Raw genomic sequence first — 167,047 nt, forward strand, 5'->3', positions numbered from 1 at the left:
CGATGAACGGCGCGCGGGCCGACCGGGCGTCGCGGTAGCGCCACATGGCCCGTTCCACCAACGAGGAGAAGACGATCAGCCCGAACGGCTCGGAGTGGAACTTGTCGAAGAGGTCGAAGCTCGCCTCGCGGAAGTCGGCCGAGTGGTCCCCGGCCCGCAGCAGATCGAGCCGGTGGTGCGCCACGTTGTAGTGGTACACACCCGGTTCCACCCCGCTGCCCGGGAAGAGCGCCACGAACGCCTCGGTGGGGTGGCGGGCGCCGCCGGAAGGCACCGCCTTGCGCAGGAACTCGCCCTGGACCGCGAACGGACGCCGGGTGCGCTCGCCGAAGCAGACGTCCATCAGCAGCGACAGCCCTTCGGGGCCGCGCCGCTGCTGCGGGGACATCGCGGCGAGCAGGGCGTCGGCGGACTCGTCCTCGCCCACCTTGCGCAGCGGCACGGAGCCGGCGGCGGGCATGTCCATGGTGATCGGCGGCGGCGCGCTGACGGCGATGTACTCCTCCATGCGCGCGTCGTCCGCGTCGAAGGCACCCTCGGTGTCCATCTGCAGGAAGGGGTAGTCGCGGGTGGAGGCGTGGAACCGGTACGCCTCGTCCCAGTCGTAGGCCCGCCATGCGTCGGCGGCGGCGGACTGTGCCGCGGGGACCAGCACGTCCTCGGCGACCAGGGTCGCCCACAGCTCGTCGGCGATCGGGGCCAGGTTCTCCTCGGCCCGCCAGAGCCCGGTGATCACCTCGCGGGTGCCGCTGTCCGGGAGCAGGCTGATGGCGTGTGCGACGCGCGGGTCACGCAGTACGAGGGGAGCCCTCGCGGAGCTGGTCTCGGCCACCATGACGCGCTCGTCACCGGAGAACGCCAGGGGGTACACCAGCAGTTGCGGATGCGGTGCGTAGGTCTGTGATGCGCCCGTCGGCGCTTCGATGGTCACGGTGGTGGAGCACTCCTCGTGTGCGATGGGTCCAGGGGCGGGCCGTGCCGCCGCGCCAGTGCGGGCACGGCGGCACGGCCCGGGCGGGTCAGCGACCGATGCCGTCCTGGCTGTAGTACTTCGGGTCGTTGCCGTTCTGGATCAGCGCGGCGCGCACGACGCTCTCCGGGGCACGCTCCACCAGGGCGACGCCGTCCTGGCTGTAGTACTTCGGGTCGTTGCCGTTCTGGATCAGCGCGGCGCGCACGACGGTCTGCGGAGCGCGCTCCACCAGGGTCTCGGACATGGGAATTCCCCTTTCGATCGGGACGCCCGGACGGGTTGTCCGGACGGTTCACCCACCGCCGGTCGCGGTGGGAGTCTGTGGGCCGGGGCCGGGGCCGGGGCGGTGGGCCGCGGGGCCGGAGAACGGAGCGGACGGGCGGAAGGCGGCCGCGTCAGCCGCGCTGCCAGACGCCGTACACGATGCGGTGTTCGTGCTCGGGGCTCCCGCCGTGCGCATGGGTCAGATCGCGGTGCCAGACCTCGCGGGGGCCGCGGCCCAGCCCGGCCAGCGCGTCGCCGACCAGGGTGCGGCTCGGCAGGTACGCCTCTTCGTAGGTCAGCGGGACCTCGTCGCAGATCCAGCTCACGGCCAGCGGCCCACCGGGGGCGGTGAGGGCGTCGGCGGCCAGCAGCATGCGGCGGACCGTGTCGGGTCCGCCGGCGTAGTGCAGCACTCCGAGCAGCAGGACCGCGTCGAACGGCCGGTCCCGAGCGAGCGAGAGCAGGTCCGCTCGGCGCAGCTCGACCGATCCGCCGCCGGGCAGCGGTTCGACACCGTCGGTCGCGGCGTCCGCGGCCAGCTCGACGTCGATCCCGAGGACGTGGTGCCCCGCGTGCTCGGCCAGCCAGCGGGCGACCGAACCGCTTCCGCAGCCGGCGTCGAGCACACGGGAGCCGGCCGGCAGTGCCGCGACGGGTTCCACCACACGGTGCATGTGGGTGTTGAACGGCCGTGGGACGTCCGTGCTGCGCATCGCGCTCAAATTCGCTCCTCCGTCGTCTCCGTCGTGTGGTTCACGGATCCGGCGGGCTGAGGCGATGGCCGCCCGGTCCGGACGACAACGAAGCTAGGCGTGGGAGATCGACAGCCGATCTACAGCGGATTCGGCCGCGGCCCGTCGCCGTGCGCCGGGCCACCCCGAGAAATCGGGCCGCGGAGCGCTGGCACCCCCCGTGACCTGCGCTTAGATCGCTTGTAGATCGTCGTCGAGCAGGATGTTCCCCGGAACAAGACGTACCCGGCGGCCGGCGTTTCCTCGGCCCGCACGTGCCGGGTACGCCCGTGGAAAGGTACGCACGTGATCTTCAGCAGCAACTCGGTGCTCCGGCTGGCCAGGACCGCCGCGGTGGCGGCCGCCTTCGCGACGCTCACCGGTACGGCCGCGGGCGTCCTGGCCGCCGGCGCACCCGCCGGGTCCCACGTACGTCAGGACGAACGGACCGTGGCGGCCTCGGGGGATCCGGACTGGAACAGCACCGGTTCGGACTGCAAGGTCTGCACGGAGCGGTGACGGGCACGACCGCGTGACTGCGTGACTGCGTTACTGCGTTACTGCGTTACTGCGTGAACCTCGTGACCTTGCCGCCCGTATGCCGCCCGCGTGCCGCTCAACCGAGCGGCACGCGGGCTTCCAGGGTGTCGAGGATCCAGCCGACATCGGCCGCGTCGGGCAGCTGGAGGGCGATGAACAGGGACCGGGCCTGCTCCAGGTGGGCGCGCGCGGCGTCGGTACGGCCGAGTCCGATCCCGGCCCGGCCGAGGACCGTCAGGGCGTGTGCCTTGTCGCGCAGCGCCCCGAGTTCCTCGCACCGCTCGACCGCGTCCGCGGCGTGCCGGGCGGCCTCGGCGTGCCGCCCTACCTGGCACAGGCTGTCGGCGAGCCGGTACCAGGCGTGCGCCTCACGCTGCCGCAGGCCTGCCGTGCGGCAGACGTCCAGGCAGGCCGTGTAGCGGGAGACGGCCTCCGCGTAGCGCCGCTGCTCGTGCAGGGCCAGCCCCCAGACGTAGAGGGCGTAGGCCTCGCCCTCCCGGTCGGCCAGCTCCCGGGACGTGGCCAGCGCCGACTCGCAGATCGCCGCCGCCTCCGCGGCCCGGCCGCTGCGTACCCGGGCCAGGGCCGCGTTGATGGTCGTGGCGGCCTCACCGGAACGGTGCCCGAGGCGCCGGGCGAGCGTGATGGCCTCGTCGTAGCAGGTGACCGCCTCGTCGAAGCGGCGCTGGAACTGCACGGCGAGGCCGAGGTCGTTGAGCGCCTGCCGCAGGATGATGGTGTCGCCGATGCTCCGGCTCGCGGCGACGGCCAGGCGGGCGTGTTCCTCGGCTTCGGCGGGGCGCGCGGTCTGCAGGGCGGTGCTGCTGCACATCAGCCGGGCCCGCGCGGCTGCCGCCAGGTCTCCGCTGCGCTCCGCGGCCGCCGCGAGCGTGCGCGCGACCGATGCCGAGCCGCTCGTCGCGGGCTGGCCGAACGGGCTGACCGCCAGCAGGAGATTGGCGGCGGTGCACAGCCGGTCGTCCCCGTGTTCCTGTCCGTCTCCGTGTACGTGTCCGTGTACGTGTCCGTCTCCGGGACGTTCCACGGCACACTGCACGGCGGCGATGACGGCGTCGAATTCCCGGCCGACCCAGACGCGGGCGGCCTCGACGTCGGCGAACTCCAGGCCCGTCGGGCCGTCGGCCGCGCCGAGCGCGTCGCCCACCGGATCGCCCGGCACCGCGAGCGCGAAGGCGTTGCGCGCGGTGGCCAGCAGGAAGCCGAGCAGTCTGGCGAGGGCGGCGTCGGCCTCCCGGTGGTCCAGTCGCTGCAGGGCGAAGACCCGTACCAGGTCGTGGTAGCGGTAGCGCCCGGGCGCCGGTGACTCCAGCAGCACGGCGTCCACCAGCGACTCCGCGAGCGTCTCCGCGTCCGCGAGGTCGGTGTCCAGCACCGCCGCGGCGGCCGCGAGGCCGATCCCGGCCGGCCCGGCGACGGCGAGCATGCCGAACGCCGCCGCCTGGTCCGGTATCAGCTGACGGCAGCTCACCTCGAAGGCGGCGTCGATCGCCAGGCCGCCCACCCGCAACTCCTTGATCCGCGCCTGCTCGTCGGCGAGCCGGGCGGCCAGGTCGGCGAGGGTCCAGCCGGGGCGGGAGGCCAGCCTGGTCGCCACGATCCGGATGGCGAGCGGAAGATGGCCACAGGCCGACACCAGGTCCAGCGCGCTCGACTGCTCGGCGGCCAGCCGCCCGCTTCCGACAACGTTTTCCAGGAGGCCGAGCGACTCCTCAGGTTGGAAGGCGTCCACCGTGACCTGGCAGGTCAGCGGCAGTCCGACCAGCAGCGAGCGGCTCGTCACGATCACTGCGCACCCGGCCGAGCCGGGCAGGAGATGACGTACCTGAGCCGCGTCACGCGCGTTGTCCAGCACCATCAGCACCCTGCGCCCGTCCAGGGCCGAGCGCAGCAGGCGGCTGCGCTCCTGGAGCCCGTCCGGGATGGAACGGGCCGGGATGCCCAGCGCGGTGAGGAACTCCGCGAGGACCTGATCCGGCTCGGGGGATCCGGGGCCGCTGCCGTGCAGGTCGGCATGGAGCTGTCCGTCGGGGTAGTGCGCCCGGACCCGGTGTGCGACGTGCAGCGCGAGCGTGGTCTTCCCGGTGCCGCCCATCCCGGTCACCGCCAGCGCGACGGGCGCGGTGCGCCCGGCGTCGGTCAGCAGGGCGCACAGCGCGGCCCGTTGCCGGGCGCGTCCGGTGAAGTCGGGGATGTCCGCGGGCAGCTGCGCGGGAATCGGCAGCCGTGCCGACTCCGCGACGGCCGGGGCACCGGGGAGTCGCCCGCCGGCCTCCTCCCGCGGCCGGTCGTCGGCCGTGGTCGCGGTGACCAGCGCGGGATCCGCGGCCAGGATCCGCTGGTGGACCGCGGAAAGCTCGGGTCCGGGATCGATGCCCTGCTCGTCCGCGAGGAGCCGCCGGAATTCGGCGAACAGCGCGAGGGCCTCGGCCTGCCTGCCCGCCGCGTAGAGCGCCCGCATGAGGACGGCGCGCGGACGTTCCCTCAGCGGATGGGCGACGGTGATCTCGGCCAGTCCGGGGATGGCCCGCGCGTGCTTGCCCAGCAGCACGTCCAGGTCGTACCGCTCCTCGACGGCCGCGAGCCGCAGCTCCTCCAGCCGGTGGCGCTGAGACTCGGCGAAGCGGCCGGGCACGCCCGTCAGGGGTTCGCCCTGCCAGAGCGCCAGTGCCTCGTCGAGCAGTGCCGCGGCCTCGTCCGGACGCCCTTCCCGCCGGGCTTCGGCCGCCCGGCCGACGAGGGACTCGGCCTGCCAGGCATCCAGCGCGTCGGCGGACACCATGAGGCGGTAGCCGCTGCCCGCCGACACCAGGACGACGGGCTCGGCTGGGTCCGGTTCGAGCAGCCGGCGCAGCTGCCAGGCGTAGGTGCGGACGGTCGTCACAGCCTTGTTCGGCGGCGTCTCGCCCCAGACGGCGTCGATCAGCTGCGCCAGCGAGACCGTGAGCCCGCCCCGTACCAGCAGCGCCGCCAGCAGTGCCCGCTGCTGCGGCGGCCCCAGCCGGATCTCCGTGTCACCGCGGTGGGCGCGTATCGCGCCCAGCACGGCGAAGCGCAATCGGTCCGTGTGCATGCCACTCCCCATCCCCGTATCCGCCCCGGCAGCCTCCGCTCGCCCTCATGACGACGGGGGCTGTGAGACGGCTGGTCGGGCCGTGACGCACCACGACGGATCGGGCAACTGCGACCGGGCTGCCAATAATCACACGGCCCGCCCGATACTCGCCCCTCCGCCGCAGCTCAGCCGTGGATGCTCCCCCAGGGCGTGGTGTGGGTCGGAGGGGTCATGCGGGTTTCGTCAGGCGGGCGACTGCCGCGTCGTACCGTGCCCGGAGTTCCGCGTCCGGCGAGACGCGCAGCAGTGCGCCGAGCGCTCGTACCGCGCCGTCCTCGTAGCCGGAGGTCTCCGCCTCGCGGGCCGCCAGGTCGAGTTGTCCGATGCCCTCGGTCTCGTGCCCGAGCCCGAGCAGGGCCTCTCCGCTCACCATGAGCAGCAGGATCCGGGGTACGTCGGCCGTGCCCGGTCGGTCGTCGAAGGCCAGGGCCTCGGTCGCCGTGTCGAGGGCCTGGCGCCATTTCCCGGCGTCGGCCCAGTGGCGGGCGAGGTGCTGCATGGCCAGTCTCTCGATGGTCCGGTCGCCGGCCCCGCGTGCCAGCTCCACGGCCCGCTCGCATGTCTTGGCGGCTTCGTCCGGGCCGCCGAGGGCGGCTCGTGCCATGGCGAGGACGATCAGGGCGTTCGCCTCGGCCGCCCCGTCGCCTTTCCGGGAGGCGAGCGCGGAGGCGGCCTCCAGGTGGGTGAGGGCCTCGGCGATGCGGCCTTCCTCGATCAGCACCCAGCCGAGGACGTTCAGCACCCGTGACTCGCCGTGCTGGTCGGCGTCGGCGCGGGCCGCCTCGAGAGCGGTCTGCAGGAGCGGGACCCAGCCGTCCCGTACGCGCCACACGATCAGCGGCCACAGGGTCAAGGCGATCCGCCAGGTCCTGGCGTGCAGTCCGGCGGCGTGCGCCGCGGCGACCGCCTGGGTGAGGTCCTCCCTTTCGGCCGCGTACCAGGCCACGGCGGCGGACCGGTCGTCGAACTCCCGCACGGCGGCGGGCGGGAGGAAGTCCGCGGGGAGGGGGAAGCAGTCCTCGTTGCCGGGCTCGGCCGCCGCCACGGCCGCGAGGGCCGTGGCGATGTAGTGGTCGAGCACGCGTGTGAGTGCGTGGGGCCCGGTGTCCAGGCTGCGTGCGTAGAGCCGTACGAGGTCGTGCATGGTCCATCGGCCGGGCGTCGTCTCGATGACGAGGTGGGCGACGGCCAGCCGTTCCAGGGAGCTCTCGGCGGCTGCCGGGTCGGTGTCCGCAAGGGCTGCGGCGGAGTACCGGTCGACGTGCGTGCCGGGGTGGCGGCCGAGATGGGCGAACTGGCGGGAGACGTGCGGCGGGAGCTGTTGCAGCGTCACGCGCAGGGCCGCTCGTACGCCGGTGTCCTCCACGTCCAGCAGGCTCAGCCGGCGCGTCTCGTCGGACAGTTCGGCGGCCATCGCGCCCAGTGACCAGGTGGGCCGCCCCGCCAGCCGGGCGGCCGCCACCCGCAGCGCGAGGGGCAGGCCGCCGCACAGTTCGGCCAGCTGTCGCGCGGCCGCCGGTTCCGCGCGCACCCGTTGCGCACCGAGCACCGTGGCGAGGAGCATCGTGCCGTCCTGCGGTGCGAGGACGTCCACGGCGACGGGCCGGGCGGTGTCGGTGACGATCAGCCCGGGCAGCCGGTTTCTGCTGGTGACGACGGTGACGCAGCGGCGGCCGCCCGGCAGGAGCGGCCTGACCTGCTCGGAGTCGCGCGCGTTGTCGAGCACCACCAGGAGCCGGCGGTCCGCGGCGAGCGACCGGAACAGCGCGGCCGCGCCGTTGGCCGACTCCGGGATCCGGTGGTGCGGCACACCGAGTGCCGGCAGGAAATCGCGCAGCACCTCCATGAGGGCCGGCTCGCCCGTGTCGCCGAAGCCGCGGAGGTCGGCGTAGAGGCGCCCGTCGGGGAATTCGTCACGGCTGTGGTGGGCCCATCGCAGGACGAGGGCCGTCTTCCCGACCCCGGCGGGTCCGACGACCAGGCAGACGGGCGCCTCGCCCGCGGTGGCCCGGGACAGGGCGGCGAGTTCGGCCGCCCGTCCGTGGAAGCCGCGCGGTGCGCGCGGCAGCAGATCGGGTGTGCCCACCGGTGCGACGGCGTCGGGTACGGCTGCGGCGTCCGGTACGGCGGCGGGCGGCGCGGTGTCCGGCACCGGGGCCGGGCGGGGGCGGCCCAGGCTCGCGGCCCGCTCCAGCCTTCGGGTGTCGGCCGCGTCCAGGCCCAGGGCGGCGGCCAGCGCCTGCACGGAGCGGCGCTGCGGACCGCGGGTGTGTCCGCGCTCCATGTACGACAGCGCCCGCACGCTCACCCCCGCGGCGTGCGCCAGCTCCTCCTGGCTCAGTCCGGCCCCCGTCCGCAGCCTGTGCAACAGCGCGCCGAAGCGGCCGGCGGTGGCCGGTGTACCGGTGTCCATGTCTGGATGTCCCCTGGTCAGTGCGCCCCCGCAGGAACGCCGTACCTCTGCCAGAAGAGTATGCACGAGACGGCTTTTGCCGGTGAAACGCACTGTTGGGCCCCTCTTCCGGGGAGTTGGCGGGCGGCGACGGACTGAAGCCGGGCCCGGACATCCGTCGTGGATGTCCGGGCCCGGCCGTCCGCCGCGCGCGGGAGAGGGGGTCCCGTGCGCGGCGCCTGTCGCGTCCGTGTGGATGCGTGCGGGGCTTCGCCCCCGCCGGTCAGCCGGGCTGCTCAGGGGGCGGAGCGGCCCGGCGACAGCGGAACCTGACGCTTACTTGACGCCGGTCTTGCAGTACCAGATGGTGCTGCTCTGGCCGATGGCGCCGTCGAGCTCCTCCGACTCGGACTGGGGGGTGAGGACCTGGAGGTCGAGGATCGTGTTCATGGGAATTCTCCTTCGAGCGTGGTGATGTACGAGTACGAGCGGAAAACGGCGGCCGTCCGGGACGGCACCGCGCCGTAGGGCTATGGCCACTTGCCCCGGGCCGTGGTGCGTCGTCTTCGCAGGCCCCTCTCGTCGGCGTACCGCGGCGGGGTGGTGCTTGCCTTCACAGTCGTTCCTCCCTTTCGCAGGGGCGGGGGATCAGGGGCAGCACGGGCAGGCGGCCGGCGACCGTGTGCAGGGCGTGGAGGACGCCCGCCGTACCGGTGGCCAGGTCCATGGACAGGCGCATGTTCTGGGCGCCGATGGTGGCGATGCCGCCCGCGTAGGGCAGTGCGTGCCAGGCGAGGTCACGGATGTGGCCGGTGAGGGCGTCGGCCAGCTGCGGACGGCGCTCGGTGGCGCCGTTGTGGGCGAGGGTGGCGGCCAGGCCCGCCCGGCCGGCGACGAGGCCGCTGTACGCGGTGAAGTCCAGGTCCAGAGCCGTGTGCAGAGCCGCGAGGGTGTCGGTGAGGGCATCCCCGGGACGGTGGCGGAGGTAGCCGGCCAGGGCCACGGCGATGCCCGCGCTCCCCGACCCGAGGGTCGGCGGCGGTCCGGCCGGGTTCTTCGCCGCGGCGGCGCCGTGGAACTTCTCCAGGTCGAGGCGGATGGCTTGGCGCGCCAGGTCCAGATACCGGCTCTCCTTCGTGTCCTCGTAGAGGCCGAGGAAGAACACGGCCGGTCCGCTCCAGCCGTGCATGAGCCCGACGCGGCCCGCGGGCACTCGCCCTGCTCCGGCAAGCCGCGCGGCGAGCCGCTCGCCCGTCTCCAGCGCACGGGTCTGCAGTCCGGGCATGTCCAGGGCCCGCGCGAGATGACGCAGGTTGAGTCCGATGCCGGCCAGCCCCTCGTACAGTCCGGACGGAGTCGCCCCGGTGGTGAGGGCCGTGGCCCGGTCGAGGACGTCGACGGCCTGGTCGCGGCGGTCCAGGAGGCTCAGGGTGTGGGCGGCTCCGTGCAGCCCGTCGTACAGACCCGGACGGTGCTGTACGTCACGGTGGGTGGCCTGCCACAGCCACTCGTGGTGTTCGGGGTCGGTCCGATGTCCGGCGGCGGTCAACGCGTAGAGGACGCCCGAGGCGCCGTGGGCGAGGGTGTAGCCGCCGTCGTACAGGGCGGTCGGCTCGCCGGGGAAGAGCCGGTCGGTGCGCTCGGGGGTGGCGCTGGCCTCGATGGCGGCGGCCAGGGCCCGCGTCAGCTCGCGGGCCGACGGCGAGGCCGGGTCGTCCGCGGCGGCGGCGAAGAGCACCGCCTCCTTGCGTGCGGAGCGGGCGGTGACACCGGGAGGGGTCAGGGAGCGGCGTACGCGCTCGCTCCACGCGGCCGGAAGCGGGAAGAGTCCTGCCGCGGCCTCGACGAGCTGTCCGGCGCGGGCCGGATCGAGGTCCAGCATCGTGGTCAACGGCAGCAGCAGGGCCAGGCGCAGACTGTCCAGCGCGTAGCGGTCCCGGTCGAAACCGGTGGCGTGCGGGGCGACGAAGCCGGGAGTGGCGATGCTGGGCTCCGGGTCCTGGGTCCCGGGCCGGTAGGCGATCTCGAAGTCGATGAGTGCGACTCGCCCGTCGGGGCGGAGCATCACGTTGCCGGGGCTCAGGTCGCCGAAGACCGTACCGGTGGCGTGGACGGCCTCGAGGATGTCTTCGAGCTGGTCCAGGACGTCCAGCACGGTGTCCATGTACTCCCGGCGCCGCCTCGCGTCGCGGCCCGGCATGGTCAGCGGGTTCGAAGTGGCCACGAACTGCTGGAGCGTTTGGCCCTCGATGTACTCCTGCACCAGGAAACGGTGTTCCCAGGCCGTGAACGTGTTCAGCAACGCGGGAACGCAGTCCAGATGCGACAGACGGCGCAGTGTCGCCGCTTCCCTGTCCAGCCGGACCACCGCATCGTCGCCCGCTCCGTCCAGGCCCGCCATGGGGCGGGCCTCCCGCAGGACGACGCGGCGTCCCGTGGCGTTGTCGGTGGCCAGGTAGATGCCGCCGCCGTTGGAGTAGTGCAGGGCCTTCTCGATGCTGTACGGAAGGACCGGCTCGTCCTCGCCGCCACCGCCGGCATTCATCTGCTCGGCGACGAAATCGGGCACCGGGGCCCAGGCGGGAACCCTGAAGGCCGGCGTGCGCTCGTCGGGGACCAGCACCCCGTCGGGTCGTACGACGGCGGGAGTGCGCTCACCGGTCTCGGACAGGCACTCACGGCGGGCGAAGCCCCCGTAGCGTACGTACAAGGGGCCCTGCCGCCACCGCAGGTCGCTGAGGATGTACGGGCCGCGGTAGGTGCCGAGGAGGGCGTCCAGCTCGTCGAGCACCGTCCTCAGGGCGGCCGCGTCGACCGGGTAGACGGTGATCAGCTTGCCGCTGCCACCGCGGGGCGCGTACTTGCTGTTGGTGGACTGGTGCACGCGCGGGTCCGGCAGGAACTTGAACGTCACGGAGCGGGAGACGCAGTAGTCCCACACCTTGTCGATGACCTCGGCCGCGTCGCGGGCCGTGACCGAGACGTGCACCTTCCAGCCCTGCTCGGGGAGCCGGGCACCGTCAGGGCTCAGGTACACCCAGTTCCCGGCCTGGACCCGACTCCATCCGGCGGGCGCGGGACGCCCGGTGGCCGGGAAAGGCGAGCCCGCACGGGACGCGGGCGGGTGATCGTAGAACTGCACGTCCGCCCGGCAGTAGGCGAGGTGGTTGGCCTTCTCCACGAGTTCCTCCTCCTCTTCTTCTGCACGGCAGTACGTGCGACGGTCCGTCGAGCGGCGGCAGCGGCCCTCCCGGCACGGCCGCACCCGCCGGCCGCCCCGTTCCCGGTGACGGTCCGCCAGGGGCGTGTGCCCGGGGAGGCGCCCCGCTGCTGTGACTTCAGAAGACCATTCCGGGTCTCCCCCGCCCAGGCAGTTCCACCGGCAGAAGTACCGCCGCCCCTACTTTTGCCGGACGCGCACGCCCCGACGGAACGAACCGGAGACGACGGGAGGCCTCGACACCGCGATCGTGGTGCGGCGTGCGGCGTGCGGCGTGGAGGCGGGGCGCCGGTACTCGCCAAGAGACCCCCGGCACGGTGAGTGCCGGGGGTCTCTCCGTGCGAGGGAACTTCACCTACCCGGTGGCCTGGGCCGGGCGGTCACGCCACCAGCCCCATACCGTGATGCGGTTCAGCCCCCGGCGACGCCGCGCGCAGCCGCCGCATTCGGGGATGCGCACCCGCCGGGTGATCGATGCCACGACGTCGCCGAGCCCTACCGATCGGTGGCTCGGATGCCTCCCGGCACCCAGAGCGGATACCTGCGCCTCCAGCTGCTCCCAGGTCATGGGAAGGCCCGGAACAGGCTGTATCCGCCCTCTGCGCTCGGCGGTGAGGAGCTGTACGTCTCCATGTGCCAGGAGCGCCGCGGCCAGGGCCTCGTCGGCCAGTGCGACGTACGCCGAGCCTTCGCCGTACACGACGACCGCACTGCCGACCTCGTACTTGGGGCTGGGTGAGCCGATTCCATCCTCCGGCGGGAGCGTCGGGATCTGCAGCCATTGAACGGTGTTCACTCCGATACCTCCTCGTCAGTGGTTGCAGCACCCGACGCCGATCCGGCACCACCAAGTGCAGTCGCACGTCGCACAGGCGGCGCACTTGACCACGCAGAGCCCGCAGCGGCCGGCGAGGCAGACGAGGAATATCTGCCAACTCGGCTTGGGACAGCCGATTGCCGCGCTGAGGCACGTGGAGCCACAGCCTCCGAGGCACCTCGTGAGCGCGTCCCACCAGCCGTCCCTGGGAACCAGCGTCCCGGCCTCGCCGGCTACGAGTTCCTCGGCGGTGTCGACGAGCGAGCCCTTCTGCCCGACGAGGACGAAGGCGTCGACGATCTCCTCCCCACTCGGGTGGCCCCGCAGGACGGTGGCACAGGCCGCCACTTGTTCACTGCCGGTGCCCTCATAGGTCTTGGCGACGATGGTGGCGGTGATCTTGTTCACCTCCGTGCCCTTCTCCGTACCCGCGAGCTCCGCCGGCACGGGTACGTTGCCGCTCAGGATCGTCTCCGTGCTGTAGCCGACGACCCCTCCGGAAAGGGCATCGAGCGCCGCGGAGTCGGCGAGGCCCAGGCGAGCCTGGACACCCGTCAGCAGTTTGGAGAGTTCCGGATGACGGGACGACAGTTCGTTCCACTGTGCAGCCGCGTCGGCAGCGGTGTGAATGCTGAGTCTTTCGTTCAGTACTGTCGGGTTTTCCTGAGCACCCATAACAGCCTCCTCTTGTGGCCTGAGTGGCAGGTGGTGCGGTCGGGGTTCGACCGACTCGATAGTCAGACTGCCCCCGCCTCTTCTGCGCCGCACCTTTTCAAAGCCGCCCAGGATTCATCAAATTGAGTGGCTGAAACTTGCAAGGTTCTTCGGGAATAATCGCGCTCATGGAAAAAGTCGGCACCGTTCCAGTGACGGCATGCCTGCCGTTCGGGACTCGGCGAATTCTGTGTGATCTTCTGACGAGGGAACGGCAGCGCCGAATCCGCCTCATGTCGGATGACCGATGGCTCACCGGACGGTCCGACTGCCGGGAGACGCCGGCCGAGGTACGGGCCGTCAAACTGCGAGTCCTGGCGGACATACGCGCCCGCGGCGACCTGCTGGACACGCTCGACAGGCTCGCAACCCTGGGCGTACGCCGGGAACTCGAGGCCCGCGGCTGGAACCGCCTGTGGCCACCGCACCCGGAGCCTGCATGTTTCCCCGGTCGCTGGCCCGGCTCCCGCGACCGGGATTTCCCCGAACGGATCTGCCTCCGCTTGCCGGTGACCTTGGAGGGCCAGGTGCGCGCGGCCTGCTGGTTCACCTCGGCGGATGCGATCGCGGCCATCCGAGTCTGGCGTGAGCGGTACCCGAGAGTCCGAACGCGCAGAAGGCGGACGCCAGCCGGGATGGAGAATGCCTTGGTCGAGTACGACCGTCTGGCAGCAATAGTCACGACAACCGGGGACATCTGGCGGGCCGGAGTTCAACAAGCAATTGAATTCGCAACAAGCGGCGGCGCCCAACAACCGATTGCCTTTCCGCAGGGGGACGCCGGCGCCTAAGAGGTGGCCGCAAAGCCATGGGAGCAGGAGTCGTATTGACCGGCCCCGCCACGATGAGCGCCGCCAGGTGGTGAACGGCGGCCGTGCTCAGGCGCAGTCGAAGCGGTCCGCGTACGGGCGGCCGGGGCACGTCCGGCACTCGAAGAGGTAGACCCCGCCCAGGTCGCCCAGCCTCAGGTCGGCGCCTTCGTAGTCGGCGCCCCGGTCCTCGACGGGGGTCCAGGTCAGCCGGGACAGGGAATCCGCCTCGCTGCTCTCCACCGTCAGCAGGTGATCCATCGCCTTGCCGCAGCCGGAGCAGTCCGGCCAGTCCGGGTCCTGGCACCAGCCCGGGTACCCGCCCAGCTTGGTCCCGGGCGCGGTGGACAAGTGGTACTGGTAGTCCCAACCGGTCTCCGCCTCCACCTGCTCGAAACGCGGCTCCAACGTGTCCCAGAGCCCGTACTGCAGGTCCCAGCTCGGGTACTCGGTGACCAGCTCCGGATGGACGACGCAAGGCTTCGGTACACGCCCGGATCCGACCGGTACGGGCGCGGGCGGCGCCTCGTGAACGTTCCCGACCGCCTCGGCGTCCCGCCAGTGCACCGCCGGAACGACCCATCGGCCGTCGTGGTCCCGCGGGCACCAGAGCACCTGGAGCAGGTCGCATCCGGGCGGGAAGGGTACGAGGCCCAGGGCATCCGCGGCGTAGATCTGGACGACCGGCACCATCGGCGACGCGTGGTGCTCGGGACACGCGGGCCAGGCCTCCTCGGCGGGCCACAGCAGCGGGCCTCCCACGGAACTCTCCCGCCACGTCGGACTTCCCGCACGCGGGTGCAGACGTACGGTCTGCCTTCGGAGCGGGGCGACTTCGGGGAAGTACCGCTCGACGTCCAGCGGCGGCGCAGGCGTATGACGGCTCACGGGAAGCAGCGTACGGGTGCGGTCACAGCAGGCATTTTTGAGTCCCTTCAGCCCCTGCGGCCCCTGCGTGCTCCGGCGGACACGGACCGGCAGCGCCACGGGTGCCGATGAGCCATGTCGACCGTCCGTTTGAATTGGTGTTCACGTGCGCAAAGCTCGATGGACCCATGACTCGTATGCGCCGACCGTGAACCGGACCTCCGACTCGCGGCCCAACGACCGAATTTTCCGGCCTCGTGTATTAAGATCCGCCGCTAGCACCACTCGATCGACCGTGCTCACCCCATCGATGAGGAGGCTCGATGATTGGCGTGCTCGTGACTTTCACGCAGACCGAAAAGTTCGACCGCGCAACGATTGCAAAGATTGCCGGCGAACTCCGAGGGCCGTTCGAAGGCATGGCCGGCCTGCGCTCCAAAAGCTTCATGCTCGACGAAGACGGCGTTCGGGCAAGGAACTACTACGTGTGGGATGACGAGGAGAAGGCCCGCGCCTTCTTCACGAAGGAGATCGTCGAGAAGGTGACGGGGATCTATGGCGTCCCGCCCGAAATCGAATTCCTCGAAATCGTCGGGTTCGTCGACAACTCCGGCGCCTGATCTGCGCGACTGGCTGCTTGCCCTTCCGGGTCCGCCCGCCGGACCGCCTCAGTAGGCCGACCACGGCACCCGGCAGGTGTGGGGGGCCGCTCCCTCCGGGCACAGGGCGGCGATGAGCGCTTTCCGCAGGGCTCTTCGCGTCCGCAGGGAGCAGACCACGCGCAGCCGCAGCGTCACCGACCGCCGGGAACCACTGGTGCGGCCGGGATGCTCCACGGCCCACTGCCGTGCCAGGAAGTCGTCCGCGTCGGCGACCGGTGTCGTGGTCGTGGTCGTGCCGACGATCCGGGCGCTGCGGGGGCCCACGACGTCCTCGACGAGGACTCCGACCCAGGCCAGCCCCTCGTCGTCCGCGTACAAGCCGAACGTCAGGTCGCGCGTCCTCATGCCGCCGCCCTTGAGAACCAGGCGTGAACGGGTGCGAGCGCGGATGACGGAGGCCATCCGTTGACGGTCGCCAGGAGCCGCCAGTAGCGCTCCACGAGAGGATCCGTGCCCGTTCGCAGGCGGGCGAGCAGCCAGCGGCGCAGACGCTCTCCCCGGCGCTCTCGAACGCGTGGGCGTAGAGGTCTGCCGGCAGGTCGGCCGGGGACCTGTCCGTGGCGGGGGCCGAAAGCAGGCCGGACGACACGGCCTCGGCGATCCGTTCGCGCATCGCCAGGTCGAGGACCCCTTACAGCGTGACGGCATGCCGGCGGGAGAGCTCTTCCACCTGTTCCTCGGCCGTCCGTCGGATCGCGGCACGGAAGTCCTCGGTCTGGCAGAGTCCGGCCAGTTCCAGCCAGGCGTCGACCTGTTCGGGCGCGGGGTCCTCGGGTGGTTCGGGCAGTGCGGATCCGCACGTCCAACGCGTCGGCGTGCGCTCGCGCGACCTCCGGCAAAGACGCCTCCCGGTCCAGCACCTTGCGCGCCGTGGACAGGTCGAGCCCCAGTTCACGCAGTGTGCGGGCCAAGTCGAGGCGGGCGAGCGCGTGGGGACCGTAGAGCCGGTGGCCCGCCGGGCTGCGGGCGGTCGGCGGAACGTTGCCCAGGTCGGAGTAGAACCGGATCGTCTTCACCGTCAGTCCGGTTCGACGGGACAACTCCCCGATGGAATAGAGCTTGTCGCCGTCCATGCCGCCAGCCTCCCGTCTCCCCCTACGGGAGACTCAAGCGGGGGCACCAACGTGACGGCTCACCGGGTACCGCTGCACGCGAGACGGCATCGAACCCGACGGGTCCACCGCGGCGAAGCCGAAGCGGTGCACGCACCCCGATGCAAGACCGCCACCGTCTACGGCGGCCTCGACGAGTGGGGACTGCGGGGGCTCGACACCTGAGTGCAGCCCGCATCGGCCCGCACACCTGCGGACCCGGCTGACGGCCGGGGCCGGGCTGCTGCGATGCTCTGCGGAGAGGTGGGGGCCGCGCCGGGCTTTCCCCTCTCGGCGCGAACCACTGGAGCATCGTGTACCTGCCTGCCCGGACCGGCCGTTCGACCGCCTTGCTCCTGTCGGCCTCGCTCGTCACGGCGCTCGCCGCCGGTCTGGCCGGCTGCTCCCTGGTCGACCCGTACGCCACGTGCGAGGGGTCGGAGCCGCGGCTCAGGGAGATGGCTTCCCTGACGATCCTCGACGCGAAGCCGCCCCGGGCCACTCCCCCGGCGGGCCACACCGAGGTGGGGACCGCATGCGACGACGACAGCAGCGGCGACGCCTGGCTCTCGGCCGAGCGACTGTACTCGGCCTCGGAATCGAAGGCCGAGATCCTCGGCTACTACACCGAGGCGGCAACGGCCGACGGCTGGAAGCTCGAGGAGGACACCGCGCCGCAGCGCGTCCCCGCGGAAGTCCGGGGGATCTGCTTCAGCAAAGGCGGCGACGGCAGCGCGATGACACTGACGGTGACCTTCCCGACCGGGGACGAATACTCCCCCGCGCCCGACTTCGGGGCCGGAACCGGAGTCGAGGTACTGGTCGGAGCAGTGGTCGACGGCTCGTCGGCGTCCTGCTGGGACTGAGTGATCCCGCTGCGTGGTCGTCGGTTTCGGAGCCTTCGATTCTTTGGGCGTTATGGCAGCATTTGTTCTCACTGTTCCTTGCGCCATCGCGGCGCCTGACGCGGCAGTCGAGGAAGAACATGCGCTGGAGAGGTACGTGTCGGACGGCCACGTCGGCGGCTCTGGCCGGGGCGGTCGCCCTCGTCCTGGCGGCTTCGCCCCAGGCCGGCGCCGAGCCCCGGAGCGGCGCCGCGCGGTCGTTCGGGACCGCGGCCGCCCGGCAGGACGCCTCCTCGACTCCGCCTCCGCCGCGCCTGCCCCGCGACTTCCGCGGCAAGGGCAAGTGGATCGTCCGGGACCTGGGCATCACCGTGCCGTTCACCTGGGAGGGGCGCGACGGTGAGAGCCGGATGGTCGCGGGAGGACCGCAGTACCCGATCTGGTTCACCAACCTGATCTACCACGACACCCTGTACACCCTGACGTACAAGTGGCCCGGTCTGGACGACCATCCCTGCTCGCGCATCCCCGGCTTCAGCCTGGAGGACCTGAACCAGGGGCTGGAGGGCTCCCGGTTCGTGGGGCGCGAGACACTGCGGCGCACTCCGGAGCGGCGCGTGAACCACTGGAGGGTGGGTGTCGTCTTCCCGCAGCTGCCTCCCGGGAACCACCCGCGCCTGCCGCTCGCGCTGGGTGACATCTACGTCGACGAGCACGACCGGGGCACGTTCTGGCAGGTGCTGCAGTTCGGCGTGCAGAACCTCTACGACCCCGAGCTGGACGAGTGGCTGGTCATGGACACCTTCGAGCACCGGCCCGGGAACGTGACGCTTCCCCCGGAGTGCGAGCCGCCCCGGCGCTGACGGCCCCTCCATCCGGCCGGGCGGTGCCTGGCTCAGCGGGCGCTGCCCATGTCGCGGTCGGCGTCGGAACCGCTGAGCATCAGGGTCGTTTCCTCGATGCGGTGGAAGCGGCCGTCGGGGGCGAGGTCGGCGAAGACGTAGACCTCCATGGTGACGGTGGTGCCGTCGTTCTTGGTGATGTGGCAGGTGTGCCGGTCGGCGTACTTGGTGCCGTCGTAGAGCTCGTCGTGGACCTCCACCGTGCCGCCGGCGACCATGCCCCGCAGGTGGCTGATGTGCTCGAGGAACTCGGCGCGGTCGGCCCATGCGCCGTCCGTGCGCTGGCGGTACCCGGGGGTGAAGTGGCGCTCGGCGGCCTCCTCCAGGGTGATGTCCCGGTTGAAGAGCAGGTCATTGAGGGCGGCTTCGATACCGGTGCGGGTCATGGTGATGGCTCCCTTGTGTGTGCGCGTGGGTGGGTGCGTGGGTGGGTGGGTGGGTGCGTGGGTTTGGAGTCAGGCGGTGGGGGTGAGGGTGGTGTCCAGCCAGTCGTAGATGCGGGCGAGGGCCAGGCGCATGGCGCCGGGGTGGCAGTGGGCGCCGGCGCCTTCCTCCGCGGTGAAGCGCATCAGGGTCTTGGGACAGGTCAGGGCCTCGTAGAGCTGCTCGGGCTGGCCCTTGAAGAACTCGTCCTCCTCGGCGTCGCACACGAGGGTCGGGCACTGGATCCGCTCGGCGATGCCGTCGGCGAGGGTGTAGTCGAGGTAGGAGGCGCTGAAGGCCCGGGGGGTTTCGACGCCCATCACGTACATGCCGTGGTTGATCGCCCAGCGCGCGGTGGCGTCCTGGGCCGTGATCTGCTCGAGGCGCGCGTCGAGTTCGGGGGCGGAGTCCGCGCGCAGGAGCCGTTCGGCCTCTTCGCGGTCGCCGGGGATGTGGCGGGTGGAGACCTGGCCGAGGTCGTAGACGCCGTCGACGGCGATCAGGGCGGCGAGGCGGTGCTCGAACGCCGCCGCCCTGGGGGCGAGTACGCCGCCCATGCTGCTCCCGAGGAGTGCGATGCGGCTGCCGTCGACCTCGGGGAGGGTTTCGGCGAAGTCGATGACCGGGGTGATGACGTTCTCCCAGTCCGGACGGAAGACCAGGCCCTGGTGGTGGCGGGGGCCGGGCTGTCCGGGGCCGTCGAAGGTCAGGACGGTGTACCCGCGCTCGACGGCGGCCAGCGCGCCGCTGAAGTGGAGCTCCTCGGCGGTGCCGTCGAAACCGCTGTGCATGATCAGGGTGGGGCGGGGGGTGCCGGCGTCGTCGGCCCGGTAGAGGTAGCCGGGGAGGGTGGTGTCCTCGTACGGGATGCGGACCGCTTCGATGCGGGGGGCGGTGTAGAGGGAGGCCGCGGTCCGGAAGCAGGCGACGCTGCGGTCGTAGGCGTGGTCGTGGCGCGGGTCGCACGGGTGGCCGTGCTGGAAGAACTCCGCCGACCGGTAGTAGTTGGAGGCGCGCAGGAATCCGTCCCGGGCGCTGACGGTGTGGCCCGCGTCCAGGGCCCGCCGGGCTTCGGCGGCCACGCGGTCGGCGGTCGCCGTCCACTGCTCGTGCCAGCTGTCGTAGTCGCCCTCCTTGATGCGCTCGGCGGTGGAGACGACCTCGCCGAAGTCGGCACCGCCGTAGGCGATGTGGCTCATCGAGCGCAGGGTCTCGTACCAGAACTGGGGGTTGCCGGGGAACATCAGCGGCTTCATCGCTCTCTCCTTAAGCACAGATCTGTGCGTACGGCAGAACTGTAGACCGCCCGGGCGGGGTTAAGCAAATAGTTGTGCTTACGATGTGGGGGTGACTTCAAAAGAACCGGCCCCGCGCCTGCGCAAGAGCCCTGAACAGGTCCGCTCGGCGGTCCACCAGGCCGTCATCGACCTGCTGTCCGACCCCGAGGGCGCGGACCTGACCATTCCCGCGGTCGCACAGCGCGCCGGGGTGAACCACACCAGCGTCTACCGGCGTTGGGGCAGCCGGGAGGCGCTCCTGGCCGACGTGGTCGTCACCCGCCTCGAACGGGACTGGCCGCTGACCGACACCGGAAGCCTGCGCGGCGACCTCACCGCGTGGGTCGAAGCAGGCGTCGCGAGCATCCGCACCGCCGAAGGACGGTTGCTGATCCGGGCCGTCGCCCTGTCCATGCCGGGCAGCGCCACGGCCCAGGGGGAGCGCGCGCAGCACTTCGAGCGCCGTCTCGGCGCCATCGAGCGCATCCGCGAGCGCGCCGTCGCGCGCGGCGAGGAGCCGCCGCCGCTCGACCGGATCCTCGACCAGCTGGTCGCGCCGCTCTACCTGCGGGCGATCTTCGGCATCGACCCGCCGGCCTCCGGCTACCCGGAGCTCCTCGTGGACCGCCTCCTCGGCGGTACGGGCGCGCCGGGGCCGGGCTGAGCGGGGTCGGTGCCGTCTCCCGGCGCCGGTGGCGGGCGACCGCAGGGGCGGGCGGCGGGCGCCTCCTTCAGGGGAGGTCGGTGCGTCCCGGCCATGACGGCTCCACGGGTACGCCGCCCTCGTCGCGGTCCGCCGCCGCCGACGGGAGCCGTGCGGGTGGGGCCGGTGGCGCCTCGGCCGCGATCGGTTCCGGGCACGAGCGGGGACGCCGCGAGCCGTACCCGATGGTCAGAGGGGCCCGTCACCCGTGTCGTGGGAGGTCAGGCGTCGTTCGAGGTCAGTGGTCCAGGACCGGGCCCAGTGCCTGAGGGTGGCGATGGCCGCGCGGTCGAGGCCGTACGCCTCGAATTCCTCGTCGTCGTACCAGTCGGTGCCGGTGAGGCGGTCGTAGAGGTCTTCGAGGCGGAATTCGTCGCGGCCGTGGCGCCGGCCGAGGCGCTCCAGTTCGGCGGTGGCGCGCAGGCGGGAGGCGGCGTGGACGTCGATGAGGTCGCGGACGGCGCCGCGGTCGGCGAGGGCGCGGACCTTGGTGCCGATGACGTCGTCGAGGGCGAGGACCGGGCCGTACTCGGTGTGGGCCGGGGCGCTCCACAGGTTCTCCTTGAGGATGTCGACCTCGCACCGGGCGCCGTCCGCGGGGTCGGTGACCATCAGACGGGCGGACAGCGGGTCGACGGAGATGACGGAGACCTGCCAGCCGCGTTTGGCCAGCTCGTGGGTGAGGTCGGTCGTGATGTCGGCCATGGGGGCCGGGTTCTCGGTGGCGACGTCGAGGTCCTGGCTGAGACGGTCGACGAGGCCGTGGGCCTGCACGGCGTAACCGCCGGTGATCACGAGGGGGTAGGGGGTGCCGATGGCGATCACGTCGGCGAGGAGCCTGCGGTGCAGGGCGCTGAGGTTCACGCCGCGGAGGTCACCCGGCCGGCGAGCTGCGGGAAGCGGTCTTCCCAGACCTGGCGGATGTGGCGGCTGACCAGGGTGCGCAGGACGGGCCACTGCCCGGTCAGCAGGTCGCGGTCGAGGAGGGCGGCCAGGTCCTCGCGCCGGCCCTCGGCCAGGACGGTGCGGTACAGGCTCATCCGCTGCCGGGGCCGGTCCAGGTCGTACGCGCGCAGCCCGGACCACGCGATGTGCAGGGGCAGCTCCACCACTCCGCCGGTCGGGCCCGTGAGCTCGTCGAGGGAGTCGGGCAGGCGGCCGGTGTAGCGCTCGCGCAGGACCTCGCCGGCGGGCACCGGTGAGACGGGGGACGACAGCTGAGCCATACGGCCAGTATCCCGTGTCACGGCCCCCACGGGTGCGGCGGAGTCCGACGGTGTTGCGTTCGCGCCATAAATCGAACACATGCTTGAATTGATGGATGCAGTGCACCTCCTTCCCCGACGACCTCGTCGGACTCCAGGCCGACTGGCTCCGTACGTATCGGGAACTGGCCCGGCGGCCCGCGGCAGCCGGTACGACCCCGCTCCGCCGCCGGCTGATCGCGCTCTCGTGCGCGATCTCCACCCATCCGTACTGGTCGCGCCCCGTCCGTACGGCGGGCGGCCCGGCGGAGCTGCGCCGCGCGGCGCGAGCCCGAGCCTGGGCGAGGGCGGCATGACGAGCGCCTGCCCGGGAGGCGACCGGGGCCACGGGGCGCCGGACCCCGCTCCGCGCCTCGTCGTGCATCCTCCCGACCACCGCGGGTGGCGCCGGGTGCGGTGTGACGGCCGGAGCCTGGGCACCGCGTACCGGATCAGCGACATAGCCGTCTTCCTCGCGGCGACGGGGATGGAGGACGCCGAGGACTTCGACCTCACGGACCCCGCGCTGGTGGACTGGCGCGGCGGCGGCCCCGAGTGCTGGACGCCGCCGGAGGCGTAGCGCGCCTTCGGGGTCAGGGCCGGCGGTAGGCGTCGATGGGGGCGCGTGCCTCGTCGAACAGGGCCGGGCCGTCGTGCGGCACCGTCGGCCATGCGCCCGACTCCGGGTTGAGTTCGACGAGTTGCGCCGTGGAGAGTGCGTAGACCACCCGTCCGAGTCCGGAGCGGACGATGGCGCCGGCGCACATGCCGCACGGCTGGCAGCTGGTGTACAGAGTGGTGCGTGCGGCCGTGTCGCGGTCGAGTTCGCGGGCCGCCCGGCGCGCGAGCTTCAGTTCCGGGTGGGCGGTGATGTCGTCGTCCCGTCGCACCGTGTTGTGGGCCTCGGCGAGAACCGCTCCGTCCGGTCCGGCCAGCAGGGAGCCGTAGGGCGCGTCGCCCAGGGTGACGGCACGGGCCGCGATGGCGACCGCCCGCCGCAGGAGCGCCTCGTCGGCAGCGGTGATCATGAGGTTGTCCTCCGGTGCGTCGCCACGGCGGTGAGCGCCCGCCAGGCCTCTTGGGGCCGGCGGGTCTCCTCCGGATCCCCGTGGTACGGGTCCAGCACGACGGTGTCGGCTCCCAGGCGCTCGAGCTGGTCGAGATCGTCGAGGATCTGCTCGAGGGTGCCGGTGCCCGCGAGCCGCTCGGGACCGGTCACCGGTGCGGTGGTCAGCCGCAGGGCGATGCGCGGGGCGAACGCCGGCAGCGGGTGGTTCGTCACGACCGAACGCATCCAGGGGATGGTTCCCCGCAGGGGATGCCAGGCGTCGCCGAACTCGATGGCGCGCCGGATTCCCGCCCCGCTGTTGCCGCCGACCCAGACGGGAATCGGGGCGGTGTGCCCGCCGTCCCCGCCGTATCCGCCGTCCTCCTCGCTCCAGGCCTTCCGCAGGGCGACGAGGTGCTCGTCGGTCAGTCTGCCGCGGGCGCCGAACGGCATGCCGAGCGCTTCGAACTCCTGGCGTGCCCAGCCGACTCCCACCCCGAGCACGAGCCTGCCGCCGCTGAGCGCGTTGAGGTTGGCGGCCATGCGCGCCACCAGCAGCGGATGCCGGTAGGGCAGCACGAGCACGGTCGTGCCCAGCCGCACCCTGGTGGTGATGCCGGCCAGCCAGGACAGGGTGGTGAACGGCTCGTGGAAGGGCTCCGGATAGCGCGCGGCCACGTCCGGGGTGACGGCCACGTGATCGGACACCATGAGGAGGTCGAAGCCGAGCCCCTCCACGAGCCGCGCCCATTCGCCCAGCACACCAGGAGTGGTTCCGGGCCCGAAGTTCGGTACGTTCACGCCAAGTTGCATGAACGGAGGCTATCTCGGTGATCAAGAAATCCAGAAGATGCTTCTCCCGGTCGACTCGGCGTTCACCCATGCATTTCCCGGTAGAGTCGCAATATGGCCGGGAATCTTGACGACATCGACTGGGCGATCATCGACGAGTTGCAGCGGGACGCGCGCATCTCCCTCAGCGAGTTGGGGCGGCGCGTGAACCTCGGCTCGTCGGCCACCACGGAACGGGTGCGCCAGCTGGAGGCGTCGGGCGTCGTCACCGGCTACCGCGCCGTGGTCGACCTGGCCAAGGTCGGCTATCCCGTGCTCGCCGTCGTCCGGTTGAAGTACCCGGGCAACCGCCACCAGCCGCTGCGCCGGCTGCTCGCCGACCGGCGGGAGATCCTGGAGTGCCTGCGCACCACCGGCGACGACTGCTACACCCTGAAGGTGGCCGCGACCTCCATGGAGCACCTGGAGACGCTGATGGACGAGCTGGCCGGCTTCGGCAGCACGACCACCAGCGTCGTCTACAGCCAGACGCTGCCCTATCGGGGACCCGACCGGCCCTGAGGCCGGCGGGTCGCGCGTGTGGTCACCCCAGCGTGAAGAGGAAATTGACGGAGTTGTAGTAGTTGGGCAGCTGCACCAGGTCCGAGCCCCGGCGCGGGGAACTGCTCTTCGGCCAGTTCCTCGGGCCCAGCAGGTGGTCGTCGTAGTCGCTCTTCGGGACCGGCGGCACGAACCAGAGCCGGAAGGCGCCGGATCGCCCCTCCGGATCGGACCTCCAGAGCTGCGTCTCGCGGCCGGCGCCCGAGCGGCAGGCGCGCAGGGCGACCTCGACGACGTTTCCGCCCGCGGTGGTTCCGTCGAGGCACGTACCGGTGCCCGTGTTCCGGAACTGGTACGTGCCCTGGCCGGCCGGCAGGCGCTGCCAGCCCTGGGACGGGTCGCCGGTGCACGGCTGGAGTTCCAACGGCCCCTCGGAACCGCCGCCTCCGGCGAAGCCTACGCACAGCCGTGAGCCGATGTTGACCAGCGGCAGACCGGTGGGGGCGGGGGTCGGCGAGGGCCGCGCCGGGGAGGGGGCGGGGGTGGCGGGGGCCGAGGCCGTGACGGCGACGCCCGACACGGGGGCGCCGATGGACACGATCGGCGGCGTCGAGTCCGTCAGGGACGGCAGCAGGTACGGGTCCGCGTTCGGGCGCGCGACCGTGGGCGCGGGTGCCGGCATCGGGGCGGCCCGCTCGGTCCGGTCCTCGGCCGGCAGCAGGACGAACGCGGTGAGCGTCGTCCCCGCGACGGCCGCCGCCGCCGTCCACTTCGCCGCGCCGAACCGCGCCGCGGCCACCTTGAGCCCCACCAGCTTGCCCGCTGCGAGGTGGGCCCCGTGCGCCCCGGCGGACAGCGCGGAGGCGGCGGGGTGCCAGAGCAGGATCCCGGCGGGCAGCAGCGCGCCCAGCCGGTCGTTGACGGCCCGCAGATCGCGCTCCGCCCGCCCGCAGCCGTCGCACGCCCGCAGATGCCGTCCCAGGTCGCGGGTGACGCGCTTGCCCGGCCGGCGGAGCGCGGAGGCGAGCAGGCCGCCGTAGTGCCGGCACTCGTCGCTCACGCTCTGGTCCAGGTGGGCGCGCAGGTACGCCTCGCGCAGTCCTTCGCGGGCGCGGGCCGCCAGGGAACCGACGCCCCCCGCCGAAATCCCGAGGCGCCGGGCGGTCTCGGCCGCGGGCTCGTCCTCGACGACCGCGTGCCACAGCACGGCCTGCCAGCGCTCCGGCAGCGACCGGTACGCCCGCAGGACCAGCGAGCCCTCCTCCGCCAACAGGGCGGCGTCTTCGACGTCCTGGTCGCCGGCCAGGCCCGCGGCCCACGTGTCGAAGTCGTCCGACAGCCGGGTGCGGGCACCGCGGCGTGCCCATTCGGCCGCCACCCGGCGCACACAGGTCAGCAGGTACGGACGCCAGACGTACTCGGGGCCGGCCCCCCAGGCGACCGCCCGGTAGGTGCGGGCGAAGGCCTCGGCCGCGAGGTCGCCGGCGGTGGCCAGGTCGCGGCAGCAGGTGCGGGCGTAGGCGAGTACGGCGTCGTGGTGACGGGCGAACACCTCGCCCATCACGTCGCTGAGATCGGCTTCCGAATCCGAGTCGCGCTCCCGGAGCAGCGCGCAGAGCTGTGCGTCGCTGAGGTCGTGGAGGTCCTGTCGGCGGACAGTTCCCGATGTGCTCAACCTTGCTCCCGTTGACTTGCTGATGGCCGGCACGGCGAATGCCAGGCAGGTGGGCAGTGGGGTGCGACGCTGCGCCCGGCCGGAATTCGCGCAAGTGTGCACGTTCCCAAGGCCTGTGAGCAACCGGATGCCTCGGCACGGTCCGGCCCGACACGACTTGGGCAAAGGCCTGGCAAAGTCGCGGGACCGCGGCGCTGCCACACCCTCTCCCACCTGCACGAGTCCGAACAACAGACCAGGAGGCGCGAGTGCGGAACCGACCGCCGGCGGCGGCCCCCACAGGCTCGGATCCGCGTGATCGTGCCCCGTCCAGCCGCCGGCAGGGCCGTGACTACGGCGGAAACCAGCCAGCACGGGTGCACGGCGGTCCCGCCGACCGGTGGCCCGGGCCGTGCTCCAACGGCTGGAGCAGCGGCCGCCGTCCGAGCCGGTGTGATCTTCTGTTCGGATGAGCCTTCACCATCGACCCGCGTCCCCGGCGGCCCCCGCGTCCCCCGCGTCTCCGGCGGCCCCCGCGTCGGCGCGCGTTGCGCTGTGCCCGCTCACTCTCGCCGACCAGGACGAGTTCTGTTCGCTCGTGAGGGCCAGCGCCGAGCTGCACCACCCGTGGATGCAACTGCCCGCGGACGCGGAGGCGTTCCGGGAGTGGATGCGCCGCTTCGACGACGGCTCCAACCTCGGCTTCCTGATCCGCGTACGGGAGACCGGTGCGGCTGCCGGCATGGTCAACATCAACTCGGTCATCCGGGGGCGCTACCAGGGCGCGTCCCTCGGCTACGCGGCCTTCGCCCCGTCCGCGGGGCGGGGGTACATGGCCGAAGGGCTCACCCTCACCCTGCGGTACGCCTTCGACGAGCTGCGGCTCCACCGGCTGGAGGCGAACATCCAGCCGGGGAACGAGGCGTCGTCGGGCTTGGTGCGGCGGCTGGGCTTCGGCTACGAAGGCCTGTCCCCCGCCTACCTCTACATCGACGGGGCCTGGCGCGACCACGAACGGTGGTCCGTCACCGCGCCGTCGTCCTGGGAGCCCGGTCCTTCCCTCCCCGCGGTCTAGGGGGTGTCAGGTGTTGCGAGGGGGTGTCAGGTGTTGCGGTAGAACATCGTGCACAGCAGTACCGAGTTGTCGTTCACCAGCCAGGCGCGGTAGTCGGTGGAGTCGTTCTGGCTGCGGCGGCAGTTCGCGGCGCTCGCGTTGGCCGGGGCGCGGTAGACGCCGGTGATGTGCAGGACGTAGTCGTAGGCGGCGGGGATGCGGGTGGCCTTGCAGTCCACGAGGGTGAAGGTGCCGAGCTCGACGCCGTTGCCCGGCCCCTTCCCGAGGACGCAGTAGCCGACGTGGAAGATGCGCGTCAGGCAGAGGTTGGTGGTCTTGTAGCGCCAGTACGTCCGGCCGTTGCCGCCTGGGCAGTCCCCGTTGGTGACGGAGGTGACCTGGACGTGCGCCTGGTCGGTGTCGCAGCGGACGGGGCCGGGCGGGACGTCCACGTTCCACTTGTCCGGGTACCCGGTGGCGTAGAGCGGCAGACAGGAACCCTGCCGGACGGCCAGGAAGGCCTCCTCCGTTCGGTCACGGGTGGGGGTCGGGGTGGGGGTGGGGGTGGGGCGGACCGCGTCGCTCGTGCCCGAGTCCGTCTTCGCCTCCTGCGACGGGGTGGGCGTGGGGGTGGGGGTACGCGTCGGCGTCGGTCGCTCGGACGGAAGGCGTGGTCCCGTGGGGGTGGAACCGGGCGTGACGGCCGCGGAAGAGGTGCCCCGCGCGTCGGCGGACGTCCCCTGCGTGAGGGTCCACGGCTGCCAGACGAGCAGCGCGACGGCCAGGAGCACGGCGGCGGCGGCCCAGCCGGCCGTGCCGCTGCTCCCTTCCGCACCTCCTGACCCTCCCGCACCTCCCGCACCTCCCGCACCTCCCGCACCTCCCGCACCTCCTGCGCCGGCGTTCCGGGCCAGCCTGCGCAGCTCGGCTTCGCGGCGGCGGCGTGCCTCCTCGGCCCGGCGCTGCCGCTCCTGGCGGACGGCCGCCTCCCCCGGGTCGGTGAGCACGGGTATGCGCGGCGGCGCGTGCCCGGCGACGGCTCCGCCCGGCGCGGAGCCGGTCGCGGTGCGGTCCGCGTCGAGGGCGCGCCCGTGGGCCTCGTACGCCGTGATCGTCGCCGTCCACTCCACCGGCAGCCAGCGCCGCCCGCGCCGGGGCGCGGAAACGGCGGTCGCCAGGACGGTGGCGAGATCGGGACGCCGGCGCGGGTCGAAGGCCAGGCACGGCTCGATCAACGGGGCCAGGCCGGCGGGCAGGCCCCTCAAGTCCAGCTTTCCGCCCTGGACATGGGCCAGCAGCACCATCGAGGACTCCACCTCCCGGTACGGCGGGCGCCCCACGGCGAGGTGGAAGAGGGTGGCTCCCAGGGAGAAAACGTCCGACGCCTCGGTCGACGCCTCCCCGCGCGCCTGCTCCGGAGAGGTGAAGGCGACGGTGCCCAGGGTGAGCGAGGTGCGCGTGCGGTCCACGGCGTGCGAGATGCCGAAGTCGATCAGGAGCGGGCCGCTCAGCGGCAGCAGCGTGTTCTGCGGTTTGACGTCGCGGTGGACGACCCCGCTGCCGTGCAGGGACATCAGCGCCTGCACCACTCCCGCGGCGACGGACGGCACGGCCCAGGCGGCCAGCGGCCCCTGCTCGCGCACGAGGTCGGCGAGGGAGGGGGCGGGTACGTACTGGATGGCCATCCAGGGCCGCGGGGCGCCCGGGTCGGCGTCGAGGACGCGGGCGGTGTACGCGGCGTCGACGCGCCGGGCCAGGTCCACCTCCCGGGCGAACCGCTCCCGGTCGAGGCGCTCCACGGGGCCTTCGGCGAGCAGGGTCTTGACCGCGACGAGCGGGCCCCCCGCCACCGGTCGCGCCAGATAGATCCGGCCCATGCCGCCGGAGGCGAGCCGCCAGAGCAGGCGGTAGTCGCCGAGGCGTCGGGGGTCTTCGGCGTCGAGACGCCGTACTGCGATGCCGGGCATGGCGGCCTCCGCTTCGGTCAGCGCCCGCAGGCGGACACGATGATCAGGAAAAGGAGGCCGAGGACGGCCACCGTCGCGCAGCCCGCACAGCTCGTGCCTTCCCCGGCGGGGGCCTTGGCCGCGGTCTCCACCTGGCCGCCCAGGCGCAGTCCGGGGTGCCGGGTGGCGTAGTGGTCCGCGTGCCCGCGTTCCGCCTCGGACTCGGTGCCCCAGGGGGTCTTGAACCCGCATTCGCCGCACCAGAACCGGTAGGTCATCACTCTTCTCCTCGGGTCTGCGGAGGGCGGCCGGTGGTGGTGGGGCGGGTGGCCGCCGGAGGACTCCTCCCTCTCCGAGCGTGGTGTCCGCGCAGGTCGGGGTACAGGTCATGGCACCGGTCACGTATGACCGGTCGCCGCCCGCTACGCTCGCCTGCGGTCCGGGCCGGTCCTCCGGCCCCGGGAGGGGAGGGATCGCCGCGTGACGTCCGATCGACTCGTGCGACTGGCCTCGTTGTTGAAGCTCATGCGGCAGAGGTCGGGGCTGACGCAGGAGCAGTTGGCCGCGGAGTCGGGGGTGAGCGAGAGCACCATCCGGCGGCTGGAGAGCGGCAGGGCCCCGAACCCGACGCTGCTCTCGCTGGAGAGGCTTCAGGAGGCGCTGGCGGCCGGGCCCGAGGACCGCAGGGAGCTGGCCGAGCTGCTCGCGAGCGGGCGCGGCGTCACGGCCCATCCGGCCGGGGTCGCGGGAGAGCCGGGCGGGGCGGATGGGACGGGCACCGCGGATGCGCCGGGCGGGGCGGATGAGCCGGGCGAGCCGCGGCCCGGGCGGCTGCGCTCCCCCGCGGCCCCCTCCGCGGTGCTGGTCCGGGACGAGGTGCTGTCCGCGGCCCGTGACGTGGCACTGGAGATACGGCGCCGCTGGCGGCTGGAGGAGGAGCGGCGCCGGGTCCACGACCCCTTCCCGCTGCCGGTGCGGTGGCGGCGTACCGACCCCGCCCTCAGCGATCACGAGGCCAACGTCGAACGCCTCCCGCCGGGTGCCGCCGCGCCCGACCCCGACGACCTGGGCGGCGACCTGGGCGGCGACCTGCCCATGGTGGCCGATTTCTACCGGCGCAGGCACTCCGGGCGCCTGGTGGTCCTCGGCCGGGCGGGTTCGGGCAAGTCCGTGCTGACCATCCGGTTCGTGCAGGACTTCCTGGAGACCCGCACCGCTCTGGACCGCGTACCCGTGATCTTCAGCATCGGCTCGTGGGACCCGACGGCCCGGAGCCTGCGCGCGTGGATGACCGAACGGCTCTTACGGGACCACCCGCACCTGGCGGTTCGCACGGCGGGCACCTCGATGGCCGGCGCCCTGATCGAGGCCGATCTCGTCCTGCCGGTCCTGGACGGGTTCGACGAGATGGCCGAGGGGCTGCGGGGCAGGGCCCTGGAGCGGCTCAACGAGTTCTCCTCGCCGCTCCTCCTGACCAGCCGGCGCGAGGAGTTCGCCGAGGCGGTGGACGCGGCGGGGACGCCACTGGTCTGGGCCACCGTCATCGAGCTCGCGGACCTCACCGCCGACGATGTCGCCGCCTACCTGCCGCGGACCGCCCGGCACAACGGGCGCCGGGGCGGCGGTTACGGACGGGGCGTGTGGGACGCGGTGGCGGAGCGGCTGCGCGAACGGTCCGCGGAGGGCGGCGGCAAGGGTGCCGGCGCCGGCGACGCGGCGGACCCCGTGGCCGGAGCCCTGCGCACCCCCCTGATGACCGCCCTGGCCCGGACCCTCTACAGCGAACGGACCGGGGCCGACCCGGCCGAACTGCTGGACGCACGGACGTTCCCCGACGAGAGCTCCATCGAGGAGCACCTGCTCGCGGGCTTCGTCCCGGCGGTCTACCGGCGCCGCACCCCGGAGGGGGAGCATGCGCGGGACTGGGATCCGGACCGGGCCGAGCAGTGGCTCGGCTACCTCGCGCACCACCTGGCACACCCCGACCGGGAACGGCAGGACCTCGCCTGGTGGGAGATCGGCGACTTCCTGCCGCGCCGGCAGCGCGTGCTGAGCGTGGCGCTGACCGCCACGCTCTGCGCCGCCCTCAGCACCTGGGTGATGGGCCTCCTGATCGGCCGGCTGCCCGCGTGGCGGATCCTGGTGGAGGGGGCGCTGATGGGCCCCGCGGCGGGGCTCGCCTTCGCGGCGGTGTACGGGGTCATGATCGCCCGGGGCGGCGGAACCTTCGAGCCCACCCGCGTACGCCTGCGCCTGCGGCCGCGCCTGCCGGGCGGCGGTCCGGGGCCGGATCCCGTACGGGGCGCCGCGGCGCGGGGTCCGGGCGTACGGGCTACGGGCGTACGGGGTCCGGCGCGCGCACCGCTGCGGGTGTTCACGGCGCGGTTCGGCGCGGTCATGGCGGGCGGGTTCGTGATGGGCGTGGGCTGCGCCTGCGCCCTGGCGGTCGAGCGGGAACTGGCGTACGGGGCCCTGGTGCTGAACCTCGAGGTCCTGGAGGGGGTGGCCGTGAACATGCTCGTCTTCGGGCTGATCTTCGGTGCGGGGACGGGGCTGGTGTTCGGGCTGCTGGCGGCTTTCGAGGCGCCGCTGGACGTGGCCTCCGCGGCGGACCCGATCAGCCTGCTCGCCGCGAACCGGGCCACCGTACGCCGGCAGCTCCTGGCGCTCGTGCCGCTGCTCGCCCTCTCGGTCGCGTTCGGCGGCGGGCTGATCGTGGCGCTGCTGGACGGCTTCCTCGGGGACCTGAACTGGGAGGCGTGGGACGGGCTCTTCGTGGGGGCCGTCGTCGGTCTCGGGGGCGGGCTGTCGTACGTGCTGTCGTTCACCGCGTGGGGGCGCTGGGTGGTGCGGGCCAGGCTGTGGCTGCCGATGACGGGCAAACTGCCGTGGGACACGGCCGCGTTCCTGGACGACGCCTACCGGCGCGGGGTGCTGCGCCAGGCGGGCGCGGTGTACCAGTTCCGCCACGTACGCCTCCAGCACCACCTGGGCCGCACGTACCGGCGCCGCCAGGCGCAGAGGTCGCAGCGGTGGGCGTCGGTGGGGGCGGGGCGCGGGCCGGCCGCCCCGCCGCGGGGCTCGCGGCGGACGGGGCGGGCGGGGCAGTGACCGGGGACGGTCCTGCGGGGGCGAACGGCCGGCCGCCGGGCCGTATTGTCCAGACGTCAGGCGGGGCCGTCTGAAACCTGGCAACCTGTCCGGACGCCGCCCGTCCAGGAGGAACCGCCATGACCGAAACCCTGACCGACGCTGTCGACGCCGATGGCGACGACGCCGCCGAACGGGAGGCGGTCGAGCGTGAGCGGGCCGAGATGCGGGAGTTCATCAAGGGGTTGAGCGCGGACGACATCAAGTCCGGCGGCTGGTTCACCAAGCTCATGGCCCAGGCCATGAACTCCTACACCGACAAGGTCGACTGGCGTTATTTCCAGGAGCGGTACGAGGGCGTCCCCGCCGACGCCGTCGTCGATCAGCGGGTGAAGATGGCGGCCCGGTACGCCGCACTCGAGGGCGGGCTCTCCGCCGGGGCCTACACGGCGGCCGTCGTCGCCACCCTCGGAAGCCTCGGCGGCGCCTCGCCGGCGACGGTTCCGGCCGCCGTCGCGACCGTCATGGTCGATGTGGCGTTCATCTCCCGTCTCCAGCTCCGCCTGGCCTACGACATCGCGGTCCTCTACCGGGTCCCGCTCGACCTGTCCGACCCCGATGACATGTGGAAGCTCATTCGCGTGGCCTTCACGATCAAGAGCGGGGAAGTGGTCCGGGAAGGCGTGGTCAAGGCGGTCCCGGTCATGGTGCGGCCACTGATCAAGCGCCTCTACTCCAAGGCGGTGCTGAACGCCGCGAAGGGACTCCCCTTCGTCGGGAAGTTCCTGCTGCAGCGCAACGTCATCAAGATCGGCATCCCCGTGGTCGGCGTTCCCCTCGCGGTGGTGTTGAACCGCTATACGACGCTGCTCGCGGGGCGGCACGCGCAGGCCGTCTTCCGGAACGAGGCACGCGTGATCGAAATCGCCGAGCGCCTGAGCGAGCGGAGTCGCCACCCGCAGTTGATGCTGTGGGTCGCGTGGCTGGTCATCGCGGCGGAGCCGAAGACCGCCGACGACGAGGCGCTGCTGATGCGGCACCTGGTGAGACTGGCCCGGGACCGGCACCAGGTGGTCGACGAACGACTCGCCCGCCTCGTCGACGTCGAACCCGCCGAAGTGTGGCGGCGCCTGGAGGCCGAGCCGGGGGATCTGAGCGACCTCCTCGACGTGGCCGAGCGGGTGGCGACGGTGAACGGCGACGTCACGGCGCGCCGCAAAGCCGTCCTCTCCGAGCTCCGGGAACGCTGCCGCCGGCCCTGACCGCGTCACGCCGTGGCGGATCGTGCCGAGCCTGTGCCCGGGCTTCGCCGCGATCCTCGCCGTGGCCGTGGCCGTGGCCGTGGCCGCCGCCTCCGGCGCCACCTTCCCGCCCGAGTCCGCCATCCCTGCCTCGGCCTGCTGCGGCTCGCCCTGGGCCTCAAGGCGGCCTGGCAGGCATGGAGGGACACCGCGGCGGGGACGCGGACGGGGAGGCGGAGGATGCCGGGGCGGGCGGGCCGGGCCCGCCGGAAGTCGCCGCGGTCACCCTCGCCAACGGCGGCGACACCCTCGGCGTCTACCGGCGGCAGTTCGCATCCCTCACCGGACCCCACGCCCCCGCCGGTGGACGAGCGCCGTCCTTTCCCGCGTGCGGAGCGGGCTCGCCTTGGGCGGTTGCGGGGGCGGTGGGGTCTTACCGGGTCACGGGCCCGGTTCCCCGGTCGGGGCCGGGCCGGTCCGGTGGCCGCTCGTGCGGTACCCGCTGGCCTGCAGGGTGAACATGGCGGCGTAGTCGCCGCCCGCGGCCATGAGTTCGTCGTGGGAACCGGACTCCACGATGCGGCCGCCGTCGAAGACGAGGACGCGGTCGCAGTCGACGACGCTGGCGAGCCGGTGGGAGATCAGTACCGTGATCTGGTCGGTGCGCAGCCGGCCGCGCAGGACCGCCTCGTATACGGCGTGCTCGGACGGCGGGTCCATGCTCGCCGTCGGCTCGTCCAGGAGCAGCAGCACCGCGTCCTGGTACAGGCCCCGGGCTACGGCGATCTTCGCCCACTGCCCCCCGGAGAGCTGCTGTCCGCCCTTGAACCGCTTGGACAGCAGGGTCTTCCACTGACCGGGCAGGGCCTCGACGACTGCGTCGGCGCCCGCGGCCCGGGCGGCCGCCATCGCCCGCCGGGGCTCGGCCTCGGTGAGCGTGCCGGATCCGACCGTGATGTTCGACAGGGCGCTGAAGGGGAACCGCACCGGGTCCTGCAGCACGCAGGCGACGCGGCGCTGCACCGACCGGGCGTCCATCTCCAGTACGTCGACGCCGTCCCAGCTGACGCTGCCGCGCTGCGCCTCGTACAGGCCGGCCAGCAATTTGGCGCAGGTCGACTTCCCCGATCCGTTGAGGCCGACGAAGGCCACGGTCTCCCCGGCGCGCAGGGTGAAGGAGACGCCGTTCAGCGCGGGGGCGGCCTTGCCGGGGTAGGTGAAGTGGACGTCCCGGACGGTGATCTCCTCCACCCGCTCCGGTGCCCGCACGTCGGACGTACGGGGCAGGAGGCGGCGGCTGCGCTCCTGGACGGCGAGGAGGTCGTCGACCCACAGTGCGTGCTCGTAGACGAGGTGGGCGACCTCGACGAGCTGGGTGAGGGAGGACTGTCCGGCCTGGATGGCCAGGACGGCGCCGGCCCCGGCGGCGAGGGGGAGCCATCCGGCGATCAGCATGGCCGCCAGCGCGGTGTAGGTGATGCCGGTGCCGACGCCGCCCACGGCGCGGCCCGCGAGATTGAGCAGGGCCGCGTTCACGCCCAGGCGGGTGTCCTCTTCGGCGATCTTGGTGGTCAGGCGGCGGTGCTCGTCCAGCAGGGCGCCCTGGGCGGCGTCGGAGCGCAGCTCGGCGGCGGCGTCCACGTCGAGCAGCAGCCAGGAGAAGACCCGGATCCGCCGTTGCAGCGCGTTCCACCGCTTGAAGGAGCGGAAGCGGGCCCGCGCCGAGTGGACGGCCGCCACCCCCACCGGCACGACGGAGAGCAACAGCAGCGGGAGGAGGGCGGGGTGGAGGATGCCGAGCACGCCGGCGGTGCCGATGAGGCGCAGGGCCGCGGAGGCGAGGGCGACGACCTGCCCGACGATCATCCGCGCGTAGAAGAGCCCGCGATCGTTGGCCCGGTGCACCTCGTCGTGCCAGTCGGCGTCCTCGACCGCCTCCAGCCGTACGTGCGCGGTGAGGTGCAGGAACTCGGATTCGAGGGCGGTTCGGATCTTGGGCGTGACGCGTGCCTGGGCCGTGGCGACGGCGGCCTCCAGCAGGGCCCGGGCGGCGAGGAAGCCCGCGACGAGGAGGAGTTGGGGAATGGCGGCGCGTACGCGGTCGGGGGTGGGTCCCTGGGAGAAGAGGTGCTGGAGCACTCCGACCGAGGCGATCAGGCCGAGGGCCGCCATGGCCGCCGACGCCAGCTGGCAGAGGACGGCCGTCAGGGTGGCCGCGCGGTCCGCCTGCCAGGCGAGCCGCCCGATCAGCGCCGTGATCTTGGGGAGTCGGGCGAGCACCTGGGGCACGGAAGCGCTGGCGGCCGCCCCGTCGTGGACGGACCAGTACGCCTCCTCCAGCCCGTCGGTCATGTCTGCGTCCTCCGGGCCGGCGGGCACGGTCGCGGGCGGGAGGGGAAGCGGGTCGCGGTGGCGGTGGGAGTGGGGCTCGGCGGTGCGCGGTCCCGGAATGCCGCCGGCTGCCGCGTCGGTGGGCTCGCTCATGCCGCCCGCCTCGCGTCCGGTCGTACGGAGCGGCGCGCGCGAACGTCAAGGCGGCGCGGGCCCGGGGGGAGGAAGGCCGGGGCGGGCCGGTGGCGTTCGAATCCGAGGGGGCGGGGAGCGGGGGCGGGGAAGGGATGCACGGTGTCCTCCGTCTGAGCGGTCCGGTGGCACTGGTGCTCTAAAAACGCTCCGGATTCGCGTCCGTCACGGCCGTTTCGGGGGCAGGTCGTGGACACACGTTCCCGTCCCGGTGGGCGGGCGCCGGGGCAGCGGGTCGACGGCCTTCAAACTCGTTCGATTGGGCGGGCTCACCCTGACGAGGGATTGCCACCGCGCCCCCGGAGCGTCGCGTCCGTGGCGCCGGTGACGAACGCGGCGCTGTCCGCCGCGGCTGTCCGGCCCGGCCTCCGGCCGGACCCGGAAGACCGAGGACGTCCGCCGCCTCGCGGGGCCGGCAGGCCGTACTGTCCACTGCAGACGTGTCCGCATCGGGTTCCGATTGCCAGGAGGTCTGGAAAATGGGTGGGCTGTTCCCCCATGTAGAGCCGTACGACAAAGGAATGCTCGACGTCGGCGACGGCAACCTCGTGTACTGGGAGGTCTGCGGCAATCCCGACGGCAAGCCGGCGCTCGTCGTCCACGGCGGGCCGGGGTCGGGATGCGGCACCGGGGCGCGGCAGTACTTCGACCCGCAGCGGTACCGGGTCGTCCTGTTCGACCAGCGCGGCTGCGGTCGCAGCACCCCGCACGCGAGCGATCCGGCGACCGACATGCGGCACAACACCACCCCGCACCTGATGGCCGACATGGAGCGGCTGCGCGAGCACCTGGGCATCGACCGCTGGTTGCTGTACGGCGGTTCGTGGGGATCCACACTGATCCTGGCCTACGCCGAGGCCCACCCCGAGAGGGTGTCGGAGATCGTCATCGCCGCCGTCACCACGACCCGGCGTTCCGAGATCGACTGGCTCTACCGGGGTGTCGGCCGCTTCTTCCCCGAGCAATGGGAGCGTTTCCTGGCAGGAGTCCCCGGCACCCCGCGAGACGGGGACCTCGTCGCGGCCTACGCGCGCCGTGCGGAACACCCCGACGCCGCCGTACGGGAGAAGGCGACGGCCGACTGGTGTGCCTGGGAGGACGCCGTGCTCTCCGGGGAGACGAACGGCGCCTCGAACCCGTACGGGGACCGCCCGCCGGCCGCGCGGATGGCCCTGGTGCGGATCTGCTCGCACTACTTCTCCCACGGGGCGTGGCTGGAGGAAGGCGCCCTGCTGCGGGACGCCCACCGCCTGGCCGGCATCCCCGGTGTGCTCGTCCACGGCAGGCTCGACATGGCCGGCCCGCTCGACACGGCGTGGGAACTCTCCCGCGCGTGGCCGGACGCGGAGCTGATCGTCGTCGGTGACGCGGGCCATCTGGGCGGCGACACCACGCGCGCCCGTGTTCTCGGGGCCCTCGAGCGGTTCGCCCGCCGGGAATGAGCCCCCGAGCCGTGGGGATCAGGGCGCCGGGCTACAGGGTGAGTTCGAGGTAGGCCGGGTGCTTGTCCTCACGTGCGGCGAGTGCCTTGCGCCACACGGCGAGGGCGAAGGGCGGAATCATGCCGGTGGAGATGTCCTCGGGCAGACAGAAGCGGATCTCACCGATCTCCGATTCCTGGAGCGTGATGGCCTGCTGCTGCTCCGGGCTCAGCCGGGGGCCGTCGAAGACGTAGAAGACGTGCGATCCCTCCGCCCTGGTCACCCAGGCGGTCACGAGGAGATCGCCGATCTCGAGGTCCAGGCCTATTTCCTCGCGAACCTCTCGGCGCGCGGCCGCGGTGGGGAGCTCTCCCTCCTCGATGTGGCCGCCGGGGAGGTTCCAGCGCTCCTTGTAGACCGGGTTGACGATGAGCACCCGGCCCTGCTCGTCCCTGACGATGGCGGCGGCGGATGCGGTGGCCTTGGCGCGGCCGTCGGGCGTGGTCATGGATGGCTCCTGCGATGGGGTTGAGGACGCGGTCGGGTCGTCACGCGCACGAGCGGGCGGCGGGAGGCCCCGCCGGTGCGCGGGCTCGCGAACCCGGGCCCGCGTTTTCGGGCACGCAACCATGATCCGGTACGGCTGCCCCCGCCCCCGGCCCGCATCGCCGCCGCGCACCGGCCGGACGACCGTGTGAACCCGCGACCGGCTCCCGCATATCCTGGCTCGTCCGCTACCAGCCACGGAGGTCCCCCGACATGAGCAGCACCGCGCCGTCCTTTCCCGACCGGATCGAGCTGACGGGGGAAGGGCTGGTCCTGCGCGACTGGACGGAGTCGGACCTGTCGGCGATGCCCGAGCTGTTCGACCACCCCGACATCGCGTACTGGACGCCCATCGTCTCCCCGTTCGACGACGAGGCGGCCCGCACCCGCCTCGACCGGGCCCGCAAGATGCGTACGGACGGTACGGCCCTGCTGCTCGCCATCACCGTCGACGGCGGCGCCCCGCTCGGCGAGGTCATGCTGAAGCGCGCTCCCGAGGGCACGGAGCTCGGCTACGCGGTCGGCCCGGCGCACCGGGGCCGGGGCCTGGCCGCGCGAGCGGTGGCGGTGATGGCCGCGTACGCCTTCGAGGAGCTGGGCGTGGACCGGGTGATCCTGGAGCTGGAGGCCGAGAACGCCTCGAGCGTCGGCGTCGCCACCCGCGCCGGATTCCGTCTCCTCGACGTGCCGCTGATCAAGGGCGAGGAGAAGGGCCGGCCGTACGTGCTCCAGACCTGGGGCCTCGACCGCCCCTGACCCGGCCCGACCGCCCGCTTCGACCGGCGGCTCCCAGGGCGCGTCCGCACAGTGGCGCCGTGCGCCCGGCGGGGCAGGCGGGACTTTGCGGACACGCCCTAAGGTCGTTCGAAGGCCTGGAGCACGCCGCCGAGCGAGAAGCAGAGCGCGCCGGACAGCGTCCCCCAGTTCGCGATGCCGGTGTTGACGAGGCTTCCGGTGGCGGGCCGGGTGAACGCGGCCAGCGCCGAGACCATGAAGAGCACCGACCCGAGCTGGTTCACGGCCACGACCCACCAGCCGAGACTGCGGGAGCGGACGCAGGGCCGGGACCGGTGGCAGATCTCGGCGATCGCGAGATGCCCCGAGACCAGGAACAGCACGCATCCGATCACGTCGGGGGTCCAGATCAGCCGGTTGGTCTGCTGGACGGTGAGCCCCTGCAGGAAGGAGTCCAGCAGGTTGACGGCGAACACGAGCGTCCCGACGAACAGGACGAACGTGCTCAGCCAGTCCAGGCGCATCGGCTCGTACCCCCACCACCTCCAGCCGGCCGTGACCAGCGGACCGCCTCCCGCCGAGTGCCGGGGCGCGTTCAGGACCTGCAGGAGCGAGGTGTAGCCGCCGGTGTTGAAGAACAGGCCCCCGGCGAAGTAGACCGATGCGCACGCGACCGCGTCGCCCGAGCCGAACTGGGCGATGGCGGCGCCGAGGGCGAAGAGCGCTCCGCCGATGACGAACGCGCCCGAGGCGATGGCGTTGAGCCTTCGAAGGCGGCGGGAGGCTTCGGCATCGGCGGCCGACGCCGTGGCGACCGTGTCGCCCGGGCCGCGGACCGACAGCGCCCCGCGTTTGCGCGCGAGCCGCGAGTCCCACACCACCGTCGCCCCTTCGGGGCGGTGCCAGGTGAGCCGGGTGGTGAACGGTCCTGCGCCTTCGGCGCGCTGCTCGGGCTGTCCCACGGCCCGAGCGTAGCCCCGTGTGCGGCGCGTGACTCACAGTGAAACGCAAACACCCGGGGTGTCCGGTGGTGCGATCAAGGCGGAACGGAGGTGCGATGGAACAGCGCCCGCGGGCCGTCGCCCGGCCTGCGGTTTCCCGAGAGTGGACGGTGATCCCCGTGAGGACCGTACGCGCAGCGGCCGGCGGCCGGCGGCGCGGGTGGAGGGTGGCCGCGGCCGCGCTCTGCGCGCTGTGCGCCGTATCCTCCTTCGCCGCCGCGCCGACGCAGGCCGCCCCCGCCGCGCCGGCGCGGGCCGCCCCCGCCCCGTCCGAGCCGTGCCCGTCCGGCTGGGTGTGCGGCTGGACCGGCCCCGGCTACACGGGCGTGGCGAGCTTCGTGGCGCAGGACATGCCGCGGTACCCGGAGACGACCGCGTACGTCGGGTTCAACGGTGGCGCGTCTGTGTGGAACAGTGCCGGAACGTGGCGCAGCGCCGGCCGGCTGTGGGGCCGGTGCGTCACCGTGTACAGCGGCACGGAGTACCGGGGGCAGAGCCGGACCGTCCGCCCCGGCCAGGGCATCGCCCTGGTCCCCGCGTCGTTCGGGAACATCCACTCCAACCGGTTCCACGCGTGCCGGCTGCCTTGACGGGGCGCAGTCCGGGGTTCAGCGGGTGCGCAGGTCGACGGTGTACACGTCCGTACGGTTGAGGGGTGCGCCGGAGTGGGTCTCGGTCAGCACGGCCCGGACTCCCTTGTCGTCCGCCACCAGGCCCTGGTAGTCGCCGAGGAAGTAGCCGCCGGCGAACGGCGCCTGCAGCCAGTCGAAGATCCGCGAGATGCGGCGCTCGGTCCGGTGCTTCGGGTCCCCGTGCGGCAGCGTGGCCAGTTGGTAGGCGGTGGGCAGGGTGGTGGTGTCGCCCGGCTTGAGGAAGCGCAGGTCGTAGTAGGTGAGTGCGACCGTGCCCCGTGCGTCGACCGCGATCGACGGGGAGAAGGCCGGCACGCCCTTCGGGCTGATCAGCTCCGGGGCGCCCCAGGTGCGTCCGCCGTCGGTGGAGCGCACCAGTTGGACGGAGTCGAACGCGCCGCCGGAGAAGTCCGCGCCCTCGTAGGCCATGTACAGCGTGCCCGTCTTCGGGTCGACGGCCGGGCTGGGGAGGGTGGATCCGGCGCGCAGCGCCTTGGCGGGGTCGTTCGGGTCGACCTCCGGTACCGAGGTGTCCTTGGCCACGGTGACCGGGGCGCTCCAGGTCTCTCCGGCGTCGGTCGAGGTGACCATCGCGTAGTGGGCTTCGACGACGGTGCTCAGGTCGTCGGCGTAGGTGATCCGGTCGAAGAAGTCGTGGAGGGCGCCGGTGTGCCGGTCGACGACGATCTGATGGCCGATGGTCTGGGTGTTGGGCACGGCTGCGGTGTCGACGAACGGCCGGGCCTTGCTCCAGGTGCGGCCGCCGTCGCGGGTGAGGGAGATGTATCCCGGACCGTCGAGGGAGCCGGGGCCGGGCGGGTCGTTGTCGAGGCGGTTCCAGACCTGGTAGGCGGTGCCCTTGCGGACCGGGTCGGCGGTGAGCGAGGGCTTGTCGTTGAAGAACGGCTGCTCGTCGACGTGCGTGGTGGTGAGGTTGTGCCAGGTGCGGCCGCCGTCGCGGGACGTGGCGGTCAGGAGGCCGGTGCGCGTGCTCTTGGTGAAGTCGACGCCCTCGCCGCTGGCGTAGACGGTGCCGTCCGGTCCGGTGCTGACCCAGGGGTCGGTGGCCCGTTCGAAGTCCGCGCCGCCCGGGGCGCACAGGCTGAACGGCAGCGTGCTGCCGTGGAAGGTGCGGCCGTCCGTGCTCCAGGCGGCCGCCAGACCGCGGGCGCCGCCGTCGTTCCAGCGGTCCTGCTGGAACACGGTGACCACGCGCTTCGAGTCGCGCGGATCGACGGACAGGTACGGCTCGACCTCGGTGCCCGGGTAGACGACGCTGTCGGGGGAGCTCGCGCCGATGGTGCAGTCCGCGTACGGGTCGCCGTGGGACACCTTGGTCAACGGTGCGGTCTCGGGGCCGCGGTCCGCCGCGGCGGGGGTCGCGCCGGTGACCGCGGCGAGCAGGATCGCGGTGGTGGCGACGGCGGTCAGGGGCGGGCGGACGCGCATGCGGGATCTCCTCCGTGCCTCGGCGGCAGGGGTGCGGGGCCGCCGTCGTCAGGGCGGCGTGGGGCGCGCGGGCGTACCGGAACGCGAGGGTGGGACGGCTCCGCTCGATCTTCTTCGGCGTCGGGGCCGCTGCCCTTGATGGGCCGGAAGGCGGAGCCTTCCCCGTGTGCGACGCCCCGTCAGGCCGGGGGAACGCGCGGCATGGGCCGGGGCGGCCGGGCGCAGTTGTGGATCGTCGTACTGAACGCGGTCGTCGGCGGGGTGACCGTCTGGGTGCGGCCAGCCCGTACGTCGTCGCCGAGGCCGCCGGCGGCTCAGGCGGTGGCCGGGTGCCGCGCCTGCTCGCCCTCGTACTGCGGCTGCCCGGCGGGGTGCCGGGGCCGTGCCCGGCGGACGGCGAGGGGGGCGGCCAGGCCGGTGAGCGCGAACAGGGCACCCAGGACGTACCAGCCGGGGCGGCCCCAGGTGATGCACAGGAAGATGATCAGGGCCGGCCCGGCGGCCTCGGCCAGGCCGGCTCCGAGCCCGAAGACACCGAGGTACTGGCCGGTGGCCTGCCGGGGCGCCAGGGCGAAGGAGATCTCGAACCCGGCCGCCGCGTGCCAGAGTTCACCGATCGTGTGCACCGCGACCCCGGCCAGCAGCAGGGTCGCCGCGGCCCAGCCGGGGATGCTCTGGGTCAGCGAGATCAGTACGCAGGCCAGGAGGAAGGCGAAGCCGGAACGGCGGTAGGCGAGGGCGCCGGCCGCGGGCGTGTCGATGCTGCGGCCGGCCCTCATCTGACAGGTGACCACGACGACGGTGTTCAGCAGCATGGTGCCCGAGATCAGCCAGTGCGGGGCCTCGGTGGCCGCGATGAGCCAGAGGGGGACGGCGACGGTCAGCACCTTGAACTGGATGGCCATGATGCCGTCCAGAACGGTGAGCACGAGGTACGGCCGGTCCCGCAGGGCGATCCATCGCGGGCCGTGTGCGGCCGGTTCGGGTGCGACCGGCCGCAGGCGGAGCACGATCAGGGCGGAGGCGGCGAAGGCGACCGCGTTGCCGACGACCATGAGCTGGTAGGCGCTGTGCGTGCCGACCTGTACGACCCACCCCGCCAGCACGGCGCCGATCGAGATGCCGATGTTGGTCACCGCGCGCAGGTAGGCGCGGAACTCCTGCGGCCGGTCCCCGCCGTAGTGGCGGATGATCGGGCTTCGCGCGGCCAGGCCCGCCCCCTTCGCCCCGGTGGCCGCGCACACCGCGACGACGAACGGCCAGAAGCCGTCGGCCAGCATGAACCCGGCCGTCGCCAGGGCCTGGACGACGAGCGTGCCGGCGTAGACCCCGCGTGCGCCGCGCCGGTCCGCCAGGTGGCCGACCGCGATCCCCACCGCGAGCGAGAGCACGCCCGCGATCCCGAGGCCGAGACCCACCCGGGGCGCCGGCAGGTGGACGGCCTGGGTGAAGTAGAGGACTCCCGCGGTCAGGTAGAGACCGCTGCCGACGGTGTAGACGAAGTTCGAAGCGGCGATGGTGCGCTGCGGTCCGGGTTCCGGCAGCAGGTGGGGCATGGCGTGCTCCGCATCCTGGGAAGGCGATCAGCGTAGGGCTTATTGCGAATTACTTGCAATAAGCCGGAGTTGGCGGAAGCGCCGGCCGGACCGGGCGGCGGGCGCGGTCACGCCGGCGGGGCCTCGGGCGGCAGGAGGGGGCCGTGCGACAGGAGGGGGTCGTGCGGGCGGCGGGGCAGGCCGGAAAGGGTGAGGACTTCCGCGGCCTGTTCGAGCCGGGCCCTGGCGCGCTGCCGGTCGCCGGCGGCCGCCCAGGCGCTGCCCAGGAGCCGCAGTGCCCGGACCTCGGCCGTGTGCCAGCGCAGCCGGCGGGTCGCGGCCACCGCGCGTTCGCCGCATTCCACGGCGGCCGGCAGGCGGTTCCCGGCCAGCTGGGCGGCCGTCTCCGACACCAGGTTCATCGCCTCCATCGCGGGCGAGCCGTGCCGCGCGCCCAGTTCGGCGCTCTGCCGGTGGCGGTCGACCGCCTCGTCGGTGCGGCCCAGGTGGCGGGCGGTGAGTCCCAGGTTGTACAGGGCGTACGCCTCGCCGCCCTGGTCCCCCGCGTCGACGGCGGACGCGAGGGTGGTCCGGCTGATCTCGGCGGCCTCCTCGCGCCGGCTCAGGCGCAGCAGGGTGCTGACGCTGTGCGCGCGGGCGTTGCGGCAGGCCCAGTCGCTCCCGTACTCCTCGGCGGCGGTGACGGCCTGCCGGTGCAGGGCGTCGGCCTGGAGCCAGTGCGCCCGGTACTGGCAGACGTGGGCCCGGCGGTTGAGGATCCCGGTGTGCACGGCTTCGTCGCTCACCGCCCGCGCCGCGTGTTCGGCGGCGTCCAGGATCCGCTCCGCCTCGTCCGGCCGTCCCAGGTGGGCCAGTGCGCTGCCGAGCAGGTGGCCTGCGCGGCCGGCCGCTCGCAGGTGCCCCTGGTCCTGTGCGGTCCGCAGGATCCGGCGCAGCGGTTCGAGGGAGTCGGCCCACAGGTACGAGCCCTCCAGGAGCGGTTCGACGGCCAGCGCGAGGTCGGCGGCCACGGCCACGGCCGACGGCACGGCTTCGAGGATCTGCGCGGCGACGGCGAGCGCGCCGTCGTGGTCCGGATCGACGAGGCGCAGGCGGCTGTCGGGACGGCCGGGGCAGGTGCCCGGGGGCAGCAGCCCGACGACGTGGTGGCCGGGGCGCTCGGCGGCGTGGACGGTGCGGGCCTCGGCGAGCAGGTGGTCGAGGAAGCGGGTCATGGCCGCCGCCCGCTCCTCGGGCCGGTCCTGCTCGTGGGAGCGCTCGGCCGCGAACATCCGGAGCAGGGGGTACTGGCGGTAGACGCCGGGGCGGGGCGATTCGAGCAGACCGCGGCCGGTCAGCCGCTCCAGGAACTGTCCGGCGCACGCCGGTGACAGCCCGCCGAGGGCGGCCGCCCCGGCGATGTCCGTGGCGCCCCCGCGCGGGAGCGCCAACAGCCGCAGCAGCCGGGCCTCTTCCTCTTCGAGCAGCTCGTAGCCGGGCCGCAGGCACGCCGTGACTCCGTCCTGCGATCCGGCGGGCGCGGGGAACACGGAGAACGGGGGCAGCGCGGGGAACGCCGGGTGGCCGCCGTCCAGGAGGCGGACGAAGTCGGACAGCGTCCACGAGGGCCGCGCCGCGAGCCGCGCGCCGGCGAGGCGCAGGGCCAGGGGCAGCCCTCCGCACCGCTCGGCCAGGGCCGCCGCCTGGTCGGCCTCGGCGGCGATCCGCTGCGGACCCGCGACGGCGCCGAGCACGGCCAGTGCTTCGGGGACGGCCAGGGGCTCCAGACGCACGCGGCGTACGGCGGGCAGTCCGTCCAGCGTGGAACGCGCGGTGACGAGCACCGCGCAGTCCGGCGTTCCCGGCAGCAGTGCCTCGACCTGGGCGGTGTCCCGGGCGTCGTCCAGGACCAGCAGGATCCGCCGGTCGGCCACGGTCGTGCGGAAGAGCGCGGCCCGCTCCTGCGGACCGGCCGGGATCTGCGAAGCGTGCGTCCCGAGCGCCTGGAGGAAGCCGGCCAGGACCGTGCCGGGGTCCGCTGGGTCCTTCGAGGTGCCGTGCAGGCTCGCGTACAGCTGCCCGTCGGGATAGCGGTCGCGCAGTCGCTGGGCGACGTGGACGGTGAGCGCGCTCTTTCCGACGCCTCCGGTGCCGGTGACCGTGACGATGGGGAGGGACCCGGGCCGGGGGGTCGTCAGCGTGTCGAGGAGCTCCGCCGCCACCTCCGTGCGGCCGATGACGTGGTCCGGCGGGCAGGGCAGCTGTGCCGGCCTGGGCAGCGCCATGGACACCGGGACCGGGGGCCCGGTGGGGGCCGGAGGGACGGGTGGTTCGCCGGGTGCGCGGAGCTCGGCGGCGGGCGGTGTCCCGGGGGTCCGGTGGGGGCGGGCGGGCCGCTCGTCCCGCGCGGCCGGGGCGCCGCGGCCGCTGTGTACGAGCGCGAGCCCGGCCAGTTCCCGCAGCCTCCCGTGGAGGGGGTGTTCCGCGCAGAGGCCGGTCAGTTCGGGGACGAGCCGGTCGTGCCGTCCCAGCCGCAGGTCGAGCTCGATGCGTTCCAGCAGCACCGAAAGCCGCAGCTCCGCCAGGCGTTCGCGGTGGATCGCGGCGTGCGGGCCCGGGAGCCCCGCGAGCGGGGCCCCTTGCCACAGTCCGAGCGCCCGGGCCAGCAGCTCGGCCGCCTCGCCGGTCCCCTCCTCGGCGGCGCACCCGCGGGCCTCGGCCACCAGCTCGTCGAACACGTCGAGGTCCAGTGCCCCCGGGGCGACGTGCAGGAGGTAACCCTGGCCGTGGGTCGCGATCCGGGACCCGAGCGCGCGCCGGAGCCGGTAGACGTGCGACCTGACGGTGCCCACGGCGGCCCGCGGCGGTTCCTCCCCCCAGAGGCCGTCGACGATCTCGTCGAGGTCCACGACGTCGTTGCGCCGCAGGAGGAGCATCGCGAGCAGCGCCCGCTGCTGCGGCGAGCCGAGCGGAAGCTGCACCCCCGCGCAGCGGACCCTGACCGCTCCGAGTACGGAGAAGAACGGCTCGGCCGGCTCAGCGCGGTCCACAGTGGGCTCCCCCCTGGTGACGGGGTGTCCGTCCGGCCGCCGGGCCCGGGAGCCGGCCGGGCCGGACCGGTCCGGCCGGGATCTCTGCGGTGATCGTGGGCACGGCGCCACCTCCGTTGAAGGGCAGACGGATTCCCCCGGCCCGGCGGGTGGCAGGGGGCCGGCCCGCCGGGCTCGGAACGACCTTGCCAGGCGGGCCGGGGGCGTGACTGCACTCTCAAAGGATCATGTGAATGCCATGCACCTTTAGGAGGCATGCGGTGCCTGGCACCCGGCGCCCGGCCCGGGTGGAGCGGAGCCGCGCGAGAAGTGCGGGTTACGCGCGGGCGCGACCCGTCCGGGCAGGCCCGCAGGACGGGCATGCGTGACGAAACTCCGGCGCCGCGTCACGAAAACGGGCCGGCGGCCGGCTGCCGGTCCCTCAGGGCCGGGCCGGCAGGCGGTAGGTGCCCGCCGCGGGGGTGTCCAGCACCCCCGCGTCCACCAGGGCCTCGGCGATGAGGGCCGCGTCCGCGCGGCCGGTGCCCAGTACGGCCGCGAGGGCTTCGACGGACGACGGACCGGCTCCGGAGCGGGCGAGGCGACGGGCGGCGGGGACCAGTGAGGGCGGCAGGTTCCCCAGGTCGTGGGCATCGGTGTCCGGGGCGCCGGCATACGGGGCATCGGTGTCCGGGGCGCCGGCATACGGGGCATCGGTGTCCGGGGCGCCGGCATACGGGGCATCGGTGTCCGGGGCGCCGGCGCGCTCCCCGGGGGGCGGGTCTTCGGCGTACGGGCGCGGGCGGGCGGCGAGCTCGATGCTCGCCGCGGCGGGCAGGGCGGGTGCGAGGACGCGGGAGCGGGTGGTGAGGAGGACGGCGCTGCCGGGGCCGCCGGGCAGGAGCGGCGTGACCTGCGCCGCGTCACGGGCGTCGTGGAGGACGACGAGGACCCGCCGTCCCGCGAGGGCCGACCGGTAGAGCGCGGCCCGTTCGTCCGGGTCGGCGGGGATCCGCGAGGCCGGGACCGCGAGGGCCCGCAGGAGATGCGCCAGGACCGGGCCGGGACCGGCCGGGACCGGGTCCCAGGTCCGCAGGTCGGCCGAGACGCGGCCGTCGGGGAAGCGGTGGGCGACACCGTCCGCCACCCGTGCGGCCAGTGCCGTCTTGCCCGCACGGCCGGGGCCGGTGATCACCAGGACGGGGACGGCGCCGCGGTCCTGCCCCCCGATCAGCACGCTCTTCGCCCGGGCGAGTACGCGTTCCGCCGCGTCCGGGAGGGCCGTTCGCCCGTGCGCCCGGGCGAGGGGGCTCGGCCGGTGGAGGTCGAAGGGGGGCGGGTCGTCGGCGAGCAGGCGGGCGTGAAGGGCCGTCAGCTCCGGGCACGGGGCCACGCCGAGTTCCTCGCGCAGGGTCCGGTGCGTGTCGGCGAACACGGTGAACGCCTCCGCCTGCCGGCCGCAGCCGTGCAGGGCGCGCATGAGCAGGGCCCGCAGCTCCTCGTCGAGAGGGAACTCCCGCGTGAGCGCGGACAGTTCGGGGATCACCGTGTGGTGCAGGCCGAGGCGCAGGGCGCAGACGATGTGCCGCTTGCGGGCGCTCGTGCGCAGGGCGGTGAGGCGGATGCGTTCCTCTTCGGCGAACGGTCCGGGCACGCCGGCCAGGGCCTCCCCGGACCACTGGCCCAGCGCCTCGGCCAGCAGGGCGTGTTCGGCGGCGGCGTCACCGCGCGCGCGGGCCCGCCGGGCGGCCTCGGCCCGCTCCTCGAACCGCCAGGCGTCGACCGACTCGGGCGGGGTGTGCAGGGCGTACCCCCGCTCGTCCGCGACCAGGATCCGGGCCGGCTGCCGGCAGGCGCGGCCGGGTTCGAGGAGCGTGCGCAGCGCCCACAGGTGGGTGCGCAGGTTGCCGGCGGCGCTGGCCGGGGCGTCGTCGCCCCAGACGGCGGCGGCGAGTCCGGCCACCGTGACCGGCCGGCGCCGCCGCAGGAGCAGGACGCTCAGGACGGCCTGCCGGTGCGGCGGGCCGGGGCGGTCCACCGGACCGGCGGGCGGGCCGAAGCGGACCGGGCCCAGCAGCCGGAAGAGGGGGGTGTCCCCGCCGTCGGGCGCGGCTGGGGTCGCTCCGCGCATCCGGCCTCCTCCGAGGTGTCGGGCCCGTCCGGGCGACCTGTTCGACGGCGGGACGGGGTCCGGACGATCAGGTCGGGCCGGGCCCCCGTTTCATCAGTTGTTCCACCAGGCGGTGACGCCCACGCCGTTCCAGCTGGCGATGACCACGAGCTCGCCGCCGGACATGCCGAGGGTGTACTTCCAGCGCCCATTGTCCTGGCACTGGGCGGTCCGCGAACCGATCCGGACGGCGTTCTGCAGTTCGTCCTCGGTGATGTGGCGTTCGGCCATCCGGTCCCGGATGTGCTGCGACAGGCTCCTGAGGCCCTGCGGGGCACTGTTGTTGGAGCAGTCCTGCGGCTCCTTGACCGGGGGGCAGCCCTGGCCGTCGTCGCGGCAGCGCATCGGAGAGACCGGCGAGTCCGTCAGAGCCGCGAACTGCGCCGTCGTCGTCGCGGACTGGATCAGGACCTGGGACGGGGCGGGGGCGGCGGCCTGGGCCGGGGCCGCGGTGAACGCCGCCGCGGAGGCGGCGAGGGCGACGAGCGCAAGCCGGACGCGCTTCGAGTTGATCATGATGGGCTCTTCTCTCGTTCCTTGACGATGCGCGGCCCCGCGGCCGCCCGGAACGAAGATCGACGGTGGCCGTCCACGCCCGATGAGCAGCCGGTCGCCGGTTGTGATCAGCGGCGATGGCCGTCCGTTCATCGCGCGTGGACCGGCCCTCGGCACGGTTGTGGCCATGACCGACGAACTGACCCGCCACCTCCGGGAACAGCGATGAACCTGGAGCAGATGTACGCGTTCTGTTTGGCCGACCCGGTGTTCTTCGACGTGCCGCAGCGCATCGCGGACGAGGACGAGCGGTGGACCCCGCCCCAGGTGGGCGACGCCACCACGGTGCAAGACGATGCGGACGTATGGGTGCGGGTGTTCTTCGGCCGGCCGCTGCCGCTGCAGGGCTGGAAGATCCACATATCCGCCGACGTCCCGGCCGCCCAGGAGATCCTGCGCAAGGCCGCCGCCGTGTGCACCTCCCACCGCGTCGCCTTCAAGTACCTGCGCAGCGCCCGGCTCCTCTCGGCGTTCAACTCCAAGTACGCCCATCGGGGTTCCTCGGGGAAGTTCATCGCCGTCTACCCCGCGGACGACGGGGAGCTGAAGGCTCTGCTGGACGGTCTCACTGCGGCCCTGGACGGGCATCGGGGCCCCTACATCCTGTCCGACCTGCGATGGAGTGACAGCAGTCCGGTCTTCGTCCGGTACGGGGCGTTCGCCGCGCGCTGGGCCCGGGACGGGGGCGACGCTCCCGTCCTGGCCATCGCCCGGCCGGACGGAACGCCCGTACCCGACCCGCGCACCGCGGCGTTCACCCCGCCGCGGTGGGCTCCGGTGCCCGGCTTCCTCCGTGAGCGCATCGAACGGTTCTCGGTGCTCAGCCGCGTCGACCTGCCGTACGAGATCGTGCGGCCGCTGCACTTCTCCAACGGGGGCGGGGTCTACCTGGCCAAGGATCCCGGGAGCGGCGAGCAGGTCGTACTGAAGGAGGCACGGCCGCTGGCCGGTCTGGACGCCCGGGGGCTGGACGCCGTGGCCCGCCTGCGGCACGAGCACCGCATGCTCACGGCGCTGGCCGGGACGGGGCTCGTACCGCGCGTGCTGGGCTACGAGACCCACTGGGAACACGACTTCCTCGTCCAGGAGTACATCGACGGCGACCCGCTGGCGAAGGCCGCCGTACTGCGCCTGCCGCTGGTGCGCCCCGGTGCGACCCCTGGGACGTACGCGGAGTACACCCGCTGGTCGCTGTCCGTCCTCGACAAGGTGGCCGCGGCGGCTGCCGCCGTCCACCGGGCCGGGGTCGTCTTCGGCGATCTGCACCCGAACAACGTCATCGTGCGCCCCGACGACACCGTCACCTTCATCGACCTGGAGGCCGCCCACCTCATCGGTGAGGAGCGCACCGGTCTGCTGGGCGCACCCGGGTTCGCGGCACCCGCCCACGTCACGGGCACCGACGTCGACGCCTACGGCCTGGCCGCCCTGCGCCTGGGCCAGTTCATCCCGCTGACGGCGCTGTCCGGCCCGGATCCGGCCAAGCCCGACCAGCTGGCCCGATGGGCGCACGAACTCTTCCCGCTGCCGGCCGGGTACGCCCACGACGCCGCCGCGGCCATGGCGGCGATCGCCGGGACCACCGCTGCGCCACCGCCCGGACCCCGGGCGGTCGGCGAGGACCAGGAGGAGAACCGGGCCGGGCTCGTCGCCGCCCTCACCGCCTGCGCCACGCCCCACCGGGAGGACCGGCTCTTCCCCAACGATCCCGACGGGGCGCGGGAGGGGGGCGGGACCAACCTGTCCCACGGCGCTGCGGGCGTCCTGTACGCCCTGCACGCCACGGGCCACGCCGTCGATCCCGCGTGGACCGACTGGCTGACCGCCGCCACGCTGCGCGACATCGACCGTGCGCCCGTCGGGCTGTTCAACGGCTCCTGCGGGGTGGCCACCGTCCTCGACCTCCTGGGGCGGCACGAGGAGGCCGGCGAGATCCTGGGCCGCGCCCTCGAGCGCACCGGTGAACCGACGAGCCTCGGTCTGCTGACCGGACTGCCCGGCACGGGTCTGACCGCGCTCGGCTTCCACGCCCGCCACGGGGACGGCGGCCACCTCGACCATGCCCGCCGCATCGCCGACCGCGTCGCCGAGCGCATCGCATCCGTATCCGTATCCGCATCCGCATCCGAGCGCCCGGTCGCCAGGGACCGCGGCGCGGGCCTCACCACCGGAGCGGCCGGAGCCGCCCTGTTCCTTGTACGGCTCCACGAACGCACCGGCGAACCCGGCTACCTCGACCTCGCCGAGAGAGCGCTGCGCCACGACCTCGCGCAGTGCACGGATGTCGACGGCTCCCTGCAGGTCGACGACGGCTGGCGGTCCGTGCTCTACCTCGGCACCGGGTCCACGGGCATCGGACTCGCCCTGGCGGCCTTCCTGAAGCACCGCACCGGTACGGGACTCGGCGAGGCCCTCGCCTCGATCCGGCTGGCGGCACGCGGCCAGTTCACCGTCTTCCCCGGTCTGCTCGACGGCCGCGCCGGACTGCTGTACTTCCTGACCGCCGCCGGCCACGGCGCCGACGACGCGGCCGCGCTCCAGGGGCACCGGCGCGATCTGTGGCGGCACGCCGTACCCCACGGCGACGGCCTCGCCTTCCCCGGCAGGCACCTGGTCCGGCTGTCGATGGACCTCGCCACCGGTTCGGCCGGCGTCCTCCTGGCGATGGACGGTGCCCACCGCCGCACCGACCATCTCCTGCCCCTGCTCGGCGGGCCGGCTCCGGCCACCGCCGCCTGAAGCCCGCTGCACCGGTCCCGGTCCAGCGAAACCCCCGCCCCCGGAAGGAGGTGACCGACATGTCCATCCTCAACCTCCAGCAACTGGAGCTCACCGAGGAGGAGGGAGCCGCACTGCTCGCCAGCGCCATCAGCTACGCGTGCCACGGCACCCTCGCCTGAATCGTGTCCCGCCTCCGGCGGGAGCACCCGGCCCGTACGACCACGGAAGGGAGGTGAACGACATGTCCATCCTCAACCTCCAGCAGCTGGAGCTCACCGAGGAGGAAGGCGGCCTGCTCCTCATGAGCAGCGCCAGCTTCCAGTGCCACAACACCAGCTTCCACTAAGCCGCGGGCGGCGCGCCGCGCCCGTACGACCGCGGAAGGGAGGTGAACGACATGTCCATCCTCAACCTCCAGCAGCTGGAGCTCACCGAGGAGGAAGGCGGCCTGCTCCTCATGAGCAGCGCCAGCTTCCAGTGCCACAACACCAGCTTCCACTGAACCAGGGGTGACACACCCGTTCAGCCGGTGCGGTGACGATCCGTTCGCGGATCAGAACGGTCTGCGGGGCAGCGCCCCGCAGACCGTTCCGTCGTTTCAGCCCTTCCACCGGGTTCGGGCCCGCATCCACCCAACCGGCGGCGGATGGGATCCGCCGCCCCCGCACCCGGTCAGCCGGGCGGTCTCAGTTGAGCCGCTTGCGGGGGCAGTCGCCGGTGCCCCACGCCGTCGTGGTGACGCAGGCGTGGCCCCGGTCACCGCCCTCCCCGACACGGCCCGGATGCAGCGTCAGCACCCCGCCGGGCACCTCGGCCCCGGCCGACACCACCGTCGCGCCGGCCGTCGTGTCCGCCGCCGCGCTCACGGCGCCCAGCCAGACCATTCCCGTGGCGGCCAGCACCGCCATCCCCCGTACGGTCTTGTTGATCACGACAACTCCTCTGCGACGTATGACATGTGACGGGCGGGAACTGGCTGGTCATGCCGTCCCGCTACTCCCGACTCTGCCAGCCGCGGGATGACAGCGGCAGGCCCGTAGGGGATCATCTGTGTGCCATGCACCTTTAGGAGGCAAGCACGTGGAAACGGGCATGGCAGCGGGCATGCCCGAGGTCGGCGACTCGGCGGTCGCCCTGTACCGCTGGATGCTCGTGCACGGCGGGCTGCGCGCCTTCGACCTGCCGAAGGCCGCGGGAGAGACCGGTCTGGCACAGGAGGAGTGCCGCGCCGCGTTACGCCTGCTCACCGACACCTGTCTGGTACGGCCCGACGGCGACGGCTGGCAGGCCGTCAGCCCACAGGCGGCCGGGGCACGGCTGCTGGCCGGCCCCGAGGCCGCGCTGCGCGCGCGCGAGGAAGAACTGCGGGTGCGCAGGGACGAACTCCAGCGCCGACGTGACACATTGACCGGACTCATCCCCGTGTACCTGCAGGCCCGCCAACACGCTTTCCCCCAGGGCACGATCGACCACCTGCCCGACCAGTTCGCGGTCCGCGAGCTGCTCACCGAGGTCATCGACGGCAGCCGCGGCGAAGTGCTCGTGTCCAAGCACGGCGGCTCCTTCCCCGAGGCCGCGCTGCGCGAGGCGCTCCCCCGTGACCTGGCGCTGCTGGAGCGGGGGGTGCGGATGCGCAGCCTCTACCAGCACGCCACCCGCTTCGACCCGGCGACACGGACCCACGCGGAGCGGCTGATCGAGGCGGGGGCGGAGATCCGCACGCTGCCGGAGGTGCTCCCGCAGATGATCGTGGTCGACGGGGAGCTGGGCTTCCTGCCGTCGCGGTCCGGCGGGGCGCTGCTGATCCGGGAGCCGGACCTGCTCGGCTACCTCCTGGACGTGTTCGAGCGGGACTGGGCGTACGCGACGCCGTTCGCCACGGGCCCGCAGGCGGCGCACGACATCTCGGAGACGGTCAGGAAGAGCATCCTGACGCTCCTGGCCAAGGGGCTGAAGGACGACTCGATCGCGCGACGCCTGGGCATATCGCTGCGGACCTGCCGCCGGCACGTCTCGGAGCTGCTGCTCGGCCTGGGCGCGCACAGCCGCTTCCAGGCCGGGGTGATCGCCGAGCGGCAGGGTCTGACGCAGCCTCACCGGCCCCTGCCGGAACCGGCGGCGCCCGCTCCGGCGCCCGCTCCGGCCACGGGTCCGGCATCCGCTCCGGCCACGGGTCCGGTCCCGGCGCCGGACACGCGGCCGGCGCCGGAGCCACGGCCGGCGCCGGTCGCGGCCGGCCCGGACGGTGCGCCCCGATGCCCCGGCTGCGGCGCGGCGCTCCCGGCGGCAGGAGGCCGCGGCCCCGTGCCGGGCCGTCCCGGCCGACCGGCGCGGCACTGCTCGGCCGCCTGCCGGGCGCGGGCCTACCGGGCCCGCCGCAAACCGGGGTCCGGGGAGACAGGGCCCGCCGACAACGCGTGACGAAACACCCGCCCCGTCACGAAACCCCCCGGAACCGGAGTGGGCGGGCGGGGCGGAGCCGGTCCCGGCGACGGGCGAGAATGCGGACCATGACCGAGACCCTGGGCCCCGTACCGCCTCGCCGCCGCACGGGGGACGAACCCCCCGGCCGTCGCGGCGCGCGCCGGTTCGTGGCGCCGCGCGGTGGTGGACGGGGTCAGCCGGCGGGCGCCTGCGTTCCGATCGCCGCGGTCAGTTCCGGGGCGTACGCCGCGAAGGGGCCGAGGTCCGTGGCGCGGGCGTAGGCCGGGTGGCCGCGGTGGGCCGCCAGGCGGGCCAGGGTGCGGGTGCCGTGGTACGCCGGCGGGCCCGCGGGGGCGGGCGGGGGCGGAAAGAGCTCACCCGCGGCGACCGTCGGCAGGGTTTCCTCGAACAGGGTCTGGCAGGCGCGGACACCGCGGAGCATGACCTGGAAGTGGCGGGCGTCGGGGGCGATCGGGAAGCGGCGTGCGGCCAGGACGCGGCCGGTGTCGATGCCCGCGTCGACCTCGTGGAGGGTGGCTCCGTACTCCTGCTCGCCGTTCAGCAGGGCGAAGAGGACGGCCACGGAGGGCAGTCCGCGGTGGCGGGGCAGCAGGCCGTTGTGGATGTTGAGGATGCGCAGGCCCCGGGAGAGGAGCGGTGCGCGGAAGATCCGGCGGTTGTTGAGGGACCAGACGATGCCGTCGGTGCAGGCGCGCGCCAGGGCGTCGGCGTGGGTGTTGATGTCGGCGGGGGCGGGGAGGCGCAGGTGCCGGGCGCCGTCCGTCGCGTCCTGCGGGTCCGCGGAGCAGACGAGGTCCACGCGGTGGCCTTGCGCCGCCGCGTGCGCGACGGCCCGGTGCAGGAGTGCACCGTCTCCGACGAAGATCATGCGGGGAGCTCCTCTCGGGCGGCGTCGAGGTGGGCGCAGAGCTGCGCGAGCGTCAGGTTCCGCACCAGGCAGTCGAGGCGGGCCATGAAGCGGCGGGCCTGGGCGGGTTCCAGGAGGTCCTCGGAGACGGCGGTGAGCATCTCCACCAGGGCGAGGGAGTCTCCGCCCAGGGCCTGGAAGTCGGACTCCGCGGACAGCCGGGCGGGCTCCACGGCGAGGACCGCGGACCAGTGGGCGGCCACCCGGGCCTCGAGGGCGGCGGGCTCCGCCCCGTCGGGGGCGACGGCGGGAGCGGGGGTCGTGGTGAAGGGGTCGGGCAGGGCGTCGAGGTCGGCCTTGCCTGCGACCGTACTGGGGATGGCGTCGACGGTGATGACGTGCGCCGGGACCATCGCGGCGGGCAGCCGCGCGGCCAGCGCGGAGCGGAGGGTCTCGGGGAGGCCGGGGCCCCCGTACGGAGCGCCGGCGCGGGGGACGACGTACGCGCACAGGACCGGGGTGGTGGTGTGCGGGCGGCGGCGGGCGGCCACGGCGGCGCGGCTCACCTCGGGCTGGGCTTCGAGCGCGGCGACGATCTCCGCGGGCTCGATGCGATGCCCGGCGATCTTGAGCTGGCCGTCGATGCGGCCGGCGAACTCGACCTCCCCGCCTGGCAGTCGCCGGCCGAGGTCGCCCGTGCGGTAGCTGCGGGTGCCGTCCTCGTGCGCGGCGAACGGCGAGGGGCCGCCGTCGGGCGGTCCGAGGTAACCGCGGGCCACCTGCACGCCGCTGACGACGATCTCCCCCGTGCGGCCGGCGTCCGCGGCCCCGGTGCCGATGCGCTCGCCGTCCTCGGTGACGAGGTCGACGCGGGCGTAGGGGCCGGGGGTGCCGATGGGGAGGGTCGCGGCCGTGGTCGGGCGCGCGTCGTCCACGACGTGGGCGAGGCACACGACGGTCGCCTCGGTGGGGCCGTAGCCGTTGACGATGCGGCAGTCGGGGCCGAAGGCGGTACGGGCGGCGCGGACGGCGGCCGGGGTCAGCGGCTCGCCGCCGAGCAGCAGGGTGCGTACGCCGCCGGCCTCGGCGCCCGCATCGGCATCCGCCAGGAAGGGGAGGTGGGAGGGGGTGAGGGCGAGGGTGTCGGCGCGGTGGTCGGTGACGAGCCGGCGCAGGGTGGCGCGCGAGGGGGCGTCGGGCGCGAGGACGGTCGTGCCGCCGGCCAGGAGGGGCAGGAAGAGGGGGAAGCAGGAGATGTCGAAGCCGTAGGAGGACGCGAAGCCGAAGCGGGTCCGGGCGTCCACGCGGCAGACCCGCGTCATCCAGTGGACGAAGCCCGCGAGGGCGCGGTGTTCGATCTGCACGCCCTTGGGGCGGCCGGTGGAGCCGGAGGTGTGGATGACGTACGCGAGGTCCTCGGGCGCGGGGGCCGGGGGTGCGGCGGCCGGGGGTGCGGGCAGGGGCGGCCGCGGGGTGGTGCCGTTGCCGTGGTCCTCGGCGGCGTCCTCCGCGAGGGGCTCGGCCGGGTCTTCGGCGAGGTCCTCCGCGAGGAGGAGCGGGCAGGGGGCGAGCTCGGCGAGGGGCTCGGCGAGGTGACGCCCGGTCAGGCAGAGCCGGGCGCCGCAGGAGCGGAGGATGTCCGCGGTCCGCGCGGCGGGGTGGGCGGGGTCCAGCGGCACGTATGCGGCGCCCGCCTTGAGGATCCCCCACAGGGCGCAGACCCCGGCCGGGGTGCGGTCGACGACCAGCCCGACGAGGTCTTCTCGGCCGATGCCGCGGCGCGTCAGCGCGGCGGCGACGGCATCGGAGCGGCGGTCCAGTTCGGCGTACGTGACCACCCCGCCGGGCCCGTCGAGCGCGGGCGCCCGGGGCGTACGGGCGGCCTGCGCGCGCAGCAGTTCCACGACGGTGGCGCGGGGCGGCACGGCATCGGGCCGCGGCGCGGGGGGCGCGGGCGCGGGGCCGGGCGCGGCAGCGGGCGCGGCAGCGGCAGCGGGCGCGGACGGTGCGACCGGGGAAGGCGGGGAGGACGGGAGGCGGGTCAGGACCTCGTCCAGCAGGCGGGTGGCGCGCTCGGCCAGGTCGGGGCCGCCGCGGACGCCCATGGTGAGCTCCGTGGCGGTGTCCGTCTCGGTGGCGACCACCGAGACGGGGACCAGCGGGGCGTGGACCGGCAGCGCGTACAGCGTCGTCGCGGTGAAGCCCCCGCCGGAGAACTCGGCCGGGTCCAGGCGCCCCAGGTGGGAGACGACGGCCGAGGCGAGGTGGCGGTCGGCCCGTACGGCGGCGGCCTGGGCGGCGCGCAGCAGCAGGCGACCGGCCGCCGGCGGCAGCGGGAGGAGGGCCGACTCGAAGCCCTCGGCGAGCTCCTGCTTGCGCGCGAGGGCCAGGAGCAGGGCGCCGTGCGCCCTCGGCCATTCCTGTCCGGGGCTCAGCTCCAGGAACAGCGGAAGGGTGAGGTTGCCGGTCGAGGCGATGCCGGGGCGGTGGCGCCGCAGGTCGACCGGGACCATGACCCGGGTGCCGCCGCCCGGCGTCGCGCTGTCCGCCAGGGCCTGGGCCAGGCGCGCCGTGAGGGCAGGGTGGTGGGTGGGGAGGGTTCGGCGGAGCCAGAGGGTCTGCTCGGGGCCCCGGGGCGGGCGGCCCAGGGGGGACGGGCGGTCGGGGACGAGGGGCGGGCGCCGGGCGGTGGCGCCCAGGCGGCGCAGGAGGCCGCGGTCGCTGTCCGGGGCGAGGGCGGGACGGCCGGGCTCCCCGCGCAGGGCGCGGAAGACCTCCCGTACCCAGGTCAGGGCGCCGTGACCGTCCATCAGGGCGTGCGGGGCGCTGAACACCAGCGCGGCCGTGTCCGCGGTGGCGCCGGGGACGGCCAGGACCTCGCAGCCCGGTGCGGCGTCGCGGTGCGAGCGGCCCGTGAGGAGTGCCGCCGTGGCCGGGTCGGACACGTCGAAGCGCCCGGCGGCGGGAGCGGCGTAGCGGACCGCGGGCGGCGGGCCCCCGGCGGTCCAGAGGGGCCCGCGCCGTACCAGGCGGGAGCCGGGGCAGGTCTCGGCGGCCCGGGCGACCGCCGCGCGCAGGGCCGCCGGTCGGGGGACGGTGCGCCCTTCCACGACGATGCGCAGGGCCATGGCGCCGCGTGCGTGGCCGGCGGCCAGGTAGAGGTGTTCCGTCGGCGACACCGGTCGCCGGTACGGGAGGGGAGGGGTTGTCATCGTCGTTTCGTTCCCTGGTCGGTACGGGTGCGGCCCGGCTGCGTCCAGGCCTGGAGGCCGCCGTTGGCGTGGATCCAGCGGAGCAGCCCGCTCACGCCGTCCTCCCGGGTGCGCGGCGGGTCGTAGCCGAGGTCGCGGCGGGCGGCGCCCGTGTCGTAGGTGGTGGAGCGGGTGAGGAGGGCCGTCGTGTAGCGGCTGAGCGGCGGGCCCGTCGCGGCCGAGGGGCGCAGGCGCCATGCCGTCTCCACCGCCCCGGCCAGGGCCCGGGTGGCCGTGAGGGGGATGCGGGGGTGCGGTGGCGGGCAGCCGAGACGGGAGCCGACGTCCGTGAGGAAGGCCCACAGGTCGGTCACCTCGCGGTCGGCTATGAAGTACGCCTTGCCGCCGATGCGTTCGGCCGGTGCGGCGGCCGCGCGCAGGCAGGCGTCGACGGCGTTGTCCACGTGGCACAGCGAGACCCGTACGCGTTTTCCGCCGGACAGGTCGGGCAGCCGGCCCTCCCGCATCGAGGCGATCATGCGGGGCAGGAAACCGGCGTGGTCGCGGGGGCCCCAGATGCCGCGCGGGCGCAGGGCGCAGGTGGTGAAGGCCGGTGTGTTCGCGGCCAGTACGTACTGCTCCGCGGCGGCCTTCGTCGCGCAGTAGTGGTTGAAGAACCGGGTGGGGTAGGGGGTGCTCTCGTCGATCCGGAGCCGGTCGCCCTCGCGCAGGTGCATCAGCGCGCTGGGGCTGCTGACGAAGACGAAGCGGGTGGCGCCCGCCGCGCGGGCCGCCGTCAGCAGCCGCTGCGTTCCGGTGACGTTGGCCTCCTCGAACTGGGCGCGGCTGCCGTGGTCGACGACGCGGGCGGCGCTGTGCAGCACGGTGTCGCAGCCGATGGCGGCGCGTGCCAGCGAGGCCGTGTCGGCGAGGTCGCCGGGTACGAGGTCGATGCCCGGTCCGAGGGCGCTCAGCCGGGCGGTGTCGCTGCCCGGCCGGACCAGGGCGCGGACCCGGTGGCCGTCGCGCAGGCAGGCGTCGGCGAGGTGGCCGCCGAGGAAGCCGGTGGCCCCGGTGATCAGGATGTTCACAGCGCCCGCCACCAGGTCGCTCCGTAGAGCATGGTCATTGCGGCGGTGGCGGCGCTGCCGCGGCCCGCGGCCCTGCCCCGGGGCAGGGCGAGGGGGATCTGCGCGGCGTGCACCGGGATGCTGAGGAAGGCGTCGGCCCACCAGAGCCAGCGCAGCAGGGGTACGTCGGGGACGTCCCCGGCGGCCGCCCAGAGGGCGCCGCCGAGGAGGTACGCCCAGCCGGCGATCGGTACGAGGCGGGCCGCGCGGGCCCGGGAGGACGGGGGCGGGGGCGCAGCGAGGCGGCGCTCGGCCCAGCGGGCCAGCTGTTCGCGGCCGATCTTGGCGTTGTGGCGGACGTCCACCGGGAAGGCGGGGTGGTGGAGGAACTCCTCCAGCCCCCGGGTGGGCACGTGTTCGGCGGCGAGGGCGCGCAGTTCGGCGACCAGCTCCCGCCAGGCGGGGCTGCCGGCCGGAACGCCGGTCTCCACGCAGACGACGGGGCGCCGGGCGCCGGCCGGGCCGGTGCCGACCAGGGCGCTGCGGCGCACCAGCGGATGGGCGTTGAAGACGCCCTCGCAGCGCACGGTGTGCAGGTCCCCGCCCGCGGCGCGCACCCGTTGGGAGGTGCGGCCGCAGAACCAGAGCCGGCCGAGGCCGTCGAGGTACCCGAGGTCGCCGGTGCGGTGCCAGGTGAGCGCCGCGGCGCCCGGCCGGGTCTCGAGCACCTTGTGCAGGGCGTCGGAGCGGGGCGCGGCGTGGTAGCGGGGGCTGACGGACTCGCCCTCGACGAGTATCTCGCCGACGCTGCCGGCGGGCAGGGCGGTACCGGCGTCGAGGCGGGCGAGCGGGCCGTCGGTGACGGGGACGATGCGCACGCGGGTGCCGGGGACGGGGCGGCCGACGCAGGTGCCGGCTCCTCGGGCACTGCCCGCGGAGGTCTCGCCGAGGATCTCCTCGGATTCGATCGAGGAGATCGGCAGGACCTCGGTGGCCCCGTACGTGACGTGGACGGAGGCCTTCTCGTCGAGGACGGTGCGCAGGGCGGAGACGACGGAGTGCGGGACGGGCGCACCGCCGGAGACGACGCAGCGCAGGTCGGGCAGGGAGCGGCCCTCGGCGGTGAGGTGGTCGGCGAGGTTTCGCAGCAGGGCGGGCGAGGCGAACATGGTGGTCGCGCCGAACCGTTCGAGCGCGTCCACGAGCAGGGCCGGGTCGGCCCGGGCGACCTTGGCCGGGGCGAGGGGGGCCAGGACGGTGGTGGATCCGTAGACGAGGTCGAGGATCCCGTAGAAGGGCAGGGTCACCAGCGACGTGTCGTCGCGGGTGCGGCCGTGGGCGGCCTCGATCTGGCGGGCGATGGAGAGCGCCATGCGGTGGGTGTACTCGACTCCCTTGGCGGGGCCGGTGCTTCCGGTGGTGAACCCGATCATCAGGAGGTCGTCGCCGCCCGCGTCGGCCGCAGGGGTCCGCGGCCCGGCGGTGGTCCGCAGGGCGGCGAGGGTGTGGCCGCCCCACAGCCGGCGGCGGCCCAGCGTGACGGGGATGCGGACGCGGCCGAACGTGCGCCGGCCGAGGACCCGTACGAGGTGGGCGAGGGGCGGTCCGATGAAGGCCTCGGCGCCGGCGGCGCGGTAGCAGTGGAGCATCCGGCGCACGCCCATGCCGGGGTCGACGACGACGGGTACGGCGCCGAGCCGGAAGAGGGCGAAGGCGAGGGCGAAGAGCTCGGGGCCGGGCGGCGCCATCAGTACGGTCTTGGTCCCGCGGGTGATCCCGGCGCGGGCGAGTCCGTGGGCGATCTCCTCGACCGTGTCCTGTAACTGCCCGTAGGTGACCTCGCGGTAGCGCGGGCGGCCGCCCGGGTCGCGGCCGTCGGGGTGGATGACGGCCGGCTTGTGCGGGAAGGCGGCGGCGTTGCGCTCCAGGCGGTCGGCCAGGCCGGCGGCGGTCGCGGAGAGGGGGACGGTGCTCGTGGTCATGGTGGCGCGTCACCAGCCTTCGGGCCGGTAGGAGGCGCAGGCGGCGCTGGGCCCGGCGCCGGCGGTGACGATGAGGAGCCGGTCGCGGTCCTCGGGGCGCGGGGCGGCCAGGGCCTGGAGGTAGCCGAGGATCGGCGCAGCGGTGTGCGGCTCGCCGGCGACGACATTGGCGTGCGCGGCCCGCGGGCCGACGACGAGGGTCCGGTCCGGGTCGATGCCGTGCTCGCGGATGTACGCGGCGGTGCAGGCGGCGGCGTGTGCGGTGCGCCGCGCGCCGTGTCCCTCCGTACGGCGGACGGTGATCCGGGAGCGGCCGTCGCTGCCCATGGCGGCGGTGTCGAGGTACCCCTCGGTGTCGCTGGGCCCGTCGCCCGCGTACACCGACACCGGGCCGAACCCGGCGCCGGGGTCGGCGCTGCGCTGCAGGAGGAGGGCGCCGGCCAGGTCCGCGTACGGGTAGTGGGGGTCGCGGCGGGCGTCGCCGGCGGGGTGCACGTCGGCGGCGGTGATCAGGGCGCGGTCGGCGCTGCCGGTGTCGAGGAGGCTCTGGGCGAGCTGTACGGCGTTCAGGACGCCGCAGGCTCCGTTCATGAGGTCGAAGGAGAAGCCGGCGGCGGGGGCCGGGTCGGCGATGTAGTCCAGATTGATGCCGACCTCCTTCTGGACCAGGGCCGCGAGGGCCGGTTCGAAGGTGTTGGACTCCCGGTAGACGCCGACGTTGATGAGGACGCCGACGGATGACGGGGAGACCTGCGCCTGCTCCAGGCAGGCGCGGGCGGCGCGGCTCGCGAGTTCGACGGCGCAGGCGGGTCCGGCGCCGTGGTGCGTGGCGGTGTGGGCTGCGGCGATGACCATTGCCATGGTTCAGACCCCCATGTCCGTGATCGTGGCCGACAGGGCGCCGGTCACCACGCCGGAGGCGGCGGGGACCATGAGGAACCGGGATCCGGTGCGGGCGGTGCCGGCCCGCAGGTGCTCGCGCAGCGTCAGGAAGTGGGCGGTGGTGGCGGTGTTGCCGTACTTCTCGACGACGGCGAGGGAGGTGGGCATGGGGGCCCCGAACTCGGCTTCGGCGGTCTGGTTCACGTAGTCGATGAACCGGGTGCCGACCTGGTGCTGGATGACGTAGTCGAAGGCCTCGTCGGCGAATTCCCGGCCCTGCTTGGCCAGGAGGTCCCGGTGGAACCGCGGCCACAGTTTGAGCCGGTCGCGGTTGTGCATCTTCTTGTTGTCCGTGTAGAGGGCGATGCCCTGGCTGCGGTCGCTCGGCATGCCCATGCACAGGTGCGCGTACTCGGCGCAGGTCATCAGTTCCACGTAGTGGATCCGGTCGGCCTCGTCGGTGGAGGCGTCCAGGACGACGGCGGCCGCCGAGTCGCCGACGGAGAGCGAGGCGAACTGCGGGTCGTAGGAGTCGGCGACCTCGCGGGCCGCCGTCTCGGCGACGGCGGTGGCCTGCTCGCCGCTGACGACCATGCCGTTGCGCACCGCGCCGGAGCGGATCATGCGGTCGAGCAGGTAGACGCCGGTCATCATGCCGGCGCAGGCGTTGGACACGTCGAAGTGGACGGCCCTTCGCGCGCCGAGCTCGCGGGCGATGAGGGAGGCGAAGGACGGTTCGAAGGTGAAGCGTCCGCCATCCGTGAAGCGGGTGATCGAGGCCGATATGACGACGTCGAGGTCGGCGGCCTCGTAGCGGGAGGCCGCGAGGCAGTCCCGTGCGGCGGACAGGGCCATCGAGAGGGAGTGCTCGGCGGCCGCCGGGTCCGGGTCGTACACCCGGCGCTCGGCGACGCCGGTGATGCGCTGGAGGTCCGCGTCACGGACGGCGGATATCCCCTCGGTCAGCTCCCGGGTGGTGACCACGGTCTCGGGGACGTGGGCCCCCAGGGCCTCCAAGCGGCTGTGGCGGTTCGGTGTGCTGGTGTTCATGCTTCGCGTTCTCCATGGGACATCCCCGTTACAGACAGCGAAGTTACCGTAGCGTAGGGATCAACCCGCAGGCAGCGCAAAGGGAGTTGAAGCGCACAGACAGGGCGATTACCGGCCATGGCTCTCATGGGTCACATTTCGCCAGCACCCGGCCCTGGCACCTCCCGCCCCGCCGATCGTCGGCCGGAACATCACTCACGGTGCACGAAACCTGTCCGGAACCACTCGGTCCGCCCGATGCGGCTCGGTCCGCCCGGCGCGACGCGGGCTGGACGGCGCGACGCGGGCTGGACGGCGCGGCTCGGGCTGGACGGCGCGACTCAGTCCGCCCGGCCCTCGGTCCGCCCGGCCCGGTCGGACTCGCTGCGCAGGACGCAGAACTCGTTGCCCTCGGGGTCGGCGAGGATCACCCAGCCCGAGCCGTCGGGCCGGCGGTGATCGGCCACGAAGGCGGCGCCGAGACCCAGCAGCCGGCCGACCTCCTCGTCGCGCGAGGTGTCGGGGCGCAGGCACAGATGGATCCGGTTCTTGACCGTCTTGGCCTCGGGGACCTGGTTGAAGTACAGCACCGGGCCCTCCCCCAGCGGCACCTGGGTCTCCCGGTCGCCCGGGCGGGCCCCGGGATCCAGCGGGCGGCCCGTCACGCCGGCCCAGAACCGGGCCAGCCCGAAGGCATCCGCACAATCGATCGCCACGTTCTGCACCACCGAGACCATGGGCCCGAGCCTTGCCGATCTCCACGCAGAACGCCACCCCGTCCCATTTGAAACATAAACGACATCTGTCGCACGGTTCTGCAACCCCGAGGTCGAAAAACGCATCCAAAAAGACGAGGACCCACCCGCTCTGCCCGCCCGGGGCAGCCGCAACTGTTCGGAGCGAAGTTCGTGCACGTGTACCCGCAGCCGCAGCCGCAGCAGCCCAGGCGATCCCGTAAGAAGGCGTGGATCGGCTCCGCGGTGGCGGTGGCGCTCATAGCCGGCGCCGGCGCCGGGTTGGCCTACTGGAAGACGGACTGGTTCGACGGGAACGGGGAGGCCGTCAGCTACGCCAAGCCCCCCGCCGCAGCGGGCGACGGCAAGGGCTCCGGGGCCGGCGGGGGCAAGCAGGCCTCCGCGCCGAGTGCGGACCCGGACGTGTCCCTCCCCACCGGCCCGTTCACCGAGTTCAAGCAGACGGTCAAGCTGGAGGACGGCACCCGCATATCCAAGGCCAAGGTGAAGGGCGCCAAGTCCGGCTTCGACGGCAGCGTCTGGGTGTGGACGCCGAAGGAGTACGACCGCCCCGAGTACGCGAAGAGCGCCTTCCCCGTCATGATCGCGCTGCCCGGGGGCAACGGGAACGCCGACAACTACTGGGCGACCATGCCGAAGCTCGGCCTCCAGGCAGCCATCTCCGAGGGCGCCGCGGCCGGCAAGAGCCTCCCCTTCATCGTGGTCATGCCGATCCTCAACCCGGACGCCAAGTACTACTACGACGGCTCCGACATCCCCGGCCAGGCCAAGATGGGCACCTGGATCGGCGAGGACGTGCCCGATATCGCCCGGGCCAACTTCCGCACGTACAAGTCCCGCGACGGCTGGGCCTTCATGGGCAACTCCTCCGGCGCCTTCGTCGGCCTCAAGCAGCTCCTGCAGAAGCCGGACCGCTTCCGGGCCGTCATCGCCAACGGCGGCGAGATCGTCCCCGACTCGCCGCTCTGGAAGGGCCACCAGGCGGAGATGGACGCGAACAACCCCGAGAAGCTCGCCCCGAAGCTGATCGCCGACAAGGGTCCCGAGGTGAACGTCTTCTTCCAGTACGGCACCAAGGAGGGCGGGCGCGACCGGATGGAGAAGTTCCAGCAGCAGTTCGGCAAGGGCCCGGTCAAGGTCACGATCCACGAGATCCAGGGCGGCGACCACAACGGCTGGGACTACGTCCGGGGCATGAAGGAAGGCGCCCTGGAGCAGCTCAGCAAGCTGATGAAGGGCCCGAAGCCGCAGTAGGGAGCGGGCGGGACGCGGATGGCCTCGGCCCGCTCGGGCCCGCGTGGTGGTGCTCCCCCGCCCGCCAACCTCGTGGAATCGCCGGGCCTGCGGGCGTGTGAACCGGGGGCTGCGGGCGCGGCGGTGTTTGCTGTCGGCAGGTGGACCCATCGGCGGAGCCGCCGCGTGCCGGGAGGAACCGGGAACATGAAGTTCGCACAGATCATCGACTTCGAGACCGAGCGCATCGACGAGGTGCGCGAGCTCCTGCGCGCCTACGAGGAGCGGGTCGGCTCGGATGGCCGGACCGGTGCCCCGGCCTCGCGCACCCTGCTCAAGGACCGGGCGAACCCCAACCGCTACCTCGCCGTGGTCCAGTTCGAGTCCCACGACGCCGCGATGGCCAACAGCGACGCGCCGGAGACGAGCGAACTGGCCCGGCAGCTCTCGGCGCTGATGACCAGGCAGACGCTCTACACCGACTGCGACATCGTGGACCACCAGCGCCTCTCCTGATCCCGGCACGCCGGTTGCGGCGTGGTCCGGGGTGTGGTGACAGGGCGGACTCGATTCCACCGGAAGGGCGTGCGTGACGCGGCGGCGATTCGGGGGCGAGCGTCACCGTTGGTGGGTCCTGGCCGTGATGACCTGCGCCTCGTCGATGATCGCCATCGACGCGCTGGTGGTACTGATCGCCCTTCCCACCATCCAGCGCAGTCTGGACGCCTCGACCACCGGAGTGCAGTGGATCATCAATGCGTACCTGCTCAGTTTCGCCTGCATGAGCCCGCTCGGCGGACGCATCGGTGACGTGTTCGGGTACGAACGCGCCTTCCGCTACGGAACCCTCGTGTTCGTCGTGGCCTCGGCCGCGGCGGGTCTGGCCCAGTCCGAGGCGTGGCTCATCGCCGCGCGCGCGGCCCAGGGAGCCGGTGCGGCGATCCTGCGGCCCGCCTCCCAGGTGCTCATCATCAGGGAGTTCGGCCGCCGGGAGCGGGGCCGGGCGATGGGCATCTCCTCCAGCGTCTCCACCCTGCTGTACGGCACGGCTCCGCTGATCGGGGGCCTGCTGACGGCGGTGTTCTCCTGGCGCGCGATCTTCTTCGTCAACCCGCCCCTGGGCCTCGGCGCCCTCGTCCTCGCGCATCTCCTGCTCAAGGGCGGGCCGCCGCCGCGGGAACGGGTCGACTGGTCGAGCGCACCCCTGCTGATCGGCGGTCTGGTGTGCCTGGTCCTCCCCCTCATGCAGGCGCGCTACTGGGGGTGGTCCTCGCCCGCCGTCATCTCCCTGCTCGCGACCGGAGCCGTACTGATGACGCTCCTGGTGGTACGCGAACGGCGGCAGCCGGACCCGCTCATGCACTTCGAGCTGTTCGCGAAGAGGGAGTTCGCGGTCGGTGCGGCGGTCATCTCGACGGTGCGCTTCGCGTTCGTGGGGTTCGCGGTGTTCGGGGTCATCTGGCTGCAGGACGTCGTGGGCATGTCGCCCTTCGAAGCCGGTCTCGCCGTACTGCCGCTCACTCTCCCCACGGTCGTGTGCGCGCCCCTGGGCGGAAGGCTCTACGACCTCCTGGGGCCCCGCGTCCCGCTCGGCGCCGGCATGGTCCTGTGCGTGGCGGCCCTGCTCGGTGCGGCGGCGGAGCTGCGCCGGGGGTCCTACGGCTGGCTGGTCCCCTTCTACTGCCTGATGGGCATCGGGATGGGGCTCTGTGTCAGCCCGGCCTGGGTCACCGCGCTCAACGTCACCTCCAAGCGGATGCGCGGGAACGCGGCGGGGGTGCTGCAGACCGGGCGGGAGATCAGCGCGGCGCTGGGTCTGGCGGTCATGGGCGCGATCGTTTCGCACCTCCAGGGCGCGCACCTGAGCCGGATCCTCGAACGGGACGGCCGTATCCCGTCCGAGGGCTTCGACCGGGTCGAGCGGTCCATCGGCAAGGCGGTGGCGGCGGCGCAGCAGGGGGCGCACCTGCCCGCCGGGATCCCCGCCGACCTGGTCCCGGCCCTCAAGGCCTCGGTCACCACCGCGGTCTCGGCCGCGTTCTACGTGGGCGCGGCCGTGATGTTCACGGCGGCCGTGGCGACCGCCTTCCTCCCCGGGAGGTCGGAGTTCGCCGAGCCGGGTCGCGGCCGCGGCCGCGACGATGCCGCGTGAGCGGCGGGACGCCGGGGAGCGCGGCTCAGCCCCGCCCGGTCGTGGGGTCGGGGACGGCGGCCCTGCGGGCGTGCAGGACGTGCGCGTCCAGGGGGAGGGGGCTGTGGCCGACGAGCTGGAGGCCCGTGTCGGCGAGCAGGCGTGCGTAGTGGTCGGCGCGCCGTTCGCGGCCTCCCACGTTGCACAGCATGTGCAGGTCCCAGGCGGTGGCCAGCGAGGGCGAGCCGTCGGCGGGCAGGAGCCGTTCCACGATGAGCAGGTCCGCGTGGGCGGACATCGCGCGGGTGCAGTGGCTCAGGATCTCGCGGCAGCGGTCGTCGTCCCAGTCGTGCAGGACGCGGGAGAGGACGTAGACGTCGCCGCCGGGCGGCACGTCGGCGAAGTCGCCCGCACGGTAGTCGCAGCGGGCTCCGCAGCCCGCGGCGTCGAGCCGGCCGCGGGCCGCCTCGACGGCGTGCGGGCGTTCGAGGAGGACGCCGCGCAGGCGGGGGTGGGCGGTGAGGATGCGGCCGAGCAGCTCCCCGTTCCCGCCCGCGACGTCGACGACGGTCGCGGGCGCGGCCGCCCGGGCCGCTGCGGTGATGACCGGGTGCCCGGGGAGCGGCTCGAACATCCTCGAGCTCGCGGCCATGGACCGGTCGAAGAGGGCGGCGAGTTCGGGGTCGCGGGCGAAGTGGTCGAAGTGGTTCTCGCCGAAGAGGTGGTCGAAGGCCGGCCGGCCGGTCCGTACGGCGTGGTCGAGTTCGCCGAAGGAGCTGTAGAACGGGCCCCCGTACATCAGGGCCAGCGGCCGCATCGACCCGGGCGTGTCCGAGCGCAGCAGGGCGCCGAGTTCGGTCAGGCGGAACGCGTCCTCTTCGCGGTCCCGGGCGACGGCTCCGACCATGGCCAGGTACTGCAAGAGCGTGGCGAGGCTCCGGGGGTGGGTGCCGGTCAGCCGGGCGAGGTCCTCGGTGCGGTGCGCGGTACGGGTGTCCATGGCGTCGGGCAGGCACAGCCGGGCGAAGGCGGCGAGCGCCTGTGTGGTCCACGCGCCGGTGAGGAGCTGCAGGAGCGATTCGGCGGGCTGCCGTGAGGTGCCGTGGGGGTCCTCGTCCGCGGCGGGGTGGTCCAGGTGCGCGGCGAGGGCGGCGCGGTGGTCGCCGCGTACGTAGAGCTCCATCCGCCGGTAGCCGCAGGCCGGATCGGCCGGGGTGGTGAAGTAGAGGACCGTGCCGTCCTCGTGCGGGTTGTAGCCGCCGCCGTCGGGGCGTGCGCCGTGGCGGAGGAGGATCGCGCACAGGCCGCGCAGTGCCAGCGGGTCCGGGTCGTCGATCTCGAAGGCGAGGTGCGCCTCGTGCCGGCGGGCGCGTTCGTACGCGGCGATCCGCTCCAGGCCGGAGTGCGGGGGGACGGTCAGGGCGAACACCTCGACCGCGCGGCGCTCCCCGGCACGGCCGGGCACCTGCGGGCGCAGGATGCGGACGTCGAGCTCGGCCGGATCGCGCCGGTGGCGCCGGGCGAGGCGCTCCCGTACGACCACGCTGGGGTGGGAGGGGGTGTCCACGGCCAGTCCGCAGTCGGCGAACTGGGCCCGCAGACCGTCCGCGTCCGGCGGGAAGAGGAGGAGCCCCGCGTGGGCGAACCGGCAGTGTCCGGCCAGCGCCCGCAGGTCCGGGCCGCCGAGGCCGGGCAGGAGCAGGGGCAGCAGGGCGGCGCTGTCGTGCTCGCGGACGAACTCGGCTGCCGCGCGCAGGCAGGCCGTGTCGTCCTGGAGCATCGTTTCGTCCAGGAGCATCGTTTCGCCGGGGAGCGTCGTTTCGTCGGGGAGCGTCGTCGTCATCGTGGGGGTGTCCTCTGGCCGGTGCGGGGCTGGGCAGGGCAGGGCGAAGCGGGGGCCGGGCGGAGCGGCGGTCACACGCCGACGTAGTTCTCGGCGAACCAGTCCTGGTGGGTGCGCGAGGTGCGCAGTGAAGCGAGCCGGGAGCGGCGCAGGGCGGCGTGGAAGAACGATCCGCCGCCGTGGCGGCCCGGGTCGGGATCCGCGTGGAGCAGCCGGGTCATCCAGCCGGTGAACTCCTGCGCCCGCCAGATGTGTGCCAGGCACCGGTCCGAGTAGCCGTCGAGTCCCGCGGTGTCGCCCCGGGCGAGGGCGTCGGTCAGCGCTCCGGCCAGGATCTCGGCCTCCAGGACCGCGAGGTTGGCGCCCTTCGCGGCGGCCGGGGCGAGCAGGCTCGCCGCGTCGCCCGCCAGGAGGAGCGAGCCGTGGCGCAGCGGCTCGATCACGTCGCAGGTCAGATCGAAGATCCCGCGTTCCAGGAGGGTGCCGCGGTGCAGCGGGCCGTGGTCCGCTGCGCGCATGCGGACGTCCAGTTCGTCCCAGATCCGCTGCTCGGTCCAGGCCTCGGCGGGGGTGCCGCGCTGCCACTGGAGGTAGTAGCGGGTGACGTCCGGGGTGCGGGCCATGTGTCCGGCGAAGCCCCGTTCGTGGATCGCGTACCCGACGGCGTCGAGGCTCGGCGGGGCCTGGGCGAGCAGGCCGAGCCAGGTCACGCCGTGGTCGTGGTGGTGGCGGGCGGCGCCCGGCGGCAGGGAGCGGCGGGCCGCCCCGTGCCGCCCGTCGCAGCCGGCGACGTAGCGGGCGGTCCACCGCGCGGGACGGCCGTCGGGCTCGCGCGTCGTGACGTACGGCCGGGTGCCGTCGGCGTCGTGCACGGCGAGCGCCTCGGTGTCGAAGCGGATGCGTCCGCCGAGGTCGAGGTAGTGCGTCAGGAGGTCCGTGACCAGGTTCTGCTGCGGGTACACGTGGTGCTGCCCGCCCTGGCCGAGGGAGCCGTAGTCGAGCCGGAACCGGCCGTCCCGCGTGCGGAACTCGCACGTGCCGTGGCGGGTGCCCGCACGGTGCAGGCCGTCGGAGAGGCCGTGGCGGTCCAGGATCCGCACGGTGTTCGGGGCGAGGAACCCGGCGCGGGCGCGGGTCTGGACGTGGGTTCGGGAGGCGCGTTCGAGGAGGACGCAGTCGATCCCGGCTGCGTGCAGCAGGACGGCGAGAACGAGCCCGGCCGGACCGGCACCGAGGACGACCACGTCTGCTGATTCCCGTAAGGCGCGGGAGTTCTGACTTTGCGTCATAGCGCGTGCAGCATAAGCACGCGAAGATCGCTGAACCTACGCAAGCCATCCCTAGGCGGGAATAGAGTGACAATCAGCCTTGACGTCGGCGGCCCGTGACGACGGGGCCGGGAGCGGCGTCCGGGGCCGGCCGGTGGTGTGCGCCGGGCGTGCGGGTACGAACACACGCCCGGCGCGCACCTCCTACGAGGCGGCCAGGGCCTCCAGGGCCGGGACCGTTTCGGCGGGGGACGGCAGGGCGGCGTTCTCCGCCTGCAGGCGGGTGGCCGCCTCCCGCAGGGCCGGGTCGGTAACCAGGCGGGTCAGCAGCGCGGAGTCCACGTCGTCGGAGGCGGAGCGCAGTGCCGCGCCGGTCGCGGTGAGGGCGTCGGCGTTGGTGAAGTGGTCGGCGCCCTGGGGCAGCAGGAGCTGGGGCAGGCCGGCCTGCAGGGCGGTGAGCAGGGTGCCGGAGCCGCCGTGGTGGATCAGGGCGTCGGAGGTGGTCAGCAGTTCGGCGAGCGGGACCCAGGGCAGCGGGCGGACGTTGTCCGGGAGGGTGCCGAGCGCGGTGAGGTCGGCGTCGCCGACGGCGAGCAGGAACTCGGCGTCCACCGAGGCGGCCGCCTCGATCAGGCGGACGATGGCGCGGACCCCGTCCAGCTCCGTGAGCACGGTGCCCAGGGTGATGGTGACCCGGGGGCGGGTGCCGCGCCCGAGCAGTGCGGCGGGGATCGTACCGCCGCCGTTGTACGGAAGGTAGCGCATCCGCAGGCCGCCCGGGTCGCCGCCGAGCGAGGCGGGGACGATGTTCAAGGCGGTGGGCTCGGCGGGGCCGGAGACCCCGTACGTCTCGTACGCCTCGGTGAAGTTCGCGGCGAGCCGGCCGACCATGTCCAGGCCGGGGGTGGGGCCGAAGTTCTGGATCACCGACGGAATCTTCAGCTTCGCCGCGACCAGCGGGGCGGAGGCCTGGAAGGAGTCGTAGACCAGCAGGTCCGCGCCCCAGTTGCCGGCGACCTCGAGCAGGCCGTCCACGGTGGGCCGGGAAATGAGCGCGAAGCCGCGGGCGGCCCGGTCCAGGATCTGGTCCTGGGACATGTCGGGGGCGACGTAGCGCATCTCCTCGTCGGAGGACTGCTCCATCACGTCCCGTATCGAGCGGCCGTCGCCGATCTCCACGATCGCGAATCCCGCCTCGCGAAGCCGGTCCAGCGGCTGCGAGCCGGCGAACAACACCTCATGACCAGCGGCACGCAAAGCCTGCGCAGTCGGAATCATCGGAAAGAGATGACCGGCTGCAGCCGGACCGGTGAAAAGTACACGCACAGCTGTTCTCCTCGCCTACGACCTGACACTCGGAGGCGCACCGGATGGGCCCGCCCCCGTTCCCATCAGTGAACTGGCCCCGAGGGACGCCGTGTTCCCCGAATCAGGGGCGAAAATCAGACAATCCGGAACTCGCCGAGGGCGGTCGTGTCGGTCGGGTGTCAGGAGGTGTCGGCGCCGTATCGGTGGGGGCCGGCAGGTTCGAGAGGTCCCGCCGGGTCCGTCCGCCCGGGGTCCGAGATCCGAGGAGCGCACATGACGATCACCGTCCGGCCGGGAAGCACCGTGATGTTCACCGGCGATTCGATCACCGACTGCCGGCGGCTGGAGAGCGAGGACGGCCTCGGCTTCGGCTACCCGCTGCGCATCGCGGGCGAGTGGGGGCTGCGGCACCCGGACCGGCCCGTGACCTGGCTGAACACCGGGACCGGCGGCAACAAGGTGCGGGACCTCGAAGCGCGCTGGCGGAGCGACGTGCTCGACGCGCGCCCGGACGTGGTGTCGGTCCTCGTCGGGGTCAACGACATGGGCTGGCACACGATCGACCCGGAGGGGTACGTGATCCCCGCGGCCGAGTTCGAAGCGGGCTACGACCGTCTGCTCGCGCCCCTCGCCGAGGCGGGCACGGAGCTGATCCTCATCGAGCCGTTCCTGCTGCCGATCCACGGCGTCGTCGAGGCCGGCGGCGGCGGTGTGCAGATCGGGGAGAAGGAACGCAAGGAATGGCGTGCCGATCTGGATCCGAAGATCCGGGTCGTGCGCGGGCTCGCCCGCAGGTACGGAGCGCAGCTGCTCGAAGCCGACGCCATGTTCGCCGAGCTCGCCGCGGCGACCGCGGCCGGGCCGGAGCACTGGGCCGCCGACGGTGTCCACCCGACCCCGGCCGGCCATGCCGCACTCGCGGCGGCCTGGCTGCGGCTGGTCGCCTGACCCGGCCGCCCCGCCGGCAACGCGAAAACGCCCGGTCCGGGAGGTCCCGGGCGGGCGTTTTCGTGCGTGGGGCTGTCCGCTGGCGGCTTAGTACCAGTGGTGGGTCTGCCAGAAGTTCCAGGCGCCGACGGGGCTGCCGTAGCGGGAGTTCATGTAGTCCAGGCCCCACTTGATCTGGGTGGCGGGGTTGGTCTTCCAGTCGGAGCCGGCGGAGGCCATCTTCGAGGCCGGGAGGGCCTGGACCAGGCCGTAGGCGCCGGAGGAGGAGTTCGTGGCGGTGTGGTTCCAGCCGCTCTCGCGGGAAACGATGTTGTTGAAGGCCGCGAACTGCGCCGGGTCCTTGATCATCTGCTGGGCGATCGCCTTGGCGCTCGTCGGGGCCGCCTGGGCGGGAACCGTGGCGAGCATGGTGCCGGCGACGCCCAGGGCGACGATGGAGCCGGCGAGGGTCTTCTTGGAGGCGGCGATGCGGCGGATGACGTGGGACACGGAGGAAACCTTCCGACGGGGACAAGGACGGTCGCGGCATGCCGGGGGCATGCGTGAGCCCTTCACGCGGTGGAGAGGGGTTCGTCGGGCGGGGGCCGTGGTGGCCCGCCGCCGTGGCGACATCACCAGTTAGACAGGCCGGCGGGGCGCTGGCAACGTCCCCCCTTACTAGCGGGCTTCGCAGCGCCCGGCCCCGGATCAGGGCTCCGGGCCGCGGGGGAACGGGGTGGGCGGCCTACTAGAGCCGCTCGTATGTGACGTGGGTCCTATGGGGTGAGTCACCGGCAGGAGGCCCGAATGTCACGTTCCGTTGCGGTCCGCTACACGAAAAGGGCTGTGCGCCAGGCCACCCTCAACGCGAACCGAAGGAAACGGGCACCTCGAACGCCGCTTTCCGCACCACCGCCCCGCCCCGCCGCTTCCTCGCCCCCCGCCTCCCCCGCCCCCCGTTTCAGCGGGCCCGCAGGAGCCGGTGGTGGACGCGGGCGCCCAGGACGGCGCCCAGGACCGGTGCCGCGAGGTAGATCCACAGGCCGGCGGTGGCCCCGGACAGCAGCGCGGGTCCGAACTGGCGGGCGGGATTGGCGGCGCCGCCGCTCAGGGGGCCCAGAACGGCGATGATCGCGCAGACGAGGAGCCCCAGGGCCGCGGGGAACCATCGTCCGCGAGCCGGGTGCGTGAGGAAGAAGCCGATCATCAGGGTGACCACGACCAGGCAGCCGCCCTCGGCCGCGAAGACGGTCCAGCCGTTCCACGACGGGGCCGCGGCCGCCGCGCCGTAGCCGACCCGCGCGACCGCCGGCCCCCAGACGAGCCGGGCCAGAACCGTCCCGGCGACCGACCCGCACAGCTGCGCGACGACGTACGCGGCCACGCCCCGGCCGGGGAAGACCCCCAGCCGCCACAGCGCGAGGGTGACCGCGGGGTTCATGTGCGCGCCCGAGCACCGGCCCCACGGCGAGAGGAGCAGCCCGAAGACGAGCGCGCCGGTCAGCGCGCCCACCACGAGGAGGGCCGGCCGGAGGCCCTCGAGGAGGAGCGGGGAAGCCGGATCGAGCACCCAGCGGATGATCGTGACCACGGCGAACATGAGCGCCGCGGTCAGGGCGAACTCGTACAGGGGGTAACCGGAACCGATGGGTACGGTTTGCACCGGCACCCGCACCGGAACCGGCGCTGGCACCGGCACCGGCACCGGCACCGGCCCCCGGACGTGACCCGCGTCCGCTCCGGACGCGGCGGCCGGGGAACCGGCCTTGGACATCTCGGCTCCGCTCATGGGTTCTCCCTTCGATCGGGCGGCCTCGGCGCTCGGGCTGCGCGCAGGTGCGCCCGTCGAGGAAGCCTGCTGCACTCCGGGGCCGCACGGTGCGCGTACACGCCGACGGGCGGGAACGGATCGGGTGCGGACGCGGAGCCGCAGCCTCCGGGCCCCGCCCCCGGGCGTCGCCCCGGGTTTGCGGATTGCGTTCGCAGCGTCTGCAACGCAGGGTCGGCCGCCTCCGGGCCGACGGGCCGCGAAAGGCCGCGGAGGCCGGGGCCGGGCGGGGCCGCCGCGGCGCCCCCGCCCCCTGGCGGGCGGGACAACCGGCCAACCTGACACCGGCGTTGCCGTCGGTCCGTGACGGCGCGGACACTCATGGTGCACCGCGACGCTCCTTCGGATGCCCCGCCCACGAACCGTCTGTTCCCGGGGGCATTCCGCTCGTCGACCGCGGGCGCCGCCCGGTCGGCGCCGTCTTCGCGGTTCTGCAATCCCCCCAGCCACGAGAGGAAATCCGCATGTCCGAAACCTCTGCCACGCCCGGGTCCAACCACCTCGACCTGGACCTGGACCTCGACCTCAGCGAGCTGACCGTCACCGCGCTGAGCGACACCGCCGCTCTGCCCGAGAACGGCGCCTCGTGGGGCTCCTGCTCCTGTCAGGGCTCGTCCTCCTGCGCCCAGCCGCAGGTGGAGACGCCCACCGCCTGACGGCTGTGACGTGGCCGCTCCCGTGCGGCCGGCCCCCCGGCCGGCCGCACGGCCTGCGGCCCGTGGGCCTGCCCATCCGGAACGGGCCCGAGCCGCAGGACAGCTCACAGTCCCAGACCGCACCACGGGAGCCCGCCTTGCCGCACCCCGCCCAGCCAGCCGCAGCGCACCCCGTCGCGCCCGTGTCGGGGACCGCCCCGTACGCGCTGGTCCGCACCACGGTGACGGCGCATCCCGCACAGCCGGACGAGGCCGCGCCCGTACGGACCCTGCTCGAGCGGCTCACCGCCCTCACGGCACAGGAGGACGCACTGCGCCCGGCCCTGTGCGACGACCTCTTCGCCTCCCGGTCCGGCCACGGCGAGGAGTTCCACCGCCAGGTGGTGCTCCCGCTGCGCCGGGCGCTGCACAACGGCCGCGTCCCCCGGCCCGCCCTGCTGGACCGCCTCGGCGATCTGCCCGTACGGGTGCCCCGTCTCCGCGCCTGGCTGAACCTGCGCGAGCTGCGCGACGTACTCCTGACGGACCTGGTCGCGGCCGTCCCGGGCGCCCTGGCCGCCGAGCGCTCCGCCCTCGCGCAGCTGTGCCGCTCCCCCGGTTTCACCCGGGCCGTCGCGCTCACCAGTGCCGATCTGTTGCGCGCGGTGTCCCGGGCCGCCCGGGACGAGGGCGGGCGCAGGGCCCGCAAGGAGGAGCCCTCGGTACTGCGGCACGCCCTGCGTGCCAGCACGAAGACCAGCCCGCTGTCCTGGTTCACCGCCGTGGGGTGGTCCGGCGCGGAACCGGTACGGACACCGCCACCGCTCCCGCCGCTGCGGTCGGTGGTGCGGGAGCACCGGACGCTCGTCGAGGCGCTCGCCCGCGCGCTGCTGGACGAGCCGCGCCGCCGCCGCACGCTCCCCCATCGCATGACCAGCAGCGCGCGGCACACCGCCGACGGGCAGGCCCTGTACACGCGGGACCACACGTTCTTCGCGGGCGGCCGGTACCTCGTCACCCACGAGGAGGCGGTCGAGCTCGCCGCCCGCCCCGCCCTGACCGCGCTCGACGCGCTCGCGGCCGCGCCCGCGACCCCGGACGAACTGGCGGCCCGGCTCGGTCCGGCCCTCGGCCGTCCCGGCGCGGACCCCGCCGTCGGCCGCTTCCTCGGCCGGCTCGCCGACGGCGGCCTGCTGGTGCCGGTGACACCCGTCGATCCTCAGCACCCGTACCCCTTGCGCGCGCTGGCCGACTGGCTGCGGCAGTGGCCCGAGGACGCGGCCCTGTCCGACCGGATCGAGCGGCTCGCCGCCGACACCGGCGCCTTCGCGAAGGCGCCGGCCGAGGAGCGGCCCGCCCTGCTCGCCGGCCTGGCGGACCGCTGGCGCCGCCTTCTGGCCGACGCCGGCCGGCCCGTGCCCGCCGACGCCGCCCCGCTGAACGTGCTGTCCGAGGACGTGCTCGCCGCAGGCGCGCTCGCGGCAGGCGGGCCTTCGTACGCGCCCCGCGCGTGCGCGCCCTCCGAGGACGCGCCCTCCGACGACCTGCCCGGCGTCCTCGCACGCGGCGACCGCGCGCACGCCGCCGCACACCCGGCCTCCTCCACCGCGGGGCCCGGCCTGCTGACCGGCGCGGACCGGGCCGTGCTCGGTGAACTGACCGCCCTGGCCGAGCTGTTCGACCTCGGCCACCTGATGCGGCGGTCCGCGCTGGAGCGCTTCACCGCCCGCTACGGGCACGGCGGGACCTGTCCGGCCCCCTGGGAGTTCGGCGCCGACACCGCCGCCGCGTGGGAGGAGTCCGCCCGCCTCGCCGCCCGGCCCTCCGACGACCCGGGACTCTCCCCCGAGCTGGCCGAACTGGCCCTGCTGCGCGAGGAGTTCGTCCAGCACGTACGGAACGCCGCGGCGGCCGCGCCCGGCGGCCGGGCCGAGGAGGTCGTCCTGCCCGCCGAGGAGGTCCGCGCACTCGCCGCCCGGCTGCCCGGCTGGACCACCGCCCGCCCGCTCAGCTACGCCTGGTTCGTCCAGAGCGCCCGGAGCACGCAGAACGCCCGGAGCGCCGGCGAGGGCGCCGGCGGCCTGCTCTGCGTCAACCACGTCTACGGCGGCTGGGGCCGCTTCACCAGCCGCTTCCTGGACGATCTGCCCCCCGGGGCCGCCGCCGAGGTGGCCCGCGCGATCCGCCGCGGCCTCGGCGACGGCGCCCGCGCGGCCCAGGTCCGGCCGGTCGGCGGGTTCAACGCCAATCTCCATCCGCTGCTGGTCGGCGAGGAGATCGGCCCCGACCGGTACCGCAGCGCGCTCGCCGAAGCCGATGTGGAGTTGGTCCACGACCCGGAGTCCGACCAGCTCCGGCTTCGGGTGCGGGCCACCGGCGAACCCCTCGACGTCCTCTACCTGGGCTTCCTCGCCCCGGTCATGCTGCCGCAGCGCCTCGCGCCGTTCCTCTGCGACCATCCGGCCGGCGTCGTGGACTTCCGGCGGCTCCTCCCCCGCCACACCCTGGCCGTCCCCGGCGGCGAGGTGCGGCGGACCCCTCGGCTGCGTCACGGACACGCGGTGCTGGCCCGGCGCCGCTGGCACCTGCCCGAAGGGGTGGTGGCCGCGCTCCGCGCCGACCTCGCGGCGGACCCCGGCGAGATCCCGGCCGCAGCCGCGGCCCGTTGGCGTGCCCTGCTGGGGCTGCCCGAGCAGTTGTTCCTGCACCCGGTCCCGGAGCCCCCCGCCGGCCGCCCCGCCGAGGACTTCGTACGGAGTCTGCGCGCGCCGAAGCCGCAGGCCCTGGACCTGGGCAGCCCCCTGCACCTGCGCTGCCTCTCCGGCTGGCTGGCCCGCCATCCGCGCGGGGCGGTGCTGGAGGAGTCGCTGCCCGTCTTCGGCGGCCGGAGCCGCCCCGCGCACGCGGTGGAGCTCGTCGCCGAGACCTACCGGCCCGCCCGCACCCCGTCCAGCATCCGCCGAGGAGACACCCCATGAACGCCCCGACCACCGGCCCGGACACCGCGCGGTCCGACGCGCCCGCCGTCACCGCCCTCGACGTGGTCGTCCACCACTACGAGCCGGTCAAGGCCCCTCTGCTGCGCGACGCCGTGCTGCCGCTGGCCCGGCGGGCCGCCGCGGACGGGCTGACCGTCCACGTCGAACGCCACTGGCTGCACGGCCCGCACCTGCGGCTGCGGCTGCGCGGCCGCCCCGACGCGGTGGCCGCCACGGCCGGGCGCACCGCCGCCGCGCTGCGCGCCCACGTGGCCTCGCACCCGTCGCGGGCCGCCGCCGACGGGGAGCGCATGCTGGCGCAGGCCGCGGAGGCGGGGCGGGCCGAGCTGATCCCGCCCCCGTACGGTCCGCTCGTGCCCGACAACACCGTACGGGTGGAGCCGGTGGACCTGACCTCCCTGAACGCGCTGATCGGCCCGGACGGGGTGCGGCTGCGCGAGGAGCTGCTGGCGCTGGGCCTGCCCGCCCTCGCGGCGGGCACCGCTTTCCTCGGCGAGCGCGCGGACACGTCCGCCGCCCGGGTCGAGTTCGTCGTGGCGGCCCTCGCGGCCCATGCGGCCGCGCACCCCGAAGGACTGGTCGGCGGCCACTACTCGTACGTGTCCCACCTGGAGGACTTCCTCGTCCAGGAGGACCGCGACGGGCGGGTGCGGGCGGCCTTCGACCGCCGCTGGGAGGCGGTGGGCGAGCAGATCTCCGCGCTGGTGGGACGGATCGCGGGCGGGGGCGCGGCCGGCTGGGAGCGGGCCTGGGCCGACTGGTCCGCCGGGGCCTGGCGGATCGCGGAGGAACGGCTCGCGGCGGGCGCGGACTTCACCGGGGTGCGCCAGGAGTACCTGGAGCGGGCCGCGGCGCTGGGCGACCGGGCCACCGCCGAGCGCTGGGACCGCAAGGCGCGGACCCGGTACAGCGAGTTCCACCGGCTGCTGCACCGCTCGGACCCGCAGGGCGCTATGTGGAGCCGCCCCGACTACCTGGTCCACCGGGCCTGCACGAACGGGCTGTACCGGCTCCTGACCATCTGCGATGTCCGGCCCGTGGAGCGCTACCTCGCCGCCCACCTCGTGGTACGGAGCGTGCCGGAACTCACCGGGCACCGGTGGCAGGCGCGCGTCGACGAGGTCATCACCGCCGTGGAGGGGGCGCCGTGACCGGCGCCGGACCGGGGCGCCTGCGACTGCGGCCCGGGGTGGCGGTCACCCCGCTGCGGGAGGGTCTGCACCTGCGCGGGCGGGACGGGAGCGTGACGCTCGAGGGGAGCAAGGCCCTGCCCGCCCTGTGGGAGCTGCTGTCCGAACGCCTCGGGTACGGATCCGGGTCCGCGTCCGGGTCCGCGTCCGAGGTCGCGTCCGAGGTCGCGTCCGGGTCCGGGTCCGCGTCCGGGGACGTGCCGGGCGCGGGCGGGGAGGCGGGCCGGCGCCGTCTCGATCCGGCCGATCCCCGGGTCGAGAGCGCGCTGGCCGCGCTGACCGCGCAGCTGCACGCGCACGACCTGCTCGCCGAGTACCCGGCCGCAGGGGCCGAACCCCCCACCTGGCTGGGGGCCTCCACGCACCGGCCCGGACCCGCGGCCGCGGCCCTGGCCGCCGCACGGCCCGTGGTCGCGGCGGCCGATCCCGGCGGGCCGCTCGCCACCGCGCTGATCGGCGTCCTGGACCGCGCGGGGACCCCGCCGCAGGTGTACCGCGACAGGGGCCTGCCCGCCGGGCGGGTGGTGGCGGTCGCGGGCACCCCGCCGGTGGCCGTGGCCGTGGCCCGTACCGCCGCGGGCGGCTTCGTCACGGCCGTGGCCGAGCCGGAACGCACCCGTACGGACGCCGAGTCGATCGCCGTACGCCTGCGCACCGACACCGACACCGCCACCGCCACCGGCTCGGCGGACGCCCGGGCGACGGCCGGGGCTCCGGCGGCCCTCACGGCGCTGCTGGCCGGGGCCGCGGCGCAGCGGCTGCTGTGCGCGGTGGCCGGTCTGCCCGATCCGGCCGTCCGGGAGGAGGACCCGCAGCTGCTGCCGGACCGTCCCGCCGTACTGGTCGCCCTGGCCCGGCCCCCGCACGCGTCCTACCGTCCCTGGGTCGCCGGGCCGGCCGGCCCCGCTTCCCCCGCCCTCGCCCCCGCCGGCGATCTGGCCGAGACGCTGCGCCGCATCGGGGCACTGGGCGACCCGTACCTGGGGGTGCTCGACGCACCGCTGCCGGGGGACCTCCCCCAGTTGCCCGCCTCCCTCGCGCTCTGCACTTCGGTGGCCGGACCGCTGGTGGCCGGGGGGCCGCGGACGGACCTGGCCCGGGTCTCCGCGGCGTGCCGCGCGGCCGAACTGCGCCTGGGCGAAGGGCTGCCGGGCCCGGTGGCGGTCGGCGCCGGACCGGGGCACGCCCTGGGGCGCGCCCTGCGCCGGGCCGCCCTCGCCGCCATGGGGTCCCGGGGCCCCGGCCGCGCCGTGGAGGAGGAGGAATGGCGCGGCCATCCGCAGGCCCGCCACTGGTGGACCGTACTGACCCGGCACCTGGGGCTCGCGCGGGAGATGACGGTTCACCGGCTCCCCGCGGAGCGGGCGTACCTGGCCGTCGTACGGGACCCGGCGGGCCGTGCCGGTACCGCGGCGGTGGCCGCCCGCGCGGTGGAGGCGACGGCCGCCGACGCCGCGGCCCTCGCCGCGCTCGGTGCGGTGACCCGGGCCATGGCCGCCGGGCACGGTCCGGCCGGGGCGGTGCACACCGCCTTCAGCGGGGCCGAGGCACCGCTCGCCGTGGCGGGAGCCGAGCAGGCGGCCTGGACGGACGAGGGGTGGACCGACCGGTGGCTGGCCGGGATCACCCGCCGGGAGCCGGAGCTGTGCGCGGCGCTGGCCCGGCTGACCGGGCTGACCGGGCGGCTCCCCGAGCCCTGGCGGCCGGGCGGGGCGGAGCTCGCCGGCGGCGGAGCGGCCCGGTCGGCCGATCCGGTCCTGGCCGCCCTGCACACCTGCGGATTCACCGTTCTGGCCGGGTGGGGAGGAGCCCGATGACCGGGATCACGGCGCAGCGGCCCGGGACGGCTGCCGGCGCGAAGGTGGTGGCCACCGCCGCCGGCCCCGTGCCCGTCCTGGGTCCGGCCGAGGCGCTGGAGACCACCGGCGGCGCCGCCGTCGTCCACCTCACCTCCTGGACGCTGGAGCTGGCGGAGCGGCTCAGCCGCCACGCGCTGGCCCGTCCCGTACGGCTGGTACCGGTGCGCGAGGACGGTGCGCTGACCGTGATCGGGCCCGTGCTGGAGCCGGGGGCGCGGGCGTGCCTGGCCTGCGTCGAGTACCGGCGACTGGCCACCGCCGGCGGCCGGGTGCCCTGGCAGAGCCCCCGGATGGCGCTGGCCGGCACCGGCACCCCGGCCATGGCGGAGGCGGCCCTGCTCCTCGCCGCCGACCTCCTGGAGCCGGGGCCCGACGCGGAGGCGGAGGCGGAGGCGGGCGGCGCCTCGCCGGCCACCGTCCACATCGTGCAGAGCCACCGGGGCACCTGGTCCACCCACGGCGTCCGCCCGGTCGGCGGCTGTCCGGTGTGCCGGCCGCTGCCGGCCGACTCCCCGGCGGCGGCCGGCTTCCCGGACGCGCCGCTGCCGCTGCCCGACCCCGCCGTGCTGCGCGGCCCCAACGACCGTACGGAGGCGGACCGGTTGCGGGCCGAGCTGTACGACGAGCGGTTCGGCCCGGTGCGCCGCCTGTTCCGCACCGAGGACTCCGCCTTCGCCCTCACCACCGCGTGGGTGACGGACGGCCGTCCGGTCGACGACGGCGGGTACGGGCGCGCCGCCGACTTCCGCTCCAGCGAGCGGGTGGCGTTGTTCGAGGGGGTGGAGCGGCTGGCCGGGATGCGCCCGCTGGGCCGCCGTACGGTCCTGCGCGCATCGTTCGCCGAGCTGGGCCCGGAGGCCGCCGTGGACCCCGTCCGGCTCGGTCTGCCCGACCCGGCCCACCGGGGCGACCCCGCCTCCCACTCCGTCCCGTACCACGCCGACCTGCAGCTGGACTGGGTGTACGGCTGGTCGCTCACCGACGGCCGGGCCCGGGCGGTGCCCGAGCACGTGGCGTACTGGGACCTGGCGCGGGGTCCCGGCCGGGACCGGGTGGTCTACGAGTCCTCGAACGGCTGCGGGCTCGGGAACAGCCCCCAGGAGGCCGCGCTCTACGGGCTGTTCGAGGTGGCGGAACGGGACGCCTTCCTGATGGCGTGGTACGCGCGGACGCCGCTGCCCGGCATCGCGCTGCCCGCCGACGACCCGCTGGTGGCCGCCCTGGCCTCGCGGGCCGCGCTGATGGGCTACCGACTGAGCCTGCTGGACGCCACCAACGACCTCGGCATCCCGGCGGTGGTCTCGCTCTGCCGCTACGAGGGGGGGCACCCCGGCGCTCCGCGCGCCTTCCTGGCCGCCGGCGCCCATCACGATCCGCGCGCCGCGATCCGCTCGGCGGTGGCGGAGGTCGTCACGAACGTGCAGGACTCCGTGCACCGGCCGGCCGGTCCGGGCGGGGCGCGCGATCCGGAGCGGCTGCGCCCCATGCTGCGGCGGCCCGAGCTGGTGGTCGGCCTCGACGACCACGTCGGCCTGAACACGCTGCCCGAGGCGCAGCCCCGGCTGGAGTTCCTGTTCTCAGGCGTCCGGGGCGATGTCCGGGAGGTCCCCTGGCAGGAGCGGTGGCCGGGCGCTCCGACACCGGTGGCCGACCTCACCCGGCTGCTGACGGAGACGGTCGCCCGGCTGGCGGCCGAGGGGCTGGAGGTGGTCGTCGTCACGCAGGACGAGCCGGGGATCCGGGACCGGCTGGGTCTGTACTGCGCCAAGGTGATCGTGCCCGGCACCCTCCCGATGACGTTCGGCCACGTCAACCGCCGCACGCTCGGGCTGCCCCGGCTGCTGGAGGTGCCCCACCGGCTGGGGCGCACCGCCCGTCCGCTGCTCCACGACGAGCTCCCCTTGTACCCGCACCCGTTCCCGTGAGGACGATTTCGATGACCGAAGTCCCGTACGCGACCGCTTCCCCAGCCGGGGCGGCAGCCTCCGCACCGGCTCCGCCGGGAGGCTGGCAGAGCCTGCACCTGACCCTGCACACCGACGGCGCGGGCACCGACGCCTTCGTGACCGGGGCGCTCGCGCCCCTGATGGACGGCCGGTACGGGGCGGGGCCCGACGGCGGCGCCTGGTTCTTCATCCGCTACCACGAGGGCGGGCCCCATCTGCGGATCAGGTTCCGCGGTGGCGCGGGGTCCGCCGGGGACGCGGCCGCGGACGCGGCCGAACTCGCCTCGGAGCTGGCGCTGTCGGCTGCCGAAACCACCGCCGCCGGTTCTTGGCCCGGCCGGCACGGGGAGGTGCGCGCGGCTCCGTACGAGCCGGAGACCGAGCGCTACGGCGGCCCGGCCGCGCTCCCGGTGGCCGAGGAGGTGTTCGTGCACTCGACGCGCGCGGCCGTGGCCGCCCTGCGCGCCGTGCCCGGGCGGGCCGACCGGCTGCGGCTCGCCCTGGACCTGGCCCACGCCACGGCGTACGCCCTGGGCCTGGACGAGCTGGAGGCGGCGGGCTGGCTGCGCCGGCACGCCGCCTCCTGGCGCTGGGCCGCCGAGGTGCGGCCGCTGCCCGGAGCCGCCGTCCACACCCGGGTCAACACGGTGTTCGCGGCGCAGCGCACGGGCCTGGCGCTGCGGGCCCGGGCCGTCCGCGCCGGGCTGGCCGACGGCTCCGCCGATCCCTGGCTCGTGCAGTGGTCCCGGCAGGTGCGCGCGGCCGACGCCCGGCTGCGTACGGCCGTGCCCGAGGCGGACCGGCCGGACGCGCCGGTGCGGGCGCGGCGCCGGCTGTGGGTGTGGGCCTCGCAGCTCCACATGCTGTTCAACCGGCTGGGGGTCGCCCCCGACGAGGAGCGGGCCGTCTGCCGGCTCGCGGGGCGCGCCCTGCTGGAGACGGGCGACGGGGGCGGCTTCTTCGGCGCCGGCCCGCGCGCGGCCGACTACCAGTACCTGGAGCAGAGCAAGTTCCAGATCGGCCGTGCGCAGGACACCGCCGTACGGAGCATCGCCCGGCCCGGCGCGGCGTCCGGCCACCGGCCCGAGACCGAACGGGAGCTTCCCGCCGCCCCGCTGCCGGAGCTGTCCCTCGCCGCGGCGCTGCGCAGCCGCAGCTCGGCGCGCGGGGCTCTGCGGGGGCCGCTCACCGCGCAGGAGCTGGGCGGGGTGCTGTGGCACGCGCACGCGCCGAGCCACGTCTCCCGGCAGGCCCTGGCCGACGGCACGGAGCGCGCCGTCCAGCACCGCCCGTACCCGAGCGCGGGCGCCCTCTACAGCGTCCGGGTACGGCTGCTGGCCCTCTCCGTGGCGGGGCTGGCCCCCGGTACGTACCACTGCATGCCGGAGCGGCGCTCGCTGGTCGCCCTCGGACCGGCGCCGGACCTCGGCGCGCTCAAGGCCCTGTCCTCGTACCTCTCGCGGCCGGCCGGGGACCCGGACGGCGTCGGGATCGACGAGGCGCCGGCCGTGCTGGCCATCCACCTGGACCTCGGGCTGCTCCGCCGCCGCTACGGCTTGCGGGCGCTGCGGCTGGGCCTGCTGGAGGCCGGGCACCTGGCCCAGAACCTGCAGCTCACGGCCGGCGCGTTCGGGCTGGCCACGATCCCGCTCGGCGGTCTGCAGGACGACTTGGCGCACGAGCTGCTGGGCCTGGACGATCTCGACGAGCCGATCCAGTACCTGCTGCCGCTCGGACGCGCGGAGGGGAGGGGATCCGCCACGTCGTGAGGGCCGACGCCCGTCCGGATCGGCCGCATATGATTCCCGGGGCCCGGACGGGCCGAAGACCGAGGAGGAGCCGTGGCCCAGCGCCCGGAGCGCGCCGACGCCCAGCGCAACCGAGAGGCCGTACTGGCTGCCGCCGACGCCCTCTTCGCCGCCAGCGCCAGCCCCCGTACCGTGTCGATGGACGACATCGCGACGGCCGCTGGCGTGGGCAAGGGCACCCTCTTCCGCCGCTTCGGCGACCGCGCCGGCCTGATCGGCGCCGTGATCGCCTCCCGCCTCGAACCCCTGCACCGGGCCGTGGGGGAGGCACGGGACGCGGCGGGGTCCTCGCCGCGCCGACGGGTGCTGACGCTCCTCGACGCCTCGCTGAGCTTCAAGATCGAGAACCGGAACCTGATGGCGGCCGCGGAGGACGCCGGCCTCAGCAGCCCCTACACGGCCGAGCACTACGGCTGGTGGCACGGGATGCTGCGCGAGGCGCTGGGACAGGTGGACGGCGTCCACGACGCCGACTTCACCGCCCACGCCCTGCTCGCCGCCATCCGCGCGGACCTCGTGGCCCACCTGCTCGACGAGCGGAAGATGACCCCCGAAGGCCTGCGCTCCGCGCTCGCGGCGTACGTCGACAACGTCCTGGGCCCCGGCCCCGGACCCGCACCGACCGGCCCGCGCACGCGGGCATGACGGCCCGGCAGGAAGGGAAACCGTGAGGAAGCGAACGCCACTGCTCGTCGCCGCCGGTGCGGCACTGGCCCTGGGGTCCTCCGTCCCCCTCGCCGACGCCGCGCCCGCCGCGAAGGCACCCGCGGCGAAGGCGCCGGAGGACTTCGTCGCGCTGCGATCCGTCGATCCGTCGATCGTCCAGGACATGCGCTACGCCACGAAGGTCAACTTCACGGGGCGGCGCATCGACGGCTACCGGGATCCCCTGTGCATCCTCACCCGGCCGGCCGCCGAGGCGCTGCACCGGGCGCAGGAGCGGCTGCTGCCGCAGGGGTACGCGCTGAAGGTGTACGACTGCTACCGGCCGCAGCGGGCCGTCGACCACTTCTCGCGGTGGGCGAAGGACCTCGGGGACGAGCGGATGAAGGCCGAGTTCTACCCGCGGGTGGCCAAGGACCGGCTCTTCGCGGACGGCTACATCGCGGAGAAGTCGGGCCACAGCAGGGGCAGTACGGTGGACCTGACGATCGTCCGGCGGGACCCGCAGGCGGCCGCCGGCCCACCGGTGCGGCCCGCCGGCCCCTGTTACGCGCCCCAGGACGAACGGCGCCCCGACGACTCGGTGGACATGGGGACCGGGTTCGACTGCTTCGACACCCTCGCGCACACCGACGACCCGCGGATCCAGGGCGTCCAGCGGACGAACCGGCAGCTCCTGAAGGGCACCCTGGCCGCCGAGGGCTTCGTCAACCTGCCCGAGGAATAGTGGCACTTCACGTACAAGCCGGAGGCGTATCCCGACACCTACTTCGACTTCCCCGTGGCGTACCGATCGGTGTGCGGGAACTGACCGGGCCCGTGACCGGGCCCGGTCCCGGACCGACCCCGGTCACGGCGCACCGGGTCAGGCGGTCCGGGGTGCGGCCTCCTCCAGTTCGTCCACGGTGCCGGACATGACGGTCCGGAGGTGCGCGGTGAGGTGTTCCGCGGGCCAGTCCCACCAGGCGACGGCGAGCAGACGGGCGATGTCGGCGTCGTCGTAGCGGGTGCGGACGAGTCCGGCCGGGTTGCCGCCGACGATGCCGTAGTCGGGGACGTCCTCGACGACCACGGCACCGGACGCGATGATCGCGCCGTGTCCGATGCGCACCCCGGGCATGACCATGGCGCCGTAGCCGATCCAGACGTCGTTGCCGACGACGGTGTCCCCCTTGCCGGGCAGGCCGGTGAGCAGGTCGAAGTGCTCGGCCCAGGAGCCTCCCATGATGGGGAAGGGGAAGGTCGAGGGGCCGTCCATGCGGTGGTTGGCGCCGTTCATGATGAACCGCACCCCGGTGCCCAGAGCGCAGAACTTCCCGATGACCAGCTTCTCCGGCCCGTAGTGGTACAGGACGTTGCGGGTCTCGAAGGCGGTCGGGTCGTCCGGGTCGTCGTAGTACGAGTACTCCCCGGCCTCGATCAGCGGCGAGGTCACCAGCGGTTTCAGCAGCACCACGCGCGGCTGGTCCGGGAACGGGTGGAGAACGGTCGGGTCCGCGGGAAGACGATCCATGGCAGCCACTGTCCCAGGTCGCCCCCGGGAACCCCGTCAGGTGGTCGGCGGGGTCCAGTCGGCGGGCAGGCCGGACTGGGCGAGGACGGCGGCCAGGCTGTAGTGGTCCTGGTCGGAGGCGATCCGGCAGTGGTTGCCGTCGAGGTCGAGCACGGTGGTCATCGGCACGGCGAAGGGCTTGGGCGCACCCTTGAGGTGGCCGGCGTAGACGGACCGGACGGTGATCCGGTCGCCCTCGACGCGGGTGGAGCGGACGGTGACGTGGACGCCCGCGATCAGGGCGTCGGCGCGGGCCTTCCACCCCGAGATCTCCTTCCGGCCGCGGAAGGTGACGCCCACGGCTTCGTCCGTGTAGACGCCGTCGGCGGTGAACAGGGCTCCGAGCGCCTGGGGTTCGGTGCCGTTCCAGGCGCGGGCCCAGTCGGTGACGATCCCCGGCGAGGCGGGCCGGCCGGCGTCCTGGGCGGCGTAGGCGGTGGCGGCGGTGGCGGACAGGGCCACGGCGGCGGTCAGGACGGTCAGCGTGCGGACGGCGCGGTACGCCATGGTGGACGCTCCTTCGAGTACGGGTGCGGTGCGGGCACGGACGCCGCGGAGGGGGAAGAGGGGACCGCGGCGCCCGCGGCCTCAGGCTCGCCCCGGACGGTGTCCACTCTCCAGGCCCCGCGGGGGCGGTGACTGTCCAGCACTGCCCGCTCCTGTCCACCGGTTCCGGGCGCGGTGCGACGCGCCGGTGCCCGGTACGGAAGGTCCGTACCGGGCACCGGGCGCTGTCGGCGGCTGCGCACGCCCTAGGGGGCGTCTTGCCGATCACGCCGGGCTCGCGGTGGCGGGCACCGCGCCTCGCCGCGTTGTCCTCGGTCGCCGACGTCCCCCAGCTACCGCTGGGAGGTGCCCCCACCGCGTCGACTCCCTCGTCCGCCTTGCGATCCACGGCGCCCACCACCGCTCCCTGATCCGGCCTGATCGACAAGACACCCCCTAGCCGATGCGGGTGATCCTGGTCGTGAAGGAGGGCTCGGCCAGGCCGGTGCCGAGCGCCACGGGGACGCTCTTCGCACCCTCCCCGGCGCCGACCGTGAGGACCCCGACCTCCGTTCCCGCCTTTCCCGCGTGCGGGGTGCCGGAGGCCCCCGGCCGGAGGGTGAGCTGCAGCTGCTGCCCCGGAACGCCGATGACGTTCAGGTCCTTCGTGGCCACCACGGGCGTACGGCCGCCGAGCCCGTCGTCCACGTGGCCGACCGTCTGGCCCTTGCGGATCACCGGAGCCGAGTCGAGCGCCTGCCGCACCGCCTCGATGATCTTCTTGCTGTTGGCCAGCACGAGCTTCAAGCTGTTCTCGCCGTTGAGGTCCGGGCCGTCCGCGTGCTGGTCCATGAGCGTGCCGACGATCAGCGGGGTCTCGTCACCGACCGACTTGTACGCCGCCCACATCAGCGTGCCGCCCGCGGGGGTGCTGGACCCGGTCTTGATGCCGCGGATGCTCAGGCCGTTGGCCGAGAGCAGGGTGTTGTTGTTGATGAGCGGCGTGGACAGCCCCTTGATCTCGGCGCTCGGCAGTGCGACCACCGCACGGAACGCCTCGTCCTTCATCACGGCCTCGGCCAGCTTCAGCTGGTCGGCGGCCGTGCTGACGGTCGCGGAGTCCAGGCCGCTGGGGTCCGTGTACGTGGTGTTCTCCATGCCGAGCTCCTTGGCCGCGGCGTTCATCTTCGCCACGAAGGCCGCCTCGGAGTCGGCGCCTGCGTCCCAGCGCGCCAGCAGCCGGGCGATGTTGTTGCCCGAGGGGATCATGAGCATCTTCAGCATGTCCTGCTGGCTGAACTTCGTACCGGCGGTGAGCCCCTCGACCCGGGACTCGTGCTCCGCGGTGCCGTCCGCCACGGCCTTCGCGTCGATCTCGATCTGGGGGCCGGCCTCGCCCTTGCGCAGCGGGTGGCCCTTGAGGATCACGTAGGCCGTCATCACCTTGGCGACGCTCGCGGTGGGGACGGGCTTCTGCTCGCCGAAGCTGCCGATGTCGCCGGTGCCGGGGACGCGTACGGCGCCCTGGCCCTTGGCGGGCCACGGTACGGAGAACTGCCCGGCGATGGTGTGCCCTTGCTCCGCCGCGACGAGCTGGGGGGCGGGCAGCGGGCGCAGCAGCTGCGCGCCGGTGGCCGCGCCGGCCAGGAGCAGCAGGATCGGGGTCCAGATCTTCACGCGCCGGACGGCGGTGCGGCGCGGGGTCTCGGGCGGGGGCGTGGTGTTGGTGAGCTCGGCGAGCAGGTCCAGCGGGGGCTGCGGGGGCAGCGGCACCTCGCGGGTGGGCTCGACGACGCCGGGGGGCGTGGGCCGGGTGGGGGCGGGGGCCGCTGCCCGGGTCGGGGCGGCGGCCGGGGCCGGGGACACGGCTCGGTCCGGGGTCCGGTTCTGGGGTACGACTCCCGGCCAAGGGCTCTTCGGCGCCGGGGCGTCCGGGTCCTTCAGGGCGACGAACCGACTGGTCCGCTCGGCGTCGGTCTCGTCGTCCTTGGCCCAGGACGGCAGCGGCCGCGCCTCCGGGACCGCGTCCTCGTTCTCGTTCTCGTTCTCGTTCTCGTTCTCGGCCGCGTCCTCGTCGCGGGCGGCGCCGGCTGCCGCCCCGGTCCCGGGTGCGTCCCCGCCGGTGGCCTTCGCGTCGGACTCGGGTGCGGTCTCGGCGTCGGCCGCCGCCCCGGTCCCGGCCGCGTCCCCGCCCTCGGCCTTCTCGTCGGGTTCCGGTTCGGGTGAGACCTCGCCGTCCGCTTCCGCCCCGGGCCCAGGCTCGCGTACGCCGCCGGTGGTGGGCTGCGCATCGGCCGCGGGAGCGGTCCCCTCGTCCTCCGGCTCGGCCTCGGGCGCGGAAGCGGACGCGTCGACGGCCTCGGGCTCCGCGCCGGCCTCCGGCTCGGTTTCCGTACCGGCCCCGGGCGCGCCCGGTACGTCCTCCCCGGACCCGGTCCCGTCGTCGGCACCGGACTCCGCCTCGGGAGCGGGCGCGGCATCGTCCCCGCCCTCGGCACCGGGCTCCGCCTCGGACGCCGCGGCGTCCGAACCCCGCGCGCCGGGCCGCGCTTCGGCCCCGGGAGCGGGTTCGCCCGGCTCCGGCCCGGTCCCGGGGTCGTCCTGGGCCGCCGCCTCGGAGGCGCGCTCGGCCCCGGCTTCCGCGGCGGGCTCCGCCTCCGGCTCCTGCCCGGCCTCCGGCTGCGCGCCGGGTTCGGCCGGCGCGGCCTCCCCGGGGCCGGTCGCCGTGGCGTCGTCGGCCTCGGTCCCCGCCGGCTCCGGGGTGTCCGGGCCGCCGGTGCCGGGTTCCGATTCCGGGGCCTCGACCCCGGTCCTCTCCGTCTCCGGAGTCTCCGGGCCGTCCGCAGACTCCGGGGAACCGCCCGCCACCGCTACCGCCTTCATTCGTGCCCGCCTTGCCACTCACCCCCGGCCGCTGCCGGCCGGTTCTTGCCGATACGTCGGACGCGGCCCCCGAGGGAACCTCGCCGAACGGCTAGATGTACGCCGCGCCCGGTCCGTTCCTGTAACCCGATCCTGTGACAGTCCGGTCATACTCCGGCCCCGGACACGTCCCAGGCCGTCCCGGTACGACTGTGTCCGTCGCGACGGCCCGCGCACGGGCGACGGGCGCCGACCGCGCGGGGGTGCCTGTACGGTTCACACCGACGGCGGCGTCGCGCCGGGCGCGGCACAGCCGCCTCCCGGGCGCGGAGCGTGGTCGGCGAGGGCCGCGTGGGTCAGGTGGAGACCGGCCCGCAGTACGGCGTCGCGCCGGGCGGGGTGGGCCTCGCGGTGGGCGCGGTCGAGCGCACGGGCCCGTTCGAGGTCCGCCGTGAACTCCTCGCCGAGCAGGGCGGCGTCCAGGGCGGCGGCGGTCGCCCGGACGAGCGGCGCGAGGTCGCGCAGGGCGGGGTCGGCGGCCGGGTCCGATCCGGGAGCGGGTTCGGGGGCCGGGTCGGACTCGGGGGCGGTCGGCGCGCCGGACGCGGGCGGGCCCGGGGTGTCCCTCCGGGCCCGTTCGTCCAGTTCCAGGCCGAAGTACTGGAGGGTGAGGGCGGTGCGGATCCCGAGCTCGAGCCGCCCGTCGAGCCCGTCCGGCGGCAGCCCGCGCGCCCGGCGGCCCGGCAGCAGCCGTCCGGCGGCCGCCCGTTCGAACGCGTCCCGGGCAGCCTGCGGCCGCAGCCACACCCGCGCTTGCTCGGGCAGCTGCGACTCCTCCCGCTCCGCGGGCCCCGGCGCCGCCGGGCCCCGCTCCAGCCGGCCGGCGATCGCGCCGAGCAGCTCCCGTACCCCGGCCCGGTAGGCGTCCAGCCCCGCCGCGGCCGACCGGTACGGGTCCGGCGGCCACAGCAGCGGCCCGAGCAGCACGACCACGGCGATGCCGGCCAGGGTCTCCACCAGGCGTGCCAGCGGATAACCGGGAACGGCCGTCGCGTAGACCATGAGCGCCGTGATGAGGACCTGCTGGTTGGGCGCGCCGGGGCGTCCCATCAGGTACATGCCCGCGCAGCCGCAGACCAGCACGGTGGGGAAGGACCACGCCGGTTCCGGCACCCAGTGCAGTACGACCGTGCTCAGCAGCACGCCCACGACCACCCCGGCCAGCCGCTGCCGGCCCAGACGCGGCCAGGCGTACACGTCCTCGCGCATGATCAGCACCGCCGGCAGCACGGCGGGCACCGGAAGCGTGCTCGTACCCCACCACAGGCACAGGTACCAGGACACTGCGGCGCACAGGGCCAGTCGCGCGGCGGACCGCAGCCGCACACCGGGGTGGGCAGCGTACGCGACGGCGACCGGACCGGACATGTCGGACATCGTAAGCGGTCCGCCCGACGCCCCCGGCGCCGTGACACCGGGCGACCACAGCGCGCGGGCCGGACCGCACGACGGCCGGAAGCGGTGCGGACACTAGGGTGAGCCCATGGCCCCGCACGAAGCCGACCGCACCGCCCTCGATCTGCTCGATTCCCACCTGGAAGCGGTCTGGGACGCGGCGGCGGCACGGGTGCGGGCGGTGGAAGCGCCGCTCCCGGCAGTTCCCGAGGGCCCGGCCGGCGCCGCGGCGGACGGCCCCGGCCCGGAACTCCTGCGGTGGGGACTGGGGGAACTGGCACGGATGCCCCGGGAGCCGGCGGACGTCTTCGCCCGCGGGGCCGGCACCCTGCTGACGGAGTTCCGCCGACGCCGTTCGCCCTGGAACGCGGCGGCCCTGCGGCTGCTCGACGACCCGTACGTCTTCCTGGCCACCGGCCCGCGCCGCCACGAGGACTGGGCCCGGGACGTGCTCGCGGTGATGCACCGGGAGGTCCCGGACCCGCGGGGCTGGCTGCGCATGGACCCCGACCGTCTCAACGCGTCCGGCCGCCTCTCGTCGCCGGCCTACCCGTTCGCCCCGCCTCCCGCGGCGGAGTTCGCGGACCGGCTCCACCGGCTGGAGCCGCACGCGGCGGTCGCCGCGGTCACCGTCATGGCCGAGGAGTGGATGAGCGAACCGCGGCCCGTCCGCGACCGGCCGGACGTGGACGGGCTGACGGCGGACGCCCGGACCCTGCTCGCCCGCTACGGCCCCGACGCCCGGTTCTGGACGAACGCGGTGGCCGCCGCCGCGAACCCGGCGCCGGACTTCCTGGCGACGGGCCTGGGCGGGCACTCGGCCCACTCGTTCCTCACCGGCGCATACGTCAACGGCCTGGACCTGTTCGACGAACTGGGGGTGATCGCCGTCTCCGGGGACGAGGTCGGGGTGTTCTGGTCCATCGGCGCGTACTGAACAGAGCGGGCAGGGCGGACGGCGCTACCGTGCGGGCACCCCCGGGGAGGCGCCCCCCGGCGCGGGACGCAGGTGGCCCGCCCCGCCGTACGCACGGGCGAAGGCCTCGCCCTCCGGCCCCGGAGCGGCCATCAGGGCGACCCGTTCCCGGCGCAGCCGCAGGCCGAAGGCCGACTCCGCCGCACCGCCGCCCGGGGGCAGGTGCAGCAGGTCCAGCAGCCGGTCGGAGAACTCCTGCGTCGTCCAGGCGGCTTGGCGGCGGCGCCGGTCGTAGCCGGCCAGGGCCTCCCCCGCGTCCTCGCCGCCGCGGTGGACGCGCAGCAGGGTGTCCGCGAGGTCGGCGACGTCGGCCACGGCCAGGTTGAGCCCCTTCGCCCCCGACGGCGTCAGCACGTGCGCCGCGTCCCCGGCCAGCAGCAGCCGGCCGGCCCGTACGTGCTCGCGGACCCGGCCGCGCAGCCGCAGCATGCCGACCTCGGTCACCGCGCCCGGCTGCGGGTCCCCCGCCTCCAGGTGCAGCCGCGTCGACAGCTGCCCGCGGATGCGCGACTCGGTCCAGTCCGTGAGCTCCGCCTCGGGCGGGACCTGGAGGTAGAAGCGCGCCAGGCGGGGCGTGCGGGGCATCATCCCGGCGAAACCCGCCTCGTGGAGGGCGTACCGGATGCCGTCCACGGGACGGTCCACCTCGGCGAGCACCGTGAGCCAGTCGTACGGGTAGCGCCGTTCGACGGCCGCCTCCGCGTCGGCGGGGAACGCCTGCGCGACCGTACTGCGCGGGCCGTCGCAGCCCACGACGTACTCGGCCTCCAGGACGTCCTGCGGGCAGCGCAGGAGCGGGCGCGGTCCCGAGGTGTCCACTTCGAGGACGGGGCAGTCGAACCGCACCACGCCACCGCTCTGTTCGAACGAGGCGATCAGATCGCGCACCAGGAACTGCTGCGGATACACCCAGTGCCCGGCTCCGCCCGAGAGGTCCCCGTACGGGATGCGGATCCGCTCCCCGAGGCACACGAACTCGCACCAGTCGTGCCGGCCGCCCTCGGCCAGCAGCCGGTCGGCGAGCCCGTGCTCGCGCAGGTACTCGACGACCCGGTGCTCGATCAGGCCCGCCCGGGCCTGCCGCTCGACCTCGGCCCGGCCGGCCCGTTCCCGGATCTCGACCTGGACGCCGGCCCTGTGCAGCACGTTGGCCAGTACCAGTCCGGCGGGTCCTGCGCCGACGATCGCCACCTGTACGTGGCGCCGGGGCGCGGTCACGACCGGCCCGCCGGGGCCAGGGGGGCGCGCAGGGCGGCGGGGACGACGTCCGGGTTGAACAGCTCCGTGATGGTGGCGAGCGGCTGCTCGCCGTGCCACAGGAGGTACGCCTTGTACGCCGCGGGCACGCCTCCCCACGTGTGCAGGCCGACCTCGACTATGGTGCGGCGCCGGCCCGTTCCGACGGCCTGGAGCATCCGGCCGATCGGCGCCGACGGGTCGGTGAGGCACCGGTCCGCGGCCGCCGACAGGCCGGGGCGGGCCACGACCACGTTCCGGGAGAGGTCCGTCCCGTCCGAGGACGCCAGTACGGAGCGCCGCTCCAGCAGGACCTCGTCGGACCGGGCCTCCAGCAGCTCCGCCACGCCCGCGGGAGCCTCGGGCGCGTTGACGAGGCGGTGGCTCATCCGGCGGACCGAGACGGCGGAGCCGACCCACGCCTCCAGCAGGGGGGTGGTCAGCCCGTCGGTGCCGAGGAGCAGCCGCGTACAGGTGTGGGCGAACCGGTCGAGCTCTTCGCCGGTCTCCCCGGTTCCGGTCGCGGCGAAGCCGTCCGGGAGGGCTTCCGGGGACCGGGGGGACGGCAGCGTCAGCGTGGGCATGGCACCTCGGGGCGGTAGGCGGGAGGACGTGGGCGTGGTGCCGATTCTGGTACGCCCGCTCCGCCCGCCGGCACGTGCCCCCCTCCTTTTCGATCATCCAACTCCCGCCGGGGAAGCGGCAGTCGCTCCGCTTACGCCGGTAGGCGCGGCTCCGTTTCCGCCCGCTCCGCCGCGCGACCGGGCAAGGGCCCCGCAGTGGGGTGAGGCGCCGGGGGCGGGGTGAATTCCACGGCCGCCATGCGTTCGCGGGAAACCCGGTCGAGCAGGACCACCGAGACCGACTCGCGCACCGCGATCGGGCCGTGCAGACGGAGGGTTTCGAGCAGCCGGCCCAGACCCTGCCGGTGGCGTGCGAACACGCGGCGCGGGGCCCGGCGAGCCCGCGACTCCTGCCCGGCCAGCGCCTCGGCGGCTCCGACGTCCAACAGGACGACGTGCAGCTCGCGGCCGTCGCGCCCCGCCGTCCAGGACAGCCACCGCCGCATCCAGCTCCGGCTGCCGCAGTCGTGGACCAGCAGCGGTCCCCCGGAGCGGACTTCGGCGCACAGCCACCGGAAGTGCCGAAGCCTCGCCCACGGGCGGTACACCGCGTACGGCAGCCACGCGGGCATCACCGCCTCGCAGGCGACGTGGGAGACCCGGGGGTCGACGACGGGCGCCGCGCCCGACCATCGGCGCAGCAGGGTGCTCTTGCCGCTGCCGGGCAGTCCGGAGACCACCACCACGGCACCTGCCGGGTACGACATCAGGACGGGTCCCCCGCCCTGCCCCCGCAGGTCCACCAGCCCGCGCGGGGACATGACCGTGACGGCCCCGGCCGGCCCGTCACCGGCGGCCTTCTCCCCGCCCCGCACGTCCATCGCGAACATGCCCGTCACCTCTCCCCATGCGCACCCCACGGGGAGCAGTCGCCATGTGTTCTGCGCCGACGTGGGCGCGGTCACGCCGCCCGTCGGCGCCGCCTGGCGGCGAACACGATCGCGACGACGACGGCGATGACGAGCAGGACGACGAGCACGGTGCCGATGAGGGCGGCGGTGCCGAGCTTCTTGAAGAAGCCCTTCTTCTTGCTCTTGCTCTTGCTCTTGTCCTTCTTCTTGTCGCCCTGGACCAGGGTGGCGGAGCCGGCGGCCGAGTGCCGGACCTGCGCGGACGGCGCATGGGCCGGCGCCGGTGCGCCCTGGGGTGCGAGCCGCACCGCGGCCGCCGGTGCGGCCTGGGTCTGGGCCTGGGCTTGGGCCTGGGGGCTCAGCAGCAGCCCGGCCAGAACGAGTGCGGGTATGGCACGGACGATCCAGCGACTGGTCACTTGCTTGTTCTCCTCTGGCCCATGTGTTGCGTCCACGATCATCGCAGGCCGGCCCCCCGCTCTTTACAGCGGGCTTACATCCACCCCGGCGCCGAGACGAGCATCCCGCCGCGCCGGTCTCACGTCCATGCCGGCACCGTCACCGCCTGGCAACAGCCGCGGATGGGTTCTGCTGCCGGATGAGCGGGCCGGGCGTACGGCTGAGGAGCACGGGACGGGGAGCACGGGATGGGGAGCGCGGGGGTGGGCACGACGATTCACCGTCCGGGGCGGCCGGAGGACCTTCCGGAGGCGGGCCTGTTCGGTTCGTCGCACACGCGGAGCGGGGCACGGTCACCGCTGAGACCGTGCGGCAGCGCCGCGCGGCCCAGGGCCGGCCGGTGCCGTCGGCCCTGCCCTCGACATCTCAGTCTCCAAGATCCCCGACCTCGTCACCCGCGATCAGCTCTGCGTCTCCTCGCTGCGTCCAACAGCGGTCGCATCGGGTACGACGAGCAGCTTGCCGGTGGTGCGCCGAGCCTCCAGATCGCTGTGGGCCTGGGCGGCCCCGGACAAGGCGTAGCGGCCCGTTACGGTGACCTCAAGCGCCTTGGACCGTACCCACTCGAACACATCGGCGGCCCGTCGGAGCAGTTCGGACCGATCGGCGATGAAGTCCCCGAGGCTGGGCCGGATCAGGGTCAGCGAGCCGCCGTGGGCGAGCCGAATCGGATCAAACGGCGGCACGGCACCACTTGCCGCGCCGAAGAGCACGAGATGGCCGCGGGCTCGCAGGCTGGCGAGGCTCGCATCGAAGGTGTGCGCGCCGATGCCGTCGAAGACAACCGGCAGTCCCTGACCGCCGTTGAGCCGCCTCACCTCGGCTGCGAGATCGTCGACTGTGGAGGAAAGGATCACCTCAGCCGCCCCGGCACGCTTCGCCAGCTCGGCCTTCGCCGTGGTCGACGTCGTGCCGATCACCCTGCCGCCGAGATGGGTGATGAGCTGGGTCAAAAGCAGCCCCATGCCACCGGCAGCGGCATGCACGAGCACCGTGTCGCCCACCTGAACCGGGTAGGCGTCCTTGACGAGATAGTGCGCGGTCATGCCTTGGAGGAGCACGGCGGCGGCGGTCTCGAAGCCGACATCGTCGGGCAGCGGCACCAGCCGGGAGGAGTCCACGACGGCCTGCTCGGCATACGTGCCGGGAATGTCCACCCAACCGACCCGGTCCCCGACGGCGACGTCGGCGACGCCGGGTCCGACTTCGACGACCGTGCCGGCGCCCTCGGTGCCCGGGGTGAAGGGCAGCGGAAGGCTGTACCGGCCTTCGCGGTGGTAGACGTCGAGGAAGTTGACCCCCGATGCGGCGACCTCCACGACCGCCTCGCCCGGACCCGGCCGCGGCGGGGCCACCTCGGCCTCCCGGAGCACCTCGGGACCGCCCACCTCGTACACCTGTATCGCTCTCATGGCCCTCCAATATCGGCTCGTCCCCCACCAACCCCGTTGAGGGCGATCCGATTCCCGGCAAGCAGACCAGCCCGCCGCCCCGCCGAGAGCTGAGACAGGGTCCGCCTCCTGCGCCGCTGCGGACCCGCTCGTATCGCCCACCTGCTCGGCCTGGTCCCCTCGACCGCGCCACCGGGCACGTTGTCCATGCGGACGAAAGAAGGAGACCGCCAACGCCTTCTGGCAACGGCCCCACGCCTTCTTCACCGGCGCTGCGGCCCCAGACCAACGGCAGCGAGGCGATACACCTAGCGCGGGGTGGTCTCGGCGGGGCGGAACGGGGCGCCGTGGCCGGGCACGATGAGGTCGGCCGCGGCCAGGACCCGCAGGCGGGAGGCGCGGTGCACCTCGCGGTCCGGGGCCACCGGGTCGTCCGCCGGGCCGTTCGCGTGCCACCACAGGTCGCCGGCGAAGGCCACCACCCCGGTGTCCGTGCCCGCCAGCAGCGTGATGTCCTCGGCGCTGTGGCCCGGGGTGCGGATCAGCCGGAGCGACGGGGTGAGTTCGTGGCCCTCGGCGTCGCGGTTCGTCCACTGGTCGCCCTGGTACTCGACCTTGTGGTCGTGGATCCGGGCGCGTCCGAAGAGGGCCGCGTTCATGGTGTTGTCCGGGTGGTGGTGGCTGAGCACCACGTCCGTGATGTCCTCGGGGCCGAGCCCCAGCTCCGCGAGCGGGACGAGGATGTCGTCGTGGCTCGCCACCATGCCGGGGTCGAAGATCACGTGCCGTCCCGCGTCGTGCACGTAGGAGACGGTGGCGGCGACTCCGGGGCCGGTGGAGCCGACGTAGCCGGTGGTCAGGACCTTGTATGCGGCGCTGCGGCCGAGCGGTGCGTCTGTCATGGCCCCAATGCTCGTGCGTGCGGGGGGAGTTCACGAGTGGCACGGATGCCTCTCATCGCAGGATTCGTGCCAGCCCTGTGCCAGACTGCCGTCGTGCCGCCCTTCAAGACCGTCGCCGCGTACGTCCCTCCCGGCGTCGGCATGCTCGCCGTCGGCATCGTCACCGAGGTGTTCGGCCCGCATGGAGCCGCGCTGCCCGGTTTCGACTTCGCCCTGTGCGCCGACCGGCCCGGACCGGTGCCCACGGACTGCGGAGTGCCGCTCTCCGTCGCGCACGGCCTGGACCGGTTCGCCGAAGCCGATCTGCTGATCGCGCTGCCCGGGGCGGATTTCCGCACCCCGCCCGGCCCCGCCGTGCTCGACGCGCTGAGGGCCGCGCACGGGCGCGGCGCGGTGGTCGCGGCGCACTGCGTCGGCACGTTCGCGCTCGCCGCCGCCGGACTCCTCGACGGGCGGCGGGCGACGACCCACTGGCGGTTCGCGCAGCTCCTGGCCGGCCGCCACCCGCGGGTCACCGTGGAACCCGACGCCCTCTACGTCGACGAAGGGAGCATCGTCACGGGTGCGGGTGCCGCCGCGGGCTTCGACCTGTGCCTGCACCTGCTCCGGCGGGAGCACGGCGCCGCGCTGGCCAACGGCATCGCCCGGGACATGGTGCTCCCCTCCCACCGCGACGGCGGGCAGGCCCAGTACCTGGCCGCGCCCGTCCCGGAGAACGGACAGGACGAGCGGCTCGCGGCCGTGCTGGGCTGGGCCCGCGAACACCTCCACGAGCCGCTGCCCGTCACGGAACTGGCCCGCCGGGCGATGATGAGCAGGCGCTCCTTCGCCCGCCGCTTCACCGCCGCGACCGGTACCACCCCGCACGCCTGGCTGCGGAGTCTGCGCCTGAGCCGGGCCGAGGAGCTCCTGGAGACGACGGACCTCCCGGTCGAGGAGATCGCCCGCAGGGTCGGCTACGGGAGCGCCGCGGTGCTGCGCGAGCAGTTCGTACGCCGCCGCGGGGTCCCGCCCCGGGTCTACCGCCGCGCCTTCACCCGCGCGACGTAGGAACCGGCGGGCCGCTACCCGTGCCGGCCGGCCTCCAGTGCCCGCACCAGCTGCGGCAGGCCGTCGCCCGCCATGACGAGGGCCAGGTGGTCGTGGAAGTCCCGGCTGGTGACGATCAGGCCGTCGCGGACGCGCAGTACCTGGATGTTGGCGGTCTCGAAGCTCCGGCCCGTCGCCCGGTGGTGGACCCGGTAGTCCCACTCGGTGACGACCACCTCCGGGTCCTCGGTCTCCCGAATCACGACGTTCGCCGGGGTCAGTTCCACGGGCGAGGCCGCGGCGACCGCCGCGAAGCGCTCCTCGAGCACCGTGCGGCCCTCGAACCGCCGCGGCCCGACCGGTTCGAAGACGGTCTCCACGACGACGTCCGGCGCGTAGAGCTCGGCCAGCTCCGCGTACCGCCCCTGGCCGATGCGCGCCAGGAGTTCCTGGGAGACCTCTCGCGGTGACAGCGTTTTGGGCATGATCAACCTCCGGCGGGATCAGCCACTAGAATCGGACTAGCGGCTCCGTTTTCAACGATACGGACTGGGGACTCCGGTTGTCCAGGTATCGAGGCCGCCACCGACGCACGGAAGGCGGAAGAGGGATGAGTGGCACTCAGGAGCGCCCGCTGCGGGCGGACGCGGCCCGGAACCGGGCCAGGGTGCTCAACGTCGCCACGGAGGTGTTCACCAGCCGCGGCGTCGGCGTGCCGACCGAGGAGATCGCCCGGGCCGCCGGGGTCGGGGTCGGCACGCTCTTCCGGCACTTCCCGACCAAGGAGGCGCTGCTGGAGGCGGTGATGGTGCGCAGGCTGGAGGAGATGGCGGCCATGACCGCGCGGCTGGCGGCGCAGGCGGATCAGGCCGAGGCCTTCTTCGCCTGCTTCCGCCTGGTGGTGGAACGCTCGTCGGGCAAGAACGAGTTCGCCCAGGCGCTCGCGGCCGCCGGCGTCGACGTGCACGCGGCCCTGCGGGCGCCGACCGAGGAGATCCAGACCCTGCTGGCCGGCCTGCTGTCCGCGGCCCAGCGGGCCGGGGCCGTCCGCCCGGAACTGCACCTGCCGGAACTGCTGGCCCTGCTGGTCGGCACGGGCGCGATGCTCGAACAGCTCGGGGAGGACCCGGCGCCCCGGGAACGCATCTTCGAGGTGGTCTTCGACGGCCTCCGGCCCCGCTGACCGGATCGGCCGCCATGGGCGAACCGGCCGCGCGGTGCCTCGTACCGGAGGTCAGGCCGTGGCCGGGCCGGCGGTGAAGACCTGCTTGACCAGGGCGTCCAGGGCCCCGGGGAAGGCCTGGGCCGGGTCCGTCGGGCCGTCGCCGGTGGTCAGTCCCGCGGTCAGCGTCCTGCTGCCGTCCGGCGAGCTGTACATCAGGGCGCCGTAGCCGCCGGGGGCGCCGCCGTTGTGGTGGTAGACGGTGCCGCCGTGCTCCGGGCCGAGGTCCTGGACGAACACGCCGAGGCCGTAGCCGAGTTCCCCGTACGGCTTGCGCATCTCGGCCAGCAGCGGGGCCGGCAGGAGCTTGCCGCCGTTCAGTGCGGAGAAGAAGGTGTGGAGGTCCCGGGTGGTCGTCATCGTGTCACCGGCGGCGAGCAGCATGGAGGGGTTCTGGCGGGTGACGTCGGCCACCTTCCATTCGCCGGCCTCCTGGTAGCGGTAGTAGCCGTGGGCGTGCGGCTCCGGGAGCTCCGGGTCGCTGCCGCCGAGTACGGTGTTCCGCAGTCCGAGCGGCCGCACGATGCGGCGGTCCATCTCCTCGGCGTACGGGCGGCCGGCGATCCGCTCGATCAGCAGGGCCGCGAGGGTGTAGTTGGTGTTGGAGTAGCCGAAGCCCGTTCCCGGCTCGAACCGGGCCGGCTTGGACAGGGACAGGGCCACGAGCTCCTGCGCACGGTAGGCGTGCAACCGGTTGTCCACCCATTCCTTGCCCGTGGCGGGGATCCCCGCCACGAAGGTGCCGTCCTCGTAGTACTCGCCGGTGTAGTTGAACAGGCCGCTGGTGTGCTGGAGCAGCATCCGCACGGTGATCCGCCGGTCCAGTCCGAGCTCGGGCAGGTGGTCGGCGACCGGGGCGTCGAGCCCGGTCCGCTCCTCGGCCACCAGTTGCAGCACGGCGGTCGCGGTGAACGGCTTGGCGACGCTGCCCGCCCAGAAGTGGCCGTCCGTCGGCGGCTTGGCGCTCTCGCCCGACTCGCTCAGGCCGGCGCTGCCGACCCACTCGCCCCGCTCGTCGTGCACGCGCATCTGTATGCCGCCGAAACCGGCGCCCACGAACGCTTCGATGGCCTTCTGGAGTTCCGGGCGGTCCGTCGCGGTCGTGGTGGTGGTGGTCGGGTTGCTCATGATCGCGTGCTCCTTCGAGAGTGTTGGTGGGGGGTCAGAGGCTGCGGGCGGTGATGTCGCCGTGGGCGGTGGTCGCCCGGATGTTCACAGCCGCCGAGGCACCGTCGGCGTTGTGCAGGGAGTTGGCCACCCGGCCGTACGAGGTACCGGCATCCAGCGACGCCGACACACCGCGGGCGACACCCACCGCGATGTCACCGGACTCCGTCCGCAACACCACCGACCCACCCACCGCCTCATCGATCCGCACATCACCCTTCAACGTGCCGATCTCCGCATCCCCCGCCAGACGACCGACCCAGATGTCACCGGCCTGAACAGCCAGCCGGGCCGCAGCCGTCTCATCCAGACGCACCATCGCCTGCGCACCCTCGAACACCACCTCACCAAGACGCCCCACCCCCCGGAACTCCACCGCCGCCGCCCTCGCCTCCACCCGCGAACCCGCCGGCACCCGAACCGTCACCTCGACCGCACCCGAAGCACCCAGCACCTGATGCTTCGCCACCGCCGTCGCGATCCGCAGCACACCACCGGCGAACTCCACCACGGTCTGCTCCGCCGCCTTCACATCCCGACCCCTGGAGCCGTCCACCGGCCGCACCTCCACCACGGCATCCACCCGATCCGCGGCGATCAGCTGCACACGCCCCGCGGCAACATCCAGAACGACGGCGATCGGGGCAGTGGTCTCGAACTTCTGCATGACAGTCTCCTGTTGCGCTCACTCGCTGTTTCCGATGAAGGAAAAGCTACGTAGCGTTTATAGATTACGCAACGGATTCGTTGCGTATGAATGATGAAATTGCAGGCCAGAGGCTTCATATCGTTGCAACGGCTCTGGTTTTAACGCAACGTCAGCTACCTCGGTCGTTGCATTGGATGGAGAGTGAACGCTATGCTGGGGGCACACAGGGAACGTGAGAGGAGATCGCGATGCCGGGAGGCAGGCTCACCCAACAGGAGCGCCAGCAGATCGCGCTGGGGGTGGCCGACGGGCTCGCCTACGCGGAGATCGCCAGACGGATCGACCGCCCCACCTCAACGGTCACGCGCGAGGTCATGCGCAACGGCGGCCCCACCGGCTACCGCGCCGACCTGGCTCACCGCGCCACCGAGCTCCGCACCCACCGCCGCCGAAAGGCCGTGCCCCGGGGGGCGGATGCGTCCGCGCAGGCCCACGGTCGCGATGCCGAGGCGGTGCGCGCGTACGAGGAGGTGTTCGCCACCGTCTTCATGCAGTCGGGGCTGCCCAGGATGACGGCCCGGGTGCTGGCCGGCCTCTACACCACCGACGCGGGCAGCCTCACCGCGTCCGAACTCTCCGCGAGCCTCCAGGTCAGCCCGGCGTCCATCTCCAAGGCGATCACGTTCCTCGAGAGCCAGGGCCTCATCCGCCGGGAACGCGACGAACGCCGCCGCGAGCGCTACGTCGTCGACGACGACGTCCTGTACCAGTCGACGATGGCCAGCGCCCGCGCCACCGCCCACCTCGGCGAGGTCGCCCGCCAGGGCGTCAGCGTCCTCGGCGCCGACTCCCCGGCCGCCGCCCGGCTGGAGAACATCGCCCGCTTCATCGACTTCGTCTCCGAGAGCATCGCCCGCGCCGCCGACCAGGCCCGCGAGATCCTCCACACGAAGCCCGAAACGGTCTCCGACGGCACCGCCTGAGGCGGGCTCAGGCCGAAGGGGAGCCGAGGACGGCGACCTCGCGGACGGAATCGGCGATGGCCCGGAAGTCCTTCTTCAGGATGGCGCCGTGGTTGCTGGGGACCTTCGCGCCGAGCCGGATGTTCGGGTTGCGCTCGAATACCTGGTCGAGGCCGGCCCGGATCTTCTCCTGCTCATCGCCCTTGCTGCCGAAGGACGTTCCCGAGGCGAGCACGTACCGCACCGGGACGGTGATGCCGTCCAGGACGGGGCCCAGCTCGCTCTCGCGGGAGAGCTTGCCGAGCTCGATGTTGCTCTCCGCCTGCTCCTCGGCGGACATCCGCGGGGTCAGGCCCGTCGGACGCAGCAGCGGCGCGAGCCAGCCGATCCGCCGGAACAGCTTCCGGATCCGCAGCTCCATGGCGTCGTCGAGCCAGTCGTACGGGGCCGCGCCGTCGACCAGGACCGCGCCGACGGCGCGCTCCGGATTGCGTTCGGCCCAGTGTGCGGCGACGACCGCGCCGTAGGACCAGCCCACCACCAGCGCCCGGTCGACGCCCCTGGCCGCGAGAACGGCGTCGACGTCGCGGACGGCCGCCTCGAAGGAGTAGTCCGCGGAACGCATCGACTTCTTGCCGCGAGCCCGCTCGTCGTACGTGATGTGCCGTCGGCCCGGGCCCAGTTCGTCGATGACCCGCCGCCAGTACCCCTGGGTGGCGAACTGGCCGTTCAGGTAGACCACGGGGATGCCGGGGCCGCCGGTGTCGGTGACGGCCAGGGCCGTGTCGTCGACCGGCACCATGCCGGTCCACGCCGGGACGGCATCGGTCGGGGAAGTGCGGTTGTCGTTCGTCATGGCGATGTTCTTCCTTCTCCGAGAGTGTTGGGGGGTCAGAGGCTGCGGGCGGTGATGTCGCCGTGGGCGGTGGTCGCCCGGATGTTCACAGCCGCCGAGGCACCGTCGGCGTTGTGCAGGGAGTTGGCCACCCGGCCGTACGAGGTACCGGCATCCAGCGACGCCGACACACCGCGGGCGACACCCACCGCGATGTCACCGGACTCCGTCCGCAACACCACCGACCCACCCACCGCCTCATCGATCCGCACATCACCCTTCAACGTGCCGATCTCCGCATCCCCCGCCAGACGACCGACCCAGATGTCACCGGCCTGAACAGCCAGCCGGGCCGCAGCCGTCTCATCCAGACGCACCATCGCCTGCGCACCCTCGAACACCACCTCACCAAGACGCCCCACCCCCCGGAACTCCACCGCCGCCGCCCTCGCCTCCACCCGCGAACCCGCCGGCACCCGAACCGTCACCTCGACCGCACCCGAAGCACCCAGCACCTGATGCTTCGCCACCGCCGTCGCGATCCGCAGCACACCACCGGCGAACTCCACCACGGTCTGCTCCGCCGCCTTCACATCCCGACCCCTGGAGCCGTCCACCGGCCGCACCTCCACCACGGCATCCACCCGATCCGCGGCGATCAGCTGCACACGCCCCGCGGCAACATCCAGAACGACGGCGATCGGGGCAGTGGTCTCGAACTTCTGCATGACAGTCTCCTGTTGCGCTCACTCGCTGTTTCCGATGAAGGAAAAGCTACGTAGCGTTCAAGGATCACGCAACGGATTCGTTGCACGCATTATTCATTCATGCAGGTCAGAGCCTCAATTTCATTGCAATGGATGTGTAGATAACGCAACATCAGCCGCGCATCCGTTGCAATGGAAGAAGAGTGAACGCACAGCCGGACGCGGGGTCCGGGTCAGCGGGCCGGCTCGGGGGTCGCCGCCTCGGCGGGCTCGGCGGCCCGGCGGGCTCGGCGGCCCGGCGGGACACCGTCGCCGTGGCGGCCGCCAGCACCGTGAAGGCCAGCATGACGGCGGCCGTGGCCAGGAAGCCGGCGAGGAGCGAGACCCCGGCGAAGTGGCCGACCAGCGGCATCAGCACGGTGGTGGCCACGCCGATGGACAGCATGCGCAGGCTGGCCATCTTCGCCTTCTCCCCGTCGCCCGCCCGGTTCTGCAGGCTCGTCAGGAGCCAGGTGAGGGCCGAGAGGTTGGCGAATCCGGCCGCGAGCAGGGCCGCCAGGTGGACCGCGGGGGCGGCCGACAGCCCGAGGGCGAGCGCCGCCGCGCCCTGGAGCGCGCACCACAGCGGCAGCAGCGACGCCCGCTGCGTGTGCCGGGTGAAGAAGGAGGAGGCGATCATGCCGAGGGCGAAGACCGCCTCAAGCAGGGAGACGTACTGGCCGCGGCCGCCGTAGTGTTCCGCGACCAGCGGGACGACGAGGGTGCTCACGCAGGACTGGAAGACGAAGTCGGCGGCGCACAGCACGATCACGCCGAGGACGGCGAGGTCGCCGCGGTGGCGGTGGAACATGGCCCGCCAGTCGTGCAGGGCCAGCGGCAGCGCCGTACGCAGGACCCCGGCGGCCGGGCCGCTCGGCTCGGGGGCCGCCGTCGCCGGCAGGCTGCGTACGAGCGCGGCGACGGCCAGCGCGACCACCGTGTCGGCCAGCAGGGCTCCGGCCGGCGAGGTCCGGAGCAGCAGCAGGCCGAGCAGGGCCATGCCGGTCAGCGCGCCCACCTGGACGGCCACGTTGATCAGGGCGTTGAGCCTGGCCCGGCGGGCCGGCTCGAGGTGCCAGGCGGTGTACTTGAACAGGGCGGCGCGCTGGACGTTGTCCACGAACGCCAGCAGGACGACGCCGGCGGCGATCAGCGCGACCGCGCCCGGCGGCCGGGTCAGCCCGGTCAGGGCGAGCGCGGCGACGGTGACGGCGCGCGCGAGGCTGCACGCGGTGTGCACGTGGCGCGAGTCGAGGGCGTCCACGAGGGGCCCGGAGAAGGGCAGGACGCAGACGGCCGCGGCGCCCTGCAGGGTCAGGGCGAGCGCGAAGGCCTGCGGGCTGCCGGTGAGCTGGTACAGGAGCTGGCCGAGCGCGAGCAGGTAGACGCCCATGCCGATGCCCAGGAGGGCGATGGAGGTCAGCAGGGTGGGGACGGTGCGGTCCCGGACGGGGCCCGGGGCGCGGCCGCCCGGCATCAGGCTTCCACCCGGCGGTCCACGACGGGGCGGATCTTGCCGCTGGCCGGGTTGCGGGCGAGGGCGCCCGGGGCGTGGCATTCGACACGGAAGTCGGCGGGGCCCTCGGGGGCGGCGCCGTCCTCGTAGATCCGGCTGCCGGCGAGGAGCGGGAAGCGGTCGGCCAGATGGGCGCGCAGCTCCTCGGGGCGCAGCGGGCGGGGGGACTCGGTGCGGACGGTCAGGGTGTCGCGGCCACCCTGCGAGGTGATCTCCGCCTGGAGCTCGCAGACCCCGAACCCGGATACGGCGTCGAGGAGTTCGGCGTGCAGCAGGGCGGCGCCCATGAGGCGGACGACGCCGTCGGAGCGGCCGTGGTACTCGAGGGTGCGGCCCGAGATCCCGCAGGGGCAGTCGTGGTGGACGAAGCGGCCGCGGTCGCCGATGCGGTAGCGGATCAGCGGGCCCTCGCCCTTCTGGAAGGTGGTGGTCAGCAGCTCCCCCGCGGTGCCGTCGGGCAGGGGGCGGCCGTGGTCGTCGACGACCTCGAGGTAGTTGTAGTCGTCGTTGACGTGGTGGAGCATCCCGTCGAGGGCGGCGCACTGGTAGCCGAGCTGGGCCCCGTCGTTGGCGGCGAGGACGCTGGAGAGGATGCGGGTGCCGAGGTGCTCGCGCAGCCAGGTGCGGTCGGCGCGGCCCATGGCCGTGCCGAGGTAGAGGACCTTCTCGATGCGCAGCAGGGGGTCCTGCCGGTACGCCTCGCGCAGCAGCGGGACGATCATGGTCGGTACGCCGATGACGGCGTTGGCGCCGAAGCTGCGGGCGAGCATCAGGAGGGACTCGGGGGTGGCGGCCTGGGCGGTGGTGCAGCATTCGAGCGGCATCCGGCTGAACTCGGTGACCGTCGTGGTCAGTCCTCCGTAGAGGTCTCCGCCGAAGAGGGTGTTGACCAGGCGGTCGCCGGGTTCCAGCCCCATGGCGTAGAAGAGCGGGACGGCCTCGCGGACCATGTTGTCCCAGTCGGCGCGGGCGTAGACGATGTAGCGCGGCGTACCGGTCGTGGAGCCGCTGCGCAGCACCTCGCCGGTGGGGCGGGCGCCGCTGGCGAAGCCGCGGCCGGCGGGCGGCGAGTGCGCGGCGAGGGCCGCCTTGTCGAGCACGGGAAGACCGGGCAGGTCGTCCAGGGTGCGTACGGGGGGCAGGTCCCGGTAGTACGGGGACCTGCGGGCGCGGGCCGCGGTGTGGCGCAGCCGGGCGTCGAGGCGGCCGGTGCGGCGGGGGTCCTCGGCGGCGCGGGCCGCGGCGAGGGTGGTGCCGTGGAGGCGGGTGCGCCGGATGAGGCCCGCGGTCCAGGCGGCGCGGCAGTCGCTGCGCAGCACCCCGGCGGTGAACGCGTCCTGGGCGGGCAGCTCCCGCCCGGCCGGGAACCGCGTCACCTGCGGCTCGGGCCCGGCGCTGCCGGGGGTGGCGTAGAGGACGGGGTCCCAGCCGGGGCTTCCGTACGGGGCCGCGTCCCGGGCGGGAGCGTCGTGCCGCACCGGGGTCCCCGCGGGAGCGTCGTGCCGGGCCGGGGTCCCCGCGGGAGCGTCGTGCGGGGCCCCGTCCCCGGCGGCGAGGGGCAGCAAGTCGGGTACGCACAGGGGGGTGCCGTGCGCGGCCGCGGGGGCGTCCCGGGGGACGGCGCGGGCGGTGGGCAGGGGCAGGCCGGGGCGGTGCAGGAGGGCGGTGAGCGCCTGCCAGAAGCCGGGGTCGGCGGTGCGCACGGTGACCTGGTTGCCGGTGGCCCAGGCGAGCAGGAGGCCGCGCAGGGTGGTGCCGGGGCGGTCGTCGTCGAGGACGACCGCCCCGACGGGCCGCAGCTCGTCCACGTCGTTGGTGTCGGTGAGCGGCTGCCAGGGGTACTGGGCGAGGCCGCCGAGGAGCTCGTCGAGCCCGTCGGCGAACTCCTCGCCGGCCCCGAAGAGCGGTCGCAGGGCGGCCAGTCGGTGCGCGTCGAGCAGCTCGTCGAGCCCGGACCCGGGCCGGTCCGCCTCCTCCATCGCGAGGAGGAGGTCGGTGGGGTAGTACCGCACGGTCCGCCCGGCCCGGGACGCGGCGGCGGGCGTCGCGGGCGCGGGCGCCGGTGCGGCGGCCATCGCGGGGGCCTCCGGGGCGGACGGTCTCGCGGGGGCGGGGGCGGTCATGCGGCTTCCTCGGAGGGGGTGGCGGCGGCCTGGGCGCAGGCGTGGAGGTAGGCGCGCAGGACCGCCGGGTCGGGGTGGGAGGCTTCGACGGCCAGCGGGACGAGCCACTCCTGGTAGGTGATGTGACGGGCCGCCGGGGTACCGGGCGGGAGGGTGTGGATCCGGTCGGCGCAGGGGTGGTCCAGCAGGTGCGCGGGGAGCGCCGCGGTGTGCGGGCGGTCTGCGGGCAGGTGGTGTCCGGGGACGACGAGCCAGCCGTGGTAGCGCCCGCTGGGGGTGTCCGGGGCGGGCCTCGGCAGGCCGAGCCGCAGGGCGATCTCGTGCGAGGGCAGGTGGATTCCGGTGTGCCGCAGATGGGCGTCGACCACCCCCGCGCCGCCCATCCGGTTGGCCACCTCCAGGAAGACGAGCTCGCTCTCCGCGGTCTCGAAGAACTCGAGGTGGACCGTGCCGCAGTCGATGCCGAGCGCGGCGACGGTGCGGCGGGCGAGTTCCTCGTACCGTTCGTCGGGAGGCAGTTGGTGGGAACCGAGCGGGATGCCCGCGGCGTAGTCGGCGGGCTTGCCCACGTACCGGCTGGTGACGCTGTGGACGAGTACCCCGCCTTGGACGAGGCCGTCCGTGTGCAGGATGTCGCCGTCGACGTACTCCTCCAGCTCGTACGCCCCCGGCTCGGCCAGCGCGCGGTGCGCGGCCAGGGCGCGGCGGGCGCTGGGGAAGACGGAGACGCCCTCGCTGCACGTGCCGCGGCGCGGTTTGAGGACCGTGGCCCCCGACCAGGGCAGCAGGGCACCGCGCGCCGGGGCGGCCGAGAAGCGGGGGGTGCGGATGCCGGACCCGGCGAGCGCCTGCTTCATGCGGACCTTGTCGTGGGCGAGTTCGGCCTGCCCGGTGGTGGGTCCGGGCAGGCCGAGGTGGCCGCGGACCCGGCAGACGGCGAGGACGCCGAACTCGGAGAGGGACAGCACCGCCTCGTAGCCGTCGGCCGGTGAGGTGCGCGCGATGACGCCGGCGGCGAAGTCCTCGTCGGCCGGGACGGGCAGCCGCCGGGCGGGCAGGTCCCCGGGCAGGTCGGCCAGCCGGTCGGCGTGTCCGGCGTAGGTCACGTCGTGGCGCCGGTGGTCGATGGCCCGGTCGTAGCCGGCCTTGCGGTACGGCAGCTGGTGAAGGACGAGGATCTTCATGCCTGACGCTCCAAGGGGACTGCCGTCCGCGGCGCGGGCACGGCGGGAAAAACCCTTGTCCAGCCGCCGGGGCCCGGTCAACGCGGGGCGTGCGGGAATGACGATGCGGGCCATCGGAGATTTCGATCGCCCTCCGGCCGGCGGCCTGCCCGGCGGGGCCCGCCCCGATCCGGAAGGCACCCCCCTGGCCGCTGACCTCGGAACATCGAATTCTTCGATGGCGGCGATAGCGGTTCTCCATCGGCGGCGCGTTGAATCGGCGCGGGCAGCGCCACGAGGATCGGTGTACCGCCTGCGCCGATCCGCCACCCGGGGGTGTCCCATGCCGAAGTACCGAAGCCGCTCGGGGAAGTTCGTCGTCTCCGGGGTCTCTTCCGACGCGCACACCTGGAACCTGGTCTTCCTCCAGCTGATGCTGGAGGAGCGCGGCCACGAGGTGGTCAACCTCGGCGCCTGCCCGCCCGACGACGAAGTCGTCGCGGCCTGCCTGCGCGAGTGCCCGGACGCCCTGGTGGTCAGCACCGTCAACGGGCACGGCCACATGGACGGCGAGCGGCTCGTACGGACCCTGCGGGCCCACCCGGACCTGGCGGAGCTGCGCGCCGTCATCGGCGGCAAGCTCGGCGTGGACGGCGCGGCGGACCGCCACGCGGACGCGCTGGTGGCCGCGGGCTACGACGCCGTCTTCGCCTCCGAGCACGGGCTGGAGGAGTTCGCGGACTTCCTGCGGGAGCTGCGCCCGAGGCGCCGCGCGCCCGCGGAGCCGGTCGCATGAGCGGGCCCGGCACCGCCGGCGCGGGCCGGTTCGCGGCGCACGTGCGCAGGGCCCGGGAGTCCGGGTCGCTGGTCGTGCAGCCGCGGATGGGCTTCGCCGGCGCGCGCCGGATGCGCGAGGGGCTGCAAGCGGTCCGCGATGTCGCGGCGCCGACGGCGGGCACCGTCACCGTGGACAGCTACACCCGGGTGGGGCAGTACGCGCGGGCACTGGAGGCGCTGCGCTCCGGGGCGGAGTTGAACGGCTTCCCCCTCGTGGCCCATGGGGCGCGGCGTACGCGTGGGGTACTGGACGGGGTGGCGTCGCAGGACTTCCCGGTCCAGGTGCGGCACGGCTCGGCGCTGGCCGGGCGGCTGGTGGCGGTGGCCTGCGCGGCCGGGGCGGACGCCACCGAGGGCGGCCCGGTCTCGTACTGCCTGCCGTACGGGCGGGTGCCGCTGCGGGACTCGGTGCGGGCCTGGGCGCGGTGCTGCGAGCTGATCGCGGCGCGCGCGGAGCCGATGCACCTGGAGACCTTCGGCGGCGGGATGCTGGGGCAGTTGTGCCCGCCGTCGATGCTGGTCGCGCTGAGCGTGCTGGAGGCCTTGTTCTTCCGTGAGCACGGGGTGCGCTCCCTCTCGCTCAGCTACGCGCAGCAGACGCACCCCGGGCAGGACCTGGAGGCGCTCGCCGCGCTGCACCGGCTCGCCGCGGAGCGGCTGGAGGGCGGCCCGGACGGCGGCCCGGACTGGCACGTCGTGCTGTACACGTTCATGGGGGTGTTCCCGCGCTCGGCGGCGGGCGCCCTGCGGCTCCTCGAGGAGAGCGCGCGCCTCGCGGTGCGCGGCGGGGCGGCCCGGCTGGTGGTCAAGACGCCGGCGGAGGCGCACCGGATCCCGACCCTGGACGAGAACGTGGCCGCGCTGGAGTTCGCCGCGGCCGTGGCCGCCGACGAGCGGGACCGCATCCGCGTCCGTGCCCGGACGCGCGCGCGGCCGCGGCCGGTGCCCGCCGCGGGCCCGTACGGCGTGTACGAGGAAGCCGCGCTGCTGGTGGACCGCGTGCTGGAGCAGGCGCCCACGGTGGGCGAAGCACTGCTGCGGGCCTTCGCGGCGGGGCTGCTGGACGTGCCGTACTGCCTGCACCCGGACAACGCGAACCGGGCGCGGGCCGTCGTCGACCCCTGGGGCGTGCTGCGCTGGGCGGACCCCGGCCGGGTCCCGCTGCCCCCGGGTACCCCGCGCGCCGGGTCCCCGGACGGGGCGGTCGGCTCCCGGCAGCTGCTGGACATGCTCGGCTTCAACGAGCGCCGCTTCGACGTGGAGGACGTACTCGGCCGCCGCCTCGCCGACGGGGCGGCGGCATGAGCGCCGGCCGGGGCGGGAGCACCCTCGCCGCCGTACGGGCCCGCGGGGCGCTGCGCGCCGTCGTCAGCCGGGGTGTGCCCGGGTTGTCGGCGTGCTCGGCGCGCGGGGTGTGGTCCGGGCTGGACACCGACGTGGCCCGGGCCGTGGCCGCGGCCGCGCTGGGCGACGGCGACGCCGTGGAGTGGGTGCCCGCCGATCCGGCGGACCGGCTCTCCGTGCTGGCGGCGGGCGGAGCGGAGCTGACGGTGGCCAACACCACCTGGACGATGGGCCGCGAAGCCGCCTGGCCGGTCCTGTTCGCCGCCGTGACCTGCTACGACGGCGAGGGCTTCCTCGTTCGGACGGCGGACGGGATCACCGGACCGGCCGGTCTCGCGGGGCTCGAGGTCGCGGTGCAGGCGGGTACGACCAGCGCCGCCAACCTCGCCGCCTGGTACGGGCCGAGGGGGCTCGCCGTCCGCGTGCGCGCGTACCCGACGCCCGCGGCCGCGCTGGCCGGCTACGCCGGCGGCGGGTGCGCCGCGCTCGTGCTGGACCGGGTCGCGCTGGCCGGGCAGCGGGCGCTGCTCCCCGAACCCGGCGGGCACACGGTCCTCGCGGAGACCGTCTCGCGCGAGCCGATGGCCGCCGCCGTCCGCGAGGACGACCCGGGATGGCTGCGGCTGTGCCGGTGGGTGGTGAACCTGCTGCTGGCCGCCGAGCACGAGGTGGCGCAGGCCGGAACCGGGGGCGGCGGCCGCGCCGCCGCGCTGGAGCGGGTGGCCCGGGCGGCGGGGCGGCACGGCCCGGCCGCCGGGCTGGACCCGCGGTGGGCCGCCCGGGTCCTGGCCGCCGTCGGCACCTACGCGGACGTGTACGAGCGCGCGCTGGGCCCGGCCTCCGGGCTGGACGTGCCGCGCGGCCTCAACGAGCTGTGGACCGGTGGTGGTCTGCACTACCCGGTTTCCCTGTACTGAACGACTGAACGATCGAGATCGGAGATTCGTGTGACCCTCGTCAGCGACCCCTCAGCGCCCCGTATCGCCATCATCGGGGCGACCGGCGCGGTCGGCGGCACCCTCGTCGAGCTGTTCGAGGAGCGGAAGCTGCCCTACCGCGAGCTGTACCTGGTGGCCTCGCCGCGCTCCGCCGGCCGGGAGGTGTGCGTGGCGGGCCGCTACTACACCGTGCGGGACCTGGAGGAGTTCGACTTCGCCTCGGTGGACCTGGCGTTCTTCTCGGCCGGCACGGCCGTCAGCGAGCGGTGGGTGCCGGTCGCCACGGCCGCGGGCGCCCTCGTCATCGACAACACCCGCGCCTTCCGCATGGACCCGGCGACGCCCCTGGTGGTCCCGCAGGTCAACGCCGCGGAGCTGGACCGGCGGCCGGACAGCGGTACGGTCGCCAACCCGAACTGCTCCACGATCCCGCTGGTGCGGCTGCTGGACGCCGTCGGCCGGCGCTGGGGGCTGCGCCGGGTCGTGGTGAGCACGTACCAGGCGGCTTCGGGCCTGGGGCACTCGGGCATCGAGGAGCTCCAGGAGGCGACCGCGCTCGCGCTCCAGGACCCGGGCGCCGAGCCGCTGTCGAAGCGGTTCACCCCCTCGCTGGCCTTCAACGTGCTGCCGCGGATCGACGAGGTGCTGGAGAACGGCTTCACCCGCGAGGAGGAGAAGCTGCTGCACGAGTCCCGGCGGATCCTGGACCTGCCGGGACTGGACGTGACGGCGACGTGCGTACGGGTGCCGGTGGTCAACGGGCACTCGGAGTCGGTGTGGGTGGAGTGCGCCGACGAGGTCGACCGCGGTGAACTCGTCGCGCTGCTCGGCGCGCTGCCCGAGGTGAGCGTGTACGACGGAGCGCAGGCCCAGCCGCCGGTGCCGGCCTCCCTGGAGGACCCGGACCGGGTGCACGTGGGCCGGATCCGCGTCTCGCCGAACGATCCGCGGGGCTTCTGGCTGTGGCTGGTCGCCGACAACCTGCGGGTGGGCGCGGCGCTGAACGCGGTGCAGATCGCGGAGGAACTCCTCGCCCGGGGCACGCTGTGAGCGCGGCGCGGGTCCTCAAGTTCGGCGGGTCGAGCTTCGCCGGGCCGGACGGGTACGAGCGCGTCGCGGACGCGGTCGGCCGCCGGCTGCGGGAGGGGCGCGGCCCGCTGGCCGTGGTGGTGAGCGCGGGGCCGGGCGAGACGGAGGCCCTGCGGGAGCGGCTGCTGGGCATCGACCCGCACCCCGAGGACGAGACCCTGGCCGGGCTTTTGACACTGGCCGACACGGCGGGCGCGCAGCTGCTGGCCGCGGCCCTGCACCGGGCGGGCATCGGGTCGGCGGTACTGGCCGGGCAGCAGCTGGGCCTGGTCTCGGACTCGGTGTTCGCGCGGGCCCGGCTGGTGCACACGGATCCGGGGGCGCTGACGGCGGCCCTGGCCCGGCACGAGGTGGTGGTCGTACCGGGCGGGCAGGCCGTCGACGCGCGGGGCCGGCCGACCTGGCTCGGCAAGAACAGCTCGGACCTGTCGGCGGTGGCGGTGGCCGCGGCCGTCGGCGCGCCCGCGTGCGAGATCCACTCGGACGTGGACGGCATCTACAGCGCGGACCCGCACCTGGTGCCGGGTGCGCGGCTGCTGCCGCTGGTCTCCTACGACACGGCCTCGCTGCTGTCGCTGCACGGCGCGAAGGTGATCCACCGGCGGGCCGTGGAGATGGCCCGCAAGTGCGGTGTGGAGCTCGTACTGCGGCACGGGCGGCCGCCGTTCGCGCACGGCACCCGGGTGGGCGCGGCGGGCGAGCCGGTGCGCGCCGTGGTCCTGAACCGGCGCTCCGTCGCCCTGCGGTACTCCGGCGAGGCCGAGGCCGACCGGGCGTACGCGGCGCTGCGCGCGGCGAACGCGGACGCCGTCCGGCTGGGCGAGGGCTCGCTGGTCGTGGCCGTCGGCGGGTTCCTGGACCTCGCGGAGTTCCACCGGCGCCGGGGCCTGGCCCCCGGATCGGGCGCGGGCGTACCGGTGACGGTGCTGCGCGGCCCGGTGGCGACCACGCATCTGGCGGCCGACGCGGACGGGGCCGTGGCCCTCGCGCGGCGGCTGCACGGCACGTTCGAGAACGGCCCGGGCTCCCGTGCCCGGCCCCTGAGACTCGCAGGAGTGTGAGGCACATGACCATGACCGTCGCCGACATCCTCGGCACACGGCCGGACAGCGGCTCCACGCTCGCCGTCTGGAACCTGCCCGATTCGGTGCGCGAGGCGGTGGGGCGGGACCTGGCCGGGCTGGCCGACCCGGCCGCGGACCTCGACTGGGCCACGGCCCGCTGCCACCAGGTCTTCGCCCAGCTGCCGACCGAACTGCTCCGCCGGCTGCTGGACTTCGGCCGGCACCCCGACACGCCGGGGGTGGCGCTGGTCGGGAACCTGCCGCAGGACGCCCTGCTGCCGCCCACCCCGCTCGACGGCGGGCCGAGCCCCGCCAAGGGGACCTTCGTCGCCGAGGGGGTGCTGCTGGGGCTGAGCGGACTGCTGGGCGAGCCGGTGGGGATGCTCACCGAGAAGGACGGCCGCATCGTCCACGACGTGGTGCCCGTACCGGGAGGCGAGGACACCCAGACCAACCAGGGCTCGCGCGCCTTCCTGAACTTCCACAGCGACATCGTCCACGACCCGGCGGGCCGCTACGACCTGGCCAATCCCGACTTCCTGGTGCTGAACTGCCTGCGCGCCGACCATGACGGCGAGGCCGTGACCTACTACGCGGACGCCCGCGACATCGCGGCCTCCCTCGGCGACGAACTGCTGACGACGCTGCGGAGCCCGCTGTTCCGGCTGAACGCCCCGGGCGGCTACACCCGGGCCCACGCCGGCGGCCGCGAGGTGCTCTCCGATCCGGTGCCCCTGATCGGCGGCGCGGCGGCCTTCCCGGAGATCACCGTGGCGGCCAACGGGGTCCGCCCGATGACCACGGCGGCCGGCACGGCCCTGCTGCGGCTCCAGGAGGTCTGCCGTTCGGTGGCGCAGCCCGTGCGGTTGCGGCCCGGGCAGGCCCTGCTGGTCAACAACCGCAAGGGGGTGCACGCCCGTTCGGTGTTCACGCCCCGCTACGACGGGATGGACCGCTGGCTCCAGCGCACCTACGTGCGGCGCAGTCTGTGGACCATCCGCCACCGCGCCTCGCCGACCGCCCGCCGCGTCCACCTGTGAGCCCCTTCAGGCGGCCGCCGCGGCGGCCGCGGCCACCGGCCGGTAGTACTCGGACATGAAGGCGACGGTCTGCTCGACGAACAGGCGCATCTCCCGCGACAGCTGCTTGCCGCGCCGCCAGGCGAGCTGGGTGAACACCTCGAAGGGCGGCTCCCAGTCGAGGACGGCCAGCTGGCCGCTCTCCACGGCCTCGGCGACCGTCATCGTCGGCAGCAGGCTGATGCCGAGGCCCGCGGCCACGCCCCGCTTGATGGACTCGATGTTGCCGAACTCCAGGAAGCACACCGGCTCGCCCGAGCCGTCGTTGAGCTCGGCCTCGAACAGCTCGCGGTAGGCGCAGCCGGCCTCGGGGGCGAGGACGGCGGCCGTGCGCAGGTCCTGCGTCGTGAGGGAGCGGGCCAGGGCGAGGGGATGGCCGGGAGCGGCCACCACGGACAGCGGCTCGGAGCCCAGGACGGCGGTCTGCACCCCGGAGTGCTCCGTCTCGGCCTCCATCAGGAAGCCCAGGTCGAAGGAGCCCTGGCGCAGCGAGTGGCAGGTCTCGGCGCACAGGCTGGGGCGGAGCACCAGTTGCAGCAGCGGGTAGCGGTGGTGGAAGTACTCCAGGACGGGGGGCATCCGGTAGGAGATCAGGCTCTCCATGGTGCCGATGGTCAGGACCCCGGAGGGGTCCCCCAGGCCGGCGGTCACGCCCCGCGCCTCGTCGGCGAGGGAGAGGATCTGCTCCGCGTACGGCATCAGGCGCTCACCGGCCGGGGTGAGCTGGATCTTGCCGCGGAGGCGTTCGAAGAGCTCGACGCCGAGGGAGATCTCCAGTCCCTTGATCTGCGCGGTGACGCTGGACTGCGCGTACTTGAGCTCGGTGGCGGCCCGCGTGAAGCTGAGCAGTGTCGCCACCCGGTGGAAGGTCGTCAGCTGTCGGATGTCCACGTGGTCTCCCGCGGGTTCGGAGCCGGCTGCCTCGGTGTCCGGTCCGGTCAGCCCCAGCCCATGTCGTCGCCCGTGCCGGTGCCGGTGCCGCCGGTGCCCGTGCCGGGGGCGGGCTGGGTGACCGCCGTCGGGACGGGGGCGTCGGCGAGGACCGTGGCGGTCACGGTGCCCGCGACGGGCAGGAGGCACAGGGCGGCGAGGGCGACGGTGGCGGCGATCGGGGCGAAGCGGGCGCGGAGCATGAGCGGTCCCATCCAGGAGTCGGGGTGAGGTACTCGAGCTCCCCTCGCACGTCCCGCGGTTGACGTGGTTCGGGGGGCTTCTGCCGAGTTGTCCGGCGGCTGTTTTCCGCCGTGGCTCAAGCATCCTTCGAGCGGTGGGTGCAGGTGAAGGGAAACCGGGTGGCCTGATTGGGCCCTGGCCCTTTCAGTCCACCGGGCGGCATCACGGTGGCGCGGGGCCCCGCAGGGTGGTTTCATCCCCTCGATCGGCAGGTTGTCGTTTGGCATGATCAGGGCGGAGCGACCCGTCCGCTCTGTTCAGCAGGGGGATCCAGTGCTTGAGTCTTTGGGGTTGGACGGCCCCACAGAATCCGTCTACCGCACGATGCTGGCCCATCCGGGGGACGACGCGACCGCGTTGGCGAAACGACTCGGCTGGACCGAAGAGGACATCCGCCGTGCCTGGGGGCGGCTGGCCGAACTATGTCTGGTGGTACAGGACCGGGCCGATTTCCCGGACCACCCGCGCGCGGTCAGCCCCGAGCTGGGGCTGGAGCACCTGCTGGCCCGCCAGCAGACGGAGTTCGCGGCGCACCGCCAGCGCATCGCCGCCTCGCGGGCGGCCGCGTCCCAGCTCATCTCGGAGTACGCGGGCCTCCAGCCCGCCGCCTCGCAGACGGGTGTGGAGCATCTCAACGGCGTGGAGGAGATACGGGCCCGGCTGGCCCGTTTCACCAACGAGGTGGAACAGGAGGTCATGGCCTTCGTGCCCGACGGGGGCCAGAGCGAGGAGAACATGGCCGCCGCGCGGCCGTTGAACGAGCGCCTCCTCAAGCGCGGCGTGGTGATGCGCACCATCTACGTCGACGCCGTCCGCAACAGCCCGCCGACGGTGGAGCACGCGAACTGGCTGACCGGCCAGGGCGGCCAGGTCCGTACGGTGGCCACCCTCCCGACCCGGATGACGATCCTGGACCGCAAGACCGCGATCATCCCGCTCAACAGCGAGGACAGCCTGGCCGGGGCCGTGGTGCTGACCGGCCACGGGACGCTGACCGCGCTGTGCACGCTCTTCGAGGGCGTATGGGACCAGGCGCAGCCGTTCGGCGAGGCCGTCCAGCCCCGCGGGGGCGAGGACGGCCTCAGCCGGCAGGAACAGGCCGCGCTGCGGCTGCTGGCGGAGGGGCACACCGACGAGGGGATCGCCAAGCGGCTGGGGGTCTCGCACCGCACCGCCCGCCGGATCGCGACGGTCCTGATGGAGCGCCTCGGCGCGCGGAGCCGGTTCGAGGCCGGCGTCCGCGCGGTCCGCTGCGGCTGGCTCCCCTACGAGCCGTAGGTCTCGGCCCGTCGGGGGGCCGGGGCGCCCGGGGTCACGGCCGGGGCTCGCGCAGGGAGGTGAAGGCGCCCGCGCGGTAGAGGAGGGGGAGCCGGTCCGCCGGGCCCGGGTCCCCCGTGACCAGTTCGGCCACCACGATGCGGTGGTCGCCCGCCGGCACGCGGGCGGTCACCCGGCAGACCAGCCAGGCGAGGACCCCCGAGAGCACCGGGGTCCCGCAGGGGCCGGTGGACCAGTCGGCCGCGGCGAACCGGTCGGCTCCGCTGCGGGCGAAGACGGAGGCCAGCGCGGCCTGGTCCTCGCCCAGCAGGTGCACCGCGACGTGTTCGGCGGCGGCGACCGCCGGCCAGCTGGAGGCTCCGTTCGAGACGGCGAACGCCAGGGCGGGCGGGTCGGCCGAGACCGAGATCAGCGAGGTGGCGGTGAAGCCGTGGGGGCGGCCGTCCGCCCCGCGGGCGGTGATCACCGCGACCCCGGCTGCGTGCTGGCGGAAGACCGACCGCAGCAGGGTGTCGAGTGCGGGCCGCGCGGCCCGCGGGGTCTCCATGACGGTCATCCGAGGCGGCTTTCCGGGAGCAGTTCGCCGAGCGCGGCGGCGATGTCCTTGGCGCCGGTGCCCTGCATGACGGTGAAGTGGGTGCCGGGGACGAGCCGGGTGCGGACCGGGCCGTCGGCGTGCCGCTCCCAGCCCTCGCGGAACCAGTCCGGATCGCCCGGGTCGTCGGCGACGAGCAGTTCCACGGGCCCGCGGTAGGGGGTGGCCCGCCAGGTGGAGGCCGCCCGGGTCATGGCGGTGAACATCCGGGCCCGGGCCAGGATCTGCGCGTCCTCCCCGTCGCGGACCAGGCCCGCATCGGCGAGCCGGCCGAGGACGGCCTCGTACGCGGCCTCCCGCGGCAGGGCGCGGACCGTCTCCGGGTCGGTGTGCAGCGGGGGCCGGCCCATGGAGAGGGCGAAGCTGTCGGCGAAGGCGCACACCGACTCGGCGTGGCCGAGCGGCTGCGGCAGCTGGGCGGGGGGCTGGGTGTCCACCAGGGCCAGCAGGGCCACCTCGGCACCCCCGGCCTGGAGCAGCGAGGCCAGCGCCCAGGCGATGCCGCCGCCCAGCGACCAGCCGAGCAGGTGGTACGGGCCCTGCGGCTGCACCTCGCGGATCGCGTCGCGGTAGCGGTGCGCGAGCTCGTCGAGGGTTTCCTCGGGGGCGCCGGGGACGATGGGCGCGGCGTCGATGCCGTAGACGGTCCGGTCCTCTTCGATGTGCTGGGCCAGCGGGAAGTAGGAGGTGGAGGTTCCGGTGCTGGAGTGGACGCAGAACAGCGGGGGCAGCTGCGCGGATCCGGAGCCGGACTTGAGGAGGGTCAGGGTGCCGCCCGGTGCGGGCACGGCGCCGTCCGTGGACGCCGAGGCGGCCTCCTGGTCGGCGACGGCGGCCAGTTCGGCGACCGTCTGGTGCTGGAAGAGCTGGCGGGCGGTGATGCGCACGCCGCGCTTGTTGGCGAAGTCGACGGCCCGGATGACGGTGATGGAGTGTCCGCCGAGGTCGAAGAAGTTGTCGTGGATGCCGACCGAGGGGACCTCCAGGAGCTGCTGCCACACCTCGGCGAGGATCTGCTGGGTGGGCGTGGCCGGCGCCTGTGCGGGTCCGTCCGCGGCCGCGGCGGACGGGTCGGGCAGTTTGAAGCGGTCCACCTTTCCGTTGGCGTTGAGCGGGAGCGCGTCCAGCACGGTGTAGCGGGCGGGCACCATGAACTCGGGCAGCCGCTCGCGCAGGTGGGCGCGGAGTTCATCGGCGGCGGGGGCGCCCCGGCCGGGAGCGGCCACCAGGTAGGCGGCCAGGTACTGGGCGCCGGCCGGGCCGCGGGCGGCGACCACGCAGGAGCCGACGCCGGGGTGGTCGCGCAGGGCGGTCTCGACCTCGCCGAGTTCGACGCGGTAGCCGCGGACCTTGACCTGGTCGTCGCCCCGGCCGAGGAACTCCAGGCGGCCGTCGGGCAGCCACTTGGCGAGGTCGCCGGTGCGGTACATGCGGGCGCCGGGGGCCCGGTCCCGGCGGAACGGGTCGGGCAGGAACCGCTCGCGGGTCAGCTCCGGCAGGTTGTGGTAGCCGCGGGAGACGCCGTCGCCGCCGATGTGGAGCTCGCCGGGCACGCCGACGGGCAGCGGGGCCCCGTGCGCGTCGAGGACGTAGACGGCGGTGTTGGCGATGGGGGTGCCGACGGGGACGGTGGGGGCCTCGGTGTCGGCGCCGTCGACGGGCGCCGAGGTGGACCAGACGGTGGTCTCGGTGGGCCCGTACATGTTGTGGAAGCTGGCGCCGGTGGCCTCGCGCAGCCGCAGGGCCAGCGCGGTGGGCACGGCCTCGCCGCCGACGAGCAGGACGTCGAGGGCGCCGAGGGCTTCGCGGGCCGCGCCGGAGGGGTCGTCGAGCATCAGCTGGGCGAGGGAGGGCGTGCACTGCAGGTGGGTGACCCCGTGCTCGGCGATCAGCTCGGCGAGGGAGGCGTTGTGGGCGGGGCCGGCCGGCCGCGCCTGCCCCAGCGGGGCATTGGCGAGGACGCGCAGCCGGTCGAGGTGTTCCAGGCCGCCGAGTACGTCGTCGGCGTCGATGCCGAAGTCCACGAGGCAGGCGAGTTCGTCGACGCCGATGGCGGAGAGCTTGTCGATCAGCTCCAGGCAGTCCTCGGGGGTGCCGAACAGGCCGCTGGTGTGCACGTACCGGTCGAAGGCGTGGCCGAGGAGGGCGTCGAGGTCGTCCTCGCCGATGTTGCGGGGGTCGACGTCCACGCCCATGCGCTGGCCGAGCACCCGGACCAGGTCCAGGGAGGTGCGCAGGTAGTCGATGAACGGTTCGCGGACCAGGGCCAGGGCCCGGTCGCGGTCCTCGTCGAGGAAGGTGTGCAGCATGAGGGTGACCTTGCCGCCCTCGGTGCCGAACTTCTCGCGCCAGGTGTCGTGGTAGAGCCGGATGGACTCGGCGAGCTGGTCGAGGTCCTGGCCGAGCAGGTGGGTGAGGATGTTGGCGCCCTGTTCGGCGGCGGCCTTGAAGGTGGCGGGGGTGCCGCCGGAGGAGAGCCAGACGGGCAGTTCGGCCTGGACGGGGCGGGGCCGGATGCGGACCTCGACGTCCTTGCCGTTGCCGGCGGTCAGCGTGGCCGGCTCGCCGCGCCACAGCGACCGTACGGTCCGCACGCCGTCGATCATGACCTGCTTGCGGTCCTCGTAGTTCCCGGGGGCGAAGACGAAGTCGTCGTGGAGCCAGCCGGAGGCGAAGGCCATGCCGACGCGGCCGCCGGAGAGGTTGTCGACGACGGACCACTCCTCGGCCACGCGCACCGGGTGGTGCAGCGGCATGACCACGCTGCCGGAGCGGATCGCGATGTTCTCGGTGACCATGGCCAGGGCGGCGGCGGTCACCGAGGGGGCCGGGTAGAGACCGCCGAAGGCGTGGAAGTGGCGTTCGGGGGTCCACACGGCGGAGAAGCCGTGCCGGTCGGCGAACTTGGCGCCCTCCAGCAGCAGCCGGTAGCGGTTGCCGCCGGGGGCGTCGTCACCCGCGTCGCTGGCGAAGTAGAAGAGGCCGAACTCCATGGGGCGGGTGCGCGGGGCGGGGGCGGAGCGCAGCAGCTCGTGCGGGCGGCCGGAGGCCACGACCACCTTGAAGCCGCGGGTGAGCGTCCAGAACATCTCGACCTCGGACATGTCGAAGGAGATGCTGCTGATCGCGAGCCAGGTGCCCGGCGAGTGCTCGCCGACCCGGTCGTCGAGACCGCGGAAGAGGTTGAGGAGCTGGGCGTGCTCGACCATGACGCCCTTGGGCTTTCCGGTGGAGCCCGAGGTGTACGTGACGTACGCGAGGTCGTGCGCGCCGACGCTGACGCCCGGGTCGGCGTCGGGGACGTCCTCGAGGGGGTCGGCCGACAGGTCGAGCAGGACGGGATCCGCGCCCTCGGCGAGGGCGGCCGCGGCGGTCAGCCGGGCGGTGCTGTCCGCGTCGACGAGGACGGCGGCGGGGCGGGCGTCGCCGAGGACGTGGCCGAGGCGGGCCGCCGGGTAGTCGGGGTCGAGGGGGACGAAGGCGGCTCCGGACTTGAGGACGCCGAGGAGCCCGGCGGGCATGTCGAGGCCGCGGGAGAGGCAGACGCCCACCAGGGTGCCGGGGCCGGCGCCGAGGGCGCGCAGGCGGTGGGCGATCCGGTTGGCGCGCCGGTCCAGGGCCGCGTAGTCGAGGGCGGCGCCCCGGTGGACGACCGCGGTGGCCCCGGGGGTACGGGCGACCTGGGCGGCGAAGGCCGCCGGGACCCCGCCGGCGGTCTCCACGGGTACGGCGGTGTCGTTCCACTGGACCAGGATCCGCTCGTGCTCGGCGGGGGTGAGCACGGCGAGTTCGGACAGGCGCGCGTCGGGGCGGGAGACGGCGCTCTCCAGGACCCGGCGGTAGTGGCCGAGCATCCGCTCGATGCGGTCGCCGTCGTGGAGTTCGGTGGCGTACTCGGTCATCAGGTCGACGCCGCCGGTGGAGCGCTCGGAGAGGCCGATCGTCCAGTCGAACTTGGTGGTGCCCATGTGCAGGGGCAGGCCGGTGAGTTCGATGTCCCCCATCCGGACCGTCTCCACCGGGGTGCCCAGCTGGTAGATCGCGTGCTGGAAGAGCGGGTTGCGGCTCTGGTCGCGGTCGGGCCGCAGCTCGCCGACGAGCTGGTCGAAGGGGAGTTCCTGGTGCTTGTGCGCGTCGGAGACGGCGTCGCCCGTACGGGCCAGCAGCTCGCGGAAGGTGGGGTCGCCCGCGGTCGAGGTGCGCAGCACGACGGTGTTGGCGAAGTAGCCGATGAGCGGCTCGAACTCGGTGCGGGTGCGGCCGGAGAAGACGGAGCCGAGCGCGATGTCGTCCTGGCCGGTGTAGCGGGACATCAGGGCGGCGAGTCCGGCGACGGCCACCGGCAGCAGCCGGGTCCGCTCGCTGCGGGCGAGGGCCTCCAGGTCTCGGTGGAGCGCGGGTTCCAGGTACGCGCCGACCTCGGCGCCGGTCCACTTCGGGTCGGCGGGGCGCGGCCGGTCGGACGGGAACTGGAGGGCGGGCAGCCCCTCCAGGCGCTCGCGCCAGTACGCCAGCGAGCGGGCGCCGGCCTCGCCGGCCAGCCGGTCGCGCTGCCATACGGCGTAGTCGGCGTACTGGATGGGCAGTTCGGGCAGGACGGGGGCGCGGCCGGCCCGCCCGGCCAGGTAGCACTCGGTGAGCTCCTGCACCATGCGGGTGGTGGACCAGCCGTCGGTGGCGATGTGGTGCATGGACAGCACCAGGACGTGCTCGTCGGGGCCCTGCTTGGCGAGGGTGGCGCGCAGCATCGGGCCGGCCGACAGGTCGATGCGGCGGCGGGCCTCGCGGGAGGCGGTCTCGCGGGTGCGGGCCTCGCGTTCGGCGGCGGGCAGGCTGGAGAGGTCGAGCAGCTCCAGGGCGGCGGGCGCGGGCGCGTCGACGGTCTGGCGGGGGCCGTCGGGGGTGGCGAGGTAGCGCGTGCGCAGGGTCTCGTGCCGGGCGACGACGGTGCTCAGGGCGGAACGCAGCAGGGGCACGTCGAGGGGGCCGCGCAGGCGCAGCGCGAGCGGGGTGTTGTAGAAGGCCAGCCCGTCGGACCACTGGTCGAGGAACCACAGGCTCTGCTGTACGGAGGACAGCGGCAGGGGCTCGTCCCGGCCGGCGGCGGCGATGCGGTCGCTGTCCTGCCGCGGCTCACGGTTGGCGCGCAGCTCCCCCAGCAGCGCGGCGCGCTGCTGGGGGGTGAGCTGTGCCAGTCGGTCGTTGACGTTTCGCGGCATGCCGGGGCTCCTCGTCGACGTGTGTGTCTGGCCCGAAGCCTCCCCGGGGCGCGCCCGCCGGTGGAGTCGGGGGAAATCCGGACTCCTTCGGCGCGGCCCGGACCGGCAGCGTGATCGCCGGTCATACGCATCATTTCTGAAGGGGCGATCGTGACAAGTACGGGAGTGACCGCGCCGGACAAGGCAGTCCGGACCCGACCGCCGGCCGGCGACTGCGCCGACGGCCTGGCCCGGGAGACGGCCCGGGCCGGCTTCACCTGCCTGCGCCGCGACCGGATCCGGCACCTGCTGCCGGCGGACGCCCTGGAGGATTTCCGCGCCGCTTGGGAGGACCTGGAGCTGGACACCGGCATCCCCGGCGGGAAGCTGTTCCGGCTGCGCCGCTACGGGCGGCTGCGGGTGGAGGTGGAGGCGGACGGCACGGCCTCGTTCACTCCGCTGCCGCACGCCTCGTTCCGCCAGGACGTGATCCACATGTGGCGCGGGCAGGACCGGGTGTTCGCGCCGATCGCCCCCGAAGTGCTCCTGCACGAAGGCATGCGGGCGCTGGTCGGGCTGGACGCCCGGGCGGCCGCGCGGCTGAGCGGCACCACCTCCTGGGAGGTCGGCGTCCACCTGATCCGCATCCTGGCCGAGCCGGGCGGCGAGGGCGAGCCGACCCCCGAGGGCCGCCACCGCGACGGGCACGCGTACGTCGGGATGCACCTGCTGCGCCGGGACCGGTGCGGCGGCGGGCTCTCGACGGTGCACCCGGAGGGCGGCGAGCCGGTCCGGCTGACGCTGCTCGACCCGCTGGACTCGATGTTCGTCGACGACGCCCGGGTGACGCACGAGGTGTCCCCGATCAGCCCGCTGGACGGCACGGCGGTGCGCGACATGCTGCTGGTGGACCTCAACCCGGCCGCCGCGGCCGGCGGGTGACGCGGGCGTGAGCGCCATGGACCGTACCGGCGAGACCGCGCTGCTGCGCTCGCTCGTCGACATCCCGTCCGTCTCGGGCACCGAGGCCGCCGCCGGATCCTTCCTCGCCGCGTCGATGGACCGGCTCGGCTTCGACACGCACGTCGACGCCGTGGGCAACGTGCACGGCTCGGTCGGCCCGGCGGACGGGCCGCACCTGCTGCTGCTGGGCCACATGGACACCGTTGCGGGCGAGGTCCCGATCCGGCTGTCGGGCGACGTCCTCTACGGGCGGGGCACCGTCGACGCGAAGGGCCCGCTCGCCGCGATGGTCTGCGCGGCGGCCCGCCTCGCGGACACCACCGGCGCGCGGATCACCGTCGTCGGCGCGGTCGACGAGGAGCGCACCTCGGTCGGCGCCCGCCACCTGGCCGGCCTGTTGCGCCCGGACGCCGTGGTCATCGGCGAGCCGAGCGGGGCCGCCTGCGTGGGCATCGGCTACAAGGGCGTCTTCCGCTTCCGGATGACCGCCGAGCAGCCGGCCGCGCACACCAGTTCGCCCGAGGCGACGGCCGCGGAGATCGTCGCGGACTTCTGGTTCGGCGTACGGGAGTGGCTGCTGCGGCGGTACGGACCCGGAACCGCGAGCGCCCTGTTCGACCAGGCGCTGCCCTCGGTCGTCGCCATGGGCGGCGGCCTGGAGGAGGCCTGGATCGAGGTCTCGTGCCGGGTGCCGGTGCACTTCGACGCCGCCGCCTTCCGGGCCGCGCTCGACGAGCTGGCGGGCGGGCGGCGGATCACCGTCGTCGAACACGTGGAGGCGGTGCGGTCCTCGCGCACCGACCCGGTGGTCAAGGCCCTGACGGCCGCGATCCGCGAGAGCGGCGCGCGGCCCGCGGCGAAGCTGAAGCTGGGCACCGCCGACTGGAACGTGGTGGGTCCGGTCTGGGGAGTGCCGACGGCCGCGTACGGCCCGGGCGACTCCCGCTACTGCCACACCGAGGACGAGCACATCGCCCTGCCGGAATACCTCACTGCCATCGACGTCCTGACGGCGGCGCTGCCGCGGCTGGCGCGATCGGTGGCCCTGCGCACCACGACCGGTGCCCTCAACGGAATGGGAGGCGGCACGCCGTGAACACACGACGACCGCTGGCGGTACTGACCTCGCGCGTACGGCTGGAGGAGCGCCTGCTCCTGGCCGAACTGCGCAAGCGGGACATCGAGTTCGAACAGCTCGACACCCGGCGCCTGACGTTCCAACTCGACGGACCGGGCGCGCTGCCCTACCGGGGCGCGCTCAGCCGGGAGATCTCGCACACCCGCAACGCGTACGCGAGCCGGCTGCTGGAGCACCTGGGCGTGCCGGTGCTCAACAGCTCGCGGATCATCAACCTCTGCGGGGACAAGCTGCTGACCACCCTCGCCCTGCGGGAGGGCGGACTGCCCACCCCGCGCGCGATGGTCGGGCTGGTCCCGGACGCGGCGCTGGACGCCCTGGACGACTTCGGCTACCCGGCCGTCGTCAAGCCGCTGACCGGCTCCTGGGGCCGGATGGGCGCCCGGCTGCACGACCACGAGGGCGCCGAGGCGATCTTCGAGCACCGGGCGGCGCTGCCCGGCCCGCACCACCAGATCACGTACGTCCAGGAGTACATCGACAAGCCCGGCCGCGACATCAAGGCGTACGTCTTCGGCGGCGAGGTGGTCGGCGCGATCTACAAGATCTCCGAGAACTGGCGGACCAACACGGCGCTCGGCGGCCGCACCGAGGTGTGCCCGCTCAGCAACGACCTGGTCAAGCTGCTGACCGCGACCGCCGAGGCGATCGGCGAGGGCGTCCTCGGCGTCGACGTCATCGAGCACAAGGACGGCCGGATGGTCGTCAACGAGGTCAACCACACGCCCGAGTTCCACGGGGCGATCGAGGTGCTGGGCACCGACCTGGTCGGTGCGTACGTGGACTACGTCATGGCCCGGCTCGCCGTCTGGGACGCGCAGTGAGCCCCGCGCCCGGCCGGCTGGCCCCCCTCCAGCTGGCCGGCCCGGTCCCCTTCGACGGCCGGGTGCTGGAGCTGCCCCGCGGCCGCTACGACTGGCTGCACCTGGAGGTGCGCGCCGCCGCGCCCGCCGAGGCGACGCTGTGGCTGCACTTCGCCGGGGGGACCGACCCCGAGACCGCCGAGATCCCGGCGGGCGCGTCCGTACGGCTGCGCCTGCCGGTGACCCGGCGCGACGAGCTGGAGCGCGTACGGCTGCCGGAACGGGAGGGGCTCGAACTCCTCGCGCTGACCACCGTGGCACCGGCTCCGGCCGGCCTGCCCGATCCCCACGAGAGCGGTCTGGTGACGACATGAGCGGCACACTGGCGATGTTCGGCGGCGCCAAGACGCTGCGCCGGCAGGACATGGGCAAGGAGCTCACCGGCTGGCCGGTGATCACCGAGGAGGAGCACGCCGCGGTCCGCGGAGTGCTGGACGGCGGACTGTTCACCTCCAACGACGCGGGGCGCGGCGAGGTGTCCGCGCTCCAGCGCGACTGGGCCGCGTACACCGGGACCCGCTACTGCGCTGCCGTCTCCAACGGGACGGCGGCCCTGGAACTGGCGCTGGCCGCGCTCGACCTGGAGCCGGGCTCCGAGGTGCTGGTGCCTGCGCTGACCTTCATCGGGACCGCGATCCCGGTGGTGCAGCGGCTGCTGGTGCCCGTCTTCGTCGACGTGGACCCGGTCACCTTCACGATGGACCCGCAGGCGGCCGCCGCGGCGGTCACCGAGCGGACCCGGGCGATCGTCGTGGTGCACCTGCACGGCCTGCCCGCCGACATGACGGCGCTGCGGGCGCTCGCGGACAGCCGCGGGCTGAAGCTGATCGAGGACGCCGCGCAGGCCCAGGGCGCCGAGTACCAGGGCCGCCGGGCCGGCTCGATCGGCGACGTGAACGCCACCAGCCTCAACGTGGTCAAGAACCTGCCGACCTGCGGCGAGGGCGGGCTGATCACCACAGACGACGAGGAGCTGTACGAGCGGATCGTGCTGCGCCGCCAGTTCGGCGAGGACCTGCGGGCCGGCAAGGACCGCGACTACATCTCACGGGTGCTGGCCGGCAACGAGAAGCTGAGCGCGGTGCAGGCCGCCTTCACCCGGCGCCAGCTGGCCCGCCTCGACGAGTACCACGCCCTGCGCGCCAAGAACGTGGAGTCCTTCCTGGACCGCATCGGCCGGCTGCCGGGGCTGCTCGCCCCGCAGGTCCCCGCCGACCGCACGCACGCCTGGCACATCCTGCGGCTGCGGTTCTCCGCGGCGGGCCTCGGCCACCCCGAGGTCTCCGACGGGGCGCTGCGCGCGGTGCTGCAGCGGGCGCTGAAGGCGGAGGGCGTGCCGGTGGCCCCGTACCAGGTGGTGCCGCTGCCGGGGCAGCGGGCCTTCCGGGAGCTGTCCGGCTTCGGCGGCTACCCGTGGCGGATCGAGGGCGCGGCCCGGCCGCGCCACGACATCCACGAGTTCCCCGTGTCGCTGGCCGTGATCGAGGACTCGCTGACGATCCAGCGGATCCACCTCAACCCGGCGGCGGGCCCGGTCCTCGACCGGTGCGCGCAGGCCTTCGAGAAGGTCTGGGACCGGATCGAGGACCTGCTGCCGCTGGCGCGGGCCATGGAGTACCGCCCGCCGTGGCACGCCGCGGTCAACACCCCTTTGGAGAGCGCGTGAGCACCCTGCTCGAACCGCCCGCGACGGCGGCCGCCCCGGCGGGGGCCGCCGCTCCCGCGGAGCCGGCGGACCTCGCGGACCTGGCCCACGAGGTGCGCGAGCTCGTCCTGCGGATGGGCACCACCGCGCACGGCACCCACGTCGGCGGCAGCCTGTCCGCGGCCGACGTCCTGACCGTCCTGTACCACGAGGTGCTGCGGCTGCGGCCGGAGCAGCCCGACTGGGCCGACCGCGACTGGTTCGTGCTCAGCAAGGGGCACGCGAGCGCCGCCCTGTACGCCGTGCTGGCCCAGCGCGGGTTCATCGACCGGACCGAGCTGGCCACCTACGGCGCTCCGGGGGGCCGGCTCGCCGGGCACCCGCTGCGCCGGCTGCCCGGCGTGGAGTTCCCCACCGGCTCGCTCGGACACGGCCTGTCGCTGGCCTCGGGGGTCGCGCTGGGCCTGCGCCGCACGGGCCGGCCGGGGCGGGCCTTCGCCCTGCTGGGCGACGGCGAGCTCCAGGAGGGCTCGGTGTGGGAGGCCGCGATGAACGCGGGCCACCACGGGCTCGACAACCTGGTCGCGGTCGTCGACCGCAACGGGCTGCAGATCTCCGGCTCGACCGAGGAGTGCGTGAGCCTGGAGCCCCTGGGCGACCGCTGGCGCAGCTTCGGCTGGGCGGTGGCGGAGGTGGACGGCCACGACCTGGGTGCGCTGCGGGAGGTGTTCGCGGCCCTGCCGGACGACGCCGGGCGGCCGACCGTGGTGCTGGCGCAGACGGTCAAGGGCCGCGGGGTGCCGCTGTTCGAGGGCAAGAAGAAGTCCCATTCGGTGCAGCTGACGCCTCGGCTGTTCCAGCGGGCCCTGACCGGCCTGAACGCGAGGAGGGCACGATGACCGCCACGATGCCGGAGACGGCCGCGCAGCTGCCCGGGGCCGCCGAGACCGCCCAGGGCGCCGAGCCGACCTGGCAGGAGCGGTACGGGGTCGCGGCGCGCGAGGTGTACCGCCGCACGCTGCTGGAGCTGGCCCGGACCGACCCGCGGATCATCTGCGTGGACTCCGACATGGGCGGCCTGGAGACGCTGTTCGGCGAGGAGCTGCCGTCGCAGTACGTCAACGTCGGCATCGCCGAGGCCAACCTGATGGGGGTCTCGGCGGGGATGGCGGCGACCGGGCTGCTGCCGTACGCGAACACCCTGTCGGGGTTCGCGGCGGCCCGCGCCTGCGAGCAGGTGAAGATCGACGTGGCCGGGAACAACCTGCCGGTGCGGATCGTGGCGACCCACGCCGGGCTGTCGGCCGGTCACTACGGGCCCACGCACCACGCGGTGGAGGACCTGGCGATCCTGCGGACGCTGCCCAACCTGACCGTGGTGGTGCCGGCGGACGCGGTGGAGACCGAGTACGCGGTGCGCGCCACGGCGGACCTGCCGGGACCGCTGTTCCTGCGGCTGGGCCGGGCGGCGACGCCGCTGGTGCACGAGGAGCCGTACGAGTTCACGGTCGGCAAGGCGCGCGAGCTGCGGGCGGGTACGGACGTCACGATCGTGGCGACGGGCCCCTACCCGGTGTCGATGGCCCTGGAGGCGGCGCGGGAACTGGCCGGGCGGGGCGTCTCGGCCCGGGTGCTCAACATGCACACGATCAAGCCGCTGGACCAGGAGGCCGTGCTCGCGGCGGCGCGGGAGACCGCCGGGATCGTCACGGTGGAGGACCACCTGGTGGCCGGGGGCCTGGGGGCCGCGGTCTGCGAGGTGGTGACGCAGGAGGCACCGTGCCGGGTGCACCGGATCGGTGTGCCGGACCGGTTCTTCGACCACGTCGCCGACGAGCGGCAGTTGCTGGAGCTGGCCGGCATCAGCCCGGCGGAGATCGTCGCGGCGGCGGCCCGGCTGGCCGCCGCCCCGCGATGAGCGGCCCTGCGGTGAACGGCCCTGCGGTGAACGGCCCTGCGGTGAACGGCCTTGCGACGAGCGGCCCTGCGACGAGCGGTCCCGCTGCGGGCCGCCGGGCCGCCGTCGTTCAGGGGCGCGGGGTGCGGGCGGCGCGCGCGGCCGGGCTGCGCCACCAGGCCAGCAGGCTGGTGTGGATCAGCCGGGGCTGGGCGAACGCCGCGATCTGCGCCGCGGGGCGGGCGAAGAACAGCCCGTCCGCGGTACGCCGGTCCGCGGCCGACGCCAGCACCCCTTCCACGGCGGCCCGTTGGGACGGCGTGGCACCGGGCAGGAAGTCGATGCCGAGCAGCGCCTCCTCCGGGGCGGCGGGCAGCGGCTCGCCGGTCCGGCAGCGGGTGCCGCACGGACCGGCCCACCAGGACACCGCCCAGCCGTCCCCGCCGGGGGCGTAGGGCGCTCCGGGCTCCTGTGGGGCGCGCGGATCGCGCACCATGTGGACCTCGGAGAGCGGCTTGTCGGCGGCGCCGAAGTGGCGGACCGTACGGAAGCCGACCCGGGCGTAGAAGGCCGGGTTGCCCCGCTCGACCACGGCGTCGAGCACCACCTGCCGGGCGCCCGCGGCCGCGGCCGCGGCTTCCAGGCGGCGCAGCAGCAGCCGGCCGAGCCCGGCGTGGCGCACCCGGGGGGAGACGGCCAGCCGGCGGACCTCCCAGTCGCCGTCGGGGCGGACCACGGCCCGCACCGACCCGGCGGTCTCCCCGCCGAGGGAGGCGACCCACAGTCCGCGGCCCGCCGCGAGGTCCTCCCGTACGTCCCCGGCCCGTTCGCGGGCGCCGTCGGCGACGGGCAGGCCCGGGACGAGGTCGCCCGCGGCGTACGCGGCCGAGGTGACCGCCGCCACCCGCTCGCAGAGGTCTTCCGGTGCGCCGGGAACAGAGTCAAGGAATCTGATCTGGATATCGACGGCAGTGGCCGCCTTTTCTGTGGTGAGCACAGCCGCAACATAGTGGATGTGATGGGATTGGGAAACACCGTCGTCAATCTGTCCGCGCATTTCAACAATCGCGGAATACAGCCGCCGGACACGCCCGGCGACTACGGGTTCAATATCTGGCGCAATACGTTTCCGGCCGAGGAACTGCCGGAGCCCGGCTCCCTGGTGGACCTCGTGGGGGCGGTCTTCGAGTTCCCGGCCCGCAAGAGCGCCGCCGGGGACAACGTCCGCTGCCGCGGACAGCTGGTGGAGCTGCCCGGCGGCAGCTGGGACTGGATCGGCCTGGTCGGCGCGGCCGAACGGCGCACCGAGGACGAGGTCGAACTGCACTACGCGGACGGCACCGTGCGCCGCGAGTGGCTGCGGATGAGCGACTTCTGGCCGCAGACCGGCGCGTACTTCGGCGAGCCGAGGGCCTTCGTCACCGGCAGCATGCGCTACCCCCGCCACACCCACCTGCACCACGCGCCGTCGATCTGGCAGCAGCGGGTGCCGGTGCGCGTGCCCGCGCCGCTGGCCGCGGTGCGGCTGCCGGACAACCCGGCGATGCACGTCTTCGCCATGACCGTCACAGCGGACGAGGAGAGCCGTCTTGCGAGTTGAACTGGGACCCGTCGGCTACTGGCGGCACGAGCTGTCGCACTGCCTGCACACGACGGCCGGGGTCCTGCTGGGCTTCCACGGGCTGGACCCGGTGCAGGCGCTGGGCGCCGGCTGGGGATTCGACTACCCGGCGGGCGACATCCGCCGCGAGGAGTACTACTTCCCGGGCGCGGCCGAGGACCTCTTCGGCGGGCTCGCCCCCTTCCACGACGTGCACTCGCGCTGGCACGAGCCGGCCGACGCCCGCGAGGGCTGGGAACAGGTCCGGGCCGCGCTGGCGGCGGGCACTCCGGTGGCGGTGGCCGCCGACAACTTCCACCTGCCGTTCCGGCCTGCCTACCGCGACGTGCACACCAACCACCTGATGGTGCTCTACGGGTTCGACGACACCACCGGCGACGTGTTCGTGGCCGACCCGGTGCCGCCCGCCTTCCAGGGGACCATCCCGCTGGCCGCGCTGACCGCCGCCCGGGACTCCGGCAACCCGGTCCACCACGACCGGGACCTGTTCTTCACCGCCAATCCGATCGGCAACCGCTGGCTGGAGCTGCGGATCGGGCAGGACCAGCCCGCCTTCGACGCGGAGTTCGTGGACCGGGTGACCGCGGCGAACCTGCGCGCGCTGCGGGCGGAGCCGGCCGCCGCCGACACCGCCGCGGGGCACCTGCGCGGGCTCGCGGGGCTGCGCACCTTCCTGACGGAGGCCTTCGACCGGCTGCCCGGGGACCCGGCCGTCGGGGACGAGGTCTTCGTCGTCATCGGCCCCGTCCTCGCGGTGACCGGGCTGCACGCGGAGTTCCTGCGCGAGGCCGGCCGGCGCTTCGGCGAACCGCGGCTGGCCGAACTGGCCCGCGAGGTGGACCGGGTCGCCCACCACTGGTCCGCGCTGCGCATCGCGGTGGCCACGGCCGGCCCGGACCGGGCCGGGGCGATGCCGGGGCTGCTGCGCCGCACGGCCGCGCTGCTCGACGCGTACGACCGGGCCCTGGACGGTCTCCAGAGCCGTCTCGAAGCCCGCGGGCAGGCCCTTCAGGGCGCGTAGGGGTTATCCCCGACTGACTGCGCGGGACCCCACCCGGCAGGCTCGACGTGCGGTGGAAACGCCCGCGGAAAACATGCCGAATATCGCATGGAAAGGAATGCTGTCTTGCTCAAGGAAGCATGCCCGGAATGCACCGGAGACGTCTCCGTCGCACCCGAGGTGGAACTCAACGAAATCGTCGAGTGTGCGGAATGCATGGCGGAACTCGAAATCGTTTCGCGCGAACCGCTGATCATGGCCCTGGCCCCCGAGGCCGAAGAGGACTGGGGTGAATAGGTGATCCGCGCCGGGATCGTCGGCGGGGCCGGGTACATCGGGGGCGAACTGCTCCGGATGCTGCTCGGCCACCCCGGGGTCGAGGTCGTGGCCGCCACCTCGACCCGCCTGTCCGGCAGGCGGGTCGACGGCAGCCACCCCAACCTCCGGGGACTGACCGACCTCAGCTACGTCGCACCGGAGCAACTGCCCGAGTGCGACGTCCTCTTCTTCACCGCGTCCAGCCTGGACGACCCCGCCGGGCGGGCCGAGCTCGCCGCCCGCGGCAAGGTGGTCTTCGACCTCAGTGCCGACCTGCGGCTGAAGGACCCCGCGCTCTACCGCAAGCACTACGGCCGGGAGCACCCCGTACCGGACCTGCTCGCGGACGCCGTGAGCGGTCTGCCCGAGCTGCACCGGGAGAGCCTGCGCACCGCCGATCTGGTGAGCGTGCCCGGCTGCATGGCGAGCGCGTCGATCCTGGCACTGAACCCGCTGGCCACGGCGGGTCTGATCGAGTCCCGGGTCACCGTGGACGGCCGGGTGGGCTCCAGCGGCTCGGGCGCCTCGGCGGGCGAGATGAACCTGCACTCCGAGCGCAGCAACGTGCTGCGGGTGTTCGCCCCCCTGGGCCACCGCCACCAGGCCGAGATCAGCCAGGCCACCGGCCTGGAGGCCCTGATGACGGCCACCGGCGTGGACGCCGTGCGCGGCGTGCAGGTGGTCATCCGGGCCACGGCCCGGCCCGGGGTCACGGAGGCGGCGATCCGCTCCGCCTACCGCACGGCGTACGCGGCGGAGCCCTTCGTCCGCGTCGTCGCGCAGAAGCGCGGCAACTACCGCTTCCCGGAGCCGAAGCTGCTGCTCGGCTCCAACTACTGCGACGTCGGCTTCGCCTACGACGCGCCGAGCCGCGAGCTGCTCGTGATCGGGGCGCTGGACAACCTCGTCAAGGGCGGGGCGGGCAACGCCGTGCAGAGCATGAACATCCGCATGGGCTGGGACGAGCGGACCGCCCTGGGCTTCCCGGGGCTGCACCCGATCTGACCGTGCCGGGCCCGCGCCGGTCCGGTTCCGGGCCCCGTACGCCCGTACGCCCGTACACCCGCGCCGGCGCCGACGGGACTCCCCTCCCCCGGCGGCGCCGGGCCCGGCCGGCCCGGCCCCAGCGGCCGGCCCCGCGCCCCTTCGAAAGCCCCGTACCGATCCGAGAGGCAGCGACACATGATTCACCCCGTCACCGTCGTCAAATGCGGTGGCAGCCCGGCGATCGACCGGGAGGCGATGTGCGCCGACATCGCGTCCCTGGCCGCCGCGGGCCGCCGTGTCGTGCTGGTGCACGGCGGGGCCGCCGAGGTCGACCTGCTGGCGGAGCGGCTCGGTGTCCCGCAGCGCCGGCTGACCACGCCCAGCGGCTCCTCCAGCCGCTACACCGACCCCGCCACCCTGGAGGTCCTCCAGCTGGCGCTCGCCGGAAAGGTCAAGCCCGCCCTGGTGGCGGTGCTGGGCCGGTTCGGCGCCCGCGCCGCGGGGCTGACCGGACTGGACGGGGCCACGGTCACGGCCCGGCGGACCGCCGCGCACCGCGCGGTGCTCGACGGCCGCACCGTGATGATCCGCGACGACCACAACGGCCGGATCCGGAAGGTGGATCCGACCCTGCTGACCCTGCTGCTGGAACACGGCATCGTGCCCGTGCTCTCGCCGCCGGCCCTCGCCGAGGACGGCACCGCGGTGAACGTGGACGCCGACCGGACCGCCGCCGCGGTCGCCGCGGCCCTGGGCGCGGAGCGGCTCGTGATGCTGACGGGCGCGCCGGGCGTACTGGCCGACCACCGCGACGAGTCCTCGCTGCTGCCCGAGTACCGGGTGCCGGCCGAGGGGCCCGTCGGGGACGCGGCCGTGGGCGGCATGAAGGCCAAGCTGCAGGCGGCCCGGGAGGCCCTGCTGGGCTCCGTGGCCGAGGTGGTGGTGGCCGACGGCCGCGTGAAGAACCCGGTCTCCGGCGCGCTCGGCGGCGCGGGGACCACCGTACGGCTGGCCGCCGTACACGAGACGGGCGGCGCCGCGCCGCTGACGACGACGGGGAGCTGACGGCGATGGCCGAGACGACGACCGGAACGACGGCCGCGGCGGGAGCGGCGGCCGGTACGGGAACAGCGGCCGGTACGGGAACAGCGGCCGGTACGGGAACGGAGGCGGCCGGTACGGGTGCGCGCAGCCTCGCCGACACCCGCAAGGCCCTGCTGGCGCTGCGCGAGCGCCAGCGCACCACGGTGCGGGCGACGAGCACCTCGATCACCCCGGCGGCCCGGGACCGGGCCCTGCCGCTGTCGTTCACCCAGCAGCGGCTGTGGTTCCTGAACCAGTGGTCCCAGGGCCGGCCCGTCTACAACGCGCCGTCCGTACTGCGCCTGCGGGCGCCGCTGGACCTGCCGGCGTTCCGGCGGGCGCTGACCGCCCTGGTGGGGCGGCACGAGATCCTGCGCACCCGCTACCCGGAGCTGAACGGGGTGGCCTACCAGCACGTCGACCCGGCCCCCGCCGAGGTGCCGCTGCCGGTGACCGACCTCGGCGCGCTCCGCGGCGCGGAGCAGGAGGCGGCGGTCGAGGCCCACGTACGGGCCGAGATCCGGCACTCCTTCGACCTGGCCGCCGAGCACGCCCTGCGGGTGTCGCTGGTCCGGCTCGGCCCGCAGGAGCACGTGCTGGTCCTGGCCATGCACCACATCGCCACCGACGGCTGGTCCACGGACATCCTGACCCGCGAGCTGGTCGCCCTCTACCGGGCCGAGGCCGCCGGAACCGCTGCCGGTCTTCCCGAACTGCCGGTGCAGTACGCCGACTTCGCGGTGTGGCAGCGCGGTCACCTGACCGGCGAGGTGCTGGACAAGCAGCTCGCGTACTGGCGGGAGCGGCTCGCCGGAGCCGCGACCCTCGACTTCCCCGCCGACCGGCCCCGGCCCGCGGACCCCACCCGCGACGGCGCCACGCTGACGCGGATGCTGCCGGACGAGCTGCTGCGCGGACTGCACCGCACGGCCCTGGCCGAGCGGGCCACCCTGCTGACGGTGGTGCTCGCGGCGTTCACCGCGCTGATGTCCCGCTACACCGGCCAGGACGACGTCGTCCTCGGCTCGGTGTTCTCGGGCCGCACCCGGCCCGAGATCGAGAACCTCATCGGCTTCTTCTCCAACACCCTGGTCCTGCGCACCTCCACGGAGGGCGACCCGACCTTCCGCGAGCTGCTGCGGCGCACCGGCGAGACCGTGATGGGCGCCCACTTCAACCAGGACCTGCCCTTCGGCACCCTGGTGGACGAGCTGGCCCCCGAGCGCGACCCGAGCCGCAACCCGCTCTTCCAGACCTGCTTCACCCTCCAGCACGCGGCGGCCGCGGAGGCCGAGGCGGGCGGGCTGTCCGCCGAGCCGTACCCGGCCGACCCGGGCACCGCCCGCTTCGACCTGGCCGTGCAGCTGACCGAGGTGCCCGGGCAGGGCCTGCGGCTGTGGGCCGAGTACTCCACCGAGCTGTTCGACACCGACCGGATCGAGCGGCTGTTCGGGCACTACGCCCGGCTGCTGCGGGCCGTCACCGAGAACCCGGAACTGCGCCTGAGCGAGCTGCCGCTGCTGACGGACGCGGAGCACAGGCAGCTGGTCCGCGGCTGGAACGACACCGCGCGCACCCACGGCTCGGAGGAGCTGTGCCTGCACCAGCTCTTCGAATCCGTCGCCGACGCCCACCCCGACGCGGTGGCCGTGGTGTACGAGGGCGAGGCGCTGACCTACCGGGAGCTCGACGAGCGGGCCGACCGCCTGGCCCGCGCGCTGCGCGCGCAGGGCGTCGGCCCCGAGTCGGTGGTGGGCGTGCTCGCGCGGCGCGGCCCGGCGCTGCCGGTGGCCTTCCTCGCGGTGCACAAAGCGGGCGGCGGCTACCTGCCGCTGGACCCGGACCACCCGGCCGCCCGCTGGGAGCTGCTGCTGGAGGAGGCCGGCGCCCGTACCGCCGTCACCACGGCCGACCTGGCCGGGGAGCTGCCGGCCCCGGTCACCGCCGTGCTCGCCGACGACCCGGCGCTCGCGGACGGGCCCGCGCCCGGCCGGCTGCCGGCCTCGGCGGGGCCGCGGAACCTCGCGTACGTGATCTTCACCTCGGGTTCGACCGGGCGCCCCAAGGGCGTGCAGGTGGAGCACCGCTCGATCGTCAACTTCTCGCGGGCCATCACGGAGCTGTTCCGGATGGGCCCCGGGGACCGGGTGCTGCAGTTCGCCAACCCCTCCTACGACGTCAGCCTGTTCGACTTCTTCTCCGCGCTGACCAGCGGCGCCGCCCTGGTCCAGGCCCCGCGCGAGACGCTGCTGGACCCCGGGCGGCTGACCGCCCTGATGCGCGAGCAGCACGTCACGGTGGCCGACCTGCCGCCGGCGGTGCTCGGGGCGCTCGACCCGGCGGCGCTGCCGGAGCTGCGGATGCTCTTCGTGGGCCTGGAGGCCTTCCCGGGCGAGCTGGTCAACCGCTGGAACACCGGCGGGCGCGAGTTCCACAACGGGTACGGGCCCACCGAGGCCACGGTCGCCTGCATCGACTACAAGTGCCCGAAAACGGTGCACGACTCGATGCCGCCCATCGGCAGCCCGCTCGCCAACTACACGGCGCACGTGGTGGACCGGTTCGGCGCCCTGGTGCCCGTCGGGGTCCCGGGCGAGCTGCTCGTCGGCGGCGCCGGGGTGGCCCGCGGCTACCTGAACAGCCCGGAGCTGACCGACCTGAAGTTCGTACCGGATCCGTACGGGGACGACGGCGACGGCGGCGACGGCGGGGAGCCCGGGCGGCTGTACCGCACCGGCGACCTCGTGGTCCGCCGGGCCGACGGGAACCTGGAGTTCCGCGGCCGCGTCGACCAGCAGGTCAAGATCCGCGGGCTGCGCATCGAGCCCGGCGAGATCGAGCAGGCGCTGACCGCGGAGCCGGAGATCGCCGAGGCGGTCGTCGTCGCGCACGGCGAGGGCGCCGACGCCCGGCTCGTGGCGTACGTGGTCCCCGCCCCGGGCGCGGACGCCCCGGACGAGGGGGAGCTGCGCCGCCGGCTCGGCGGGCGGCTGCCCGCGCACCTGGTGCCGGCCCTCTTCGCGGTGCTCGCCGAGCTGCCGCGGGCCGCGAGCGGGAAGCTGGACCGGGCCCGGCTGCCGGAGCCCGAAGCGGCCGCGGCCGCCGTGGAGTTCGAGGCCCCCTCGACGCCCACGCAGATCGCGCTGGCGGGCATCTGGGAGGAGGTCCTGGGCCGGGGCGGCTTCAGCACCCACGACGGGTTCTTCGCCGTCGGCGGCAACTCGCTCAAGATCACCCAGTTCGCGGCCCGGGTCCGGGAGCGCTTCGGGGTGGAGCTGGAACTGCGCGACCTGTTCGTCAACAGCACCCTCGGGCAGCTCGCCGACCTGGTCGAGGAGCGGGAGCTGGCCTCGGCCGACGACGCCGAGCTGCTGGCCCTGCTGGAGCGCGCCGAAGCCGCCGGCGGCGGTGCGCTGTGACCGGCCGGCACCCGGGCGGGCTCACCCCCGCCGAGGAGGAGTTCCGCGGGCGGGTCCGCGCGCTGCTGGCCGAGGAGCGCGTACGCGCCCTGGCCGACGAGATCGCCGCGTACCCGCCGGACACCGAGGCCACCCACCTGCCGGTGCACCGCTGGCTGGGCGAGCGGGGCTGGCTGGCCCCGAACTGGCCCCAGGAGTACGGCGGGGCGGGCCTGGGCGCCGCCGAGGCGGCCATCGTCACCGAGGAGATGACGCTCGCCGGGATCCCCGACGACGTGCACGTCCTCAGCATCGACATCGTCGGCCGGTTCCTGCTGGAGGTCGGCACCGAGGAGCAGAAGAAGCGGCACCTGCCGGCGCTGGCCGCCGGCGAGGAGATCGCCACCGTGCTCTTCACCGAGCCGGACGCCGGATCCGACCTGTCGGGGCTGCGCACCACCGCGCGCCGCGACGGCGACGGCTGGCGGCTGTACGGACGGAAGATCTACAACATGAAGTCGCAGTACGGCGAAGTGGCGCTGTGCGCGGCCCGCACCACCGACTCCCCGGTGGCGATGCACGGCATCACCCTCTTCCTGCTGCCGCTGCGCTCCCCCGGCGTCCACGTGGAGCCCGTTCCGACGCTGTGCAACGACCGGTTCAACCTGGTCGTCATCGACGGGGTGCGCCTCACCGAGGCCGACGTCCTCGGCGAGGTCGACAACGGCTGGGCCCTGATGAACGACCTGCTCCAACTGGAGCGCACCGGCATCGACTTCCACGCCAAGGCCCGCCGCCTGCTGGACCTGGTGACCGAGCGTGCCGCGGCCACGGGGCGGCTGGCGGACCCGGCGTACGCGCTGCCGCTCGCCGCGCTCGACGCCCGGCTGCGCGCCGGGCACGCCATGGCCTGGCAGCAGGTGCGCAACCTGGGCGCCGGCAGCCCGGACCCGGTCGGCTCGGCGATGGCCAAGTGGTACGTCACCGAGCAGATCCGGCCGGTGCTCGACCTCGCCCTGGAGGTCTGCGGACTGGAGGCGGCCCTGACCGCCTGGGACGGCGCCGCGCCCGACGGCGGGGTGCTGGAGGCGGGCCTGCGCATGGGCCCCTCGCACCGGCTGGCCTCCGGGACCTCCGAGGTCATGCTCACTCTGATCGCCACCAACGGTTTGGGGCTGCTTTGACGACGGCCGTGCTCGACGGGCTGAGGGAACTGTTCGGGCAGGAGCTGGCGCCGGTGCTGCGCCGGCTCGGGGAGCGCCCGCGCGGCGCCGCGGACGGGCCTGCGGCCCGGCTCGGCGAGGAGGACGCGGGCACCCGCGAGGCCGTCTGGGCCACCCTGGCCGAGCTGGGCGCCTTCGGCCCGCACGGCGAGGACGAACGGGCCGCGATCGCCGAGCTGATGGGCGCCGCGCTCTACCAGAGCCCTTACGCGGACACCGTGACGGCGGCCGCGCTGCTGGCCGCCACCGGGGATCCGGCGTACGGACCGCTGCTCGACGGGGTCGCCCGCGGCGCGGCGGCCGTGGCCCTCGCGGTCCGGGAGGACGGGCTGACCGGGCCCGCCCGGCCCGGCCCGCTCACCGTGCACCGCGGGGCGGACGGGTACGCGGTCTCCGGCCGGCGGCCCTTCACCGCCTTCGCGGCCGACTGCGGCCACCTGGCGGTGGTCGGGGCCGGCGCCGACGGGGAGCCCGTACTGGCCCTCGTACCGCGCGAGCAGCCCGGGGTGCGCCTGGGGCGCCGCGACGACATCGGCCGCGGCGACCTGTACGCGGTGGAGCTGGACCGGGCCGCGGTGTCCGGGGCGGTCCACCCGGTGGGCGCCACCTGGCCGGCCGTGCTGGCCGCGGCCCGGATCCGGCAGGCCGCCGCTCTGGTGGGAGCCGCGCGGGCCGCCGTGGAGCTGGCCGCGGAGCGGCTGAGGTCCCGGCAGGCCTTCGGGCAGCCGCTGGCCCGGCAGCAGGCGCCCGCGCACCGGCTGGCGGCGCTGGCCGCCGAGGCCGCGACCGCCGCGGCCTTCGCCCGCTCGGCGGCCGCGGCCGCCGACCGCGGGGAGGACGTACGCGCCGCCGGCGCCCAAGTCCTGTACCTGGCGGGCGACCTGGCCCGGCGGGCGGCTGCCGAGTCGGTGCACCTGCACGGCGCCCACGGCATGACGGAGGCCTGCGACGCCCAGCTGTTCCTGCGCCGTGCCGCCGTGGACTCCCAGTGGCTGGGCACGGGCACCGAGCTGCTGCGGGAGGCGGCCGCGCTGCTCGCCCCCACCCCGAACCCCCGCTGATCCGAAAGGCCGCGCCATGCACGACTCCCCGCTCCTGGACCCGGTGCCGCTGCTGCGGGACCTGATCCGGATCGAGACCGTCAACCCGCCCGGGGACGAGGGCCGCCTCGTCGCCCACCTCGAACGGCTGCTGATCGCCGAGGGGATCACGGACCACAAGGTGGTCGGCCCCAGCGCGGAGCGCACCAACCTGGTGGTGCGCTTCCCCGGCCGGGGCGAGGCCCCGCCGCTGCTGCTGCACGCGCACTCCGACGTGGTGCCGGTGACGGGCCAGGAGTGGACGCACCCGCCGTTCGAGGGCCGCCTCGTGGACGGGGAGGTGTGGGGCCGCGGCGCGATCGACATGAAGGGCGGCCTCGCGATGATGCTGTCCGCCCTCTTCCGGCTGCGCGCGGCCGGGGAGCGGCCCGCCGGGGACGTGGTCCTCGCGGTGGTCGCCGACGAGGAGGACGGCAGCGGGGCCGGCGCCGCCTACCTCGTCGAGCAGCACCCCGAGCTGTTCGAGGGGGTGCGGTACGCCATCGGCGAGGAGGGCGGGGCCGGGATCGAGCTCGCCGGGATCCGCTTCCATCCGGTGGTGGTCGCCGAGAAGCGGCCGGGCTGGCTGCGGCTGACCCTGCGCGGGCCCGGCGGGCACGCCTCGCGGCTGGCCGCGCCGGGCAATCCGACGGCCCGGCTGGGCGCGGTGCTGACCGCGCTGAGCGGGGCCCGGCTGCCGCGCCATCAGATGCCGGCCGCCGACCGGATGCTGGCCGCGCTGGCCGGGGCGCTGCCGGAGCCGCTGGCCGGGGCGGTGACCCGGCTGCGGGAGGACCGCGAGGGCGACGCGCCGCCGGCGGGGCTGCCGCTGAACGAGGCGCTCCAGCTGGACTCGGTGCTGCGGCACACCGTCAACCCGACGGTGGTGCGCACCGGGCACAAGATCAACATGATGCCGGCGGAGATCACCGTCGACGTCGACGGACGGATCCTGCCCGGGGAGTTCGAGGTGGCCGACCTGGTCGCCGAGATCCGCGCCCTGATCGGCGGGGAGGGCGAGGACGCCGACGCGATCGGCATCGAGCTGCTGCACGAGGACCCTCGGGTCCGCCCCGAGCTGATCGCGGAGCCCGAGTTCGGGCCGTTCTACGACCGGCTGGAGGCGATCCTGCGCGAGGCCGACCCCGAGGCCGTGCCCCTTCCCGTGATGAGTCCGGCCACGACCGACGCCACCGTCTTCGCCCGCCTCGGCATCCGCTGCTACGGCTGGCTGCCGCTGCTGCTCCCCGCCGGGTCCCCGCACCGCCGCCTGCTGCACTGCGCCGACGAGCGGATCCCCGTGACCGCCCTGGAGTTCGGCACCCGCTGCCTGACCGAACTGCTGCGCACCCACCCCTGAACCGCCGGTCCCCTGACGACGAAGGCCAGTGACGCCATGTCCTCCGAGTTCCTCTCCCCGCAGCGCGCCGCGCTGCTCGCGCAGCTGCGCCGCGGGCGCGGCCTCGGCTCCGCGCCCGGCGGCATCACGCGCCGGCCCGACCCGGCCGCCCCCGCCGCCCCGTCCTCCGGGCAGCGCCGGCTGTGGTTCTTCGACCAGCTCCAGCCGGGCAGCGCCGCGTACAACATCGCCTGCGGCGTGTGGCTGCGCGGCGCCCTCGACCGGCCTGCGCTGGAGCGGGCACTGACCCGCATCACCGAGCGGCACGAGGTGCTGCGCAGCGTCCTGCGCGCCGACGGCGAAGGCGGCGTACGGGCGGTGGTCCTGCCCGTGGCGCCCGTCGCCGTGCGCACGGTCGACGCCCCCGGCGAGGAAGGGGAGGAGCTCGTACGGCGGGCCGGGCAGATCGCCGCCGAGCCCTTCGACCTCGCCGCCGGACCACTGCTGCGCTGCACCCTGCTGCGCGGCGCCGGCGATGCCCGGCTGCTCGTCCTGGCCATGCACCACGCCGTGTCCGACGGCTGGTCGCTGCAGGTGCTGATCCGCGAACTGGTCGAGCTGTACGGGGCGCAGGCCGAGGGACGCGAGCCGCGGCTGCCCGCGCTCCCGGTCCAGTACGCCGACTACGCGCTGTGGCAGTCGCAGTGGCTGGCCTCCCCGGCCGCGGCCGCGCAGCTGGAGTACTGGCGGGAGCGGCTCGGCGGGGCCGTCCTCGCCGACCTGGCCACCGACCGGCCCCGGCCGGCCCGCTCCGACTTCTCCGGGGCGCACGCCCGCTTCGAGGTGGGCGCCGCGGCGGGCGCCCGGATCGGCGCGCTCGCCGACCGGCTGCGCACCACCCCCTTCACGGTGGCCATGGCCGCGTTCGCCGCGGTCCTCGCCCGCTTCACCGGCCAGGACGACCTGGTGGTGGGCACGCCGGTGGCGGGCCGCGGCCGGGCCGAGACGGCCGCGCTGGCCGGGTTCTTCGTCAACACGCTGCCGGTGCGCGTCGACCTGTCGGGCGACCCCTCGCTCGAGGAGCTCGTCGGGCGGTTGCACGGCGAGGTGCTGGACGCCCGGTCGAACGCCGACGTGCCGTTCGACCACCTGGTCGAGGAGCTGCGCCCGCAGCGGGACGCGGGCGGCCGCACCCCGCTGGTGCGCTACCTGTTCCAGTCCGACGAGAGCGCCCGGGAGCCGGTGGTCGTGGGGGGACTGGAGATGCTGCCGGTCCGGCTCGACACCGGCACCGCCAAGTTCGACCTGGCCGTGGACCTGTCCCCGCGCGCCGACGGCGGCTTCGACGGGCTCGTCGAGTACAGCACCGAGCTGTTCGACCCGGCCACGGTGGAGCGGATCGCGACCGCGCTGCGGCTGGTGCTGGAGGAGGCCGGGCCCGCGCGGGCGGCCGCCGCCCTGTCGCGGCTGCCGGTCATGGCCCCGGCGGACCGCGCCGAACTGCTGGAGCGGTGGAGCGGGGCGGGCGTGCCCGCCGTGGCGACCGACGTCCCCACCGTGCACGGCCACATCGAGGCCCAGGCCGACCGCACTCCGGCCGCCACCGCCGTCCAGTACGGCGAGGAGCGGCTGAGCTACGCCGAACTGGACGAGCGGGCCAACCGGCTCGCGTGGGAGCTGCGGGCGCGCGGCGTCGGCCGGGGCGACCTGGTCGGGGTGGCCCTGCCGCGCGGCATGGACCTGATGGTCGCGCTGCTCGCCGTGTTCAAGTCCGGCGGCGCCTACCTGCCCCTGGACGCCGGCTACCCGGCGGCCCGGATCGAGATGATGCTCGAGGACGCCGGGGCCCGGGTCGTCGTCACCGACACGGACGCCGTGCCCGCGGAGCTCACGGCCGCGGCCGGGGCGGCGGGGGCGCAGGTGCTGTGCCTGCGCAGGGACGCCGAGGCGGTCGCCGCCCGTCCGGGACACCGCCCCCGGGCGGGCGCGGGTGCCCGCGACCTCGCGTACGTGATCTTCACCTCGGGGTCCACGGGCCGGCCCAAGGGAGCCGTGAACGAGCACGCGGCCGTCGTCAACCGGCTGCTGTGGATGCACCGGGCGTTCGGACTCGCCGAGGGCGAGGGCGTGCTCCAGAAGACGCCCATCGGCTTCGACGTCTCCGTGTGGGAGCTGTTCTGGCCGCTGATGGTGGGCGGCCGGTGCGTGCTCGCCCGGCCCGGCGGCCACCAGGACCCCGAGTACCTCTGCGAACTGATCGCCTCGGCCGCCGTCACCACCGTCCACTTCGTGCCCTCGATGCTGGCCGCGTTCACCACCGCCGGGCGGCTGCCCGCCGTGCGCGACACCCTGCGCCGCATCGTCTGCAGCGGCGAGGAGCTGCCCGCCGCGCTGGTCACCGAATGCGCCGCGCTGCTGCCCGGCACCGGGGTGTTCAACCTGTACGGGCCCACCGAGGCCGCCGTCGACGTCACCTGGTACCCCTGCGCCGAGGGGTACGGCAGCCGGGTTCCGATCGGCCGGCCGATCGACGGCGCCCACGTGTACGTCGTCGACCGCGCGGGCCGGCCCGTTCCCGCCGGCGTGGCGGGCGAACTGCTCCTGGGCGGCCCGGCCGTGGGCCGCGGCTACTGGCGCCGGCCCGGACTGACCGCGCAGCGGTTCGTACCCGACCCCTTCGGTGCGCCCGGATCCCGCCTCTACCGCACCGGCGACCTGTGCCGGTGGCGGGCCGACGGCACCCTGCAGTACCTGGGCCGCATCGACCACCAGGTCAAGCTGCGCGGGATGCGGATCGAGCCGGGCGAGATCGAGGAGGCTCTGCGCACCCACCCGGGCGTGGACTCGGCCGTGGTCTCGGTGCGCACCGGCAGCTCCGGAACCCCGGTGCTGGTGGCGCACGTCCGCCCCGCCGAGGGGCCGGACGTACCGGACGGGCTGGGCGCCGTCCTCCGCGCCCACCTGCGGGGGCTGCTGCCTGCCCACATGGTGCCCACGGCCTTCGCCCCGGTCGCCGAGTGGCCGCTCGGCCCCAACGGCAAGCTCGACCGGCGACGGCTGCCGGACCCGGAGCCGGCCGCCCCCGAGGCCGGCCGGGTCGCGCCCGCGACGCCCGTGGAGAGCGAGCTGTGCGCGATCTGGGCGCAGGTGCTGGGCGTGCCCGCCGTCGGCGCCACCGACAACTTCTTCGACCTCGGCGGGCATTCGCTGCTCGCCACCCAGCTGCTCGCCCGGGTACGGGCGCGGTACGGGGTGGAGCTGCCGCTGGGCCGGCTGTTCGCGGCGCCGACGGTGCGCGCGACGGCCGAGGCCCTGGCCGCGGCCGGGCGCCGCCCGGCTTCCGCCCCCGCCCTGCGGCGCATCGACCGGTCCGCCTACCGCGTGCCCGCCCCTTCGATTGCGGAGTGACCCCTGACATGACCCAGACCGAGACGTCCGAGGAACTGTTCTCCCTGCCCGCCTCGTTCGGACAGAAGCGGATGTGGCTGCTGGAGCAGGCGGGCAGCGGGACCGCCCTCTACACGATGCGTGCCGCCCTGCGGCTGCGCGGCCCGCTGGACCCCGCGGCGCTGGAGCGGGCCCTGACCGAGGTGGTCGCCCGGCACGAGGTGCTGCGCAGCGTGCTGCGGCTGGACGGCAACGACATCGCACAGGTGGTGCGGGCCCCCGGCCCGGTCTCCCTGCCCGTCGTGGAGGTGCCCGGCGGCCCGGAGGCGGCCGTGGCCCTGGCCGCGGAGCTGAGCCGGGAGCCCTTCGACCTGGCAGCGGGCCCGCTGCTGCGCTGCACGCTGCTGCGACTGGCCGAGGAGGACCACGTACTGCTGGCCCTCGTCCACCACAGCGTCTGCGACGGCATGTCGCTGGGCGTGCTGCTGCGCGAGCTGACGGCCCTGTACGAGCCCTGCCTGCACGGCGCCGCGCACCAGCTGGAGGAACTGCCCCTGCAGTACGCGGACTACGCCGTCTGGCTGCGCGAGCAGGTGGCCTCCGGCGCCCTGGAGGAGCAGCTGGCGTACTGGGGCGAGCGGCTCGCCGGGGTGCGCGAGCTGCGGCTGCCCGCGGACCTTCCGCGTCCCGCCGTACGGGCGTGGTCGGCGGTGTCGGCGCCGGTGAAGGTGGCGGCGCCGGTGGTGCGCCAGCTGCGGCTGACCGCCCCCGGCGGCGGGGTGACCGCCTCGATGGTGGCCCTGGCCGCGTACGCGGTGGTGCTGTCGCGCTGGAGCGGGCAGGAGGACCTGGTGGTGGGGCTGCCCGTGGCCGGGCGGCCCGAGGTGGACCTCGAACCGCTGGTCGGGTTCTTCGTGAACACGCTCCCGATCCGCGTCGACCTGTCCGGGGACCCGTCCTTCGGCGAGCTGCTGGCGCAGGTCCGGGACCGGTGCGTTGAGGCGTACTCCCGGGCGGACGTGCCGTTCGAGCTGATGGTGGAGCGGGCGCACCCGGACCGGCGGGCCGGCCGGCTGCCCCTGGCGCAGACGCTGCTGAACGTGCAGCAGTCCGTACCACTGGGCCTCGCCCCGATCACCGGCGTGACCCTGGAGCCGGTCGAACTCCCCGACACCGCGCTGCAGTTCGACGCCGTCGCGGACCTGGTGGAGCAGGGCGACGCGGTCACCGGACACGTGTCCCTGTCCGCGGACCTCTTCGCCGCCGAGACCGCCGCCCTCGTGGCCCGCTCGCTGTCCGCGGTGCTGCGGGCCGCCTCCGCGGCCCCCGGCACCCCCCTGTCGGCGCTGCCCTGCCCGGTGGCCGACGCCCGCCCGGCCGCGGGCGGCGCCCAGGCGCCCGAGGAGGCGTACGAGGAGCCCCTGCGGGACCTCCCGGCGGGCGGCGGGAAGCCGCAGACCCCCGGCGAGCACCTGCTGGTCGCGCTGTGGCACGAGGTGCTGGAGGTCTCCGAGGTCGGCGTCCACGACGAGTTCTACGCCCTCGGCGGGAACTCGATGCGGGCCGTGCGGATCGTGACCGCCGCCCGGGAGCAGGGGCTGGAACTCCCCCTGGACCGGATGCTCGGCCAGCACACCATCCGCGAGGTCATCGCCCACACCGAGGCCGCCGCGGCGGCCGGGCACCGCACCACCGCCGCGCCCGCGGCCGCCTGACAGGAGAAACCCCGTGACCACCCAGACCACCGAACCCGAGGCGGGGGCCGCAGCCGCCGGCAAGGACTACTCCGTACCGGTACTGCCCGGCACGGGGGACACGGACTACGCCCGCTACATGCGGACCGACACCCTGCTGTCCCTCCAGCGCCGCCCGGAGGAGGTCATCCACCGCGACGAGCTGCTCTTCCAGGTGGTGCACCAGTCCACCGAACTGTGGCTCAAGCTCGCCTGCCAGGAACTCACCGACAGCACCCGGCTGATCGGCGAGGGCTCCTTCGACACGGCCGTACGGCTGCTGGAGCGGGCCCGGCTCGGCGTCAGGCTGGCCACCGACCAGCTGGAGATGATGCGCCGGCTCTCGCCCTGGGACTTCCAGACCATCCGCACCGTCCTGGGCCACGGCTCCGGCTTCGAGTCCCCCGGCTGGGCGGCCGCCCGCCGCGCCACCGCGCTGCTCGGCGAGGCCTTCGACCGCGCCGTCGAGGAGCGGGGCATCGACCTCGCCGAGGTCTACCGCACGCAGCCCGACACCCCCGTGCACCGCCTCGCCGAGGCCCTGATCGGCTGGGACGAGGGGATCTCCCTGTGGCGGGTGGAGCACTGCAAGATGGCGCTCCGCCTGCTGGGCGAGGACGTCCTGGGCACCAAGGGCATCCCCATCGGCGTGCTGACCAAGCTGATCGGCCACCAGTTCTTCCCTCGCCTGTGGCTCGTGCGCACCGAGCTCACCCGCACCGGCCCGATGGGCGACGCCGCCCCGGCCGCTCCGACAGCGCCCCCGGCTGCTCCCTGCCCGGCGGCCCCCCTTCCCGAGGAGAAAGACCGCAAATGAAAGCGCTCACCGACTGGCTCGCAGCGCCCGAGCCGGACCGATTCCCCTACGCCGGCGTGGTCGCCGCCTACCGGGAGGGCGGCAAGCACTTCGTCTCCGAGCCGCTGCTGGCCCTGCTGGACCGGGCGCGCGGGGAGCTGGCCGCGGCGCCCGCCCCGGCCGGGGCGGGGCAGGAGGCCGCGCGCGAGGTGCTCGACCGCTTCCTGGACACCGCCCTCGACAAGTACGACGGCCGCTACGACTACCCCACGTACACCGCGCTGTCCCTGCTGGCCCCGCCCGCCGGCGCCACCGCGGAGGAGGTGCGCGGGCACCGCGACCGGCTCGTCGTGCACCTCCTCGGCGACCTCGCCCGCTTCGAACTGGCCGCCGTGGCCGGGGAGACCGCCCTGCTGCCGCAGCTGCGCCCGTCCCCGCTGCTGGTCGGCAAGCGCCACCGGCTGGCGCTGCGCGTGGCCGCGCCCGCGCTGGCCCGGCTGGGGCTGCCCGGCCCCGTACCGGGCGAGGAGCCCGAGAAGGCGGCGCGCCGGCTGTGGGAGACGTCCGACGCGTCGATGACCGGGCGGGAACGGCTGGTGCTGGAGCTGAGCATGCTGCCGGTGCACGTCACGCACGACGAGTACCTGTTCATCCGCGTGCTCCAGGCCTTCGAGGCCACCTTCACCCTGCTGGCGGCCGAACTGCGGGCGGCGATCGACTCCCTCGACGCGGGCCACGGTCCCGCCGCCGCGGACCGGCTGCGCCGCGCGGCGACGGCCCTGACCGAGTCCGCGCCGCTGTTCTCGCTGCTCGCCACCATGCAGGCAGAGGCCTTCCGGGTGTTCCGGGAGTTCACCGAGGGGGCGAGCGCCATCCAGTCGCGCTCGTACAAGCTGGTGGAGTCCCTGTGCCGGACCCCCGACGCCGAGCGGCTCCACTCGCACGCCTACCGCTCCGTGCCCGAGGTCCGCGAGCAGGTGCTGGCCGGCCAGCGGACCCTGGACGACGCGTACGCGGACGCCCTGTCGGGGCCGTTCGGCGACCGCGGCCGCGTGCTCCCGGCGGCCGCCGCCATGGAGGAGTTCGCCTCCGCCCTGCGCCGCTGGCGCCAGACCCACTACCGGCTCGCCGTACGGATGCTGGGCAGCCGCAGCGGCACCGGGTACACGGAGGGGACCCCCTACCTCGGCGAGGTGCGGAAGATCCCCGTGTTCGACTCCGTGCACCGCTCTCAGGAGGCGCAGGCCACCTCCGCGGCCTGATCCGGGAGGGTGCGCAGGGTGCGTACGGAACGGCCCGCGATCGGCGCGACCGAGAGCAGCAGCAGGACCGGTGCGACGGCGAGGGCGGTACGGGCCCCCGCGTACTGGGTGAGCAGCCCGGCGCAGGTGGTGCCCAGCGTGAGCATCCCGAAGCTGATGAGCCGGTAGGTCGCGGTCATCCGGGCGTACAGGTGCGGGGCGGTCAGCCGCTGCCGCATGGTCACCGCGATCACGCTGCCCGCGGAGGCGCCTCCGGTGCCCAGCAGGTAGGCGAGTGCGCTCACGGGCAGGTCGGCGCCGCCGCCGTCGGCGGTGAGCAGCAGCAGGTACGGCGTGGTCGAGAAGGCCAGGACGGTCAGGAAGGCCGGTCCGAAGCCAAGGCGGCGCAGCAGCAGCGGGGCGGTGAGCGCCCCGGCGACGGCGCCGAGCCCGCCGGCGACCATGACGAGCCCGAAGTCCGCGCTGTCGTGGCCGAGTTCGCGGACGAAGCGCATCAGGAAGGCCAGGTTCAGCAGGGCGACGCCCGCGTTGTAGACGCCCGCGTGGACGGCGACGGCACGCAGCGGCGGGTTGTCCAGGACCGAGCGCAGTCCCTCCCGGAGCTCGCGGCGCAGGTCGCGCGGGGCGGCGGAGCGGACGGTCTTCTCGCGGTGGCGTACGAGCATCAGGGCGCTGGCGGAGGCCAGGTAGGACAGGGCGTCGAAGACGAGGGTGGCGGCGGGGCCGAAGAGCGCGACGAGCCAGCCGGCGAGCCCGGGCCCGGCGGTGCCGCCGACGGCCTGGTTGGCCGTCACCAGGCTGTTGGCGGCGGGGAGCTGGGCGGCGGGCAGCAGCCGCGGCAGGTAGGCGGTGGCGGCGATGTCGTAGACCGCGCTCAGGGAACCGCCGAGCAGGGCGATCAGCCAGACGTGCCACATCGCGAGCCCGCCCTGGAGCGCGAGGACGGGGACGGCCAGCACGAGGGCGAAGCGGGCGAGGTCGGCGGCGATCATCACGGGGCGGGCGGGGCGGCGGTCCAGCCAGACCCCGGCGAACAGCGGCAGCAGGAAGAACGGCGCCATGTAGAGGGTCTGGAGCAGGCCGACCTGGGTGCCGGTCGCGTGCAGGCCGGTGACCATCAGCAGCGGCAGCACGAATTCCGTGATCTTGGAGCCGAACTGGGAGACGGCGTCCCCCGCCCACAGGGCCCGGTAGTCGCGGGTGGTGCGCAGCGGGTGGCGGGGGCGGGCCGGCCCGGTGCCGGGCTCGGTGCGTGGCTCGGTGCTCGTCATGGTGACCTTTCCACGGGTTCCCGGAGCCACCGCGTCAACGGCGTTAACGCCGTTGACGCGGTGGCTCCGGGACGCCGTTGACGGCGGAGTGCGGGAGACCGGGTCCGGGCACCCTGACGGACTCTCACAGCCCCCGCCCGCGCAGGGCAGTCGGGGAAAGCCCCGATCGAGACGGGGACGGCGGCTGGGCCAAGGTGTGCACCGTTGACCACGGTGTGATCGAGGTGAGGTCGTTACATGAACTGGCGAGACGTACTTTCCGGTACGGCACAGGAGCGCCCGCACGCGACGGCCTTCCGCTTCCACGCCGAGGAGCCGGGCGAGCCCGAGCGCCTCGACTGGGCCGGGCTCGACGCCCGCGCCCGGGCCGTCGCGGCGCACCTGGCGGACCTGGGGCTTGCCGGGCGCAGTGCCGTCCTGCTGTTCCCCGCCGGACTGGACTACGTGGCCGCCTTCTTCGGCTGCCTGTACGCGGGGGTCGTCGCGGTCCCCGCGTATCCGCCGAGTCGGGGCGTCCGCTCGACCGAGCGGCTCGCCGCGATCGTGCGCGACAGCGGTGCGGACACGGCACTGACGACGGCGGTGATCCGCGACCGGCTCGTGCCGCGCCTGGCCTCCGCCGACGGGGTGCCGCCGCTGCGGCTGGTGGCGACCGACGCGATGAGCGCCGAGGACGCGCCGACCTGGCACGCCCCGCGCATCGGCGAGGACGCCACGGCCTTCCTCCAGTACACCTCCGGCTCCACCTCGACGCCGCGCGGCGTCGTCCTCAGCCACGGCAACCTGCTGCACAACACCGCGATGATCGGCCGGGTCTTCGGGCTGGACGCGGGGATGCGCGGGGTGTCGTGGCTGCCGATGTACCACGACATGGGCCTGATCGGCTCGGTCATGGGCACGGTCCGCGCGGGCGGCACGATGTCGCTGATGGCGCCGAGCACCTTCGCCCGCGACCCGCTGCGCTGGCTGGGCGTGGTCGCCGAGGAGCGGGCGACCGTGACCGGCGGCCCCAACTTCGCCTACGACCTGGCCGTCGAGCGCACCACCGAGGAGCAGCGGGCCGCGCTGGACCTGTCGTCCTGGCGGGTCGCGTACAACGGCGCCGAGCCCGTCCGCCCGGCCTCGCTGCACCGCTTCGCCGAGGCCTTCGCCGTCTCCGGCTTCCGCTCCGAGGCCTTCCTGCCCTGCTACGGGCTGGCCGAGGGCTCCCTGCTGGTGACGGGCGGCCCCGCGGGGACCGGTTTTCGCACCTGCGAGCCGCCCGCCGGCTCCGGTGCGGCCGGCGAACTGGTCGCCTCCGGCGTGCTGCCGCCCGAGCAGCGGCTGGAGATCGTCGACCCGCAGACCCGGCTCCCCGTGGCCGACGGGGAGGTCGGCGAGGTGTGGGTGGCCGGCCCGAGCGTGGCCCGCGGCTACTTCAACCGCACCGACGCCGTCGCCGACACCTTCGGCGCGCTCGTCGAGGGCGGCGACGGCACCGGCTTCCTGCGCACCGGCGACCTCGGCTTCCTCTCCGGCGAGGGCGACGCGCGCGAGCTGTACGTGACGGGCCGCCGCAAGGACCTGATCATCATCCGCGGCCGCAACCACTACCCGCAGGACATCGAGCTGACCGCCGAGCGCTGTTCGCCCGCGCTGCGCGGCAACGGCGGCGCCGCCTTCTCCGTCACGGGCGCCGACGGCGGCGAGCGGCTGGTCGTCGTCCAGGAGCTGATCCACGGCCACGGGCTGGCGGAGCCGGCGGAGCTGGCGCGTGCCGTACAGGCCAAGATCGCCGAGCAGCACGAGGTGCGCCCGGGCGCCGTGGTCCTGATCCGTACGGCCTCGCTGCCGCGCACCTCCAGCGGCAAGGTGGCCCGGCACGCCTGCCGCGCCGCCTACCTGGCGGGCGAGTTGCTGGTGACCGCCGTCCACGCCGACGAGGAGCAGCCGCCCGCCGCGGCCGGGGACGCAGCCGGCGACACGGCCGGGGACCCGGCCGCATCCGCGGAGCCGCCCGTACCGGCCGCCGGTGACCGCGGGGCGGTCCTGGCCCACCTGCGGCGGGCCGCGGCCGTACTGCTGCGGATCCGGCCCGAGGAGGTGCCCGAGGACGCCTCCCCGGCGGCCCTGGGCCTGGACTCCCTGGACTCCGTACGGCTCCTGCACCGGCTCCAGCGGGAGTTCGGGCTCGGGCTCGGCCCGGAGGAGGCGTTCTCGCTGACCCTGGCCGAACTGGCCGGCGCGATCGCCGCCGCGGACGCCGGGGCACCGGACACGGCTCCCGCGCCGCCGGCCGACACCCCGCCCGGCGACGGCGAGCTCTCGCACGGGCAGCGGGCCATGTGGTTCATGCACCGGATGGACCCCGACAGCACCGCCTACCACCTCGCCGCCGCGGCGGAGCTCTCCGGCGAGGTGGACACGGCCGCGCTGCGCCGCGCGCTGGCGTCCGTCGTACGGCGCCACGCGGCCCTGCGCACCACCTTCCCCGAGGTCGGCGACGGCCCCGTACAGCGCGTCCACGCCGAGCTGGAGCCGGAGTTCACCGAGACCGACGCGAGCGCCTGGCCGGCGGAGCGGATGCGGGCCGAGCTGACCGCGCTCGCCTACCGGCCCTTCGACGTGGAGGCCGGCCCGCTGCTGCGGGTGGCCCTGCTGCGCTGCGGACCGGGCCGGCACCGGCTGGTCGTCTCCCTGCACCACCTGGTCTGCGACCTGTGGTCCCTGGAGGTCCTGCTGCGGGAGCTGGGCGCGCACTACCGGGCCGAGACCGGGGGGCCCGCCCCAGACGCGCGGGCCGTGCCCGGTTTCGGCGCGGCCGTGCACCGCCAGGCCGCACGGCTCGCCGGGGCGGAGGGCGAGCGGCTGTGGGAGTTCTGGCAGCGCGAGCTGGCGGGCGCCCCGACCGTGCTGGAACTGCCCGCCGACCACGTACGGCCGGCCCGCCGGCGCGCCCCGGCCGGGGCGCGGCGCTTCCGGCTGGAGCCGGGGACCGCCGCCGCGCTGGGCGCCCTCGCCCGCGCCGAGGGGACCACCCTCTACACCGTCCTGCTGACCGCGTACCAGCTGATGCTGGGCCGCACGGCCGGGCAGGCGAGCCTGCTCGTGGGCTCCCCCGTCCACGGCCGGGAGCACGCCGACACGGCGGAGGTGGTCGGGCCGTTCCTGAACACCGCGGTGCTGCGCGCCGATCTGCGGCCGGACGAGTCCTTCACCGCGCTGCTGCGGCGGGCCGCGCAGCGCGTGCCGGCCGCCCTGCGGCACGGTGCGATGCCGCTCTCGCTGCTGGTCGAGCGGAGCCGGGTGGCGCGCGACACGAGCCGCACCCCGCTGGTGCAGGCCCTGTTCACGCTCCAGTCGGGGCCGTTGGCGGCGTTCGTCCTGGGCGATCCGGCCTCCCGGTTCGACCTGGGCGGGCTGGACATGCGGCCGGTGGCCCTGGACCAGCCGCACGCCCAGATGGACCTCCAGCTGACCTTCGCCGAGGTCGACGGCACACTCAGCGGGCTGCTCCAGTTCGACCGCGCACTGTTCGAGGACGCCACGGCCGAGCGGATGGCCGCCGGGCTGTGCGCCCTGCTGGACGCCGTCGCCGCGGACCCGGAGCGCCCCGCCGCGCTGCTGCCGCTGATGCCCGCCGCCGAGCGGGCCGCCGTCCTGCACGGCCGCAACGACACGGCCGTACCGGGGACTTCGGACGTCCCGGTGCACGAGCTGGTGGCCGCGCAGGCGGCCCGTACGCCCGACGCGCCCGCCCTGGCCTTCGACGACACCGAGTACGCGCTCGGCGAGGCGGGGCCCGCCCCGGACGCGGACCGCGTGCGCGACACCCGGACGCTGAGCTACCGGGAGCTGGACGCGGCCGTGAACCGGCTCGCCCGGCTGCTGCTCTCGCGGGGGCTGCGGGCCGAGGAGACCGTGGCCGTTCGGCTGCCGCACGACGAGTCCATGGTGGTGGCGATGCTCGCGGTGCTGCGGGCGGGCGGCAGCTACCTGCCGGTCGACCCGCACCTGCCGGCCGGGCGGATCGCGTACCTGCTGGCCGACAGCGAGGCCCGGATCGTGATCACCGACTCGTCGGTGGAGACGGCCGGGCCGGCAGGCATGACCGGGACGGCCGGCGCGACCGCGAGCGCCGCGAGCGGACCGGTCCGGCTGGTCCTCGACGAGCTGGCCGGGGAGCTGGCCGCGCTCCCCGCCTCCCCGCCCGGCGTTCGCGTACGCCCCGACCAGGCGGCCTACCTCCTGTACACCTCCGGCTCGACCGGGCGGCCCAAGGGGGTGCAGGTCCCGCACGGCGCCCTGGCCAACTTCCTGGCCGCCATGGTCCGGCTGCTGGAGCCCGCCGAGGGCGGCCGACTGCTGGCCGTGACCACCTTCTCCTTCGACATCTCCGCCCTGGAGGCCTACCTCCCGCTGATCACCGGCGGCTGCTCGCACATCGCGGCGCGCAGGATCGCGGCCAGCGGCGAGCAGCTGCGGGCGCGGCTGGACTCCGGCGCCTTCTCGACGATGCAGGCCACCCCCGCCACCTGGCGGCTCTTGTGCGAGGCGGGCTGGACCGGCACCCCGGGGCTGGCGATGGCCAGCGGCGGCGAGGCCCTCTCCCCCGGGCTGGCCCGCACGCTGCTGGCGTTCGGCACGGGGACGCTGTGGAACCTGTACGGGCCCACCGAGACCACCGTGTGGTCGACCGGCACGCAGGTCACCGCGGTGCCGGGGTCCGCCACCCCGCTGGGCGCCCCCGTGGCCAACACGCAGGTGTACGTGCTCGACCCGGCGCTGGAACCGGTGCCCGCCGGAGCGGCCGGCGAGCTGCTGATCGGCGGCGCCGGGCTGGCCCGCGGCTACCTGGGCCGGCCGGGCCTGACCGCGCTGCAGTTCGTGCCGGACCCGTACGGGGACACTCCCGGTGCCCGCCTGTACCGCACCGGGGACCTGGCGCGGACCACGGCGGACGGCCGGACCGAGCTGCTGGGGCGGGTCGACAACCAGGTCAAGGTCAACGGCCACCGGATCGAACTGGGCGAGATCGACGCCGCGCTCGGCCGGCTGCCGGAGCTGAGCCAGGGCGTGGCCGTGGTGCACCGCCCGGCGCCGGACGCCCCGGCGGTGCTGATCGCGTACGTCCGCGGGAACCGCGACCCGCGCGGCGCGGACTTCGACGAGCGGGGCGCCACCCGCGCCCTGCGCGAGGAGCTGGCGCGGGTGCTGCCCGCCTACATGGTGCCCGCGCGCTTCGTGTGGGTGGACCGCTTCCCCCTGGGCACCAGCGGCAAGGTGGACCGGGCGGCGCTCAAGCCGCCCGCGCCGGAGGCGGACGGGCCCGGCGCCGAGCCGGCCACGGCGACCGAGCGGGAGCTGGCGGTGATCCTCGCGGAGCTGCTCGGCACCGGGGCGATCGGCCGCACCGACAACCTCTTCGACCACGGCGCCCACTCGCTGCTGATGTCCCGCTTCGCGGTGCGCGTGCGGGAGTCGCTGGGGGCGCAACTGCCGCTGCGGGTCATGTTCGAGACGCCGACGCTGGAGCACCTGGCGGCGGCCGTGGACGCCCTCGCCCCGGCGGGCGCGGCAGCGGGGCAGGGCGGCGCGGGCGCGGGCCGGATCACCCGGATCGACCGCACCCGCCAGGTCGGCCTCGTCGCCCCGGGAGCCGCTCCCGCAGCGGCGGCGGGCGGCGGCAAGGACGCCCTGCGGGCCCTGCGGGCCGCACGCCGGATCGGCAGCCAGAAGACCGGCTCATGACGTACGTGGAGAATCCGATGGCCCTGATGCACCCCGAACAGATCATGTTCCCGGCGACGCACGCCCAGCAGCGGATCATGATCATCGAGCAGCTGTACCCGGGCGGCTCCGCCTATCACGTGCCCTTCGCGGTGCGGCTGCGCGGACCGCTCGACACCCGCGCCCTGACCGGCGCCGTCCGGGAGGTGGTGCGCCGCCACGAGTCGCTGCGCACCGTGTTCCGCACGGTCGAGGGGGTCCTCGGCCAGATCGTCGAGGAGGACCACCTCGTCGAGGTGCCCGTACGGGACCTGACCGGCCACGCGGCCGCGGCCGACCCCGACGCGCTGGCCGCACTGGTGGCCGAGGCCGCCGCCCGCCCCTTCGACCTCACGGGACGGCTGCTGCGCGTCGAGCTGCTGCGGCTCGGCGCCGAGGACCACGTCCTGGCCGTCACCATGCACCACCTGGTCTCCGACAGCTGGTCCTGCGGGATCTTCGTCGGCGAACTGGCCGCGGTCTACCCGGTGCTGCGGGCCGGCGGGCGGCCCGGGCTGGCCGAGCCGGAGGTGCAGTACGTCGACTACGCGGCCTGGCACCGCGAGCAGCTCGACGGGGAGCGGACGCAGGAGCTGCTCGGCTACTGGCGCGAGCGGCTCGCCGGGATGCAGCCGGTGCTGGAGCTGCCCGCCGACCGGCCCCGGCCCCCCGTGCAGTCCTTCCGCGGGGCGACCCTGCCCGTACGGCTGTCCCCGCGGACCTCGGCCGCCGTGCGGCAGGCGGCCCGCACCCTCGGCGTCACCCCGTTCACCGCCCTGCTGGCCGCCTTCCACGCGACGGTGGGCCGCTGGACCGGCGGCGAGGACGTCACCGTCAGCAGCGGGGTCGCCAACCGCACCCCGCAGGTGGAGCAGGTGATCGGCTGCTTCATCAACGTACTGCTGCTGCGGGCCTCCCTCGCCGGCAACCCCAGCTTCGCCGAACTGGCCGCGCAGGTCGGCGAGACCGTGCTGGACGGCATGCAGCACCAGGACCTGCCCTTCGACCGGCTCGTGGAGGAGCTCGCGCCCCAGCGGGACCTGAGCCACCAGCCGCTGGCCCAGGTGATGTTCCTGCTGCAGAGCGCGCCGCTGCCGGCCGTGGCGCTGGACGGTCTGGAGCTGTCGACCGTCCCGGTCCGCCGCAAGGCCACCCACCTGGACCTCAACGTGCAGCTGTGGGACTCCGGGGAGTGCTTCGAGGGGGTCGTCGACTACGGCACCGACCTCTTCGACGAGGCCACCGTCGCCCGGATGTGGACCCAGTACGAGACCCTCCTCGCGGCGGCCGCGGCCCGCCCCGGGGACCCGATCGGGGAGCTGCCCCTGCTGCGCCCCGAGGACGAGCACACCCTGCTCACGGAGTGGAACCGGACGGCCGCCGAGGTTCCCGCCGAGCTCACCCCGGCCCTGGTCGAGGCCCGGGCGGCCGCCCACCCGCACGCCCCGGCCGTGGTCGGCGACACGGGCACCCTCACGTACGGCGAGCTCAACGAGGCCGCCAACCGGCTGGCCCGGCTGCTCATCGAGCGCGGCGCGGGCCCCGAGCGCACGGTGGCGCTGATGCTGCCGCGCTCGGCCGAGACGGTGACGGCCGCGCTGGCCGTCCTCAAGTCCGGTGCCGCGTACGTCCCGGTGGACCCGGTGCTGCCGCCCGACCGGATCGCGTACCTGCTCTCCGACGCGGCGCCCTCGGCCGTGGTCACCACCACGGCCGTCCCCGCGGCGGCGACGGGCTCGGCCGAGCGCCTGGACCTGGACGCGCCCGCCACCCGGGCCGCGCTGGCCCGCTGCGCGGCGGGCGACGTCACCGACGCCGACCGGCGGGCCCCGCTGCGGCCCGACCACCTCGCGTACGCCATCTACACCTCCGGCTCGACGGGCCGGCCCAAGGGCGTCCTGATCAGCCACCGGGCGCTCGCCGACTACCTGGCGGCCTGCCGCCGGGACTACCCGGGCCTGGCCGGATCGGCGCTGCTGCACTCGCCGGTCTCCGTCGACCTGTCGGTGACCACCCTGCTGGGGCCGTTGACCGCGGGCGGCCGGATCGTGCTGGGCGGCCTGGACGGCCGCACCGACGAACTGCCGGGCGGGGAGGGCCGGCTGTCCCTGCTGAAGGTCACCCCGAGCCACCTGCCGATCCTGCTGGGGCTGCCCGAGGCGTACTCGCCCACCGGGGACCTGGTCATCGGCGGCGAGATGCTCACCTCCGAGGTCCTCGACCAGTGGCGGGCGCGTTTCCCCGGCGCCGTGGTCACCAACGAGTACGGGCCCACCGAGGCCACCGTCGGCTGCGTGGCCCTGCGGGTGGACCCCGGGGAGGTGCTGGCCCCGGGGCCGGTCCCGATCGGCCGGCCCATGGCCAACTCCCGTGCGTACGTGCTGGACCGCGCGCTGCGGCCGGTGCCGGTCGGGGTGGCGGGCGAGCTGTACGTGGCGGGCGCGGGGCTGGCCCGCGGCTACCACGGGCGGCCCGGGCTGACCGCGTGCGCCTTCCTGCCCGACCCCTTCGGGGAGCCCGGGCGGCGGATGTACCGCACCGGGGACCTGGCCCGCTGGACGGCCGGCGGCGGCCTGGACTACCTCGGCCGCATCGACGACCAGGTCAAGGTGCGCGGGTTCCGCATCGAGCTCGGCGAGATCGAGGCGGCCCTGACGGCCCTGCCCGGAATCCGGGAGGCGGTCGTCAAGGCGGTGACGGAGACCGGCGACACCACCCTCGCCGCGTACTGCGTACCGGTCGGCGGCGGGGAACTGCCGGTCGGCGATCTGCGCCGGCAGCTGCGCCGCACCCTGCCCGAACACATGGTGCCCGCGCACTTCGTGGCGCTGGAGCGGCTGCCGCTCGCGGTCAGCGGCAAGGCCGACCGGGGGGCCCTGCCGCCCGTCGGCAGCGCCCGGCCGGCCCTGGACACGGGCCGGCTGGCCCCCCGTACCCCGGTGGAGTCGCTGCTCGCCGAGGTGTGGGGCAGCGTGCTGAACGTCGACGGGGTGGGCGTACGGGACGAGTTCTTCGAGCTGGGCGGCTACTCGCTGGCCGCGACCCGGATCGCCGCGCTGACCGCGGAGGTCTTCGGGGTGGAGATCCCCCTGCGGGAGGTCTTCGCGGCCACCGACGTGGAGAGCCAGGCGGCCCTGGTGGAGGCGGCCGGCCGGGACCAGGGCGTGGACGTGGAGGCGATCGCGCGCCTGGCCCTGGAGATCGGCGGGCTCAGCGAGGACGAGGTGGAGGAACTGCTGGCCGGACGGGACGGATCCGGGCCGGCGGACACGGACACGGACACGGATGCTGGAGGCGGTCGGCGATGAACGGACAGGCGTGCCTGCACGAGCTCGTGCAGGACTGGGCGCGGCGGATCCCGGAGGCGCCCGCGCTGCGCTTCGAAGGCGAAGAGTGGAGTTACGGGGAGCTGAACGGGCGGGCCAACCGGCTGGCGGCGCACCTGCGCCGGATGGGCGTCGGCCGGGAGTCGGTCGTGGGCATCCTCATGGAGCGCGGTCCGCGGCTGCCGCTGGCGATGCTCGCGATCCTCAAGGCGGGCGCGGCGTACCTGCCGATGGACCCGGCGCAGCCCGTGGACCGGCTGGGCTATCTGATGGGGGACGCGGGGTGCGAGCTGGTCGTCACCACGGCCTCGCTGGCCGGGCAGGTCCCCGAGGAGGCCGCGGCGGTCTGCCTCGACGACCCGTTCACGGCGGACATGCTGAGCGGGCTGTCCGCGGCCGATCCCGGGCTGCCGGCGCACCCGGACCAGCTGGCGTACGTCATCTACACCTCGGGGTCGACGGGCCGCCCCAAGGGGACGCTGCTGCCGCACCGGGGCGTGGTCAACCTGACCTCGCACATGGCCCGGCAGTTCTCGATCGGGCCGGGCGACCGCTGGCTGCAGCTGACCACGCCCTGCTTCGACGTGAGCGTCCTGGAGATCTTCGGGGCTCTGACCACGGGCTCCTGCCTGGTGCAGGGCTCGTCGCTGAGCCTGCTCGACCCGCGGGCGCTGGGAGCCCTGATGCGCGACGAGGGCGTCACGATCGGCGTGTTCACGACGGCGATCCTGCCGCTGCTGGACCCGGAGCAGCTGCCGCGGCTGCGGGTGCTGAACGTGGGCGGGGAGCAGCTGAGCCGCTTCCAGGCGGACCGCTGGTCCTCGCCGACGCGGGTCGTCAACAACCAGTACGGGCCCACCGAGGCGACCGTGGCCTGCACCGAGCAGCGGCACGAGCCGCAGCGGGGCCGGCCCAAGCCGCTGATCGGGGACGCGATGCCGAACCTGGAGGCGCACGTGGTGGGCCCGGACGGGCGCGAGGAGCCGGCGGGCGAGTTCGGCGAACTGCTGATCGGCGGCGTGTGCCTGGCGCGGGGCTACCTGAACCGGCCGGGGCTGACCGCGCTGAAGTTCGTACCGGACCCCTTCGGCGGGCACGGCGCCCGGCTGTACCGGACGGGTGACCTGGTGCGCTGGACGGAGGGGGACGACGGCCTGGAGTTCGCGGGCCGGATCGACACCCAGATCAAGCTGCACGGGCACCGCATCGAGCCGGGCGAGGTCGAGGAGGTCCTGCTGTCGCATCCGCGGGTCAAGGACGCGGTGGTGGACCTGGTGCGCCCGCAGGACGGCGAGCCCGTGCTGACGGCCTTCGTCACCGGTACGGACACCCCGTCGCTCGCGGAGGTGCACGCGCACCTGCGCACGGTGCTGCCGGTGTACATGCTGCCGGGGCGGGTGGTCGTACTGGAGGAGATCCCGCTGACCCGCAACGGCAAGGTGGACCGCCGCGCACTGGCGGCCGGGCTCTGAGCACGTCCGGAGCCCCTGTTCGACGGGGGGGTGCATCGCCGCCGTTCAGAGGATCGGCGGGCGCCCCAGCCGGGTCATGCGCCACACCGTGCGCCACTTCATCGGCTTGCGCGGCCCGCACGGCGTCCGGGCTCCCTCGGCGAAGCCGCCCCACCACGCTCTCGCGCCCGACAAGGATCGCATGCGCGCCATGGAGAGGAAGACCCATACGCCGAGATGGACCGGGATCAGGAGGACCGGGAGCCGGCGCCGGGTCAGCCACACACGGTTTCGGGCGGTGAACCGGTAGTGGGCCGCGTGGCGAGCGGGGGACGTCCTGGGATGTCGCAGGACGAGCTCGGGTTCGTAGAGGATCTTCCACCCGGCGTCGAGTGCACGCCACGCCAGATCGGACTCTTCGTGCCCGAAGAAGAACTCTGCCGGCCACAGACCGATCTGCCGGAGCATGGGCATCGAGAAGGCATGGCCGCCGCCGAGGAAGCCGGTCACCGGACCGCGGCGCATCGGATCGTCCGCCCGCAGCCGGGGCACCCAGCGTCGCTCGGTGTGCCCGTGCTCGTCAGCGACCCTGAATCCGATGATCCCGAGCTTCGGGTCTTCTGCGAACAGCCGCTGGACCTTGCGGAACACGTCGTCGGCGATGAGCAGGCCGTCGTCGTCCAGCTCGACGACGACGTCGACGTCGTCCGATGCGCGCAACAGCTCCAGCCCGACGTTGCGGCCACCGGGGCAGCCCAGATTCTCGTCCAGCGGGATCTTGGTCGCGTCCGTCGTGACGTCGGTGAGGGGCGTTGCGTTGCCCACCAAGACCACCCGTGCCGCGGGGACGCCTTGCTTCCCCACCGAAGCGAGCAGAGCATCCAGCTCCCGTGGGCGGGTGCCCATGGTCACGATGACGACTCCAATGCGCGGCAACGGCATAGCGGCTGACTCCACTCGTCTGCGGAGTGCCGATGCTAGGGGGTGTCCGGCCGGCGCCGGCCTTCGCGCCGGCCGCCGTCCTCACAGAGCGGGGGCCTCCTGGCCCACCCGGATGCGGGCGTCCCAGAGGAACTCGTAGAACGGGCGGTGGTGTGCGGCGAAGTGGGCCAGCTTCGGGTTGTTCTCCGGGGTGTGGCGGTAGGCGGTGCGGCTCTTGGAGAAGCCGGTGCTGTTGGCGACGGCGACGTGCCAGCGGTCCGTGCGCTGCCATTCGCCGCGGGCGGTGGCGTCCCAGCTGAGCGCCTCGGGGCGGAAGGGGATGCCGACGGCGGCGCAGTACGCGGCCATCGTGGCGGCCGGCCGCTCCACCAGGTCGTCGGAGTCGACGACCACGGGCGGCTCGCCCCCGGCGGCGAGGACGGCCAGGTACATCTCGTACAGGCCCTCGATGCCGACGTCCGAGAGCTCCATGTCGGGCTGGAGGGCGTAGAAGGAGGAGACGATCTCCTCGGGGCGGCGCAGCAGGAAGGTGTGCCGGGTCCCGGCGAGGAACTCCTTGTCGGCGAGGACTTCGGCGTAGCGGTGGTCGGTGGTGTCCTTGAAGAACACCGGCCGGCGGCGGGCGAGTTCGCCGATCGCGTCGATCAGCTCGCGTTCGGAGCGGACGACGGCGCCCTCGACCTCGGTCTCCCCGAAGTCCGCGACGTTGCAGAACGGCTCGTGCAGGGCGGTGATGTCGCCGTGCTGGAGCATCGACCGGAAGAACGCGGTCGAACGTGATCGTGGTGCCGCCCAGAGCGCTGTCGCCGGCATGTCCCCGCCTTCGTGTCCGGAATAACCAAGGGTCAAGTGCGCCGGTTCCGCCACTGCGGCGTCCCCGGGTGACCCCACTCAACCGCGGGCCGCTCCCGGCCCGCTATCGGCCCGCTGCCGGGCCGCTCCCCCGGCCGACGGCCGGCCGGTAGCGAACGAATAGCGGAAGGACTGTCGGGAGATTCCCCGGCTTACGCACCGCCGGCGCGACTGCGACCGTCGGGAGCTCAGGGTTCCGCCGAGCAATGGGAACGGAAGACATGAGCGATGTGATGGATCCGCTGACCCGGGCCGGCGCACCGGGTGAGGAGGGGTCCGGCGAGCACGCGCCGGAGGGCGGACCGCAGGAGGTGCGGGCCGCCGGAGCCGCGCCGCGGCGGGGCTCGCGCTGGTGGCGCAGGCTGCGGGTGACCGCCTGGTGCCTGGCGGTGCTGCTGGTGACGGTGACCTGTGTGGCCGGCCTCGCCGCGACCCGGATGGTGCGGGCCTCGTACCCGCAGGTGTCGGGCGAGCTGACCGTGGCGGGCCTGCACGGGAAGGTGACGGTGGCCCGGGACGGCTCGGGCGTCCCCCAGATCTATGCGGACGACCCGCACGACCTGTTCCTCGCTCAGGGCTTCGTGCACGCCCAGGACCGGTTCTGGGAGATGGACATCCGCCGGCACATCACCTCCGGCAGCCTTTCCGAGCTGTTCGGCGAGAGCCAGGTGGAGACCGACTCCCTGATCCGCACGATGGGCTGGCGGCGGGTCGCCGAGCAGGAGGTCGCCCTGCTGGACCCGCGGTCGCGGGCCAACCTCGACGCGTACGCGGCCGGGGTGAACTCCTACCTGGCCGGCCACAAGGGCGCGGACCTGGGGGTGGAGTACCCGCTGCTGAAGCTGGGCGGTCTGGACTACAGCCCGGCGCCCTGGACGCCCGCCGACTCGGTGTCCTGGCTCAAGGCCATGGCGTGGAACCTCAACGCGACCCTCTCGGACCAGGTGCGGCACGCGCTGCTCGCCGCGACCCTGACCGACGCCCAGGTCGACTCCCTGTTCCCCACGTACGACTTCTCCCGCTGGCGGCCCATCGTCTCCCCGGGCGACAGCCAGGGCACCGTGCCCGAGGCTCCGGCCGGTCCGGCGGCGTCCGCGGCCGCGACGGCGGCGACCGCCGCGACCGCCGCCACGACGGCCTCGTACGGGCCGATGGCCGGGGCCTTTGACGCCCTCTCCGGGATCGACAAGGTGCTCGGGCCGCGCGGTTCGGGCATCGGCTCCAACTCGTGGGTGGTGGCCGGGAGCCGCACGACGACCGGCAAGCCGCTGCTCGCGAACGACCCGCACCTGTCCCCGTCCATGCCGGGCGTCTGGTACCAGGGCGGACTGCACTGCAACACGGCCGGCCCGGCCTGTCCGTACGACGTGTCGGGCTTCGGTTTCGCCGGGATGCCCGGGGTGATCGTCGGCCACAACGGCGACATCGGCTGGGGCGTGACCAACCTGGCGCCCGCCGACACCGACCTGTTCGTGGAGCGCATCACCGGCTCGACGTACGCCTACAAGGGCGAGCAGCGACGGCTGGAGACCCGCCGGGAGGTCCTGAAGGTCGCGGGCGGCGCCGACCGCACCATCACCGTCCGCTCCACCGTCCACGGCCCCGTCATCTCCGACGCCTTCCCCAAGGCGAAGACGCTCGCCGCCGAGGGCCGGATCCCGGGCGTGGAGCGCGAGAGCGGCGGCGGCGCCGAGTACGCGGTCGCGATGCGGTGGAGCGCCCTGGACCCCGGCCGGACCATGGACGCGGTGTTCCAGCTGGACACCGCCAAGGACTGGGACTCCTTCCGGGCCGCGGCGGCGCTGTTCTCCTCCCCCGCCCAGAACCTGGTCTACGCCGACCGCCAGGGCCACATCGGCTACCAGGCGCCCGGCCGGATCCCGGTGCGCGGCAAGGGCGAGGGCCGGTGGCCGGTGCCGGGCTGGACCGGCGAGTACGACTGGCAGGGCTTCGTGCCCTTCGACGCGCTGCCGCGCTCCTTCGACCCGGCGTCGGGCTACATCGTCACCGCGAACAACGCGGCGGCCGGCCCGCAGTACCCGTACAACCTGACCCGCAACTGGGGCGACGGCTACCGCAGCGAGCGGATCGCGCAGCTGATCGAGAAGGCGGGCAAGCTGGACGCCGCGGCGATGCAGCGGATCCAGCTCGACGACCACAACGAGAACGCGGCGGCCCTGACCCCGTACCTGCTGGCGGTCACCCCCGGGAAGGACGCCCGCGCCGCCCAGGACCTGCTGCGCGGCTGGGACTTCGGACAGGGCGCGGACTCGGCGGCGGCCGCGTACTTCAACGCGGTGTGGAGCAACCTGCTGAAGCTGACGTTCTACGACGAGCTCGACGGCAACAAGGCCCAGCTGCACGTCGACGGCGGCGGCCTCTGGTACGACGTCGTCCGCAGGCTGCTGACCTCGCCGGACGACCCGTGGTGGCGCAACTCCAAGGATCCGCGGGGCCTGCGCACCCGCGACGACGTGCTGCGGGCCGCCATGGACGACGCGGCGAAGGAGCTGTCGGGCCGGCTCGGCGCAGATCCGGCGAAGTGGCGGTGGGGCGCCCTGCACACCCTGACCCTGCGCAACGACACCCTGGGCACCGGCGGGCCCGCGCCCGTGCAGTGGCTGCTGAACCACGAGCCGGTGGAGGTCGGCGGGGGTTCGGCGACGGTCGACGCGACCGGCTGGGACGCCTCCAAGGGCTACGAGGTGAACTGGGTGCCCTCGATGCGGATGGTCGTGGACTTCGCCGACTTCGACGCCTCGCGCTGGATCAACCTGACCGGCGCCTCCGGACACGCCTTCAGCGACCACTACGACGACCAGACGGAGCTGTGGCGCAGGGGCGAGACCCTCCCCTGGCCCTCGAGCCGGTCCGCGGTCACCACCGCGACGAAGGACCGCCTGACCCTCCGCCCCGAAGGAGCGTGAGCACAACGATGACACTCGTGACGACCCTCCCCGCGGCCCCGCCGCAATCCGGCGCCCGGCCCCGGCCGGAGGCCCGGCCGCAGTCCGAGGCCCGGCGGTGCACCTGCTGGCCGGGGGCCACCGTGTGGCTCACCGGGCTGCCGAGCGCCGGCAAGACGACGATCGCCGAGGAGCTGGCCGGGCGGCTGCGCCGGGAGCACCGGCGGGTGGAGGTCCTCGACGGGGACCAGATCCGCAAGTTCCTCTCCGCCGACCTCGGGTTCTCCCGGGACGACCGCAACACCAACGTGCAGCGGATCGGCATGGTCGCCGAGGTGCTGGCCCGCAACGGGGTGCTCGTGCTGGTCCCGGTGATCGCCCCGTTCGCCGACAGCCGCGAGGCCGTCCGCGAACGGCACCGCGCCGCCGCCACCCCCTACCTGGAGGTGCACGTGGCGACTCCGGTCGAGGTGTGCTCCGTACGTGACGTGAAGGGCCTGTACGCCAAGCAGGCGGCGGGCGAGATCTCCGGTCTGACCGGGGTCGACGACCCGTACGAGGCTCCCGAGGTCCCCGACCTCCGCATCGAGTCGCACACCCAGTCCGTGCAGGAGTCGGCTTCGGCCCTGTACGCGCTGCTCACCGAGAGGGGTCTGGCATGACGGCCACCGTCGCACACGTCCACGACGAGACCGACGCGCCGTACGCGCTGTCGCACCTCGACGCCCTCGAGTCGGAGGCCGTGCACATCTTCCGCGAGGTCGCGGGCGAGTTCGAGAAGCCGGTGATCCTGTTCTCCGGCGGCAAGGACTCCATCGTGATGCTGCACCTCGCGCTCAAGGCGTTCGCGCCCGCGCCGGTGCCGTTCACACTGCTGCACGTGGACACCGG

134 protein-coding genes and 1 pseudogene (1 of these 135 running past the window's edge) are annotated in these 167,047 nt (G+C 74.3%); 68 read left to right on the plus strand and 67 right to left on the minus strand.

Features of this window, described 5'->3' with window-relative positions; translation table 11 throughout:
* From ACFY1T_RS21960 to ACFY1T_RS21970, 3 genes are all read right to left on the minus strand, one after another.
* A protein-coding gene (locus ACFY1T_RS21960) for a SagB/ThcOx family dehydrogenase (RefSeq protein ID WP_390789621.1) crosses the window boundary here: on the minus strand, positions 1–931 show its 5' portion. 155 nt of this gene lie to the left of the window's left edge; 931 of the gene's 1,086 nt are visible here — the first part of the coding sequence; it begins with the start codon at positions 929–931; its stop codon lies beyond the left edge, outside the window.
* Positions 932–1,019: 88 nt separating this feature from the next.
* Positions 1,020–1,217, minus strand: coding sequence for a hypothetical protein (locus ACFY1T_RS21965; RefSeq protein ID WP_390789622.1), 198 nt, complete (start codon positions 1,215–1,217; stop codon positions 1,020–1,022).
* A 151-nt stretch (positions 1,218–1,368) separates the two neighbouring features.
* The gene (locus ACFY1T_RS21970; protein ID WP_390789623.1) at positions 1,369–1,950 is read right to left on the minus strand and encodes a class I SAM-dependent methyltransferase; all 582 of its coding nucleotides are present in this window, start codon (positions 1,948–1,950) and stop codon (positions 1,369–1,371) included.
* Positions 1,951–2,274: 324 nt separating this feature from the next.
* Here ACFY1T_RS21970 and ACFY1T_RS21975 point away from each other — a divergent pair, with 324 nt between their 5' ends.
* Positions 2,275–2,487 (plus strand): hypothetical protein, encoded by a 213-nt coding sequence (locus ACFY1T_RS21975; RefSeq protein ID WP_390789624.1) that lies wholly within the window; start codon positions 2,275–2,277, stop codon positions 2,485–2,487.
* Positions 2,488–2,584: 97 nt separating this feature from the next.
* On the opposite strand, the gene ACFY1T_RS21980 is transcribed toward ACFY1T_RS21975, so the two are convergent.
* The 6 genes from ACFY1T_RS21980 to ACFY1T_RS22005 all read right to left on the minus strand — a co-directional run bounded on the left by ACFY1T_RS21980 (position 2,585) and on the right by ACFY1T_RS22005 (position 14,355).
* Positions 2,585–5,599 (minus strand): BTAD domain-containing putative transcriptional regulator, encoded by a 3,015-nt coding sequence (locus ACFY1T_RS21980; protein WP_390789625.1) that lies wholly within the window; start codon positions 5,597–5,599, stop codon positions 2,585–2,587.
* Positions 5,600–5,810: 211 nt separating this feature from the next.
* Positions 5,811–8,054 (minus strand): helix-turn-helix domain-containing protein, encoded by a 2,244-nt coding sequence (locus ACFY1T_RS21985; protein ID WP_390789626.1) that lies wholly within the window; start codon positions 8,052–8,054, stop codon positions 5,811–5,813.
* 592 nt (positions 8,055–8,646) lie between these two features.
* Entirely contained in the window at positions 8,647–11,214 is a 2,568-nt protein-coding gene (lanKC, locus tag ACFY1T_RS21990; protein ID WP_390789627.1) for a class III lanthionine synthetase LanKC, read from the minus strand.
* A gap of 394 nt (positions 11,215–11,608) precedes the next feature.
* The gene (locus ACFY1T_RS21995) at positions 11,609–12,049 is read right to left on the minus strand and encodes a hypothetical protein (RefSeq protein ID WP_390789628.1); all 441 of its coding nucleotides are present in this window, start codon (positions 12,047–12,049) and stop codon (positions 11,609–11,611) included.
* Between the two features lie 15 nt (positions 12,050–12,064).
* Positions 12,065–12,745: a hypothetical protein gene (locus ACFY1T_RS22000; RefSeq protein ID WP_390789629.1), complete on the minus strand. Its 681-nt coding sequence runs from the start codon at positions 12,743–12,745 to the stop codon at positions 12,065–12,067.
* 917 nt (positions 12,746–13,662) lie between these two features.
* Entirely contained in the window at positions 13,663–14,355 is a 693-nt protein-coding gene (locus ACFY1T_RS22005) for a DUF1963 domain-containing protein (RefSeq protein WP_390789630.1), read from the minus strand.
* Between the two features lie 428 nt (positions 14,356–14,783).
* On the opposite strand from ACFY1T_RS22005, the gene ACFY1T_RS22010 reads away from it, so the two are divergent.
* Positions 14,784–15,080 (plus strand): hypothetical protein, encoded by a 297-nt coding sequence (locus ACFY1T_RS22010; protein ID WP_390789631.1) that lies wholly within the window; start codon positions 14,784–14,786, stop codon positions 15,078–15,080.
* Between the two features lie 48 nt (positions 15,081–15,128).
* Here the strand turns inward: ACFY1T_RS22010 and ACFY1T_RS22015 are convergent, their stop codons facing one another.
* Both ACFY1T_RS22015 and ACFY1T_RS22020 read right to left on the minus strand, forming a co-directional pair.
* A complete protein-coding gene (locus ACFY1T_RS22015) occupies positions 15,129–15,467 on the minus strand; it encodes a hypothetical protein (protein WP_390789632.1) in 339 nt (112 codons plus the stop codon).
* Positions 15,464–16,195, minus strand: coding sequence for a MerR family transcriptional regulator (locus tag ACFY1T_RS22020; protein WP_390789633.1), 732 nt, complete (start codon positions 16,193–16,195; stop codon positions 15,464–15,466). Before ACFY1T_RS22020 ends, ACFY1T_RS22015 begins: the two co-directional genes overlap by 4 nt.
* A gap of 332 nt (positions 16,196–16,527) precedes the next feature.
* Here ACFY1T_RS22020 and ACFY1T_RS22025 point away from each other — a divergent pair, with 332 nt between their 5' ends.
* Positions 16,528–17,079, plus strand: coding sequence for a hypothetical protein (locus ACFY1T_RS22025; RefSeq protein WP_390789634.1), 552 nt, complete (start codon positions 16,528–16,530; stop codon positions 17,077–17,079).
* Between the two features lie 119 nt (positions 17,080–17,198).
* A complete protein-coding gene (locus tag ACFY1T_RS22030) occupies positions 17,199–17,921 on the plus strand; it encodes a hypothetical protein (protein ID WP_390789635.1) in 723 nt (240 codons plus the stop codon).
* Positions 17,922–17,953: 32 nt separating this feature from the next.
* Here ACFY1T_RS22030 and ACFY1T_RS22035 read toward each other — a convergent pair whose 3' ends face one another.
* Positions 17,954–18,346: a nuclear transport factor 2 family protein gene (locus ACFY1T_RS22035; protein ID WP_390789636.1), complete on the minus strand. Its 393-nt coding sequence runs from the start codon at positions 18,344–18,346 to the stop codon at positions 17,954–17,956.
* Positions 18,347–18,415: 69 nt separating this feature from the next.
* Positions 18,416–19,639, minus strand: coding sequence for an alpha/beta hydrolase family protein (locus tag ACFY1T_RS22040; protein WP_390789637.1), 1,224 nt, complete (start codon positions 19,637–19,639; stop codon positions 18,416–18,418).
* Between the two features lie 91 nt (positions 19,640–19,730).
* Between ACFY1T_RS22040 and ACFY1T_RS22045 the strand changes: the two genes are divergently transcribed.
* Positions 19,731–20,324, plus strand: coding sequence for a TetR/AcrR family transcriptional regulator (locus ACFY1T_RS22045; RefSeq protein ID WP_390789638.1), 594 nt, complete (start codon positions 19,731–19,733; stop codon positions 20,322–20,324).
* A gap of 228 nt (positions 20,325–20,552) precedes the next feature.
* Here ACFY1T_RS22045 and ACFY1T_RS22050 read toward each other — a convergent pair whose 3' ends face one another.
* Together ACFY1T_RS22050 and ACFY1T_RS22055 are read right to left on the minus strand one after the other, a co-directional pair.
* On the minus strand, positions 20,553–21,227 hold the full coding sequence (locus ACFY1T_RS22050) for a nucleotidyl transferase AbiEii/AbiGii toxin family protein (RefSeq protein WP_390789639.1): 675 nt from the start codon (positions 21,225–21,227) through the stop codon (positions 20,553–20,555).
* Complete coding sequence (locus tag ACFY1T_RS22055) at positions 21,224–21,589, minus strand: hypothetical protein (RefSeq protein WP_390789640.1); 366 nt, start codon at positions 21,587–21,589, stop codon at positions 21,224–21,226. The genes ACFY1T_RS22050 and ACFY1T_RS22055 overlap by 4 nt, the downstream gene beginning before the upstream one ends.
* Positions 21,590–21,684: 95 nt before the next feature.
* Between ACFY1T_RS22055 and ACFY1T_RS22060 the strand changes: the two genes are divergently transcribed.
* Both ACFY1T_RS22060 and ACFY1T_RS22065 read left to right on the plus strand, forming a co-directional pair.
* The gene (locus ACFY1T_RS22060) at positions 21,685–21,924 is read left to right on the plus strand and encodes a hypothetical protein (RefSeq protein ID WP_390789641.1); all 240 of its coding nucleotides are present in this window, start codon (positions 21,685–21,687) and stop codon (positions 21,922–21,924) included.
* A complete protein-coding gene (locus tag ACFY1T_RS22065) occupies positions 21,921–22,187 on the plus strand; it encodes a hypothetical protein (protein WP_390789642.1) in 267 nt (88 codons plus the stop codon). The genes ACFY1T_RS22060 and ACFY1T_RS22065 overlap by 4 nt, the downstream gene beginning before the upstream one ends.
* A gap of 13 nt (positions 22,188–22,200) precedes the next feature.
* Here ACFY1T_RS22065 and ACFY1T_RS22070 read toward each other — a convergent pair whose 3' ends face one another.
* Positions 22,201–22,635: a nucleoside deaminase gene (locus ACFY1T_RS22070; RefSeq protein WP_390789643.1), complete on the minus strand. Its 435-nt coding sequence runs from the start codon at positions 22,633–22,635 to the stop codon at positions 22,201–22,203.
* Positions 22,632–23,468 carry a TIGR03619 family F420-dependent LLM class oxidoreductase gene (locus ACFY1T_RS22075; RefSeq protein ID WP_390789644.1) on the minus strand — a complete coding sequence of 279 codons (837 nt, stop codon included), beginning with the start codon at positions 23,466–23,468 and terminating at the stop codon, positions 22,632–22,634. Before ACFY1T_RS22075 ends, ACFY1T_RS22070 begins: the two co-directional genes overlap by 4 nt.
* 93 nt (positions 23,469–23,561) lie before the next feature.
* Between ACFY1T_RS22075 and ACFY1T_RS22080 the strand changes: the two genes are divergently transcribed.
* Complete coding sequence (locus ACFY1T_RS22080; protein ID WP_030873151.1) at positions 23,562–24,008, plus strand: Lrp/AsnC family transcriptional regulator; 447 nt, start codon at positions 23,562–23,564, stop codon at positions 24,006–24,008.
* A 22-nt stretch (positions 24,009–24,030) separates the two neighbouring features.
* On the opposite strand, the gene ACFY1T_RS22085 is transcribed toward ACFY1T_RS22080, so the two are convergent.
* Positions 24,031–25,662: a sigma-70 family RNA polymerase sigma factor gene (locus tag ACFY1T_RS22085; RefSeq protein ID WP_390789645.1), complete on the minus strand. Its 1,632-nt coding sequence runs from the start codon at positions 25,660–25,662 to the stop codon at positions 24,031–24,033.
* 448 nt (positions 25,663–26,110) lie between these two features.
* Between ACFY1T_RS22085 and ACFY1T_RS22090 the strand changes: the two genes are divergently transcribed.
* Positions 26,111–26,716, plus strand: a complete 606-nt coding sequence (locus tag ACFY1T_RS22090; protein ID WP_390789646.1) for a GNAT family N-acetyltransferase — start codon at positions 26,111–26,113, stop codon at positions 26,714–26,716.
* 26 nt (positions 26,717–26,742) lie between these two features.
* Here the strand turns inward: ACFY1T_RS22090 and ACFY1T_RS22095 are convergent, their stop codons facing one another.
* Together ACFY1T_RS22095 and ACFY1T_RS22100 are read right to left on the minus strand one after the other, a co-directional pair.
* Positions 26,743–28,662 carry a serine/threonine-protein kinase gene (locus tag ACFY1T_RS22095; protein WP_390789647.1) on the minus strand — a complete coding sequence of 640 codons (1,920 nt, stop codon included), beginning with the start codon at positions 28,660–28,662 and terminating at the stop codon, positions 26,743–26,745.
* Positions 28,663–28,679: 17 nt separating this feature from the next.
* Complete coding sequence (locus ACFY1T_RS22100) at positions 28,680–28,919, minus strand: hypothetical protein (RefSeq protein ID WP_390789648.1); 240 nt, start codon at positions 28,917–28,919, stop codon at positions 28,680–28,682.
* Positions 28,920–29,121: 202 nt separating this feature from the next.
* Between ACFY1T_RS22100 and ACFY1T_RS22105 the strand changes: the two genes are divergently transcribed.
* Positions 29,122–31,752: a helix-turn-helix domain-containing protein gene (locus ACFY1T_RS22105; RefSeq protein ID WP_390789649.1), complete on the plus strand. Its 2,631-nt coding sequence runs from the start codon at positions 29,122–29,124 to the stop codon at positions 31,750–31,752.
* Positions 31,753–31,871: 119 nt separating this feature from the next.
* Complete coding sequence (locus ACFY1T_RS22110; RefSeq protein WP_390789650.1) at positions 31,872–32,993, plus strand: hypothetical protein; 1,122 nt, start codon at positions 31,872–31,874, stop codon at positions 32,991–32,993.
* Positions 32,994–33,413: 420 nt separating this feature from the next.
* Here the strand turns inward: ACFY1T_RS22110 and ACFY1T_RS22115 are convergent, their stop codons facing one another.
* Positions 33,414–35,456 (minus strand): ATP-binding cassette domain-containing protein, encoded by a 2,043-nt coding sequence (locus ACFY1T_RS22115; RefSeq protein WP_390789651.1) that lies wholly within the window; start codon positions 35,454–35,456, stop codon positions 33,414–33,416.
* 518 nt (positions 35,457–35,974) lie between these two features.
* Between ACFY1T_RS22115 and pip the strand changes: the two genes are divergently transcribed.
* Positions 35,975–36,937, plus strand: a complete 963-nt coding sequence (gene pip / locus ACFY1T_RS22120; protein WP_390789652.1) for a prolyl aminopeptidase — start codon at positions 35,975–35,977, stop codon at positions 36,935–36,937.
* A 31-nt stretch (positions 36,938–36,968) separates the two neighbouring features.
* On the opposite strand, the gene ACFY1T_RS22125 is transcribed toward pip, so the two are convergent.
* On the minus strand, positions 36,969–37,424 hold the full coding sequence (locus tag ACFY1T_RS22125; protein WP_390789653.1) for an NUDIX domain-containing protein: 456 nt from the start codon (positions 37,422–37,424) through the stop codon (positions 36,969–36,971).
* A 251-nt stretch (positions 37,425–37,675) separates the two neighbouring features.
* On the opposite strand from ACFY1T_RS22125, the gene ACFY1T_RS22130 reads away from it, so the two are divergent.
* Positions 37,676–38,218 carry a GNAT family N-acetyltransferase gene (locus ACFY1T_RS22130; RefSeq protein ID WP_390789654.1) on the plus strand — a complete coding sequence of 181 codons (543 nt, stop codon included), beginning with the start codon at positions 37,676–37,678 and terminating at the stop codon, positions 38,216–38,218.
* Between the two features lie 98 nt (positions 38,219–38,316).
* On the opposite strand, the gene ACFY1T_RS22135 is transcribed toward ACFY1T_RS22130, so the two are convergent.
* Positions 38,317–39,159 (minus strand): hypothetical protein, encoded by an 843-nt coding sequence (locus ACFY1T_RS22135; protein ID WP_390789655.1) that lies wholly within the window; start codon positions 39,157–39,159, stop codon positions 38,317–38,319.
* A 158-nt stretch (positions 39,160–39,317) separates the two neighbouring features.
* Between ACFY1T_RS22135 and ACFY1T_RS22140 the strand changes: the two genes are divergently transcribed.
* Positions 39,318–39,788, plus strand: a complete 471-nt coding sequence (locus ACFY1T_RS22140; protein ID WP_390789656.1) for a peptidase inhibitor family I36 protein — start codon at positions 39,318–39,320, stop codon at positions 39,786–39,788.
* An 18-nt stretch (positions 39,789–39,806) separates the two neighbouring features.
* On the opposite strand, the gene ACFY1T_RS22145 is transcribed toward ACFY1T_RS22140, so the two are convergent.
* The 5 genes from ACFY1T_RS22145 to ACFY1T_RS22165 all read right to left on the minus strand — a co-directional run bounded on the left by ACFY1T_RS22145 (position 39,807) and on the right by ACFY1T_RS22165 (position 48,529).
* Entirely contained in the window at positions 39,807–41,279 is a 1,473-nt protein-coding gene (locus ACFY1T_RS22145; RefSeq protein WP_390789657.1) for a sialidase family protein, read from the minus strand.
* 314 nt (positions 41,280–41,593) lie between these two features.
* Positions 41,594–42,835, minus strand: coding sequence for an MFS transporter (locus ACFY1T_RS22150; protein ID WP_390789658.1), 1,242 nt, complete (start codon positions 42,833–42,835; stop codon positions 41,594–41,596).
* Between the two features lie 107 nt (positions 42,836–42,942).
* Positions 42,943–45,864 (minus strand): BTAD domain-containing putative transcriptional regulator, encoded by a 2,922-nt coding sequence (locus ACFY1T_RS22155; protein WP_390789659.1) that lies wholly within the window; start codon positions 45,862–45,864, stop codon positions 42,943–42,945.
* Between the two features lie 421 nt (positions 45,865–46,285).
* Complete coding sequence (locus tag ACFY1T_RS22160) at positions 46,286–47,974, minus strand: BTAD domain-containing putative transcriptional regulator (RefSeq protein ID WP_390789660.1); 1,689 nt, start codon at positions 47,972–47,974, stop codon at positions 46,286–46,288.
* A gap of 93 nt (positions 47,975–48,067) precedes the next feature.
* On the minus strand, positions 48,068–48,529 hold the full coding sequence (locus tag ACFY1T_RS22165) for a hypothetical protein (protein ID WP_390789661.1): 462 nt from the start codon (positions 48,527–48,529) through the stop codon (positions 48,068–48,070).
* A 204-nt stretch (positions 48,530–48,733) separates the two neighbouring features.
* Between ACFY1T_RS22165 and lanKC (ACFY1T_RS22170) the strand changes: the two genes are divergently transcribed.
* From lanKC (ACFY1T_RS22170) to ACFY1T_RS22185, 4 genes are all read left to right on the plus strand, one after another.
* Positions 48,734–51,307 (plus strand): class III lanthionine synthetase LanKC, encoded by a 2,574-nt coding sequence (lanKC, locus tag ACFY1T_RS22170; RefSeq protein WP_390789662.1) that lies wholly within the window; start codon positions 48,734–48,736, stop codon positions 51,305–51,307.
* A 59-nt stretch (positions 51,308–51,366) separates the two neighbouring features.
* Positions 51,367–51,468, plus strand: coding sequence for a class III lanthipeptide (locus ACFY1T_RS22175; protein WP_199813779.1), 102 nt, complete (start codon positions 51,367–51,369; stop codon positions 51,466–51,468).
* Positions 51,469–51,530: 62 nt separating this feature from the next.
* The gene (locus tag ACFY1T_RS22180) at positions 51,531–51,635 is read left to right on the plus strand and encodes a class III lanthipeptide (RefSeq protein WP_199813778.1); all 105 of its coding nucleotides are present in this window, start codon (positions 51,531–51,533) and stop codon (positions 51,633–51,635) included.
* Between the two features lie 51 nt (positions 51,636–51,686).
* On the plus strand, positions 51,687–51,791 hold the full coding sequence (locus tag ACFY1T_RS22185; RefSeq protein ID WP_199813778.1) for a class III lanthipeptide: 105 nt from the start codon (positions 51,687–51,689) through the stop codon (positions 51,789–51,791).
* A 184-nt stretch (positions 51,792–51,975) separates the two neighbouring features.
* Here ACFY1T_RS22185 and ACFY1T_RS22190 read toward each other — a convergent pair whose 3' ends face one another.
* Positions 51,976–52,221, minus strand: coding sequence for a hypothetical protein (locus ACFY1T_RS22190; protein ID WP_390789663.1), 246 nt, complete (start codon positions 52,219–52,221; stop codon positions 51,976–51,978).
* 160 nt (positions 52,222–52,381) lie between these two features.
* Between ACFY1T_RS22190 and ACFY1T_RS22195 the strand changes: the two genes are divergently transcribed.
* The gene (locus ACFY1T_RS22195) at positions 52,382–53,710 is read left to right on the plus strand and encodes a LuxR C-terminal-related transcriptional regulator (protein WP_390789664.1); all 1,329 of its coding nucleotides are present in this window, start codon (positions 52,382–52,384) and stop codon (positions 53,708–53,710) included.
* A 196-nt stretch (positions 53,711–53,906) separates the two neighbouring features.
* On the opposite strand, the gene ACFY1T_RS22200 is transcribed toward ACFY1T_RS22195, so the two are convergent.
* From ACFY1T_RS22200 to ACFY1T_RS22230, 7 genes are all read right to left on the minus strand, one after another.
* Positions 53,907–54,602 carry a formyltransferase family protein gene (locus ACFY1T_RS22200; RefSeq protein ID WP_390789665.1) on the minus strand — a complete coding sequence of 232 codons (696 nt, stop codon included), beginning with the start codon at positions 54,600–54,602 and terminating at the stop codon, positions 53,907–53,909.
* A complete protein-coding gene (locus ACFY1T_RS22205; protein WP_390789666.1) occupies positions 54,599–57,760 on the minus strand; it encodes an amino acid adenylation domain-containing protein in 3,162 nt (1,053 codons plus the stop codon). Before ACFY1T_RS22205 ends, ACFY1T_RS22200 begins: the two co-directional genes overlap by 4 nt.
* A 29-nt stretch (positions 57,761–57,789) precedes the next feature.
* Positions 57,790–58,875: an NAD-dependent epimerase/dehydratase family protein gene (locus tag ACFY1T_RS22210; protein ID WP_390789667.1), complete on the minus strand. Its 1,086-nt coding sequence runs from the start codon at positions 58,873–58,875 to the stop codon at positions 57,790–57,792.
* Positions 58,860–60,824, minus strand: a complete 1,965-nt coding sequence (locus tag ACFY1T_RS22215) for a fatty acid CoA ligase family protein (protein ID WP_390789668.1) — start codon at positions 60,822–60,824, stop codon at positions 58,860–58,862. The genes ACFY1T_RS22210 and ACFY1T_RS22215 overlap by 16 nt, the downstream gene beginning before the upstream one ends.
* Before the next feature lie 9 nt (positions 60,825–60,833).
* Positions 60,834–61,685, minus strand: coding sequence for a hypothetical protein (locus ACFY1T_RS22220; protein WP_390789669.1), 852 nt, complete (start codon positions 61,683–61,685; stop codon positions 60,834–60,836).
* 3 nt (positions 61,686–61,688) lie between these two features.
* A complete protein-coding gene (locus ACFY1T_RS22225) occupies positions 61,689–62,756 on the minus strand; it encodes a 3-oxoacyl-ACP synthase III family protein (protein ID WP_390789670.1) in 1,068 nt (355 codons plus the stop codon).
* Positions 62,757–63,076: 320 nt separating this feature from the next.
* Positions 63,077–63,472 carry a VOC family protein gene (locus ACFY1T_RS22230; RefSeq protein ID WP_390789671.1) on the minus strand — a complete coding sequence of 132 codons (396 nt, stop codon included), beginning with the start codon at positions 63,470–63,472 and terminating at the stop codon, positions 63,077–63,079.
* 171 nt (positions 63,473–63,643) lie between these two features.
* On the opposite strand from ACFY1T_RS22230, the gene ACFY1T_RS22235 reads away from it, so the two are divergent.
* The 3 genes from ACFY1T_RS22235 (at position 63,644) to ACFY1T_RS22245 (ending at position 66,875) form a co-directional block, all read left to right on the plus strand.
* On the plus strand, positions 63,644–64,744 hold the full coding sequence (locus tag ACFY1T_RS22235) for an alpha/beta hydrolase (protein WP_390789672.1): 1,101 nt from the start codon (positions 63,644–63,646) through the stop codon (positions 64,742–64,744).
* A 186-nt stretch (positions 64,745–64,930) separates the two neighbouring features.
* Positions 64,931–65,239 carry a hypothetical protein gene (locus ACFY1T_RS22240; RefSeq protein ID WP_390789673.1) on the plus strand — a complete coding sequence of 103 codons (309 nt, stop codon included), beginning with the start codon at positions 64,931–64,933 and terminating at the stop codon, positions 65,237–65,239.
* A gap of 127 nt (positions 65,240–65,366) precedes the next feature.
* Entirely contained in the window at positions 65,367–66,875 is a 1,509-nt protein-coding gene (locus ACFY1T_RS22245; protein WP_390789674.1) for an MFS transporter, read from the plus strand.
* Between the two features lie 25 nt (positions 66,876–66,900).
* On the opposite strand, the gene ACFY1T_RS22250 is transcribed toward ACFY1T_RS22245, so the two are convergent.
* The 3 genes from ACFY1T_RS22250 to ACFY1T_RS22260 all read right to left on the minus strand — a co-directional run bounded on the left by ACFY1T_RS22250 (position 66,901) and on the right by ACFY1T_RS22260 (position 71,243).
* Positions 66,901–68,697: a methyltransferase gene (locus ACFY1T_RS22250; protein WP_390789675.1), complete on the minus strand. Its 1,797-nt coding sequence runs from the start codon at positions 68,695–68,697 to the stop codon at positions 66,901–66,903.
* Between the two features lie 71 nt (positions 68,698–68,768).
* Positions 68,769–69,986, minus strand: coding sequence for a 4-hydroxybenzoate 3-monooxygenase (locus tag ACFY1T_RS22255; protein ID WP_390789676.1), 1,218 nt, complete (start codon positions 69,984–69,986; stop codon positions 68,769–68,771).
* Between the two features lie 183 nt (positions 69,987–70,169).
* Positions 70,170–71,243 (minus strand): nucleotide disphospho-sugar-binding domain-containing protein, encoded by a 1,074-nt coding sequence (locus ACFY1T_RS22260; protein ID WP_390789677.1) that lies wholly within the window; start codon positions 71,241–71,243, stop codon positions 70,170–70,172.
* A gap of 303 nt (positions 71,244–71,546) precedes the next feature.
* On the opposite strand from ACFY1T_RS22260, the gene ACFY1T_RS22265 reads away from it, so the two are divergent.
* Positions 71,547–72,221: a GDSL-type esterase/lipase family protein gene (locus tag ACFY1T_RS22265; protein WP_390789678.1), complete on the plus strand. Its 675-nt coding sequence runs from the start codon at positions 71,547–71,549 to the stop codon at positions 72,219–72,221.
* Between the two features lie 87 nt (positions 72,222–72,308).
* Here the strand turns inward: ACFY1T_RS22265 and ACFY1T_RS22270 are convergent, their stop codons facing one another.
* The gene (locus ACFY1T_RS22270) at positions 72,309–72,761 is read right to left on the minus strand and encodes a transglycosylase SLT domain-containing protein (RefSeq protein ID WP_390789679.1); all 453 of its coding nucleotides are present in this window, start codon (positions 72,759–72,761) and stop codon (positions 72,309–72,311) included.
* A gap of 400 nt (positions 72,762–73,161) precedes the next feature.
* Entirely contained in the window at positions 73,162–73,989 is an 828-nt protein-coding gene (locus ACFY1T_RS22275; protein WP_390789680.1) for an MIP/aquaporin family protein, read from the minus strand.
* Between the two features lie 503 nt (positions 73,990–74,492).
* On the opposite strand from ACFY1T_RS22275, the gene ACFY1T_RS22280 reads away from it, so the two are divergent.
* The 8 genes and pseudogenes from ACFY1T_RS22280 to ACFY1T_RS22315 all read left to right on the plus strand — a co-directional run bounded on the left by ACFY1T_RS22280 (position 74,493) and on the right by ACFY1T_RS22315 (position 85,939).
* Positions 74,493–74,684: a thiazolylpeptide-type bacteriocin gene (locus ACFY1T_RS22280; protein WP_229343341.1), complete on the plus strand. Its 192-nt coding sequence runs from the start codon at positions 74,493–74,495 to the stop codon at positions 74,682–74,684.
* Between the two features lie 182 nt (positions 74,685–74,866).
* Positions 74,867–77,641: a lantibiotic dehydratase gene (locus ACFY1T_RS22285; protein ID WP_390789681.1), complete on the plus strand. Its 2,775-nt coding sequence runs from the start codon at positions 74,867–74,869 to the stop codon at positions 77,639–77,641.
* On the plus strand, positions 77,638–78,813 hold the full coding sequence (locus ACFY1T_RS22290) for a lantibiotic dehydratase C-terminal domain-containing protein (RefSeq protein ID WP_390789682.1): 1,176 nt from the start codon (positions 77,638–77,640) through the stop codon (positions 78,811–78,813). Before ACFY1T_RS22285 ends, ACFY1T_RS22290 begins: the two co-directional genes overlap by 4 nt.
* On the plus strand, positions 78,810–80,669 hold the full coding sequence (locus ACFY1T_RS22295) for a hypothetical protein (protein WP_390789683.1): 1,860 nt from the start codon (positions 78,810–78,812) through the stop codon (positions 80,667–80,669). Before ACFY1T_RS22290 ends, ACFY1T_RS22295 begins: the two co-directional genes overlap by 4 nt.
* The gene (locus ACFY1T_RS22300) at positions 80,666–82,636 is read left to right on the plus strand and encodes a TOMM precursor leader peptide-binding protein (protein WP_390789684.1); all 1,971 of its coding nucleotides are present in this window, start codon (positions 80,666–80,668) and stop codon (positions 82,634–82,636) included. Before ACFY1T_RS22295 ends, ACFY1T_RS22300 begins: the two co-directional genes overlap by 4 nt.
* An 11-nt stretch (positions 82,637–82,647) precedes the next feature.
* Entirely contained in the window at positions 82,648–84,426 is a 1,779-nt protein-coding gene (locus tag ACFY1T_RS22305; protein WP_390789685.1) for a thiopeptide-type bacteriocin biosynthesis protein, read from the plus strand.
* Between the two features lie 72 nt (positions 84,427–84,498).
* The gene (locus tag ACFY1T_RS22310) at positions 84,499–85,110 is read left to right on the plus strand and encodes a TetR/AcrR family transcriptional regulator (RefSeq protein ID WP_390789686.1); all 612 of its coding nucleotides are present in this window, start codon (positions 84,499–84,501) and stop codon (positions 85,108–85,110) included.
* Between the two features lie 40 nt (positions 85,111–85,150).
* Positions 85,151–85,939: pseudogene (locus ACFY1T_RS22315) on the plus strand (M15 family metallopeptidase).
* 54 nt (positions 85,940–85,993) lie between these two features.
* On the opposite strand, the gene ACFY1T_RS22320 reads toward ACFY1T_RS22315, so the two are convergent.
* The 4 genes from ACFY1T_RS22320 to ACFY1T_RS22335 form a co-directional block, all read right to left on the minus strand.
* On the minus strand, positions 85,994–86,641 hold the full coding sequence (locus tag ACFY1T_RS22320) for a CatB-related O-acetyltransferase (RefSeq protein WP_390789687.1): 648 nt from the start codon (positions 86,639–86,641) through the stop codon (positions 85,994–85,996).
* Between the two features lie 36 nt (positions 86,642–86,677).
* Positions 86,678–87,187, minus strand: coding sequence for a nuclear transport factor 2 family protein (locus tag ACFY1T_RS22325; RefSeq protein WP_390789688.1), 510 nt, complete (start codon positions 87,185–87,187; stop codon positions 86,678–86,680).
* Positions 87,188–87,622: 435 nt separating this feature from the next.
* Positions 87,623–90,049: a serine hydrolase gene (locus tag ACFY1T_RS22330; protein WP_390789689.1), complete on the minus strand. Its 2,427-nt coding sequence runs from the start codon at positions 90,047–90,049 to the stop codon at positions 87,623–87,625.
* Between the two features lie 255 nt (positions 90,050–90,304).
* Entirely contained in the window at positions 90,305–91,456 is a 1,152-nt protein-coding gene (locus tag ACFY1T_RS22335) for an FUSC family protein (protein WP_390789690.1), read from the minus strand.
* A 115-nt stretch (positions 91,457–91,571) separates the two neighbouring features.
* Between ACFY1T_RS22335 and ACFY1T_RS22340 the strand changes: the two genes are divergently transcribed.
* Complete coding sequence (locus ACFY1T_RS22340) at positions 91,572–92,420, plus strand: hypothetical protein (protein ID WP_390789691.1); 849 nt, start codon at positions 91,572–91,574, stop codon at positions 92,418–92,420.
* Between the two features lie 24 nt (positions 92,421–92,444).
* Here the strand turns inward: ACFY1T_RS22340 and ACFY1T_RS22345 are convergent, their stop codons facing one another.
* The 6 genes from ACFY1T_RS22345 to ACFY1T_RS22370 form a co-directional block, all read right to left on the minus strand.
* Positions 92,445–93,677 (minus strand): FAD-dependent monooxygenase, encoded by a 1,233-nt coding sequence (locus ACFY1T_RS22345; RefSeq protein ID WP_390789692.1) that lies wholly within the window; start codon positions 93,675–93,677, stop codon positions 92,445–92,447.
* Entirely contained in the window at positions 93,674–94,279 is a 606-nt protein-coding gene (locus tag ACFY1T_RS22350) for a chorismate pyruvate-lyase family protein (RefSeq protein WP_390789693.1), read from the minus strand. The genes ACFY1T_RS22345 and ACFY1T_RS22350 overlap by 4 nt, the downstream gene beginning before the upstream one ends.
* A gap of 131 nt (positions 94,280–94,410) precedes the next feature.
* The gene (locus ACFY1T_RS22355) at positions 94,411–95,148 is read right to left on the minus strand and encodes an AAA family ATPase (RefSeq protein ID WP_390789694.1); all 738 of its coding nucleotides are present in this window, start codon (positions 95,146–95,148) and stop codon (positions 94,411–94,413) included.
* Between the two features lie 71 nt (positions 95,149–95,219).
* On the minus strand, positions 95,220–95,588 hold the full coding sequence (locus tag ACFY1T_RS22360; protein WP_390789695.1) for a hypothetical protein: 369 nt from the start codon (positions 95,586–95,588) through the stop codon (positions 95,220–95,222).
* Positions 95,589–96,029: 441 nt separating this feature from the next.
* Complete coding sequence (locus ACFY1T_RS22365; RefSeq protein WP_390789696.1) at positions 96,030–97,040, minus strand: quinone oxidoreductase family protein; 1,011 nt, start codon at positions 97,038–97,040, stop codon at positions 96,030–96,032.
* A 287-nt stretch (positions 97,041–97,327) separates the two neighbouring features.
* Entirely contained in the window at positions 97,328–97,921 is a 594-nt protein-coding gene (locus ACFY1T_RS22370; RefSeq protein ID WP_390789697.1) for an MBL fold metallo-hydrolase, read from the minus strand.
* Positions 97,922–98,062: 141 nt separating this feature from the next.
* Between ACFY1T_RS22370 and ACFY1T_RS22375 the strand changes: the two genes are divergently transcribed.
* Positions 98,063–98,971 carry a GlxA family transcriptional regulator gene (locus ACFY1T_RS22375; RefSeq protein WP_390789743.1) on the plus strand — a complete coding sequence of 303 codons (909 nt, stop codon included), beginning with the start codon at positions 98,063–98,065 and terminating at the stop codon, positions 98,969–98,971.
* Between the two features lie 14 nt (positions 98,972–98,985).
* On the opposite strand, the gene ACFY1T_RS22380 is transcribed toward ACFY1T_RS22375, so the two are convergent.
* On the minus strand, positions 98,986–99,435 hold the full coding sequence (locus ACFY1T_RS22380; protein WP_390789698.1) for a nuclear transport factor 2 family protein: 450 nt from the start codon (positions 99,433–99,435) through the stop codon (positions 98,986–98,988).
* Between the two features lie 125 nt (positions 99,436–99,560).
* Here ACFY1T_RS22380 and ACFY1T_RS22385 point away from each other — a divergent pair, with 125 nt between their 5' ends.
* Positions 99,561–100,133: a TetR/AcrR family transcriptional regulator gene (locus tag ACFY1T_RS22385; RefSeq protein WP_390789699.1), complete on the plus strand. Its 573-nt coding sequence runs from the start codon at positions 99,561–99,563 to the stop codon at positions 100,131–100,133.
* A 51-nt stretch (positions 100,134–100,184) separates the two neighbouring features.
* On the opposite strand, the gene ACFY1T_RS22390 is transcribed toward ACFY1T_RS22385, so the two are convergent.
* Together ACFY1T_RS22390 and ACFY1T_RS22395 are read right to left on the minus strand one after the other, a co-directional pair.
* Positions 100,185–101,300, minus strand: a complete 1,116-nt coding sequence (locus ACFY1T_RS22390) for a serine hydrolase domain-containing protein (protein WP_390789700.1) — start codon at positions 101,298–101,300, stop codon at positions 100,185–100,187.
* A 34-nt stretch (positions 101,301–101,334) separates the two neighbouring features.
* Positions 101,335–102,006, minus strand: coding sequence for a DUF4097 family beta strand repeat-containing protein (locus ACFY1T_RS22395; RefSeq protein WP_390789701.1), 672 nt, complete (start codon positions 102,004–102,006; stop codon positions 101,335–101,337).
* Positions 102,007–102,236: 230 nt separating this feature from the next.
* On the opposite strand from ACFY1T_RS22395, the gene ACFY1T_RS22400 reads away from it, so the two are divergent.
* Positions 102,237–102,971, plus strand: a complete 735-nt coding sequence (locus ACFY1T_RS22400; RefSeq protein WP_390789702.1) for a helix-turn-helix domain-containing protein — start codon at positions 102,237–102,239, stop codon at positions 102,969–102,971.
* A gap of 7 nt (positions 102,972–102,978) precedes the next feature.
* On the opposite strand, the gene ACFY1T_RS22405 is transcribed toward ACFY1T_RS22400, so the two are convergent.
* From ACFY1T_RS22405 to ACFY1T_RS22425, 5 genes are all read right to left on the minus strand, one after another.
* Positions 102,979–103,806, minus strand: a complete 828-nt coding sequence (locus ACFY1T_RS22405; RefSeq protein ID WP_390789703.1) for an alpha/beta fold hydrolase — start codon at positions 103,804–103,806, stop codon at positions 102,979–102,981.
* A gap of 35 nt (positions 103,807–103,841) precedes the next feature.
* Positions 103,842–104,513 (minus strand): DUF4097 family beta strand repeat-containing protein, encoded by a 672-nt coding sequence (locus ACFY1T_RS22410; protein WP_390789701.1) that lies wholly within the window; start codon positions 104,511–104,513, stop codon positions 103,842–103,844.
* A 151-nt stretch (positions 104,514–104,664) separates the two neighbouring features.
* On the minus strand, positions 104,665–106,008 hold the full coding sequence (locus tag ACFY1T_RS22415) for an MFS transporter (RefSeq protein WP_390789704.1): 1,344 nt from the start codon (positions 106,006–106,008) through the stop codon (positions 104,665–104,667).
* Positions 106,008–108,170: a phenylacetate--CoA ligase family protein gene (locus ACFY1T_RS22420; RefSeq protein WP_390789705.1), complete on the minus strand. Its 2,163-nt coding sequence runs from the start codon at positions 108,168–108,170 to the stop codon at positions 106,008–106,010. The genes ACFY1T_RS22415 and ACFY1T_RS22420 overlap by 1 nt, the downstream gene beginning before the upstream one ends.
* Positions 108,167–109,354: an acetyl-CoA carboxylase biotin carboxylase subunit family protein gene (locus ACFY1T_RS22425; protein WP_390789706.1), complete on the minus strand. Its 1,188-nt coding sequence runs from the start codon at positions 109,352–109,354 to the stop codon at positions 108,167–108,169. The genes ACFY1T_RS22420 and ACFY1T_RS22425 overlap by 4 nt, the downstream gene beginning before the upstream one ends.
* A 322-nt stretch (positions 109,355–109,676) precedes the next feature.
* Here ACFY1T_RS22425 and ACFY1T_RS22430 point away from each other — a divergent pair, with 322 nt between their 5' ends.
* Genes ACFY1T_RS22430 through ACFY1T_RS22455 form a run of 6 tightly spaced genes read left to right on the plus strand, consistent with a single transcriptional unit; the run spans position 109,677 to position 115,645 of the window.
* Positions 109,677–110,129, plus strand: coding sequence for a cobalamin B12-binding domain-containing protein (locus ACFY1T_RS22430; protein WP_051806116.1), 453 nt, complete (start codon positions 109,677–109,679; stop codon positions 110,127–110,129).
* A complete protein-coding gene (locus tag ACFY1T_RS22435) occupies positions 110,126–111,475 on the plus strand; it encodes a methylaspartate mutase (protein ID WP_390789707.1) in 1,350 nt (449 codons plus the stop codon). The genes ACFY1T_RS22430 and ACFY1T_RS22435 overlap by 4 nt, the downstream gene beginning before the upstream one ends.
* A complete protein-coding gene (locus ACFY1T_RS22440; RefSeq protein WP_390789708.1) occupies positions 111,472–112,431 on the plus strand; it encodes a transporter substrate-binding domain-containing protein in 960 nt (319 codons plus the stop codon). Before ACFY1T_RS22435 ends, ACFY1T_RS22440 begins: the two co-directional genes overlap by 4 nt.
* A 30-nt stretch (positions 112,432–112,461) precedes the next feature.
* On the plus strand, positions 112,462–113,502 hold the full coding sequence (locus ACFY1T_RS22445) for an aspartate-semialdehyde dehydrogenase (RefSeq protein WP_390789709.1): 1,041 nt from the start codon (positions 112,462–112,464) through the stop codon (positions 113,500–113,502).
* The gene (locus ACFY1T_RS22450) at positions 113,499–114,602 is read left to right on the plus strand and encodes an aspartate kinase (RefSeq protein WP_390789710.1); all 1,104 of its coding nucleotides are present in this window, start codon (positions 113,499–113,501) and stop codon (positions 114,600–114,602) included. The genes ACFY1T_RS22445 and ACFY1T_RS22450 overlap by 4 nt, the downstream gene beginning before the upstream one ends.
* 5 nt (positions 114,603–114,607) lie before the next feature.
* Positions 114,608–115,645, plus strand: coding sequence for an oxygenase (locus tag ACFY1T_RS22455; protein ID WP_390789711.1), 1,038 nt, complete (start codon positions 114,608–114,610; stop codon positions 115,643–115,645).
* Between the two features lie 6 nt (positions 115,646–115,651).
* Here the strand turns inward: ACFY1T_RS22455 and ACFY1T_RS22460 are convergent, their stop codons facing one another.
* Together ACFY1T_RS22460 and ACFY1T_RS22465 are read right to left on the minus strand one after the other, a co-directional pair.
* On the minus strand, positions 115,652–116,575 hold the full coding sequence (locus ACFY1T_RS22460) for a LysR family transcriptional regulator (RefSeq protein ID WP_030870020.1): 924 nt from the start codon (positions 116,573–116,575) through the stop codon (positions 115,652–115,654).
* Between the two features lie 47 nt (positions 116,576–116,622).
* Positions 116,623–116,817 carry a hypothetical protein gene (locus ACFY1T_RS22465; protein ID WP_390789712.1) on the minus strand — a complete coding sequence of 65 codons (195 nt, stop codon included), beginning with the start codon at positions 116,815–116,817 and terminating at the stop codon, positions 116,623–116,625.
* Between the two features lie 313 nt (positions 116,818–117,130).
* Between ACFY1T_RS22465 and ACFY1T_RS22470 the strand changes: the two genes are divergently transcribed.
* Entirely contained in the window at positions 117,131–118,135 is a 1,005-nt protein-coding gene (locus ACFY1T_RS22470; RefSeq protein WP_390789713.1) for a helix-turn-helix domain-containing protein, read from the plus strand.
* Positions 118,136–118,169: 34 nt separating this feature from the next.
* On the opposite strand, the gene ACFY1T_RS22475 is transcribed toward ACFY1T_RS22470, so the two are convergent.
* Both ACFY1T_RS22475 and ACFY1T_RS22480 read right to left on the minus strand, forming a co-directional pair.
* Complete coding sequence (locus ACFY1T_RS22475; RefSeq protein ID WP_390789714.1) at positions 118,170–118,691, minus strand: flavin reductase family protein; 522 nt, start codon at positions 118,689–118,691, stop codon at positions 118,170–118,172.
* Positions 118,688–123,949: a MupA/Atu3671 family FMN-dependent luciferase-like monooxygenase gene (locus ACFY1T_RS22480; protein ID WP_390789715.1), complete on the minus strand. Its 5,262-nt coding sequence runs from the start codon at positions 123,947–123,949 to the stop codon at positions 118,688–118,690. Before ACFY1T_RS22480 ends, ACFY1T_RS22475 begins: the two co-directional genes overlap by 4 nt.
* A 150-nt stretch (positions 123,950–124,099) precedes the next feature.
* Between ACFY1T_RS22480 and ACFY1T_RS22485 the strand changes: the two genes are divergently transcribed.
* Genes ACFY1T_RS22485 through ACFY1T_RS22515 form a run of 7 tightly spaced genes read left to right on the plus strand, consistent with a single transcriptional unit; the run spans position 124,100 to position 130,455 of the window.
* A complete protein-coding gene (locus tag ACFY1T_RS22485; RefSeq protein WP_390789716.1) occupies positions 124,100–124,870 on the plus strand; it encodes a 2OG-Fe dioxygenase family protein in 771 nt (256 codons plus the stop codon).
* A 16-nt stretch (positions 124,871–124,886) separates the two neighbouring features.
* A complete protein-coding gene (locus ACFY1T_RS22490) occupies positions 124,887–125,987 on the plus strand; it encodes a M20/M25/M40 family metallo-hydrolase (protein ID WP_390789744.1) in 1,101 nt (366 codons plus the stop codon).
* Positions 125,984–126,853 carry a lysine biosynthesis protein LysX gene (gene lysX / locus ACFY1T_RS22495; RefSeq protein WP_390789717.1) on the plus strand — a complete coding sequence of 290 codons (870 nt, stop codon included), beginning with the start codon at positions 125,984–125,986 and terminating at the stop codon, positions 126,851–126,853. The genes ACFY1T_RS22490 and lysX overlap by 4 nt, the downstream gene beginning before the upstream one ends.
* Positions 126,850–127,206, plus strand: coding sequence for a hypothetical protein (locus ACFY1T_RS22500; RefSeq protein ID WP_390789718.1), 357 nt, complete (start codon positions 126,850–126,852; stop codon positions 127,204–127,206). Before lysX ends, ACFY1T_RS22500 begins: the two co-directional genes overlap by 4 nt.
* Positions 127,203–128,558 carry a DegT/DnrJ/EryC1/StrS aminotransferase family protein gene (locus ACFY1T_RS22505; protein WP_030869993.1) on the plus strand — a complete coding sequence of 452 codons (1,356 nt, stop codon included), beginning with the start codon at positions 127,203–127,205 and terminating at the stop codon, positions 128,556–128,558. Before ACFY1T_RS22500 ends, ACFY1T_RS22505 begins: the two co-directional genes overlap by 4 nt.
* Positions 128,555–129,436 carry a transketolase gene (locus ACFY1T_RS22510; RefSeq protein WP_390789719.1) on the plus strand — a complete coding sequence of 294 codons (882 nt, stop codon included), beginning with the start codon at positions 128,555–128,557 and terminating at the stop codon, positions 129,434–129,436. Before ACFY1T_RS22505 ends, ACFY1T_RS22510 begins: the two co-directional genes overlap by 4 nt.
* On the plus strand, positions 129,433–130,455 hold the full coding sequence (locus ACFY1T_RS22515) for a transketolase family protein (protein WP_390789720.1): 1,023 nt from the start codon (positions 129,433–129,435) through the stop codon (positions 130,453–130,455). The genes ACFY1T_RS22510 and ACFY1T_RS22515 overlap by 4 nt, the downstream gene beginning before the upstream one ends.
* A gap of 109 nt (positions 130,456–130,564) precedes the next feature.
* Here ACFY1T_RS22515 and ACFY1T_RS22520 read toward each other — a convergent pair whose 3' ends face one another.
* The gene (locus tag ACFY1T_RS22520; protein ID WP_390789721.1) at positions 130,565–131,431 is read right to left on the minus strand and encodes a GNAT family N-acetyltransferase; all 867 of its coding nucleotides are present in this window, start codon (positions 131,429–131,431) and stop codon (positions 130,565–130,567) included.
* A gap of 21 nt (positions 131,432–131,452) precedes the next feature.
* Here ACFY1T_RS22520 and ACFY1T_RS22525 point away from each other — a divergent pair, with 21 nt between their 5' ends.
* From ACFY1T_RS22525 to ACFY1T_RS22585, 13 genes are all read left to right on the plus strand, one after another.
* Positions 131,453–132,034: a hypothetical protein gene (locus tag ACFY1T_RS22525; protein ID WP_037847103.1), complete on the plus strand. Its 582-nt coding sequence runs from the start codon at positions 131,453–131,455 to the stop codon at positions 132,032–132,034.
* Positions 132,024–133,076, plus strand: coding sequence for a BtrH N-terminal domain-containing protein (locus tag ACFY1T_RS22530; RefSeq protein WP_390789722.1), 1,053 nt, complete (start codon positions 132,024–132,026; stop codon positions 133,074–133,076). Before ACFY1T_RS22525 ends, ACFY1T_RS22530 begins: the two co-directional genes overlap by 11 nt.
* A 105-nt stretch (positions 133,077–133,181) precedes the next feature.
* Entirely contained in the window at positions 133,182–133,352 is a 171-nt protein-coding gene (locus ACFY1T_RS22535) for a lysine biosynthesis protein LysW (protein ID WP_229335785.1), read from the plus strand.
* Positions 133,353–134,378, plus strand: a complete 1,026-nt coding sequence (gene argC, locus ACFY1T_RS22540; protein ID WP_030869976.1) for an N-acetyl-gamma-glutamyl-phosphate reductase — start codon at positions 133,353–133,355, stop codon at positions 134,376–134,378.
* A 177-nt stretch (positions 134,379–134,555) separates the two neighbouring features.
* A complete protein-coding gene (locus tag ACFY1T_RS22545) occupies positions 134,556–135,425 on the plus strand; it encodes a [LysW]-aminoadipate kinase (RefSeq protein ID WP_390789723.1) in 870 nt (289 codons plus the stop codon).
* A gap of 5 nt (positions 135,426–135,430) precedes the next feature.
* A complete protein-coding gene (locus ACFY1T_RS22550; RefSeq protein WP_390789724.1) occupies positions 135,431–138,862 on the plus strand; it encodes an amino acid adenylation domain-containing protein in 3,432 nt (1,143 codons plus the stop codon).
* Entirely contained in the window at positions 138,859–140,025 is a 1,167-nt protein-coding gene (locus tag ACFY1T_RS22555; protein ID WP_390789725.1) for an acyl-CoA dehydrogenase family protein, read from the plus strand. Before ACFY1T_RS22550 ends, ACFY1T_RS22555 begins: the two co-directional genes overlap by 4 nt.
* Complete coding sequence (locus tag ACFY1T_RS22560; RefSeq protein ID WP_390789726.1) at positions 140,022–141,125, plus strand: acyl-CoA dehydrogenase family protein; 1,104 nt, start codon at positions 140,022–140,024, stop codon at positions 141,123–141,125. The genes ACFY1T_RS22555 and ACFY1T_RS22560 overlap by 4 nt, the downstream gene beginning before the upstream one ends.
* A 16-nt stretch (positions 141,126–141,141) precedes the next feature.
* On the plus strand, positions 141,142–142,503 hold the full coding sequence (locus ACFY1T_RS22565; protein ID WP_390789727.1) for a M20/M25/M40 family metallo-hydrolase: 1,362 nt from the start codon (positions 141,142–141,144) through the stop codon (positions 142,501–142,503).
* A gap of 36 nt (positions 142,504–142,539) precedes the next feature.
* The gene (locus tag ACFY1T_RS22570; RefSeq protein WP_390789728.1) at positions 142,540–145,890 is read left to right on the plus strand and encodes an amino acid adenylation domain-containing protein; all 3,351 of its coding nucleotides are present in this window, start codon (positions 142,540–142,542) and stop codon (positions 145,888–145,890) included.
* An 8-nt stretch (positions 145,891–145,898) separates the two neighbouring features.
* The gene (locus tag ACFY1T_RS22575) at positions 145,899–147,584 is read left to right on the plus strand and encodes a condensation domain-containing protein (protein ID WP_390789729.1); all 1,686 of its coding nucleotides are present in this window, start codon (positions 145,899–145,901) and stop codon (positions 147,582–147,584) included.
* A gap of 13 nt (positions 147,585–147,597) precedes the next feature.
* Entirely contained in the window at positions 147,598–148,419 is an 822-nt protein-coding gene (locus tag ACFY1T_RS22580; RefSeq protein ID WP_390789730.1) for a tryptophan 2,3-dioxygenase family protein, read from the plus strand.
* Positions 148,416–149,660 carry a tryptophan 2,3-dioxygenase family protein gene (locus ACFY1T_RS22585; RefSeq protein WP_390789731.1) on the plus strand — a complete coding sequence of 415 codons (1,245 nt, stop codon included), beginning with the start codon at positions 148,416–148,418 and terminating at the stop codon, positions 149,658–149,660. Before ACFY1T_RS22580 ends, ACFY1T_RS22585 begins: the two co-directional genes overlap by 4 nt.
* On the opposite strand, the gene ACFY1T_RS22590 is transcribed toward ACFY1T_RS22585, so the two are convergent.
* Positions 149,630–150,931 carry an MFS transporter gene (locus ACFY1T_RS22590; RefSeq protein ID WP_390789732.1) on the minus strand — a complete coding sequence of 434 codons (1,302 nt, stop codon included), beginning with the start codon at positions 150,929–150,931 and terminating at the stop codon, positions 149,630–149,632. The genes ACFY1T_RS22585 and ACFY1T_RS22590 overlap by 31 nt on opposite strands.
* Positions 150,932–151,168: 237 nt before the next feature.
* Between ACFY1T_RS22590 and ACFY1T_RS22595 the strand changes: the two genes are divergently transcribed.
* From ACFY1T_RS22595 to ACFY1T_RS22605, 3 genes are read left to right on the plus strand one after another with little or no spacing between them, the layout of a single operon-like run.
* Complete coding sequence (locus ACFY1T_RS22595) at positions 151,169–156,661, plus strand: amino acid adenylation domain-containing protein (protein WP_390789733.1); 5,493 nt, start codon at positions 151,169–151,171, stop codon at positions 156,659–156,661.
* A complete protein-coding gene (locus tag ACFY1T_RS22600; protein ID WP_390789734.1) occupies positions 156,658–159,987 on the plus strand; it encodes an amino acid adenylation domain-containing protein in 3,330 nt (1,109 codons plus the stop codon). The genes ACFY1T_RS22595 and ACFY1T_RS22600 overlap by 4 nt, the downstream gene beginning before the upstream one ends.
* A complete protein-coding gene (locus tag ACFY1T_RS22605; RefSeq protein ID WP_390789735.1) occupies positions 159,984–161,477 on the plus strand; it encodes an amino acid adenylation domain-containing protein in 1,494 nt (497 codons plus the stop codon). Before ACFY1T_RS22600 ends, ACFY1T_RS22605 begins: the two co-directional genes overlap by 4 nt.
* 45 nt (positions 161,478–161,522) lie before the next feature.
* On the opposite strand, the gene ACFY1T_RS22610 is transcribed toward ACFY1T_RS22605, so the two are convergent.
* Together ACFY1T_RS22610 and ACFY1T_RS22615 are read right to left on the minus strand one after the other, a co-directional pair.
* Positions 161,523–162,398: a glycosyltransferase family 2 protein gene (locus ACFY1T_RS22610; protein WP_390789736.1), complete on the minus strand. Its 876-nt coding sequence runs from the start codon at positions 162,396–162,398 to the stop codon at positions 161,523–161,525.
* Between the two features lie 81 nt (positions 162,399–162,479).
* Positions 162,480–163,211, minus strand: coding sequence for a sulfotransferase family protein (locus tag ACFY1T_RS22615; RefSeq protein ID WP_390789737.1), 732 nt, complete (start codon positions 163,209–163,211; stop codon positions 162,480–162,482).
* A 260-nt stretch (positions 163,212–163,471) separates the two neighbouring features.
* On the opposite strand from ACFY1T_RS22615, the gene ACFY1T_RS22620 reads away from it, so the two are divergent.
* From ACFY1T_RS22620 to ACFY1T_RS22630, 3 genes are all read left to right on the plus strand, one after another.
* Positions 163,472–166,177 carry a penicillin acylase family protein gene (locus ACFY1T_RS22620; RefSeq protein WP_390789738.1) on the plus strand — a complete coding sequence of 902 codons (2,706 nt, stop codon included), beginning with the start codon at positions 163,472–163,474 and terminating at the stop codon, positions 166,175–166,177.
* 8 nt (positions 166,178–166,185) lie between these two features.
* Entirely contained in the window at positions 166,186–166,818 is a 633-nt protein-coding gene (gene cysC, locus ACFY1T_RS22625; protein ID WP_390789739.1) for an adenylyl-sulfate kinase, read from the plus strand.
* A partial coding sequence (locus tag ACFY1T_RS22630) for a phosphoadenosine phosphosulfate reductase family protein (protein ID WP_390789740.1) occupies positions 166,815–167,047 on the plus strand: 233 nt, incomplete at its 3' end. The genes cysC and ACFY1T_RS22630, both read left to right, overlap by 4 nt.

This window comes from Streptomyces sp. NPDC001194, from assembly GCF_042896985.1.
Classification (GTDB): Bacteria; Actinomycetota; Actinomycetes; order Streptomycetales; family Streptomycetaceae; genus Streptomyces.

What these genes read in the sequence shown, in the direction of transcription:
- ACFY1T_RS22275 (WP_390789680.1), bottom strand. Translation starts at nt 73,989, where the DNA reads ATGAGCGGAGCCGAGATGTCCAAGGCCGGTTCCCCGGCCGCCGCGTCC.
- ACFY1T_RS22545 (WP_390789723.1), top strand. Translation starts at nt 134,556, where the DNA reads ATGATTCACCCCGTCACCGTCGTCAAATGCGGTGGCAGCCCGGCGATC.
- ACFY1T_RS22055 (WP_390789640.1), bottom strand. Translation starts at nt 21,589, where the DNA reads ATGGCTCAGCTGTCGTCCCCCGTCTCACCGGTGCCCGCCGGCGAGGTC.
- ACFY1T_RS22195 (WP_390789664.1), top strand. Translation starts at nt 52,382, where the DNA reads ATGGCAGCGGGCATGCCCGAGGTCGGCGACTCGGCGGTCGCCCTGTAC.
- ACFY1T_RS22255 (WP_390789676.1), bottom strand. Translation starts at nt 69,986, where the DNA reads ATGACGCAAAGTCAGAACTCCCGCGCCTTACGGGAATCAGCAGACGTG.
- ACFY1T_RS22590 (WP_390789732.1), bottom strand. Translation starts at nt 150,931, where the DNA reads ATGACGAGCACCGAGCCACGCACCGAGCCCGGCACCGGGCCGGCCCGC.
- ACFY1T_RS22265 (WP_390789678.1), top strand. Translation starts at nt 71,547, where the DNA reads ATGACGATCACCGTCCGGCCGGGAAGCACCGTGATGTTCACCGGCGAT.
- ACFY1T_RS22100 (WP_390789648.1), bottom strand. Translation starts at nt 28,919, where the DNA reads ATGACCTACCGGTTCTGGTGCGGCGAATGCGGGTTCAAGACCCCCTGG.
- ACFY1T_RS22320 (WP_390789687.1), bottom strand. Translation starts at nt 86,641, where the DNA reads ATGGATCGTCTTCCCGCGGACCCGACCGTTCTCCACCCGTTCCCGGAC.
- ACFY1T_RS22525 (WP_037847103.1), top strand. Translation starts at nt 131,453, where the DNA reads ATGGGATTGGGAAACACCGTCGTCAATCTGTCCGCGCATTTCAACAAT.
- ACFY1T_RS22250 (WP_390789675.1), bottom strand. Translation starts at nt 68,697, where the DNA reads ATGACGACGACGCTCCCCGACGAAACGACGCTCCCCGGCGAAACGATG.
- ACFY1T_RS22290 (WP_390789682.1), top strand. Translation starts at nt 77,638, where the DNA reads ATGAACGCCCCGACCACCGGCCCGGACACCGCGCGGTCCGACGCGCCC.
- ACFY1T_RS22330 (WP_390789689.1), bottom strand. Translation starts at nt 90,049, where the DNA reads ATGAAGGCGGTAGCGGTGGCGGGCGGTTCCCCGGAGTCTGCGGACGGC.
- ACFY1T_RS22490 (WP_390789744.1), top strand. Translation starts at nt 124,887, where the DNA reads ATGGACCGTACCGGCGAGACCGCGCTGCTGCGCTCGCTCGTCGACATC.
- ACFY1T_RS22240 (WP_390789673.1), top strand. Translation starts at nt 64,931, where the DNA reads ATGAAGTTCGCACAGATCATCGACTTCGAGACCGAGCGCATCGACGAG.
- ACFY1T_RS22015 (WP_390789632.1), bottom strand. Translation starts at nt 15,467, where the DNA reads ATGAGGACGCGCGACCTGACGTTCGGCTTGTACGCGGACGACGAGGGG.
- ACFY1T_RS22030 (WP_390789635.1), top strand. Translation starts at nt 17,199, where the DNA reads ATGCGCTGGAGAGGTACGTGTCGGACGGCCACGTCGGCGGCTCTGGCC.
- ACFY1T_RS22020 (WP_390789633.1), bottom strand. Translation starts at nt 16,195, where the DNA reads ATGGACGGCGACAAGCTCTATTCCATCGGGGAGTTGTCCCGTCGAACC.
- ACFY1T_RS22350 (WP_390789693.1), bottom strand. Translation starts at nt 94,279, where the DNA reads ATGCCCACGCTGACGCTGCCGTCCCCCCGGTCCCCGGAAGCCCTCCCG.
- ACFY1T_RS22225 (WP_390789670.1), bottom strand. Translation starts at nt 62,756, where the DNA reads ATGAACACCAGCACACCGAACCGCCACAGCCGCTTGGAGGCCCTGGGG.
- ACFY1T_RS22000 (WP_390789629.1), bottom strand. Translation starts at nt 12,745, where the DNA reads ATGGGTGCTCAGGAAAACCCGACAGTACTGAACGAAAGACTCAGCATT.
- ACFY1T_RS22260 (WP_390789677.1), bottom strand. Translation starts at nt 71,243, where the DNA reads ATGATTCCGACTGCGCAGGCTTTGCGTGCCGCTGGTCATGAGGTGTTG.
- ACFY1T_RS22405 (WP_390789703.1), bottom strand. Translation starts at nt 103,806, where the DNA reads ATGACGAACGACAACCGCACTTCCCCGACCGATGCCGTCCCGGCGTGG.
- ACFY1T_RS22505 (WP_030869993.1), top strand. Translation starts at nt 127,203, where the DNA reads ATGAGCGGCACACTGGCGATGTTCGGCGGCGCCAAGACGCTGCGCCGG.
- ACFY1T_RS22325 (WP_390789688.1), bottom strand. Translation starts at nt 87,187, where the DNA reads ATGGCGTACCGCGCCGTCCGCACGCTGACCGTCCTGACCGCCGCCGTG.
- ACFY1T_RS22125 (WP_390789653.1), bottom strand. Translation starts at nt 37,424, where the DNA reads ATGACCACGCCCGACGGCCGCGCCAAGGCCACCGCATCCGCCGCCGCC.
- pip (WP_390789652.1), top strand. Translation starts at nt 35,975, where the DNA reads ATGGGTGGGCTGTTCCCCCATGTAGAGCCGTACGACAAAGGAATGCTC.
- ACFY1T_RS22070 (WP_390789643.1), bottom strand. Translation starts at nt 22,635, where the DNA reads ATGATCACCGCTGCCGACGAGGCGCTCCTGCGGCGGGCGGTCGCCATC.
- ACFY1T_RS22565 (WP_390789727.1), top strand. Translation starts at nt 141,142, where the DNA reads ATGCACGACTCCCCGCTCCTGGACCCGGTGCCGCTGCTGCGGGACCTG.
- ACFY1T_RS22465 (WP_390789712.1), bottom strand. Translation starts at nt 116,817, where the DNA reads ATGCTCCGCGCCCGCTTCGCCCCGATCGCCGCCACCGTCGCCCTCGCC.
- ACFY1T_RS22620 (WP_390789738.1), top strand. Translation starts at nt 163,472, where the DNA reads ATGAGCGATGTGATGGATCCGCTGACCCGGGCCGGCGCACCGGGTGAG.
- ACFY1T_RS22365 (WP_390789696.1), bottom strand. Translation starts at nt 97,040, where the DNA reads ATGAGAGCGATACAGGTGTACGAGGTGGGCGGTCCCGAGGTGCTCCGG.
- ACFY1T_RS22550 (WP_390789724.1), top strand. Translation starts at nt 135,431, where the DNA reads ATGGCCGAGACGACGACCGGAACGACGGCCGCGGCGGGAGCGGCGGCC.
- ACFY1T_RS22370 (WP_390789697.1), bottom strand. Translation starts at nt 97,921, where the DNA reads ATGACAGACGCACCGCTCGGCCGCAGCGCCGCATACAAGGTCCTGACC.
- ACFY1T_RS22395 (WP_390789701.1), bottom strand. Translation starts at nt 102,006, where the DNA reads ATGCAGAAGTTCGAGACCACTGCCCCGATCGCCGTCGTTCTGGATGTT.
- ACFY1T_RS22400 (WP_390789702.1), top strand. Translation starts at nt 102,237, where the DNA reads ATGCCGGGAGGCAGGCTCACCCAACAGGAGCGCCAGCAGATCGCGCTG.
- ACFY1T_RS22180 (WP_199813778.1), top strand. Translation starts at nt 51,531, where the DNA reads ATGTCCATCCTCAACCTCCAGCAGCTGGAGCTCACCGAGGAGGAAGGC.
- ACFY1T_RS22570 (WP_390789728.1), top strand. Translation starts at nt 142,540, where the DNA reads ATGTCCTCCGAGTTCCTCTCCCCGCAGCGCGCCGCGCTGCTCGCGCAG.
- ACFY1T_RS22095 (WP_390789647.1), bottom strand. Translation starts at nt 28,662, where the DNA reads ATGCCCGGCATCGCAGTACGGCGTCTCGACGCCGAAGACCCCCGACGC.
- ACFY1T_RS22475 (WP_390789714.1), bottom strand. Translation starts at nt 118,691, where the DNA reads ATGACCGTCATGGAGACCCCGCGGGCCGCGCGGCCCGCACTCGACACC.
- ACFY1T_RS22110 (WP_390789650.1), top strand. Translation starts at nt 31,872, where the DNA reads ATGACCGAAACCCTGACCGACGCTGTCGACGCCGATGGCGACGACGCC.
- ACFY1T_RS22385 (WP_390789699.1), top strand. Translation starts at nt 99,561, where the DNA reads ATGAGTGGCACTCAGGAGCGCCCGCTGCGGGCGGACGCGGCCCGGAAC.
- ACFY1T_RS22615 (WP_390789737.1), bottom strand. Translation starts at nt 163,211, where the DNA reads ATGCCGGCGACAGCGCTCTGGGCGGCACCACGATCACGTTCGACCGCG.
- ACFY1T_RS22425 (WP_390789706.1), bottom strand. Translation starts at nt 109,354, where the DNA reads ATGAAGATCCTCGTCCTTCACCAGCTGCCGTACCGCAAGGCCGGCTAC.
- ACFY1T_RS22440 (WP_390789708.1), top strand. Translation starts at nt 111,472, where the DNA reads ATGAGCGCCGGCCGGGGCGGGAGCACCCTCGCCGCCGTACGGGCCCGC.
- ACFY1T_RS22065 (WP_390789642.1), top strand. Translation starts at nt 21,921, where the DNA reads ATGACGAGCGCCTGCCCGGGAGGCGACCGGGGCCACGGGGCGCCGGAC.
- ACFY1T_RS22340 (WP_390789691.1), top strand. Translation starts at nt 91,572, where the DNA reads ATGGCCCCGCACGAAGCCGACCGCACCGCCCTCGATCTGCTCGATTCC.
- ACFY1T_RS21985 (WP_390789626.1), bottom strand. Translation starts at nt 8,054, where the DNA reads ATGGACACCGGTACACCGGCCACCGCCGGCCGCTTCGGCGCGCTGTTG.
- ACFY1T_RS22215 (WP_390789668.1), bottom strand. Translation starts at nt 60,824, where the DNA reads ATGACCACGAGCACCGTCCCCCTCTCCGCGACCGCCGCCGGCCTGGCC.
- ACFY1T_RS22245 (WP_390789674.1), top strand. Translation starts at nt 65,367, where the DNA reads ATGACCTGCGCCTCGTCGATGATCGCCATCGACGCGCTGGTGGTACTG.
- ACFY1T_RS22165 (WP_390789661.1), bottom strand. Translation starts at nt 48,529, where the DNA reads ATGATCAACTCGAAGCGCGTCCGGCTTGCGCTCGTCGCCCTCGCCGCC.
- ACFY1T_RS22605 (WP_390789735.1), top strand. Translation starts at nt 159,984, where the DNA reads ATGAACGGACAGGCGTGCCTGCACGAGCTCGTGCAGGACTGGGCGCGG.
- ACFY1T_RS22090 (WP_390789646.1), top strand. Translation starts at nt 26,111, where the DNA reads ATGAGCCTTCACCATCGACCCGCGTCCCCGGCGGCCCCCGCGTCCCCC.
- ACFY1T_RS22300 (WP_390789684.1), top strand. Translation starts at nt 80,666, where the DNA reads ATGACCGGGATCACGGCGCAGCGGCCCGGGACGGCTGCCGGCGCGAAG.
- ACFY1T_RS22080 (WP_030873151.1), top strand. Translation starts at nt 23,562, where the DNA reads ATGGCCGGGAATCTTGACGACATCGACTGGGCGATCATCGACGAGTTG.
- ACFY1T_RS21970 (WP_390789623.1), bottom strand. Translation starts at nt 1,950, where the DNA reads ATGCGCAGCACGGACGTCCCACGGCCGTTCAACACCCACATGCACCGT.
- lanKC (WP_390789662.1), top strand. Translation starts at nt 48,734, where the DNA reads ATGAACCTGGAGCAGATGTACGCGTTCTGTTTGGCCGACCCGGTGTTC.
- ACFY1T_RS22600 (WP_390789734.1), top strand. Translation starts at nt 156,658, where the DNA reads ATGACGTACGTGGAGAATCCGATGGCCCTGATGCACCCCGAACAGATC.
- ACFY1T_RS22010 (WP_390789631.1), top strand. Translation starts at nt 14,784, where the DNA reads ATGATTGGCGTGCTCGTGACTTTCACGCAGACCGAAAAGTTCGACCGC.
- ACFY1T_RS22220 (WP_390789669.1), bottom strand. Translation starts at nt 61,685, where the DNA reads ATGGCAATGGTCATCGCCGCAGCCCACACCGCCACGCACCACGGCGCC.
- ACFY1T_RS22390 (WP_390789700.1), bottom strand. Translation starts at nt 101,300, where the DNA reads ATGAGCAACCCGACCACCACCACCACGACCGCGACGGACCGCCCGGAA.
- ACFY1T_RS22420 (WP_390789705.1), bottom strand. Translation starts at nt 108,170, where the DNA reads ATGACCGCCCCCGCCCCCGCGAGACCGTCCGCCCCGGAGGCCCCCGCG.
- ACFY1T_RS22075 (WP_390789644.1), bottom strand. Translation starts at nt 23,468, where the DNA reads ATGCAACTTGGCGTGAACGTACCGAACTTCGGGCCCGGAACCACTCCT.
- ACFY1T_RS22160 (WP_390789660.1), bottom strand. Translation starts at nt 47,974, where the DNA reads ATGCGCGGAGCGACCCCAGCCGCGCCCGACGGCGGGGACACCCCCCTC.
- ACFY1T_RS22595 (WP_390789733.1), top strand. Translation starts at nt 151,169, where the DNA reads ATGAACTGGCGAGACGTACTTTCCGGTACGGCACAGGAGCGCCCGCAC.
- ACFY1T_RS22230 (WP_390789671.1), bottom strand. Translation starts at nt 63,472, where the DNA reads ATGGTCTCGGTGGTGCAGAACGTGGCGATCGATTGTGCGGATGCCTTC.
- ACFY1T_RS22515 (WP_390789720.1), top strand. Translation starts at nt 129,433, where the DNA reads ATGACCGCCACGATGCCGGAGACGGCCGCGCAGCTGCCCGGGGCCGCC.
- ACFY1T_RS22610 (WP_390789736.1), bottom strand. Translation starts at nt 162,398, where the DNA reads ATGCCGTTGCCGCGCATTGGAGTCGTCATCGTGACCATGGGCACCCGC.
- ACFY1T_RS22480 (WP_390789715.1), bottom strand. Translation starts at nt 123,949, where the DNA reads ATGCCGCGAAACGTCAACGACCGACTGGCACAGCTCACCCCCCAGCAG.
- ACFY1T_RS22380 (WP_390789698.1), bottom strand. Translation starts at nt 99,435, where the DNA reads ATGCCCAAAACGCTGTCACCGCGAGAGGTCTCCCAGGAACTCCTGGCG.
- ACFY1T_RS22375 (WP_390789743.1), top strand. Translation starts at nt 98,063, where the DNA reads ATGCTCGCCGTCGGCATCGTCACCGAGGTGTTCGGCCCGCATGGAGCC.
- ACFY1T_RS22150 (WP_390789658.1), bottom strand. Translation starts at nt 42,835, where the DNA reads ATGCCCCACCTGCTGCCGGAACCCGGACCGCAGCGCACCATCGCCGCT.
- ACFY1T_RS22435 (WP_390789707.1), top strand. Translation starts at nt 110,126, where the DNA reads ATGAGCGGGCCCGGCACCGCCGGCGCGGGCCGGTTCGCGGCGCACGTG.
- ACFY1T_RS22200 (WP_390789665.1), bottom strand. Translation starts at nt 54,602, where the DNA reads ATGATCTTCGTCGGAGACGGTGCACTCCTGCACCGGGCCGTCGCGCAC.
- ACFY1T_RS22355 (WP_390789694.1), bottom strand. Translation starts at nt 95,148, where the DNA reads ATGTTCGCGATGGACGTGCGGGGCGGGGAGAAGGCCGCCGGTGACGGG.
- ACFY1T_RS22280 (WP_229343341.1), top strand. Translation starts at nt 74,493, where the DNA reads ATGTCCGAAACCTCTGCCACGCCCGGGTCCAACCACCTCGACCTGGAC.
- ACFY1T_RS22060 (WP_390789641.1), top strand. Translation starts at nt 21,685, where the DNA reads ATGCAGTGCACCTCCTTCCCCGACGACCTCGTCGGACTCCAGGCCGAC.
- ACFY1T_RS22585 (WP_390789731.1), top strand. Translation starts at nt 148,416, where the DNA reads ATGAAAGCGCTCACCGACTGGCTCGCAGCGCCCGAGCCGGACCGATTC.
- ACFY1T_RS22035 (WP_390789636.1), bottom strand. Translation starts at nt 18,346, where the DNA reads ATGACCCGCACCGGTATCGAAGCCGCCCTCAATGACCTGCTCTTCAAC.
- ACFY1T_RS22270 (WP_390789679.1), bottom strand. Translation starts at nt 72,761, where the DNA reads ATGCCCCCGGCATGCCGCGACCGTCCTTGTCCCCGTCGGAAGGTTTCC.
- ACFY1T_RS22455 (WP_390789711.1), top strand. Translation starts at nt 114,608, where the DNA reads ATGACCATGACCGTCGCCGACATCCTCGGCACACGGCCGGACAGCGGC.
- ACFY1T_RS22415 (WP_390789704.1), bottom strand. Translation starts at nt 106,008, where the DNA reads ATGCCGGGCGGCCGCGCCCCGGGCCCCGTCCGGGACCGCACCGTCCCC.
- ACFY1T_RS22185 (WP_199813778.1), top strand. Translation starts at nt 51,687, where the DNA reads ATGTCCATCCTCAACCTCCAGCAGCTGGAGCTCACCGAGGAGGAAGGC.
- ACFY1T_RS22115 (WP_390789651.1), bottom strand. Translation starts at nt 35,456, where the DNA reads ATGAGCGAGCCCACCGACGCGGCAGCCGGCGGCATTCCGGGACCGCGC.
- ACFY1T_RS21980 (WP_390789625.1), bottom strand. Translation starts at nt 5,599, where the DNA reads ATGCACACGGACCGATTGCGCTTCGCCGTGCTGGGCGCGATACGCGCC.
- ACFY1T_RS22305 (WP_390789685.1), top strand. Translation starts at nt 82,648, where the DNA reads ATGACCGAAGTCCCGTACGCGACCGCTTCCCCAGCCGGGGCGGCAGCC.
- ACFY1T_RS22410 (WP_390789701.1), bottom strand. Translation starts at nt 104,513, where the DNA reads ATGCAGAAGTTCGAGACCACTGCCCCGATCGCCGTCGTTCTGGATGTT.
- ACFY1T_RS22430 (WP_051806116.1), top strand. Translation starts at nt 109,677, where the DNA reads ATGCCGAAGTACCGAAGCCGCTCGGGGAAGTTCGTCGTCTCCGGGGTC.
- ACFY1T_RS22040 (WP_390789637.1), bottom strand. Translation starts at nt 19,639, where the DNA reads ATGAAGCCGCTGATGTTCCCCGGCAACCCCCAGTTCTGGTACGAGACC.
- ACFY1T_RS21965 (WP_390789622.1), bottom strand. Translation starts at nt 1,217, where the DNA reads ATGTCCGAGACCCTGGTGGAGCGCGCTCCGCAGACCGTCGTGCGCGCC.
- ACFY1T_RS22145 (WP_390789657.1), bottom strand. Translation starts at nt 41,279, where the DNA reads ATGCGCGTCCGCCCGCCCCTGACCGCCGTCGCCACCACCGCGATCCTG.
- ACFY1T_RS22175 (WP_199813779.1), top strand. Translation starts at nt 51,367, where the DNA reads ATGTCCATCCTCAACCTCCAGCAACTGGAGCTCACCGAGGAGGAGGGA.
- ACFY1T_RS22575 (WP_390789729.1), top strand. Translation starts at nt 145,899, where the DNA reads ATGACCCAGACCGAGACGTCCGAGGAACTGTTCTCCCTGCCCGCCTCG.
- ACFY1T_RS22130 (WP_390789654.1), top strand. Translation starts at nt 37,676, where the DNA reads ATGAGCAGCACCGCGCCGTCCTTTCCCGACCGGATCGAGCTGACGGGG.
- cysC (WP_390789739.1), top strand. Translation starts at nt 166,186, where the DNA reads ATGACACTCGTGACGACCCTCCCCGCGGCCCCGCCGCAATCCGGCGCC.
- ACFY1T_RS22335 (WP_390789690.1), bottom strand. Translation starts at nt 91,456, where the DNA reads ATGTCCGGTCCGGTCGCCGTCGCGTACGCTGCCCACCCCGGTGTGCGG.